The organism is Flavobacterium sp. 90 (assembly GCF_004339525.1).
Classification (GTDB): Bacteria; Bacteroidota; Bacteroidia; order Flavobacteriales; family Flavobacteriaceae; genus Flavobacterium.
On sequence record NZ_SMGE01000001.1, the window covers coordinates 4,382,643 to 4,613,328 of the forward strand.

Genomic DNA, 230,686 nt, shown 5'->3' on the forward strand with positions numbered 1-230,686 from the left:
GCGGATTAGATAATTGAATATAGAATATAGATAAGAGAGAAATAATAAACGCATAGAAACATAGATTTTTATGTTTAGAAAAGAAAAATTACAAAAGAAATGTTCCACGCATATTTATATCTTTTGGACTGACTAAAACCGCTTTTTTAAATTTTAAAAACTATGTTTCTATGTATTTATAATAATGATACAGCAATAACAAGCAACAGAAAAAACAAACAAAAAAACAAAATATAATGACTACAATTCCTTGGCAAGACAGACCAGAAAACAGTAACGATGTAATGTGGAGATATTCTGAAAATCCAATTATTGAAAGATATGCTATACCGTCATCAAATAGTATTTTTAACAGCGCAGTTGTTCCTTTTGGAGATGGATTTGCAGGTGTTTTTAGATGTGATAACAAAGCGGTTCAAATGAATATTTTTGCCGGTTTTAGTAAAAACGGTATCGATTGGGACATTAATCATGAGCCAATTGTAATGCAATCCGGTAATACTGATATGATCGAATCAGCTTATAAATATGATCCTCGTGTAGTTTTTATCGAAGATCGTTACTGGATTACATGGTGTAATGGTTATAATGGACCAACAATTGGTATTGGTTATACTTTTGATTTTAAGGAATTTTTTCAATGCGAAAATGCCTTTTTACCTTTCAATAGAAATGGAGTTTTGTTTCCACAGAAAATAAACGGAAAATACGCAATGTTAAGCCGTCCAAGTGATAATGGTCATACGCCTTTTGGAGATATTTGGATCAGTTACAGTCCGGATATGAAATATTGGGGAGAACATCGTCTAGTGATGAAACCAACTCCTTTTGAAGACAGTGCGTGGCAATGTACCAAAGTTGGAGCAGGACCAATCCCGATTCTAACAGACGAAGGATGGTTGATGATTTATCACGGTGTTATTAATACTTGCAACGGGTTTCGTTACGCAATGGGTTCAGCGCTTTTAGAAGTAGATTCGCCAGACAAAGTAAAATACAGAACACAACCTTATTTATTAGGTCCGGCAGAACTTTATGAAATGGTCGGAGATGTGCCAAACGTAGTTTTTCCGTGTGCTGCTTTGCACAGTATTGAAGAAGATAAATTAGCCGTTTATTATGGTGCTGCTGATACAGTTGTGGCAATAGCATTTGGAAAATTAAGCGAAGTAATTCAGTTTACAAAAGATAATAGTTTATAGAGAAAAGATGAGTTTAAAATTTAAAGGATTAACAGTCGCTTTAGGATTACTTTCGATAATAGGATATTCGCAATCAAAAAATACGATTGTACCTAAAACTTATGTGGCGTCAAAAACTGTAACTCCAGTCATAATTGACGGAGATCAATCTGATGCTGCCTGGAATAAAGCAGATTGGACTGATCTTTTTGAAGACATTGAAAATGGTGTAAAACCGAAATACGCAACCAAAGTAAAAATGCTTTGGGACGAAACCAATTTCTATATATTAGCAAAAATGGAAGAACCACACGTTTGGGCAAATTTAAAACAACGTGACACTATTATTTTTTATAATAACGATTTTGAGGTTTTTGTAGATCCGGATAGTGATACTTTCAATTATTATGAACTAGAAATAAATGCCTTAAATACTGCCTGGGATTTATTTTTGTCAAAACCGTATAGAGAAGAAGACAAAGTTGTTTTAAATGACTGGAATATTCCAGGTTTAAAATCGGCTGTAAAAGTCAACGGAACGCTCAATAATCCAAATGATACCGATGAAGGTTGGGTATTAGAAATGGCAATTCCGTGGGCATCTTATAAAACCTCTTATTTCGATCAGAATGTTCCCGCGGATAAATTCTGGAGAGTCAATTTTTCAAGAGTAAACTGGCAGCACGATATCAAAAATGGCAGTTATGAACGTAAAAAAGATGCTGAAGGAAAGTTTTTGCCCGAGTACAATTGGGTTTGGTCGCCAATGGGCGTAATCGATATGCATGAACCTGAAAAATGGGGTTATGTTTATTTTTCTTCAAAAGAAGGGAAAGATACATTTACAATTCCACAGGATGAAAAAGTAAAATGGGAATTGTATTCTTTATATCGAGCTCAGAAAAAATATTTTGGAACACATAAAACGTGGGCAAAATCTCTGGCAGATCTTACCAATAAATCGATTACTGTCGATGGTAAAATTTTAAAACCAATAGTAGAAAATCATGCGTCAGGGTATAATATTTTAGTAAAAAGTCCTTTCTCTAATGAAACATTTATTATAAGGCAGGATGGTAAAATAACCTCAAAATAAACCACAATGAAACTACCAAAACTATTACTTCTTTTATTGGCATTTAGTATTTTTTCATGTGCCAAAAAAGAAGAACAAACCACTTTTAAATTTGGAGTCTGGACAACAGCCGACGCTAAAAAATCAGATGCAGATTATACAAAAGAATTCAAAAAATACAAAGACGGAGGAATTGATGAAGTATTAATAAATACAGGAACAGATCCAAAACTTTTAAAAAGATTAGTGCCTTTAGCAACAAAAGAAGGTTTAAAAGTGCATGCCTGGATTATGGCGATGAACAGACCCGGAGATTCAATTGCTTTACAGCATCCGGATTGGTATCAGGTGAGCAAAGAAGGAAAATCTTGTTTTGATAATAGGCCTTATGTAGATTATTACCAATGGTTATGTCCAACAAGAAAAGAGTCCAGAAATCACGTTTTAGGTTTAGTTGAAGAATTGGCAAAAGTAGAAGGAATCGAAAGTGTTCATTTAGATTATATTCGTTTTCCGGACATCTTTTTACCAATAAGTCTATTGCCAAAATACAATTTAGTTCAGGATGTAGAATTGCCTCAATTCGACTTTTGCTATTGTGATGAATGTGTAAAAGCGTTCGAGAAAATTCATCATAAAAATCCAAAAACAAGCCACAATACTTCTATCGATATGGAGTGGAAAAACTTTAGATTAAATGCAATAAAAGCCGTTGTTGATGATGCTTACAAAATTGTACACAAACACAATAAGCAATTAACAGCAGCAGTATTTCCTTATCCTGAAATGGCAGATCATATGGTGCGCCAACGTTGGGATAAATGGAATATTGATGAGGTATATCCAATGATTTACCACAGTTTTTATGATGAAGAAATTGACTGGGTTGGATACGCTACAAAACAAGGTGTTGCTGATTTAGAAGATAGAAAAACAAAAATCAATACAGGTATTTATATTCCGGGATTAAAATCAGATAAAGAATTGAAAGAAGCTATTTTATTGGCTAAAGAAAATGGAGCTGTCGGAGTTTCTTTTTTTGACGGAAATGCATTGTCTGAAAGTAATCTTAAAACAATCAGAGAAACAAAAGCCAGCTTAAAATAAAGTAAATATCTCTTGTAATATTCAAATATCCATGGTATTGTTTATTATAGATAATTAATTGGGATTGAGAAAAAAGTAACTTTAGGAACTTAGAATATGAATCATATATTATGTTTCTGTTTGTTTTAGGTAAGCTATGCCAATTAAAATTTGAAATGTGCCGTTAGGCATTAAATATTGGTAGAAAATATAAATTGGAATAAATTTAGCGTGCCGTAGGTACGCAATAGTTATCATTTTGTTGCGTACCTACAGCACGCTAGCGAATTTTGAACGATATGGCTGCCAATATTTAGTGCCTAACGGCACAAATTACAGATCTTAAACTCTTGATAGGCATACGTTATATTTTATTACGGGTTTCTTCGATTTGATTTACTAAGAGAAAAAAGTTATCATTATCAATTTAAAATTATACCAATTTCAAAATAATAAAGCATGAGAATACTAAAACCAATCTTTATCGTGTTTTTTATGACTGTTTTAAGCAATGCTTACAGTCAAAAAATATATACCGAAAAGGATATTCAAATAATTCCAAAACCAAAACAATTAGTTATTAAACAAGGAAAATTTCAGTTTTCTAATGAAACTATATTTGTTGTAAATGGTGATTCTCAAAAAGAAATTGCATCGGTTTTAATACACAAGTTTGAAACTGCTGCAGGATTTCGCCCTGAAATTTCAAGTAAGATTCCGAAAAAGAATTTTATTCAATTTAAAGTAGATGCAACTTTAAATAAGGAAGCTTATCTATTAGATGTAAATGAAAAAAACATCACAATTACGGCGAAAGGAAACGCAGGTTTTATTTACGGATTAGAAAGTATTCGACAATTACTTCCGGAAGCTATCGAAAGTAAAAGTATTATAACAACTGCAAAATGGGAGATTCCAAATCTTACGATTACAGATGAACCTCGTTTTCAGTGGAGAGGATTAATGCTGGATTTGTCGCGTCATTTTTTTGATAAAAACTACGTAATCGAAACCATTGATCGTTTAGCAATGCTTAAAATGAATGTTTTGCATTTGCATTTAGTTGACGATCAGGGATGGAGAATTGAAATTAAAAAATACCCAAAACTAACAGAAGTTGGTGCCTGGAGAGTCGATCAGGAAAATGCGGCATGGAATGCAAGATTGGTTACAAATCCAGATGAAAAAGGAACCTACGGAGGCTTTTTGACGCAGGAAGAATTAAAGGAAATTGTAAAATACGCTGCAGCAAAAAATATAGAAATCATTCCCGAAATCGAAATGCCGGCACACGTGAGTTCTGCTATTGCTGCTTATCCTGAATTGGCTTGTTTTAATCAGAGAATCGGAGTTCCGTCAGGCGGATTATGGCCAATTACTGATATTTATTGCGCCGGAAAAGAAACTACTTTTGAGTTTTTGCAGAATGTAATAGATGAAGTCATTACAATTTTCCCTTCAAAATATATTCATATTGGTGGCGACGAAGCAACCAAAACCAATTGGGATAAATGTCCGAATTGTCAAAAAAGAATGAAAGATAATGGCTTGAAAGACGCTCATGAATTGCAAAGCTATTTCGTGAAAAGAATGGAAAAATATATCAATTCTAAAGGCAAGAAAATAATTGGTTGGGACGAAATACTTGAAGGCGGTTTAGCTCCCGAAGCTACTGTAATGAGTTGGAGAGGAACAAAAGGAGGAACTGAAGCAGCAAAGCAAGGTCATGATGTAATTATGTCACCGGAATCTCCTTGCTATTTTAATTTTTATCAAGGACCTCAAAACGAAGAACCTTTGGCTTTTGATGCTTATAATCCATTAAATAAAGTTTACGAATTTGATCCTGTTGTAAATGAAATGACACCGCAGGAAGCTGCACATGTATTGGGCGGACAGGCAAATTTATGGGCAGAACATATTACAAATCCAAAAGCGTCAGAGTATATGATTTTTCCAAGATTGGCAGCTTTATCGGAGGTTTTATGGAGTTCAAAAGAAAATCGCAATTGGAATAATTTTACATCCAGATTACCTTCTTTATTGAAACGATATGATTATCTGGGGATCAATTATGCAAAAAGTGCTTATTTGGTTACAGCTTCATCTGTTGCAGATATAGACAAAAAAGTGATTAATGTTACGCTTAAAAATGAATTTCAAAATCCTGACATTCGTTACGTTTTAGGAGATAAAAGCATAGATCATCAAGCAATAAAATACGTGAATCCTATTCCGTTTAAAGAAACAACAGTTCTCAAAGCTTCTTTGTTTCAAGATGATAAACCAATTGGAAAAACATTCACAGATACAATCGTATTTCATAAAGGATTTGGTCATAAAGTCAATTATTTAACGCCGTATAGTGAGAGTTATAAAGGCGATGGTCTTTTTGGAATGGTAAATACAATTAGAGGTTCTAAAAATTTTCATGATGGTCAATGGCAGGCGTGGTTGGTCAATGATATGGAAATTGTTGTAGATCTTGAAAAAGTACAAAGTATAGAAAAAGTAACAATTGGAACATTAGAAAGCCAAGGCGCCGGGATTTATTTTCCAACACAAATAAAAGTTTTAGTATCAAGCGATAGTATTAATTATAAAGAAGTTGGAAAGGTAATACGTCCGTTTGCGATTAATGTAAATTCGGAGTTGAAAGAATTTAAAATTAATTTTGAAAAACGAGATGTGAGATTTGTAAAAGTAATTGCAACTAACTTGAAAAAGAGCCCAAGAGGTGATAGTTCCTGGTTGTTTGTAGATGAGATTTTAGTGAATTAAATTCGTTGAGAGTATATTTAAAAAGATTAATAATAAAAATAAATGCAATCTTGTCATTCTGATTTTTATTCTAAAACTAATTCTTGTTTATTTTAACAGATTAAAATCCGTAAATAATTCCTCGGATTTTTGAGGAGTTCCGTAGGAACAAAATATATTGTAGAGATGGATTTTAATCCATCATTCGCAAAGTAACCACGATCTTGTCATCCCGAGGAACGAGGGATCTCCGCAAGAAACTGACACAAAGTAACGGTCAATCTATGTCGAGCTAATTATGGAGATCGCTCGTTTGGGATGACAAGATTGCGGTTTTGATCGGGACTATGTGTTAAAAAACAAAATAAAAAACAAACCAAAAACCAAAAAAACAGAGTAATTATGAAAAGAGGAATATTTATAATCGCAATTTTATTTTCAGTTCAAATATTTTCTCAGGCCATTTATGAAGATGAGCGCTATGTACCGGAAACTAATCCATTAGTGCTGAAAAATCTGGAAGAGTGGCAAGGTAAAAAGTTTGGTTTATTAATGCATTGGGGAACTTACAGCCAGTGGGGAATTGTAGAATCGTGGTCAATTTGTCCGGAGGATTATGGATGGTGTGAACGCAAAAAAGGAAGTAATCCCGGAAACTATAATCAATATGTAAAGGAATACGAAGGCTTGAAAAAAACATTCAATCCAGTGAAGTTTGATCCTGAAAAATGGGCAAAAGCAGCAAAAGCCGCTGGAATGAAATACATGGTTTTTACCACAAAACACCATGACGGATTTTCTATGTTCGATTCAAAATATACCGATTATAAAGTAACAGATAAAGAATGTGCTTTCAGTAGTAATCCGAAAGCAAATATTGCAAAAGAAGTTTTTAATGCTTTTAGAAAAGAAAATTTATCTGTTGGAGCTTATTTCTCAAAACCAGATTGGCATAACGAAAATTATTGGGATCCTTATTTTCCTCCTTTTGACAGAAATGTAAATTATGACCCGTCATTATATCCTGAAAAATGGCAGAAATATGTTGATTTTACACACAATCAAATTTTAGAATTATTGACAGATTACGGTAAAATTGATATTTTATGGTTAGATGGCGGATGGGTGAAAAAAAGAGATCAACAAAATATCGATGAAAATTATAAAGAGAAGTTTGCAGAAAACACCTCTAAAAACGGATTTATAAAACACAGAGTTGTCGATCAAGATGTAAAAATGGATGAATTGGTGGTAGAAGCACGCCAAAAACAACCCGGATTAATTGTTGTAGACAGAGCAGTTCACGGAAAAAACCAGAACTATCTGACTCCTGAAAATCGTGTTCCTGAAAAAACATTGCCTTATCCGTGGGAGTCTTGTATTACTTCAGGCGGTGGATGGTCTTATACTCCTGATGCTAAATATTTGACAGGAAGAGAAGGTATTCACATGCTTATTGATGTAGTTGCAAAAGGCGGAAATCTACTATTGAATGTTGCTCCAAGTCCGGAAGGAGATTGGCAACAAGGAGCTTATGATTTGTTGGCAGCTTATGGAGATTGGATGAAAGTAAACAGTACAGCAATTTATAATACAAAACCAATTGCTCCTTTTAAAGAAAATAATATCTGCATGACTCAAAACAAAGAAGGAAATGTATTTTTGTTTTATTTGGCTAAACAAGGAGAAGATAAAATTGCATCAGAGGTTGTTATAAAATCTATTACTCCTAAAAAAGGAACAAAAATTACGATGTTAGGTTCCAAAATACAATTGAAATGGACTAAATTTGCGGAAGGATTTAAAGTGATAATTCCCGAAAGTTTAAGGAATAATTTGCCATGTAAAGAAGCCTGGACTTTAAAAATTGACGCCATTATAAGATAGGAAATTAATTATGATTTTTAATATGAGAATAATATTACAAACAGCATGTATTTTTTGCATGCTGTTTTTTAGTATAACGGCTTTTGGGCAAGAGCCCGCAGATTTTGTGAATCCGTTGATTGGGACTTCCAATTATGGTGCTACTTTTCCGGGGCCAATTGCACCAAGAGGAATGGCAAGTATTAGTCCGTTTAATGTTGCAGGACCTCAAAATCGGCCTTTAGAAAAAGACAGCCAGTGGTTGTCTAATCCTTATGTAAATGAAAATACATTTTTAACCGGATTTAGTCAGGTGAATTTAAGCGGCGTGGGCTGCCCTGATTTAGGCGTTATTTTGCTAATGCCAACAACGGGAGCGGTTGAAACCAATCATTTAAAATACGGTTCAACTTATTCTAATGAAGTTGCTAAAACAGCTTATTATAGTGTAGATATTGATAAATATAAGGTTAAGGGAGAATTTACAGCTTCGAAAAGAGTAGGAGTAAGCAAATTTACTTTCCCAAAAGGGCAATCTAATATTTTACTGAATCTTGGTTTAGGATTAACAAACGAAGAAGGAGCTATGGTAAAAGTAGTTTCCTCAACAGAAATAGAAGGTATGCGTTCTGTAGGTTCATTTTGTTATAATAGTCCTGAAGATGCATATCCGGTTTATTTTGTGGCAAAATTTTCTAAACCGGCAGATCATTACGGAGTTTGGAAAAAAACACCAAAATACGAAGGCGTAGAAGCACAATGGATGGGGTACAACGGTAAAACCCGAATGATGAAAAGTACCGTTAAGACAGTCGTTGGAGATAGTATTGGAACTTATTTTACGTATCAATTTAATAAAAAAGAAACAGTCGAAGTTAAAATTGGAGTTTCTTATGTAAGTATTGAAAATGCTCGTGAGAATTTAGAAAAAGAAACCGGAGATAAATCATTTGAAGCTGTTTATAAAGAAACTTATGACGAATGGAATAAGGAACTTTCTAAGATTTTGGTCGAAGGAGGTTCAAAAGAGGATAAGACTATTTTTTATACCGCGTTGTATCATACTTTAATTCATCCTAATACTTTAAATGATGTTAATGGAGAATATCCCCGAATAAAAAGAAGTAAAATTGGAAAAACCACAGACACGCGTTATACCGTGTTTTCTTTGTGGGATACGTATCGAAACATGCATCCGTTAACGTCTTTAGTTTATCCTAAACAACAATCGGATATGATAAAAAGCATGTTGGAAATGTATGATGAAAACGGCTGGTTGCCAAAATGGGAATTAAATTCAACAGAAACATTTACAATGGTTGGAGATCCGGCAAGCATCGTTATCGTAGATGCCTGCTTAAAGGGAATTCAGGATTTTGATATTTACAAAGCTTACCATGCAATGTTAAAAGGTGCAGACCAAATTGAAAATAATCCGCTACGCCCCGGACTTAAAGAATATCTCGACAAAGGATATTTATCAACCAATTATCCTGGACCTGTTTCTACAACGTTAGAATATAATACTTCTGACTATGCGATTTCGCTTTTAGCGAAAGCATTAGGTGAAAAAGAAGACTATAAACGTTTTACTAACCGTTCCTTATCGTACCGAAAGTTATACGATAAAGATTTGAAATTACTTCGACCAAGAACTGCTATGAACAATTGGTATGAACCTTTTGATCCGATAGCAGGAGCTAATTTTCAGGCAAATGTTGGGTTTATCGAAGGCAATGCTTGGCAATATGCTTTTATGGTACCACATGATATCAGAGGATTGATAAAATTAATGGGTGGTGATAAACCGTTTTCTGATCAATTGCAAAAAGTTTTTGACATCAAACAATTTGATATGGCAAACGAGCCAGATATTGCCTATCCATATTTATTCAATTACATAAAAGGAGAAGAGTGGAAGAGTCAGGAAATGGTGAAGAAATTAGTAAAAGAATATTTCAAAAATGAACCAAAAGGATTACCAGGAAATGATGACACAGGAACAATGTCGGCTTGGCTGGTGTATTCTATGATGGGATTCTATCCAATATCGCCCGGAGATCCAATTTATGCCATAACAACGCCAATGTTTGATAAAATAACGATTCAATTAGATTCAAGATATTATAAAAAAGAAAATATTATAATTGAACGAGAAATCAATACAGATGGAAAAATTAAAGAAATTCAGGTAAATGGAAAAGCTTTGAATAGTTTCTTTATCTCGCATGATGATTTTGTAAACGGAACAACATTAAAAGTGATTCAGGAATAGAATACAATTACAATTAAAATACGCTGCTCAATGACATTCAGTTAAATCGCAAAGGTTTTTGTCATTTCGACCAAAGGGAGAAATCACACCAGAAACTCCGCCAGCATAATCGCCAATCTTTGTAGAGTTATATGTGCGATTTCTCCCTTTGATCGAAATGACAAGATTGTGTTTAAGCTTTATGTCCCGTCCGGAAGGTTCGGAAATATGAGGTTAGAATTTAAACTAAAAAAGAGGACATTCTATTGAATGTCCTCTTTTTTAGTTTAATCTTATCGGAAAGAAAACAGGCTTATTTTATAGTTTTTACACCTAATTCAGCTATAGAAATATACTTTCCATCTACACTGGTTTTTCCAATAAATTTAATATATCGGGCTTTCGCCGATGCTTTTAGTGTGATATTTTGCTCCACCGGATTACTTTTGATATTTGCAAATTCACCTGCAGCAATTGTTGTCCAGTTTATATTATCAGTACTTACTTCCCATTGGTAATTTTTTACAATTCCACCAGTTCCCATTTGACGAGGCAAATATGATAAAGTTGTGATTTCTATTTCTTCTCCCATATCAATAACTATAAATTGAGGTAAAGGCGTTAATGAAGTATTATCAGCGGTACTCCAAAAAGTTTCGGGATTTTCATCAATAACATTCGGTGATTCCTCCTTCTCCGGATTTTCAAAAGAAGTGCTAACTATTTTCCAGTCCTTTTTGCAAACATTAAAGGATTGAATTGCAGTTTCGCCTGATTTCATATCGGTTCCAAAAGATTTGGCTTTGATATTGCCAGAAGACAAAAATGAAAATACACCTTCGTAAACTGGAGATTTCTCGGTTGGTTCTGTTCCGTCGATTGTATAGTGAATCTGATTTACTGTTGTTTCAGTTGTAATAGAAATGTTTCCGTCTTTGTCTCTTTTAATTTTTGGAATTGGTAATTGTTCCGGTTCTCTAAAAACACCAATATCGCTTAAAGCAATACAAACGGGAGATTCTTTAATGAGAATTCTCAATTTTGAAGTTGTAACATAATTTGGCAAACGCACCAATCGGTTAGCGCCAATACTTGTAGCTTCGCCTATTTTTTTCCAGATTCCATTGGTAAAAGCATCAATTTCTACTTTTTCAATGCGTTGCCCTAATTTGATATTTTCTCTTAGACGAATGATGTTAAACGTTTGTTCTTTTTTCCATTCTAAAAGTAGCCAGGCTTTTTTTACATCATCATTGGTCGCCCAGTAGGAATAACGATCGTTATCAGTCAGATTTTTTGTTCCGAAAAATATTTGATTTTCACCTCGAATTTCCGAAGCAGTAATTACAGCTGATTGTGCAAGATTATCAGCAAATAAATTCTTTAGGAAATCGCCAAAATCTTTCAAAGCCTTAACATCATTTTGATGTAATAAACCGTCTGTATTTGGTGAAATTCCGATATCCATGGCAGCGCCTCTTCCAACGGATTTACAGTAAATTTCGAATAACTCTGAAACTGATTTTACGCTATTGTCTTCATTAGCATGATAAAACCAGCCATTTCTAAGCGGTACATCACATTCTGCCGGTTTCCAAAACTTACCGTTTCGTGTTCCGCCCTGAGCTTTATCTGAGTCGGTTTCTCCGGGAACCGCTACCGTTTTTCCTGCGATTGGTTCCGGTGTAAAAGTTTCCCAAGAAGTTTCATTTGCAAAACCTCTTTCATTTCCTACCCAGCGTACATCTCCATTATCGGCAAAAATAACGGCTCCGGGTTGCAGCTCACGAGATATTCCCCAGGTTTTATCCCATCCATAATAAGTAGATCTGTCTATGCTTCTTTTTTCATTTTTACCACCATAATAGCCATCGCCACCGTTTGCACCATCAAACCAGGTAATGAATAAATCGCCATAATTAGAGTATAATTCTCTTAACTGATTTCTATATTTCTCTACATATTCAGGTTTCCCATAATCTTCATTATTTCGATCCCAAGGCGAGCAATAGAGTCCAAATTTCATTCCTGCTTTACGCGCTGCAATTTCAAATTCTTTTACCATATCACCGTTTCCATCTCGAAAAGGGCTTTTGCTAATGTTATAAGAAGTCGTTTTGGTTGGCCATAAACAAAATCCATCGTGGTGTTTGGCAACAAAAATCACACCCTTAAAACCGCCATCTTTGGCAGCATTCACAATTTGACTCGCATCAAATTTTGCAGGATTGAAGATTTTAGGATCCGCATCACCATATCCCCATTCTTTATTTTGAAAAGTTGTTGGCGTAAAATGTACCAAAACATATTGTTCCAATTCTTGCCAACGCAATTGCGATTCGGTTGGCAATGCTCCATAAGGATCCGGCGGGCCAATTCTCTGCGCCGTCACGGACAAAAAGGCAAAACATCCCAAAATTGTTAATAATTGCTTTTTCATTTTTCTTGTTTTAATATCTTCTTTCTTAGAATTATTGAATCACTTTAATCACAACAGCTTCCTGATTCGCTAAAGAAGTTCTTAGTTCTTGCGGAATAGTGACTATAATTCCGCCGTCTATTGTTTTACTTGTCAGTTTTTGTTTATTAGCTAATAAAGAAGCTTTCAAATTGCCTTTTATAGTAGTTTTAATGGTAATCTCTGCAGGTAATTGTTTTTCGTCTTGTGCAGGCATGTAAATACCGTAAATTGCTTTTCCTTTTTGAGTATAACCAACTTTTCCATCTAAATAAGGTTCAACAGGTTTAGTGTCGTAAATAGCTTCACCGTTTACCGTTAACCATTTTCCCACGTTAGCTAAAGTTGTTTCAATTTTTGGATCAAATTCACCTTTAGCATCCGGACCTACACCCAGTAAAAGATTTCCTCCTTTGACCACAATATTAGTCATTAATTGTATAACTTCTTTAGATGATTTATAATGATCATTTGGTACCCATCCCCAAGCTCCGCCAAGAGTAATGCAGCTTTCCCAAGGCACAGTCAAAGGTTTTTCCGGTGTTTTTTGTTCCGGTGTTAAATAATTTTCATATTCACTGGGAACCCAACGATCTACAACCAACATTCCGGGTTGTTTTTTGCGGGCTGTTTCTGCGATTAATTTCATGTTGATATCCATATCATAAGGATATTTACAGAATTCTTCCACCTTTTTGTTAATGGTAGAAAGTGGTCGAACCCAACATCCGTCAAGCCAAAGAATATCAACTTTCCCATAATTTGTAGTCAACTCGTTCAGCTGATTTTGGGTGTATTGTACATAACTTTGCCATCTCTCCGGAAATTTTTTGATGTCATAGGTAGGATTTCTGTCTTTTGGAGGATAATACGACCACCAAAAGTTTTCAGTAGTCCAGTCGGGTTTTGAGTAATAAACACCAACTGCCAATCCTTCTTTTCTTGAAGCATCTAATACATCTTTTAATACATCAGCTTTTGGATTTTTTGCGTAAGGTAATGCTGGATTTGTAATTTTAAAATCAGTGAATTTTGAATCATACATACAAAATCCATCATGATGTTTGGAGGTGAAAATCATATATTTTGCACCCGCATTTTTGAACATTTTCGCCCATTTCTCAGAATTCAGATTCGTGGGGTTCAATTTATATTTCGTATTTCTGTAATCAGTAGCGTATTTATAATAATCATCATAACCATCTCTGGTTACCCAATCTTCAGGAACTAATCCCCAAGATTCTACGGTTCCCAATTGAGTATAAAGTCCCATATGGATTAATACACCAAATTTGTAGCCTTGCCATTTTTCAAGATTTGCTTTTACCAATGGATCTTTTGGTGCAACATAACCTTCTTCTTCAGATTTGTTAGCTTCCATACTGAAATCACCTTGCGCATGAGCAGAAAATGCACTGAAACAGACAAATGTTGTAAATATTAACTTGAATTTATTTTTCATTTTGTTTTTTGTTAAGTCGTTTTTTGGTTTTTGTTGGTAACTATTTCATATAGAACTCAGGATCAATCAATCGGTTTCCGGTTTCGTCATAAACAGCATAATTAAAACCACTCTGAACGCAATAAGAGGCGTAATCGCCTTTTTTGTTTAAAGCAATAAAGCCAACTTGAATATCTTTTAAATTTTTATTTCTGTTTTTCATCAGTTTTACCACTCTCAAAACAGCTTCTTCACAGGCTTTTTGTGGAGATTTTCCCTGACGCATCAACTCAACAACCAAGTGGCTTCCTGAAATTCGAATCACTTCTTCACCATGACCAGTTGCTGTTGCGGCACCAATTTCGTTATCGACATATAAACCGGCACCAATTATTGGAGAATCGCCTAAACGTCCGTGCATTTTAAATGCCATTCCGCTTGTAGTGCAGGCTCCGGAGAGATTACCGGCAGCATCCAAAGCAATCATTCCAATGGTATCATGATTTTCAATATTGGCAATTGGTTTATATTCGGAAGTTTTTAACCATTCTTTCCATTCTTTTTCGGAATCAGGAACCAATAGATTTTCTTTAGGAAAACCTTGCGATAAAGCAAATTGAAGTGCTCCATCGCCAACCAACATAACGTGAGGTGTTTTTTCCATTACTGCACGAGCCACAGAAATAGGGTGCTTAATAAATTCAAGACAGCCTACAGAACCAATGTTCGACATTTCGTCCATGATGCAAGCGTCTAACGTTACTCGGCCGTCTCTGTCAGGTCTTCCGCCATAACCAACACTTCTTTCTTTTGGATCTGCTTCAGGAACTTTTACTCCGGCTTCTACAGCATCCAGGGCTCGACCTCCGTTTTTTAATACTTCCCAGGCCGCTGCATTGGCTTTCAAACCAAAATTCCAGGTAGAAAGTACAATAGGTTTTCTTATTTTTCCATCAGGAAGTTCGTTTTGCTCTTTTATTTCTTCCGATTTTCCTGTGAAAGAACTTAATGCTACGGCAGCCGAAGCCATTGCAGTTGTTTTTAGAAAATTTCTACGATTTGTCATATTATTTTATTTTAAATCTGATTGTTGAAAATCAGAAAGTATTTTATTTCTAAGCTTCATAAAGTAAGCTCGCAGCTCCTAATAAAGCGGTAGTTTCATTGTCTGTTGAGATCACCAGTTCCATTTCGATTCCTGCGTTTTTTACTTTTTCTTTAAAAATATTCAGAAACAAATCTCCGGCGTTTGCTATTTTTCCTCCAATAACAAACATATTGGCATTAAAGCTTTTTAGCCACGGAAGTACAATTTCTGCCAGATCATCTCCAAATTTATGAAAGGCTTCTATTGCTTTTTTATCTCCTTCAATTGCCAAAAGGTATAATTCAAGCCCATTATTTAATTGAATACCGCTTAAATTCTGATAATTAGAAAGTAAACCTCTTAATGATACAGAATCTTCGGCAATACCATTTTTGTACGGAAGATTCCAGATTTCACCATTTTTAGGGACATTAATGCCTGTGCTTACAATTTTTCCATTTTCTATAAAGCAGGCGCCAAGTCCTGTTCCTAAAGTAATTGCCATTACATTTTTAGGAAGATTTTTTATGTTTTTGTAAACTTCGCCTTTCCCAAAACTTTTAGCATCATTTTCAAAAACAATAGGAAAATCCAGATCAAAATCGAAACGTTCTCTTAATAAATCTTTTATGTTCAGTCCATAGAAATTATTGTATTTATCCTGATCTTTAATCCAGCAAGTTCCATCATTATAATCAAATGGTCCGGGAAATGCCATGGCGATTCCGGATAATTTTTTCACCTGAGATTTTATCCATAAAGCGCGAATCGCATTTTCCCAATAATCCATTACCTCTTTGCTGGGTAAATTAGAATCGAAAGAAACCTTAAAAAAGGAGTTTTCAAAGACTTTCATCTCATTTAGATCAACAATTGCGGTCGTAATATGTGAACCTCCAACATCCATGGCTATTGCAAATCTTTTTTCCATCTTTTGACTTTTATTCTTTTATTTATTATTGTTATTATGTTGTGCCTGAACTATTACTACAAGCAATAGAGCGGCTAAAAATATATGTTTTTATTTAAATGCTAAATCGTATTAGTAAATTAATCACAGTCATTTTATCGAATATAAAAAGTTTTTAATTGTAAAATTCTAATGTTTTGGCAGACCATTCATTATCAAAGAAACCGCTTACTTTCATATTTGGTAAACCGTTTAAAAGTAAATCAGCTTTGAAAATCATGACATCGGGAAAACCTGTAATTCCGGAAATATAATTGTTTGCCCAAGTTGCTTTCATTCCTTTTTCAGAAGTTCCTGCGACAACACCAACCATTGCCGTTTTGCTATCATTTCTTGGGACTACAAAATAAGCTGCCAAATCATCTCCTTTCAATGCTTTGCCGCCTATGTTGATTTGTTGATTGTCAATTTGAATTGGAGAATTTTTCAACAATAACTTCCATGCACTATTGTTTGAAGCATTTCCGTAAAGTATCACATTTCGATCTTTGTATTTTTCTAATGAAAATTCTTTGTCCGAAATCACATCGATACTTCCGTTTCCTCTGTAATAAAAAGTTTCTGCATCAAAACGCGCTCTGTTGAGGTACCATTCACGTTCCCAAGCAGATCCGCCTGTAGCATATACAAAAACGACATTGTTATCGAAAGCAAACTTGAATCCGCCTTGACGTTCTGCATATTTTTCGGCTGTATTGATTTCATTTATAAAAAACCATTTTTTGTCTTTTAAAGCCAAAATCGCTTTTTTATCTGCCGTTGTTTTTAAGGTTTGATCGTTGATATTGATTGTGATTTCACCTTTTAAATCCAATGAAACCAAATCAAGTTCCATAATAGCAACATTTTCTGTTTTGATTGTAATTTGCCCTTTATCAATTTTGGCATTAATGTTCGAAAACTCAAATGGATATATTTGTTGCTGTAACTTTAACCAATAATCCGTTGAAGAGACCGCAGGAGTAGCGGTATGGAAATCAACTGCTTTAACTTCTTTGTTTGTTGGAATCGTTTGACGTTTGAAGAATTCAAAAATCGGAAACCAATCTACAGAATGGTCGCCATACCAGTGTTCACCTCCGGGATATTCGTAATAACAAAAGTTAGGATGAAAAGTTCCTAAAATCTGACGCATTTCCCTTACTTGCGAAATTGGTACAGTCGAATCAGCATCTCCATGCAGGATATAAACGCCGGATTGTTTCAGGTTTTGTATAATACTTTTGACACGACCTGAATTAGCCGAACGTTTGATTGGCTCAAAAGCTTTGAACATATCGTGCATTTCGTCGCCTTTATCAGATCCGTAAGTCGAAATATCAGGGTAAGAAGCACAAGGCGCAATTGCGGCAAATTTATCCGGATATGTCGTTCCCAAAAACCAGGTTCCGTGGCCGCCCATTGAGTGACCTGTTAAGTAGGTTTGAGCAGGAATTGTATTGAATACTTTTTTAGCTTCGGCCAAAACTTCCAAGGCATCGATTCTTCCCCAATCTTCCCAATTAAAGCCAAAAGGACGACGATTTGTCGCAGCAACAATAGTAGCCCAATCTTTTTGTTTGTACGCCCGTGCCTGATTTCGTGCTTCAACAGAAGCACCGTGAACCGAAAGTATTAACGCTTTTGGTCCGCTTTCCAGAGCGGGAGCAACACTGTAATATTGGACACTATTATCGATTTTACTCAAAAAAGTACGTTCGTGATGAACTGTTGCAGAACGTTGTTGAATTGTAATTTCACTTTTATCAATTACTTTTCCGCTTTTGTCTGTAAGTGTTATTTCCATTTTTAATTCGCCCGTAAAATCCTCTTTAGCTGCTGGAACTTTAAATTTTACTTTTCTGACAAACAAAGGCATAATGGCATCAGTTGCATATTTAGCCGTTTCTCCACTAGATAATTTTGTCGTAATAACAAGGTTTCTTAGCGCTTTTTCAGTTGCGTTGATGATGCGAATAGAAGCCCATTTTTCGTCTTTTTCACCATTAATAATATCCGGAAGCGTCAAATCACGTTTGGTAAACTGAATACTTTTTGAAGGTATAATAATTTTGGATTTAACATGACCAAAACGACCTTTTGTATAAATAAATTCGTTTAGACCTTTGCGAAGTTTAAACGGAATCAAAGTATATCCAAAATCATAATGATCACCTTCGTGTGGTAAACCATTTATATAAGTTCGGGTTCCTCCTGTAGTTTCCAGAAGTGCGATTTGTTCTTTTTGCGAATTATATTCCGTAAAAAGAAAAGCTGATTTCATTTCCTTTCGGCTAAAAACTCCAACAGAATCGACTTCGATAGGTAGCCAATCTCCTTTTTGTTTATTCGGATTTACAAATTTTCCAACTGCATATTGCCAGGCTACAGCATCTTGTCCGTTAAAAAGTGTACCGGTTCTTTTGTCGGAAGCAAGCGTATAACCATTAGTGAAACTATACAAAACATTTCCTTCGGCAGTTGTTGTGATTTTTTCTTTTCCAAAATATTCAACGACATTTCCGGTGGCTTTTGTTTGTGCGATCGAATTTACACCCAAGGCAATTAAGAAAATAAGGAATCCTTTTTTCATTTTTTTTATATTATTTTTTAGGATATGACTTTGTATTTCAGTAATATCCATTATTTTTATAGGAACACTTTGATTTTGGTTTCAATCACTTTTGGCTTAAGCCAATTAATCTCATTAAAAGGATAAAATAAAACCAAATTATTTGTCAATAATTACTGCATTAACTACTTATTTTCGAATAGTTTTTAGGTATTTTGACGTTAATAAAACGATTTAGTTGGCTCATAAACATTTTTTGTTATTTTTGTTTTTTTGGGATTTCTAAAATTATATCTAAATCAATTTAGTAATTAATCCAATTTTATCATTATTTAATTATTAATTATCATTGCTATTCTTAAAATGAAAATTGTAAAGACAAATATCGCTTCCTACACGAATACATCGCTTTCTGTATTTTCTCGTGAAGAATCTTTTTTTCAGTCGCCTTTTCATTCGCATCCGGAATTTGAGCTGGTTTATATTTTAGAAAGCCATGGAAAACGAATTATAGGAAATTCTGTAGAATCATTCGAAGCCGGAGATATGATTTTTCTTGGAGATGATATTCCGCATGTTTGGCTTAATGATGAAATTTTTTATAAAGGAATTAATAGTTTAAAGGCTAAAGCGATGGTGATTTATTTTAGCAAAGACCTTTTTGGAAATTCTTTTTATGAATTACCGGAAGCTCAGGAAGTTAAAAAGTTTCTCTCTCAAGCCGTAAAAGGAGTGTCGATTACCGGACAGACAAACGCAGTGGTTTCTAAAAAAATGGAAAAATTGCTCAAAAAGAAAGGTTTTGAAGTTATCATGGGACTTATTGAAATTTTGTTTCTTTTATCAAAAAGTAAAGATCTGAGGTTCATCAATGATAATTCGTATATCTCAGTTGATGAGGATAATAAAAATGACCGACTTGCGGAGGTTTTTCAATATGTGAAGTCGAATTATAAAGAGGAAATATCGCTTGATGAAATCTCTAAAATTGCGAATCTGACACCTACATCTTTTTGTAGAATGTTTAAAGCTAAAACCAAAAAACCTTTTGTAGAATATCTGAATGAAATCAGAGTGTCAAATGCTTGTAAATATCTAATTGAAACTGATTTAGGTATTTCGGAAATTGCCTATGAATGTGGGTATAAAACAGCTTCAAACTTCAATAAGCTGTTCAAAAAATTAATAGGAACAACACCTAAGGAATACAGAAAAAATGCTGTAGCATAATGTTATGCCGAATAAATCTCTCGTAAAGGCGTGAAGGTTTTTGTCATTTCATGATTACAATATTTGGTTTGCTATAAACTTCAAGGGATTGAAATCCCTTGCTACAAAATAAATCATTCCTCTGGAATTTTATAAGGAGTTCCGGAGGAACAAAACATATTGTAGGGATGGATTTTAATCCATCATTCGCAATAGAAACCCAATATTGTCATTTCTCGGGATAACAAAAATGCGCAGACTCATTTTGAATATAAGTAGCGTAATATTATATACCTTTTTTGTAAACTGATATTTGTAACTGTTGATGTATTGTATGAATCAGGAATTGAAATGTGCCGTTAGGTACTAAATATTGGTAGTCCTAATAGATTCGAAATTCGTTGGCGTGCCGTAGGTACGCAACAAAATGATAATTATTGCGTACCTACGGCACGCTAAATTTATTCTAATTCCCATTTTCTACCAATATTTAGTGCCTAACGGCACAAATTGTAAACTTTCAATTTTTGATTGGTATATATTATTAATAGTAAATATCTAATTGAAACTGATTTAGGTATTTCGGAAATTGCCTATGAATGTGGGTATAAAACAGCTTCAAACTTCAATAAGCTGTTCAAAAAATTAATAGGAACAACTCCTAAGGAATACAGAAAAAATGCTGTAGCGTAATATTATATACCTTTTTTGTAAACTGATATTTGATAACTGTTGATGTATTAATATGAATCAGGAATTGAAATGTGCCGTTAGGTACTAAATATTGGTAGTCCTAATAGATTCGAAATTCGTTGGCGTGCCGTAGGTACGCAACAAAATGATAACTATTTCGTAACTACGGCACGCTAAATTTATTCTAATTCCCATTTTCTACCAATATTTAGTGCCTAACAGCACAAATTGTAAACTTTCAATTTTTGATTGGTATATATTATTAATTATGAATAGTATATAAGCTATGATCTAATGCTTTTTTTATTAAATCTATTTTATTTTTTCTGAAATTACGGATCAGTTTTTTGATCCTTTATTCGGTAAATTGATATTATTTTTTTAATTGATTCAAATTAATATTAAAATAGCTACTTATTTCGCTGTTTTTTATGAAATTAATTAAAAAGATAATAAATGCTTAATTAATGATAATTTTGACTTAAAATAAAACTTAATAATGCAATAATTTTATTTTTTTTAGATTGAAGCAAAATATTTTGTTCTATAAATAAAACGATTTAGTAGATTCGTTTCTCTTTGCTAAAGATAAAAGGCATTGCGTTCCTGTTATAAGGAATTAGTTGTAAAATATAAAAGCATAAATCTAATAGATAGCGATTAATCTTTGTTTTTAATTGATAATCAAATCGTTTTAGGTTTTTAATCTGAGATTTTAAATAAAATAATATGATAACTCAAAAATATTGTCTTGCATTAGATTTGAATGACGATCCGGCATTGATGGCTGAATACAAGAAATATCATGAAAAGATTTGGCCGGAAATCACAGAAAGTATCACCAAGTCGGGGATTGAAAATCTTGATATTTATTGCGTTGGTAACAGAATGTTTATGATTATTGAGGCGAATGAAACTTTTACTTTTGAAAGAAAAGGGCAAATGGACGCTAATAATCCGATAGTTCAGAAATGGGAAGAACTGATGTGGAAATATCAAAAGGCATTGCCTTGGGCGAAGGAAGGTGAAAAATGGATGCTAATGGATAAAATATTTGATTTGCATGAAAATAGATAGCCACCAACATTTTTGGAAATACGAGCCTGTAAAAGATGCTTGGATCAATGAAGAAATGAAAGTGATCAAACGTGATTTTTTACCTTCAGATGTAAAACCTTTATTGTTAGAAAATCAGATTGATGGTTGTGTGGCTGTTCAGGCAGATCAGAGTGAAGATGAAACTCGTTTTCTTTTGGATTTGGCAAAAGAGAATAATTTTATCAAAGGTGTTGTGGGTTGGGTAGATTTATGTGCTGAAAATATTGAAGAGCGTTTGGAATATTATATCAAATATGAAAAACTAAAAGGATTCAGACACATTGTTCAGGCCGAAGCAGATATTGATTTTATGTTGTCGGAAAAATTTCAAAATGGAATTTCGAAATTGCTAAAATATAGTTTCACTTATGATATTTTGATTTCTCCAAAACATTTGGAAAATGCAAGAAAACTTGTTGCAAAATTCCCGGAACAAAAGTTTGTTATCGATCATTTGGCGAAACCGGATTTCAAAAATAAAAAATTCAGTGATTGGGAAAAAGATGTCAGAGCTATAGCGCAATTTCCTAACGTGATGTGTAAGGTTTCAGGTTTAGTGACTGAAGCCGACTGGAATAATTGGACCGCTTCGGACTTTACTTATTGTTTAGATGTGGTTACTGAGGTATTTGGAATTGATCGATTGATGTTTGGCAGTGATTGGCCGGTGAGTTTACTGGCAGCATCTTATGCAGAATCATGTGATATTGCAGAAGATTATTTTTCGAAATTTTCGAAAGCAGATCAGGATAAATTCTGGAGCAAGAATGCAATAATTTTTTATGATTTAAATGATTAATAAACGGATATGTGTTTTATACACAACTAAAAAAAAATAACTATTCAACCTAATAGAGAACAAAATGAACCTTAATCTTAAAGACAAAATAATTATTGTAACCGGTGGAGCAAAAGGAATAGGATTTGGGATTTGCAAAGTTTTGGCTGCCGAAGGAGCTATTCCTGTAATAATTGGAAGAGCTGATACCGACAATCAAATTGCTGTTAAAGAAATCGAAGCTGAAGGAGGAAAAGTATTATCAGTCGTTGCTGAATTGACTCATCCGGAAGCTTGTAAAAATGCCGTCGACCAAGTAATTCAACTTTGCGGTCGCATTGATGGGTTAATCAATAATGCTGGTGTCAATGATGGCGTTGGTTTGGAAAGTGGAGATTACGAAAGTTTTATGGCATCGATTCATAAAAACTTAGTTCATTATTATCTGATGGCGCAACATGCTTTGCCTGAGTTGAAAAAAACAAAAGGAGCAATTGTAAATATAGGTTCAAAAGTTGGAGATACCGGACAAGGAAGTACGTCAGCTTATGCGGCTTCAAATGGTGGACGCAATGCTTTAACCCGCGAATGGGCTGTCGAATTATTGAAGTACGGAATACGCGTCAATTCCGTAATTGTGGCGGAATGTTATACGCCTTTATACGATACATGGATTAAAACACTTGAAAATCCGGAGCAAAAGTTAAAAGAAATTACAGCCAAAATTCCGTTAGGAAACAGAATGACAACCGCAGAAGAAATCGCCAATATGACCGTCTTCTTATTATCTGATAAATCAAGTCACACAACAGGTCAGTTGATTTATGTAGATGGAGGATATACACATTTAGATCGTTCCTTATAGTTTATAGTGGACTAACTGCGTTCGTTTTTGCGAACAAAACCAAAATAACCAACCAAAATGAACATAACCAAAAAGATATTTTCGCTGAACAATTGCCTTGTTTTGCTGATCTCTTCGATGATCAGTTTTTCTGGATTTTCACAGAACACGCCGATAAAGAGAATGGGTTCGATTGATACTCAGTTATTTGATGATAATTGGCTTTTTTCACGATACGGATCTCAGGCCGATGGATTAGTCAAAGAAGAACCAAAGAATTTAGAAGCCGTTTCTACGAATGAAACCAACTGGGAAAAATTAAACTTGCCACATGATTGGGCGATCAAAGGACCTTTTAGAATTGAATTAAGAGGAGAAACAGGAAAATTGCCGTGGAAAGGAATTGGTTGGTATCGCAAACATTTTACTGTTCCGGCTTCAGACTCAGGGAAACAGATTTTTGTTGATTTTGATGGTGCTATGGCTAATGCCAAAATTTATTTGAATGGAAATTATGTAGGAACCTGGCCTTATGGGTACAATTCTTTCCGAATGAATTTGACTCCATTTTTAAAATTTGGACAGGAAAATATCTTAGCCGTTCGTTTAGATACTGAAAACTGGGATTCTCGTTGGTATCCCGGCGCTGGAATTTATCGCCACGTTTGGTTGGTAAAAACCAATCCGGTACATGTTGGGCATTGGGGAACTTATGTTACAACTCCAAAAATTACCAAAGAAGCTGCTGATGTCAGAGTGCTGGTAAACGTTGAGAATGCCACAAATAAAACCGTAAAAGCCGTTGTTACAACTGACTTATACGAGATAGATATCAATGACAAGCTTAAAACAAAAGTAGGTTCGTTAATTTCTTCAACTCTTGAAATCAAAGCTAACGGAACTGAAGAAGCAGAAACACATTCGGTTTTAAACAATCCTAAATTATGGGATTTAAAAACGCCAAATCGTTATGTGGCGCAAACTAAAGTTAGTGTTGACGGAAAAGTTGTTGACACTTATAATACGCCTTTCGGTGTTCGAACTATAGAATTTACAGCAAGAAACGGATTTCTTCTGAACGGGAAAAGAGTCGAAATCTTCGGAACTTGTAATCACCACGATTTAGGTGCTTTGGGAGCTGCAATCAATACTTCGGCATTAAAAAGACAATTGGTAATGTTGAAAGAAATGGGATGTAATTCTTTGCGTACTTCTCATAATCCTCCTGCTCCTGAATTGTTAGAATTAGCAGATAAAATGGGATTCCTGGTTTGGGACGAAGCTTTTGATGCGTGGAAAACAGGTAAGAAAAAATTAGATTATAATGTGATTTTTGATGAATGGCACGAAAAAGATCTAGTAGCGTTAGTACGCAGAGACAGAAATAATCCTTCGGTATTTATTTGGTCAATTGGAAATGAAATTCCAGATCAGCTGAACGTAAAAATGACCAAAGAATTGGCAGATATTATGCGTAGAGAAGATCCAACACGTCCAGTTTCAAATGGTTATAATGATCCTGATGGAGGAAGAGCATCTGGAGCTGCTGTTGCAATCGATGTTATGGGAATAAATTATTTTTTTAACCAACAACCAAAATGGGATGCTGATCCAAGATATGCGAATAAACCAACAATTGGAAGTGAAACAGCATCAACTGTAAGTTCTCGTGGAGAATATTTCTTTGACGATAAATACAACAAAACCTCCTGGCAAATTTCGTCTTATGACGACGCGTTTCCGGGATGGGGTTACTCGCCTGATGAACAATTTCGTATCAATGCAAAGTATCCACATTTATTGGGAGAATATGTTTGGACAGGTTTTGATTATTTAGGAGAACCAACACCTTACAATTCAGATGAAACGAACTTGCTGAATTTTAGAAGTGATCCTTCAAAGCAAGGAGAATTGGAGGCAAAATTAGCAGAATTGCAAAAAACTAATCCGCCATCAAGAAGTAGTTATTTCGGAATTATCGATTTGGCGGGTTTCCCAAAAGACCGCTATTATATTTACAAATCACATTGGAGACCAGATGTTCCAACGGCTCACATTCTTCCACATTGGAATTGGAGTGAACGTGTTGGACAAGTAGTTCCTGTACACGTTTATACTTCGGGAGATGAAGGAGAGTTGTTTCTTAACGGAAAAAGTCTTGGAAGAAAGAAAATGGAAGCAGGAAAAGATTTTCGTTTGACTTGGGATGATGTGGTTTATGTTCCTGGTGAACTAAAAGTTGTTTGTTATAAAAAAGGTAAAAAATGGGCGACAGATATTGTCAAAACTACCGGAGCAGCAACAAAATTGCAACTATCAGCAGATAGATCAGAAGTACTTGCAGACGATGTTGATTTGGTTTTCGTAACTGTTGATGTTGCTGATAAAGAGGGTTTAATGGTTCCTCGTACAAATCCATTAGTTAAATTTTCGATTGAAGGTGCAGGAGAAATCGTTGCCACTGATAATGGAGACGCAACTAGTTTTGTGCCTTTTCAAAGTACCGAAAAACCTGCTTATAACGGAAAAGTTTTGGTAATAGTTAAAGCGAAAAAAGGAGAAAAAGGACAATTTACGGTAAAAGCAGAAAGTGAAGGATTACAATCGGCAGCAACAACAATCAGAATCAAATAAGGAATAATAAAAAAGAGAAATGATTAAGAAAATAATTTTAACAGCTTTATTCGTTGGAACTACTATCACAGGTATTGCGCAAAACAAAATTGCTGCAAAAGATATTGCTGAAAAAATGAAATGGTTTGAAGATGCTAAATTAGGAATCTTCATCCATGCCGGAATTTATTCAGTTGCCGATGTTTCTGAATCCTGGAGTTTTCACAACGGAAAAATTTCTGTTGAAGATTATATGAAGCAACAAAAAAGTTACACTTTGAGTAATTATGATCCTGCAGCTTGGGCTGATATGATTAAAGATTCAGGTGCAAAATATACGGTAATTACAACAAAACATCATGATGGTGTGGCGATGTATGATACTAAATTAGGAAAATTGAGTTCCGTAAAAACCTGCGCTGCTAAGAAAGACATGGTGAAACCTTTCTTTGAAGAATTACGAAAAAGAGATATTAAATGCGGTGCTTATTTCTCATTAATCGACTGGACACACAATGATTATCCGGGTTTTCTGAAAGATAAATCACGTTATGATATTAAAAAAGAGCCAGCTCGTTGGGAACGTTTCCAAAAGTTCTATCAAGGACAAATTAAAGAAATCTCTGATTGGTACAACCCGGATTTATGGTGGTTTGATGGTGATTGGGAACATAGCGCTGAGGAATGGCAAGCTGAAAAAACACGTAAGATGATGTTAGACAAAAATCCAAATACGATCATCAACGGGCGTCTACAGGGATATGGTGATTATGATACTCCAGAACAAAATTTTCCGGTGGTACGTCCTGCATTCAAATGGTGGGAATTATGTATGACGATGAATGAAAACTGGGGATATCGTGTGAGTGATACAAATTGGAAAACACCTTATGAAATCATCACAATTTTTGTGGATGCAGTTTCAAACGGAGGAAATTTATTATTAGATATAGGACCAAAACCTGATGGTACTTATCCTGAAACTGTTGTTTCTACGCTAAAAGAACTTGGTGATTGGAACAGAAGAAACGGTGAGGGAATTTTTGGAACTATTCCCGGAATTCCGTTAGGGCATTTTTATGGGCCAACTACACTTTCTAAAGATTCAAAAACGCTTTATTTATTTGTTCACGGAAAAACTTCAGGACAATTGATGTTGAAAGGACTTGATAATAAAATTCAGGATATTACTGTTTTGGGATCAAATATAAAGCTGACTCATAAAGTGGTCGGAAAAATTTCATGGAGTGCCGTTCCCGGATTAGTTTATATTGATTTGCCGGAAAATGTTGCTGATAAATATGTGACTTGCATTAAAGTTACATTAGACGCACCAATTAAATTATACAGAGGTCAGGGTGGTTTCCTGACAAACTAAAAGAACTTAAAATGTCATCTTCATTATTAGGTGATATTTTTTAGCTAATCTACTTAATCGATTTAGCAAATATTAGAATAATTTTTAATAACTAATGGAGAAATAAGCATTGTTAATTAGAGATTTAAAGGAAGAATTAGAGAAATAATTAGCCCGTTTTGATGTTTTTTTTACGCTGAAAAAAAATAATTATAAAGAAAAAACTACATTTTTTAAAAAGGTAAAAAAAATGTGTAATGGGAGAAAAAATGATTTGGTTAATGATTTTCAAAATGAAGAAAAAATCATAAATGTTTCTTGATGAAAATCATGAAATGAACCGCAAGGACGATTTATTGTATAAATTTTAGTTAACATATATTTATGTTAATTTTTTAATGGTTTTATTGATTTTAGTAAGCTCTTTTTTGCGATTTTAATTTTTCTTAAATTTAAAACAATTGTTGTTGTTTGAGAGAAAAATAGTACTCGCTTAATTGGGTGTATTCGTTTTGTTTTCAGGGTATTTGCAGGATAATTTCGTTTTGTTATTTTTAAATGTTAAAAGTCATAATTATGTTTAAAAAAAATGCTAAATCGTTTTTGTAAATCGTTTTATAACTATATATTTGTCAATATTGAATTAACTTAAATTTAAGATAACATTAACTTTTTGATGAAAAAAAAGATCACTATTAAAGATATCGCAAAGGCTGCAAATGTATCCGTTACTACGGTTTCATTTGTTCTGAATGATAAAGGGGAGAAGATGGGGATCAGTAAAGAGGTGATTAAGAAAGTTCTTAAAGTTGCTGAAGAAATGAAGTTCAAACTCAATATGATCGCAAGTAGTTTGAGGACTGGTAAAACAAGATCTATTGGGCTTATTGTTGAAGATATTTCAAATCAGTTTTTTTCTGATTTGGCAAGAGTAATTGAGAGGGAGGCAATAGGTTTAAATTATAGAGTTTTTTATTGTAGTACCGGCGGAGATGATGAGCGGGCGATTGAGTTAGTTAATAGTTTATTGCAGGCTAATGTTGATGGTTTTATTATAACTCCTACTGAGAATATGAAAAAAACTATCGATCGATTGTTAGAACTTCAATGTCCGGTTGTTTTAGTTGACAGATATTTTGAAGAGCAGGAAGTAAGCCATGTTGTTCTCGATAATTTTGAAGGATCCCAAACTGCTGTCCATTATTTGTTGAAAAGAGGATTCAAAAAAATTGCATTTGTTACTAATTCTTCACAGTTGATTCAGATGAATTTAAGAAAGCAAGGATATGTGAATGCTCTGAGCGGAGTGGGTTTATATGATAGTTCCAGAATTCTGGATTTGGAGTATCACGTCACTGAAGAGGAGCGAATAGAAAAGATCTCTGAATTTTTGAGTAATAATAAAGAAATTGACGCTGTTTTGTTTGGCGCAAATTATTTGTTGCTTGCCGGTTTGCAGTCATTAAGAAGATTAGCGCTAACAATTCCTACTGATAAAGCAGTAATTAGTTTTGATGATCACGACAGTTTTAGACTGCATTCTCCTTCTATAACTGTTTTATCCCAGCCAATCGAAGAGATGGGGAAAAAAACTGTAATGTTATTGATGAAGCAAATGAATGAGGGAAGTAATTATAAGATTGAGAAAGAAAAGAAAAAAGGGACTCTAACTATAAGGGAATCAGTTTAATGATTGTGCCCTTTTTTTAAAAATAAATTACTAAAACGTTATAGTAGTATATAGAAGAAACTCAGAATGACTAACCAAATTATTAAACAAAAAAACGCTTATGAGGTAAAAGAAATAAAGAAATGTTAAACGAAACTTAATTGTTACCAAATCCTTGATCAGGAGAATTAGGTAATAGAAAATTAAAGGTTTTAGTTTCATATTTTTTAAGAAATCAAACCTTTTAATTAAAAAAATTACAAACCAAACCAAACCAATTTAATTATGAGAAAACTGTTATATGAATCACTATTAGTTTTTCTAATGGTATTGTGCTCTCAAGGAGTGAGCGCGCAAAACAAGACAATCTCCGGAGTAATTACAGATAGTGCAAATATGCCTATTCCATTTGTTACTGTTAAAGAAAAAGGAACGAAAGTAGAAGCGTCTGCTGATGAAAATGGAGCATTTAAAATTTCAGTAAAAGAAGGAGCTACTATCATCGTGAGCTTTATTGGCTTTAAAACAACAGAACTAAAAGCTGTTGATGGAATGAAAATTAAATTAGCAACTGCTACTAACGAACTTGATGGTGTTACAGTTACTGCTTTAGGACAAACTAAAAAGAACAAATCAATTGGGTATGCTACAAGTGTTATTAAAGCAGATGCATTAGTAAAAACAGCTTCGCCTACCATTGCTAATGGTTTGTACGGTAAAGCACCAGGTGTGCGTATTAGTTCTACTCCGGGTGGAGCCGGAGCAATCAATATCCAGATTCGTGGTATAAACTCAATAACCGGTAGAAATCAGCCACTTATTATTTTGGATGGTGTACCTATTCGTGATGGAGAGGTTAATAATAATGACTACTGGAACCAACAACGTGTAAAAAATAATGGTTTAGCCGATATTAATCCTGAAGATATTGAGAATATTTCGATTCTTAAAGGAGCTTCTGCTGCTGCATTATATGGTTCTGAAGCTGTAAACGGAGTTGTATTGATTACTTCTAAATCAGGTAGAGGAAAAAAAGGTTTAGGTATTGACTTTAGTACTAGTTACTCGGGTAATGAAATTGCATACTTACCTAGATTTCAGTACGAAAGAGGTCCGGGTTGGACGAATGCGAATTATTCTACAGGATATTTAGCTCCAGACGGATTTGCTCATTATGATGTAGATGGTAATGGTACTTTTGAAACGAGAGGAGTTTCAAATAGTGGTAATAACTATGGTCCTTGGTTTGACGGTAAGCCTGTTATGACTTGGGATGGAGTAATTCGTCCTTACTCAGCTCAAAAAGATGGATACAAAAATATGTTCCAGAATTCATGGGATTCAACAACAAACTTTGCGCTTACAAATAGTACTGAAAACAGTAGTATTCGTTTTTCTTACACACGTATTGAATCAGAAGCATTAAGTATGGGTAACAATAACAAAAAGAATAATTTTAACCTAAATGCGTCATTCAAAACAGGTAAATTAAAAACGGATGTTATTGTGAGTTATATGAATCAAAATTTACAGAACCGTACATTTGCTACGGATCGTTTGGTAAATAACTTTACTGGTATGCTTAGCCCATTTGATAATGGTGACTGGTACAAAGCGAAGTACAAAACTAGTTTAGGGTACAAATACGTGGTAGGTAAAGATACTCAAAGCTTAACTCCAAGTGAAAATATTTACCGTAATGGTTTCAGATCAGATATTGCTGATTATTTTTGGAATACAGGTGCTAAACAGCAAGACGAGATTACAAACCGTTTAATAGCAAGTGTTACTGAAACGCTTTCTGTTACCAAAGATTTAACATTACGTGGTCGTGTTTCGACTGATTTAACTGCAATAAATATTGAAAATAAAAATCCGGTAGAAGTACCTTTAGTTTATGAATTTGGAAACGAGGGAGATCGTTCAGGCTCTTTTATGATGGAGGGTCAGGATTATAACATTCTTTATGGTGATTTATTAGCGACTTACAACAAAAAAATCAATGAAGATTTTGGTGTAAATGCTGTTGTTGGTTATTCTGCTACAAGAGAAACTTACAGAACGTTATCTCGTTCTACTAAAGGTGGTTTAAGTGTTGAAGGATGGTATGATCTAAAATCTTCTATTGGTATAGCAACTAGTGACTCAAAAAGAGAAGAGACTTTGAAAGATGCCGTTTTTGGAACTTTAAGTGGTAGCTTCAGAAATTATTTATTCGTTGAAGGAACTATCAGAAGAGACCGTACTTCTACAATGAACCCAAATAATAATGCCTTTACTTATCCTTCTGTAAATTCAAGTTTTGTATTATCAGATGCGGTAAAATTACCAGACTTTATCAGTTATGCAAAAATGCGTGGTTCTTGGGGTATCGTGGGTAGCTATCCTTCGCGTTATGGAGCAAATGTGGCATTCATACAAAATACATTGGGAACTCAGGGAACTTCAAATCCAGTGTTGACTACAAATTCTCAAGACAAGTATGGAAATGAGGGAATCAAACCTGAAATGAAAAATGAATATGAGCTTGGTTTTGAAACTAAATTCTTCGACAGAAGATTAGGATTAGATTTTTCTTATTATAATGCAAAGATAAAGGATCAAATTCTTGATTTGACTTTGGCACCAACTACAGGAGCTAGTAGTATTCTGGCTAACGTAGGAGAGTTGAGTAATAAAGGATTTGAAGTTGCTTTGACAGGTTCTCCTTTCAGAACAGCGAATTTTTCTTGGGATGTTACTTTAAACTGGGCAAAAAATATCAACAAAGTTGTAAAATTGGCTAACGGTGCAACAGAATTATTACATGCTGACTATGATGGGTCTGCAGCTCAATTGAAATCTGTAGTAGGTGATCCAATGGGAGGTATTTATGCACACCCTGTTAAAACGGATGCTAGTGGTAAAGATATGGTTGACTCTGATGGATTCTTAATGATTGATGGAGATAAATGGGTAAAATATGGAAGTGCTATACCTAAAGGTGTTGGAGGTTTGTTGAACTCATTTACCTATAAAAGTTTCACATTAGATGTAAATATAGATTATTCTTATGGAGGTTCTTTGATGCCAACAGGAATTAACTGGATGACTGCAAGAGGATTGACAGAAGAATCATTGAAATACAGTACAAATGAGCGTGGTGGTTTAACGTATTATATGGACAATGGCAAAGGAGTTCAGGTTCCTAATAGCGCAACTGCCGGACCAGGTGGTCAGGTATTGTACCGCGATGGTATGTTAATGAATGGTGTAACTGCAGATGGTTCTCCAAATACAAACGTAATTTCTCAGGCAGGTTATTATAACATGACTTACAACTGGGGAGGTCCTCAATACAGCAGCTCACGTTATGAATTGTATATTCAAAAAAATGATTATGTTAAATTAAGAGAGGTATCTCTTGCGTTTAATGTGCCAGCGGCTTATGCAAGTAAATTTGGCGCTACAAAATTGAGTTTGTCTTTCTTCGGTCGTAACTTGTTTTATATCTACAGAACAATTAAGGATATGGATGCTGAAGCAACTACTGCAGGAACAAAATGGACTCAAAACGTAAACAATGCAGGATTAACTCCTTCTACAAGAAGTTATGGAGTAATGTTAAGAGCATCTTTCTAATTGGATAAATTATAATTAAAAAATAGACAACATGAGAAAATTATTATATATATCATTTGCGACAGCAGCAATTTTTTTAGGCTCTTGTTCAGAGAGTGATTTTGCAGATGCGTATAGAGATCCGGAAACAGTAACAACGACAACTGTGCCTAAACAGTATGCCGGTTTCATGAAAATTAACTTTGAGGATGTAATCCCATCGTATTGGAATTATTTTACAGTAATAAGAACGACTTCTTTAAGTTATACTCAGGCTCATGGATTTGTCAATTCGACAGGTCGTTATGTTGTTGGAGAAGCTGGAAAAGACAGATGGAACAGGTATTACAAATTCATTGCTCAATATAGAGAGTTAGAAAAAGTGATGGCTTCTTTATCTCCTGCAGATCAGGCAGCAAATAGAATCTACACAATCACTTCAACAATTTATTTGTATGATCATACGTCAAAAATGATTGATAACTTTGGAGATATTCCTTTCTCTGAAGCAGGTAAAATTAGTTTGACAGGTGGTGATTATAGTAAAGCAGCTGCTAAGTATGACAGTCAAACAGAGCTTTATGTTAAGATGTTAGACGATTTGAAAGCTTTTTCTACTGAATTAAATACAATTACTTTGGCTACCGGAGTAGAAACAGTATTTAAAAATCAAGACCTTATTAATAAAGGAAACCTGGTAAGCTGGAAAAACTACTGTAATTCTTTGCGTTTGAAAATGTTAAACAGAGTTTCTGCAGTTCCTACTTTATCAGCCAGAGCTAGTACAGAAATGGCTGAGATCATTGCAGAAGGAAAACTTGTAGATGAAACCTCAGAGAATATTGCTTTCAAAGTTTATACTCAGGATACTGATTTAGATACAGCAGGTTTCTTTGATGCTTTAGAATCAGGAGGAAACAACATTGCTCCAAAACCAATGATTGATCACATGAATGCCAATAATGATCCGCGTGAACCTTGGTTGTTTGAAAAAGGAGCAAGTGCAACAGCTTATGTAGGACTTGATCCGGCATTGACATCCGGAGTTCAGGATCAGTTACTTGCTGATACTAAAATCGCAATCTACAATAGATCTGTAATCAGTAAAAATAAATGGTTACCAGGAACAGTGATAAATGCTGCCGAAGTAAACTTGATTCTTGCGGAGTACTATTCAAGAAATGGAAATGCTGCTACAGCAAAAGTACATTTCGAGAAAGCGATCAGACAATCTATTGAATATTATGTAAGATTAGGAGATAAAGCTGATGTTTTGACTTGGAAACCAACTACGGAGCCAACAGTGGCTGAGGTTGATGCTTATATTGCTAAAATTAACTTTGACGGAGCTACAACAGCTGCTGATCAATTGAAGTTGATTGCTTTTCAAAAGTACATTCACTACAATGTAATGCAGGCTGATGAATCTTGGGCTGAACAAAGAAGATTAAAACTACCGGCGCTTTATTTTATGGATGATGAGACAAGTTCAATTAGAAAAACTCCTCCAACTCGTTGGACATATCCAAATTCTGAAAGAGTTTATAATACAGATAATTATAATAAAGTTAAAGACAAAGACGATTTAAATACTAAAATTTTCTGGGACGTAAAATAATTTCATTTTTAAGTTAAATTTTGGTTAGTAATGAGAAAACCCCAAAGTCAATGTATAATTGACGATGGGGTTTTCTTTATAATAAATGTATGTGTTAGGTATTTATGCCAATCAAGAAAATGTGCCGTTAGGCACTAAATATTGGTAGAAAATAAGAATTGGAATAAGTTAAGTTTAGCGTGCCGTAGGTACGCAATATTTATCATTTTGTTGCGTATGCCAACGAATTTCGAACCGATATGACTACCAATATTTAGTGCCTAATAGTACAAATTGTAGATTTTAAACTCTTGATTTGTATTATTTGTTATAGCACAAAAAAATCGGCGAACTTGCTGTTGATTTTACCGCAGTTCGCCGATTTTTATTTTAAAAATATGCTTTTTACTTTTTTCAATAACTGCTCTAAGCAGCTATTAGAGATAATTCTGAAGTATTCTAGTCTTGCTTAATAAAGCTTAAAGATTGTCCGTAATTTGCAATAGAAGTCAAAGCATTGTAAATGTATTGACAAACCAAAACTGCTCCTTCGCTGTTAATCAAAGCCGTATCGTCTTCCGGAGTGTGATATTGTGGATGTCCGCCAGTATGTAATCCAATAGCCGAAATATTATTTTTGTAGAACGTAACATGATCGGAACCACCTACATCTCCTGCAAAAACAATTGGATTAAGTCCGCTGCCTTCACCTAGTTTTTTCATTAATTCTACACCGTCAGGAAAAGTACCGGCGCCGCCCATATACAATTCTTTTTTATCGTTTAATCGTCCTACCATATCCATGTTGATCATTACTTTTACAGCACTTTTATCTACTGGAAGGTGATTAACAAAATACTTAGAACCCAATAAACCTTCTTCTTCACCGCTAAAAGAAATAAAGATGATACTTCTTTTTGGAGCAATTTTATTATGATGAAGTTCTTCCAAAATTGATAAAAGTGCCGAAACACCAGAAGCATTATCATCGGCTCCATTATGAATTGCGATCGTATCTTTTTTCTTGCTGCCAGAACCTTTTCCGCCCCATCCCCAATGATCATAATGTGCTCCAATCACGATGAATTCTTTTTTTAGATTTTCATCAGAACCTTCCATATAACCTACCACATTTTGAGTTGATACACTATCCGATTTCATTTTGTTGATATCGGGTTTTATGAATATTTTGAACGGCTGATAATAATTGTTGTTGAATTTTTTCAACCCAAATTTTTTGAAATATTTTTTGATGTAAGTTGCCGCTTCATTGTTGCCCTTTGTTCCGGCAAGACGACCTTCTAATTTATCTGACGCCAAATAAGTATCGTGCTGAAGGAATCTTTGGGCTGAAAATGTTGATTGTGCGGTTCCTTTTTCAGTTGCTATAAAAGCGACAATAAAGAGGAAAATAATTTTTTTAAACATGTATCTAATGGAATTAATCTATATTTTTTTTAAAATTTTTAACCCGGTTTTAAAATAAAAGAACTTTTAGTCCCTCGTAAAACAAACCTCTGAAATTTCGGTACAGAGTAGTTTATTTCTCTCCAATCAAAAATGCAGATACATTCCAGGCGCTGCTGCTCGTTCCTTCAGGTTTTCCCATCGGAATCGAAACCCGAATCGTATGTTTTCCTGCCGGCAGATTTCCTAAATCAATCAGATTAGGATTGGTAGTTGTTCCCGGACACCAGTTAGAACGACTTAAATCTGATGATGACAATCCATTACCAAAATTCCCTGAAGCGGGATTACTTAATCTGTATGAACCGCAATCAGTACGCCACGGAGTAAATCCAAAAACTTCTTTATTGTCAATAAAAATGGTGTTCTTTTTTTGTAAAAACTCATCGCCATTTTCCCAGCCTCCATGACCAGTTGTAGTGTAACTCAATTTAAAATTTTTGTAACCTTCTGGCACTTCAAAAGTCATTTCGAGTCCTTTTTCGTTGTCAAACATTGTTGCATAATCCTGTCCTGCCATTTCCATTACATTCAAAGTATTGAAAAGCGGCAAAATAAAATCGCCTTTCTCATTGTTATCTTCCCCTTGGTGAATCGAAATATTCAAACTCGCTTTATGTCCGCCTGCATCATAATTGCCAATAAACATTCCAATATATACTTCCTGATTACTTAATTTAGGTTGTAATAGTGAAATGTCCTGACGATAGAAAACACTATCCTGCCAAACCTTGTTTTTTAGTTGTAAATAATTGAAATGTTTCACACCAAAAGGAGTAAAAAAGCGCATCATTTCTAATAAAGGAGTATAGTCGTTAGTTCCCACAACACCTTGATATTTTTTACCGTTTCCGTTTTCATAAACCGGTAATGTCTGGACACCATTTTTTAATCCGTCCAGAAAAGAAGTTTTTTTATCTGTTGGAATCATAAAAACCGAACCAGTTCTGTCGTAAGCATCGCCATTTGATTGTTGAGTTACATCTGCAAAAATGGCACTTCCTTTTTTTATTTCAGGAAACTTTACTTTTCGGACAATTATAGTTCCGCTTGCAAATCTAAAAATGCTGTCATTTGATTTTGCATCGCCTGCAAAATGAATTTGTTCTTTATTGAAAACAGCGATATTTACAAAACGACTTTTCCATAAGAGATCTTTATAAGTCAATTGATCAACCGATTGAACCGCAGGGATTTTTAAAATTGATGGATTTTTTTTTAAAATTTCGATTTTTGAAGCCGTAACTATAGAATTTCCATTGCGATTTGTTTCTAAAACCAAACCCAAGTCTTGTCCCAATACGCCAGGTCCTCCTTTTAATCCTAATTCATTCGTGTACCAAATTTCAATTTTATTTGAGTTGACAGAAGTAACAGCTTTTTTACAAACGTAGCCCAGAATTTTTTTGGTTTCAGTACTGAATTCAAATTTTTGCTTTTCTAAAGCTTCGGCGTCCTGACCTAAAATTGATTTGTTTACGGTTAGTTGCGCCAATTGAAAAATAGTTTTGGTATTAAAATCTACAAAAGTCTGCTCGAATGGAAAATCTGCTTTTTGTTGCATGATTTTATCTGTAGTTATTAAACTCAAGTCTTTCGAAGTATATAAAAATAATGGATCCTGATTCTCGATCAGTTTTCCGTTATAACTTCTTTGATAACTAACTTTAATTGTTTTTTGAGCAAATGACAAAGAGATTATGAAAAAGGCAAAGAATGTAAATAAAGTTTTTTTCATGCTGTGGTTTTGTTTGGTTTTATTGGTTTTTCTAGTCATTTTAACCGCAAAGTGCGTTAAGATTTAATTTTACTTTACACATAGAAAGCACAAAGTTTGCAAAGCCAGGTTAACACAAAGCTTTGCGAACTTTGTGATTTTATAAAACGATACCTTTAAAAAAAATTAGCGAACTTAGCGGTTAAATCATCTTTAATTAATAGCGCTACAGGTTTTTTATTCCCCGTGGATTTATTTACTAAATCGATTTTGTAAAAAACAAATATAGATAAATATCTGTATTTGAAAGAACAAAGAATTGAATAATAAACAAACTTTGCTCTTTATATTTTATATAAATTAAGAATATGCTAAATAGAACCGGAAAAATGTTAAGGCAATTAATAATTAAATAAAGATAATATCGAATTATTATGTAAACGGAAGTAATTATATCTTTCAGTTTCTAAAAGAACAGGAATTTAATAGAAAATCTATCAGAATAATTTTTTGTCTGTGAGAGAAAGAAGTTATTTTTAAGAAGAATTTTTTTTTAGTTTTTTTAATAAAAAGTAAGTGTTTGTATAATTAAAATAGATCAATAATGAATTGTTTAAAAAGCTACAGGTTTATAATGTTTTTTTGTTTTTGTGCAGGGATTATAAATGCACAACAAAAAGCATTTTCGTATAAAAATCAGAATTTATCGATTGATAAAAGAGTAGACGATTTATTGAAACAATTGACTACCGAAGAGAAAATTTCTTTGTTAGGATTTGAAAGCAAAGAGGTAAAGCGATTGGATATTCCGCAATATAATTGGTGGAATGAATCTTTACACGGAATAGCCAGAGCAGGAAAGGCAACCGTTTTTCCACAAGCTATCGGAATGGCGGCTTCTTTTAATGATAATTTATTAAATGAAGTGGCGAATGCTATTTCAACTGAGGCAAGAGCTAAGAATAATATGGCTGTTGCCAAAGACCGCCGTTTGCAATATATGGGATTGAATTTTTGGTCACCAAATATTAATATTTTCAGAGATCCGCGTTGGGGAAGAGGACAGGAAACCTATGGAGAAGATCCTTTCCTTACCGGAAAAATGGGAACAGCTTACGTCAAAGGATTACAAGGAACTGATTCAAAATACATGAAAACAGCGGCTTGTGCCAAACATTTTGCCGTGCACAGCGGACCTGAAAAAACAAGGCATTCGATTGATGTTATTGTAGACGAAAAAGATTTAAGAGAAACCTATTTATATGCTTTCAAAAAACTGGTTGATGCCCATGTAGAAACTGTTATGTGTGCTTATAATCGAGTAAATTCAGAACCTTGTTGTACCGGGAAAACCTTATTGAAGGATATTTTGCGCAATGAATGGAAATTTGGCGGGCATGTTGTGACCGATTGTTGGGCATTACAGGATATTTACGAAAGTCATAAAACCTTGCCAAATAGTGTAACTGTTGCAGCGGCAGCAATTAAAGCCGGTGTAAATATGGATTGCAGCGGATTATTGCAAAAAGATGCAATCAATGCATTGAATCAGAAGTTGATTTCCCTAAAAGATATCGATAATGCATTAGCTCCAACTTTACGTACACAGTTCAAATTAGGATTTTATGACAAAGCAGAGGATAATCCGTATAGAAAATATGGAATAGACAGTATTGCCAATACGTACCACAGAAATCTTAGCCGAAAAATGGCAGAGCAAAGTATGGTTTTGTTGAAAAATGGAGAAGTAGGCGAGAAAAAAACAAAACTGCTTCCTTTGAAAAAAGAGGATTATAAATCGTTGATGGTTGTTGGTCCAAATGCAGCTTCGTTAGATGCTTTGCTGGGAAATTACCATGGAATCACCGATAAAGCCGTAAATTTTGTAGAAGGAATTGCCGGAGCTGTAGATCCTGATACTCGTATAGAATATGATATGGGTTGCGATTTTAACGATACAACTAATTTTGGCGGAGTTTGGGCTGCTTCAATGGCCGATTTGACGATTGCAGTAATTGGTTTTACACCAGTTTATGAAGGCGAAGAAGGCGATGCTTTTTTGGCTGATGGTAAAGGTGATAGAAAAAATATGGATTTACCAGCTTCGCATATTGCATACATCAAAGCACTTCGAAAAGGAACTAAAACGCCTCTTGTAGCTGTGGTAACAGGTGGTAGCGCTGTTGATATTTCGGCGATTGAACCTTATGTTGATGCAATTGTTTTTGCGTGGTATCCGGGTGAACAAGGCGGAACAGCTTTAGCTAATCTTCTTTTTGGAAAAGTATCTCCTTCAGGACATTTACCAATTAGTTTTTATAAATCTTTTAGCGATTTACCGGATTATAGTAGTTATGCGATGAAAGGCAGAACCTATCGTTATTTTGATAAAGAAGTACAATATCCTTTCGGATTTGGATTAAGTTATAGCACTTTTGGATACAATTGGGTTCAAAAGCCAGAGAATATTAAAACTACTTCGGATAAAATTTCGATGCAAATTAAAATTGAAAACACCGGGCAATATAATGCAGATGAAGTAGCTCAGCTGTATATCGAATATCCAAATGTAGACAGAATGCCTTTGAAAGAATTGAAAGCTTTCAAACGAGTGTCAATTTCTAAAGGAGATTCTAAAACAATCACGTTAGAAATTCCGTTGGAAGAACTTCAAAAATGGGATGATGCTAAAAAACAATTCAAAATCTACGAAGGGAAATACAATGTAAGAATTGGTTCGAATTCCAGAGATGCAATGTTAGAAGCGAGTTTCGAAATTGTGAAGTAGGGAGAAGATCGTAGAGGAAAGATTATAGAAGCAAGATTTTAGAGGGAAGATTATAGAGGGAAGATTGTAGAAGCAAGATTATAGAAGCAAGATTATAGAAGCAAGATTATAGAGGGAAGATTATAGAGGGAAGATTATAGAGGGAAGATTGTAGGTGGAAGATTGTAGAGGGAAGAGGAGCAGGTTTGGGGTTATTTGAAATTAGCGCAAATTCGTGTAATTCGTGGCGAAAAAAAAAATCAGATGTTACAACAGATGAAAATATCAAATTATAAAAGATGAATAAAAATTTAAAATCGGCATTTTTTGCAATTTTAGCGCTTTGCTATCTGCAAATGCAAAGTCAGAGTATTAAACAAAATTTGACACAATATGTAGATCCTTTTATTGGTACAGGATTTCACGGACACGTTTTCATGGGAGCAAATGTGCCTTTTGGAGCGGTTCAGTTGGGACCTGTAAACATATCACAAGGTTGGGATTGGTGCTCGGGTTATCATTATTCTGATCCTACTATTATTGGATTTTCACACACACATTTGAGCGGAACCGGAATTGGTGATCTTGGAGATTTACTTTTTATGCCAGCCGTTGGTAAAATCAATTTGAAAAAAGGAACTGCCAAAGACATGGAAAACGGATATATTTCAGGTTTTGATCATAAAGATGAGGTAGCAAAACCAGGATATTATTCGGTTATTTTGAAGAAAAACGGAATCAAAGCCGAAATGACTGCTTCTGAAAGAGTTGGTTTTCAAAAATACACTTTCCCGGCTTCAGATAAATCACATATTATTTTAGATCTGGTTGAAGGAATTGGTTGGGATAAAGCCGTAGATACTTATATCAGAGTTAAAAATGATACTTTAATAGAAGGTTATCGTTTCTCAAAAGGCTGGGCTCCTGATCAAAGGATTTATTTTGCAGCAATTTTATCAAAACCGGCTAAAAAAATCCAATTGTATAACAATACAAAAGAGATGATAAATAAAGTGGTTTTGGGCGACAGTGCAAAAGCGGTGATTCAATTTTCGACTTTAAAAGATGAAGTGATTAAAATTAAAGTGGGAATTTCGGCAGTTAGCACTGAAAATGCTTTGATGAACATTAAAAAAGAAATTTCGGGTTGGAACTTCGAAAAAACAGCAACTGAGGCTGATGAAAAATGGAATAAAGAGCTGAATAAAATTGCAGTAAAATCGAATGATATTGCCAAAATGAAAACGTTTTATACCGCATTATACCACACCATGATTGCGCCTTCTACTTACAATGACAGCAATGGCGATTATTATGGTTCGGACAAACAAGTTCATAAAGCAGCCGGATTTACAAATTTGACAACTTTTTCATTATGGGATACTTATAGAGGCGCAAATCCTTTGTTTACATTAACTCAAACCGAAAAAGTTTCGGATATAATCAATTCGATGTTGGCGATTTATCAGGAAACAGGACATCTTCCGGTTTGGCATTTAATGGGCAATGAAACGTATTGTATGCCTGGAAACAGTGCCATTCAGATTGTTGCCGATGCGTATCTAAAAGGAATCAAAGGAATTGACGGAGAATTGGCTTTCGAAGCGGTAAAAGCAACAGCAATGCAAGATGATCGTGGATTAAATTTTGTTAAAAAAATAGGCTACATTCCGGCAGATAGTTTGAGAGAATCGGTAGCAATTGGAATGGAATATGCAATTTCAGACGGTGCAATTGCTATGATGGCTAAAAAAATGGGAAAAACAGAAGATTATAATTATTTCTATAACCGCTCAAAAGCATACAAGAAATATTACGATGCTTCGACCACTTTTGTACGTGGAAAAGTGAGCGATACAGAATGGAGGACACCTTTTGATCCGTTTAAATCGGCGCATATGAAAGATGATTTTGCCGAAGGAAATGCCTGGCAATACACTTGGTTAGTGCCTCATGATGTAGAAGGATTGATTGCAATGTTGGGAGGAGAAAAACCGTTTACGAAAAAACTGGATACTTTATTTACTATTAAAGGAGATATGGGAGCTGAGGCTTCAAACGATATTACAGGTTTGATTGGACAGTATGCTCACGGAAACGAGCCAAGTCATCACATTACATATTTGTATAATTTCGTGGGACAACCTTGGAAAACTGCTGAGAAAGTACGTTACATCATTGATAATTTATATAGCGACAAACAGGACGGATTGTGTGGAAACGAAGACGTAGGACAAATGTCGGCTTGGTACGTTTGGAGCGCCATGGGAATGTATTCTGTAAATCCATTCAACGGAATTTACGTTTTTGGAAGTCCAACTATGGATGAATCAGTATTGAATTTGGCTGATGGAAAAAGCTTTATTGTGAAAGCCGTAAACAATACTCCAAAGAATATCTACATTCAAAAAGCAACTTTAAACGGAAAGGATTATACTAAAAGTTATATCCTTCATTCGGATATCATGAAAGGTGGTGAATTGATTTTTACAATGGGAGACAAACCTTCAAAATCTTGGGGAGTTTCTCCTAAAGACAGACCTTATTCTGTGAAATAAATTTTTTATTGAGTTTTTGTTGGATTAGATTCAATTTTTTAAAACCTACAATGTTTTCAAAACCTTGTAGGTTTTATTGTTTGTGTATCAAATACCTGCAAGGTCTAAAAAAGACCTTGCAGGAAAATCCAAAAAAGGCGTTTCACTTGCATTAACATATCCCGATAGTTAATAGGAATATGTGCGATAAAGGAGTTTCTTTTTGATTTACTTTTTTCAAAAACATAAAATCTATGTTTATATGTGTTTTAAAAATTATTTTTTGCGTGTTACACTCAACGGGTTAGATAGAATTAATAAATCACAATATTAATAATCAATATTTTTCCCATTCTTTTTGAGTATTTAAAAAATAAAACTTCATAATTTTCAAAAAAGACAATTACTAATTAAATAATGGTAATATTGAATTAATAAGTATACTGCAATCATTATAATTTTATAGTTCTAAAATAGAATAAATTTAATAAAAAACATATGGCATTAATAACTCAGTTGGATGTTGAAAAAGATGTTAGTTCTGTAGCAAATAAAAAATGGTTGTTTCCTTTTATATTGGTAACCAGTTTGTTTTTTTTCTGGGGATTCGTACATAATTTAGATCCAATACTTATTCCTCATTTAAGAAAAGCATTTAATCTTACCGATTTAGAATCTTCTTTGATTGATTCATCGGTCTTTATTGCCTATTTTGTTATGGCTTTGCCAGCCGGTTATATCATGAGAAAATACGGTTATAAATCCGGTATTATGATAGGATTGGTTTTGTTTGGTATTGGTTCAATTTTGTTTGTTCCGGCTGCCAATTCACTACAATATATTTACTTTTTAGGAGCGTTATTTGTTATAGCCTGCGGATTAACTTTCTTAGAAACGGCTGCAAATCCTTATGTTACAATATTAGGTCCGTCTGAAACGGCGACCAAAAGACTAAATTTTTCACAATCATTTAACGGACTCGCTGCTTTTATTGCTCCCGCATATATTGGTCCGATGATTTTATCCGGAAAAAATTTAACTCAGGCGCAAATGGATGCGATGGCACCGGCAGAATTGCATGCTTATGTTTTGGAAGAAGCAGCAAGTGTAAAAATGCCTTATCTAATTTTGGGACTGATTATTTTGGCTGTAGCCTTAGTATTTTATTTTACTAATATGCCTGATGTAAAAGATGAAGATAAAGAAGGAGCAGAGGGAGCAAGTTTTGCCGGAGCCTTGAAATCGATGCGTTTAAGATGGGGAATTTTAGCTCAGTTTTTTTATGTAGGAGCACAGGTTTGCGTTGGAAGTTTTTTTATTAAAATGGCAACTACTTCGGCAGGTCTGGAAGAAGGTGTTGCAGCCAAATATTTAGGTTTTTATGGTCTGGCATTTATGATAGGACGTTTTGCCGGAACATTTTTGATGCAATATATAAAGCCAAGAAAATTATTAATCATTTATACAATTATTAATATTCTATTATCAATATTAGCGATAGTGGGAACAGGAATGATAGTAGTCTATACTTTAATAGCGATCGCGTTTTTTATGAGCATCATGTTTCCTACTATTTTTTCAATGGGTATTGACGGACTCGGACATAATACAAAAATCGGATCTTCATTGATCGTAATGTCAATAGTTGGAGGAGCTTTACTTCCTCCGGTTTTAGGATTTATTTCGGATGTTACAGGAAGTATTCAAAATGGATACGTTGTTCCGTTGACTTGTTTTTCAGTAATACTATTGTTCGCATTTAACGGACACAAAACAAATAAAGCATAAATTCTATTTATATAATATGTTAGAAAACGAAGTAAAAAGATTAGTGGTGAAAATGCACCCGGAAGATAATGTGCTTGTAGCTTTAACAGATTTGGTAAAAGGAGAAAGTGTGATTTTTGACAATCAGACTTATATACTTCAAGATACTATTAAGGCAAAACATAAATTTTATACAGCAGATTTAAAATCAGGAGCTGAAATAACGATGTATGGTGTTTTGGTTGGAAAAGTGCAAAATGATGTTGCTAGGGGAAGCCTGATGACAACAGATAATCTTAAACATGCCGCAGAACCTTATCAGTATCGTGATGTTGATTTTGAATGGAAAGCTCCAGATGTTTCAAAGTATAAAGACAGAACTTTTAAAGGATATAAAAGAAATGACGGTCGCGTAGGAACTGCCAATTATTGGTTGTTTGTACCAACAGTATTTTGCGAAAATAGAAATCTTGATGTAATCCGTGAAGCTTTGCATAATGAGTTGGGATATTCAGTAAGCGATAAATACACGCAATATACGCATAGTTTATTGGAGGCATTTAAAAAAGGAGAAAGTCTGGATACCATAAATGTTCAATTGGCTCCGGATACAAATACGAACCGCGCGTTTAAAAACGTAGATGGAATTAAATTTCTAAACCATCAGGGAGGTTGCGGAGGTACACGTCAGGATGCGGCTACTTTGAGCGCGTTATTGGCTTCCTATGCAAATCATCCAAACGTAGCAGGTATAACAGTATTGAGTTTGGGATGCCAACATTTGCAAGTGCAGGATTTTACAAATGATGTTAAAAAACAAAATGCATCTTTTGATAAACCATTATTTATTTTTGAGCAGCAACAATCAAAAAGTGAAGAACAATTAGTTGCCGATGCCATTAAAAAAACATTTGAAGGCTTAATCGAAATAAACAAACACGAACGAGTTTCGGCGCCATTGAGCGAATTATGTTTGGGAGTTAAATGCGGAGGAAGCGATGGCTTTAGCGGAGTTTCTGCTAATCCGGCTGTAGGTTATGCTTCAGATTTATTGGTGGCTTTGGGCGGTAAAGTTTTGTTAGCAGAATTTCCTGAATTATGTGGAGTAGAACAGAATCTGATTGATCGTTGTACAACAGAAACGGTAGCTAATAAATTCATTGATTTAATGCAGTCTTATGATGCTTTGGCACATAAAGTAGGTTCAGGATTTCACATGAATCCATCGCCGGGAAACATCAAAGACGGATTAATAACCGATGCCATAAAAAGTGCCGGAGCAGCTAAAAAAGGAGGTACAGCGCCAGTCGTTGATGTATTAGATTATACGGAACCGGCGACAAAAGCAGGTTTGAGTTTGGTTTGTACACCAGGAAATGATGTTGAAGCAACAACAGGAAAAGCGGCATCCGGAGCAACATTAATATTATTTACAACAGGATTAGGAACGCCAACAGGTAATCCGGTTTGTCCTGTTATTAAAGTAGCCACAAATTCTATTTTAGCGCAAAAAATGAGCGATATTATTGATATTGATTGCGGTCCGATAATTAGTGGCGAAAAAACCATTGAAGAAATGGGCGAAGATATTTTGGAATATTGCATTAAAGCGGCAAGTGGAGAAATTATTCCAAAAGCAGTGTTGTTAAACCAAGATGATTTTATTCCGTGGAAACGTGGAGTATCATTGTAATAATTATGAGTTATAAATTACGAACTCTCTAGACCTAAAAGTCTAATAATCTAAAGATCTAAAAATCTAAATATATGTTTTCATTACAAAACAAAAAAGCGGTTGTTACTGGTGGTGGCAGCGGAATTGGAAAAGCCATTTCAGTCTTATTTGCAAAGCAAGGAGCTGAGGTACATATTATTGAATTAACAGAAGAAAGTGCTAAAACGGCTGTTGAAGAAATAAAAACAAACGGAGGAAAAGTTTTTTCACATGCTTGTAATGTAGCCAATCAGGAAGAAGTATTAGCAACATTCGGAAAAATTGGAAACATTAATATTCTGGTAAATAATGCGGGAATTGCTCATGTTGGAAAAGTAGAAACCACTCCTGAAGCAGATTTTGACCGAATTATGAATGTGAATGTAAAAGGAGTTTACAATTGTTTGCATGCTTCAATACCACATTTTCGAAATACAGGCGGAGGCGTTATTTTAAATATGGCTTCGATTGCTGCCTGGGTCGGTATTCCGGATCGATTTGCTTATTCTACCGCCAAAGGAGCTGTAATGGCAATGACCTTGTCGATAGCCAGAGATTATATGAGTGAAAATATCCGTTGTAATTCTGTTTCTCCGGCGCGTGTGCATACACCTTTTGTAGATGGATTTATTGCAAAGAATTATCCGGGTCAGGAAGCTGAAATGTTCGAAAAATTATCAAAATCTCAACCTATCGGACGTATGGCAAAACCGGATGAAGTTGCAGCTTTAGCTTTGTTTTTATGCAGCGATGAATCTGGTTTTGTTACTGGTTGTGATTATCCTATTGATGGAGGTTTTATTAAATTAAATAACTAATTTATAATGAAGGTTGCCTTATTCATACCCTGTTATATAGACCAGTTTTACCCTAATGTGGGTATTGCTACTTTGCAGGTATTAGAAAAATTAGGCTGCGATGTCACTTTTCCGTTACAGCAAACTTGCTGTGGTCAACCTATGGCTAACAGTGGTTTTGCAAGTTTGAGTAAGGGTTGCGATATCAATTTTGTTCAAAATTTTGCAGGATTTGATTATATAGTTGCTCCTTCGGGAAGTTGCGTTTTGCATGTAAAAGAACATTTGCAAGATGACAAACATCCGCAAGAAGCATTACAGATTCGTAATACTATTTATGAATTCACCGAGTTTTTAACTGACATCTTAAAGGTGGAAAGTATTAATGCCAGTTTTCCTTTTAAAGTTGGGATGCACAACAGTTGCCACGGACAGAGAGGATTAAACCTTTCATCAATGACAGAAAGAATGTTACCGGAATTTTCAAAACCGGAACAATTATTAAATATGGTCAAAGACATTACCCTGACTAAAGCAAAACGAAATGATGAATGTTGCGGTTTTGGAGGTACTTTTTGCGTGTTTGAAGAAGCAGTAAGCGTAAAAATGGGTAAGGACAGAATAAAAGAACACGAAGATAATGAGGTTGATTATATTACTGGAGGAGATACCAGCTGTTTAATGCATCTGGAAGGAATATTAAAGCGACAAGGAAGTACCACTAAAACGATTCATATTGCTGAAATATTGAATGGTTTTTTATAAAAATTGTAGTTTGAATATATTTTTTAAACACATAGAAACATGCGTTGAAATAATTATAATCAACAGGATAGAATAAATATAAAAGTATGACGGTAAAACACGCTGCATTAGCGGAAAAGTTTATAGCTGACGAGCCTAGAACCGACTGGCACGACGAAACTTTGTGGTTCGTTCGTGAAAAGCGCGATAAGGCTGCTCATGGTTTACCGGAATGGGAGCAATTAAGAGAATGGGGTTCGCAGATAAAGAACAACACGCTTTCAAACCTTTCCAGTTATTTAAAAGAATTTGAAGAAAAAGCTACAGCCAATGGCATAAAAGTGCACTGGGCTTCAGATGCCAAAGAGCACAATGAGATAATTCATAAAATCATCAAAAAACACGGTATTCAGAAAATTGTGAAGAGCAAGAGTATGTTAACCGAAGAATGTCATTTGAATGAATATTTACAGCATAATGGAATAGAAGTGGTCGATACTGATCTGGGAGAACGTATAGTTCAATTCAGAAAAGAACCTCCAAGTCATATTGTGTTGCCTGCAATTCACTTAAAAAAAGAAGATGTAAGTACTACTTTTCATGACCATTTGCAAACTGAAAAAGGAAATAACGATCCACAATATTTAACCGAAGCAGCGAGACAACACTTGCGTAATAAGTTTGTAGAATCGGAATTAGCGATTACAGGAGTCAATTTTGCGATTGCTGAAACAGGAGGTTTTGTAGTTTGTACCAATGAAGGAAATGCTGATATGGGAGCTCATACAGCGCCTGTACACATTGCGTGTATGGGTTTTGAAAAGTTAATTCCAAAAGCAGAACACCTTTCTGTGTTTTTGAGATTATTAGCCAGAAGCGCCACAGGTCAGCCTATTACAACTTATTCAAGTCATTTTCATAAACCGAGACCAAATCAGGAAATGCATATTGTGATTGTAGATAATGGTCGCAGTAAACAACTGGGAAGAGAAGACTTTAGAAATTCATTAAAATGTATTCGTTGCGCAGCCTGTTTTAACACTTGTCCGGTATATCGAAGAAGTGGCGGACATAGTTATCATACAGCTGTTGCAGGTCCAATTGGTTCTATCTTAAATCCGAATTTAGATATGAAAGCCAATGCCGATTTGCCTTTTGCATCAACTTTATGTGGTAGTTGTACCAATGTATGTCCGGTTAAAATCAATATACACGAACAGTTATGGAAATGGAGACAAGTAATTGTTGCTGAAGGATATGTAGACACAAGTAAAAAACTGGGAATGAAAGGAATGAGTTTTGTATTCTCGAATCCTAAAGTGTATCGTTTCATGGGAAAAATGGGAAGAGGCGTAATGCATTTATTCCCTTTTATGGTAAATAATAAATTAAATATTTGGTCTAAACAACGTGAAATGCCAGTCGCTCCAAAGGAATCATTCCGGGATTGGTATTTGAAAAACGGGAAAAACCAAAAATAAAATAGCAGAGAAAGAGCGTATGAGTGCAAGAGAAAATATATTGAATGCCATAGCGATGAATCAGCCTGAATTGGTTGAACTTCCTGTTATTGATCTCAATTCTGTTATTCATTATGAAGATGCCTTTGCACAGTTTAAAACTGTATTGGAGAGCATTGGTGGTAAAGTAGAATTGATTTCGGATATAGCAGTGCTTAAAGATCAGTTAATTGCTGATAAAACAAGCGGAAGTTTTATTGTAAATACTATAGCAGCACTTGGAGATATAGACGAACAAGTAGCTTTTTTGTCGGCAATTGAATTAGAAAAAGTCGAAAAAGCATACATAAAAGGTACAATTGGAGTGGCAGAAAATGGCGCTGTCTGGGTTTATGAAAGTCAAATGATAAACAGACTTATTCCTTTTATATGTCAGCATTTGATTTTGGTAATCGAGAAAAAAAACATTGTAAACACGTTACATCAGGCATACGAAAAAATAGAAGTATCAAAAGAAGGATTTGGTGCATTTATAGCCGGACCTTCTAAAACGGCCGATATAGAACAATCATTGGTAATAGGAGCGCATGGCGCAAGAAGTGCTGTGATTTATGTAATTGAATAACGACAAGGATAATGTTGTCTGAATAAATAAAAGAAGTATAATATATTTAAAAGTAATAAAAATGAAACTAATACGATTTGGAGAAGCCGGTAAAGAAAAACCAGGTATTTTAATAGGAGAAAAAAGATTTGATGTCTCTTCAATAGTAACGGATTACAACGAAACGTTTTTTGAAGAAAACGGATTAGAAAAATTAAAAAAAGCATTAGAAAATAATCCGGTATTACCGGAAGTTGACGCAAATGTACGTTTAGGTTCTCCGGTGGCGAGACCTTCAAAAATAATATGTATTGGTTTAAATTATGTAGATCATTGTTTAGAAACCAATGCGCCAATTCCGGCAGAGCCAATTATCTTTTTTAAATCAACTACCTCTTTATGCGGACCAAATGATGATTTGATAATCCCAAAGAACAGTGAAAAAACAGATTGGGAAATTGAGTTGGCTTTTATAGTGGGTAAAAAAGCAAGTTATGTAGAAGAAGCCGATGCTTTAGATTATGTTGCCGGTTATGCTTTACTGAATGATTATAGTGAAAGAGCTTTTCAAATAGAGCGTGGTGGACAATGGGCAAAAGGAAAAGGCTGCGATACATTTGCACCACTTGGACCCTTTTTGGCAACTCAGGACGAAATCGCAGACGTGAATAATATACCAATGTGGTTAACAGTTAACGGGAAAAAATTCCAAAATAGTAATACTTCTAATCTGGTATTTAAAATTCCATTTTTAGTGCATTATTTAAGTCAGTTTATGACGTTGCTTCCTGGTGATATCATTAGTACAGGAACTCCTCCGGGTGTTGGTTTAGGAATTAAACCAGATCCTATTTACATCAAAGCAGGAGATGTAATCGAATTAGGAATGGACGGTTTAGGCAGCAGTAAACAACACGCTGTGGCTTACACAAAATAGAATAACATAATTCGTTAATTATAACACATAGTCCCGAAGCTTTGAGCTTCGGGAACAAAGCATTAAACACAATATTGTCATTTCGACGAAGGAGAAATCTTCGCAAGTAACTCCGCAACGAGAATCCAATCTTTGGCGAGCTTCTCGTGGAGATTTCTCCTTCGTCGAAATGACAAAAATGTGTAAAAGTAAAGAGCCTTTGGCTCGATTTATATTGTAGGGATGGATTTTAATCCGTCCTTCGTAATCAAAATCGCCAATCTTTGTAGAGTTACACGTGGAGATTTCTCCTTCGTCGAAATGACAAAAATGTGTAGATTAATTTTGATCTAAAATTTGTCCTATCCCGAAGTTTAGGAATCAGGACTACGATATTAAGTAAATTTATTATGAATTGATCTTAAAGTGTTATCGTACACAAGGCATTTTTTTTTAGTTTTAACAATAATTAATTAAATAGTAAACATGATGAAATCATTTTTCTTTTCACTTCTTTTATGCAGTACATTGTCGTTTGCACAAGAAGTAAATATCATTCCTCAGCCAGTGGAAGTTGTTAGAAATAGCGGAAATTTTGTGATTAATTCGGAAACCAGCTTGGTTGTTATCAATAAAGAAGATAATGCTACGGCTACTTTTTTGAATGATTATTTGTTTAATTATTATGGTTTTAAGTTGTCTGTGGTAAAAAAGGCAAATAAAAATGCCATTAAATTAATAAGTCAAAAGAATATTGAAGGACTTAAAAGTGAAGGCTATAAGTTAAAATCAGATCAAAATGGTGTCGAAATTAACGGTAATTCACCAATGGGAACTTTCTACGGAATGCAAACCCTTATTCAATTGCTTCCTGTAGAAAAAAGTAATAATCTGGCAATTGCAGCAGTAGAGGTTAAAGATCAACCACGTTTTGCTTACAGAGGAGCTATGCTTGATGTTGGACGTCATTTTTTTTCGGTTGAATTTGTAAAAAAGTATATTGATTATTTAGCCTTACATAAAATGAATTATTTTCATTGGCATTTAACCGAAGACCAAGGTTGGAGAATTGAAATAAAAAAATATCCAAAACTTACTGAAATAGGTTCTAAAAGAAATGGAAGTATTATTGGAAGTTATCCGGGTAAAGGAAGTGATAATACACCAGAAGGAGGTTTTTATACTCAGGAAGAGGTAAAAGATATTGTAAAATATGCTTCAGATCGTTTTATAACGGTAATTCCGGAAATTGAAATGCCGGGACACAGTAGCGCTGCTATTGCCGCTTATCCGGAGTTGAGTTGTTTTCCAGACGAGAAAACTAATCTTTCGGATAATATGATCTCTGATAAGAGCAAGCAGGAAATGGCAAACGGAAGAAATAAAATTGTTCAGGAAACCTGGGGAGTTCATACAGATGTGTTTGTTCCAACAGAAAATACGTTTAAATTTCTGGAAAATGTTCTTGATGAAGTGATCGCTTTATTTCCATCAAAATACATTCACGTAGGTGGAGATGAATCTCCTAAAGATGCCTGGAAAAGAAGTGCATTTTGTCAGCAAATGATAAAAGACAAAAATTTGAAGGATGAGCATGGTCTTCAAAGTTATTTCATCCAACGCATGGAAAAATACATTAATAAAAAAGGCAGAACCTTAATTGGCTGGGACGAAATTTTAGAAGGCGGTCTTGCGCCAAATGCTATCGTAATGAGCTGGAGAGGTGAAGAAGGCGGAATTGCAGCTGCAAAAGAAAAGCATCAGGTAATTATGACTCCGGGAAGCCATGTTTATTTAGATCATTCTCAAACTAAGAACGAAAAACAAGTTACTATAGGAGGGTTTTTGCCATTGGAAACAGTTTATGGTTATGAGCCAATTCCGAAAGAGTTGAACGAGCAACAAGCAAAATACGTTTTGGGAGCTCAGGCAAATGTCTGGACAGAATATATGGCTAATCCTGCCAAAGTAGAATATATGATATTTCCTCGTTTAAGCGCTTTAAGCGAAGTATTGTGGTCTTCAAAAGAAAGTAAAAATTGGACTGAATTTCAAACAAAAATTGAAACGATGAAAAAGCGATATACGATTTGGGGAGCTAACTATTTTAAAGAGGATTAAATCTAATACTATCTACTTAAAACCATAAATAACCATGAAAAAAATAACACTTTATGTACTTTTCCTCTCGATGAGCTGGATAGGAATGATGGCACAAACCTATACTCCTTCGGAAGGAAATATTAAGAATAGAAAAGAATTTCAAGACGATAAATTTGGGATGTTCATTCACTTTGGACCCTATAGCGTTCTGGGAAATGGCGAATGGGTTATGAACACTGAAAACATCAGAGTAACCGAATACGGAAGATTAATTAACGTTTTTAATCCTCAGGATTTTGATGCTAAAAAATGGGTTGGTATTGCAAAAGCAGCGGGAATGAAATACATCACTTTTACCACGCGTCACCACGATGGTTTTAGCAATTTTGACACCAAATTATCAGATTGGAAAATTACAAATACACATTTTAAAAGAGATTTATTAAAAGAATTGGCTGAAGAATGCCATAAAGAAGGTATTAAGTTGTTCTGTTATTATTCGCTTTTAGACTGGACTAGAACCGATTACCAATACGAAACAGGAAAAACAGGGAAAGGAACAGGAAGAACTGCAAAAAGTGATTGGGATAGCTATATCCGTTTTATGAAAGGACAGTTAACAGAATTGCTGACCAATTACGGAGAAATCGGTGGTATTTGGTTCGACGGACATTGGGACCAATTAGATAATGATACTGATAAAACATTAACATCAAAAGTAAACTGGCATTATGATGAAATTTACAAATTGATTCATACACTTCAACCTAACTGTTTGATTTCAAACAATCACCATTTAACGCCTATTCAAGGAGAAGATTTTCAAGCATTTGAAAAAGATTTACCTGGCGGAAATACCTCTGGATTTGGAGGACAATCTGTTTCTCAATTGCCTTTGGAAACATGCGAAACGATGAACAATTCCTGGGGATTTGATATAAATGACAGAAAATATAAATCGACCAAAGATTTACTGCATTATATGATAAATGCAGCCAGTTTGAATGCTAATTTCCTTTTGAATGTTGGACCAATGGCTGACGGATCAATCCAACCGGAATTTGTGGCAACTTTGAAAGAAATAGGAATCTGGATGGATAAAAACGGAAAAAGTATTTACGGAACAAGAGGCAATGTGATAAAACCGCAAGATTGGGGCGTATTTACGGCCAAAGACAAAACCTTGTTTGCACACATCATAAAAACACCGAATCAGGCGGAGTATATTTTCATCCCGGAGATGAAACAAAAAATCAAAAAATGTTATTTGATGGAGAGCAAAAAGGAGCTTAAATTCAAACAACAACCTGAAGGTACTTTTGTGTATTTGAATGGTGAGAAATTGGATGAAATAGATACGATAATTGAAATGCAAATACAGTAAGTAACTGATTTTTGAATTAATATAAAATTCGAATTTAAAATTTTCAGTATTGAAATTTAGCGATATAAAAGCCCTAATGAAAATTAGGGCTTTTTTTATGGAAAGAACAGAATTCTAACCTTAAACTCAGAAACCATAATAGTCAGATTTAAATTTTTACAAGATAAAAATTACAGATTATTTTTCTTACAATTTTAAAATTTAGAATAATTTAAAAAAAAGGCTGAAACTGCTTGACACATCAATTTTAATGTGCTCGTACACATAAATTTAATGTGCACGAGCACATTTTTTTTGATTTTTGTTTTATATGTAAAAAAAAAAATATAGTTTAGTCATGTAATTATGAAAAATAGTGTTTAATTCTTAAGTTAATAATCCTAAAACTATTATTTGTTTACTATTCTGTCCTACTTTAAGTTTTTTTTAAGAATTGAAAAAATGACGAATAATAGCGGTTTACAGTATTTTTTAAAATTGTAGAATAACAGCATCAAAATGAGCCTTTTTTATGGTACAACAAAGGGTTTTTAAATGATAAAAAAGTAAAAAACAGAATGATAAAACAAAAAATATTTATTCATGAAGTAACAGCCTTAAAGTTTAGAATAGAACAAGTTAAGGTTTGCTTTTAGTATAAAGTAGTAAAAAACAAAAGTAGATGAAGTCAACATTCGGAGTGGTTGAAGTAAAACTAAAAAAAATACAGAATCAAGACAATTATAAAAAAAAGCATGGAAGAATTAATTAAAACTGTCTTTAAAGATTTTTATCCCAATAAAACAATCCTTACTTATTCGGCCATACAATTTGGTCTGATCAATAGCACTTATAAAATTGAGACTGCTGATGGCGATTATATCTTGCAAAAAATGAATCAGGTTGTGTTTCCCAATATAAAATCGTTATTGAACAACAAGATAAAAACCACTTGGTATTTGAACGCAAACGGGTTTCCCACTTTAAAATTTATAGCAAATAGTGAGGGACATTTTTATTCACAACAAGGCCAGGCGATTTGGCAGCTTTCAACTTATATTCCTTCCGTGGTTTTAGATCGGATTGATTCAAACACAGTTGCAAATCAGGTTGGCGCTTATTTGGCAAAGTTTCATAAAGCATTGCTCGGTTTTCCAATTTCGGAATTAGAGTACACAATTCCGGATTTTCATAACACTATAAAAAGGTTTTCTGATTTTGAAGAAAGTGTAAACAATGCTTCACCGGAAAGGTTGTCCAAAGCAAAAGAATCAATTGTGTTTTTAGAATCTAATTTTAAAACGATACAACGTGTTGCCAATGCAATAAATACGCAAAAAATACCTGTGAGAGTTGTGCATAACGATACTAAAATAGGGAATATGCTTTTTGATGAAGATAAAAATATTTTATGCATCATTGATTTTGATACGGTAATGCCCGGAAGTATTTTTCATGATGTAGGTGATAGCTTAAGAACGGGAGCCAATAAAGCTACAGAAGAAGAAAAAGATTTATCAAAAGTATGTTTCGACATCGAAATCTATGAGGCTTTTATGAAAGCTTATGTTGCCGAAGCTTCTTGTTTTATGTCTGAAGAAGAAGCAGATAATATTCATCTAAGTTTACCACTAATCCTTTTTGAACAAGCCTGTCGTTTTTTGGGAGATTATTTAAATAATGACAGTTATTATACTACAACATACCAAGATCAGAATCTGGTAAGAGCAAAAACGCAGATTAAGCTTATGGATGATGTACAGTTGTATTTAAAGACAAAAAAACAAGTCATCTTCAAGTAAGATTTTAAAATTTTCGAAAATCATATTGCCGTTAACCAAAGTAGAAACCAAAAAATCAATAACCAATGAATATAGTTTATTAAAGTTAAAAGGAAAAAAAACAGAGCAATAAAAGTACTTTTTTAGATCGTTCTGATTCCTGCAAATCAAAAAAAACAGCTTGTTTTTAATGTCTGATTTTAAGAAGGTAAAGTCATATTTGATTTTGCTACGGTACTTTCTATGCCTTTTTTTAAAATAAATAAAAGCAAATTATTGAAAATAATACTGTCTCATTTTGATTCTGATTTTTGATTTTGAAATAAAATGTAAAACGCCAACAACGTGCCAGATAAGGCAATTGTACTCTTTATTATGTTATTAACCATTTGATTAAAAAGACTTATTAACCAATAAACAACCAATTTTATGAAAAACCAATTTAACCCGGTAAATGCCGAGCTATTAACCAAACAAAAAAAGATATTTCTCTGGACCAAGAAGAATTCGATATTCTTTTTTGTCACCTTATGTAGTATTTCCTCTTTTGGGCATACAGTAAAATTAGAAAGAGTTGAAGTAATAAATCATGCTAAGGAAACAAAAGCAGAAAGTAATCTGAATTTTGCTGTTGATGTTGATCCCATTACCGGAAAAGTGACGGGTGAACTTGGCGAAAGCTTATTTGGAGCTTCTGTTAAAATTAAAGGAACAAACAAGGTAGAATCTACAGATGTTGACGGAAGCTTTTCTATTGCGGCAAAAGAAGGTGATGTTTTGATTGTTTCTTATGTTGGATTTATTACTAAAGAAGTAACAGTTGGCAATCAGAAGCAATTAAATATTAGACTTAAATCAGCCCAAAATGATTTAAGTGACGTTGTTATTATTGGTTATCAAAAAGTACATAAAAAAAATGTCAACGCTGCCGTATCAACTATTAGCAGTAAAGATTTGCAGGATATTCCGGTGATTAGTGTTTCTTCGATCATTGGTAGTTTGGCCACAGGAATACAAACGCCTACTCAAACGGGTGCGCCTGGAGGAAGAGGATCTTTGGTTATTCGTGGAAACACCAGCATGTCAGGTTCTGGTTATAGTAGTCCGCTTTATGTAATTGACGGAGTACAAACATCTTTAGAAGATTTAGCCGGATATAATACTTCCAATACCGATTTTTTGGCGTCTTTGAATCCAAATGATATTGAAAAAATAGATTTCCTAAAAGATGCTTCTGCGGCTGCGATTTATGGATCACGCGGAGCAAATGGAGTTATTATTATTACGACCAAAAAAGGTGGAGCTTTGGATAAACCCGAATTTACTTTTTCATTAAACACAGGAATATCTCCTATTCCAAATTTAGTGACAATGAATATCGGTTCTGCCGAAAGAAATGCCAAGATGGGAATGCTTTATAAATGGTGGAAATCTGATGACGTACAGACATCGCATGTACCAATGGTTTTATCGGATAGTTTGAATCCTGCATTTAATAATAAAGTTGATTATCAGGGATTATTTTATAGAACGGGAATTTCTAACAAGTATAATTTAAGTATGCGAGGCGGAAGCGAAACTACAAACTATAGATTATCATTAGGATATGATAATGTAGAAGGAGTTATTAAAAACTCAGGTTTTAAGCGTTATACTTTTTCGGGAAACATTAATTCTAAAGTTGGACAAAATTTCGAGAATCAATTTCGAGTTAATTTATTGCAAACGGACAATCAAACAGGTCAGGGAAATCCTGATGGAGGAAGATTTCAATTCAATAATACGTTACCTACTGATCCTTCGAACTTAAATTCTTCTTTGTTTTATGTTTCGGATGATAAAATTAAATCGTTACAAGGAGAATTATCAGATAAACTGAATACAGATGAAACTATACAAGTAACGCTTTCTGATTTTATGAAATATGATTTCACGCCTGCTTTTTCAATTAATGCACAATTTAATTACGTGTATAGTTCTGAAAAGAAAAATTATTATGAGCCTTCAACAGTGCGTGAAGAAGGAGATGGTTTTGCCAGTTATGCCTTATATAATCGAAAAAATTTATCATCAGATCTTTATGCTAACTACTATAAGAAATTTGGTAACCATACTGTTACAGGTGTCTTAGGACAAAAAACAGATTATAATAAATATGAAGATATGTTTATGTATGCCAAAGGTTTTGGTGTAGATGCAATCAAGGTTATCAATGATCGCTATACTCAAGGTCAAATTAATGGTTACACAAGTATAGAATCCAACGCTTTACTGTCTTATTTTGGGCGTTTAGGATATCGTTTTAAAGAACGTTATATGGTTGATGTTGCCTTTAGTAGAGATGGATCTTCTCGTTTTGGAGAAGATGTTCGCTATGCTAATTTCTCTTCTATAGCGTTGGGTTGGATTATTTCTGATGAGCCTTTCATCAAAAAAATCACCGGAAATGTTTTGAGTTACGCAAAATTAAGAGCCAGTTATGGAGTAAATGGAAACGAAATTGATGAGAATTTCCTGAGATACGGATCTTACAGATTAGGTTATGGCGGAAATCCATTGTGGTCTAATTTAATGAATGTTTCTACTTATGGAGGCACAACGGGAGTTGTAACCGATTATAATACTATCGGGAATCCGAATCTTTCCTGGGTAAATTCAAAACAATGGGATATAGGTTTTGATATGGATTTGTTTAATAACCGAATCAATATAACTTTTGATGCTTACAACAAGAAAACAGAAAATCTATTATTCGAAACTCTTTTTCCTGCTTATTCAGGATTCAATCAGGCAAAATCAAATGTAGCAGGTGTAATGAATTATGGTTGGGAAGCAATGGTTAAATGGCAAATCTTTTCAGTTGGAAATCCTTGGAAACTTGAAATAAGCACGGGAATGAGCCAAAACAAAAACTTCGTAACTAAGCTTCCTAACGGAAACAAAGATTATTACGGATATGATGCAGGCAGAGACAGAAGTTATGGATATGTGGTAGGAATGCCATTGATTCTTCCTGTACAATTCAAAAACGAATATATTGTCGATAATCTAAGTCAGTTACCAATAAATCCATACACTGGAGAAATACTGCACGGTAAATCTGCTTGGGGAACTATTGCACCGGGAACACCAATCTGGAAAGATTATAACGGGGATTATTTATTAGATGAAGCCGGCGATTATAAATTGGACACTTCATTTAAACCAACACCTGATTTTACAGGATTATTCAATATAAATTTAAAATACAAAGGTTGGTATTTACAAGCTTATAGCCAATTCTCATTTGGTTCTGATATTATAGATTCGTCTACACAAAAATATTTAGATAATTACGACAGAGGAGATGATTGGGCTGTTAAAGGTTTACAAGATCTAAGCGGATTGTCTTTTTGGGAAAACCCGGGAGATGGAGCAGCAGGTGCACATTATCCGGCTTTGTATCCGGCTCGTCCTAATACTACGCCTTATTACAGATTTAGAAGCGGTCAGTCTCTGTGGAAAGAAAGTGGTGATTATTGGAAAATATCAAACGCTTCTATTGGATATACAATTGACAAAAGTCGTGTTTTAGAGCAAATACATATTTCTCGTGTACGTATTTATGGTTCGGTAATAAATCCATACCAATGGCAACGTTCTAAAGTTGTTGCAGATGCTTCTCAAGTTGATGAAATGGGATACACGCTTGGTAATGGATATCCACAATCGAAAACATTTTCACTTGGATTGGATATTAAATTTTAAATGAATTAAAAATGAAAAAGTATACATACAATAAAATAACGATTCTGACTTTTTGTTTGTTTAGCCTTTTTGGCTGTACAGATATGTTGGATCAAGAACCAATGGGTTTGGCAACTCCGCAAAATTTTTGGGTTTCTCAGGCCAATGTTGAATCAGCATTAGCAGGAGATTATGCGTTGCTAAAAGAGGCTTTGACCAAAGATTCAAACTTCTTGTTATGGGGAGAATTTACCGGAATGACTTTTATGAACAGTCAATTCTGGATTGTAGATTATATCGAAGGAAACGGAAATTATGTTTTGGCGTATCGTGATGATTCGCGCAATTGGAAAGGTTTTTACAGAGCGGCAAACTGGGCTCTTTCTATCGAAAAACACGTGAGTGAAATGCCGGATAACGCTTTCAAATCAAAAGCCGAAAAAAACAGGCTTATTGGCGAAGCAGCTTTTGTAAGATCATTATCCTATTTCTATTTGGCTCGTATCTGGGGAGATGCGCCAATTGTAGATGAGGTTATAGAGACTTCAGATCAATTGATTAAGGACGGTAACATTGTTACAAAACCAAGAGAGAATGAACTTAAAGTCCTGGATTTTTCTTTGGCTGCAGCCAATAAAGCAATTGGTTTATTAGAATACTCTACTCCCGGTGCTCCTAAATGGGCTATTACTGCCAATAAAGCAAGTGCCGAAGCCCTAAAAGCACATATCACGCTTTGGTACGCGAGTAGAGATCATGGTAATAATGCTATGATTACTCAGGCTCTTGCGGCTGCCAATTCAGTGATTCAAAACAGTCATGCGTCACTTATTGATTATGTAAATGAAGGCGTAGATGGATTTAATGATATGTGTATCGGGCAATCTAAAACGGGTCTTTTTGAAATTAATATCAGTGCTGCCATGAACGAATCATATCGTGTGGACGGAGGAGATACCACTCCGACAGGATTAACGTTAACGAATCCGTTTTTTCTAAATCCTAATTCAAATGCGCCTATTATTAGTGACGATTTTTATGGTAAGGATATGATGAATTCAGATTCGGACAGAGACAATGATAAACGTAAAGAATTGTTTTTTAGCAATTTTGATTCAAATGAACAATCTTCTTTAATGAAATATTCTCAGGCAACTCGCGATGGTCAGGCGTCTGATCCTTATGCGAGATTTTCAGAATCCAACATCTTAATTTTCAGATTAGCGGATATCTACCTTCTTAGAGCTGAAGCAAATATGAAACTAGGAAATACTTCCGCTGCTGTTGCCGATATTAATACAATCAGATCTAAAGCTAATGTACCTAATTATACCGGTGCTACTGACAATGAATCACTTACGAAAGCCATTTTTGACGAGCGTGCTATTGAATTGGTAGGCGAAGGACAATCAGGATTTGACAGAATCAGAATGAATTATTTTGCGGGAGTAAGCTGGATGAACCCAACCAGAATTGCTCATAAAGGCTGTTTTTGGCCAATTGATCCATCTGTAATCTCTATTAATTCTGCCATTATTCAAACCGACTTTTGGAAAGGTAAGTTGTAATTTATTTAATAATTTTTAAAGAACATAAACATGAAATATATAGTAATAATAATAGTGCTTTTCAGTATGTATTCCTGTTCAAACGACGACTATTTAATTGATGGTGGTCTTGCCAATCAAAATGTTGGAATGTCTACTTATGATTTTCTAAAATCACATAAACAACTGGACACATTGGCTTTATTGATTCAAAAAGCAGGTATGATTGATGTGGTTAATGCGAAATCAACGACTCTTTTTGCTCCGAATAATTTGTCTATCAAGAATTATATTTTTTATAAGAAAGATATCGAAGAAAATCCAAATTATGGTATAAACGATATTCCTGTAGATGAGTTGAAAGAAATATTAGGAGGATATATTTTCGATCAAAGTCTGGATCGCAGCAAATTGGTAAAAGAAGGGAGAGTTTATCTAGCCCATAATGGGGAAGAGAGAGGGATTTCTCTTATACCTGTTGAAGAATATAAGGATCAATTAGATCAATTTCCGGAGTATGTGGTTTATTCTTTCAAAGGATTGGATAATTATTGGGGGACTAATCCAGATGATGGCAGCAATGACGATGTTCATACTATCGTCAGAACCTCCAATTTAATTTCTACCAACGGAGTAATTCATGTGCTGCAAGGGTCTCATCATTTTTCGAATTATATCATCAATTAATCGCTCATTTTGAGGAAACAATGTTCGATCAAAAATGAAATAGAAAGACTCAATTTTTGAAACCTATTTCTAAGAAAATTTTAAAAAAATAATATATCTACATATGAAAAAGATAATTTGTTTATTAGGGATTACCCTGTTTATATTGTCCTGTGAGCAGCCAGAAGTGGGCTATATCAGCGATAATATACATTCACTACAAGACACAATCACCGTTCCTCGCGGCGTGTTTTTTTCTTCTGTGCCGCCGGCAGTAGAAGGATCAACATATCCAATGGAATGGGCAATTACAAGTATTACGGATAAAAATGGTAAAGTAACTACTGAATTGCAGGATAAACATGAGATTTTGACCTGGACAGCTCCATTTGATCCTACTACGGATACTACGTTGGAATTGGCTATGAAAAAATTAAAACTGAGTCCGCAACCGTCTATTATAATGAATCCCGTAAGCGGGGAATTTGTCTTCACACAAGCCTCTAAATCGGTTGTTGAGGACAATTTTATAGTCAATGTCAGTGCAAAAAATGTTCGTGGAGAACGTCAGTTAGATAATTTCACACGCGTGAAAATGGGTCCATTTGTTCCTGTAGAATTCAAAACAGAGATGAGGTCAAGACTACAGTTAGGCAAAGGAGCAGGTGCTTATGATACCGGTTACACGTATTCTGTACTAAACGATAGTGATCCAAAAGTTGCGGGTGTTTTAAACGGAACCGATCCTTATATCACGATTACAAAAATAAGCGAAGAACCAAAATTAGCCATAAAAGTAAAAATGATTATTGCAGACAGTCATGGAGCAGCTCTTGATCCTAATAAAGTAGTTTTTAATTATAGCGGATCTGCACCTTTACAAAATTATCATGATAATACTATAGGAACCGTATTGGATTCAGAAAGTACGACTTTTGGATTACCGGCTCCGCCATTCCCCCAATACGCCAGAAATTACACAGGTAATGATGCTTACTTAATGTATTATTTGACAACAGCAGATGCTTTTACAGTTGATAAAGCAGCTTTTGAAGCAGCAAATGGCGTAAAGGACTGGAGTAAATATATCGATCCTGCTACTGGTCAAATTAGAAACAGAGCTTACATACGATGGGGAATGAAAATTAATGATTCCGGCACTTGGGAAATTAGAATGAAAATCCCCTATACAACCAAGAAATAGCTTTGTATGATAAGTAAGCATCTGCATACTTGATTGTGCGAAATCCTATTTAACAATGTCCCGGTTCGAAAGTAAAGTTTTGAAAATTTTTTATCACTGGGACATTAAAATGCATAAGTATTAAAAAATAAACATATTAGATATCAGCCTGTTGTAATAATTTTTAAGCAGTTAATTTATTGAGAAGTAAAGAATTACATTTTTTGAAACGTATCAAATAAAAACAATATTAACAATTAATCAACTTTAAAACTATGAGATCAAATACCCTTTTTTCCGCCCCATTAGTGGCTATGTTTTTCCTTTTATCTGTTGTAATGTCTTGTCAGGAAGACACTGCTAAAGAAAGTCCGCAAGCATCAAATTCGGGCAAAAGTTCTGCAAAAGCCGCTGCGGCAAGCGGAGAAAATGCAGCACCATCAGAGCATCTTTATTTTTCTTTTCCATCCGATGCAATTGTCAAACTGCACAAAATAAAAATTACGCAATCGGCGAATGCTGAGTATTTCTCTGTTCACAATTATTCAGGAGGTTATGCAGGTTTACAACAAACTCCCGATACGTCTTTTGGCACACCCAATATTCTGATTTCATCACTTTGGGATCCTAATACCGCCGGAGGAGTTTTTTCTGAAGTGGCTTACGCGGATCCTGCAACTTTAACTAGTAGATTTGGAGGTGAAGGTGACGGATACAAAACAATTAATCCGTATCAATGGGCACTTAACACCTGGTATAATATAGCTTTAAGAGCCTGGAAATTAAACGGAAAATTATACATCGGTACTTTTATCCAAAATCAAACTACCGGAAATTGGTTTCATACCTCGACATTAGCGATTCCTGACAGAACCACTTTTTTAGGGTCAAGCAACGATGCCTTTTTAGAAAACTGGACAGGATCTGATCCGGCTTATGATGGTAGCTTTATTAGAAAAGCCTTTTTTAAAGATTGTTGGAATTTAAGCACCACAAATACGTGGGAAAAACACGCCAGCAGAAGTTTTAGCGCTAATGACGGTGATCAGGGTAGAAACGGAATATACGACAGAGCTTTCAACTCAGGTTATGATGCCACAGAAGATGCTTATTTTATGGAACATGGAGGAACTGTTCAACCTAGTGCCGGATTTGGAACAGGACGAACATTAGCTCTTCCGGCGCAAACGAATCAGGGAAGCGCTCCGGTTTTGACAATTGCTCAGGTTCAATCGGCTACAGCAATTAGCAGTGGGAATACAGTAACGGTAAATTGGACAAACAATCCAACCAAAAGCCCACAATTTTCTTCAAAAGTAGAATTACTTGATCCTTCGGGAACTGTTGTGAGCACCGTAAACGAAGTATTACCTCAAAAAAGAGCAGCGACGATTACAAGCACATTAGGTACCGGAAGTTATTCAGTAAGAATTACCATTACAGATATTTTCAACCAAAATTCTACACCATTAGTAGTACCGGTTACGGTTAATTCCGGTCCAACAGCAGGGACTTGGTATAAAATTAAAAATGTAGCGAGCGGTCTTTATCTGGCTATTGCGAGTAACAGTACGGCAAATAGCGCTTTTCTTGTAGAAAGCACAAGTGCGACTGGAAACGGACAAAAATGGAAGTTTAATGCACAAGGAACTGCTTACGTAATTGTGAATGCCAATAGTAATAAAGCACTCGATATTTCAGGCGGAACACAAACATTAGGCGGAAATATTATTCAATATACGATCTCAAATGGTGCAAATCAGCAATGGAATCTGATTGCGGCGGGTTCTGGTAAATATGTAATTCAAAGTAATTTGTCGAATCATTATGTACTGGATAATCCGGGAAGCAGCACAACAAGCGGAACTAAGATTGTTCAATATAGTATTAATGGTACAACGGGAAGTCCAAATCAACAATGGATATTGGAAGCACAATAAAATAAAAAAGCAAAAGAGATGGGTTAGACCATCTCTTTTGTATTTGACAAATGTACAGCTTGCTTCATAGAGAATAAATATTAAAAAGGCAATGCAAGTAAAAACTGGTAAGCGTATCAAATTATAAAGGCTCACAAGTTCTTGAAAGATTAGTAATGAGATGTTTTTTTAAACACCAATGATATTATGATTAACTATTAATAAACCAAATTATGAAACTAAATTATATTTTTTTATTGTCCTTAATTCTTATGGCAGGTTTTCAGTCTTGTTCTAAGGACGACGTGACTGGTTCCAAACAAAATCCAGACTCTCAGGAATCAAATTTTAATTATACAAGTGAAAAGGCACACAATCTTAATGTTGTTTATTTTATTCCAAATGATGTAACTGAGCCTGCTGATTATCATCGTCGAATAAGTGAAATACTTTTAAATCTGCAAGTTTTTTACAGCACAGAAATGCAGCGCAATGGTTATGGAAATAAAACTTTTGGACTGTTAAAAGATGATGCTAAAAAAAGAATTAAACTGATTGTAGTAAGAGGAAGTCAGGGAAAATCAGCATATCCTTATAATGGTGGAGCCGATGCTATGATAACAGATATCAATAATTATAAAGCAACACATGCAACTGAGTTTACTTCAGATCATTATTTGGTAATAACACCAGTTACAGTGGATCAAAATGGCAATGCTGAGGGCGAAGGCGTTCCTTTTTACGGTTTAGGTAAGTTTTGTTTTGCACTTGACTATGCCAATCAGGATATAAAATATTTAGGAGTTGGCGGAACATCAGGCGAAATAGCTACCAAATGGATTGGCGGTATGGTACATGAACTCGGTCATGGATTAAATTTACCACATAATCGTCAAAAATTTTCATCTGAAACAACATTGGGAATGGCATTAATGTGGGCAGGCAACAGCACTTGGGGTATTTCCAAGACATTTCTAACTGCCGCAGATTGTGCAGTTCTAAATGTTAATCAGATTTTTAATAATGATAACAAAGCTTATTATGAAACAAGTACTGCTTCTATTTCAGAAATACATGCCAACTATGACGTTGCTAAAGGAGCTATTATTGTTTCAGGAAACTACAACAGTTCTTTAGCAGTTAAAGATGTTTTGTTTTTTAATGATCCTAATGTAAATAATGAAGGAACAGGCGTGAACAGGGATTATAATGCTATTGCCTGGACATCAAAACCGGTCAATTCCAATAGCTTTTACATTGAAATGCCGATTTCGGATTTGGAATTCAAAACGGATAATATACCTTATGAATTAAAAGTGAAGCTTGTGCAAGAGAACGGTAATGTAATAGAGACTATTTATTTCTATACTTTTTTAAATGGCAAACCAGTTTTGAATTTTAGTACCAGAAACGAAATCAGTAAACAAGGATGGAGTGTTGCTTCTTTCAGCTCAGAGGAAACTAGTGGTGAACCTGCTCCAAACGGATTGGCTGTAAATTTAATCGACGGGAATGCTGCTACCTATTGGCATTCTAATTGGTCCGGCACTGCAGCAAATTATCCTCATCAATTTGTAATTGATATGGGCGGCAGTAAAATAGCCAATGGTTTAACAATTACACAAAGATCAGGTTTACAGCGCGCTATAAAAGATGCGGAACTCTTTACCAGTCTTGACGGAGTCAACTTCATTTCTGCTGGAACTTATGTGTTTGCCAATACAAATGGTGCACAGTATTTTGATTTTTCTGCATCAAAAACTTTCAGATACTTCAAAATAGTTGCGAGCACATCTTGGGATGGAGAGCCATTTGCCGCCCTTGGAGAAATAGGAATGTATTAAAAAAGAAATATATCATTGAAAACTTTTTCTACTAAATATTAGTGGTTTTTCTGCTAATATTTAGTGAATCAGGAAGTGATTAAGCTGTTAACGTATTTGATATTTCTGCGAAAGAAAAATAGATATGAAAACGACTTAACATTGACAGGAAAGGAAAACAATCTTATTTGTTTAGACCTTGGGAAAAATAACTATTATGATTAATTAAAATGAAAATACTTTATCTGACATTAAGCTTAGCGACAATAGCTTGTGTTAATATAAACGCCCAGCAAATCTCAGACAAGAATGAGATTGTTGCGAAACATGAACTTAATTTCAAGGAACTCTCTACAACTTGGGATGAAGGTATTCCGCTGGGAAATGGAACAATCGGCGCCTTAGTATGGCAAAAAGGTAATAATCTACACATGTCCTTAGATCGCGCTGATTTATGGGATATGCGACCAATGAAAGATTTGCACCGTAAAGAGTTTAGTTACAAATGGGTGCAAGGACAAGTGCAGAAGAATGATTATGGCATTGTACAAAAATATTTTGATGAACCTTATGATACAGAACCCGCTCCAAGCAAAATACCCGGAGGTGCATTAGAATTTGAAATTCAAAATTGGGGATCGATTTCTAATGTGAATCTTTCGATTGAAGCTGCAGTATGTGAAGTAAAATGGGAAAACGGAACTGTTTTAAAAACATTTGTTCATGCTTTAAAACCCGTTGGATGGTTTCGTTTTGAGAATTTAAAAAAAGGATTTATCCCTCATTTGGTGCCTCCTAGATATCAGGGAGAAGTAAAAGTATCAGGTGATCCCGTAGGTGGCGATGATTTAGCCCGTCTGGGATATAAACAAGGAAAAGTAACCGAAAAAGGCAATACCATATCATACGAACAAGAAGGTTGGGGAGGATTTAAGTATCAGATTAGTGTGAGTTGGAAGAAAATAAATGACACAACTATTGAAGGTGTTTGGAGCATTACGTCTCAATATCCCAACAAAAAAATAAACAATGTTGCAGAAAATGTTGTCAAAAAAACATTAGAAGAGGGATATAATAAAGATTTGGCAAGTCATATTTTGTGGTGGAAAAAATTCTGGAACCAATCCAGTATTCAGGTACCGGATGCTTTATTAGAAAAACAATGGTATTTGGAACAATATAAATTTGGTTCTGCAGCCAGAAGAGGAGCTCCGCCTATTTCTTTGCAAGCTGTCTGGACTGCAGATAATGGACGTTTACCGCCTTGGAAAGGCGATTATCATCATGATCTAAATACACAATTAAGTTATTGGCCTTCGTACAGTGGCAATCACATGGAGGAAGCGATGGGATATATCGATCATCTTGAGGAAAATAAAGCTAATTATAAACGCTATACCAAAATGTATTTTGCCAATGATGGTCTCGCCGTACCGGGTGTTACAACACTTGATGGTACAGAAATGGGAGGTTGGATTCAGTATTCTTTTTCGCCTACCGTATCGGCCTGGTTGAGTCAGCATTATTATTTGCAATGGCGCTATAGCATGGATCGCAAATTTTTGAAAGAAAAAGCATATCCATGGATAAAAGATGTTGCCAGACATTTAGAACAAATTACAATAAAAGACGAAAAAGGCTTTAGAAAATTGCCGATTAGTTCAAGTCCTGAAATGAATGATAATGATATTAGTGCCTGGTTTAGCCAAAGTTCGAATTATGATTTGGCATTAATGACTTTCACTTTTAAAACAGCAGCAGAATTGGCAAATGAACTAGGATTGAAGCAAGAAGCAAATCATTGGAAACAAATATTAAATGAATTTCCTGATTTTGCGCGTACGGCAAATAATGAAATGATGGTTACACCAACAATGCCCTACACGGAATCTCACAGACATTTTTCGCATTTGATGGCAATTCATCCGCTTGGTCTGATTAAATGGGAAGATGGTGAAAAATCGCAAGCAACTATTAAAAACACGATTAGTCTGGTAGATAAAATTGGACCGGATTACTGGTGTGGATATTCTTATTCCTGGATGGCAAATCTTAAAGCCAGAGCAAAAGATGGAGAAGGCGCTACCAAAGATTTAGAAATTTTTGCTAAAGCATTTTGTCTTAAAAATAGTTTTCATGCAAATGGAGATCAGACAAAATCCGGTTATTCAAAATTTCAGTATCGTCCATTTACATTGGAAGGAAACTTTGCGTTTGCAGCCGGTTTACAGGAAATGTTATTACAAAGTTATGCCGGTTTTATAGAAATCATGCCCGCCGTACCAGTTATGTGGAAAGATATTTCTTTTAATACATTGAGAGCAGAAGGCGCATTTCTGGTTAGTGCTTCAAAGAAAGATGGAATTATAACAGAAATTAAAATCGTAGCAGAGCAAGGAGGAATAACCAAATTAAAATTACCCTTTAAAAACTGGAAAGTTGAGTCAAGTCATCTTGCAAAAACAAAACAGGTTTCAGAGGAATTTGTAGAACTGGAATTTGATAAAGAAGGCTGGATTATTTTAAAAAATAAAGAGACAAAATAAGAATGCTAATCAAGATTTGAAAGTCTATAATTTGTGCCATCAGGCACTAAGTATTGTCGGAAAACAGGAATATTGATAAAGAAGGCTGGATTGTTTTAAAAAATAAAGAGAAAAAATAAGAATGCCAATCAAGATTTGAAAGTCTATAATTTGTGCCGTTAGGCACTAAGTATTGGTAGTCCTAATAGATTCAAAATTCATTGGCGTGCCGTAGGTACGCAACAAAACGATAACTATTGCGTACCTACGGCACGCTAAATCTATAACGATTCCTGTTTTCTACCAATATTTAGTGCCAAACGGCACATTTTAACCTTTGATTCGCATTAATAACAATAATAATATGAGTTACAAATTTTATACGGGAGTTGTTTTTTCTTTGTTGATTTCAATGCAGGCATTAGCACAATCCAAAATGATTAAATCAGACTCGATTTATCTGGTAGAAAAAATAATAGTGGAACCTTTTATTTCAAAAGAGACTTCAACTTATAAAATGCCGGTTAGTCCTGAAGGATATGAATTGAAACTAATAGGATCTGATAATCTTTCGGTAATAACCAAGTCGGGAATTATTTTCAGACCGTTACAAAATACTACAGTTAATTTGTTGTTTAAAGCAAGTAAAAAAAGTGATGGTTCGGCTATTGAGATTCCTTATTCAATAAAAGTAGAAGGGACTTACAAAGATCAGGGAAAGAATGCGAAACCCTTTGTGATTCCTTCATTACGCGAGTGGCATGGAGACGAAGATAATTTTGTATTGACAACTAAGTCAAGAATTGTGTTGGATGCAAAATATGCAGATGTACTTAAACAAGCGGTAAATATTTTTCAAAATGATTTAGTTGAACTTTGCAAAATCAAGCCAACTATTGTTTCGGGAACTCCAAAAGCCGGCGATATTTTTATTTCTTTAAATGGCAATAAAGAAGAATTAGGATCAGAAGGTTATTCTCTTTCGATAAAAGATTATGTTTCGATCAATGCAGCCGAATATAAAGGAGCTTTTTGGGCAACGCGTACTATTTTGCAACTATTAGAAAGAGATCCAAAGCATTGTTTTTTGCCTAGGGGAATTTCCAGGGATTATCCTAAATATGAAGTAAGAGGATTTTTACTGGATGTTGGAAGAAAGTACTTCAAAATTGAATTTTTGCGTGATTATGTAAAGATGATGTCTTATTACAAAATGAGTGATTTTCAGTTGCATCTTAGCGATAATGGTTTTGTAAAACAGTTCGACAATAATTGGGACAATACTTATAGCGGATTTCGATTAGAAAACGAAAGATATCCGCAATTACCTACCAAAGGAGAATTTTATACCAAAAAAGAGTTTGTTGATTTGCAAATACTTGCTGAGAATTATGCTGTGAATATTATTCCTGAGATTGATGTTCCTGCTCATTCTTTGGCTATTTCAAAAGCATTTCCACAAATTGCAAGTAGAGAATTTGGAAAAGACCATCTGGACATTAAAAATCCGGAAACTTATACAATCGTAGAAAATATATTTAAAGAATATTTAGAAGGAGAAAATCCGGTTTTTCGTTTTAAAGAAGTACATATCGGAACTGACGAATATGACAAAAAAGAAGCAGAACCTTTTAGAAAGTTCACAGATCATTTTATAAAATACGTACAAACTTTTGGCAAAGAAGTCAGGGTTTGGGGCGCTTTAACTCATGCACAAGGAATTACTCCGGTGACCTCAAAAGGAGTTACGATGAATGCGTGGTACAACGGTTATGCTGATCCTTTCAAAATGAAAGAATTGGGTTATCCTTTAATCAGTACGCCAGATGGTTTGCTTTATATTGTGCCTGCTGCGGGTTATTATTATGATTATTTAGACCTGAAATATTTATATGATAAATGGGAACCGGTTGTTATTGGAGATGCCGTTTTCAAAATGGGAGATCCTTTTGTAAGAGGCGGAATGTTTGCGGTATGGAATGATGTTCCAAAAAACGGAATCACCGCTCAGGATGTAACAGACAGAGTATTTCCGGCACTTCAGGTATTGAGTGAGAAAATGTGGAGTGGCGTTGATATCGCAGTAGATTTTAATGAGTTTTCGGGCAAAGCCAAAGATATAAACGAAGGTCCCGGGCTTAATTTGAGAGGGAAAATTTCTGCTAAGGATTCTTTAGTTTTAAATTGTAAAATGAAAGGTGATGATAAAGAAATAAAGAAACTACAGCATGCGAATTACGTACTTGACGGAAACAGAAAAGTATTAAATTTTAAAAATAGTAAAAGTTCTGCGAAACTTCCGTATAACGAAATTGGATATAATTATACCGTTAGTTTTAAAATAAATCCTTCTCAAAATAATGCTGCCAATGCAGTACTTTTTGAATCAAATCATGCTATTGTAAAGTTAAAACAAGGAAATACGTCAAATCTTGGTTTTTCTCACGAAGGAAAAGATTATGATTTTGGTGTTGCTATTCCGGAAAATAAATGGACAAGTATTGCTATAAGCGGAGATAATAACTCAACGACTTTATATCTAAACGGAGAATTGGTTAAAAAACTCACAAGAGAAAAAATTCCAACCGGGTATCAAAAAGACTCGATTTGGGTGATGAAAACCTTATTTTTTCCTCTCGATAAAATTGGAGGCGGCAACAATTCTTTTATCGGAAAAATCAAAGATTTGAAAGTATTCAATCAGATTTTATCAGAAAAACAAATTCAAGCCATAAAGGAAGAAGAATAAAAGAATAAGGAGATAGTTTGAATTTTGAGTATAAAAAAAGTCCTAATGAAAATTAGGACTTTTTTGCAGAGAGTACGATTCGAATCTTAAGCTTGAAACCTGCTTATTTCCTGTGTTTTTGTCAATTTTTTTAACCACAGTGCCACGATCTTGCCACGAAACTAAAAACAACAATATTTAAGATGAAAAAAAACTTAACTTGTTTAAAATGAATCTTGTTTTTTTTTGAAAAGTGAAATTAAGCACAAACAGAAAATAATTTAATTTACTATTTTTATAACAAGCCCAATTTTTTAGCTTTCTCAATTAAATCCTTATCGCTTCCCTTTCCCAGTAAAAGCTGGTCTTTGATGTTTGCTTTTCTTTTTTCTATAGCGCTCATAGAGAGAGGGATATATTCAGGAAGATTAACAGTTTTAACTCCTTGAGAAATTAGGGTTAAAATTTGATTATCGTGGTTATCCCAATTTATATTTCTTTTAAATAATTCTCTTTGAGATTCTATTATGGTATTACTTCGGAAGATATCGCCTTCAAGAATTTTTTTGCAAATAATAGGAAACAATTCAAAGTTAATGTCGCTTTTTGATATGAAACCTTCAGGTTTTATCCCTTTAATAATTTTGTCCACCGTTAAAGGTTCACTGTGCATTGTAAGCAATACGATTTTGCAATTTGGAAACTTTTCTCTAATAAGTAATGCCAAATCGATACCGTTAAAAATATTGTGCTCTTTATAAGGAGGAAGGTTGATGTCTAGTAATGCAAAATCAATTTTTGCGTTTTTTTTTTGTTGAAAATTTATTTTGTTGTATGCATCTTCACAATTATAGCTTTTAATGAAACTTGGTTCGTTTTTTTGAAAATCGGTGTAGGATAAGAGATTTATATAACTATCGACTGTCATAGGGTGATCATCGACTATCAAAACAGTAAGAGACATATTCATTTTTATACAATTTCACACAAAATTAATTAAATTTTACGGTTATTCCGTAAAATTGTAGGAAATGATTGCTCTTTATTTGTTAGATATATTAAAATTAAATTTTTATGAAAAACAAAATATTTATTGCAGGGCTTATTTTTATTTCATTATTTATGTACTCATGTTCAAATGATGATGAGTTTGGAGTACCAGATAGTAAAAATAATAATTTTAAAATTAAACCAGAAAATAATTTAAAAAATGAAATTGAACAAAAAAGAATTGATTCAACGACAATAAATTTTCGCGAAGTAAACGCTATAGAAGGAGATCCAACAAACGGAAATGGTCCGGTGTTAAATGCTGCTCACGGAGACCCAAGTAATCCAAAGCCACCTAGACCTTAACTTCTTATTACCGTAATTATTTAAAGAAGACTATGATTATTTGTAATTACATAGTCTTCTTTGTTTCAAAATACTATATTTGAAATTATAAAAAAATAATTACATTTTGATTACTCCTACTAAAATTGTTTGTTTGTTTCTGATGTTTTTTCTTTTTTCATGCAAAAAACACACCACTGTTTTATTTGACAAAAGTCATATTGATGACTTATCGTTAGATAAAAAAGAAAAATATTTAGATTCAATTGTTGATTTGTTAAAATATAAAAAGAATGATTCTGTTATCATAGATTTATATTTAAAGATAGCTTCAGAATATTATTATATCAATAATTCTAAAAAATCTCTAAATGTTAGTTTGAAATCTTTGCAGTTATCTGAGCAATCAAAAGATAGTATTAGAATGGCAAAGTCATTATATTTTGTGGGTGATTCTTATGAAAACTCCAGAAAAGATAGTGCTTACTTTTATTATCTGCAAGCTCAAAAAGTATACACAAAAATTCATGACTATGATAATGTTGGTCGAATGTTATTTAATAAAGCCCACGTTTTATTTTATGACGGGAATTATATAGAATGTGAAGTTGAAGTTTCGAAAGCATTACAATATTTAAAAAAATCTAAAAATCATTGTTTGATTTATACTTGTAATAACTTAATGGGAAATTGTTTAGAGAAATTACTTAATTACGATCAGGCATTACTTTATCATAAATTGGCATTAGATGAAGTAGAAAAAATGAAATTTTATGATAATGACAAAAACGAAATAAATAATTATAATGTAACTTCTACTATCAATATTTGCAATTTATATGACTTAAAAGGAGAATTTCCAAAGTCTATAAAAAAATTACAAAGTTTGCTTTCGGAAGATTTGAAGAAAAATTCACCTCGGTTATATGCTAATGTTTTAAGCAATTTAGCCTATTCAAAGATGAGAAATGGAGACTATAAAAATGTTGAATCCATGTTTTTCGAATCTTTAAAAATTGTTGAAGGCATTGGAGTAGACTCTGATATCTTGTATAAAAAGATTCGTATAGGAGAATATTTTTTAACTCAGAATGATACTTTAAAATCAATTCAAAGTTTAAACCAGGCGAATCAACTGGCAATTAAAACAAAAAGCAGTAACGAAGTTTTGACTTCATTAAAATTACTCTCTGCAATTGACAAAAAGAATAGTTTATTTTATACCAATCAATACATTAAGGTAAGTGACAGTATTAATGCAGTTCAAAAAAACACACATGATAAGTATGCCAGAATTGAATATGAAACTTCAAGAATTGAAGATGAAAATAAAATTTTGACCACGAGTAATTTTTACATTTTAATTGTTTCATTTGGACTGATTTTATTATTGGTTGTGTTTTTTGTTATGAGATATTTAAAATACAAAATTAAAGAAGTGCAGTTTTTACAGCAACAGCAAGAAGCTAATGAGGAGATATATCTGTTGTTAACTGAGCAACATAAAAAAATAAATATTGCAAAAGAAAATGAGAAAACTAAAATAGCAAAGGAATTGCATGATGGCATAATGAATAAAATTTATGGTGTCCGAATGAATTTAGGCTTTTTTAATTCTAAGGTAGATGAAGCTATAATTGAAAAAAGGAAAGAGTATATTTTTGAATTACAAAACATTGAGAATGAGATTAGAACGATATCGCATGACTTAAGCCGAAGTTCTTTTTTTGACGACAATGATTTTAATGTACTGTTATCAAGTTTAATTGAAAATCAAAAAGATATAAGCAGTACTCACTTTAAATATTTGAAGGATGAAAAATTTGAATGGGCTACTATTCAAAATATATATAAGATTAATGTATATCGTATAATTCAAGAGGCGATTTTGAATATTAATAAATATTCAAATGCAGAAAATTGCGATATAAAAATCCAAAGGAAGGAAGGAAATCTTTTAAAAGTTAGCATTACCGATGACGGGGATGGATTTGATATTAAAAATAAAAAAAATGGTATTGGATTAAATAATATGAGGGAAAGAGCTAATTCCTTAAATAGTAAATTAAAAATTGAATCAAAAATAGGGAAAGGGACAAAAATTGAAGTCACATTTAATTTTCAGACACCAACTTAACAAGATTATTCAAAAAATGTAGCGTTAAGTTGCGTTTATCTGAAATTGATAATGTTTTGGACTTCTATTATTATTATTATTATTATTATTATTTCGAAATTTATAAGTTTCAATAAATCTTTCTAATTGATTTCTCATTCGATTTGAGGTAGAACTTCCATAAAAGCAAATAATTCTCATTATACAATCCCGGTCCATTCTTCATGGAAACAGGATAAAATTGCATAAATAATTATGTGATGTTTCCCTGTATTTAGCACTTCTTAAAATCAAAAAAACGGTATCTCTTTCTTTCCATAAAATTAATTGGAGTGAATAATTATTGCTTTGCATTCGCAGGTAAAAGTCCGTAATTTTTATATCAAAAGTCCGTAATTTTTAGATAATTGTTACTGCTATTTTAGCATACAACCTATTGTGTTTTTACTGTTGAAAATTAACATTTAGATGTAGATTCTTGTAACTGAGACAGCAAACTATATTTTAAATACGTATTGTATTACTTGTAAAAATTATTACGAGTTGATGTTACACTAGTTAAATTTTGTCATAAAAAAAAGCATAACAAGGTCTGGCTACTTATTTAATAAACTAATTGGTATAAAAGAATTACAGTACAATGGATCACATCAACGACAAAATAGCTAAAGACTATTGGCATAAAAAAAACAATAGGATTGTTCATTCTAAGGAAAGTTTTTCAGGAAGTTTTTTTATGGATTTTATTATAGTTGATGCCGCTGAACTTTCTTATTTCTATAAATTGACAGCGGAAAATTCAGTTGCAGAATTTACGGTGTTAATGGCACTTTATAATATGCTGCTTCAACGATATTTTGAAGATTATAATGTTTTGTCTTTGAAGTCATTTTTAGCGTCTCAAAAAACACTTTTGTGTTATGAATTTCAATCGATTGGTCAAAAAACGATAAAGGAGTTTATACAAGAAACTAAAGAAGAAGTTCAGGAAGTCTATAAGTATGCTCCTTATTACGCAGATGCTATTATCGAGCAAACTTCGTATGTAAATTATATTCCTTTTCAATTTAATTATGGAGCGAATAATGAGCCTGCTGAATCTTATCAAGGATTGTCATTTCATATTGAAAAGCTTGAAAATAAGGATTTACGTGTTTCATTACATTATTCTGAGAAATTTACAGAGAATAATATTGTGCTGCATTTTTTAAAGAATTTTAAAAGATGGCTTGAAGAATTAGAGGAAAATATTAATATATCGGCATCTAAAATACCTTTAATTTCAAAAGAGGAACAAAAAGCCCTATTGCATACATTAAGCACGGAGAAATGCGACTACGACTACACTATAACACTAGCTGGAATTGTCGAAAGACAAGCAAATAAAACTCCTCAAAATATTGCTGTTGTCTGTGGGGAAACGGCACTTACTTATGAATCTCTTAATGAACAGGCAAACCAGCTTTCTCATTATTTTATTAAAGAGCATGGCGTTTTAGAAGGTGATTTTGTTGGGGTTAAATTAGAAAGAAGTGAAAAACTGATTATAGCAATATTGGCTGTTTTAAAGGCAGGAGCGACTTATGTTCCAATAGATGTTAACTATCCCGAAGAAAGAATTGCCTATATCGAAAAAGATAGTAAGTGCAAGCTGGTTATTGATGTTGCGATATACAGTGATTTTCAGAAAAACCAAGTTAAATACGCTACTGAAAATCCATTATCTAACAGAAAACCAGATGATCTGGCGTATATTATCTATACTTCGGGTACTACAGGTAATCCAAAAGGAGTGATGATTACGCATCAAAATGCCGTAGCTTTGATTTATTGGGCACAAGAAGAATTCAATTTAGAAAGTTTTGATATTGTTTATGCTGCTACATCACATTGTTTTGATCTCTCAGTGTATGAAATGTTCTATCCACTTTCTGTTGGAAAAAAAATAAAAGTATTAAATAATGCTTTAGAGATTGGGGCAGAATTAGCCAAAGATCATAAGATTTTATTGAATACAGTTCCTTCGAGTATTCGAAATATTTTAGAAGAAGGTTTTTCGCTTGATAACGTTAGTGTAATTAATCTTGCAGGCGAGCCCTTTCCGGTAGATATTGCTAAAAAGCTTCTACAAACCAATGCTGAAATTAGAAATTTATACGGTCCTTCAGAAGATACAACTTATAGTACTTGTTATCAGTTGTCTTCAGAAAAAGTATATCAGAGCATTCCAATTGGTAAACCTATTACCAATACACGAGGTTATATCTTAGATGAAGAGCTGCAATTAGTGCCGGCTGGTATTATGGGGAAATTATATCTTTCGGGAGATGGAGTTGCTAAAGGTTATCTCAATCAGCCAGAATTAACCACAGCAAAATTTATAGAAAATCCTTTTGAAGAAGGGGAAAAGATGTATGACACAGGTGATTTGGCAAAATGGATGCCTGATGGAAATCTTGCTTATCTGGGGAGAAAAGATCATCAAATAAAACTGAGAGGTTATCGTATTGAACTTGGAGAAATAGAAAATGTTATGCTTTCGTTTTCTGAAAACATGCTGCAAGCAGTTGTTGCTGTTAAAAAAAATAGAGGCGAAGATGTTTTAGTGGGATATTATATAGAAAACATCGCTTTAGATAAAACACATTTGAGAGCCTATTTAGAAAAACAGCTCCCGGCTTATATGATTCCCTCATATTTTATAAAAGTAGAAACTGTTCCGTTAACTCCTAACGGAAAAGTAAACAAGAATGCTCTTCCTGAAATAGAAGATAATAGCATTGTTAAAAAAGAATATGTTGCACCTGTTGATGCCTTAGAAAAAGAATTAGTTCAAATTTGGGAACAAACTCTGGGAACTTCACCCATAGGTATGAACGATCATTTCTTTGAATTGGGAGGTCATAGTCTAATGATTTCGCAAATTATTAATGCTGTCTATAAAAAGCTTCATATGAGTGTTCCGTATAAAGTGTTTTATACTAATCCTACTCTAAGTGATTTAAGAAAAGTATTGAAGAATCAGGAGTATTTGTCAATTCCTGTGGCTCCTTATTCAGAATCGTATCCATTGACACATTCGCAAAACCGATTGTGGCTATTAAGTCAACTGGAAGGTGGGAACGAAGCTTATCAAATCTCAGGCGCAGTATTACTAAAAGGAAATGTTGACGACGTTAACTTTACTAAAGCATTCAATAAGATTGTTGAACGTCACGAAATTCTGAGGACTTTCTTTAAAAAAGAGGAAGAAGGAGTTGTGAAGCAATTTATTGTTCCAAATCACGAATTTCAATTTGTGATAGAAACCAAAGATTTCTCTCAGGAGAAATCGCCCTATCATAATGTGCAGGATTATATTGCAGAAAAAGACAAACTAAGCTATAATCTTACTGAAGCACCTTTATTTAGAGCTTCATTACTAAAAATAAAGGATGATAATTTTGTCTTTTATTTATCAATTCATCATCTTATAAGTGATGGTTGGTCTCTTAAAGTATTGACCGATCAGGTTTTAGAATGTTATGATGCTTTACAGATTGGAGAAACAATCTCTTTGCCTGAAAATCCTGTTCAATTTAAAGATTATGCAATATGGCAACTCGAAGAGCAGAAAAAAGAAAAATATCAGATTGCAAAAGAATTTTGGATCAAACAATTTGAAGAAACAATACCAGCGCTTCAATTGCCAGGTTATACTAACCGCCCTGTGGTAAAAACATATTGTGGGAATCAGTTGCGTCATGTTTTCTCTACAGAATTACTTACCGAACTACAAAACCTATCCAAAGATTCTCAGGTGACACTATTTGCAGTGTTGATGACCGGAGTAAAAACACTATTGTCAAGATACAGCAATCAGGATGATATTGTTATTGGAACTCCTATAGCCGGACGTGAACATCCGGATTTAGAACACCAGATAGGTTTGTATATTAATACACTTGCAATACGAACATCGGTAAACCAGAAAGAAGGATTTTCGGCATTGCTTCAAAGAGAAGGAAAACAACTTTTGGAAGCCTATGAACATCAAAGCTTTCCATTTGATGTTTTGATTGAGCAGTTAAAAATTTCCAGAGATACATCAAGATCTGCTTTGTTTGACATTATGGTGGTGCTGCAGAATCAACATCAGATATCCAACTTTAAAAATAAATTTTCGTCTGATATTGCCATAGAAGAATTTGAAATAGACAGAAATGTAGCTCCTTTTGATATTGTATTTACTTTTACAGAAAAAGAAACACTTCACTTAGAAATTCTTTACAATTCAGATCTTTATAGCTCGGATTTTGTTCAGGGAATAATCAAGCATCTGGAGAATCTATTCTATCAGATAGTTCAAAAACCTGAAATACTTCTGGAAGAAATAGATTTAGTTTCCGAAGATGAAAAAGAAATCCTATTACATACCTTTAATAATACCGATGTAGATTTTGATACTGAAAAAACGGTAATAAATTTGTTTTTGGAGCAAGTAGCAAAAACACCTCAAAACAAGGCTGTAATAGCAAATGATGGAGCGCTAAGCTATGCGGAATTAGATGAATTATCCAATAGATTAGCAAATTATCTCATTCAAAATTATAAGATCGCTCAGTATGATTTGGTGGCCGTAAAACTAGAGAGAGGGGAACGACTGCTTATATCATTACTGGGGATCTTAAAAACAGGTGCTGCCTATGTGCCTGTAGATACCAACTATCCTGAAAACAGGATCAGGGATATCTTAAATGATGTTACCGGCAAGGTGGTTATAGATGATACTTTTCTGGATGACTTTTATTGCCAGGAAGAACTGTCTGCTGTACAACCGCAAATACAAGCTAAAAGCACGGATCTGGCTTATGTAATTTATACTTCCGGATCTACAGGAAAACCAAAAGGAGTGATGATTGCGCATCAGAGTTTGGTGAATCTGTGTTTTTGGCATAAAGAAACCTATGGCGTTAATGAAACCAGCAGAGGAACTTTGTTTTCAGGAGTTGCTTTTGATGCGTCCGTTTGGGAAATTTACCCATATCTGATATCTGGAGCCACACTTTATCCGATTCAAAAAGAAGAAATACGTCTTCAGATACCAATGTTAGTTAGCTTTTTACAAAAAAATGGAATAACGCATTCTTATCTGCCTTCCAAAATATGTCAGGATATCATGGCAGAAGACGGTTTAGAATTGTCTACAATCATCCTTACAGGAGGCGAAAGTCTGAATTATTCTACAACCACTTCTTTACAAATATATAATAACTACGGACCAACTGAAAATACAGTAGTAACGACTTATTATGATTGCAAAAAAGCTGTAAAAGAAAAGGTTTCCATAGGCAGTCCCATATCAAATACCCGAGTTTATATTCTGTCTGAAAACCTAAAATTACAACCAATTGGTGTTATAGGAGAGTTGTGTGTTTCCGGAATTGGACTTTCAAAAGGTTATTTGCATCAACCGGAACTTACGGCAGAGAAATTTATTCAAAACCCATTTAAAGGAGAAGGAAAACTATATAAAACCGGAGATTTAGCCCGATGGCTTCCTGATGGCACTCTTGAATTTGCAGGCAGAAAAGATAATCAGGTAAAAATACGAGGCAATAGGGTTGAATTGAGCGAAATTGAACATGTTATTAGAGAATATGAGCCTGCAATTGCCAATGCTTTGGTATTGGTAAAAGAGATAAATAAAGAACCTGCTATAATTGCCTATTATACCACGAAAGTAGCTATAGATAAAAAATTACTTCGAGATTACTTAAAAGAACAGTTAGCAGACTATATGGTTCCCAGTTATTACATCGCTCTGGAAACGTTACCGTTGAATGCAAACGGGAAAGTAGACATTTCAAAATTGCCAACTATTTCGGAAGCAGATATCCTGAAAAAAGAATATGTTGCACCAGAAAACAATACTCAGGCAAAGATTGCTGTAATCTGGCAAGAACTTTTAGGGCATCAAAAAATAGGTATTACTGACGATTTCTTTGAACTTGGAGGACATAGCTTACTGCTAACTAAACTACTAAGCGAATATCAGAAAACATTTAAAGTATCAATTGACCTTAAAACACTCTACGCAAATACCACTTTAAAAAATCATGCAGTTCTTTTAAATGATTCGGCAGAAGAAGTGCTGGAGATTGAAAAATTAGCTCATCAGGAATATTATGATTTATCTCCTTCACAAATTCGATATTGGTTACTTTATAAAATACACGGAAAATCCAGAGAATTCAATATTTACAGCACGTTTGAATTGCCGGATGATTTAAATGCTGTCGCTTTTGAAGAAGCGTTTAATATCCTTTTGAAGCGTCATGAGATTTTAACGAGCATATTTGTTGAAGACGCCGGTATTCCTAAACAAAAAGTCTTGTCAAATTTGTTGATGTCCATTCCTTTCTTTGAATCAGAAGCAGCAATTAAAAAAGAGGTGTTTGAGCATGAGTTTGATCTTGAAGTGTGTCCTTTATTTAAAGTAGCCATTTTAAAAGTAGCCACTACGCATACATTGTATTTCAATATGCACCACAGTATTGGCGACGGTTGGTCTATGGGAATTATATCGAGAGATTTAATGGATATTTATAATGCCATAATAGCGGGCAAAACTGTAGAACTTCCAGAATTGTCAATACAATATAAAGAGTATGCACAATGGCAAAATAAGCTGCTGCAATCGCCGGAAGTTACTGTTCAGGAAAATTATTGGAAAGAAAAACTTGCCGGACCTTTATCTTATTTGCAGTTACCATTAGATTATAATTCAAAATTAAAAAAGGCAGAAACCTCTTCTTCATATACCGTATATATTACAGAAGAAAGAAAGAAAAAAATAGAGGAATTATCCAGAAAAAATGGCATTAGTGTATTTGCAGTATTTGTTGCAACGCTTAAAATGCTATTGTTCAGACTTACTTCAGAAGAAGATATTATTATAGGAATCCCCGTGGCAAACCGAAACCATTATCAATTAAAAGACTTGGTAGGTTGTTTTATTAATACGTTGATGCTGCGCGATAAAATAAGCGAAAATATATCCTTTCAGACATGGCTGCAAGAGGTTAATGATACATTAGTAAATGCTTTAGTGCACCAAAACTATCCTTTTGAACAGTTATTAGAACTGATCGATGCTCCTCAAAATGACAATCGTTTTCCGTTAAGTCCGGTATTTTTAAATATGGTTGATTTTGATGGAAAAGTGCTTGAAACAATAACAGAATTTAGTCCAAATCACAAACTTTTGGAAGCAACTCCAAAATTTGATATGGAATGCTACATAAAAAGTTTTGCAAATGGATATAGTATTAACTGTGTATATGATCATGAACTCTTTAAAAAAGAAACGATTCAATATTGGATAAATGCCTATTTATCAATCATTGATCAGGTAATAGAGAATGACAAAGTAACATTACAGACTATAAAAGTATTTGAAGATTATATTTCTCAGGAAGAAGATTTAAAACCTGCAAATGATTTTGAATTTTTTGAGGCAGACGAAATCCAACAAAGTATAGCAAAACGATTTGAAAAACAAGTAGAGCGATTTCCAAATCATACAGCAGTTTTTGCCAATCAGACCGCACTTAGTTATAAGATGCTGAATAATTGTGCTAATCATTTGGCGAGACAAATCAATGAAAAAGCCAATCCTGATACAAAACGAGTAGCGCTGCTTTTAAATCACAATGAAACCTGTGTAATAGGAATGCTGGGAGTTCTTAAAGCCGGATATGCCTATGTGCCTATAGATGCCAACAGTCCTTTAAGCAGGATTCAGTACATAATTGAAGATTCTGGGTGTAACCAGTTGGTTTGTAATGATGCTACTGTAGAAAAAGCGCAACAATTACAACAAGAATTACCGCAATTATCAATTGTAAGGATATCTGAAAATTATACTCTTTCAGAAATTCCAAATCCTGAAAATAAAGCAAGTGCTGCAACAGAAGCTTATGTTTTGTATACTTCAGGTTCTACAGGTATGCCAAAAGGTGTTGTGCAAAATCAAAGAAATGTACTTCATTTTATAAGAGTATATACTAATAATGTTCACATTGCGATAAATGATAATTTAAGTGTTTTCTCGACTTTTACCTTTGATGCTTCTGTAAAAGATATTTATGGAGCTATTTTAAATGGTGCTACAGTTAGTATCTATGATATTGTTGAAAACGGGCTCGACCAACTTTCTTCCTGGCTGCTCGCTCAAAATATTACGATTATACATATGGTGCCAACGATTTACAGAAATTTTTTAAAAGGACTGGAAGAAGGCGAAGTATTACCTACAGTAAGATTAATTGATTTAGGAGGAGAATCATGTCACAAGCCGGATTTGGATTTATTTAAAAAATACTTTCTTGAAGGTGCTTTTTTAGTAAACGATTATGGACCAACCGAATCTACTATTGTTGCTCAAAAATTCTTTAGACACACGTCTCAATTAACGAGAAACAATATGCCTTTAGGTAAAGCAGTAGAAGAAACGGGCATCTTCTTATTGGATGAAAATAATCAACAAAGAGGTGTTTATCAAACAGGAGAAATTACTTTTAAAAGTGAATACCTTTCATTAGGATATCTAAACAGGCAGGAATTAACAGAGAACGTCTTTATAACAGACCCGATTGCAGGAGAAGGAAGGGTTTATAAATCCGGTGATATCGGGAAGATGCTTCCTACTGGTGAAATTGAATTTTTGCAACGTAAAGACTCACAAGTAAAACTCAATGGATTGCGAATTGAATTATCTGAGATCGAATATCAATTAGAGCAGATTGAGTCCATAAAAGAGGCGGTGGTTTTACTTAAAGAACTGCAACAAAATACGTATATAACAGCTTATATCAGAGTAGCTGAAAGTTTAGAAGCATCTCAAATAAAAATGCTTTTAGGCAAAATATTACCCAAATATATGATCCCGACGATCTATATAACTCTGGAAGAATTTCCGTTAACACGAACCGGTAAAATTGAGAGAAAGGCATTGCCAAATCCTACCGTATCAGATTTAAAAACGGTGCCATATGTCGCTCCTAAAACCGAGATAGAAAGTAAATTGGCAGCTATTTGGTCAGAAGTACTCAAACTCGATATTGAGGTTGTAGGAACTGAGGATAATTTCTTTGAATTGGGAGGAAATAGTCTGCAGGCAGTTGTTTTGATTAATAAAATAAACAAAACATATAATACCGTATTTTCTATAGCAAACCTATACGAAACCTTAAACATACGAGATTTATCGGCTTTGTTGAACTTTTCCATACTTCAAAATAGTGAATTAGATACCATACTTGAAGAGCAAGATCAAGACGAAATTATTTTGTAAAGATGCATCAAAAGCTGAGATTCAGTGTTTTATAGCTTTTAAAAGAATTATTTTTTTTTAGATATAATTCATGATTTTATGCTATTGATTATCAATTGTTTATGTTTCCGGATTCAAAAGTCCGTAAATTATAAGTCAAAAATCCGTAATTTTTAAAGGAAGGTTGCTAATATTTTAGCGTAAAGAAACTCATCAAGTAATTTTTTAGTATTTGTTAAAAATTATCATGAATGAAAAGGAAGGAATATGATCGGGAAAGTAGAGTAAGAGACAATACTAGATTTATACTGTTTTTTTATGAAAAATGAAATTATAAATAAACTTCTTTCTTTAGGAGTTCAGTTGAAAATAATTGACGGTAATCTTAAGGTAAATGCTCCAAAAGGAGTGTTGACAAATGAGTTATTAGAAGAAATTAAAGAGCATAAAGCATACTTAATCAGTTTGATATCTTCTAATGTTTCAATTCCTAAGGCTAAGGTGATGGAAAGTTATCCGTTAACGCCAACACAATATTTCATGTGGTTTACTCATGAATATCTGGGAGGAAACAAAGCATATAATATTACTTCAACATTGAAGTTGAGCGGAAAACTTAATAGTGCACTTCTGGAAAAAGCATTCCAATATGTTATAGAACGGCACGAATCGCTAAGAACCAGTTTTAGAAAAAATCAAAGCGAAGAAATACAACAGCATATCCTGACAAATGAGCAAACGGAGTTTAAGCTTCAAACTGTAGCTCTGGAGAATTCTTCTGTTGAGGAACTTCACAATCAAATAAAACAAGAATACCAAAAAGCTTTTGATTTAAAGAAAGATCTTTTGTTAAGTGCTACTTTATTAAAGATAAATGAACAAGAGCACATTCTGTTATTTGTACTGCATCATATCATAGGAGATGGCTGGTCATTACAAATACTGACCAGAGAAGTAATGTTGGCTTATAATAGTTTAGCCGGTAACGAAGAAATAAAATTACCAGAACTATCCATACAATACAAAGATTATAGCGAATGGCTCAATGAAAAGCTTGTAAGCCCTGAATATATTGGCAAATTGCAATACTGGAAACAACAGTTTGAAACAAATTCTCCGGTATTGAATTTAGTTCCGGGAAAACGTCCGGTTGCGAAAACTTATAATGGAAATATCCGAAATCATAAATTTTCAAAACAATTTTTAGCAGAATTAAACGCCTTTGGCAAAGAGCAGCAAATGACTTTGTTTATGCTTATAGTTGGAAGTCTTAATGGATTATTTTCAAGATATACAGGTCAGACTGACATAACGCTTGGAACTACTGTGGCAGGAAGAGAGCATTCTGATATTGAGAACCAAATAGGTTTATACTCTAATGCTTTGCCAATTCGGACACAATTTGAAAAAGAAGATAGTTTCCTGAGCCTGATGCAGAAGCAAAAGCAGACACTTTTAAAGGCTTATGAAAACAAAGAATATCCTTTTACAGCGCTTGTAAATCAATTATCACTTCCTAAAGACCAAAGTAGATCACCGTTGTTTGACATTATGGTGTTATTGCAAAATCACCAGGGATTGGAACTAAATGATCAGAAAGGAATAAATGGGATTGTTGCCACGGAATACTCCGAAATAGAAAGAGGTGTAAGCCAGTTAGACATTAGTTTTGTATTTGTAGAAAGTGAACAAGGATTAACACTAAATGTGGAATACAATACAGATATCTATGAAGAAAATTTTATAGATAATTTGTTAAACCACTTCGAAGCATTTGTAAGCGCAGGTTTGAAAAAGCCCGAACAAGCAATTAACGCTATTGAAATCGTATCTCCGGCAGAAAAAAATAAACTTCTTAAAGAATTCAATTCGGTTTTGACACCTTATGATTCTTCTTTGACTGTTGTAAATCTTATACAATCAAAGGCTAAGGAAAACGAAAATCAAACTGCACTTGTTCATCAGGGAGAGAAAATCAGCTATGGACAATTAGAAGAATACAGCAATAAACTGGCGAATTGTCTTGAACAACACTTCAAAATAAAAAAAGGTGACTTTGTTGGAATTGAGCTGGAAAGAAATTCGTGGATGATTATTGCGATCATTGGCGCATTAAAAGCAGGAGCTGTCTACGTACCCATAGATCCTGCATATCCTGAAGCACGAAAGAATTATATACAACAAGACAGCGGATGTAAACTTATTATCAATGCTGAAATCTTAGAAGAGTTTAAAAGGAATTTACAGACGTACGATGAGGTGCATATTTCGGCGATATCTCAAAAAGATTTAGCTTATATAATATACACTTCAGGATCGACCGGAAATCCAAAAGGAGTTCAGATTACACATGAATCTTTTGTTGATTATGTGTTAACGTTTAAAAATTATTTTCAATTAACAGCTCAGGATAGTGTTGTGCAGCAAGCCAGCATTTCTTTTGATACTTCTATAGAAGAAATTTTTCCTATTCTTATTAGTGGTGGAACGTTATATTTTCACGACGAAAAAGGCGATTTTGAAGCATTATTCAAGCTTTGCGAACAGCATAAAATTACGGTTTTAAGTACGAATCCGTATGCACTGCAATACCTGAACGATGTATATGAGAACTATAATCTTAGTATTAAAACACTAATTAGTGGCGGAGATACTTTGCAGGCAGACCACATTAGTAATTTATGGAATAAGCTTTCTGTATTTAATACTTATGGTCCAACAGAAAGTACCGTTTGTGCAACCTATTATCAAATAAAGAATAAAGAAACAGTTATTCCTATTGGGAAACCAATCGCAAACAGACAAGTATATATTATTGAATCTGATTCTACTCAATTAACGCCTGTTGGAATTGTTGGAGAACTCTGCATTTCCGGACAAGGAATATCAGTTGGTTATTTGAATCAGCCTGAACTGAGCAAAGAAAAATTTACAGCCAATCCTTTTATTTCCAATACAGTAATGTATCGCACTGGAGATCTTGGCTATTGGTTGCCGGATGGAAATATAGGTTTTATAGGCAGAAAAGATCATCAGATAAAAATTCGCGGATATCGTGTAGAACTTGGTGAAATAGAACATGCCTTACAAGAAGATAAAACAGTAACGACTGCAGTAGTATTAGCCAAAGAGCGCGCGGGAGAACAAGTTCTTGTTGCCTATCTGGTTGGTGAAAATATTGATATCGAAGTTTTAAAAAATTCCTTAAGAACTAGCTTACCGGAATATATGATTCCCGGATTTTATGTAGAACTGGATTCAATTCCTTTAACATCTAATGGAAAAATAGACAAACAGTCTTTATTGGCCATAGAAGATCTTGGCGTAAAAAACAGCGAATATGTTGCCCCTCGAAATGACCTGGAATCTCAAATGGTTTTGCTATGGGAAGAGATTTTAGGAATATCCAAAATCGGAGTTACCACTAGTTTTTTTGATTTGGGAGGACACAGTCTGAAAGTGATCAGGCTAATAAACAAATTAGAAAAACTGGGTTATAAATTAAAAGTCAAAGATGTTTTTGATTCCCCGACAATAACGGGAATCATAGAGAAATTGCAAATTTCTTCGAGAGCACAATTTACCAAAATACCGGAGCAGGAATATTATCCGGTGACTTCTTCGCAAAGACGTTTATGGACTTTAAGCCAATTTGAAGGAGGAAGCGCGGCTTATAATATTGCAAATGTATTAGAATTAAAAGGCAAATTAGACCTTTTATTATTTCAAAAATCCGTTGATAAACTCATTGAACGACACGAAAGTCTTCGTACCGTTTTTAAAGCAGATGAATCAGGAATATTGAACCAATATGTTCTGCCTGCTCAATCGGTTATTTGTCCTATTGAAGTATATCAGGGATTAAATGACCAGGAAATAGCTGCAACAATAAGCAGTCACGTAAATTATCAGTTTAATTTGAGTGTCGCGCCATTGCTAAAAGTAGAAATTATAAGTCTTAACAATGCACATCATTTACTGTTGTTCAATCTTCACCATATTGTAGGAGATGGTTGGTCTATGGAAATTTTATCCAGAGAAATTGTAGCACAATATAACCATCTAAAACAGGCATCAGGAATCGAATTACCTGATTTGCCTATTCAATATAAAGATTATGCTTACTGGTATAATAGTGTGCCAAATCAGGAAAAATTAGCTCAATCAGGAAACTATTGGCTGGAGCAATTTTCCGGTGATATTCCAGTATTGGAATTGTCGACTATGGCAACGCGACCAAAAGTAAAAACATATAATGGTGATAGTGTTTCGCATGCTTTTTCAGTAGATTTTATCTCTAAACTAAGAAGCTTTTGCCACCAAAACGAAGCTACTTTGTTTATGGCATTAATGGCAGGATTGAACGGATTGTTTTATAGATACAGCGGACAAACCGATATAATAATCGGAACTCCGGTAGCAGGAAGAGATTACCCTGATTTAGAAGATCAAATAGGATTATACCTGAATACACTGGCAATTAGAACTCGTTTTGAAGTTACCGATACTTATAGCAGTTTAGTAAAAAAACAAAAAAAGATACTACTCGAAGGATATGATAATCAGTCTTATCCATTTGATATTCTGGTAGAAGAATTGCTGTTAAAGCGAGATCTTTCAAGGTCGGCACTATTTGATGTTATGGTCGTTTTGCACAATCAGCAAGATCTTTTTTCTAAAGAAGAAACTTTCTCACAAATAGAAATAGCGCCTTATAAAAAAATACAAAGGAACACAAGCCAATTCGATTTGAGTTTTTCTTTTGCGGAAGGAAAAGAGAGTTTAAATCTGACCTTGAACTATAATACCGATATATATAGCAAGACTTTTGTTGAAAATCTAATACACTATTTAGAAGGATTTATTTCTGAAGGTATAGAAAAACCAAACCATAGTATTGCTAAAATCGACTTTGTACCTAACGAAGAAAAACAACGCTTGCTGTACGATTATAATGCAACAAATGTTGACTATCCAAAAAACAGAACAATAGTAGACTTAATAGCATCCCAAACCCTAAAAACGCCGGATGCCATTGCGCTTGTTTTTGAAAATAAAACGATTACGTACAAAGAGTTATCTGTAAAATCGAATCAGTTAGCACAATATCTATTGGATCATTGCGCCGTAAATTCGGGAGATTTTGTAGGTATAAAAGTAAAAAGAGACGAGAAATTAATTATAGCCATTTTGGCGGTATTAAAAATCGGAGCGACTTACGTTCCTATAGATCTAAATTATCCGGAAGAACGAATCGCTTATATCGAGCAGGATAGTAATTGTAAAATTACAATAACAGAAAAACTGTTGCATGATTTTGAGCAAGCGAATATACAAGAAACAGCGCTGCCTGAAATTAAAATAACTTCGGATTCATTAGCTTATATTATATACACTTCCGGTTCTACAGGAAAACCAAAAGGCGTAATGTTAACCCATGATAATGCGGTGGCATTTTTAGATTGGAGTATAGAAGAATTTGCTGCAACAGATTTTGATATTCTCTATGCAGCAACATCGCATTGCTTTGATTTATCTGTGTTTGAAATGTTTTATCCATTAAGCACAGGAAAAAAAATCAGAATTATTGCTAATGGATTATCCATTGCCGATTATATAGACAAAGACGAAAAGATCTTAATAAACACAGTTCCTTCCGTAGTAGATAATTTACTGGAAAGAGAAGTTTCTTTAAAAAATGTTTCGGCACTAAACATGGCGGGAGAACCTATTCCGATAGCCTTGAGCAATGCCTTGATTAAATATCCAATAGCGATTAGAAATTTATACGGTCCGTCAGAAGATACAACTTATAGCAGTTGCTACAGAATTGAGAAAAAGCACGAACATTCGCTTCCAATTGGAAAACCTATTTCGAACACCCGTTTTTACATCTTATCAGAAGAATTAGCATTGCAGGGAGAAGGATTAATTGGCGAGATCTGTATCTCCGGAAGAGGATTATCAGCAGGTTATTTGAATAAATCCGATTTAACCGAGGAGAAATTTGTACGTAATCCATTTGATTCCGAAACAAAACTGTATCGCACAGGAGATTTAGGTTATTGGATGCCGGACAAAAACATAGGTTTTGCAGGTCGAAAAGATCATCAAATAAAAATTCGAGGATATCGTATAGAGCTTGGCGAAATAGAGCACGCTTTACAAGAAGATGATACAATAACCAATGCAGTAGTTCTAACAAAAGAGCATGCCGGAGAAAAACAAATTGTGTCTTATTTAAAGGGAGAAAAGATTGATATCCAGAAAATTCGAAATAAGCTGTCTCAAAAATTACCGGGTTATATGTTGCCAACATACTATCTATTATTAGACGAAATACCCTTAACATCTAATGGAAAAGTAGATAAAACGGAGCTTTTAAAACTTGAAGTTTTCAAAATTAAAACTTCAAATTATATAGCTCCAACCTCAGAAACAGAAGAGAGAATTGTAGCAATATGGCAAGAAATACTTGGCTTGGAAAAAATAGGAATAACGGATGATTTCTTCGAATTGGGCGGTCATAGTTTAAAAGCGACAGAACTATTATCAGTCATTCAGAAAGAATTTGATGTATCGATAAACCTTAAGGAATTATTCCTGCATCCCACAATTCAGAATTTAGCCCTGAATATTGAAAATGTTAAGTGGCTGGAAGAAATTGATAGCGAGCGGTCTGTAAAAAAAATACTAATATAAAATTACACATGGAAACAATCTTTTTAATTAAAGAACTAAGAGAAAAAGGAGTAGCGGTAAAGCTAGTCGAAGATCAGTTAGAAGTATCTCTGTTAAAAGAGAATGTTGAAGATGAGGTTGTGGAAATAGTAAGAAATAATAAAGAACAGATTATAAATTATCTGCAGTCTATCTCAATTAATAAATTTAAAGAAATACCAAAAGCAAAAGAATCAAATAGTTATCCTGCATCGAATGCACAATTTAGAATTTGGTTTGAATCACAGTCAACTAGCGCATCGATTGCTTATCATATTCCTTTTGAAGTTAAATTAGTAGGCGATTATGATAAAAATGTTTTAGAAGAAGCGATACGTTATGCAATTAACCGACATGAAATATTGCGAACAGTTTTTCGCCTGAATTCAGAAAAAGAATTGCAGCAACATATTCTATCCGCAAAAGAATTAAACTTTAATCTGGATTATAAAGATTTTACAGAAGTTGAAAATTCTTTGCACAAAGTAAACGAATACATCAAGGAAGATTTAAATATATCTTTTGATTTAGAGAACGGACCTTTGCTAAGAGCCGCTTTATTAAAATATGAAAACAATAGCTATTATTTCTATTGTAATTTACATCATATTATCTGTGATGCGTGGTCAATTCCTATTTTAAAAAGCGAAATATTAACGGTTTATACTGCACTAAAAGCAAACAAACTACCGGAACTGCCAGAATTAAGAATTCAGTATAAAGATTTTACATTATGGAGTCTGGAAAACCTGGAAGGAGAATCTTTTTTAAAGCAAAAAGCATATTGGTTAGATAAACTTTCGACCGAAACGCCAGTTTTAGAATTACCAATTAAAAGTAATCGTCCGCCGGTAAAAACATATCATGGACAAACTCTGAAAACCTATTTTAATAAGAACATTTCGAGTGCTGTAAATGCTTATCAAAAAAGTAAAGAAGGTTCTTTATATATGGTAATGTTGAGCACATTGCATGTAATGTTAGCAAAATACACCGGAAATAATGATAGCATTATAGGAAGTCCTTTTGCTGCCAGAGAGCATATGGATTTGAATAATCAGATCGGTTTTTATACCAATACTTTGGCAATTAGAAACCGAGTAGAAAAATCAGATTCATTTGATACTTTTTTTGCTGGCGTAAAACAATCGATATTAGAAGCGCACAATAATCAGCAATTTCCATTTGAAGAATTAGTCAAAGAATTAAAACTTAAAAAAGATCCTTCGAGAAATCCTCTTTTTGATGTTATGCTTGTGGTTTTACCAAAAGACGGAGCAAAAAACGAAGAACAATTTGATAGTGAAGAGTCTTTGGAAACGATTACTGTTGAAAAATCGACTACAAGTAAATTTGATTTGTTAATCTATATAGAGGAAACCGAAAATGAACTTTTATCGCTTAAAGTAGAATACAATACTGATTTATTCGAAGAAAAATTTATCAGACAATTTATTGGACACTACAAAAAAATAGTAGAATTACTCTTAACGAAGCCTCAGGAAAGTATAAGCGGATTTAACTATTTAGAAGGACATATTGGAATTCAAAATTTAGATTTAGATATAAATAAATATAAAAAAGATACCGTAATAGCATTCTTAGAAAAACAAGTAATTGCTACTCCGGATGCTATTGCTTTACATTATGAAGACGTAAAAATCAGCTATCTTCAATTAAACAATTATTCGAATCAAATAGCAAAAATGCTAAGAGACGAGTATAATGTTTTGCCAAATACTAACATTGGTGTTCTGTTAGACCGATCGCAGTATAATGTTATTGCGATGTTGGGTGTTATTAAATCCGGAGCATGTTACGTTCCAATAGACAGTAAATATCAGGAAAGTCAAAGAGAATATATCATCGCCGATGCTGAGATAACAAACATACTTACTACTTCTAATATAAAATATAGCGGAAGAACAGAACATATCAATTTAATCTCTTTGGATGAGTTTCAATACTCAGACGAATTAGTAGAAAACCCTGTTATCGTTAATGAATTAGATGATTCTTCTTTTATTATCTACACTTCAGGGTCAACAGGAAACCCAAAAGGAGTTATTCAGACACATCGAATGTTGTCTAATTTAATACAATGGAATATATATGATTCCGGTATCTCGTCAGGTTTGAGACATTTGCAGTACACTTCTTTTAGTTTTGATGTCTCTCTTCAGGATGTTTGGTTTGTGCTTAGTAGTGGCGGAGTATTATATGTAACTCCAGAATCCATGAAGCTCGATTTTAGTGCTTTATCTACTTACATTATAGAAAATAAAATTGAGGTTTTATGCTTTCCATTTTCTGCTATGACCAGTTTTTTTGATCATACAGATACGGAATTTTTCAAAAAAAATCAGCTTAAAGATATTATATCGTCAGGGGAACAATTAATCATTAGTGGCGCTTTAGAAAGATTTTTACTGGAATTTCCTCACGTAAAGCTTCACAATCATTATGGACCTTCAGAAACCCATGTGGTGACTAGTTTTACAATCTCAGCCAATACCAGCGATATTATACATTATATGCCTATTGGTAAGCCATTGGCAAATACAACGCTATACATATTAGACAGTAATCTTCAGCCAGTACCAAATAAAGTAATTGGCGAAATATATATAGGCGGTGAAAATGTTGCCAAAGGATATGTAAAACTACCGGAATTAACACAAACACGATTTATTTCAAATCCATTAGATCGCGATCAAAAATTGTATAAGACCGGAGATTTGGCTTATATGGATTATTCCGGAAATATCATTTATCTGGGAAGAAATGATACTCAGGTAAAAATAAGAGGTTTTAGAATTGAACCGGAAGAGATCGAAATTCAAATTCAGATGTTTTCAAATAGTATTGAACATACTGTTGTAGAAGCTAAAAAAATAAACGGAGAAAATGCCCTTGTCGTTTATTATGTATCCGATAATGAATTGGATAAAAAAGAGGTTGTACGTTTTCTAAACAGCAGGCTTCCGGATTATATGGTGCCAAATTTTTATGTAAAACTTGACAATATTCCATTAACTCCAAACGGAAAAGTAAATAGAAAAGCCTTACCGGATGTTACGCCTGAAAACAGTATTTCAAGAGAATATGTAGCGCCAACAAATGAAACAGAAGCAAAGTTAGCGGCTATTTGGCAAGAGCTTTTAGGCATAGAAAAAGTAGGTATTGAGGACAACTTTTTTGAATTAGGAGGTCACTCACTTTACATCGTTCGTATGATCTATAAAATCAACGAAATTTTTGAAATTAAAATAAACATGAAAGATGTATTTACGCTCCAAAGCATACGTGAATTGGCAAAAGCAATTGACGATGAAATACTATTTAAAGGAGGCGTAAACGTAAGTATAACAGAAGAAACTACAACAAATCAAAATTCAGAAGTATGGGAAATCTAAGTATAAAGCAGAGGTTAACACAGTTAATTCAGGAAGGCATAAGTTTTGAAGTTTCCCAAGGTAAACTTTTGGTAAAAGGTAATTTAAGCGCATTAGATACTGCACAAAAAGAGTTTTTAAAAGACAATAAAGAAGCAATTATTTCTTTGATAGAAAGCCAGACTCAGGAAATTCCCGAGATCAAAAAAACGGACAAAGAGCTGCCAAAACCGCTTTCTTTTTCCCAACAAAGTTTATGGCTTCTGGATCGAATCAATAATGGTAGTTCACATTATAATCTTGCTTCTACTTTTAAATTAAAAGGCAAAATAAATTACGAAGCTTTAAATCAAACTTTTGCCACGATTCTTGAAAGACACAGCAGTTTGCGCAGCAGCTTTTTTGTTGATGGTCATGGAGAACCCGTTCAAAAAATTCAGGATGTACCAAATTTTAATGTTACAGTTGAAGAAATAGATCCGTCAATTCAAAAATTTGAATCTCATATTTTAGAATTAATTGAGCAAGAAGCAAATAACGTATTTGATCTAACAAAAGATTTGTTGTTAAGAGTCAAATTGCTCAAAATAAATGATGAAGAACATATTCTGATCGTAACCATGCATCATATTGCTTCAGACGGATGGTCTATTGGAATTTTAGTTAACGAATTTAATATTCTTTACAGTAGTTATCTTAGAGGAGAATCTAATACACTGCCGGAATTAAACATACAATATGCTGATTATGCCTATTGGCAAAGACAATGGCTGAAAGGAAAAGTTTTGGACAATCAGATCAATTATTGGAAAAAACAATTGGCAGATTTACCTGTGATTCATAGTTTGCCATTGGATAACCCAAGACCATTTACACAAACTTTTAATGGAAATACCTATAATTCATTTGTTGAAAAAAATACATTAACTGCTTTATACAATTTATCTAAGGCAGAAGGCGCTACTTTATTTATGGCAATTCATGCTGCATTTAGTACTTTGTTAGCACGATATAGCAATGAAAAAGACATTGTTGTTGGTACTCCAATTGCTAATAGAGAAAAAGCTGAAATTGCGAATCTCGTTGGTTTTTTTATGAATCTTTTGGTCTTAAGAAGTGATTTATCACAAGAACCAAGTTTCAGAGCATTACTAAAACAAAGCAAAAAAATGTTGGAAGACTCTTATGAGTATCAACAAATGCCTTTTGAAAAACTTGTAGAAGAATTAAAAGTTCCAAGAAATTTGGGACACAATCCATTATTTCAGGTTTTATTATCGCTTCAAAATAATACCCAAGAAGAAATTTCTTTGAGTGATATTGTATTGGAACCCTTTAATTATAAAGACGGAAATAGCGCTAAATATGATCTTAGTTTAAATGTAACCGAAACCCCGGACGGACTTATCCTTTCCTGGGAATACAGTACAGATCTCTTTGTGGAGTCAACTATTGTTCGTATGGCAGAACATTTTAATACCTTATTAAGTTCTCTATTAGCTAATCCTGATGAAAATGTTTTTAAAGCAAACCTTATCGGTGAAAAAGAAGCAAATCAAATATACGAACACTTAAGCGGAGATGTAGTTGAAGTGAGTACGAACGAAAGTGCCATAAACTTTTTTGACTATCAAACGAAGAACAATCCAAATCAAACGGCCATTATTAGTAATGATGTTTCGTATAACTATGCACAATTAGGAGAAAAAGTCGATGCAATTGCTGGTTTTTTATTAGATCAGGGCGTACAAAACGGAGACAAAGTAGGAATCTGTTTATTGCGTAATTTCGAAATGGTCGCTACAATTTTTGCCTGTTTTAAACTTGGAGCCGCCTATATTCCTCTTGATCCTGTTTACTCTTCAGAGCGAATAAATCAGACTATAAATGATGCACAGCCTAAGTGTATTGTAACATTAAGCGCATTAAAAGAACTTTTTTTAAACGGATCATCAAATGAGGATTTTGTTTATTTAGACAAACCTCAATCTCAAAAAGAAAATCAGGTAATTGCGACAAATTGCAGCGGTAACAATGTAGCCTATATTATTTTTACTTCGGGAACAACCGGAAAACCTAAAGGGATTGAAGTTACCCATGATAATTTAAGTAATTTATTAAAAGGCTTAGATATTTCTTTTGGCAGCGAAACCAAACAAACGTGGCTTGCGCAAACGAGTGTTAATTTCGACATCTCGGTTTTAGAACTTATCTGGACGATTTCGAGAGGACATAAGGTTGTATTGCAACAATCGAATCCTTTTAAATTAGTGTCACATGATAAAATAACGCCATCAAAAAAGATTGATTTCAGCATCATGTTTTTTGGAGCTGATAAAAACAATAATCAGAAGTATGATTTATTGTTAGATACTGTAAAATATGCAGATCAAAACGATTTTACTGCAATTTGGACACCGGAACGTCATTTTGGTGAATTTGGAGGAGCATTTTCAAGTCCTTCGGTTTTAAGTGGTGCTATATCGACGATGACTAAGAATATAAGTATCAGGTCGGGAAGTGTTGTACTTCCTTTGCATGATCCAATTCGTGTTGCAGAAGAATGGTCGATAGTTGATAATTTAAGCAATGGTCGCGTAGGAATAAGTATTGCGTCCGGATGGCATCCTAATGATTTTGTTTTTTCAAATTCAAATTATAGCGATCGCCATAATGAGATGCGTGAAAAAGTTACTGAGCTTAAAAACCTTTGGGAAGGAAATCCTATCGTGCGCAAGAATGGTGTTGATAAAGACTTTACAATACAAATCAGACCAACGCCAATACAAAAAAAATTACCGCTTTGGATAACTGCTGCCGGAAGTCCTGAAACTTTTAAATATGCCGGAGAAATTGGCGCCAATATTCTAACGCACATGCTTGGGCAAACGTTAGAAAAACTGGAAGCAAATATTGCGGTGTATCACCAAGCCTTAAAAGACAACGGATTTAGCATAGAAGATAAACAAGTTTCTCTGATGCTTCATACTTATATTGACGCTTCACATGAAGATGCGACTGCTACCAGTGAGCAGCCGTTTAAAGATTATCTGAGATCTTCTATGAAATTAATGGAGCCTTTGGCAAAAGAGTTAGGGTTAGATATTGATACGCAAAGTGATGAAATCATTGATATTGCATACAGAAAATTCAGTAAAGAAAATACACTTATTGGTACTCCTGAATCGTGTCAGAAAATGCTTTTTAGTATCCAGAATATCGGAGTTACTGAAGTAGCTTGTTTAGTAGATTTTGGAGTTGAAAGCGAAAAAGTATTGTCCAGACTTGAAAAGATTATAGAAACCAAAACCTTATATCACTCTCAGGCTGAGCTTACAAAACTATTAAATATAGACAATCAAAGAACCGAATTGGAGCTTATTGACACGTATAAAGTGACTCACGTTCAGATGACTCCATCACAATCTAAACTGATAGCAGATTTAAATAGTCAGGATAAATCCAAAGAATTATCTTCAGTTCAGCATTGGTTTATTGGTGGAGAACCTTTAAATCAAAATTTAATTAACAGCCTTAGTTTAATTACTAATTCTAAGTTGTATAACATGTACGGACCGACTGAAACTACAGTTTGGTCAACATGGAGAGAGATTAACAGCAAAGACTTTAAAATTGGTAAACCTATAATAAATACCAATTTATTGCTTCTGAACGAGTTTGAGCAACAAGTACCTTTTGGAGTTGTTGGAGAACTTTATATTGGAGGTTCAGGAGTTGCTAAAGGATATTATAATAATGCTGAACTCACGAATAAAAGCTTTAAACAAGTCATTAATTCTCACTTTGGCAACAGCCGATTTTATAAAACGGGAGATTTAATGAAATTGACAAGCGATGGAACGTTTGAGTATGTTGGCCGAAAAGACAATCAGGTTAAAGTAAACGGTTATCGTATTGAACTTGAAGAAATAGAAAAAACAATTTCTAAAGTTCCCGGAGTTAAAAATTGTAAAGTTTTACCAATTACAGAAAACAATACAACCTACTTGTCAGCCTACGTAATTAAGGATGATATTGTTTATGGAAACTACACAGAACTTCCTGTTGAAGAACAAGCGAAACCTTTTTATTTCCCTGATGGCAGTACTGTTTATCACCAGTCTGATCGCCAATTGGCAATGTTGTATAAAGAAATATTTCAGGACGGAATCTATTCCAGACACCATATAAAAGTACCTGAGAATGGTTTAGTATTAGATGTAGGAGCCAATATAGGAACCTTTAGTATGGAGGTAAACCAAAGTCAGCCTAGCGCAACAATTATTGCTTTTGAACCTATTCCGCAAATTTTTTCTGCTCTTAAGAAAAATTTTGAGCACCGACAAATAAAAGGACGTATTCTGAATTTTGGAGTTTCCAATAAAAAAGAAAGCGCAACTTTTCATTATTATCCGGAGATGTCTGGAATGTCGGGCAGGTTTACAGAAAAAGAGACAATCGTTGATGCAGTCGGAAAATATATAGAGTATGACAAAGCCCTCATGGCAGATGAAACGTATCAATCCGGAGAAAAAAACAGCATTGTAAAATCTTTCTACGATACTATAGACGGAGAAAATGATTTTTCGAACGAATTCAGAGAATACCTTACCTCGTTGTATAATTCTAATGAAGTCGAATGTCAGCTTACAACAATATCTGATGTAATTGATGATCTGAAAATACAGGCAATAGATTTACTAAAGATAGACGTAGAAAAGAGCGAATGTCTGGTATTAGAAGGAATTCGTGAAGAACATTGGCCAATGATCCATCAGGTTGCAATTGAAGTCGACGGAGACAATAATCTGAATACCATCTTAGAGCTGCTTAACATAAAAGGATATGAGGTAAACGTTGACGAATTGGTAATGAGCGATGCCGAATTGCCAAGAGACGAAAATACCTATATGGTTTATGGAACTAATCACAAGATTGGCGAGAAGAAAAAAGATCAAATCCAGCAACAATTCGAATCGCAAACAAACGAGACTTCTATCAGAGATTTTGTAAAGAAAATGCTTCCGGATTATATGAGTCCTAAGGATATCAATTTTGTGCCGTCAATTCCTTTAATGGAAAATGGAAAAGTAGACATGATGAAGTTGAAAGAAATTAAACCTCAGGAATCTATTTCGAATAATGTTATCACACTTAATAATAAAACAGAATTAGATATTTATCGCATTTGGTGTGAGGTTCTTAAGAAAGAAAACATCCCATATCACGTCAGCATTTTTGAGGCTGGAGGTAATTCAATTGAGATTGTTGTATTGCATGAAAAGCTTCAAAAAGAATTTAGTGTTGAGTTTTCATTAATAGAACTTTTCCGAAACCCTACAATTCCTCAGCAGGCAAAATTGATAGAAAATGCCAACAAAGACAATCAGGAAGATGTTGCAATCAAAAAAGCAGTAGACAAAGGAGCGTCTCGACGAAATGCCCGTTCTAATCGAAATTAATTAACAAAAGTTGGACAAAATGAAACAAATTTCTGAAAATGATATTGCCATAATAGGGATGGCTGGTCGGTTCCCTAACGCAAAAAACATAGATGAATATTGGCAAAATCTTGTTAGTGGTGTCAATAGTATCGTTAAAGTCGATGAAGAAGAGCTTCTTGCATCCGGTTTTTCTGAAAGTATGTTGAATCATAAGCGTTTTGTTAATGCAAGTTCAAGGCTTGAAGATGCAAAATACTTTGATGCTGATTTCTTTGGACTATCAAATATAGAGGCTACACATATGGATCCTCAAATTAGATTGTTATTGCAAACGAGCTGGCATGCCATAGAAGATGCCGGTTATGATATGAGTCGTCTCGATGTGGCTGTAGGAAACTTTTGTGGAATGTCTACGAACTCTTATTTATTAAAAGTATTAGATACAAATTCATATACAGAGCATGCAGATCCTTTGTTGTACAGAATCTTAAATGAAAAAGATTTTTTGGCAACGTGGATTTCTTATAAGCTTAATCTAACAGGACCGGCAATGAGCGTGCAAACAGCTTGTTCGACTTCATTACTTGCCGTTCATTTAGCCTGTCAAAGTTTATTGAATCGCGAATGTGATATGGCTTTGGCGGGAGGAGTATCTTTCGATTCAAATGAAAATATAGGTTATATACATACACCCGGATCCATCTATTCTAAAGACGGAGTTTGTCGTCCTTTTGACAGCGCTGCCAGCGGAACAGTTAATGGAGACGGCGTTGGTTCGATTGTTTTAAAAAGAGCAACCGATGCTATAAAAGACAAAGATTATGTTTATGCATTGATAAAAGGAACTGCAACAAATAATGACGGAGCCAACAAACAGGGATATACCACTCCAAGTGTAAGTTTTCAAAGAGATGTCGTTCTTGAAGCTTCAGGAGTTGCAGATATTGATCTGGAATCTGTGGGAATGATTGAAGCACATGGTACAGGAACTTTAATTGGAGATCCGATTGAAGTAGCGGCACTTACCGAAGCATTTCGGGAATACACAGATAAGGTGCAATATTGTGCTATTGGTTCTGTAAAAGGAAATATTGGACATTTGGATGCAGCTGCAGGAATAGCTTCGATTATTAAAGCCGCATTATGTGTGAATAAAGGGATTCTGGTACCGAGTATTAATTTTTCAGAAGCGAATCCTTCTTTACAATTAAGTACTTCTCCTTTTTATGTGAGCCAAAAAACGTCAGTATGGCCACAACATTTTGAACTTAGAAGAGCAGGAGTTAGTTCTTTAGGAGTTGGCGGAAGTAATGTTCACGTGCTTGTTGAAGAACCGCCAATGATCGATGTAGAAGAAGAAACTAAAAGACCTTTTGTAGTCGCATTATCTTCTTTGAACCAACAAAATTTGCAATCGCAGAAAAAACAATTATCAGAATATGTATTAGCAAATCCAACACTAACACTTGCTGATTTAGAATTTTCGAGCCTTTACGGAAGAAAAGTTATGCCGTACAGATTTAGTGTGGTTTGTACTGATAAAGATGAATTAGTAGCGCAATTAAACGGAATTCAAAACGATAATTGTTTTGAAGGATTTGGAAATATACCCGAAACGGTGTTCATGTTTCCGGGACAAGGCAGCCAATATGCGAATATGGCATTAGCATTATATGAGAATAATGAAGCCTTTAAAAAGGATATGAATTATTGTTTTGATTATCTGAAAACAATATCTCAGGTTGATTTTAAGGAAACCATTTTCTCTGATGACAGTGTTTTATTAGATAAAACCGAAAATACGCAAATAGGCTTATTCATAGTTGAATATTGCCTTACCAAAGAATTAATGAGAGCCGGAATCAAACCGGATGCAATCATCGGACACAGTTTGGGAGAATATACAGCGGCTTGTATTGTAGGTTCTCTTACACTGGAAGATGCATTAAAACTCGTTTACCATCGCGGAAGATTAATGGGAATGATGCCAAAAGGAGCAATGCTTCTGGTACAATCTACAGAAAATGACCTAAAACCATTATTGCTAAACGGAGTTTCTTTTTGTGCTTTCAATGCTGATAATAGTGTTGTAATTGGAGGATCGATAGAAGATATTGGTGAGCAATGCAGCATATTGGAATTAAATAGCATCGAATACAAAAAATTAAAAGTATCCCACGCTTATCATACGCAAATGATGAACGATGTCTTAGCTGAATATGATGAAATATTGTCTCAGGCAGAGTTTAAAAGTTTTGAATCTGTAATATTTTCTACCTATACAGGTGATCTTGTAGAACCGGAAGTTTTTTGTTCTAAACTGTATTGGTTAAACCAAATCATTCATCCTGTAAAGTTTTCGCAAGCGATAAAAAAGGCAGCTTCTCATTTTTCGAATCCTGTTTTTATTGAAATTGGACCAGGAAACGGATTGTCTTATTTTGCCAATACGATCTTTAATCATCAGGTTAGCACCGTTAGTTTATTGCCAAGACCATCCAATAAAAGCAATGCTGTAACTAATTTTTATGAAGCAAAAGCGATTCTTCTTGCAAAAGGAGTACGTTTTAATTTACCTGAAGTTCACGAAGGAAAAAGAGTTCCGATACCAGGTTACGTTTTTTCAAAAGACAGGTTTTGGAAACCAAAAATCAAGATCAATTACAAGAGTTTTTACGACGTAAAGGAATCTTATTATAAGACCAACAATCAATATAAAAGCGACCGACTAAGATCTTCAATAGAGATTGAACTTGCTCATGATAAGGAAGTTTCAGAGGAGCTATTAAACAGCTTAAACGATTTAAATGCGCAGTATTTAAATGAAGTTAAAAAGCTTTTTTCGACAACAGAAAAAATTAGTAATCTAATTGAAGTATTGTATGATGAGGTTGTTTTAGATAGTGAAGAAATAACTCCAAGCTCTATACAATTCAATAAAAAAAGAAATGTCAACAGTGTATTTGTAGCACCGGAAACTGAAACCGAAAAAAGTATCCAGGAATATTGGAGCACTATTTTAGGCTATTCTCCTGCAGGAATACAAGACAATTATTTTGAAGTAGGCGGAAACTCTTTATTGGCTACAAAATTACTGTCTTTATTGTCTGATAAATTCGAAATCACATTGTCTTTCAGAGAGTTGTCAGAATGCCAGACGATAAAAGAACTGGCTGTTTTGATCGACTCAAAAAAGGAAATTCTCGAGTTAGTAGAGACCATCGAAATGGATAATAATAACGACAATTATATTGAATTATGAATATAGAATTATTGTTAAAAGAGTTAATTGAAAATAAGGTAAAGCTTTCTGTAAAGGAAGATAAACTATTATGTCAATTACCGGAAAAAGGAATTGACGATGCTCTGTTTTCTAAATTACAACAACATAAGGAAGAGGTTAAACAATTTATTCAGAACACAAAAAAGAATAAACTTAAAAAATCACCAATCCTAAAACAAGATAAAAACGCATTAGATAAACCGCTTTCTTTTGCGCAGCAGCGTTTATGGGTTTTAGATCAAATTGAAGGAAGTACACATTATAATATTTCAAATGCTTTATTATTAAAAGGAAATTTAAATAAAGCTATTTTTCAAAAAGCATTCGATACCATTCTCGAGCGTCATGAAGTATTGCGAACCGTATATGATTTGGATAAGAATGGCAATGCTATTCAGATTGTGCAGCCGTTTGTTCCAATTCAAATAGGGAATGAGGACTTGCGCAGTTTCAATAAAGAAGAGCAGGATACAATTATATATAAAATTCAAACAGAAGAATCTAAAAAAGTTTTTAACCTGAAAAGCGACATCATGCTTCGGGTTAAATTACTTCAGATTAAGGAAGATGAATTTATTGCTGTAGTTAATATGCATCATATTGCTACAGACGGTTGGTCAATAGGAATTTTAATTAATGAATTTAATACTTTATACACAGCTTATTCTCAGGGAAAATTAAACCCTTTGACGGAGCTGGAGATTCAATATTCTGATTATGCACATTGGCAACAGGAAACATTAAAAGAGGAAAAATTAGAAGAATTAAAAAATTACTGGTTAAATCAATTGTCAGATTTGCCACCGGTACATAGTTTACCTCTTGATTATACACGACCTAAAGTACAAACTTTTGAAGGTGATACAATTTACTCCCAAATTGATAGCACAACTTTAAACAGCTTAAAGAAGATATGCGATAAAGAAGGAGCGACTTTATTTACGGGATTACATACCATTTTTGGTCTTTTATTGGCAAGATATAGTAATGAAACCGACATAATAATGGGTACACCTATTGCAAACAGAGAACAATCAGAAGTTAAAAATCTGATAGGTTTCTTTGTTAATATGCTGGTGTTGCGCAGTAATTTGTCTCAGAATGAAAGTTTTGTAACATTAATTAATCGAAATAAAGAGATGATGTATGATGCTTTTTCGCATCAGCAAATGCCTTTTGATATGTTAGTGTCAGAATTACAACCAAAGCGAAATCCAAATTACAGTTCTCTTTTTCAGATCATGTTTGTTTTGCAAAACAATGAAAAAGCAGAACCGAAACTACCGGAATTATCTTTAAAACAAATCGAACAATCAAAACCATTTGCGATGTACGATTTGTCTTTTACGGTCAACGAAGACGAGAATGGTTTAGCATTGAGTTGGGAATACAACAAAGATATTTTTAAGAAAGCGTCAATAGAACGAATGTCTAATCATTTTGAACGCCTGCTTAAATCATTAATAGAATTTCCGCACGCAAATGTGGGCAAAGCTAATATTATCAGTAATCATGAACGAAATGAGCTGATTATTGGTTTGAACCAAACAGATGTAAAATATGCAACAGATAAAACAGTACTTGATCTGTTTGAAGAACAGGTAAAAAGTACTCCGGATTATACAGCAGTCAAATTTGAAGAAAAAGAATATTCGTATCATCAATTAAATCAATTGGCAAATCAATTGGCGAATTATTTAAAAGAAAATTACGGAATCACAGCCAATGATTTAGTTGGAATACAATTAGAGAGAAGCGAAAAAATGCCTTTGTCGATTATTTCCATCTTAAAAGCAGGCGCAGCTTATGTTCCTATTGGAGTTGATTATCCTGAGGATCGTATCAGTTACATTATAGAAGATGCCAGAATAAAAGTTGTGATTAATGAAAGGGAGTTAGAAAAATTCTTCTCAGTAAAAGATGATTATGCTACAGAGAACCTTTCTTTTAAGCCAGTTCCAAATGATTTAGCTTATTGTATTTATACTTCCGGTTCAACAGGAGTGCCCAAAGGAGTCTTAAATCAACATGCAGGTTTGTTCAACAGATTAGTATGGATGAAAGATGATTTGAATGTAAAAGAAAAGGAAGTTTTTTTACAGAAAACGCCTTATACATTCGATGTTTCGGTATGGGAATTTTTACTTCCTGTAAGTATTGGCAGCACCTTAATTATCGCAAAACCAGACGGACATAAAGATCCGGAATATCTAAAAGAAATAATAGAGAAAGAACAAGTAAGTATCATTCATTTTGTTCCTTCGATGTTAAGTGTTTTTCTGCAATTTGCTACTTACAAAGAAGTTTCAGCCCTTAAGCATATTATTTGTAGTGGAGAAGAATTACTTCCTAAAATAGTAAGCCAAAGCAAAACACAATTTCCTCAAACCAGAATTCATAATTATTACGGACCAACAGAAGCTGCCATAGATGTAACCGCAATAGATGTTACAGATTTGGAGATCTCAAATACCGTAACCATTGGAAAACCTGTTGCAAATACAAGAATTTATATTGTTGATGAAGCACTTAATTTACAACCGGCAGGAATTGCAGGAGAACTATTAATATCTGGAATACAGGTTGCCAAAGGATATCTTAATCTGCCTGATTTAACAAAAGAAAGATTTATTGATGATCCGTTTATTGCTGGCGAAAGAGTTTACAGAACCGGAGATATCGCATCATGGAATGAAGATGGAACAATAAAATATCTGGGCAGAAAAGACAATCAGGTTAAAATAAGAGGTAACAGAATCGAATTGGGTGCAATAACAACCGCTTTGTTGTTAAAACCGGATTTAAAGGAAGCTATCGTAACCGTTTATAAAAAAGAAGATTTAGAGCATGAATTAGTAGCTTATGTAGTTTCTGATGAAGTTCAGAATGCATCGGCTTTGCGCAAGTTCTTATCGGAAAGAATTCCGGAATATGAAATCCCGTCCTATTTTGTTCAGGTAGATAAATTAACACTTTCATCAAACGGAAAAGCAGATACAAAAGCATTACCAAGTCCGGAACATCATAAACTATCGACCGGAATTGCCTATGAATCTCCACGAAATGAAAAAGAAGAAAAACTAATTCAAATTTTCGCAAATGAACTTGACAGAGATCATAAAGAGATCGGAATTCATGATAACTTCTTTGACTTAGGAGCCAACTCTATTAAACTAATTAAAATTCTGAACACCATTAACAAAGAATTTGACATGGATTTAAAACCTGTCTTATTGTTTCAATATGCCACAATAAATGCATTGGTAGAATATGCATTTACGGAAACTTCACAAGAAGAGGACGAAGACGATTTTGCTCTTTCAGATGAAATTGACAGTTTGATGGATCTGATGGAAGATTAAAATCCTAAAGAAATAATGACTCATTTTATTTTACTAATTAAATAATAACAATATGGAAATTAAAAATGTTGACGAAATAGCCGGTTTAAAAATTTTACTTCAAATTGATGAAGACATTTCTCCAATTGATTGGGCAAAGAACAATAAAGATTTTGTTGAATCATTTCTGTCTACAGAAGGAGCATTGCTAATCAGAGGTTTTAAAAATGTAGATGAAAATGAGTTTGGTGAAATTTTAGGAAATCTTTTTGGAGAAGAATTATTGGATTATACCTATAGATCAACTCCAAGAACTGAATTAAAAAATAAAGTATATACAGCGACTGAATATCATCCTTCTGAAACTATTCCGCAGCATAACGAAAATGCATATTCTAATGCATGGCCAATGAGAATAGGCTTTTTATGTGTAACTGTAGCTCAGAAATTAGGAAATACACCTATATCAGATAGTCGATTGGCGTATAAAAAAATACCACAGGAAATACGTGATGAGTTTGAAAAAAAGGGAGTTATGTATGTGCGAAATTATTCGGATATCGATTTGCCTTGGACAGAAGTTTTTCAGACAGAAGACAAATCAGAGGTAGAGAACTATTGCAGAAAGAACAATATCGATTTTGAATGGACTGAGAACGGATTGAGAACAAAACAAACCAATCAAGCCAGTATTAATCATCCTGTAACTAACGATAAACTTTGGTTCAATCAGGCACATTTGTTTCATGTAAGCAGTTTAGACGAGGAAATACAGGAAGGTCTTATTGAGCTTTTGGGAGAAGAAAACTTACCAAGAAACGCTTATTATGGAGATGGAACTCCTATTGATTTAGAAACACTTGCGTTGATAAGAAATGTATATGAAGATACAAAAGTTACTTTTCAATGGGAGAAAAATGATCTTTTGATATTAGATAATATGCTTTATACCCACGGTAGAGAACCTTTTGAAGGACCAAGAAAAATTTTGGTTGGTATGGGAAGAAAGTACTAATCATCAAAGCATACAGAACACGCAGTTATCCAAAAAAATATAATTAATTAAATCATTTTAAGAGTGAGTCTTGTCAATAATAACGAAGTAAAGCGCGACCAACGAAAAAAAGATATTGCCATTATTGGTTTATCCGGGAGATTTTCTCAGTCAAATGATATCCAGTCTCTTTGGGATAATCTAATTAAAGGAAAAGAATTAAATCATTCACCTTCGCCTGAAGAACTTAGAAAAGCGGGAGTAAGTGAATCATTGATTGATAATCCGAGATATATTTTTTCGAAATCAGATATTGAAAACGCAGAAAGTTTTGATTATTCTTTCTTTGGTTATTCAAAAGATGAAGCGGAGTTAATGAATCCACAAATCAGGCTGATGCATGAGCAAGTATGGTTAGCATTAGAAGATGCAGGCTGTAATCCTCATGAATACAGCGGAAAAATTGGGTTGTACCTGGCTGCATCTGATGATTTGAACTGGAGATCGCACGCCTTAATCAATCCTAATAGTCAGGTTGGTGATTTTATGGGAACAAGATTGGCCAATAAATCATTTATAAGCACTCTTATTTCCTATAATTTAGACTTAAAAGGACCAAGTTATTATATTGATACCGCATGTTCGAGTTCTTTATCTTCTATACATATTGCTTGTAGAAACTTACTGCTTAAAGAATGTTCAATAGCAGTTGCAGGCGCAGCATGTTTAATGTCAACCGAAGATGGTGATAGTGGATATCTTTATGAAGAAGGAATGGTTTTTTCAGAAGATGGTCGTTGCAGAGCTTTTGACAAAGATTCTTCCGGTACCTTTTTTGGAGAAGGAGTGGGCGTAATAGCACTAAAAAGATGGGAAGATGCAATACAAGACAAAGATCATATTTATGCTGTCATAAAAGGAACAGCGGTTAATAACGACGGAAAACGAAAAGTTGGTTATACTGCACCAAGCATAGTTGGTCAGGCAGAATGTATAAAACTAGCCCACCGAATTGCCGGAGTTGAACCGGAAAGTATCAGTTATATAGAAGCACACGGAACAGGAACCAAACTAGGAGATCCTGTAGAAATTGAGGCTCTGAACAAAGCGTTTAATTACAATACCAATCACCGTTGTGCTATTGGTTCTATTAAATCAAATCTTGGTCATCTGGATACTGTAGCAGGAATTGTTGGTGTGATTAAAACGGCACTTTCGTTAAAAAACAAAACGCTTCTGCCTTCTATAAATTACAGCAGTCCAAATCCGGAAATAAATTTTTCGTCAGGTCCATTTTATGTGAATGACAAGTTGCAAAACTGGGTTCGAAAAAATAATGAATTATTAAGAGCCGGTGTAAGCAGTTTTGGAATTGGCGGTACGAATGCACACGCTATTCTTGAAGAAGAACCTGCAGCTGAGGTAAGTACAAAAAAAGAAGGAAATCAGTTATTGGTATTTTCTGCAAAAACTAAAACAGCATTACTTAATTATCAGAATAAACTAAAGGATTTCATTAAAGAAAAAGACTCAGTTGATCTGAACAATCTTGCCTATACATTACAAACTGGAAGGAAACATTTTGAATACAGAAATTTTGTGGTTTGTAAAACTAACGCAGAAGCAATCGAAGCATTAGAGAATATTACGCAAAAAACACCTTCAGAGAAAACTTCCGCTGCAACAAAAGATATTGTCTTTATGTTTTCCGGTGGTGGAAGTCAATATTACAAGATGGCTTGGGAACTGTATCTTAATGAACCTTATTTTAAAGAGGTTATGGATCAGGGTTTTGCGCTGTTAAAAAGTAAAACAGGAAAAGATTTTGAAAAAATAATAGGCTATTGGGAAGATGAAACTACAGATACCGATTTGATTAATTCAATCGAATATATGTTACCGATTCTTTTTTTGGTCGAGTACGCATTAGCTCGTTTATTAATGAGTACCGGTATTCAGCCTAATTGCATGATTGGACATAGTTTAGGCGAATATGTTGCCGCTTGTATCAGTGGAGTATTTTCGTTTGAAGATGCTTTGGATATGGTTCTCAAAAGAGGAGAATTAACAAGCAGATTACCTGAAGGAGGAATGGTTGGCGTTGAACTTTCAGCAGAAAAAGTACAAGCTTATCTCACAGAAAAATTATCAATTGCGACCATAAACATGGAGAATTCCTGTGTGATTTCAGGTGCAAAAAATGATATTATTGATTTTATCAAAGTATTAGAACAAAACGATATCGACTATACGGAATTAAAAATTTCGATAGCGGCACATTCTCTTTTGCTCGACGAAATATTAGAGGATTACAAAGAAGCAATTAAAGATATTCAGTTTCATACTCCAAAAATTCCTTTTGTTTCTAATTTAAGCGGAAAAGAAATAACAGCTCAAGAAGCTGTATCACCGGAATATTGGGTTAAGCATTTGAGAAATACAGTAAATTTTTTAGGTGGAATCAGCTATTTATTAGAGAAAAGAAATGCCAATTATATCGAAATTGGATCAGGAGGAATTCTAACTTCATTTCTAAAACAGAATAAGCTTTTTAATAAAAACAGCTTTGGAATCAATCTATTAAGACATCCTAAAGAAGAAGCGAATGATCACGAATATTACCTGCAATCGCTTGGTAAATTATGGCAAAATGGTACAGCAATAGACTGGAATATTTTTAATAAATCGGATAATCAGCAAAAGATTTCTGCTCCGGGTTATTGTTTTGATAAAACCAGTCTGAAAGTCAAAGTCAATCCTTTCCAGCAAATGGTAGATATGGGATTATTATTTGATACAGGCAAGAGTAATTTGCAGGATTCATTTTATCAAACCAGTTGGAAAAAATCAATTGCAGTAACAGGCAATAAGAGTTCTTCTAACTATTTGATTTTTTCAGACGAAAACACTTTGTTAAGACGCATCACTACTAAACTTCAGCAGGAAAATAATGTAATTGAAGTTAAGCAAGGCGCCGAATATAGTGAAACACCTTCTTTAATAACGATCAATCCTTTTGAACAGGATCACTACGAAAAATTATTTAAAACCCTTGAGGATAAAGGTGTAGAAATAGATCAGGTAATTTACAATTGGAGTTTTCAAAAAGAAGAAAATGTATTAAAAGATTCAATTCCGGTGATGCATTTGTGTCGAAATCTAATTATTAACCAAGCAGCACATTTAAAGAAAATTACTTTTATCTCAATCCTTGCTTCGACTGTTTTTGGCAATGAATCCATAAATAATGCTCAGGCTTTAGCCAAAAAAACAGCAGGAATGATTATAAAAAACAATTCAGATATATTCTCCTGTTTTATGGATTTTGATACTTATGAAGCATCAGAAGTATACGACAGCAGTATTTTGAATGATCTTGAATGTAATTTATCGGTTTCTGAAATTGCTTATCGAAATAATCAAAGATGGGTCGCTTTTTTCGAAAAAATTAAAGTTGATGCGACTTCGAATTCCAACGTTATAAAAAGTGATAAAAACTATTTAATCATGAATGGTTTTGGCAAAACAGGAAAGATTATTTCGCAGTATTTATGCAAGCAATATGATGCTAAGATATTGATTACCGGAAGTCAGGTTTTAGAAAAAGATAATGATGTATTTGAAAAATTAAGTCAGCTTAGAAAATCAAATGATAAGACTCATTATTACCAGATTGATCACAGCAAAACAGAAGAAATTCAGGAATTGATTCATAAAGTTGAAAGTGAACACGGCAAAATTTCAGGAGTAATTTTTATTAATGAAGAAAACGGATTGGCAGACTTATCTGATTTGAACAATCTAATTGAATTACAGACAAAGAAGTTTCAGCCAATACATAATCTATACGAAAACTTTAAAGACAAAGATCTTGATTTTGTGTGGTTCCCGTTGCAATTGTCGTCTTTGTTAAACGGCATAAACGAAAATATATACGCAGATACTTATACCAGATTATTGCAAGAGCAAAATCAAGATAAGACCTTCAACTGGACGACATTATTTCTGGACGATTTGAATAAAGAAGTTCTTAATGATGAGGAGATTGCCAGAATATTTGAGTTATCTCTAAGCCAAAAATTAGCTTCTGCAATTGTCTCTTTTCAAGATGTGAATACAATTGCTCAGCATTTAAAATCAAAAGAAGAAAAAGACATTAATCCTGCTGATTCAGGCATTCAGCAAGAAGCGATTAGTGATAATTATGTGGCACCGGAATCGAGTTTGGAAATAGAACTTTGCGAATTATGGCAATCTTTTCTTGGCTTTGACAAGCTGGGAATGGAAGATAACTTTTTTGAGTTAGGAGGAAACTCGCTCAAAGCAATGACTTTGCTTAAAAGAGTTCAGAAACAACATAATGTTCAAATATCACTTAAAGATTTTTTTGCAAAACCAACGGTTACATTGTTATCGCAGGAAATCAAAATTGCCAAATTAATCAAAATGCAGACGAGTAAAAAAGAAACCAAGACTTTAAAAATATAATGATTATGGATCAGTTATTTATAGAATTAAATAATTATGGAATTTCTATGTCATTAGACAAAGAAGATTTAGTAATAAATTTTGAAGGTGACGAAATATCGGAATCCCTTATTAATAAGATAAAGGAAAATAAAAAAGAGATCGTTTCATATCTTAAAAAATATAATTCAGAAGATAATTTTGAAGAAATTCAGCCTGTTGAAGAACAAGAAAATTATCCTATTTCATTTGCACAAAAAAGGCTCTGGATTTCAAGTCAATATGCTGAGGCTTCATTAGCATATATGATGCCTAAAATAATTGATTTATCAGGAGAGTTAGATTTAGAAATATTTGAAAAAGCTGTAAATGCTGTCATCGAACGACATGAAAGTTTACGAACAATTTTTAAAGAAGAAGAAAACGGCGAAGTAAGACAATGGATTTTGCAGCGCGAGGATTTAGGCTTTAAAATTTTAAATCTTGATTTTAGCAAAGAGCAAAATAGTCAGGAACTTTTTAATGAATTTGTTCAAAAGGACAGTTACGAATTGTTTGACTTGAGCAAAGGCCCTTTAATTAGAGCGACTTTGGTTAAAATTTCGGACGAGAAATATTGTTTTTATTATGTTATGCACCATATCATCAGTGATGGCTGGTCGATGGGCGTATTGGCAGAAGATATAATAAGTTTTTATGAAGCCTTTCTTCGTAAAGAAACACCTTCTATTTCTAAACTTGAAATACAATATAAAGATTACACAGCCTGGCAAATTGATCAGCTGAAAAATAATAAATACCAATCAGATAAAGACTATTGGTTTGCACAGTTAAAAGAGGCTGTACCAACAATTGATTTACCAACTAATAAGGTAAGACCAAGAGTTAAAAGTCATAACGGAGAAATTCTTGAAGCGCATTTATCTAAAGAATTAACAACCAAAATAAAAAGATTTAGTCAGGAACAAGAAGGAAGTTTGTTCATCACTTTGCTTAGTATTTGGAATGTATTGTTGTACAGATATACCCAACAAGAAGAGATTATTGTAGGATCTTCGGTTGCGGGACGCGATCATTCGGCTTTAGAAAATCAGATTGGTTTTTTTGTAAATACACTGGCTTTAAAAAATAAAATAAATCCGGATGATTCGTTCAAAGAAGTATATGAGAAAATCAAGAACAATACTTTAGAAGCGATTACGCATCAAAATTATCCTTTTGATTTGTTGGTTGAAGATCTTCAAATAGAGAGAGATAACAGCAGGAATATTCTATTTGATATCGTATTAGTAGGTCAAAATGCGGCAGATCGTGCAGAAGATAACAATTTAGGCAATGAACAAGTCAATTACATAAAAAGCAAAGGAAAGAGCAATGTAAAATTTGATTTGGAAATTGGTTTTTTTGAAAACGGCGACAGCTTACTATTCAATATATATTATAATACAGATGTTTATGATCTTAAAACGATTGAAAGTCTGATTGAACATTTCCGAATTCTTAGCGATCAACTTCTCGATTCAAAAGAGGCAGTTGGTTCAATAGACTATTTAAGTCAGGAAGATCACAATACACTTTTATCAGCATTTAATGATACAGTAACTGAATATTCTAAGGAAAAAACGATTCTTGATTTATTTGGCGAACAAGCTTATAAAAATCCTGACGCGAAGGCATTAACCTATAAAGAAGTGACTTATTCTTATCGTGAATTAGATGAATTGTCAAATCAATTGGCATATTACTTAATACACGATATGGCAATTCAATCAGAGGATTTAATAGCCATACAATTAGAGAGAAGTCAATGGATGATTGTGGCTATTTTGGGTGTATTGAAATCTGGTGTCGCATTTGTACCTGTTGATCCTACTTATCCTCAGGAACGCATTGATTATATATTAAAAGATTGTGGTGCCAAAGTTATTCTAAGCGAAAAATCGCAGCAGATTAAAGTAGAAAATAAGGAGGAAATAAAAATTATCGTATTAGATGATATGGAAGCGCTATTTGCAAAAAAAGCAAGTAACCTGAACCTTATCAGAATAAAACCGGAGCAACTTGCTTATGTAATTTATACCTCCGGTTCTACAGGAAAACCAAAAGGCTGCAAAATTAATCACAGCAATTTGTTCAATTACATACAATGGTCTAATGATTATTATTTTAACAAAACTGAATCTGGAAATTGGGGATTAATTACTTCATTTTCTTTCGATTTGACCTTTACCAGTATTTTTACCAGTTTAACAAGAGGAAAAAAATTATGGATAGGAGATGCTAAAAAGGATATCAACGACCTGCTTCAGGAAAGTTTTTCGCATCCTGAAATAGATACTTTAAAACTTACGCCAACCCATCTTACTTTAATAAAAGCTTCGGGAGTTGACCAGTCAAATATTGATCAGATTATCTGTGGAGGTGAGCAATTGACGTTATCACAATTGAGTGCGATTTGGGATATTAAGGAGAGTATTAAAATTTATAATGAATACGGACCTACAGAAGCAACTGTTGGTTGTATTGTTAAAGAAATAACCAGAGAAGACAAAAAAATTACCATTGGAAAACCTATTGCCAACACAGAAATATATATTCTAAATGAATACAAACAGCTTTGTCCAATTGGTGCAGTAGGAGAAATCTATATTGCAGGAGCTGGTTTGTCTTCAGGATATTTAAATCAGCCGGAACTTACCAAACAAAAATTTGTAGATAATCCTTTTAATGCTAAAGGGAAAATGTACAAAACGGGAGATTTGGGCAAGTGGTCAACAGATGGCGTGATGGAATATATAGGCCGAAGCGACGATCAGGTAAAAATTAATGGACACAGAATCGAGCTTGGAGAAATTGAATATCAATTAGAGACAAAAGCGAACATTAATCAGGCAGTAGTTTTGGTAAATGAAACTGCTGATGAAACAAAAGAATTGGTTGCATATATCATTTCGGATGTTAAGGAAGAAGTGAGCAGTCTGAGAAATTATTTATCAGAAAGAATACCGGAATATATGATTCCTGCTTATTTTATTCAGCTTGATAAATTGCCCTTGACGCCTAATGGTAAGTTAGACAAAAGAAATTTACCAGATTTTGAAGGAGCAGGAGTTTCTGATGCTATTGAATATGTGGCGCCGCGAACAAAAGAAGAAAAAATATTGGTTAAAATATGGGAAGGCGTTTTAAAAAGAGAAAGTATTGGAGTAAAATCTAATTTCTACCACCTTGGAGGAGATTCTATTAAATCAATTCTCGTTGTATCAAGGCTAAAAAAAGAAGGTTATACTTTAAAACTTTCAGATCTTTTGGAATCTCCTGTTTTAGAAGACTTAGTTTCTTTTATGACGGAGCTTAATAAAATTAGCGATCAATCAGACGTATCAGGAGAAGTTGTTTTAACGCCGGTACAGAACTACTTTTTTAAATATGACGGGATTTTAGAACACCATCATTACAACCAATCAGTGGTTTTAAAAAGCAGTGAATTAATTGATACAACGCATATAGAGCAATGTTTATCGACTCTCGTAAAACACCACGATGTTTTGCGTATGACATACAAAAAAGAAGGGCAGGACTGGAAACAACATAATGCCGCAATGTCATCAAAAAGTTATGATTTTAAATCGTATGATTTAACTAATGATAAAAATCCTTTTGAGAGGATGAATTTGCTGGGGAACGAATTACAGTCTCAATTTAATCTTTCTGAAGGTCCATTATTTAAGGTAGCACACTTTAAAACGGCAAGCGGAGATTATTTAGCTTTAATTATACATCACTTGGTGGTCGATGGAGTTTCCTGGCGAATTCTTTTAGAAGATTTATTTACAGTTTACAATCAGGTAAAAGCGGGCATTACTTTAAAATTGCCCCTTAAATCCGATTCTTTCCAGAAATGGGCAACTTTACAAAAAGAATGCGCTCTAAAAGAAAAAATAACTTCTGAATTACCGTATTGGGAAGAGATTTGTACAACCGAAATCCCAGCGTTAAAAACAGATTACAGCCTTGCAGAAAAAAAGCAATTAGATAAAAGGGAATACTTCACACTTGACAGAGAAGTTACCGATTTATTGAAAACAAAGATTAACGATAAGTACAATACTGAAATAAATGATGTGCTGCTTACCGGACTTGCCATGTCAATAAAAAAAGCTTTTGGAATTGAAAAAAGCATGATAAAAATGGAAGGCCACGGTAGAGAAGATATTATCGATGATATTGATATAAGCAGAACCGTTGGATGGTTTACGTCTATTTATCCGATGGTATTAGACATTGCAAATACAAATGGTAATGCCGAAGCTTTAATTCAGGTAAAAGAAAATTTAAGAAAGATACCGAATAAAGGTATTGGTTTTGGAATGCTTAAATACCTAAACGAAGCCGGCAGCAATTTGTCATTTTCTCCAACGATATTATTTAATTATTTAGGAGAATTTGGTCTTGAAACAAACCAAAAAGAAGAATCAATATTTCAATATACTTCTGAAGCAATAGGAGAAAATATATCCGCAAAAAATACAGAAGAAGTATTATTAGATGTTTCGGGATCTATAACTTCAGAAATATTAACGATTTCTGTGGGGTATTCAGATGCCGTTTATTCAGAAGAAACAATAGCTGCATTTTCTCAGGTTTTCAAGACTTGCCTTACTGAGCTCGTTCAGGAATTAGCCAAAGAAGAAAGTACACACAAAACGCCTTCGGATTTATCATATAAAAAATTAGCCGTAAATGACTTAAAGGTTTTAAATTCAGATAATACTGTTGAAGATATTTATGAACTTTCTCCTTTACAGCAAGGAATATATTTTCACTGGTTAACGAGTCAGTCAAGCTCCTTATATTTTGAACAAATATCGTATAGAGTCCATCTTAAAAATGCTGATATAAAGGCAATTTCTCAAGCGTACCAACTCTTAGTAGACAGGCATGCTATATTGAGAACCAGTTTTACCAACGACTTAGCCGATGTTCCGTTGCAAATTGTGCGAAAAAAGGTCAATGCTAATTTCGTCTATAGAAAACGTCCTGATTTTATTCAGGAAGAAAACATATCTGACTATGTTACCGAGTTTAAACAAGCGGACATAAAGGAAGGTTTTGATCTTTCAAATCATTCTCTTATGCGTTTAAAAATACTTGATTTAGGAAATGAGTATTTTGAATTTGTGTGGAGCCATCATCATATTTTGATGGACGGTTGGTGTATGAGTATTCTGATTCAGGATTTTAACCTGATTTTGCAGGCACTTAATAAAAATGAAGAAGTTAATTTTTCAAAACCAATTCCGTATTCGAACTATATTAATTGGTTGAATAAAATCAATGTTAACACTTCTCTTGCGTATTGGAAACAGCAGTTGGAAAACTATAATAATGTTGTTTCGGTTCCCTTTATTAAAAACAATACTACTGTAAAAGAATACAGAGAAACCGTCAATATCGTTAAAATTGAAGGAGGAATAATGAGTAAGCTGCAAGCGATGTGTAATGAAATAGGAATTACACAAAATACCTTTATTCAGGCTGTTTGGGGATTTGTCTTATCAAAATACAACAATACCGATGATGTGATTTTTGGTGGAGTTGTGTCAGGAAGACCTGCAGAATTAGCAGGAGTTGAGGATATCGTGGGATTATTTATCAATACAATTCCCGTAAGAGTTAAATATAAAGGAACTCAAACTCCTCTGGATCTTTTTAAAGATCTCAAAGAAGATGCTATAGCAGGTAATAAACATCATTATGTGAATTTGGCAAAAGTTCAGTCTCAAAGTGATTTAGGAGCCGATTTGATTAATCATATTATGGTTTTCGAAAATTATTTAGTTAAAGATGCCTTAGAAAGCGAAGAGATTAATCCAAATGAAGTAAACAATGCTCAGGAATTTGCCATAGAAGCTGTAGATGTTTTTGAACAAACCAATTATGATTTTAATATTTTGGTTTCGCCTTCTGAAAAGTCTTTGCAGATCTGTTTTAAATTCAACAATACTATATATGATGAAGCATTAGTCGAAAAACTGGCAGCGCATTTTTATACTGTAGCAGAACAATTTATACTATATAAAGAAAAAGCACTGGAAGAAATTGATTTCTTATCAGAAGTAGAATTGGCTTTGCTGAAAGATTTTAATGCGACGGAAATTAGTTATGAATCAGATAAAACGATTTTAGATTTATTTTCTTCAAGTGTTCAAAATCATTCTGCTGAGGTTGCAGTGAGTTATCAGGATGCAACATTGAGTTACAAAGATCTTGATATTCGTACGGGGCAATTGGCAAATTATTTAGTTGATCGTTTCGGCGTAAAACATAACGATTTGGTTGGAATAAAACTCGAGCGCAGCTCAAATATGCTTGTTGCAATATTGGGTATTTTAAAATCTGGCGGAGCTTATGTTCCGGTAGATACAAATTATCCTGAAGAACGATTAGAATACATCAAATCAGACAGTGGTTATAAAGTTTGTATTGATGAGGCTTTTATAAAAGCTTTCGAAATTGAGAAAGACAATTATAGCAGAGAAGTTATCGGCGCAAAAGTTTTAGGAAACAATTTGGCTTATGCCATTTACACTTCAGGTTCAACGGGTAATCCAAAAGGAGTTTTGAACGATCACAACGGACTTTACAACAGATTGCTTTGGATGCGCGATGATCTTAAAATCAATTCTGCCGATGTCATTTTGCAAAAGACACCATATACTTTTGACGTTTCTGTTTGGGAACTTTTAATGCCATTTGTTACAGGATGTAAATTGGTATTTGCACAACCAGACGGACATAAAGATCCTGCTTATCTTTTGGATTTAATACAGGATTCACAAGTAAGTATTCTGCACTTTGTTCCTTCGATGTTAGGGATTTTCCTTGAAGAATTAAATCCTGAAAAATGCACAAGTTTAAAACATGTTGTTTGTAGCGGAGAAGCTTTACCAGCCGTTATGGTTGAAGAGTTTAAGCAGAAATTACCATGGGTTCGTCTTCATAACTTATACGGTCCAACTGAAGCTGCGATCGACGTTACTTCTATTGATTTAACAGATGTAAATACAGAAGAATCAGGAGTTACAATTGGTAAACCTGTAGCCAACACTAAAATTTATATAGTAGACAAAAACCTGTCTTTACAGCCAGTTGGTGTTCCCGGAGAATTGCTGATCGAAGGAGTACAAGTTGCCAGAGGATATTTGAACAGACCTGAACTTACTGAAGAGAAATTTATTGCAAGTCCGTTTAACGAAGGAGAAAGAATTTATCGTACCGGAGATTTGGCAAAATGGCTGCCAAATGGCGAAATAGCTTATTTAGGCAGAATCGACAATCAGGTAAAAATCCGTGGAAACAGAATTGAATTAGGCGAGATAGAAACCAGAATATCAGAATCAGGTTATGTTGAGAATGTGGCTGTTTTGGTAAAAGAAGATCAGTCCACAAGGAAATATCTTGTTGCTTACTTAATTCCAAGAGAAAGATACAATCAAGACGATCTTTTTGGTTATTTAAAAAATAGATTACCGGAATATATGATTCCCGGACTTTTGATAGAAATGGATAGTTTCCCTTTGACTTCAAGTGGTAAACTAAATAGAAAATTGCTACCGGAACCAAATGATGTAAATTTATTTTCAGAATCATATGAAGCACCAAGAGATGAAACAGAAACAGAATTGGCAGCGATATGGGGAGAAGTTCTGGGACTTGATAAAGTTGGAATTCAGGATAATTTTTTCCGTATTGGAGGAGATTCCATTATGTCTATTCGATTGATTAGTAAAATCAATAAAAAGTTTAATGTAAGCATCACAATTGCGCAATTGTATGAATTCAATACGATTGCAGAATTGGGTGACCAGATTAAAAACAACATCAATAGTTCTGAAATTAAGAGAAAAATTAAGGACGAAATAGAAGATAAAATCAATGTTTTGAAGGAAAGAGTATTGGAAGGAATTCCAAACCCTGAAAACATTGAAGATATTTATCCAATGAGTGATATTCAAAAAGGAATGGTTATTCTTTCTACTTTAAATCCTGAAGCAGGAGTTTATCACGATCAATTTGTATTTCAAATACCAACGGTTGATTTAATTTTATTTAAGAAGACATTTTCAAAATTAATAGAGAAACACCAGTCTTTGAGAACCAGATTTGATCTTACTAGTTATGATGAAGAAATACAAATCGTAGAAAAAGAAGTAGATTTTAGCATCGATTATCAGAATATTCAGAATTTGGATGCTGATAAACAAGATGCTTTGATAAATGAAATCATGATTTCTGAGCGCCAGAATCCATTTAATATGGAATCAGGTTTGCTTTGGAGAATCAGTTTATTTGAAATCAATTCGACTTCAACAATCTTTTTATTTCAGTTTCACCATGCCATACTTGATGGTTGGAGCGTTGCGTCTTTAAACACAGAATTGTTTAGAATGTATCGTGAATTGGAAACTACTTCAGAAATAAAACTTGAAAAACTAAAATCAAATTACAGAGATTCGGTTATAGAAGAGCTTTACGAGAAGAATAACGCTGATATGATTAACTTCTGGAAAGAAGAATTAGAAGATTACAAACGTTTAGACATCTTTAAAAATCAGGCAGAAAATATAAATCTCACTAAAGTTTACAATTTCGATTTCAAACATAAACTGCAGGAGAAATGCAGAATAGATGGAATTTCGGTAAAAACAGTATTGTACGCTGCTTTTGTTTATGCTTTGAAGATTATAAATTTCGAAGAAGATTTTGTGATAGGAATGGTTACCAATAACCGTCCCGTAGTCGAAGATGGAGATAAAATTCTGGGTTGTTTTTTAAATACAATACCTGTTCGAAACAGATTGCAGGAACACAATGATTTAACGTGGAGTACTTATTTTAAAAACACAGAAAAGCAACTAAACAGCTTAAAAAGTAAAGAACGATTAACGTTATATGAGATTTCAAAAATAACCAACGAGAAAACAATCGAAGGAGCTCCATTTTTTGATGTTTTATACAATTATGTTGATTTCCATATTTACAATGAATTGCAACTTGAAAAAGATGAAACATATAGTCAGGCTCAGCAGCAGGATTTAAATATTGAATCTTTTGAGACTACTAATACAGCTTTTGATTTAAATGTTAACCTTTCAGGAAACGGATTAACTTTAGGATATAAGCTAAAAAGAAGTTTAAAATCTGATGTTTCAGTAGTTCAAATTCACGATTATATCACTCAGATTTTAGCTATTTATCTGGATGCTCCGGATACAAAATTAAGCAACACAACTTTTGTATCAGAAACAGAATTGGCTTTGTTGAAAGGTTTTAATGCGACTGATATTCGTTATGAATCAGATAAAACGATTTTAGATTTATTCGCTTCAAGTGTTCAAAATTATTCCGCTGAGGTTGCTGTGAGTTATCAGGATGCAACATTGAGTTACAAAGATCTTGATATTCGTACGGGTCAATTGGCAAATTATTTAGTAGATCGTTATGGAGTTAAACATAATGATTTGGTTGGAATAAAATTGGAACGCAGCTCAAATATGCTTGTTGCAATATTGGGTATTTTAAAATCAGGCGGAGCTTATGTTCCGGTAGATACCAATTATCCTGAAGAACGATTAGAATATATCAAATCAGATAGTGGTTATAAAGTTTGTATTGATGAGGCTTTTATAAAAGCTTTCGAAATCGAGAAAGACAATTATAGCAGAGAAGTTATCGGTGCAAAAGTTTTAGGAAGCAATTTGGCTTATGCCATTTATACGTCAGGTTCAACTGGAAATCCAAAAGGAGTTTTGAACGATCATAACGGACTTTACAACAGATTACTTTGGATGCGTGATGATCTTAAAATCAGTTCAGCCGATGTCATTTTGCAAAAGACACCTTATACTTTTGACGTTTCCGTTTGGGAACTTTTAATGCCGTCTGTTACAGGATGTAAATTAGTATTTGCACAACCAGACGGACATAAAGATCCTGCTTATCTTTTGGATTTAATACAGGATTCACAAGTAAGTATTCTGCACTTTGTTCCTTCGATGTTAGGGATTTTCCTTGAAGAATTAGATCCTGAAAAATGCACAAGTTTAAAACATGTTGTTTGTAGCGGAGAAGCTTTACCAGCAGTTATGGTTGAAGAGTTTAAGCAAAAACTGCCATGGGTTCGCCTTCATAATTTATATGGACCAACTGAAGCTGCGATCGACGTTACGTCTATTGATTTAACAGATGTAAATACAGAAGAATCAGGAGTGACTATTGGTAAACCTGTAGCAAACACTAAAATTTATATAGTTGATAAAAACCTGTCTTTACAGCCAGTTGGTGTTCCCGGAGAATTGTTGATAGAAGGAGTACAAGTTGCCAGAGGATATCTAAACAGACCAGAACTTACTGCAGAGAAATTTATCGCAAGTCCGTTTAACGAAGGACAAAGAATTTATCGTACCGGAGATTTGGCAAAATGGTTACCAAATGGCGAAATAGCTTATTTAGGCAGGATTGACAATCAGGTAAAAATCCGTGGAAACAGAATAGAATTAGGCGAGATAGAAACCAGAATATTAGAATCAGGTTATGTTGAGAATGTAGCTGTTTTGGTAAAAGAAGACGAGTCTGGAAGGAAATATCTTGTTGCTTATTTAATTCCAAGAGAAAGATACAATCAAGACGATCTGTTTGGTTACTTAAAAAACCGATTACCGGAATATATGATTCCCGGATTGTTGATAAAAATGGAGAGTTTCCCTTTAACGTCAAGCGGTAAACTGAACAGAAAATTATTACCGGAACCAAGCGAAACGAATTTACTTTCAGAATCATATGAAGCGCCAAGAGATGAAACAGAAACAGAATTGACTCTTATATGGGGAGAAGTTCTAAGGCTTGATAAAGTGGGAATTCGCGATAATTTTTTCCGCATTGGAGGAGATTCCATTATGTCTATTCGATTGATTAGTAAAATCAATAAAAAGTTTAATGTAACCATCACAATTGCTCAATTATATGAATTCAATACGATTGCAGAATTGGCTGATCAGATTAAGAACAACACCATTTCTTTTGAGGAAACAAAAAAAGTCAGAGACGATATAAGGGTGACATTCAATAGCTACATGGACGAAGTTCTGGGAAATAAATAGTTTTAAAAATAGGGATTCTAAAAAAATATAAGTTTAAAAACATTAAAAAGTAAGCAATGAAAACAGAAAATATAGTGGATGTTTATCCTATGAACGATGTACAGAAAGGTATGGTATTCACCACATTAAAAAATACTGGGGATGTTATTTATCACGATCAGTTTGTGTACTATGTTCCAAGAATCACAAATGTCGAGCGTTTTGAACAAGCGATAAGATTAATGATGGAAGTACATCCTATTCTGAGAACAGGCTTTGATTTAGAAAACTACACAGAACAGTTACAAATCGTTTATGATAAAGTAGATCCAGTATTTAATTTCGTTGACTTAACAGAACTTAGTGAGGACAAACAGGAAGAGTATATTAAAAAATACATGCAGGAGGAACGTTACAGACCTTATGATTTTAAAATTGCTCCTTTGTGGCGAATTGCCATGTTTAATTTGGATGAAAACAATAGTGTTTATTTGATTCAGTTTCACCACGCTGTATTGGACGGATGGAGTATGGCAACATTTAATACACAACTTTTTAATGTTTATTCGGAATTAGAAAACAACAAAGATTATAAACCTGAGCCTCTTAAAGCTTCGGTAAAAGATGCTGTTGTTGAGGAAATTGCCGAAAAAAATAATCCGGATACAATCCAATTTTGGAAAGATAAATTAAGCTATTATAACAAGCCTCGTATTTTTACTTCTAAAGTTATTTTTCAGGAATTTAGAAAATTCCTTGATCAGGAAGTGACAAAAAAACTAAAAAAGAAAGCAGCAGAAGATGAACTATCTTATAAAAATATAGTTTACGGAGCTTTTGTTTATGTTCTGAAAACACTTTCGCTTGAAGAAGATTTTGTAGTAGGAATTGTTTCTAATACGCGACCAATAATAGAAGATGGTGATAAGGTTTTAGGATGCTTTTTAAACTCTTTGCCAATGAAACTTTCCTTAGGCGAATATGAGAATTCAACATGGTTAGAATATTTCAAAAGTATCGAGGAAGAAATGAGAATTCTTAAGACAAAAGACAGATCAACTTTGTTTGAAATTTCAAAAATCGCTGGAGAAAGAATTGGTGCCGAAAATCCTTTTTTTGATATATTATTTAATCATATAGATTTTTATAATGTCTATAAGGATCTTAATGTGGCGACTTCGAAAACGAAGTACTTGATGAAGCAAAAGAATATAAAACTAAGGTCTTTTGAGGTAACGAATACTTTTTTGGATGCTAATATCATTGACACTTTTGAAGGTTCTTTAGAATTTCATTTTAAACTGACCAGAGAATTAGAACAAGGATATTCATTAGTTCAAATTCACGATTATATTACTCAGATTTTAGCGATTTATCTGGATGCTCCGGACACAAAATTAAGCAATACAGCTTTTGTATCAGAAACAGAATTGGCATTGTTGAAAGGTTTTAATGCGACAGAGATTAGTTATGAATCAGATAAAACAATTTTAGATTTATTCGCTTCAAGTGTTCAAAATCATTCTGCTGAGGTTGCTGTGAGTTATCAGGATACAACATTGAGTTACAAAGATCTTGATATTCGTACCGGTCAATTGGCAAATTATTTAGTAGATCGTTTCGGCGTTAAACATAATGATTTGGTTGGAATAAAATTGGAACGCAGCTCAAATATGCTTGTTGCAATATTGGGTATTTTAAAATCAGGCGGAGCTTATGTTCCGGTAGATACAAATTATCCTGAAGAACGATTGGAATATATCAAATCAGACAGTGGTTATAAAGTTTGTATTGATGAGGCTTTTATTAAAGCTTTCGAAATCGAGAAAGACAATTATAGCAGAGAAGTTATCGGCGCAAAAGTTTTAGGAAACAATTTGGCTTATGCCATTTATACGTCAGGTTCAACGGGTAATCCAAAAGGAGTTTTGAACGACCACAACGGACTTTACAATAGATTGCTTTGGATGCGTGATGATCTTAAAATCAGTTCAGCCGATGTCATTTTGCAAAAGACACCATATACTTTTGATGTTTCTGTTTGGGAACTTTTAATGCCATCTGTTACAGGATGTAAATTGGTATTTGCACAGCCTGATGGACATAAAGATCCTGCTTATCTTTTGGATTTAATAGCAGATTCACAAGTAAGTATTCTTCACTTTGTTCCTTCGATGTTAGGGATTTTCCTTGAAGAATTAGATCCTGAAAAATGCGCAAGTTTAAAACATGTGGTTTGTAGTGGAGAAGCTTTACCAGCAGTTATGGTTGAAGAATTTAAGCAAAAACTGCCATGGGTTCGTCTTCATAATTTATATGGTCCAACTGAAGCTGCAATCGATGTTACTTCTATTGATTTAACAGATGTAAATACAGAAGAATCAGGAGTTACAATTGGTAAACCGGTAGCAAACACTAAAATTTATATAGTAGACAAAAACCTGTCTCTACAACCTGTAGGTGTTCCGGGAGAATTGCTGATCGAAGGAGTTCAGGTTGCCAGAGGATATCTAAACAGACCAGAACTTACTGCAGAGAAATTTATTGCAAGTCCGTTTAACGAAGGAGAGAGAATTTATCGTACCGGAGATTTGGCAAAATGGTTACCAAATGGCGAGATAGCTTACATAGGCAGGATTGACAATCAGGTTAAAATTCGTGGAAACAGAATAGAATTAGGCGAGATAGAAACAAGAATATTAGAATCAGGTTATGTTGAGAATGTGGCTGTTTTGGTAAAAGAAGATCAGTCTTCAAGAAAATATCTTGTTGCTTATTTAATTCCAAGAGAAAGCTACAAGCAAGAGGATCTGTATGAGTATTTAAAAAACAGATTACCGGAGTATATGCTTCCGGGATTACTTATAGAGATGGAGAATCTTCCTTTGACAAGCAGCGGAAAACTAAATAAAAAAGTCTTACTAGAGCTTAAAGAAGAGATAAGTGTTTCTAACTATGAAGCTCCAAGAAACGAAATGGAATCAGAATTGGCAGCTATTTGGGAAGAAGTTTTAAAATTAGATAAAGTAAGTATTCATGATAACTTTTTTCGTATTGGAGGAGATTCTATTGTGTCTATACGACTGATTAGCAAGATTAATAAAGCGTTTGAAAATAAAATTACAATCGGAAATTTGTATGAAAATAATACGATAGCAGCTTTAAGTAACTTAATCGCTAAAACGGAAGGAATTTCGAATCAGGATGATCTTTTAAGCTCGCAAATCATTGAGAAAGTTGAGAAATTAAAATACGAGGTATTAAATGTAAGGGAGGATAGTGATTTAATCGAAGACATTTATCCGATGCATGATATTCAAAAAGGGATGGTTTTGTTGTCGTCAATTAATCCAGCGAGTGGAATTTATCATGATCAGTTTGTATTCCAGATTCCAAAAGTTGATTTGCAGTTATTGGAGCAAGCCCTATCAAAATTAGTAGCTAAACATGCTATTTTGAGAACTTGTTTTGATTTGGTAAATTATAGTGAAGAAATTCAAATTGTACTAAAAGAAATTGATTTTAAAATCACTCAATCAGATATTCAAACTGTAAGTTCAAAAGAGCAGGAAGAATTTATTAATGATTTTATGGTTTCAGAACGTAAAGTACCTTTTGATATTACTATTGCGCCACTTTGGCGAATTCATTTATTTACTATTTCACCATTCAATGAAGTGCTGTTATTTCAATTTCACCATTCTATTTTAGACGGATGGAGTATTGCTTCTCTTTATACGGAGTTGTTTCAGATTTATAAACAAGTATCAAACAACCTTACCTATGAAATAACTTATCTGAAAACATCTAATAAAGAGGCTGTTATTGAAGAGTTGTTTAAAAAGCAATGTCAAAAAAATATCGATTTTTGGGGAAATGAAATTAAAAGTGTCCAAAATCTTAACATTTTTAGTACTAAAGGTACTTACCAGCAATTTTCAGTAAGTTACGATAGAGCTATTAAAGAAAAATTGCAGAAAAAATGTAAGGAAGATCAGATTACGTTAAAAACGCTAGTTTATGGCGCATTGGTTTACACTATAAAATTGCTGTCAGCAGAAAACGATTTTATGATTGGTTTAGTTGGCAATAATCGTCCCTCTCTTGAAGATGGGGATAAATTATTAGGTTGCTTTTTGAACACGATTCCGGTTAGAAACAGACTAAATGATATTGAAAACATTAGTTGGAAAGAATATTTTAGAGGTATTGATGACAAATTACTTAGCTTAAAAAGTTATGAAGATCTGACTTTTCTAGAGATTAATAAACTGGCTAATGTGGAAGCAGGAAATCAATCACAATTAATTAATGTACTTTTTAATTACGTTGATTTTCACATTTACGAGGAATTGGAAGCTAACGCTGTTGATAAAAAAGAGCAAAAGGTGGTTCAAAATTATTTGAATATTAAATCACACGAATCAACCAACACCTATTTTGACATAGATGTAAATACTTCAGGAGCGAGGTTTGCATTTAATTATACTTTGCAAAGAGAATTTAAGAATGAGCTAACCTTAGAAAGAATCCATAATTTTATAGATAGAATTATACTAAATTATATCGATGCTTCGGAAAATATAGTAGGCAAAACTGCTCTCATTTCCAGTGAAGAAGAACATGAAATTTTAACTGTTTTTAATCAACCGTCTACAAAAAATCCGCAGCACACCATATTGGAATTGTTCAGTGAAAGTGTTCGTAATCATCAATCAAATAAAGCTATTACAGATAGCAAGACTACCTTTACCTATGGGCAATTGGATAAAGAGATAAATCAATTTGCAAATTTCTTAAAAGATAAATTTGAAATCTCTACCGGAGATATAGTTGGCGTTGAGTTAAATAATGATTCGGCAATGATTGTATCTTTTCTGGCAATTCTGAAAACAGGAGGTGTTTATTTGCCAATAGATATTGATTATTCTGCTTCGAGAAAAGAGTTGATTTATGCAGATAGTAATTGTAAAGTAGTTATTCAGGATCAAATCCTTCAAAATTTTAGAGATTCTAAAGAGAACTATAAAGACGAATTTGAGTCGAATGTTGATCTAAATGATACTGCTTATATTATCTACACATCCGGTTCAACAGGAAAACCTAAGGGAGTGCCTATTTTACACCGATCATTAGTTGATTATGTACTGACATTTAAAAATTATTTCAACATTAATGCTGATGATTCTATTGTTCAGCAGTCAAGTACATCATTTGATACTTCAATTGAGGAGATTTTTCCAATACTTATAAGCGGAGGTTCATTGGTAATGAATGAATCAAAGAAAGATATTAATCATTTATTGGATTTATGCGAAAAACATAACGTCACCGTATTAAGTGTAAACCCTTTTATAGTTCAGTATATTAATGAAGTATATAATAATCATAATTTTAAATTCAGGGCTTTGATTAGTGGTGGTGATGTTTTAAAACCAAAATATATTGACAGGATATGGGACAAAATTAAAATATACAATACGTATGGTCCTACTGAAACTACGGTTTGCGCTACCTACCATGAAATAAAAGACTTAGATACTTTTATTTCTATAGGGAAACCAATCAATAATCGTCAGATTTATATTTTTTCTCCAAAATCGAACAATTTGACGCCTATTGGTTTACTCGGAGAAATTTGTATTGGCGGAGAAGGAGTATCGTTAGGTTATTTAAATGAAGCAGATTTAACTTCAAGAAAATTCATTGATAACCCCTATAATGCTGAAGCCAAATTATATAGAACCGGTGACTTGGGACGTTGGTTACCAGATGGTAGCATCGAATTTTTAGGAAGAAGTGACTCACAGGTCAAAATAAGGGGATTCAGAATAGAACTGGAAGAGATTGAACTCGCAATCCTTAATTCAGGCTATGTTAAAGATGCAGCTGCACTAACAATTGGGGATGAAGAAAATAAACGAATTGTAGCATTTATTGTTCCATTAGAGGGATATAGTAAGGAAAGTACAATGGATTATTTATCTGCTCATCTTCCGGAATATATGTTGCCAAGTTTGATACTTAGTACGGAAACTTTACCATTAACCATTAATGGGAAGTTGGATAAGGACGCATTGAAATTGCCGGATATGGATAATTTGTTTGCCGATAGTTATGAGGCTCCCGGCAATGATGTTGAGAGTAAATTGGTTGATATATGGAAAAACTTACTGCAGGTTAACAAAATAGGAATTAATGATAGTTTTTTTGAAATAGGTGGTAACTCTATTATGGTCGTTAAACTTCAAAATCATTTGCAAAGAGAATTTCAAACTTTAATTAATATAGTTGAATTATTTAATAATGTGACTATTAAAAAACAAGCATTCATACTCCAAAAAAACCTAAAAACAGATCAGGAAGAGGAAGTTATAAAAACAATGAGTTTTTAGATTTTATCGCCTAGTATTAAATTATAATTCAAAAAATTATGCAAGAATCAGTAGCAATAATTGGAGTGTCTTTTGAATTTCCCGGGATTAAAACCTGGAAAAACTTAACAGCGTCTCTTACAGATAGTAAAACATATATAGATCATTTGTCATCTGATCGTTTAGAAGATATTTACAATAGATTTGGGAATGTAGAAATGTCCCAAGGAGGGTATCTGCCTAATATAGATCAGTTTGATAATAAATATTTTGGAACCACTGAACGAGAAGCCACAAAAATATTTCCAGAGCACCGATTATTTTTATTGCATGCTGTAAGAGCATTTTATGATGCCGGATATGTAGAAGAAGATTTAAAAGGCTCCAATACAGGAATTTTTTACACAGCATCTAAATCAGCTTATGCTAATTTTTCAGAATTATCTTTTAATGAATTTGATGCATTATTTGGAATTGAAGGAACTCGATTGGCGAACTTTCTGGATCTGCGAGGACCGGTTATAGCTATTGACACCACTTGTTCTTCTTCTTTGGTTGCTGTAAACAATGCTATCCATAGTTTAAATTTTAAGGAATGTGACAAGGCTTTAGTTGGAGGTGTAAAATTTAGCGCAATCACTAAAGCAGCTGCTGATGAATCAACTGTAGTTTCCAAAAAACAACATTGTAAACCCTTTGATGAGGATGCAGATGGATTAATGAATGGGGAGGGAGCAGTTTGTATTGTACTGAAACGTCTAAAGGACGCAGAAAGAGATAAAGATCCAATTTATGGTATTATTAAAGGAAGTGGGATAAATCATGGAGGAGCCAGAATTTCAAGTTTAACAGCCCCAAGTTCAGATGCACAGAAAGATGTGATTGTAAAAGCATGGGGGAATGCTGAGGTTTCTTCCAATCAAATTAAATTTATTGAAGCGCATGGAACGGGAACAATTCTTGGGGATCCTATAGAATTTGAGGGACTCAAAGCTGCTTTTTTAGAAGATAATCAATCCAACGCACTTTGCTCCATAAGCTCATTTAAAGGACAAATAGGGCATTTGGATTATTTAAGCGGTTTAGCGGGCTTAATTCGTTTAATAGCCGCGTTAAATAACAAGGTTTTACCCATACAGGCAAACTTCAAAAGATTAAATAAGCATCTGAATACCGAAAATAGTCCCGTAAAAATTCAGGATAGTAATGCTATTTGGGAAAGCACAAACGGAGAACGAATAGGTGGTGTTAGCAGCTTTGGATTGACAGGGACGAATGTACACCTGGTTGTTTCCCAAAAAGAAGAAATAAAACAGCTTAATACTAAAGAATTTTTCTACCTGCAAATCAGTGAGGACACTAAAGAAAGATTCGATAATTTAAAAAAACAAATTTTAAAAAAGGTTGAAAATTTAAACTTAGAACAATTAAGTCAATTTTGCCATAAAACAAATCGTTTGTTTCAGTTAAAAAATGAGAATCAGGGATATGTTTTCTCCTCATTGGATATGCTCAGGAACGATTTAAAAGCAGCTGAAAAGAGTATTCCTAAAAATGCAGTTTTTTATATTCTTGATTTGGATATATTGGAATATAACAAGGATATAATTACTTCGATACTCGAGGAAAATGAATTGATTAGCCTACAATGGGATAAAAACATACCTCATTCCGTAGATTCGATAGATAATAAGAAAGTTCTTAATGTACTTTTTCAATTTGTTTTATATAAGTATCTGATTGCTAATCTGAATAAAAAGGTAAAATTCATTACCAAAAAAGGAGAAGGTATTATCGAACAGTTAGTAAATAAAGTAATAACTCCTCTCCAACTTATTAATAATCCTGAACTATGTGTTGCTAATGACATCTTTTTTGATGAAGAAGCATTCAAAAAGTATTTAGAAATAAACAATGCTTCAGATAAAGTAATACTTGTGGATTTTTCAAATAAAAATCCTGGCCGATTCAATGATTTGAAGTTAGATTTAGTAAATATAAATGGAACACTAACAGATTTACAGCGTTTTAAATTGTACAGCGAAATAATAATAGCTGGAGCTAACGCTCTGAAAAGCAAAATTAATCCGATGTTTCATGATTCAGAGCTTCCTTATTTTGATTTAAAGAGATTTTGGCCGGAGACAAAACAAATTGTTCAGGAAAAAGCTATTTCCACTATAATTCCGGATGTAACAAAATATGAACTATTGCAAATTACGGAGATTGTCAAAGAAGTCTGGTGTGAAATCTTAGAGATCACAGAAATAGAAGTTGACGATAATTTTTTTGATTTAGGAGGAACCTCTCTTACAGCATTAGATATGATGAGTGAAGTGGAAAGTAAAATTAATGGAAGTACTATTTCTTATGAAGAAATGTACAACCACACCACTATCACAGAATTGTCTCAATTTATTTTTAATCAATTAAAGACTAAGGATTTGATTGAAACTGAAAAGAAAGAGGTTGTTAATGTAACTGATGATGAAATCAGAAAGAATGATTACGAACTGCTGATTCAAAATATTGAAAGTGAACAATACAACAAAATCATAGCGAAAAAAATAGTAGTCACAGGTGCTACAGGTTTAGTCGGCTCATTTTTGGTAGAGTATTTACTTAAAAATACAGACGCTCAAATTGTATGTTTAGTGAGAGGAGACGATTATAATTCAGAGCATGATAAATTTTGGACAATATTTAATCAGAACTTTAAGATTCAACATAGTTCAAGAATTCAAATTGTGAAAGGGGATCTGTCTCTAATCAATTTTGGTTCTGAACAAAATGATGTACTCGCAAATGTTGATACTGTTTTTCACGTGGCAGGTTCACCATCTTTTGTTAGTCAATACAAACCAAAAGAGCATATCAATTACATAGGAACCAAAAATTGTATCGATTGGGCAAACTCAAATGGTGTTCAGAACTTCAATTTGATCTCAACGATAGGAATAGTAGGTCAAACAATGCCAAAAGAAATTAAAAATTTTTATGAAACTGATTTAAATGTCGGTCAGGAGGCAGGTAACTTAATTCACGCTTCTTCAAAACTATTGGCAGAAGAGTATCTTAAAGATCATTTTAAAAATAATGCAAAGGTGTTCCGTATCCCAAACGTTGGAGGAAGATATGAGGATGGATTTATCCCTTCTGATTTAAGTAAAAATTTAATGAGCCTTAAGTTAAAATATTTTCATGAAGTGGGCTATTATTCAGATGAAATTATGAACTGGTATGCAGGAATTATTTTTACTCCTGTAGATCATTTAGCAGGTTTAATTGTAGAGATTGCATTGACTGACATCAATTCTCTTAAAACATATCATCTTAATATAGAGAAAGGTTTTTCTTTTGGCGAGATTGTTTCATCTTTTCTAAAGAATGATTTCGATCTGAAGAAAATTGAGCACCATGAATTACTTCAAAAGCTAGAGCAAATGAAGAAAAATTCTATGAACGTGGGCTTAAATTTATATAAGGTAGGACAAAGCGAAGCGGAAGAGAAGCATAATTTTAGTTTTCAAAATGAAGCTACGATGAAAATTATCAAGAAATTAAATATCTCTTTTGTAAATAGTTATAACCGTTTTCATTACTTAGGCAATATTGTTAAATTCTATCTAAATGGGCACTTTAAAAATGAAAACAAAAATCAGATATCAGAAGTCAAAACTTTATAAAATTTCTGTAGAAAAAATAAACATTTCAATAGCATTAATAATAAAAAATAAAATTTAGAATGAATTTATTTAAAGGAACAATAATTACAATACTTTTTTTCTTATCACTAAATGCAAATTCGCAATCAATCAGATCTATATCAGGTAGAGTTGTTAATTCAAAAAATGAACCGGCTTTTGGAAATGTAGTAGCACTTTCTGTAACTGATTCTACTGTTATTAAAGGGAGTAGTTTCTTAGATGGAAAATTAGTACTAACGGACATAAACAGGAAAGATGTAATTATTAAACTAACTTCAATAGAGTTTGCTGATACTTTTATAAATGTGAAATATCAGGATAAAGCAAATATTGAATTGGGAAACATCAAGGTAAAAGAAAATCATCTTGAGCTTAATGAGGTTAAGGTAAGTTCAAAAGTTTCTTTAGTTCGACAAAAAGCAGATGGGACACTGGAAGTTAAAGTGGCCAATACGATGCTTGCTGCCAGTAACTCTCTGAGTGAAATATTAAGCAAATCGCCAAGTCTGGTTGTAGATGCAAATGGGATTTCCGTTTTTGGCAGAGGCCAGGCCGTACTTTATTTAAATGGCGTAAAAATTACCAGTGAGCAGTTTGCTGCTATACCAGTTTCTCAAATAGATAAAATAGAAATTATATCCAACCCTTCTGCCAAATACGATGCGGAGGGAAATGCTGTTGTAAATATTAGGACGAAAAGAAATGTAGAAGCAGGTTATAAAGGCTTTGTAAATCAAAATGTTAGTTATTCAGACTTTGCCGGATTCAACACTTTTACGAGCTCTAACTTAAATTATAAAACGGGTAAACTTTCTCTTTTAGGGAACTATTCTCTTCAGTTGGGCAAGGATCGGGAAATATTAAAGACGACAAGAAATAGAGATGCTCAGGCAGATTTTTTAAACTCTGATTTAAAAACAGATTGGAAGAGGAACTTAAACAACTATTCTAATTATGGAGTAGGAATGCAATATGACATCAATGACAAAAACTACATTTCAGCAGAATATAGCGGCTATCTTGAAAAATTAGGAGGGAACCAGGAAAGTGTCAACAAGATCACAAATAATTCAGGTACAGGGTTATATACGAGTGATATTAAAAAGGATAATTCAACTTATTACAATTCGTTATCAGTAAATTATAATTCAGTTCTGGACACAATAGGATCCTCACTTTTTATTGGTACGCAATCTTCTGGTTATAAATATGATATTAACGATCTGATATTTGCAAAAAGTGAAGGAAACAATGCTTCTTCAGAGGTTCTTAAAAATTTAATAGATCATAAAATATTCATTTCCAGTACTCAAATAGATTATACAAAAGTATTGAGTAGCGGAAGTATATGGGAAACAGGTGCTAAAATTAGTTATGTGGATAACAAATCTGTTTTAGATTTTTATAGTTCTCCTGATGGGCAGCAATTTACCAAGGAAGATTCTCTTTCAAGTGACTTCAAATATATAGAAAATATTTCGGCAGCTTATTTGAATTACAGGGGTAAGTTTAATGACAGATTTTCTTATTCAATAGGAGCAAGGGCAGAATTAACGGATTTTTCATTAACAGTAGCGTCTGATCAAGGACAACAGGTAATAAAAGACAACTATTTGGACGTGTTCCCAAATGCTTCGTTAAATATAAAATTATCAGATAAAATCAGTTTAAATACTTCGTACTCGTCAAGAATAAATAGAGTATCCTACAGATTACTTAATCCTAATGTCATATACCAGGATCAATTTACTTCTATACAGGGTAATCCGGATCTGGTTCCTGAAAAATCTCAGTCTTTAGAAATGAGTACGAATTATAATAGTTATAGTTTTAAAATAGGTTACGACTATACTACCAATCCAATCGATGCAGCTGCATTAAGAGGCAGCGATCCTAACAGCTATGTTTTAAAAGGAATTAATTTAAAAGAAAGACATAATTACTTTTTAAACATTTCAAAAAGTATTTCCAACAAATGGTTAACTTCTACAAACAATGTAAGTGTTCGTTATACTAATTTAATCGACGATCAGTATAATTTTCAAGTAATGTCTCCAAGACCACAAATCTACTTGTATAGCAATAACACAATTAATGTTAAGAATTTATTTAATATTGAGGTTTTGGCCTGGTATCTGGGCGAAAAATATTATGGATTATATTATGATAAAAGCAGATACAATGTAACTATTGGTTTAGAAAAAAGCTTTTTTGATAAGTCATTAAGATGTCGATTAATTGCCAATGATATATTTCATTCTATCATAGCTTCCGGTGATTATAATGTAGGTGAAACTCAGATATATTATAACCGAGAGTACAATACCAGTTATGTTAGAGTTGCCTTGTCTTACAACTTTGGAAAACTTAAAAAAATAACGTACAAAAATACATCAACAGGAGAATCTGAAAATGATAGAGGGAGATAAAAAAGTTATTTGCTTTAAATAATTATCGAAATAGATACGGTAATTGAAAGAGCAGGATTTAGATGATAATCGCCAATGCATAAAATTCTCATTCCAAAAAAATCTGGTAATAAGAATAGTAAAAAAAACAGTTATTTAACGCTTTAAAAAACAATCACATGCAATTATTCTTACTTCATTTTGCCGGAGGAAATTGTTATTCCTATGATTTTTTGAAAAGAAAGATAAAGGATAAAAAGGTCAGTGTATATGCTTTAGAACTTCCGGGCAGGGGAAAAAGACATAATGAAAATCTTGTATTAAATAAAAAAGAAGCGATACAGGATTACGTGGCGCAAATAAAAAAATTAAGAAATAAGGAACCTTATATCATTTACGGGCATAGTATGGGAGCCACATTAGGATTCTCAGTTGTCAAAGAAATGGAACAGCAAAATGATGCTCCATTACAATTAGTGGTCTCAGGAAACGCCGGACCGGGACTAAAAGTATTTGATAAAGATGATTCTGAAATAAAAAAATATAGGTACGAATTACCGGATGCGGAATTTAAAGATGTGCTTAGAGAGTTGGGCGGTATTCCTGAGGAAGTACTGGAACACAAAGAATTGTATGATTTCTTTGGACCAATTATCAGAGCAGATTTTCAAGTTCTGGAAACAGGCGGATTTATAGAGCAAAATATTAAAATAGATTGTCCAATACATGCCATAATGGGCGAGAGCGAAAAAAGAGTTCATCTCATCGACAATTGGAAAAATTATACCACAGCAAACTTTAAAAGTCTAACGTTACCGGGAAATCATTTTTTTATACACGAGTATCCCGAAGAAATAGCGAGCATACTATTAAAATATGCGAATAACGAGCAGTTAACAATTTAATAATTAAGATTAAAACAAATTTAAAGATGTTAAAATTAAAACCTAAAGAAATATTTTATCTACTACTGTATGCGATTCCAAATACAGTTTTAAGCTTTGGTATAGTCTATATTATTAATAATATATTGGCGGGAAAAGAGAGTTTCCTGAAAGATTACATGGGAATAGTTTTTGTTTCCATAATAGTGTACAGCTATTTATTGAATGTTATTTTTCAAAAAAGACTGAATAAATTTTCTTTTAAGCTGCTTTATGACAATGAAAAACATATTTTTTCGCAGATTTTAAAAGCGCCGTTGCAAAGACTTGAAAAACTGGGTTCTCAGCGTTTTTTCACCGCGGTAGAAGATTTGCGTACTTTTTCTTTTTTGCCTTATACCGTAACGCACACCGTAAATTCGTTATTAATGCTCGTGTTGTGTTTGGTTTATATGTTCACACTTTCAACGCTTTCTGCCTTAATTGTGATTGCACTTATTGTTCTGGTTGCAGGATGTTATTTTTTAGTCATGAACTCCATGTCAAAACAAGTAGCTCAATTAAGAGGATATAATGAGAATTATTACAAATATGTAGACGATGTAATGAAAGGCTTTAAGGAATTGAAACTAAGTTTTTTTAGAAGAGAAAGCCTTATGAATAATTTTCTGATTCCAAATAGAAATCAATCTATGGACTTGGATTTTAAAATTAATTACATCTTTTTATCAATCAATTTAATAAGCCAATATGGATTGTATTTTGTTGTAGCCGTAATTCTTTTTATTCTTCCGGAAATGGGATTACTTTCAAGAGCAGATGTGATCTCTTATGTGGTGATTATATTGTTTATATCCGGTCCAATCAATAACATCATCAACTTGCAGCAAATGTATACCAGATTTATGGTGGCAAATGCAAGAATAAAAAAGTTTATTAAGGATTTTGAAATTGTCGATGATACCTATAATTCCAAGTCTGGGGAAAATCATGACTTTCAATCGTTAAGTTTTAAAGACATAACATTTTCGTATCACAATGAAAATGAAGAAACGGCTTCGTTTACTTCAGGTCCAATAAATTTTGAGATAAAACAAGGAGAGATCATTTTTATAGTAGGAGGTAACGGATCCGGTAAAAGTACTTTTATAAATTTACTTACAGGTTTATACAAGCCAACCGGCGGAAGTATGATAATGAATGGCGTTGAAAAAATCGATGTTACTGAAATAACACAAAGCTTAATTTCGGCGGTATTTACAGATAATCACCTCTTCTCTCACAATTATGATGATTACAAACTTGAAAATAATGCAGAATATATTGAGTTGCTAAAAACAATGCAATTAAATGGCGTTGTTGAAAATGACAAAGAAGAATCTGCCCGAAGAAGATTCTCTAAAGGTCAAAGTAAACGTATGTCGCTAATTTTTGCCTTGTTGGAAAATAAACCAGTTTTGGTACTTGACGAATGGGCTGCAGATCAGGATCCTCATTTTAGAAAATACTTCTACGAACAATTATTGCCAAAACTTAAAGGCGAAGGAAAAACAATTATAGCAGTGACACATGATGATGCTTATTTTCATCTTGCAGATAGAATTGTAAAATTTGATTATGGAAATATTGTCAGAGATTTAAAAACAACTACAAAAGAAGAACTAAGTGAAAACCTTTGGGTTTAACGCTTTTTGTCTAAATGCCTGAGCCGATAAGGCATTTTTATAATCTTCGAATCAATGAAGAATATAGGAAATCTTAGTCTTAATAATTGTTTTAATAATAAAAAAATGAAACTCACACTTCCACAGCAAGATGTTTATTTTGAGCAACTGATGTATCCTGAAGATCCTATTTATAACATAGGTGCAAAAATAATTATCGAAGGATCTATAGTTTACGAAGTATTAAATAAGGCTTATATAGCCCTCATAAATCAGCATGATTCTTATAGAAGTATTCTGAATCAATTGGATCAGGAGGTAAGAATAGAAACTATTGAAGAGCATATTACGGCATTGGAATTTGTTGATTTCTCATCAGAAAAAAATGCGGATGAAGAGGCAAATAAATTCATGCAGAGCACATTTGAAATTCCTTTTCAATTAAATGAAAAAAAAATACTGCATAAATTTATTCTTGTAAAAGTAAATGAGCAACTTCATTATTTATTCTCTGTATATCATCATATTATAACCGATGGATGGGGAACTTCATTGATGTTTCAAAGATTGGTGAAGAACTATAATGAACTTTCAAGTTTCGGGAAAGTAGTCACAGAATATCCTTTTACGTATAATGATTTTATAAAAGACGATAGTGCGTATGCAATATCCAACGATTATGAAGAGGATAAGTTATATTGGAAAGAAAAATTTGAGAGACTTCCTGAAAGATTATTTGAAAAAATTGACCAAAACAGCAAACCAAATCAAAGTAAAAGAAGAGAAATAATAATCAAACGCGCTGTTTATAACCAACTAGAACAAGTTGGTAAAGATTTGGGCGCGACAACATTTCATGTAATTTTAGGTGTTTTGTATCTTTATTTTGGAAGAAAACATCAAAATAAAGATTTTGCAATAGGGCTTCCGGTATTAAACAGAGGCAAATCGATATTCAAAAAAACAGTCGGATTATTCATGGGCGTTTCACCATTGCGAATTCAATTTGATTTTGAGGATAATTTCGAAGATCTGGTAAAAAATATCAAGCAACAATTGCGACAAGATTATCGCCATCAGCGATTTCCATTGGGAAAACTGATTAAAGAGTTGGAATTATTTCAGGAAAAAGACAGACTTTTTAATATCACTTTATCATATGAAAAACAAAATTATGCAGATCATTTTGTCAATTCAGAGACACGAGTAGTTCCATTATCACATCAATCGGAGCGTGTTGCTTTGGCAATTTACATTCGGGAATTTGATGAGTCGGAAGATGTTAAAATTGACTTTGATTATAATATCAATTATTTTAGTGAATCTGATAGTTTCAAAATGGCAACTCATTTTGAAACCTTACTTGCTGCTGTAATTGATAGCCCTGGAGAGTTACTTTCAAAATATCAATATCTTACCCAATCAGAAAGACAGGAAATAGTAGAGAACTTCAATAAAACGGAATTTAGTTATCCTTGTGAAGCTACTTTGATAACACTTTTTAGTGAACAGGTAATCAAAAATCCGCATAGAATTGCATTAGTAGATGAGTACAAAGCGTATACTTATAGTGAGTTAGATTTGCTGTCAAACAAAATAGCCGCTTATTTACAGAAAAGAAATAGAGCGCAAGATTCTGCTCCAATTGCAGTTTTAATGGATCGTTCGGCTAATCTTGTAGTTACTTTATTAGGGATATTAAAGTCCGGTAGTGCTTATATTCCGTTAGATCCTTCTTTTCCAAGAGAACGTTTAGAATATATTATTGAGCACAGTGGCGTACAACAAATTATAGCAACTCAAAGTCTAAAACACAATCTGAATCTAAAAGACAGAATAATAGATATTGAGGTTATTGTAAAGGAAGAAATTAATTTAGAACAAAGAGAACCAGCAAAAATATCGGCTTTAGCCACTGCTTATATCATCTATACATCCGGATCTACAGGAAAACCTAAAGGTGTAGCAATAAGTCACCAATCATTACTGAATTTTTTAATTAGTATACAGCATCAACCTAAAGTCGAAGAACAGGATTATTTGTTTTCGGTAACAACACAATCGTTTGATATTTCGATACTTGAGTTTTTTGCGCCATTGATTTCGGGAGCTAAATTATATATTGCAAGTCAGGAACTTTTAGCAGATCCTTTGGCGATTGTTACAAAGTTAAAGGAACTGGAACCAAGTATAATTCAGGCAACGCCTAGTTTTTTTCAAATGCTTTATAATGCAGGATGGAAAGGAAATAAAGCACTTAAAATTTTATGCGGAGGCGATTTGCTAAGTGAAACATTAGCCGAAAAGTTACTGGAAACTAATGCGGAATTATGGAATATGTACGGTCCAACAGAAACTACAATTTGGTCCAGCTGTAAAAAAATAACGCAGGCAAAAGAAGCTTCAAATATTGGTAAACCTATTTACAACACTCAATTGTACATTCTCGATGATTGTATGCAATTGCTGCCTGTTGGTAGTGTTGGAACTATTTATATTGGCGGCGATGGATTAGCGCAAGGATATTTTAAAAACGAAGCGTTAACCAACGAAAAATTCATTCAAAATGCATTCAACAAAAAAGAGAGAATGTATAATACCGGTGATTTAGGAAAATGGAATGAAAATGGCGAAATAGAATTTCTGGGACGTAACGATAATCAGGTAAAAATAAGAGGATATCGTATTGAACTTGGAGAAATCGAAACGAAGTTAAACCAAATCGGAAATATTAAAGAAGCTATAGTAATTGCTCAGCAAAGTGCTGGACAGGAAGCTGTATTAATTGCTTATGTAATTGCGCAACCCGATACGTTTAATGCTCTTGCAATCATCAATACATTGAGAGAAGAATTACCGGAATATATGATTCCTCATGCACTGTTTTCTTTAGATGAATTTCCGTTAACACCCAATAAAAAGGTAGACAGAAAGGCGCTTTCACAAACTAAAATAGCAACTGAAAAAGTACTGGTTTCTTATGAAAAACCAACTACAGAAATCGAGATTAAGATTTGTAACTTTTATCAGGAAGTATTAGGAATAAAAGCAGAAATTGGTATTACGGATAATTTTTTTCAGCTTGGTGGACACTCTTTAAATGCTGTAAAATTAATAAACAGTATAGATGAAAAATTGCATTACAGAATAACCTTAAAAGATATTTTTGACTATCCTACCGTACAAAAATTAGCGAGGTATCTTGAGAAAAAAGAAACTATACAATCGAATGCTATTATACCAATTGCAGAGCGTTTGTATTATGAAATTACTTTTTCTCAATATAACATCTGGCTGGCATCGCAACTAAAAGAAAAATCGATATCCTACAATATGTCGGCAGTGTTCAAAATACAAGGTCAAATCAAAAAAAAGGTGTTGGATCAGGTATTTTTTGAATTGCAAAAAAAGCATGAAATAGTAAGAACAAATTTTGTTGAAATAGAAGGTATTCCTCATCAAAAAATTTCTTCGGAGATAACAGCGCTATCAATTGAGGAATTCTTTTATGAAGAAAAAGAAAGGATAAAATCTATAGAAGATTACGTAAATAAAGCATTTGATTTAGAAAATGAAACGCTTCTAAAAGTGGCGTTATTTCATGAGAAAAATGGAGATTCTTATTTGGTATTTTGCACGCATCATATCATTATGGACGGCTGGTCATTAGAAATTTTAGTAAATGAGTTTGTAAACAAATACAAGCAAATCGAGGACGAGGAAAGTTTACAGGATCACAAATTGATGTTTCAATTCAAGGATTATGTTGCGTGGCATCAAGAGCAGTTGAAAAACAGTAATGAGGCGAATTTAAAATTCTGGAAAAAATACCTGGATGGATATTCCTGGAAAAACAATATCCCTTTTGATAGGGAAGACTTTGAAGATAAAAATATAGGATCTGATCATGATTTTGTATTTGACTCCATTAAATTTTCGGAATTAAATGAATTTGTACAACAGCAAAACATTTCTCTTCACACATTTTTGGTAGGGACGTTTAGCATGCTTATGTACAAAATGTATGGAGAAGAAGATTTTTGTATCGGAACCATTAATTCCGGCAGAACCCACTCTGAACTTCATAATCAACTTGGAATGTTTGCGAAAACTTTGCCTCTAAGAAATCGTATAAATTCAGAAAATAGTCTTAGCGAAATATTACAGGAAACGCATAGTAATCTCTTAATGATCGATGAACACCAGGATCTTCCTGAAAGCGTACAGAACAAATTAAGATTAGATGTATTGTTGGTATTGCAGAATCCTTCTTTTAGTTACGCAAATATTGCTATCAATGAAAATCTGCATTTGCAAATAGCACCACTGAGTTCTTCTTATAGCAGACTTCCATTGTTAATCAACTTTGTGGTAAACGAAGGAAATGTATCAGGCACAATAAGTTATAATGCTACAAAGTATGAAACGGCAACAATTGAGATAATTAAACTGAAATATGAAAAATTACTTCGGGAAATTGTAGAAAACGCAAACAAATCTTTAGAATCAATAGACATAAAATTAGCTATTGAAAAAGAGCGAACGATAGATATAGGTTTCAATTTTTAAACTCGAATAAATAGAAAAAAATAATAAAAACATTATGAAATTAATAAAAACAATAAGTACTATTTCTTTTTTATTTGCAATCCTCATTGGGAATTTACAAGCACAAAATGTGACTTTTGAAAAAAGTAAAGCTTTTATATCTCAATTCGAAAAAGCTGATCCCAAAAAAATTACTTGGGGATATCTTACCGTTCCTGAAACATGGGGGGCAAATGACGGTAAAACAATAAAAATTGCAGTAACGGTATTAAAAAAGAATTCAGCTTCAAAAGATTCGAACGCAATAGTTTTTATACAAGGTGGTCCGGGTGCAAGTGGTATTGATAATATATGGTTGTGGTCAAGACATCCTCTTCGCGAAAATAATGATATTGTATTATTTGATGTTCGCGGAACAGGATATTCTCAACCAAGGTTAGATCAGGGACTAGGAAAGAAGTTTTTAGAAATTCTGGCAAAGAACCAATCGGAAGAAGAAGATGAAAAGCAAAAAACTAATGCTGCAATGTCCTGCAAGCAAGATCTTATCAATAGAGGAATCAACCTTGATGCTTATAATAGTCAGGCTGTTGCCAATGATCTTCATGCATTAAAGGCAGCTTTAAAATACAAAAACTGGAATGTATACGGGGTTTCATACGGAACATATATGGCACAAGTATATGCAAATAATTTTGCAGGCGATGTGAAATCATTATTATTAGATTCTCCAGTCTATGATATTTCGACTTATTATGTAGAGAATACTTCGAATTATATGAACAGTTTACAGAAGGTATTTAAAATTTGTAAAGACGACAAGACATACGATAAGCAATATCCTAATTTAGAAAAAATCTACTATGAAGTAATTGCCGATTTAGAGAAAAATCCCCTTACAGTGGCTGTAGATAAAACATTAATACCTTCAGGTACATTTACTTATAATGCAGAAGATTTTAAAGTGGCGGTTCAACAAGCCTTATACAATAAAAAATTGGTAGAAGTTATTCCGTTGTTAATTTATCAGTTTCATGAAAGAAAAGGAGAATCTTTAGGAAATCTGGTCAGTGCTTTCTCGGCTTTATTGTCTATGGATTACGGCGTTTATTATTGTGTGAGTTGTAATGAGACGCTTCCAAACAATGATTTTTTAAAATATGAACAAAATGCAGCACAATTCAAGGGATTAAACGGAGGGATTTCATTCTACAAATCTGATTTTAAAGTTTGTGATGCATGGAATAGTAATCGTACAATAGTAAAAAAAGATTCTAACCTTTCTAATCTTTCAGCTGCGACATATCCTGTTTTGGTTTTTTCAGGTGAATTTGACCCGATCACTCCGCTGGATAACGGAAAAAAAGTGGCACAAAGATTTGGTAAAGCCAATTATATTGAAGCTAAAACATATGGACACGTTCCAAGTTTTACAAAAATTGGATATCAGGTTGTAGAAAATTTCATCGATAATCCAAAACAGAAACCAGATCTTGATATATTTAATAAAGCCGATAAAGTGAAGCTTGTTACCGGAATCACGATTAACAAAGGAGTTGCTAAAACAGGTAAAAGTATTGGAGACCAAGATCCTATTTTTCTATTTCCTTTAGTTACCGCCTTACTATTAATGCTGGCATTTGTTTTTACGTACCTTATAAAGTTAATAAAAAAGAGATATACCACGATTCAGGATAAAATTGTAAGGATTGGGGCAACGATTACTTCTATTATTGGATTAGTACTTTTTGGGTGTTTGGTTATGGCAATTTTAAAAGTTTCAGAGCAAAACTATTTCATTCTGGCATTTGGTCTTCCGGAAACCTTCAACTATATATTTCTGATGGTGCTGGTATTTTTTACGTGCCTGATTTTAACCTTGGTGTATTATATCTTAACCATAAAAAAAACCGATGCGAGAAGTGTCGTTTTCTCCGTGATTTTTTCAAACATACTATTAGCAACCTATCTGTTTTATTGGGGAATCATATAACATACATCAATGAGCAGGTTTAATAGCCTGTCTTGTTTCAATTAGAAGAATATTAAACAAAAAACACTTTTTTATGATAAAAAATACGACTGAAGAATATACAATCCTTTCTGAAAAATTTTTAGAATTTGAAGGCAATAAAGATATCCCTGCAAGAATAAATACCAATCATGACTCTGTTCCTGATGTGTTTAAAAGTTATAAATATCCTGTAAGCGGATGGCCGGTGCTTATCAATAAACAAATGACGGAAGAGCTAAAAGAACTTTCTATAAAAATTCCCGGCTTATTAAAACAAATACCCACTTTGTATTTTAACGACGATATTAAAAAACTAGCAGAGTTTTATTTCGAAGGAGACGAAATGATGACAGAATTTGCGATGTTATGTCATAAGAAAGATCTTGAAATAGGCTGTAGATTAGATCTGACTTTTACCGAGGATGGATTTAAAGTTTTAGAAGCCAATATAGGATCTTCGATAGGAGGATGGCAAATACAAAGTTTTGAATCTCTGATAAGGAATAATCATCCTGAATTGGTCAATAAAGATAAAATTCTGGATTATAAGGGAAGGAATACATTACAGATCTATATGAAATTCCTTATCGAACAAATAATTAAGCAGCTTGGAAAACAGAACACCATTAACGTATTTATGGAAATGGGAGATATCGAAGATGAATCTGAAAAACAGGAAAGCCTCAATTTTTTTGATAGTCTGTTTAAGGAAGAACTTGCCAATTTTGGGCTAAAAGGAGGAACATATACCGGAGATATGAACTCATTGGTTCTCACAGATGGAAATTTATATTTGGGGGATAAAGTGATTCACAGTGTGATCGTTTTAGCAATGGATATGAATGTTACGCCTGCCATATTTAGAGCTTTTATGATGGACAGAATTTATCTTCCGGATCATCTTGGACTTAGAATGCTTGGTGATAAAAGAAACTTATCTATTTTATTGGAATTGGCTCAGAACGGAAAATTTTCACCGGACGAAAATGCATTAATACTTAAAAATATCCCGTGGACTTCGTTTATCGAAAATAAAAAAGTCATTTTCAAAGACTCAGAATATATTCTTCAGGAGTTATTAAAAACGGATAAAGATAAATTTGTGATAAAGGTTGCAAGAGGATTTCAGGGAAAAGATGTTTTTATAGGTAAATTTTCAACTGATAAAGAATGGGAAGAAGCATTGGAATTGGCATTGAAAAACAGTGCGTTTATTGCACAGGAATTTAGCGATTCATTAGATTTTTTAGCACCTAATACCGAGAATGAATGGACATTGCATAAACTTATCTGGGGGTCATTTGGTTTTGGTGATAGTTATGGAGGTGTTTGGGTAAGAATGTCCGAAGTGAAAACGGATGTTGGTGTGATTAATTCCGCGACTGGAGCCGTTGAAGCAATAGTTTTTGAGATTGTCAACTAATTTTATAGATAAAATACGGATACAAAAATGACTCAAATTTTATACTCTTATATCTGTGAAAGGAATCATAATTATCTTTTAACGAATTATCTGGATGGATTTTCAGATGATTTTCAAAAAAAGATATTGGCTTACAGGCGTTGGCAAGACAGTCAGTTATCCTTATTAGGAAGATTGCTTTTGCGCCATGGACTTCATCAAACGAGTAAGAATTTCGTAGAAGAAGATCTTAGTTATACGCTTTACCGTAAACCGTTTTTAAATAATACGAATACTAAATTTAATATATCACACTCAGGGGAAATTGTAGTTTGTGTTCTGTCCGATAGAAATGATGTTGGAATAGATATTGAAATAATCCAGGATATAAATATCGAAGGATTTGAGTCACAAATGACTAACAGGGAAAGGGAAAATCTCTCCCTAAATGAAGATTCCAGAAGTGCTTTTTTTGATTACTGGACACAAAAAGAAGCAGTTATCAAAGCAAATGGAAAAGGGCTTTCAATTCCTTTAAAATCTTTTGAAGTAATGAATAACTATGCTAAAATAGAGGATGATGATTTTTTTGTCAAAGAAATTTTTCTCGATGAAAAATACAAGTGTCATTTGGCTTTTAAAGATAAGATAGATGTGATGATTGTTGGTCCTGACAGAATTATGATTCATGAATTATAATTATTTCCCCAACGAGTACGGATATCCTGAAAGGTATGCCAAAAAGAAAAAGCCTTTAAACAGTTATGTTTAAAGGCTTTTTCTTTTAAAATTTCTTTTGATACTTCATCTCGAAGAATAAACTTAAACTAATATTTTTAAATATTCACATCTTAATTTAAGTGTGGAACAATATCATTCCGAACTCATATTTTGTCAATGTTTAATAATGGCAAAAATTGAAATAATAAGCAGCTTGAGCACCTTAACTTTTTATAGCAAAGTTGGACGAAACTCGAATATGTTAATTTGATAATTATATGCTTGAAAGAGAGAGTGAAGCGTCTGTTTTTTTTATCACAGGACTTCAAATTCTACTACCATATATTTTGGTTAATTATTTCAATTATTTTTTTTTCAATTTCTGGTTCAGAATCAGAGTGACCTCCTTCTACTATAAAAAGTTCACTTTTAACTAGCTTAGAATTTAATTCAATGGCAAATTTTAAAGGACAAATTGCATCTTGTTTTCCATGAATTATTTTGACAGGAATGTGAATTATTTTGTCTAAGTTTTTTAGGATATAATTTTCATCTAAGAAGCAATTATTAGTTAAATAATGTGCTTCCATTATTGATAAAGCTTCGTAAGGAATAATTTCTAAAATTGCTTCAACTTCTTTTTTTGATATTTTATTTTTAAAAATAGATATCTCGTAAAAAGCCCATTCATAAGAAAAATATTTTTTTTCTTCTTTAGTGCCGTTTATCATTTTTTCTAAATAATATTCTGCTATAGAAGCTTTAATTTCTGTAGGCACGTTATCTCTAAATCTTTTCCATATTTTTGGAAATCGTTTCTCTACTCCACCATTTAAGTAATGTTCAATTGATTCTTTATTTGCTAAAAATATAGCTCTCAGAAGTATTTTTTTAATTCTATTAGGGTTTTGAATTGCGTACACTAATCCAAGAGTGGTACCCCATGAACCACCAAAAAGAGTAATTTTATCTATTTCTAAATAATCAAGAAGTTTATTTATATCGTTTACTAAATCTTGTGTTGTGTTTTCAATGATTGAACCAAAAGGTATACTTTTAGATGCACCTCTTTGATCAAAGAATATAACTTTATGTTTATCAAAATTAAAAAAACGTTTATCTTCTTGTGAAAATCCAGCTCCTGGTCCACCATGAACAAATAATATTGCTTCTCCTTTTGGATTTCCAGATACTTCATAGTATATTTTATGATTTTGACTTACTTCTAAATAGTTCATTTTTATAATTTGATAGTATTAATAATATGTGCAATTCTGCAGTATAAAAGTTACACTTTTTTATGATTTTGAGTTATAAATTAGACTTTACTTTAGCGAATATAACAGTTATCATTAATATACTTTGATTTATAATTTTAAGTAGTCAAACTTAATGAATTGAAAAAGATACCATCTTTATAGCGGTTTTCAGAGATACTCCAACAATTAAGCTTTTTGATATGTGAGAAGATCAAAAAAGAGCACTTTTATGATTATTATATGTGTAGTTTTTTAATTCTTAAAATGGGAATTTGCATTTTAAGTATTCTGAAGTGCAAAATTGTCTTTTTTTATGAAAAAACTTATCACAAAACTTTTTGAATATGTTAAATTGGTGAATTTTCATTCAAAATTATCACAAAAGGATAGGAAAATGTGTTATATATTATTGAGATATGCTCTTGATAAATCATATGTATTTGATTTTTAATTGTTTAGTTTTTGTGTGCGAAAAATATTCTAAAATCCGCTTTTTCAGAATGAGGAAAACCGTAATTATTAGAATTTGCAATCCTCTAAATTCGCAATCGTTAATGTAAGAATTTAAGGGCACATGGATAAAAGTAAATTTGAGGATTTTAATTTAGTTTCAAAATATTGGAAAAGAAAAGTTTCTGGAAAAGAGAACGTTAATGTTGTAAAATGTGACCAGACAAATTTTCAATTTATAGAAGTTAATGAGATAGATCTTGAATATTTTAATACTCTTACTCAAAATAATTTAGTTGCCCAGTTTACTGTCCTGACCGCTGTTTTTTCTTTTTTATTAAAAAAAATTGTCGATGATTTTGACGGCATTATTGTATCGAATTATGCCAATCTGCCAGATCCTTTATTTTTATCCTTTTCTACAGATTTAAACATATCGTTTAAGGAGCATCTACAAAAGGTAAAGACGGAGATTTTAGAAACTTTACATTATTCTAATCTGACGAATGAGTCCTATTTTGCTGAAAATAGTATTGATTTAAATAGTTTATCCCATTATGCTATAACTGTTAATTCTCAGTGTAATACTAATTGCAATGGAATTTTGTTTAATGTAAAAACCCTTGAAAAAAGAGAAATAGAAATTCAGGTTTCTTACTTAGAAACTTTTATAAAAAAGCCTGTTGTTGAACTTATATTGAAGCATTTTGTTAGTGTTTTATGTGATTTAGAGACTTTTGTATCGAGTCAGTTAAATGATTATTTACTACTGGCTGAAATAGATAAGCAATATTTACTGAATGACTTCAATAATACAAAGTTAGACTACCCAAAAGATAAGACTATTGTAGATTTATTTGAGGAACAGGTTTTAAAAATGCCGCATAATATCGCGGTTATATTTGATAAAAGGTCGCTAACCTATAAAGAACTAAATGAACAATCGAATCAATTTGCTTTATATCTAAGAGAAAAATATGATATTCAGGCAGATGATATAATTGGAATAAAATTACATAAAAGTGATTTATTTATTCTTGCAATTTTAGGGGTTTTAAAGTCGGGAGGAGCTTATGTTCCTATTGATGTGAATTACCCACAAGAGAGGATATCTTATATTGAAGAGGATATTAAGAGCAAAGTAGTAATTGATGCTTTAGAATTGTCTCTATTTTTTGATGTTCTTGATAACTATTCAAAGGATAATGTAGAAAAGATAAACGGGTCAACAAATCTGGCGTACGTTATTTATACCTCTGGAACTACAGGTAATCCAAAAGGAGCAATGGTTGAGCATACCAGTAGTGTTAATATGTCTTTGGATCAGATCCGATCTTTTGAAATAATAGATAGAGATAAAATTGTTTGGTTTGCATCTGTTGCTTTTGATGCTTCTATATCCGAGATCATGATGGCTTTCTACAGCGGTGCAACGTTATGTATTCCTTCTGAAGAAACTATAAAAGATAAAAATCAGTTTGTTCGTTTTCTTAAAAAAACAAAATCTACTGTTGTAACTTTTCCTCCAAGTTATCTGGGATTGTTATCTGATAGTGATATTTCAGGATTGAGATGTATTATTACAGCAGGTGAACCAGCGAATGCGACTAAAGCAATTACAGTTATAGATGCGGGAATTGATTATTATAATGCATATGGACCTACAGAGTGTGCTGTTTGTGTATCAATTTATAAGGTGACTAAAAACGATTTTGAAAAGTTAAACATTCCTATTGGTAAGCCAATAGCCAATATCAAAATCTATATTTTAGACGATGCTTTACAACCTGTGCCAATTGGCGTTACGGGTAAATTATATGTATCAGGAGTTGGTGTTGCTCGAGGTTATTTAGGGAAGCCAGAGTTAACGAATGAAAAATTTATAGAAAATCCTTTTACAGAAGAGGAACGCATGTACGATACTGGTGATTTAGCATGTTGGTTACCCGAAGGAGATGTTGAGTTTTTAGGAAGGAAAGATCAGCAAGTAAAACTTAGAGGATATAGAATTGAGCTTGGTGAAATTGAAAATACAATTTTGCAGTATTCTGAAGATATCAAGCAAGTTGCTGTTGAAGTAAAAGAACATAATCAGGAGAAAGTATTGATTGTTTACTTGGTTTCAACAGGATATATTGATAAAACAGCATTGCGAAATTTTCTTCAAAATACATTACCTGATTATATGGTTCCGGGATTCTATATTTATTTGGAAAAACTGCCATTAACTCCAAATGGAAAAATAGATAGAAAATCTCTACCAGACATCTCGGAAGAAGATATTATTAGAAAAGAGTATAAAGCACCAAGTAGTCCAGTAGAAGAATGCATAGCTGTAATCTGGCAAGAAGTGCTAGGAATAGATAAAATAGGTGTAAATGAAAATTTCTTTGAGCTAGGAGGCCATAGTTTAATTATTTCTCAGGTAATAAACAGAATTCAGAAACAATTAGGGAAAACCGTATCATTCAAAACATTTTTTGCAAGTCCTACGATTGAAAGTATAGGTGTTTTACTTCAGGATAATTTATATAAACCAATACCAAAAGCTCTTGAAGCAGCATCTTATCCCTTAACAGCTTCTCAAAGTCGTTTATGGGTATTGAGTCAGTTAGAAGGCGGTTCTTTGGCCTACAATATGCCTGCGGCAGTAACGCTAAACGGAACTATTGATTTTAATAAATTTGAAGAATCATTTCAAATATTACTTCAACGTCATGAAATTTTAAGAACCTATTTTAAAATAAACGAAGAAGGTGAGGTTCGCCAGTTTATTGTTCCTGAAAATCAAGTAACATTTAAAATTGAACAAAAAGATTTTTCTTCAGTCGAAGGTCAAAAAGAGCAAATTGAAGTGTATCTGCAAGACAAAAATGCTAAACCTTTTGATTTGCAACAAGTATCGCTTTTAAGAGCTTCTTTGTTAAAAATGAAAGAAGATCAATTTGTATTTTTCTTATCTCTGCATCATATCATTGGAGACGGATGGTCTATAGAAATTCTAATATCAGAGGTTGTAAAAAACTATAATGCACTAATACAAGGAAAGGGAATTACTTTACCGGAGTTAAATATTCAGTATAAGGATTATGCGGTATGGCGTAATGAGGAAATACTACAGGAAAAACACAAAATTTCAGAGCAATATTGGTTAGCTCAATTTACAGGTGAATTACCAGTTTTGAACTTACCGAGTTTTAAAACACGCCCGTTAATTCAAACCTATAATGGAAATACTTTAAAGCATCGATTTTCAATTCAATTTTTAGAGAAATTAAAAGTTTTTTCAAAACAACAGGACGTTACTTTATTTATGACTTTAATGGCGGGTATAAATGCGCTGTTATATCGATATACAAGTCAGGATGATATTATAATTGGTACTCCAATTGCCGGAAGAGAACACCCAGATTTGGAAAACCAGATAGGACTTTACTTAAATACACTTGCTATACGAACACAGATTAAGGAAAGAAATAATTTTTTAGATCTAATTAAGACTCAAAAAGAAGTTTTGTTAGGTGCATACGATCATCAAAATTATCCTTTTGATGCGTTAGTCGGTAAACTAAATCTAAAAAGAGATACAAGTCGTTCTGCATTATTTGATGTTTTAGTAGTGTTGCAAAATCAGGAACAATTGCATAATCTTAATCATGAGGAACTTTTAAATCTTGAAATAAGTGATTATGAGTTTAGAAGTAAAACATCACAACTTGATGTAAGTTTTACGTTTGCAGAAAATGACGGATTAGATCTTACAATTGAATATAATACTGATATTTATGAGGAGTATCTAATAGAAAGGATGTTTCTTCATTTTGAAAACCTTCTTTCCGAATTATTAAAACAACCTGAAAGTTTAATTCAGGAAGTTGATTACCTAACAGAGAATGAAAAACAGCAATTATTAGTTGGTTTTAACAGTACGGAAGTAATTTATTCGAAGGAAAAAACGATAGTAGATTTATTTGAAGAGCAGGTAGCCAATACTCCTGATCGTGTTGCTGTTGTATTTGAAAATATTGAATTAAGCTATAAGGAGTTAAATGAAAAAGCAAATCAATTAGCACATTATTTAAGAGAAAACTATTTAATAAAACCCAATGATTTAATTGGAATTAAGTTAGATAGAAGCGAAATGATGATTGTGGCAATCTTAGGTATATTAAAATCCGGTGCTGCATATGTGCCTATTGATATTAATTATCCGGAAGAAAGAATAATCTATATAGAAAAAGACAGTAAAAGTATTGCTGTGCTTGATATTGAAGTATTAGATAATTTTAAAACAATACAAGATAATTATCTCAAAGAAAATATTGCGAGAATTAGCCAACCTCATGATTTAGCTTATGTAATCTATACTTCTGGTACTACGGGAAATCCTAAAGGTGTTATGGTAGAGCATCTTAGTGTAGTGAGTATTTGTGAAAACTGGAAAATGCATTATGGTTTAGACCAAATAAATGTCAATTTATTACAGCTTGCAAGTATATCATTTGATGTTTTTGTTGGAGATATCTGCCGATCTATATTAACGGGAGGTAAAATGATCATTTGTTCGAATGATGTTAAACTAAATCCGGAGCATTTATATGAATTAATGCAAAAACAAAAAATCTCAATTTTAGAAGGAACACCAAGTTTATTGTTACCATTAATGGAATATATAAACAGTGAAAATAAAGATTATAGTTTCTTTAAAATATTAATTTTTGGTTCGGATAGTTTTAATAATCAGGATTATAATGCATTAAAAGATAAGTTAGGTAACAAAATAAAAATAATTAATAGTTATGGTGTTACTGAAGCCACAATAGATTCAACTTATTATGATGACTATAAAAAAGATTTAAATGGGTTTACACCAATTGGTAAGGCATTTTCGAATACAAAAATAAGAATATTAGATGTTTATGATCATTTAGTTCCGGTTGGAGTTTATGGAGAAATATACATAGGAGGTGAGGGATTAGCCAGAGGATATTTCAATAATGATTCTTTGACAGCTGAAAAGTTTGTGGAAAATCCATTTAAAAATGATGAAAAGCTTTATAAAACAGGAGATTTAGGACGTTGGTTTGAAGATGGTAATATCGATTTTATTGGACGAAAAGATAATCAGGTCAAAATACGCGGCTATCGAATCGAATTAGGCGAGATTGAGAGTGCATTACAAAAAAAGGAGAACATTGAGTCAAATGTGGTCCTGACAAGAAATGATGCTTCTGGAGAGAAATGTTTGGTTGCATATATAGTGAGTAAAGAGAAATTAAAAACATCAGATTTAGTATTTCATTTACAAAATATTTTGCCCAACTATATGATACCGTCCTATTTTGTACAAATAGATTCTTTGCCCTTAACTCCAAACGGAAAAATAGATCGAAAATCATTGCCTGATCCTGAAGAATCAAGAGTTTTATCAGGTGCAGAATATATGGCTCCAAGAAATGATTTCGAGAAAAAATTGGTGGCAATTTGGCAAGAAGTTTTACAAGTAGAAAAAATTGGAATAAGAGATAATTTCTTTGAATTGGGAGGACACAGTTTAAAAGTTACAAAACTTTTAAGCTTTATAAACAAAGAGTTCGAGGTAAAAGTTAATTTCAAAGATCTCTTTTCTAATATGATCCTTGAAGATCAAGTACAAATAATCTTAGCAGAAAAAAAATCAATATTTAATAGTATAAAAAAGGTTGCGCAACAAGCTAGTTATTTAATGTCTTCTTCGCAGCGAAGATTGTGGCTTTTAAGTCAATTTGAAGGAGGAAATATAGCTTATAATATGCCAAGTATTTTTGAAATAAAAGGAAGCTTGGATATCTCCTTATTAGAAAAAGTATTTTTATCTGTTATTGAACGTCATGAATCCTTACGAACTGTTTTTAACGAAAATGAATTGGGTGAAATTAGGCAATTCATACTAAATGTGAATGAAATTAAATTTCAGCTGCAATTTGAAGACATCAGTAAAGAAGATTATTCATTAGATAAATTAAATGCGATTATTTATGACGAAACAGCTTATATTTTTGATTTAACATCAGATTCATTAATTAGAGCAAAATTGATAAAAACAACCAACGATACTTATGTATTTAGTTGTGTTATGCATCATATTATAAGCGACGGTTGGTCAATAGACATAATGATAAATGAGCTATTCATGTTATATGATTCTTATGCGTCTGGAAATAAATTAACGCTGCCGGAATTAAAATTGCAGTACAAGGATTATGCAAGCTGGCAGCAAGATCAATTAAAAAGTGACACATCAAGAGATCATAAAGACTATTGGCTCGATCAATTTAAAGGAGAACTTCCTGTTCTGGACTTGCCAACATATCAAACAAGACAAGCGATAAAAACATTTGCAGGAGATTCATTGAATAAGGTTTATGATAAAAATATTTCAAACCCTTTCAAAGATTTATGCCAGTCACAGGGCGCTACTTTATTTATGGGTTTACTAGCTGCTGTTAAGGTATTGCTTTATAGATATACAGATCAAAGTGATATTATAGTTGGAAGCCCAATAGCAGGAAGAGAAGATATTGATTTACAGAATCAAATTGGGTTTTATGTAAATACTTTGGCATTGCGAACACAATTTAATGCAAATGATAATTTTAAGGAATTATTGTCAAACATTAAAGACGTTACGGTTTCTGCTTACGAGCATCAAATTTATCCTTTTGATGAATTAGTAGATCATTTATCGTTGAAAAGAGATATGAGCCGCAATCCTTTATTTGATGTAATGGTTACGTTTCAAAATAGCGACAATCTTAAAGTCAATCTAAATCAACTAGGAAATGTTACGATTAAGGAATATGAAAATCAACAAAACGTTGTAAGTAAATTTGACCTTGAATTTATTTTTGAAGAAACAGTTAACGGTATCAATTTAATACTTGTTTACAATACGGATTTATATACAAAAGAGTTTGCAGAGAATATTATAAATCATCTTAAAATTCTACTGCAGGGTATTATCTCAGAACCAGAACTTGAAATAAGTTCATTAAATTTTCTATCAGATAAAGAACGAAATCAAGTATTAGTACAGTTTAATGATACAAAAGTCGATTTTCCAAAAAATAAAACGATAATTGATTTATTTAGAGAACAAGTATTAGAAGTACCAGAAAAAATTGCAGTAAGAGATAGCTCCAGAACGTTTTCTTATTCTGAACTGGATAAAGTCTCTAACCAAATTGCATCCTATCTTATTGCTGCTTATGGTGAAGAAGATAAATCGCCCATTGCAGTTTTAGCAGATCGCTCCGCTAATATGGTGGTACTTTTATTAGGTATATTAAAAAGTGGGAGAGCCTATATTCCGTTAGATCCTAATTTTCCAAAAGAACGATTAAGTTATATTGTTACGAGCAGCGAAACCAAAATTCTTATTAGTGAAAAAAACTATGAATTAGAGAATGTTGATGGTATAAGTATTCTTTCGCTTGAAAGTATTTTGGAAGAAATTAAGGAATTAAAAGAGAACTTAAATTTAAGAATTTCGCCTGACGATACAGCTTATATTATTTACACATCGGGTTCAACTGGAAATCCAAAAGGAGTTGAAATTGGGCATAAATCATTGCTTAATTTTCTAACAAGTATGCAGCAAAAGCCAGGAATTTATGGTGATGATATTTTGTTTTCTGTAACGACTTATTCTTTTGATATTTCAATTTTAGAATTTTTTACTCCTTTAATTTCCGGAGCGACAGTATATATTGCAAGTCACGATATTTTATCTGATTCTAATTTAGTTATTGAAAGTTTAAAAGAGTTACAACCAACTATAATTCAAGCTACGCCAAGTTTTTACCAAATGCTTTTTAATGCAGATTGGACAGGAAATAAAAGAATAAAAATCCTCTGCGGTGGAGACTTACTAAGCGAATCGTTAGCCGATAAATTAATTCAAAATAGTTTAGAAGTCTGGAACATGTACGGTCCTACAGAAACAACTATTTGGTCTAGTGTAAAAAGAATTGAATATTCTGCCGATGCATCAAACATTGGAAAACCAATAAGCAATACTCAGTTTTATATCGTGGATTCATTTTTTCAACCAAAATCTATTGGGACTATAGGAGCAATTTATATTGGAGGTGATGGATTGGCAAAAGGATACTATAAAAATGATTCATTAACCAATGAAAAATTTATTAAAAATCCATTTTCAGATACAGGACTTATATATGAAACAGGAGATGTTGGAAAGTGGAATACCAAAGGTGAAATAGAGTTTTTAGGAAGAAATGATAATCAGGTTAAAATTAGAGGATACAGAATAGAACTTGGAGATATTGAAAATGCATTATTAAAGATTCCTTCAGTAGATTCAGCGGTTGCCGTGGTGAAATTAGATAATAAGGGCAACAAACGATTAATAGCTTATCTGATAAGTGCTGACGAAATGGACATCTCTGCTATAAAATCAAAACTAAGGGAATTTTTGCCAGATTATATGATTCCCTCATTTTTTATACAGTTAGAAGAAATGCCTTTAACCCCAAATGGGAAAATCGATAGAAAGACATTAATAAGTCTAGATGAACTTGTTTTAAATTCTGGGTTAGAATATGTATCAGCAAGGAATGAAGTAGAAGAAAAACTAATCAAAATCTGGGAGGAAGTATTAGGAATTGAAAAAATAAGTATGAATGATAATTTTTTTGAATTAGGAGGGAATAGTTTGAGTGCCACGAAACTAATTAGTTTGATTCATAAAGTTTTTGAAGTAAGAATATCCCTCAATGATTTATTCAAAAATTTAATAGTAGAAGAACAGGCCATCTTAATTGATAATATTCGTAAGACATTTATTGTCAATGTAAGCGATGGCAAGGAAGATGTTGAGATTGAAAAATTTTCTATATGATTTGTTTTAAAAAATTAATCAAAAAACTAGAAACTAATTATTAGAGAATAAAATTGCAATTATGATAAAAAAAACAATATTTATTTTGTCTGTACTGTTGACGTGCACCGTATCAGCTCAGATGAAAAATACCTATAAAATTACTGGAAAAGTTAGTGATCCTTTGAATAATCCGATAGAATTTACGGAAGTTGTTTTGTTTTCTGAAGGTTCTAAAATAGTAATGAGTGATCTTACGGACGAAAAAGGTGACTTTGTATTAGAAGCACAAAAAGGGTCATATAAATTGCAAATTAGTGAAGGTAATAAACTACTATTTTCAAAAGACATTGAAGTAAATGACGACTTAGATCTGGGTAATATAGCAATAGATATTGTAAACCAATTGAAAGCCGTTACTGTATCTGGTAAAAAGAAATTGGTAGAAAGAAAAGTTGATCGAGTAATTTTTAATGTAGAAAATTCTATTAATTCATCTGGAGGAGATGCTATAGATGCACTTACAGTTACACCGGGAGTACGCGTTCAAAATGATAAGATTACTATTATTGGCAAAAGTACTTTAGCCGTTATGATTGATGATAAAATAGTTCAGCTTACGGAAGAGGATTTAGCCAATTATTTAAAATCAATACCTTCTAACGCTATAAAAAGCATAGAAGTTTTTACAACACCACCTGCAAAATATGAAGCTGCTGGTAATAGCGGTTTAGTAAATATCAAATTAAAGAAGGTAAAAAAGGATTCTTGGAATGCCCTAGTTGGGTCTACCTATATTCAAAGAAAATACGGTGATGGATCCGTAATGGGAAATTTCAATTATAACAAAAATAAATTAAGTATTTCTTCAGGAGCTAATTTTAGAAAGGGTACAAGATATATTGAACAAGATGATTATGCCTATTTTCAAGATGGTTTGTGGTACACAAGCTCGCCGTTTAAAAAGGATTATAAAATACTCAACGCAAATTTAAATATAGACTATCAAATTAGTTCAAAATGGAATATAGGAACTCAAATGATGGTTAATAAAAACAACATTGAATTAACCGACAGTCCTTATACACCTGTGTATGATTATTCGACCAATGCTACTATTAGCTATTTAAAATCTGATGGTAATGTGAAACAAGATCCTAACATAAAGGCATTAAATCTTTATAATGAGTTTAAAATAGATTCTACGGGGCGAAAAATCACTTTAAATCTTGATTATTTCAATTATAATAATAACGATACTAAACAATATAATGGTATTTCGATTATTGAGAATCCGTATTCAAAACAGTATTATGCCGGAACAAATAATAATAATCAGGATATAACTAATTTGTCAGGAAAATTAGACCTGGACTATTCTGTAAAATGGGCTACATTAAGTTTTGGCGGGAAGGTTTCAAACTCAAAAGCAAATAATATTATTACGGCATTTAATAGTGGTTTAGTCAATGACCCGGTTGTTGCTTTTCCTCTTTCTCAAAATCAATTTGAGTATACTGAAAATATTCAGGCAATATATTTTTCCGGAAATAAAAAAATCAACTCTAAATGGGAGGCTCAATTTGGACTTAGAATGGAATCTACCCAAACTAAAACTTTTGCAAAAAATTTAAATCAAGAAACAAAAAACAATTATTCAAAATTTTTTCCAACTGCTTATTTGTCTTATACACCAACTGAAAGTTCTACATTCAGTTTGAGTTACAGCCGAAGAATTGTTAGACCTTCATTTTATGAATTAAATCCAAATGTTTATTTTATAAACCCTTTTCAAACCATTGAAGGCAACCCGTTTCTTCAACCTGCCTTTGTCGATAATTTAGAATTAACATACACGTATAAAAAGTTAGAAAGCAAATTTTATTATAGTTATGAAGACAATTTGTTTTTTCAAATTCCTATAGCAGATCCTACGACTAATTTTATTCGTTTTACAAATGAAAATTACATTAATAGAGGAAAATTAGGAGTTTCTGAAAATTATGTTTTTGACAAATTCAAATGGTGGACAAGCAACAATGCATTTGATATAAACTATGCTACTTCAAAATCGACTTTATCATTTGCAGAAGCGCAGGAAGGCTTTAATTCCCGAATTTCAACAAGTAACGATATTATTTTAAACAAGGACAAGTCACTACAATTGAACCTGAATTATTGGTATAGTTTTCAAGGCGTAGATGGTATTTATAAAAATGGTGCTATGAGTTCTACCTCAGTAACTGTACAATATATGCTTCTAAATAAAGACCTTAAAATTTCATTAAAAGGCAATGATATATTTAGAACGCAAAAAGTTACTGGGAATTCCGTCGTAAATGGTATTTATCAAAATTTCAAATATTACTACGATACTCAATACGTTCAACTTTCTGTTTCTTATAAGATGGGAAATAAAAAAATAAAGGTTGCGCAAAGAGAAACAGGTAACGAAGAAGAAAGAAGCAGAACAGGAAATTAATAGATTTCAATAAACGAAAAGAAATGCAAGCACTACTCAAAAAGCTAAATGATTCAAATATAAAAATTGATTTAGTTGATAAAAAATTAGATATCCAAGCTCCAAAAGGAGCTATGACAGAAGATTTATTGAATGAAATTAAATTACATAAAAATGATTTAATTGAGTTTATTAATTTATATAAAACTAAAAATGAGAAGTATCTATTAATTCCAAAAGTAAAATTGCAATCCAATTATGCTTTGTCTTCTTCACAACGCAGATTCTGGCTATTGAGTCAGTTTGAAGGTGGTAGTACTGCCTATAATATGCCAAGTGTTTTTGAATTGAAAGGAAATCTGAATATTTCTTTTTTAGAGAAAGCTTTTTCTTCACTTATTTCACGTCATGAATCTTTAAGAACAATCTTTAAAGAAGATGAAGCTGGAAAAGTAAGGCAAATTATATTGGATGAAAAAAATAGTAAATTTCAATTGCAATATGAGGATTTATATGAGAAAGAGAATTCTGCAGTATTACTGAAGGACATTATTCAAAAAGAAATCGAGTTTTCTTTTGACTTAGCAAATGATTCGTTGTTACGGGCCAAGGTTATAAAAACAGCTCCGGATACTTATATTTTTATCTGTGTGATGCACCACATTATTAGTGATGGACATTCAGCTGATGTAATGACAAATGAGTTATTTGCTTTATATGATGGATATATAAAAGGGGATATAAATTCATTGCCAGCATTAGAATTGCAATACAAGGACTATGCAGCATGGCAACAAGACCAATTGAAAAGTGATGATATAAAAAATCATAAATCGTATTGGTTACAACAACTTGAAGGCGAACTTCCTGTATTGGATTTGCCTACTTATCAAGCCAGACCAACTATTAAAACCTATAATGGTAAAGTAGTCAAAACGATTTATAATAAAAATATTCTTGAAGATTTCAGTGATTTATGTCAATCACAAGGAAGTACTTTATTCATGGGATTGCTGGCAACTGTAAAAGTGCTATTGTATAGATATACTAGTCAAAGTGACATCATAATTGGAAGTCCCATAGCAGGAAGAGAGCATGCAGATTTAGATAATCAAATTGGTATTTATGTCAATACACTGGCTTTAAGAACACAGTTTGAAGGGGAAGATAGTTTTAAAGAATTATTGACAAATGTAAAGAAAGTTACTTGTGATGCATACGAACATCAAAGCTATCCATTTGATGAGTTAGTTGAACAATTACCTCTACACCGGGACAGAAGCCGAAATCCACTATTTGATGTGATGGTAACGCTTCAGAATACAGACAATTTAAAAGCAAATATTCAAAGGTTAGGAGCGATTACTATTGAAGAATATAACGTAGAAGAGTCAACTGTTAGTAAGTTTGATTTGGGATTTACTTTTGGTGAGTCAGACAAAGGATTAGGATTAACACTTACCTATAACACAGATATTTTTTCTGAAGAATTTGTTGAACGAATTTTAAATCATCTGGAAACATTATTGCGTAGTATCGTAATGAAACCGGATGTTTCAGTAAGTTCATTAAATTATTTAACTGAAATAGAAAAACATCAGTTGCTAATAGATCTAAATACGATTAAAGTTGATTATCCAAAAGATAAGACAATAGTAGATTTATTTGAGGTTCAGGTTAATGAAACACCTGAAAATACAGCAGTTATATCTGGAGATGTACAACTTACATTTGCAGAACTTAATGCAAAAGCCAATCAACTGGCTCATTATTTAAAAGAGCAAGGTGTAGAAGCAGGTTCAAATATTATTTTATGTTTCGATAGTCATCTGGAAATGGCTATTGTTGGTATACTTGGAATATTAAAATTGGGAGCAGTTTATGTTCCAATTGATCCGGATTATCCTCAAGACAGAATTAATTATATAATTAAAAATTCGGAGGCAAAATTTATAGTTACCAATAGTATCGATGCACCTTTATTTAAGGACAAGGCTGTAAGAACCGTTTTATTAGATAAAGAAGATTTTGATTATAATCTTGAAACTATAAAAAATATAGAAAAAGATATCACAAATCAGAATAATGCTTATGTAATTTATACCTCTGGAACAACAGGAATTCCGAAAGGAGTTTTAGTAAACCACCAAAATATAATGGATTACCTTTTTGGTTTATCCGCAGAGATAAAAATTGAAGAGAATCAATCTTTTGCTTTAATGTCGACTATTTCCACTGATTTAGGGAATACAGTACTATTCAGCTCCTTAATTTTTGGTGGAGTAATTCACTTATTTTCTAAGAATAGGTTAAGAGACATCTATTATATTCAACAGTACTTTGCAAATAACGAAATTGATTGTATAAAAATAGTTCCTTCTTATTGGAAGTCTTTAGAAATAAAAGGGAAACTACGTTCACCTGGTCGAATGATTATTTTTGGAGGTGAAGAACTCTCAAATGAAATCGTTGGCCAAATAAATTCAGAAAATCCTAAATTAAAAATAATTAATCATTATGGTCCAACAGAAACTACAATTGGTAAATTATTGCATGAAGTAAATCCAAATTATGATTACAATCGAATTCCAATAGGAAAAGCTTTTTCGAATACTCAATTATATATTGTTGATAGTAAACTCTCATTATGTTCTATTGGTATAATCGGTGAATTGTTAATTGGAGGAGATGGTGTATCTGATGGTTATTTGAATAATCTGGAATTGTCAAAAGAGAAGTTTATTGATAATGTTTTTAAAAATGATGGAACAAAACTGTATAGAACAAGGGATTTAGTAGTAATGCATCCCGATGGAAACATAGAATTTAAGGGCAGAATTGATAATCAGGTAAAAATATTAGGTCACCGTATCGAATTAAATGAAATAGAAAATGCGCTCAATAAATTTGAAGGCATTAGGTCGAGCGTAGTTAATGTTATTGAAACAGATAAAGGAAATAAAAGAATAGTAGCCTACATTGTTTACAATAAGGAAGAATTGGCTCACAATGAGATACTTGATCATTTGAGACTGCTTTTGCCAAGTATTATGATTCCGTCAATATTGATTAAAATTGATGAGATTCCTTTTACTTCAAATGGAAAAATAAATTATAGAGCATTGCCACGTATATCAGGAGAAGATGTACTCAGGCGAGAATATGTGTTACCAACTACTGATGCTCAAATAAAACTGGTAAATATTTGGCAAGAAGTACTGGGAGTTCAAAAGATAGGTATTACAGATAATTTCTTTGAATTAGGGGGGCATAGTTTGATAGTTGCTCAAGTAATAAATAGAGCTTATAGGGAATTGGGTAAAAGTATTTCTTTCAGAGATTTTTTTGCAAACCCAACCGTTGAAGGATTAAGTAAAAAGTCAAAAGAGACTGATTACTCATCAATACCTAAAGCAGCAGAGGCAATATCATATCCATTAACCTCGACTCAAAAAAGATTATGGATATTAAGTCAATTAGAAGGAGGTTCGGTAGCTTATAACATACCTGTTGCTTTAAGAATTAAGGGAGTTATTAACTATCATTTATTTCAAAAATCATTTGAAAATTTAATTCAAAGGCATGAAATATTAAGAACTTATTTTAAAACAAATGAGCAAAACGAAATTAGACAACATGTCGTTCATTTTGAAGATATTAGTTTTGTTATAGACCAAGTTGATTTTATCAATAAATCAAACACTGGAAAAGAATTAGAGAATTATTTACAATCACTGAATGAGGAAGCCTTTGATTTAGAGCAATTTCCGCTTTTAAGAGCTTCTTTGATAAAAATAACTGACGAAGAGCACATATTCTTTTTCTCAAGGCATCATATTATTAGTGACGGATGGTCTTCTCAAATCATTATTTCAGAGGTTGTAAAAACATATAATGTATTAGTTCAAGGAAAAGAAATTAATTTACCCGAATTACATATTCAGTATAAAGATTATGCAGTTTGGTGCAATGAAGAACTCCAGCAAGAAAAGTATCAAGCATCTGAGCAATATTGGCTTCAACAGTTTTCCGGGGAATTACCTGTATTAGATCTTCCAAGTTTTAAAATTCGTCCTTTAGTTCAAACTTATAATGGAGACAGCTTTACTCATACTTTTTCAAAAGCATTCTTAGAGAAGCTAAAAACATTTTCAAAAGAACATGATGCAACCTTGTTTATGTCTTTAATGGCGGGAATAAATAGTTTATTGCATAGATATACAGGACAGGATGATATAATAATAGGAACTCCAATGGCTGGGCGAGAACACCCAGATTTAGAGAATCAATTGGGTTTATATTTGAATACACTTGCTATACGAACCCAATTTAAAGAAAAAGATAGTTTTTTAGATTTACTAGCTGTACAAAAAGGCACTTTATTAAGTGCATACGAACATCAGAGTTACCCATTTGATGGATTAGTGGAGAAACTAAATTTAAAACGGGACACTGGTCGTTCTCCTTTATTTGATGTAATGGTAGTATTGCAAAATCAAGGGCAACTAAATAATGTAAATAACGAAGGAGAATTAAACGGATTACAGGTAGAAGATTATGATTTCAGAAGAAAAACATCCCAATTTGATATTAATTTCATTTTTGCTGAAACTGAAGGATTAGCCCTTTCCATTGAATATAATACGGATATCTATGATGCAGATCTAATAGAAAGAATGTTTGTCCATTTTGAGAATTTGATGAGTCATGCAATTAATAATTCAAAAGATTCGATATTATCAATAGATTATATTCCAGAACAAGAGAAAAAAGAACTACTAGAAGGTTTTAATAACACTACAATTGATTATCCAAGAGAAAAGACTATTGTAGATTTATTTGATGATCAGGTTATTAAAACTCCGGATAATATCGCAGTTGTATTTGAAGAGCAAAAACTTACTTATACAGAGCTAAATAAACAAGCAAACCAATTAGCACAATATCTTAGAAAAGAATATACTATTCAAGCAGATGATTTAATTGGAATAAAATTAGATAGAAGTGAGCAATTATTAGTAGTGATTTTCGCGATTTTAAAATCTGGAGCTGCCTATGTGCCTATTGATATTAATTATCCTGAGGAACGAATAAATTATATTCAAGAGGATACTAATTGTAAAGCCATAATAGATCAAAAAGAACTAGAACATTTTTTTACTGTCAAAGACCAGTATAGTATTGATAACCTACAAAAGATTACCAATACAAATCATTTGGCTTATGTGATTTATACTTCAGGAACTACAGGAAAACCTAAGGGCGTTATGGTAGAACATGGGAATGTAATAAGATTAGTTAAACCTTGTCTGTTTTTCCCTTTAAATGAAGAAAATACCCTATTGAGTACGGGTTCTGTATCTTTTGACGCTACGATTATAGAATATTTTGGGACATTACTTAATGGAGCAAAATTAATACTTACAATTCAGGATAATCTTTTACAATTAGATAAATTAGATAAGATAATTAAAGACTATCAAGTCAATAGTCTTTGGATGACAGCCCCGTGGTTCAGTCAAGTAGTAGATTATAAACCTGAAATTTTTAAAGACATTAAGCAATTAATAGTTGGAGGAGATATCGTCTCACCCACACATGTCTTAAAAGTATTTGCAAAGTATCCAACAGTAAAAATTGTCAATGGATATGGACCTACAGAAAATACTACTTTTTCAACAACTTTTGATATCAAAAATCAAGAATACAAAAAACTGCCTATTGGTAGTCCTATCTCAAATTCTCAGGTTTATATTTTAGATGAAGTATTGAAGCCAGTTCCTATAGGTGTTTCAGGGAAGTTATATGTTTCGGGAGCAGGAGTTGCAAGAGGCTATTTAAACAACCCGGATTTAACAAATGAGAAGTTTCTACCTAATCCTTTTTTAGGAAGTGAAAGAATGTATGACACCGGAGATTTAGGAAGATGGCTACCCGATGGGAATATTGAATTTTTAGGTAGGAAAGATACCCAGGTAAAGATTAGAGGATTTAGAATAGAATTAAGGGAGATTGAGAAAATATTAATTGAATATTCTGACGATATAACGGAGGTAATTGTAGAAGCAAAAAACATCAATGAAACAAAAGTTTTAGTCGTCTATTATGTTTCAAAAAAAGAGTTAGATAAATCAGATATTAGAAGTTTTTTACAAAAAAAACTTCCAGAATATATGATTCCAAGTTTTTATGTTGCTTTAGATAGTTTACCATTAACTTCCAATGGTAAGATAGATCTTAACGCCTTGCCAAATATAGCGGGAGAGGATATAATAAGAAAAGAATATATAGCAGCAAGTAATGAAACAGAACAAAAATTAGTTGAAATATGGAAGGAAGTATTAGGTATTGAGAAAATAGGGATTACAGATAATTTCTTTGAACTTGGAGGACAGAGTTTAAAATTAATGATGCTGGAAAATAAAATAGAATTAATTTTTAATAAAAAAATTGATTTTTACAATTTATATAAAAATGCATCTTTTTCAGACCAAATTAAATTAATTAATTGTACGCAATCAAAGGAAGAGATAGTAAATGATATAAAAAATGATGAGGAAAAACTTGTCTTGGCATTTCATGGTCAAGAGAGATTATATGCTTTGAGTTATGGAAATGCATACTATTATATAAAAAGGGCGTGGAAGTGTAACCTTAAACTTAATCTTAAATTAGCAGAACAAGTCTTCAATGTTTTAATAGAAAGACATGAAACTTTAAGGTCAAATTTCGTTAAAATTGACAATCGTATTTTTCTAAAAATTGCCAGTGAAAAAAAAATAATACCAGAATATTTTGATTTAAGAAATTTAGATGTTGCTGAAAAAGAGATAGCTCAATTTAAAATATTGAATGGTAATGAGGATCCTTTTAACTTAGAAAATGATTTGCTTATTCGTCTTAAACTAATCCATTTATCCGATGATGAATTTGTAATTTTTACAATTCTTGACCATATTTTAATTGACGGTTGGGGTCTTGATTTATTATTACATGACTTGTATTCAATTTATAATTCATTAGATAATCAGGGCGCCTTAATAAAACCTTTGCCAGAAATTGAATATACGTATCGTCAGGTTTTAGCAAATAAGCGCCATACAAATAAATTAACCTTTGAGGAAGATAAACTTTTCTGGATAAATAAATATTCAGACGGTGGAAGTAAAAATATTTTACCGTATGATTTCGATAAAGAAGAAATGAGTTATTTCTCAGATAGTATTTCTTTAAGATTAGACGAAGAAAAAGTATTAAAAATGGTGAATTTTTCGAAAGAAAATAATATTGCAATGCTAATGCTTTATTTGTCATGCGTTAATTTATGTTTAGCAAAAATTTCTGGTCAAAGCGATATAACTACCGGGATAGTATGTGCTGAAAGAGGTGATAAAATGTCAAACGATAGTGTTGGATTTATGTTAAACACTTTACCGGTGAGAACTAAAATGGATTTGAAAAATAATTTTTCAGATAATTTTGAAATTGCCAAATCAGAATATTTGAATGTTGTTAGGCACAGACATTATCCATTCATAGAATTGGTAAAATATTACGGCAAAGAATTTTCTCTTAAAGATCTCCCTTATTATAAGGTTTTTGTATATGCTTCTGAAGAAATAAATGTTTTGAAAAAATTTGAAGATTCTAGCTTTATACCAGTATACTTCAATAATTCATTTAAGTATAGCATATATGAATTAATATTTGTCATCAATCAACCTGAAAATTCAGTTATCAATATATCTCTTATATATAACAAGTCTTTGTTCAAAAGAGAAACCATCGAATACCTTATGACTAACTTATTAGAAGTTATTGATTCTATAGAAATTTAAATATTAATTAAACCAAAAAAAATGACAAACAATTTTCAAACACTTAGTGAACTACAGAAGACACTAAAAAATGATGAACAAAGAAATCTCCTTATTTCTCATCCGGTACTAAAACATTTTAAAGAAGTAATGCTTTCTAAAGATGAGGTTTCAATGATTATAGGTCAATGGTATTATCCTTTGCAAAATTTCCCGTATTTTCTTTCGTCTTCCATAAGTCATTTGCAAAATTTATCGATTCAGACCTTTTTGTCAGATATACTTCATGAAGAATTAGGTTGTGGTAATCCAGAGAATTCGCATTTGGATTTGTACATCTCTACTTGTACAGAAATTGGATTAGAGAAAGAAAAAATAGTTAATTCTCCTGCTTTTGAAGCTACTAAAAAACTTATAGATGGGTATAAAGCGTCTGCTAAAAAACAGAATAGCGCTTTAGGTTTTATTTATGCAACTGAAGTTGCTGATTTAGCAATGGTATCTTCAATTGGAGCAACTCTGGCTTTTATTTCAAACAAATCGATAAAAGATCTTCCTTGGGTTGATATTCATATACAACAAGAACCTAACCACGTTAATAATGTTGATAATGCAATAGACTTAGAATTCAGTTCTGAAGACTTCAATGAAATTTTATTTCATGCAAAAAAAATGTGGACACTTTGGATCGAATTTTTTGATGAAATAGGAGAGAATTTATCTTCATTTTCTAATAAAAATGAGGTTTTAGCTGTTGAAGGCTAGCATTACGGGATTATGACAAAAAACGGACAATCAAAATTAACTTTAATAAATTAATAAGAATTACAATGGAAAAGAGAACATCATTAAATGAAATTCAAAAACAATTAAAATCAGAAGTTAAAAGACAAGAACTAATTTCTCACCCTTTTCTTAAAAAAATGAAAGATGGGCTACTTAATAAAGAAGATACTTCTTTGGTGCTAGGACAATGGTATTATCCATTAGAAAATTTCCCATTTTTCTTGTCTTCTTGTATAAGCCATACCAGAAATATACCTATACAAACTTTTATTTCTGATATTTTGCATGAAGAGTTAGGATGTGGTGATCCTAAGAACTCACATTTAGACTTATATATCAGTACTTGTAAAGACTCCGGGTTTGATGAAGAAATAGTGACAAAGAGTAAAGCTTTAGATTCAACTAATAGATTAATTAGTGGTTATAAAAAATCTGCAAAAAAAATGTCTTCGGGACTTGGATATTTATATGCTACCGAAGTTGCAGATTTAGCTATGGTTTCATCTATAGGAAATGCGATTGGTAATATTTGTGAGAAAAGTATTTTGGATTTGCCTTGGGTTGATATCCATGTTCAGCAAGAACCTAATCACGTGAATAATGTTGATAATGCTTTAGAAATTAGCTTTGATGAAAAAACGTATAATGAACTATTAATGTCTTCAAAAGAAATGTGGAGCTTATGGATAGACTTTTTTAGCGAAATAGAGCTTGAGATAAGTAAAAAATAAAAACGGATATTGTATATTATTTTTTTAACATCAAGATGCTGATGTTCAGTGTCTTGATGTTGATTTGTAGTTAGTCTTTAACTATAAATAATTACATCCAACTAATTATAAATTTTGTTGATATTTATGAAAAAACTTTTTTTTATTGGGCTAAGACAAGCTTCAAGATATAGCTTATCAAAATATAGTGCATGTGATTTAGTGCTGATTGTGGGTAAGAGTGATATAAAAAATATTTCTAAAGAATTAATGTCTCAATTTGATAAGACCCATTTTGTTGATGATGTTTGCGATAAATACAAGGTTCTTTGTAGATTAGAGTATGCAGAAGTATTTAAAATAATTAAAGATGAATTAGAAAATAGTGAAGAGGCATTATTCTTTTGTCAAGATGAAGCTAATATTGAATTAGTAGCTAGATTAAGAGAAGACTTTAAAATCTTTGGTATGAAAACTAAAGAAGCTGCATTTTTTAGAGATAAAATGGAGATGAAGCAAAAAATAGCAAATAACGGTTTAAGAGTTCCGAAAAATTGTTATTTAAATCAAAATTCAGATACTGATTATTATAATCACCTTAAAGATAAATTAGGAGATAAAATTATAATTAAACCCATAAATTCAGCTGCTTCAAACGGTGTATTTTTAGTAAGTTCATATGAGGATTTTAAACTATTCTTTAATTCTCTTTATAGTAAAGATTATACTTATGAAGCGGAAGAGTTTATTAGTGGAAGAATGTATCACGTTGATACAGTTATTTTTCAAAGAAAAGTTTATTTCATTGAAAGTTGTATTTTTAATGTACCTCCATTAGATTTTACAAATGGTTACTCAACATCTTCTTTTCCCATTAAATCTAATAATTCAAAAGTTAAGGATTTTGCGCTTTCCTGTGTCGAAGCATTAGGTATGCCCGATGGTATTCAGCATACAGAAGTTTTTTTGAATGACAATGACGAAATGGTGTTTATTGAATCAGGTGCCAGAGCGCCAGGGTTATTTGTCGTTGATTTATATAAACAAACTTTTGGAATTAATATTCTGGATTTAGAAGTTTCATTATTTATGAATAAAAAACGTTTTGATGTGAAAACCAGTAATGGAAAACATGCTTTTTCAGTAGTTTGGCCTACAAAAAATGGGATTATAAATAAGAACGATATGCCTGCTCTTACTGGTACCTATAATATTACGTGGAATTATAAAGAAGGGCAATTACTAAATAAATCAAAAAATGCAATTGATATTTTAGCATTTATTCTTGTATATAATGAATCTTACGATAATGCACTGAAAGATTTTGAAACATTGAAACATTTTGAAATTGCTAATTTTATTACTAACTAATGTAATTTTAAAATGAAAAAGAAAATTGCTATAGTTGGGGCCGGTCCATGTGGTATTTCGGTATTAATTAATCTTTTGAAAAATCTTTCAAATTCAGACATTTCAATATTCGATATCAATCAGAACTTCTGTAAAGGAAACTCTTTTAGAGTGGATTCAGATAGTTTATTGCTAAATACAACCGTAGATACAACATCTGTTTTCTATGAAGATAGATTGCATTTTTTTAAATGGTTAAATTCTAAGAAAGATATACCTAAAAAGTATAAGTTGAAATCAGCATTTGTGCCTAGAAATCTAGCATCAAAATACTTGTTTGAAACTTTAAATGAATATTTATTAAAAAGTTCGGAAAAAAACAATAATGTAAGAATTTTTGATTTTTTCTTATTCAAATATGATGCAAAACACACATTTATTGATACTAGTATGAACGAGTATTTATTTAAGTATGTAATTCTTTGTACTGGGCATACAAGTTCATCCATTAATATGAAATGCAAACTTGGGGAACTTTCTAATAATGACGGGTATATTGAAAACTCTTTTTTAAATATAAATGGCAAAATTCATAAGAATGACAATGTACTTATAATTGGTTCAAATTTATCAGCTATTGATACTATGCTATTGCTTAATGAAAGTAAACATCAAGGTAAAATTTGTATCCTATCAAAAAGCGGTAGTTTACCATCGGTTAGGTCAGACATGGGAGGAGATTATAAACCAAAGTATTTAGGTTTAGAAGGTTTTAAAAGTGAAACTATTAGCGTGAATCATTTAAAAAGACTTTTTTTTAAAGAGCTATTGTTGTTAACTACTAAAGAGGATGTAAAGAGTTATTTTTTAATAAGTAAAGATCCAAAAATACAATTAGAAACGGATATTTTGAATTGTATTTACTCAAAGAATAAGTGGCAAGTTTTAGTCTTTAGTATGTTGGAAATACTAACCAATTATTGGTTTAAATTTTCAACAGCTGATAGAATTCTTATTAAGAATAAATATAAAAAAATAATAGATAGATTTATATCTTCAATGCCTTTAGAAAATGCTTTGTTATTAAAAGATTATTTAAATAATGGGAGATTGGAAATTACTAAATCGTCACATGAGAATGTTTATTATTCAAATTCAAAGAAAGGATTTTTAATAAAAAACAAAAATGTTGTCTATAATAAAATTATTGACTCTTCTCCCATAAATATCGAAAATAAAGATTTTAGTTCGTTGTTAAATTCAATGTTGGAAATAGGTGTTGTTAAAACAAATATAAATAGGCTGAACTCTTTAGATATCGATAATAAATTTTTTAAATGCAGAAATGATTTTGATGCTAATTCAAATATAGATACGCCCATTGTATATGCAATAGGTCCAACACTAAGAAACAACTTAATTGTATCTAATTTTTTTCTGGAATCGTCCAGACAGGCTAATATAATAACCAATCATATTAGTACCTCGTGAATTCCTATAATAATCACAGGAGTAACTTCTTAAATATCAACTAGAAGCTTTAAAGACTTTACATAAGTATTTAAAGTCTTAATGGCATAATAGCTAAAAATGTACTATAAAATAAAAAAATAAAATATTAATTAATAACATATATGAAACTAAGTAAAGAACAAATAGAGATTTTTGAAGAAAAAGGTTTTCTATTGATTGAAAATTATTTTTCTGATAAAGAAATTGAATGTTTAATAAATGACATTCCTGCTACAATTAAAGAAAATTCTCCTACAGTTGTAAAAGAAAGTAATGGAGGAATCAGGACTATTTTTGCGCCAGAACGAGAAAGTGATGTGTTTAAAAAAGTTGCAAAAATCAATAAAATTGTTGAGCCTATGAAACAATTAATAGGCAACGGTGTTTATTTATACCAAAGTAAAATTAATGTTAAAGAAGGTCTTTTAGGTGAATGGTGGCAATGGCATCAAGATTATTATTATTGGAAAAGAGAAGATAATATTCCTACATCTAACATAATAAATTTCTCCATTTTTTTAGATGATGTAGATGAATTTAATGGGCCTATGTTTATCGTGCCTAATACTCACAAAGAGGAAGTTAATATGGTGCCAAATGACAAAATGTTTTTGGATAGTAAGAATTCTCTATTGTCTACAGAAATGCAGCATGTGATAAAAAAACAAACATTAAAAAAATTAATTAACAGTAAAGGAGGTATTTTTAATGCTAAAGGTAAGGCTGGTACTGTATTAATATTTCATGGTAATATATTACACGCCTCTAATGCGAATTTATCGCCTTTTGATAGAAAAGTGTTATTCTTGACATATAATGATGTAAACAATACATCTACCGATAGTTCAAATCCAAGACCTAGTTATATAGTTAATCATGATTCTAGTCCTATTGAAACGATTTCAGATCACGAATTATTTGAATTAATATAGGCACAAGTATTATTTCCGTAGTTCTTAATGCTACCCTAAATAAATCAGCAGATACACTCAATAAATAGGATGTATTTATCTTTCAAAAATGTCAAAAATCAAAATATGCCCCCTTTTTGGGATACTATCAGGGGGCTTTATAGATTTTAAAATAAAAAAATAAAATAAAAAATAATGAATATACCTGTAACTAATAATGAAGTGGAGAATTTGTCTGAAATTTTCCAGAAAATAAATTTATACTATCAAGGTGTTGAAAATTCGGACTTAGAACTACTTGAAAAAGTATTCCATGAAGAATGGAAAATGCTTGACAATAATGTTTTGAACGAAAGCAATATACGAGTTGAGAGTAAAATTGATTTTTTGAACAGATTAAAAAATATTGGTTCTATTAAAGATTATTCAGCAGATAGAGAAATTATTACTGTTGATATACTAAAAGATAAACTTTCAGTAGTAAGAGTTGATAAAATGCCAAATATGCACGTGTCAATTTTTTTTATGATAAAGTTTGGTGAAGAATGGTTGATATTGGATAAAGTTTGGGTAAAAGAAATAGTACCGAATTTCAATAATTGTAATGATTATAACTTAGTTGAACAAGTCATAGCATCTTATTTTAAACAAATTCAACATAATGATAAAGAAGGTTTAAAAAGTATTCTTGATGAGAATTGGGAGTTAAAAAGTATATTCCTTACCGATAGAGTAGAGTTAAAAAAGAAATTTGAGTTTTTACAAAATATAGACACAAAAGCGGGATATAACAATAGATTGGTGTCAATTGATGTTTTTCATGATTCTTTGTCAATAGTTAAACTTGACAACAATACGGATGGATTTGTTTCCTATTTAACTTTATTCAAAGTGTCTGGTGAATGGAAAATAGCTAATGAAAGAAAAGTTTTTGTTAACTAAATGTCGTGATGACAAAAAAGGATTATCAATTAAATGTTTTATATAAATTTTAGAAAAAAATTATGAATCACTATTCTGTAATTATAGTTGGCGGTGGTCAAGCTGGATTGTCATTAAGTTATTATTTGAAGAAAAATGCTATAAATCATTTGATATTAGATCGTGGTGAAATTGGGAATTCGTGGGTACAAGACAGATGGGATAATTTTTGTTTAGTTACACCAAATTGGCAATGCAGACTACCTGGTTATCATTATAATGGCAATGATGCAGATGGATTTATGGTAAAAGATGAAATGATTAATTATATTAAGGGGTATGCTAATACTTTTAATCCTCCTTTTGAAGGAAACGTAAATGTCACAAAAGTATACAAAGAGAAATTAGGAGATATTTTCTATCTAGAAACTTCAAATGGAAAATATTCAGCAGATATTGTTGTAAGCGCTATAGGAGGGTATCATACTCCAAATATCCCACAGAATTTTAGTAAAGGCTTTAATAAATCTATAGTTCAAATTAATTCTATTGATTACAAAAACGCTCAACTTCTTCCGGAAGGAAATGTACTTGTTATAGGCACTGGTCAATCAGGAGTCCAGATTGCTCAAGACTTACACATGTCTGGCAAAAAAGTATTTTTGAGCGTAGGTTCGGCTCCAAGGGCTCCTCGTAGGCACCGAGGAAAGGATATTGTATATTGGTTAGAGTTGATGGGGCATTATAATAAACCCGTTGGAGAACAAGAAAATCCTGATGAATTAAGAAGAAAACCTAACAATTACCTTACTGGAAGAGATGGAGGGCAGGATGTCGATTTAAGAAAATTTGCTATGGAGGGTATGAAGTTACATGGGAGGATTTCTAGCATAGATAATGGCATTATTTCATTCCAAAACGATTTAAAGCAAAACTTAGATAATGCAGATCTTGCTTATGAACGTATACAAAAAACATTAGACGAATATATAGATAGTAATAATATTAAGGCTCCTAAATATGATAGATATAACCAGCTATGGGAACCAACAGAAAATAACGAAACGGCATTAGATTATAATGAAGCAGGAATTACGTCGGTAATCTGGTGCACTGGTTTTAAGTTAGATTTTAAATGGATTGATTTTCCTCATTTATTTAATAGTGATGATTATCCAACTCATGATCGTGGAGTGACCGATGAACAAGGATTATATTTTTTAGGATTACCTTGGTTATATACGTATGGTTCAGGTGGGTTATCTTTTGTAGGGCAGGATGCAGAATATATTAGTAATCATATTATAAAACATTTATATTAGTAACACAAACGAATGAACTTAAAAAAAAACGCTTAGTTATCAATATTTGTTGTTAAATTGGTTGGTTCTTGTTAAAAAAGAATCTGTTGCCTTAATATAGCACAAGTAAAAGTTTATTTATAATTCAATAATTTTAAACAGAATAATATGACAGATAGAATTTATATTTTTGATACAACTCTTAGAGATGCAGAACAGACTCCTGGTTGTCAATTAAGTAGTAATGAAAAAGTGTTAGTTGCAGAACAATTGGAGATGTTAGGAGTTGATATTATAGAAGCAGGATTTGCAATATCTAGTCCAATGGATTTTAATTCAATAATAGAAATTTCAAAAAATGTTAATAAACCTATTATATGTTCATTAGCGAGAGCTGTAGAAAAAGATATTTTAGCAGCAGCGGATTCTCTTAAATACGCTAAGAGAAAGAGAATTCATACAGGAATAGGGGTTTCAGATATGCATATTCAGAATAAGTTAAGAACAACTAGAGAAAATATCATAGATATCGCTGTTAAATCGGTAAAGTTAGCAAGAAATTATGTCGACGATGTGCAGTTCTATGCAGAAGATTCAGGTCGCGCAGATTTAGATTTTTTAGCATCAGTTTGTGATGCAGTTATTAGGGCAGGAGCAACAGTTATAAATCTTCCAGACACAAATGGATATGCAACTCCAGAAGAATATGGAAATATGATTAAATTTTTAATTAATAATGTTTCTAATATTGATAAGGTAACATTATCTGCGCATAGTCATAATGATTTAGGCTTAGCAACAGCAAATTCTTACAGTGCAATACTTAATGGAGCTAGACAAGTTGAATGTACAATAAATGGTCTTGGTGAGAGGGCAGGTAATTCCGCTTTAGAAGAGATCGTAATGTTATTAAAGGTTAGAGAATCAAATAAGTATATAACAAAAATAAATACTAAGAAAATATTTGAAACAAGCATGCTTGTTTCAAAATTAATGAAAAGTCCTATTCAATCAAACAAAGCAATCGTAGGAAGAAATGCTTTTGCGCATTCAAGTGGAATTCATCAAGATGGGATTATAAAGGATAGGAATAATTACGAAATAATTGATCCTGAGTTAGTTGGCGCTCCTTTGACTTCGCTTATTTTGAGCGCACGAAGTGGTAAAGCGGCATTAAATTATAAGTTAGAAGCGCTGGGGTTTAGTTTAAGTAAAGAGGAACTAGCTTTAAAATATGATTCTTTTTTAAAAATTGCTGACAACAAATCTACCGTTAATGAAAATGACTTATTAAAATTGATGAATAATAAGCATAATGTAGATAGTTCGATTAAAATAGTGTCAGTAAATTATAGTAGAGACGAAAAGTCTGATTTTTGTGAATCAACAATTGTTTTGCAATTGTTTGGTAAGGAAGAGTCTGCTACCGCTAAGGGGAATGGCCCAGTGGATGCATCAATTCAAAGTATTAACAAAATATTAAAAAAAGACATTTTGATTGAGCATTTCTTAATACAAGGAATTACAAATGGGGCATCTGATACCTGCTTGGTAAGTATGACGATTAAAGTTAATAATGGAGATTCATGTTTAATTTACAATGGAGACTCTTCTAGTACAGATATCGTTCTTGCGTCCGTGAATGCTTATATTAATGCCTTAAATAAGATTTAAAAAGGAATGATTAAGCTGCTCCACAAAGCAAGAAAACAGAATTGCATAATTTAGACAGTAATTTTGAAAATCCCAAGACAAACTCTGTTTTGTCTTAATGTTCTTAAAAGGCAACTCCTTACAAGAAACCCTAGCTGGTAGTTTGGGTATGTTACAGCGTAGGGTAAATGTTTGGATTCTTTATTTTTAAAAATTTTATTACAGAACTTAAAAGAGTTAAATTTTGTCCCTGCATGTAATTCCGAAGAGTTATCTATTTTGTTGAAAAAGACGGAAGTTGTGTTTTTCGATGGTACGGAACATTGCATTCAAAGATCTTTACACAAAGAAGAGCAAAAGAGGGATTATAGCGGTAAAAAAGAACATACTATAAACAGACCTGTGCTGAAAACAGGAAAATTTTTAATCAAAGAATTCCTCAAGGCTCTGCCTTGGGGTAATTTATTGAGTAAAACTTATAATGGCACTACCCATGATAAAAAATGGCAGATGGCAGATGACGAGTCATTAATTTTTCCGGAAAGATGTGTTTTGAAGCTGTTTCAAGACACAGGGTACCAAGGGTATAATCTCGATAATACAACGGTATTTCAAAAAAACTTAACGATTTTCAAAATGTAGAAAACAAGGCAATATCATCAAAAAGAGTAATTGTTGAACATGAGATAAGGGCGTTAAAGTATTGAGGATTGTCAAAGATGAAATCCGAATTTATGAAGAGTAAACTAGAAATATCGTGATATAAATTTACAATCAGGCGCTAAATGTTTATAAACTCTAATATAGAAATATCTATGAATGGTAAATTTAGAGTAATTGACAATATTTTTATAAAAAAAATCACTTGTAAAATTTATAAAAAATGAAAATAATATCCTTTTCTTTCGCTGGTGGGAGTAAATACGCTTTTCAAAAATTCACAAGTAAAACTAATGATCTAATAGTGATTGAGTATCCAGGTAGAGGTATAAGAATACATGAAGATTTAATCTATGATATTGAATTATTTATAGAAGATTTACTCAATAAAGTTAAAAATGAAATACTCACTAATGAAAAATACATCATCTATGGTCACAGTATGGGGGCTTTAGTAGGCTATTTAATCTGTCAAAAGATAGAAGAAGTGGGATTGAAAAAACCATTAAAATTAGTGGTTAGTGGCAAGAAAATGCCTTCCATAGAAAGAGAAGTGAAACTCTCTCATTTGCCAGATAAAGAATTGTGGCAAGAAGTTATAAAACTAGGAGGGATTCCCGATGAATTATTAAACTATCCTGAGTTAATCGATTTTTACACTCCTATTCTAAAAGCAGATTTTGCAGCTATTGAGAATTATGAATATGTAAAAAAAGAAAAACTAACAATACCAATTGATGTTTTCTATGGTTCAGAAGAAGCTAGAAAAGAAGAAATGCAAGGTTGGAAAGACGAAACAATAGAAAATGTTACCATAACTGAATTAGAAGGCAATCATTTTTTTATTTTCGATCATGTAGATTTTTTTATAAACTATTTTAACAATTTGACTAAGAATCTAATTTATCAATAAGCCAATGTTTAAAATATCTATTAACAATATTATTTACCTTATTCTATATTCTATACCAAACACTATTCTTAGCTTCGGAATTGTATACATCATTAACAATGTAATTTCTGGAGAGAAAGATTTCTTAACAGATTATATGGGAATCGTTTTTGGTTTAATTGTATTTAATACTTATCTGTTAAATATAATATTTCAAAAAAAAATAAATAAATATTCTTTTGAAATATTATATGAAAATGAAAAAAAAATATTTGATAAAATATTAAAAACACCATTGATTACTATTGAAAAACTTGGATCCCAACGATTTTATACAGCAATCGAGGATTTGAGAATGTTTTCCTCTTTTCCAGAAGTTATTACTCATTCTATTAATTCTTTATTGATGTTGTTGCTTTGCATGCTGTATTTGTTTACTTTATCTATATCAGGCGCTTTGATTATTATTGCGTTAATTGTGTTAATAGCGGTTATCTATTTTTTTGTAATCAGTTCAATGTCTCAAAAAGTAGGTACTCTTAGAAAATATAATGAGCATTACTACAAATATGTAGATGACGTAATAAAGGGGTTTAAAGCCTTCAAGTTAAGCACTCATAGAAGAGAAAATCTAATGGATAATCATTTATTTCTTAACAGGGAAAATGCAAAAAAAATGGATTTCAATATAAACTTTGTGTTTTTATCTATTAACCTGATAAGTCAGTATGGATTGTATTTAGTTATTGGAATAATTCTTTTTTTGTTGCCGGAAATTGGATTACTTAAAAGAGAAGATGTTATTTCTTATGTCGTCATCTTATTGTTTATTTCGGGGCCCATTAATAATCTGATCAATATGCAGAATATTTACACAAGGTTAACGGTTGCCAATACCAGAATCAAGAAATTTATGACTGATTTTGATACTACCGAAATAATTACTTCAATTCAAAATTCAACTCCTGAAATATTTAATTCTTTAGAATTTAACAATGTAAGTTTCAATTATGAAAATGATTCAAAGGAACAAACTTTTGCTTTAGGACCGGTAAATATTTCAATAGAAAAGGGAGAAACAATATTCATTATTGGAGGAAATGGAAGCGGGAAAAGTACATTTATTAATATTCTAACAGGCTTGTATAAACCATCTGATGGTGAGATAGTTTTAAATAAGGAAATTATCAATAATGATGATTCTGTCCAAAATTTAATAGCTGCAGTTTTTACAGATAACCATATATTTTCTCATAATTATGACGACTATTCATTAAAGCAAAATGCTGATTATCAGGAGTTGTTAAAAGTAATGGAATTGGATAAAATCATTGTCGATGATAAAGAAGAGTCTGCAAGACGACCTTTTTCTAAAGGACAAGGAAAGAGAATGTCGATGATTTTTGCCCTTTTAGAAAACAAACCTATTTTAGTTTTAGATGAGTGGGCTGCAGATCAGGATCCATACTTTAGAAAATATTTCTATGAAGTTTTAATTCCTAAATTAAAAAAAGAAGGAAAAACAATTATAGCGGTTACCCATGATGATGCTTATTTTAAACATGCTGATAGAATAATTAAATTTGATTATGGTCAAATTGTAAAAGATCTCAAAATAGAAAAGGAGCTTTTGACTGTAGAAAACCTATGGTAAACTTTAACCTTGAAAAGGAATCAAATTAAATAAGTAAAATCGAACCCATTTTTTAGATATGAAACTTACTTTACCACAACAAGATATATATTTTGACCAGTTATTGCATCCCAACGAGCCCATATATAATATTGGAGCTAAAATTGAAATCAAAGGACAAATAAATATCGAAATATTTAATAAGGCATATATTGAACTTATCAACCAACATGATGCTTATAGAATTATTATCGGCAAAGTTCAAGAAAACATAACAAGCAAAATAGTAACCGAACATACTTCTGAATTAGGATTTATTGATTTCTCTCAGAGCAAGAATCCGGTGGAAGAATCTATACTTTATATGCAAAAGGAATTTATGAAACCTTTTGATTTATTTGATGAAAATCTGTTACATGTTTTTACTCTGCTTAAAATAACAGATGATCACCATTACTTATTTTCAGTTTATCATCATATCATAACTGATGGTTGGGGAACCTCTTTAATGTTTCAGAGATTGGTTCAAAATTATAATGAGATTTTAGAATTTGGAGAGGTTAGAACAGTATATTCTTTCAGTTATAAGTGTTTTATAGAAGATGATGCTGCATATCAAATATCTGAGTCATTTGCCGAAGATAAAAAGTATTGGATACAAAAATTTCAATCGTTACCTGAAAATTTGTTTACTAAAATAGATGATGCGATAAAGATTAATAAAAGTAGTCGCAAAGAGTTAGTAATCAAAAGACATGTTTATAATCAATTAAATAGTTTAGCTTCAGATTATAAATGCTCCACTTTTAATTTAATTCTGGCCGTTTTATATACTTATTTTGGTAGAAAACATCAGAATAATGATTTTGCAATTGGTCTGCCCGTTTTAAATAGAGGTAAATCTGCATATAAGAAAACAGTAGGTCTCTTTATGGGAATTTCTCCCTTAAGAATTCCTCTGGATTTTGATTCCTCTATTGCAGATTTGATCACTGATATAAAAAATCAATTAAGACAGGATTATCGCCATCAAAGATTTCCATTAGGTAAGTTAATTCAGGAACTTCAGGCTTTTAATGAGAAAGAAAGATTATTTAATATTACGCTCTCATATGAAAAACAAAATTATGCAACTAATTTTCATAATACACAAACCAGAGTAATTCCATTAAGTCATCAATCAGAGCGTGTAGCTTTAGCTATCTATATTCGAGAGTTTGATGAAGATGAAGATGTGAAAATAGATTTTGATTATAACCTGAATTATTTTGATGATGCAAGAATAACAGAGGTTGCTCTTCATTTTGAAAATTTAATTGATGTAATTCTAAATTATCCTGATAAAAAACTAAAAGATTTAATCTATTTAACGAAAAAAGAAGAGCATCGAGTAATAGTAGAATTTAACAGTACAAAAGCTGATTATCCAAAAGATAAAACAATATTAGATTTATTTACTGCACAAGTAGAAAAGAATCAGGAAAAGGTGGCTGTAAAAGATGATCAGAAATCTTTTTCTTATGCTGAACTTAACAAATTATCAAATCAGATAGCAGAATATCTTGTTGCTTCTTTTGGTGAAGATGATAAATCACCAATTGCAGTTTTAGTAGGGAGATCAGCTAATTTACTACCTGTCTTATTAGGCATATTAAAATCAGGACGATCTTATATCCCATTAGATCCTACTTTCCCAAAAGAGCGATTGAGTTACATTGTTGATAATAGCCAAAGTAAAGTAGTTATCAGTGAAAAAGAGTATGAATTAGAAAAAGTTGAAAATGTCGCAGTAGTATCGTTAGAAAATATTTTAGCAGAAATTAGTGCATTCGAAGGAAACAAATCCGCAGTCATTTCTCCTAAAAATACAGCTTATATTATTTACACATCGGGTTCAACCGGAAACCCGAAAGGAGTTGAAATAGGGCATCAGTCATTGCTTAATTTTTTGATGAGTATTCAGCAAGAACCTGGAGTTTGTTCAAATGATATCTTATTTTCAGTTACAACATCTTCGTTTGATATTTCAATTTTAGAATTTTTTGCACCTTTAATATCAGGAGCTACTCTATATATTGCAAATCAGGATATTTTATCAGACCCTAACTTTACTATTCTAAAAATAGAAGAAATACAACCAACATTAATTCAGGCTACGCCAAGTTTCTATCAGATGTTGTTTAATGCCGATTGGCAGGGAAATAAAGAATTAAAAGTACTGTGTGGAGGTGATTTGTTAAGTGAAGCATTAGCTGAAAAATTAATTAATAATAGTTTAGAAGTCTGGAATATGTACGGGCCAACAGAAACAACCATTTGGTCCAGTATAAAAAAAATAACAAATCCCAAAGAGGCATCTAATATAGGAAAGCCAATAAACAATACGCAGTTTTATATTTTAGATTCTTTTTTAAATCCTAAGCCAATTGGAACGTCTGGAGCAATTTACATAGCAGGAGACGGTTTGGCGAAAGGATATTATAAAAACGACATTTTAACGAAGGAAAAGTTCATTAAAAATCCATTTAATGAAACCAGTTTACTTTATGAAACCGGAGATGTAGGTAAATGGAATGATAAAGGAGAAATAGAATTTTTGGGAAGAAATGATAACCAAGTTAAGATCAGAGGATATAGAATTGAACTTGGGGATATAGAAGCACAGTTAAATAAAATAGAAAGAATTAAAGATTCAGTTGTAATTGCAAAAAAAGGGGAGCAACAAGAAGCTTTTTTAGTGGCTTACATTTTAAAAAGAGCAGAAGTTGAAACAGAAAAAATTATTGCAACATTGAAGATAAATCTTCCCTATTATATGATTCCCGCAGTAATCATTCCATTGGAAGAATTTCCACTTACACCAAACCAAAAAATAGATAGAAAATCTCTGTCGCAAAGAAATATTCAACAAAATATAAATTATGATGATTTTAAAGCTCCTATTTCTGATTTAGAAAAAAAACTATCTGAATGTTGGGTTGAAGTTTTAAACAGTAAAGAAGCTATAAGTGTAAATGATAATTTCTTTGCTCTTGGCGGACATTCATTAAATGCAGTTAAATTGATTGGATTAATTGCTAAGCACCTTTCGTTTACTATTAATTTGAAAACAGTTTTTGACTATCCTACAATTGAGTTATTAGCTAGTTACTTACAAGAACTTAAACCGAGTCAATCGAATGCTTTATCAGTATCGGAATTTAAAGATTTTTACGATCTAACGCCGTCTCAATATAGCATTTGGCTTGCATCTCAACAAAAAAATAGTTCAATAGCATACAATATGGCTGCTGGCTATAGTGTTGATGGGATTATAAACTTGGATAAGGTTAAAAAATCTATTAATAAAATAATTAGTAGACATGAAATCCTAAGAACAAATTTTATTGAAATAGGCGGTGCTTCTTATCAAAAGATTAATGCTTTTGAAAACGTTAGGCTTGAAATTTCTATCCATAAATTAAAAAGTGAAAAAGTGGGAGAAACTATAAGTCAATTAGTTAATTCCGAATTTGATTTAGAAACAGACTTATTAATAAGAGTCCAGCTTCTTCAATTAGAAACAAATCAATTTATATTGCTCTTCTCTACGCATCACATTATAATGGATGGATTGTCTTTAGAGATTTTTATCAAAGAATTTATTGAAAATTATAATGAAAGCGCTTTTCCAGATGCATCAAATATAAATACTTTAAAATTTCAATTTAAAGATTATTCAGAATGGTTTAATAAAAAAGTAGAAGATAATGCCTTTAAAAATGAAGAATTTTGGAAAAAATATCTTCAGGATTATCAACCTAAGAATTCTTTTGACAAGGATTTTAGTATTGAAGGCAATCAACAAAGAGGAAGCAAATATTTGTTTGAATTAACACGCAATACTACTTTAGCTTTAAAAGAATTGGCGCTTAAGGAGCAAGTTACTTTTTACACCGTTTTAATGGCAAGTCTAAACGTTTTGATTTATAAATTTTCAAAGCATAATGATATTTGTATAGGAACTGTAAGCTCAGGAAGGAATATCCAAGAGTTAAATACTCAAATAGGGATGTTTGTTAATACGCTTATTTTAAGAACTAAAATGGGATCGAAGCAGACTTTTATTGATTTATTGAAAAGTACGCAAAATGATTTATTACAAATTGATGATTATCAAATTGTTCCTTTTGAAAAAGTATCTCAATCTATTTTTGATGTTATGCTAGTGTATCAAAATCCAGAGTTTTCCTTTGAAGATATCAATGAATTAAATGATTTCAATTTAATTTCTTATCCTATTGATCACAAATTTAGTAGAATGCCTGTTGTGTTTAATTTGTTTGAAAGTAATAATAGCCTGAAAGGTATTATAGACTATAATTCCGATTTATTTGAAGAGAATACAATTCAAATTATTGCTCTAAAATACTGTAAAATTTTAAATGAAATAATAGATAATCCATTCATGACATTGGGTCAAATTGATGATAAATTAGAGTTTGAAAAGAATAAAGCATTAGATTTTGATTTTAATTTCTAACACACATTTATAGTTTTGATATACATCTATTATTCTTATCTGTCTGAAGAAAATCACGAAAATTTATTAAAAAATTATCTCCCAAAATTTCCATTAGATTTTCAAGAAAAAATTAAGCGATATCGAAAGTGGCAAGATGTACAATTGTCTCTTTTAGGAAGAATATTGTTGTTTAAAGGGATTGAAGAAGTTTACGGGCATAATCCTTATGATAAAGTGATAAAAAAGACTAAATATCATAAACCATATTTTGATGATGATTTAATCAGGTTTAACATCTCCCACTCTGGAGAAATGGTGGTTTGTGTATTAAATGATGAGCATGAAATAGGTATTGATATTGAAATAATATCCGAGATTGAAATAGATGATTTTAAATTTCAGATGACAGAAAACGAATGGAACAATATTATTTTTTCAAATAATAAAACAATATCTTTTTTTGAATATTGGACTCAAAAAGAAGCTGTAATAAAAGCACAAGGTTACGGACTAACAATCCCGCTTAAAACATTTGAAATTTTTAATAACACAACCAAAATCAATGATGAAAAATACAATTTGAAGGAAATAAAACTTAACGAAAAATATAAATGTTACATCTCTCTAAAAGGAACTATAGGAGAAATTTATTTAAAAGAGAAAAAGATACAATCCTATTAACTTAATCAAAAATGAAATGAAAAATCTAGTTAGATTATAATCACTGAATTTAATAAGGGAAACAAAAGTACTTTGAGTTCATTAGTGGCAGCTTTTTCAGGAGCTTTAGGATTAGATTACGGAGCATATTATTGTGTGAGCTGTAAAGAGGCAGCTCCTAATAATTCAATTTTAGCCTTTGATAAAAATGCAATTAATTATAAAAAATTAAAAGGTGTTTTATCTTTTTATAGATCAGACTTTTTAGTATATGATAAATGGAATTTAGGAGATGATAAGCAACCAATTTTAAACGATTTATCAAATGTATCAAAATTAAAAGCACCAGTATTAGTGTTTTCAGGAGCATTCAATCCGATTACTCCAGCTACTAATGGAAAAGCTATGGTTCAGAAATTTAAAAATTGCTTTTTAATAAATGCACCAGTTTCAGGTCATGCCCCTAGTTTTTCAAAAATTGGATTTGAAATTGTTGATGAATTTACAAAAAATCAATTTCAAAGACCTAATACAAAAGAATTGGAAGCAAATAAAAAAGCTCATTTTGTTACTGATATAAAAATAAGCAAAGGAGTTTCTAATTTGGCGAATAGTTTAAATGAATTCAATCTGTTATCCCTCTTCACTTTAGTGAAAAGTTAGTCTCGAATTCATGTCTCAGCATTGGGATCTTGTATAATTGTAATTTTTAATTTAAAAAATATTTCAAATAATTATATTAATCACTTTTTCAAAATGTATATAAAAAAAAGCAAAATAAGAAAAATTATTACTTTAGCATTTCAAGAAAAAAAATCTAAAAAATCTAAAAAATCTATATTAACTAAAATTCGAGATATATTGGAATTACCTTTGTTATTAAGAAGACATTATTAAGGTTTAATTTTCTAATTGATGACATACCTTCTTGTTACTATCAGATCGTTTCTAAATTGTATTTCTTTAGATTAAATATCACTTTTAATTTACTGAAATAAAATAAAATCAAAAACAAGCAGCTTGTAATGGCATCGGGCTCTTTCTAATACAGTTTTGAGCCTAAACTTCTCGGAGCCTTATTTTGCTGAACTTCTAGTTTTCAAAAACACCATTTGCCACGATTGTGTCACAAAACTTTTTAGTGTTTTTATAAAAATAGAAAACTGCTTTAAATGCAAAAACCTGTTAATCCTGGGATTAACAGGTTTTTCTGCTTTTTACCGAGTTTTACCGGGTTTTTGAAAAGATTGAAAGTCATCTTTTTACTTCTTTTACCTTTTTTTGGAGAGAGCAGGATTCGAACTTTATTGTGTAAATCCTTGCATATACTGCATTTGTCATTTCTTTAACTACTGTGCCACGATTGTACCACGAAAAAGAAATAGTCAATTTCTGAGAGTATTAACTTGTTTTTAAACGAGTAATACAGTTCTGTTTTGAAATTAAAAACAAGTAATTCTTTTTGATTTCAGAATAGAAAACTAACAACCTTAGCTTTTTTTATCAAAAAGGAATCACCTCGAAATATGAATATGTCTATGTTTTTGATTGATAAATCCATCTTAATAAAGAGCATTATATATAATTTTATTTTCAGTTCAGGGCTCAGTTATTTGATCTTGAATTCTATTGAATAAGATTGTTAGTTGATTTTAGCAATAAGTTTTTGTTTTGTTTGATAGGGAGATTAATTAACTATTTAATCTCCCTTGTTTTTGTTGCGATAGAATGAGTTAAGAAAATTTAATAAATATGGGGTTTATATGAAAAAAGAGAATTTTAAAATTAAAAAGAATAGTTTTTTAAAAAAGGTTGTGCCATTTTTTATACTGTTGTTTTTTTGTGCATTTAAAGGATATTCCAAAAATGATGAAAAAACAAAAAGCGCATTCGCTGTGATAGAAAGACTTATAGGTAATCGTGCCAGTGAGTTTGAATTAAGTATTATTGAAGACAAAGAGAATAATAAATCAGATTGGTTTGAAATCGAAACGCTAAACAATCAGGTAAAAATCAAAGCATCAAATAATACTGCAATTTGCTATGCAGCTTATAATTTTCTCAGAGATATAGGTGCTGTTTTAGTAAGTTGGGAAGGAAATAGAGTCAGTTTGCCTAAGACCTGGCCAAAGTATTCAAAAAAAGGAAATACACCATTTAAATATAGAGAATATTTAAATGCCTGTACTTTTGGCTACACAACTCCTTGGTGGGACTGGAAGCGCTGGGAACAGGAAATTGATTGGATGGCAATGCACGGAATCAATCTTCCTACAGCAATGGAAGGTCAGGAATCGGCATGGCAGGAATTATGGAAAGAATATGGTTTGAGCAGCACTCAATTAGAGGCACATTTTGCTGGACCTGCTTTTTTACCGTGGCAGCGTATGGGAAACATTAATAGTCTGGAAGGGCCATTACCACAAGAATGGTTCCGTAAAAAAGAAGAGCTGCAAAAGAAAATTTTAGATAGAATGAGAGCATTAGACATGCATCCTGTTGTACCTGCTTTTAGTGGTTATGTGCCTAAAGCTTTTGCCGAAAAGCATCCGGAAGCTAAAATAACAGAATTAAAATCGTGGTCTGGCGGTGGTTTTGCAAGTACTTTTTTATTGGATTCAAAAGATCCTTTGTTTAAAAAAATCGGAAAACGCTTTATTGAAATTTACACCAAAATGTATGGGAAGTCTAATTTTTATTTAGCCGATTCTTTTAATGAAATTGAACCTCCCGTTTCTGAGGATAATAAATATGAAGAACTTTCAAATTACGGAAGCGCAATTTATGAAACTATTAATGAAGCTGCTCCTGGTGCAGTCTGGGTTATGCAGGGATGGCTTTTTGGAGACAACAAAGAGTTCTGGACAAAAGAAGCTACAAGCGCATTTTTAAGTAAAGTGCCAAATGACAGACTGATGGTTCAGGATTATGCTAACGACAGATATAAAGTATGGGAAAATCAGGAAGCCTTTTACGGTAAGCAATGGACTTACGGTTATGTGCATAATTATGGCGGATCAAATCCTGTATATGGAGATTTGAATTTCTATAAAAATGAATTAACGAGTTTGCTAAAAAATCCAAATAAAGGAAATCTTGTTGGTTATGGAGCTATGCCGGAAGGCTTAAATAACAACTCTATAGTTTATGAATACATTTATGATCTTGCGTGGAGTAAAGGAGAACAGCCTATAAAGGACTGGCTCAATAAATATCTGGATGCGAGATACGGAAAAAAGACTTCTGATTCTGTTTTTAATGCGTGGGAACTATTGTTAGAATCAGTTTACAATATTAAATATTGGGAAACACGATGGTGGAATGATAGGGCTGGAGCGTATTTGCTGTTTAAACGCCCGACGGCAACAATTACAGAATTTAAAGGAAATCCCGGAGATAAGAAAAAACTAAAAGAAGCTTTGGATATTTTAACCAAAGAAGCTAAAAAGTACGATAAAAAGAATTTTATTCAATACGATTTAATAGATGTTTCAAGACATTACTATTCACTTTGTATTGATGAAGATTTGATTGAATGTGTAAAAGCGTACCAACAGAAGGACATCACAAAAGGAGATCAGTTATTTAAAAAGATTGAAAAACAAGCTTTGGATATTGACAATATCATGATAGGACAACCTTTGAACAGTCTTGATAATTGGGTAAAATCAGCCTCTGCATACGGAAGTTCTCCAGAGGTATCTAAATTGTACGTAAAAAATGCCAAAACTTTAATTACACTTTGGGGCGGAGAAGGTCATTTAAATGATTACGCTTCAAGATCATGGCGCGGAATGTATAAAGGATTTTACTGGCCAAGATGGAAAATGTTTTTAGAAGCCTTAAAAAAATCAGCTGTGAATAATACTCCATTTGACGAATCAAAAGAAAGAGAATTAATTAAAACTTGGGAAATCAAATGGTCTGAAAATAAATAATACAAAAAGACCATAAACTAATACGTATATAAAACAAGATATTAACTTAAGCTTTAACGATTACTAAAACAATACTGAATATATGACATAAAATCTTTTACGAAATCGATTAATTAGTAAGTTTTTAATGATATAATTTTAGAAAAATAACTTTGTAAAGCCTTGCTACAATTGACTTTAAAGAAATCATCCATGTTTCTGAATAACTTGTCCATTTGTTAACATTTCTTTACCAGTAATTTCGTCAATACTATTTAACCAATTAACCAAAAACACAATGGAAAAACTTAAACTTTTATTATTAGCCTTTTTTCTTGGCTTCTCAATTAATACCTGGGCACAAAAAACAGAAGTGTCCGGTATAATTTTAGATGACAAAGGAATTCCTCTGCCAGCCGCTAATGTACTTGAGAAAGGTACAACTAATACAGCAACAACAGATTTTGATGGGAAATTTAAAATTTCGGTTTCAAACAAAACTGCGACATTAATATTTTCTTTTATGGGATTTAATGATCAGCCTTTAAAATTAGACGGATCAAAAACAAATTATTCGATTAAATTACAGCCTAATACAACTAATTTAGAACAAGTTGTAGTGGTTGGTTACGGTAAAGGATCACGTAAAAACCTTACTACTGCTGTAACTTCTGTTAAAGCGGAGGATTTAAATAGAGGAGCAATTAGTGATGTTGGACAACTTTTGCAAGGTAAAGTTTCTGGTTTGAACATTTCATCAAGCGGTGACCCAACAAGAACGGCTTCTGTGGTTTTGCGTGGAGCTTCAACATTAAATAGTTCTCAAGGTCCATTTTATGTAATAGATGGTATTCCCGGAGTTGATATCTCAGTAATTGCCCCAGATGATATTGCAACTATAGATGTATTAAAAGATGCCGCTGCAACGGCAATCTACGGTAACCGTGCTGCAAATGGAGTTATCATGGTAACGACAAAAAGAGGCAGTAAAGACAGAACTCAAATTGCATACAATGGTTATTTTGGTTTTGAAGAAGTTTCTAATCAGCTGGATATGATGAATGCAAGCGAGCTTAGAGCTTTTACAACTAAAAACAATTTGAATTTTACCCCTGAAAATGATAAAAATGCTAATACAAACTGGCAGAAAGAAATTTTAAGATCAGGACGTGCTGCATCAAGCAGTCATAACTTATCTATGAGCGGTGGAGGAGAACATGGAAATTATACAGCAAGTATTACTTCGCTTAATAAAGAAGGTATAATGCTAAAAAGTGATTTTTCCCGCATCATTGCCCGCTTATCTGTTGAGCAATATGCATTTGATGATAAAGTTAAATTTGGTTTAAATGTTACCAATTCTAAAAGTACTTACCAAAATGTTCCACAACGTAATACCGTACTTTTACAAGCAGCAAGTTACCTTCCGGTTTCTCCTTTAAAAAATGCAGATGGAAGTTACTTTGAGAATTTTACAAGTCCGGGATATTTTAATCCGGCAGCTTTAATAGATCACGGAACAGACGAAACTAAAACAAATAACCTTGTAGGTAACCTTACAGCAGAAGTAAAATTACCGTTTGGAATCACTTATAATTTAAATCTTGCACACCAAAAATTAGATACATCACACGGAGAATTTTATGACAGCTATTATTCACAATATAATAGTGCCAACTTTTACAACAATCCAGATCCACCTTTGACAAAAACATTAGTAAATTTTGGAGTAAATGGTTCTGCATTGAGAAATTCTTATGAAAACACAAATAACATTATTGAGAGTTTCTTTACCTGGGATAAAACTTTTGGTTCTCATAAAATAAAAGCTGTTGCAGGATACTCATGGCAGGAAAACACATTAGGAGACGGATTTCAGGCTACAACAACGAACTTTCCGGTAGATAATGTAGGATATAATAACCTTGCTTTAAGTAATTATACTTCGGTTAATGGTTATGTAGTAAATTTTGGAGATAGTAAAGCATATCAAAAAACGCGTTTGATATCCTATTTTGGACGTTTAAATTACAATTACAAAGACAAATATCTTTTACAAGGATCACTTAGAAAAGATGGTGGATCTATGTTTGGAGTAAATAATCGCTGGGGATATTTCCCTTCTGTAGGAGGTGCATGGAGAATAGACAAAGAAAGTTTCATGCAAAATCAAAGCATTTTTAGTGATTTGAAATTACGTGGAAGCTGGGGTGTAACTGGTAATTCATCTGGATTTAATGCTTACACAGCTCAGTTCATTTCCGGAAGTTTAGGAACTTTCTACTATAACGGACAACAAATTGGAGCTTATGGACCTAATCAGGCGGCAAACCCTGATTTGAAATGGGAAAAAACAGCCACTGCAAATATTGGAGTTGATTTCTCAATTTTAAAAGGAAAAGTAACAGGTTCTGTTGATTTGTACAACAAAAAAACAACAGACATGATTTTTAATTATAATGTTAATCCGGTACTTGTACCAACAGGAACAATTGTAGCAAACGGAGGAGCAATGTCTAATAAAGGTATTGAAGTTAGTTTAAGCACAACTCCTGTTAAAACGGCAGATTTCAGTTGGACAAGTAATCTGAATTTGGCACACAACAAGAATGAGATCGTTAAATTAACCAGCCCTTTCTTTGTTGGCGGAGATTCTATTCGTCGTGTACAACCAGATGGAGGTGGACAAACAGGAAGTACATTGCAGATTTTTAAAGAAGGAAAACCTTTAGGACAATTCTTTACATTGAAGTACGCAGGAAAAAATGATGCCGGAGTTTCGCAGTATTATGATAAAAATGGTAATTTAACTACTTCTCCTCTAATTGGAGTAGATTATCACTATGCAGGAAGCGCACAGCCAAAATTATTAGTAGGATGGGCAAATAATTTTCAATACAAAAAATTTGACTTAAGTATTTTCTTCAGAGGAGTTTTTGGTAATAAAATCTTCAATGCAACACGTGCCGATTTATTCAGACCTAGTACCGCAATGACCAATAACATTTTGGTTGATGCAGGAAACGAATCCCCAAATGACTTAAACTCTTATAAATATTCAGATCGTTTTATAGAAGACGGAAGTTATATAAGATTAGACAACATGACTTTAGGATATAATTTTGGTAAAATAAGCAGGTACATAAGCAGTGTGCGTATTTACCAAACAGTAAATAACGTATTTGTTATTACAAAGTACAGAGGGATTGATCCGGAAGTTGAACAAGGAGGGACAGCTCCTGGTGTAGATTCAAATAATTTCTATCCAAAAACCAGAACTTATATGTTTGGTTTAAATGTGATCTTCTAAAATTTAAATGCTAAAAATTATGAAAAAGATATTAAAATATTTAGGGCTTCCAGTACTTATGGCTGGTTTAATCTGGTCTTGTGATGATCTGGATGTGCCTATTACAACACAATTGACACCTGAAGTTTTTCCTCAAAACTCAACACAATATATTCAGACTACAGGACCTGTTTATACAGCATTTCGCGGAGAGTTTTCATTTGCCTGGTGGTGGTCTCAATCTTTATCTACAGATGAAGCTATTTTACCGGCAAGAGGCGGTAACTGGTTTGATAACAGAAATTATATCGCCATGCATTTTCACGATTGGAATGCAGACAATGGTATCATAGGAAGCCTTTGGGATTGGTCGTCTAAAGTTATTGGAACAAGTAATCAGGCAATTTCAATTTTAAACCAGACAATGCCTGAAGGTTCAGATAAAAAAACGCTGATTTCTGAATTAAAAACAATGCGCGCTATTTCTTATTTCATGTTAATGGATAGTTATGGAGATGTGCCATTAGATACATTGTATGGTGATTTTTCGTCTCATGCTAAAACTCCCAGAAAAGATGTTTTCAATTTTATTGAGAAAGAATTAAAAAAAGCAGTTCCTAATTTAAACCCTGCATCAGGAGTTTCAACTTATGGAAGACCAAATAAACAGACTGCTAACGCAATGCTGGCTAAATTGTATTTGAATGCTCAAGTGTATACAGGAACACAACGTTATAATGATTGTATCGCAGCTTGTGATCAGGTAATTAGTTCAGGTTTATATAATGTTGAGCCAAGAGCAACTTATCTTCAAATGTTTTATCCTAACAATGGACCATTAATGAAAGAGTTCATTTTTGCAGTGCCTTATGATCCCGCAGCAGTTACAGTTGGTTTCAACGGACAAATGTACCACGCCCGTTATGATGTACCTCGTTCTGAAAGAACTAAGTTCGGTCTTCCTTATACGCCAAGTGCACCTAGAAGTACCCTTCCGGAATTTTATGCATACTTTAATGATGTAAATGATATACGTAACAAACAATGGCTTACAGGTCTTCAGTATCTGAATGACGGTGTTACTCCGGTAACGGTTACAACAACCAAAAAAGGATATGATCAGTTTTATACAGGATCTGATGGAGGTGCAGCATATACCTATCAGGTAAATTTGACGCCAGATATTATTCCTCGTCAAAGCGTAACTTTATTTGATCTTGGAAATGACGAAATTGCCTGGAACATGGGATATAGAAATATTAAATTCTACCCGGATGCTACTTCAACAAATCGTAACCAAAAGAATGACGTTCCTTTCTTGCGTTATTCAGATGTCCTTTTAATGAAAGCAGAATCAATTCTTCGTGGCGGAAGCCCAACTTCAGGACAAGACGCTGATGCATTAGTAAATATGGTTCGTTCTAATCGTACAACTTCTGCACCTTTGAGCGGTGTAAGTTTAGAAGACCTTTATAAAGAAAGAAGCCGCGAGTTTACATGGGAAGCATGGCATAGAAACGATATGATCCGTTTTGGGAAATATGAAGGACAATGGGGCTATAAAACTGATACAGATATTCGCCACCGCGTTTTCCCAATCCCAACAAATGCTATGGTTTTAAATCCTGCTTTGACACAAAATGATGGATATTAAAAAAAGAATTTAAATAAGTACATATTGTAACTCAATTTTAATTTTGAAAAGGAGAGGAACGTAAAAATTCTTCTCCTTTTTACTAAAAGAACACTGATTTTTTCAATTACTCATAAGAATCATTTCAGTGTCATTTCTGAGTAAAAACAAAGCTTAATCGAATGCAGTTTTAGAAGTCGATGAAAGATTAAGCTTTGTAATTTACTATCAATTTATGTTATGAGAATACATTAAAATCCAATAATTCTCAGGTAAATCCTACGCCTTATATTTTTCTATTTTGAAATAAACCAATATTGTCCCAACAACACAAACAGAATAAATGGAATTAAATAAAATCTATAAAATAGGACGTATTGGAGTAAGTTTAGCTCTTGTTTTTTTAGTGTCATGTAAAACCCAAAAAGAAGTTTCTTTAAAAAAGAAAGAAGTATCAGATATGGTTTATCCTTTATTGGACACAGAAAATTCCAGATGGTTTTACTTCTCATCAGCAAGTCGTCCGTTTGGTATGGTAAACTTAAATCCTGATACCGAAATTAATGGTGATTGGGGAGGCGGTTATAAATATACTACAGATACAGTTAAGGGTTTTAGCCACGTTCACGAATGGCAGATGTCAGGCGTATCAGTAATGCCAGTAACAGTTTCAGAAGAAAACAAACAAACTATTTTCAAAGATTTTTATTCCAAATTCAGTCATCAAACCGAAATTATAACTCCGGGATATCATTCTTTAAAACTGGATCGATATCAGATAATTACAGAATTAACCAGCACGCCAAGAGTTGGATTTCATAAATATACTTTTCCAATAAAGGCACAAAAAGCAGTTCTTTTTAATTTGAATACTATTTTAGGACCTTGCGAAAATACAAACGGAAAATTAGAAAAAAACAATGATTATGAACTTTCCGGATCATTAGTTTTGAGTACCAATTTTAGACGTCCAAAACCATTAACAGTATTTTTTAAAATTAAAACAAATGAACCTGTTACGTCTTTAGAAAGAGACAATGTGACGGGTAATTATTTGGTTAATTTTAATAAAACGTCCCAACAAATATTAATGAAAGTTGGAATATCCTACACCTCAATTGAAAATGCCAATAACAATATTGAAACCGAATTACCACATTGGAATTTTAATAAAACAGTTGCGGATTCCAGAAAAGAATGGAGCAATTTATTGGGAAGAATAAAAATAGAAGGAGGAACAGTATCTGATCAAAGAAGATTTTATACTGATCTATGGCATGCTTTGCAAGGGAGAAAAATGATCAGTGATGCAAATGGAGCTTATCCTGATAACACAGGCGACAAATTCAGAGTTGGACATTTGCCTTTAAATGCTGATGGAAAACCGAAATTCAATCATTATAATTCAGATGCTTTTTGGGGAGCACAATGGACAATAAATAATCTTTGGGGACTTGTATATCCTGAAATTATGGAAGAATTTGTGTACTCTTTAATGCAGTATTATAAAGACGGCGGTATAATTCCGCGTGGTCCTTCAGGAGGAAATGATACGTATGTAATGACAGGAGCCTCGGCAACACCTTTTATTGTTAGCGCGATCCAGAAAGGAATTGTAACACAAGATTTAGAAGCTATTTATATTGCACTCAAAAAAAATCATATGCCGGGCGGTATTATGGAAAAAGCCGGATATGAACACAATACCAATATTGGTGGCGGATTAAAATACTATTTAGAAAAAGGATATGTGCCGTATCCGCTTCCTGAAGGAAATTTTGGAAGCCATGAAGACGGTGCAAGCCAGACTTTAGAATATGCGTATCAGGATTGGACTTTGGCGCAATTGGCTAAAAAACTAAACCATGAAGAAGATTATAAGTATTTCATGAAAAGAGCTGAAAACTATAAAAATATATTTGATGCCAAAACAGGCTGGATGCGTCCGAAAAATGTGGAAGGGAAATGGCGTGAAAATTATGATCCATATCAATATGAAAATGGATTTATAGAATCAAATGGAGCGCAATCAACATGGTTTGTGCCGCATGATATTGAGGGTTTAGCCGTTTTAATGGGAGGAAAAGAAAAAGCTGTCGCAAAATTGAATGCTCAATTTGAAACCGCTAAAAAACAAAAATATACTTCCGGTACATCGCATGATGCAGAATTACATCCTGAATTTAGCAGAATTCCAGTTAATTTTGGAAATCAGCCTTCTATGCAGACATCAAATATTTTTACCGTATTAGGAAGACCGGATTTAACACAATATTGGACAAGAAACGTAGTAAAAGAAACTTTCAGCGGATTATCTCCTTCAACCGGGTATAACGGAGACGAAGACCAGGGATTAATGGGAAGTCTGAATGTATTGCTTAAATTAGGTTTATTTCAAATGAATGGAGGAACAGACAAAGATGCCGTTTATCAAATAGGAAGCCCAATATTTAATAAAATCTCGATTGCATTAAATCCGAAATATTATTCAGGTAAAACATTTGTGATAAAAGCCAATAATAACAATCCTGAAAATGTGTATATAAAAGAGATCAGATACAACAATACAACTGTAAAAGATTTCACTCTTTCGCATAAGGAGATTACCAATGGAGGCGAATTAATTTTAGAAATGTCAGACAAACCATAACCAAAAAATATTAAAATAATGTTGACATAAAATGGTATTTAAGACATAGAAACATAGATTTTATGTCTTTTAAATCTCTCGCAAAGAAACAAAATCGCAAAGATTATGTCATTTCGACGGAGGAGAAATCTCCACGAGAAGCTCGACAAAGATTGGATTGTCGTTACGGAGTTACTTGCGGAGATTTCTCCTCCGTCGAAATGACAATATTGTGTTTAAACTTTGCGTCTTAGCGCCTTTGCGAGATTATTTTTGTTTTATAACAGGTTTAAATTGAAGACATTGCGTTTCTGGACTATGTTTCTCCTATGTTAAAAATAATTACACACAACGAGTTAAAGCTTTAATAAAAAAGATTCAAAAAATAACAATGCAAGAGAAATAACACGACATGAAAATATATACCAAAGCCATATTTTTTTTAGGAATAACAATATGCTGTACTCATCAAATAAATGCCCAAAAGCAGCTTTATAATTACGTCGATCCTATGATTGGATCAGAAGGAGTCGGCAGGGTTTTTATAGGTCCTTCATGTCCTTACGGAATGGTAAAACCAAGTCCGGACTGCACCTCGAGCCCAAACAGTGGCTGGCTTCCGATGCCAAAAGAAGTAACAGGTTTCAGCCAGGTACATGTGAGCGGAACGGGCGGAGGTCCGAAATATGGAAACATTCAGATTATGCCATTTTCTGGTGCTTTGGATAAAATGGACCAGACTTCTTTCAGAGCCGAAGAAAATGTAAAACTGGGTTACTATGAAACTGTTTTCAAAGAAAATAATATTAAAACTGAAATAACGACAGGAGAGAAAGTCTCTTTTTACAGATTTACTTACCCAAAAAATACATCAAAGGAATTAAAGATTGATCCGGGATTTTTTCTGGGAGAAGAAAAGATTCCTGATGCCAGAGAAGCCCAGCAGTTTGTAGGTTCTCAAATCGAAATTGTTTCAGATACAGAAGTGAGAGGATATAGCAGAATCAGAGGAGGCTGGAATAACGGACGCGCTTATACGGTTTATTTTTGGGCAGTTTTCGATCAGCCAATTGCAAAATATGTAACGTTCAAAGACGGAAAGTTCTACAACAATCAAAAAGCACAGTTTGATTCCGGAAAAAAAACTGCTGCCTTGCTTTCTTTCGGAAATACAGGAAAAGAAGAGCTGAATGTCAAAATTGGAATCTCATTTTTAAGCGAATTAAAAGCAAAAAATAATATAGAAATTGAAATTCCGCATTGGGATTTTAATACCGTTTTATCTACTTTAGAAAATAAATGGGAAAACTTATTAAGCCGAATTAAAGTATCTGAAGATACATCAGAAGATTATAAAAAAATGTTCTACACAGGTTTATATCATACTATGATTATGCCTGTTGACCGCACTGGAGAAAATCCGTTATGGACAAATGACGAGCCGTATTATGATGATTTTTATACAATTTGGGATACTTTTAGAACGTCAAGTCCTTTAATTACGCTCATAGATTCTAAACGTAAAGTGGATATCATCAATGCCATGTTGAACATTTACAAACGCGAAGGTTATTTGCCCGAAGGAAGAAGCGGCAACGACAACGGACGAACTCAGGGCGGTTCGAATGCTGAGGTTGTTCTGGCAGATGCATTTGTAAAAAACTTAAAAGGAATAGATTACGAATTGGCTTTACAGGCAATGCTTAAAGACGCCACAGTTCCGCCGGGAGGAAATGAAGAAAAAGAAGGAAGAGGCGGACTAATGGATTACCTGAAATTAGGATACGTTCCTTACGGCACAGACCGCGCAGGAAACAGAACAATTGATTATGCATACAATGATTATAATATTGCCATTGTCGCCAAAGGATTAGGTAAAATGGATTTGTATAATCAGTACATTAAACAAGCCGACAATTGGCAGAATTTATGGCGTTCAGATTATGAAAATAACGGAGCAAAAGGATTTATTATGCCAAAAGACAAAGATGGAAACTGGCTTGATGATGTTGTTTTTGGAGAATCAAAAATCCAGAAACCTACTTTTAAATATACGCCGGTAATTATAGAATCGCCTTGGTATGTCTGCCATTGGTGCGTATTTTTTTACGAAGGAAATTCATGGGAATATTCATTGAGTATTCCGCACGATGTTCCGGAACTGATTCGTAAATCTGGCGGCGAAAAAGCGTTTGAAGACAGATTGAATACTTTCTTTAATTCAGATTTGTATAATGTTGCCAACGAACCTTCATTTTTAACGCCATGTTTGTATCACTGGATCGGAAAACCCTATTTGAGCAGCGACAGAATCAGAACCATTATCAAAAATAATTTCAATACTTCAAGAGAAGGACTTCCCGGCAACGACGATTCGGGTGCGATGTCTTCCTGGCTGGCATTTCACATGATGGGACTGTATCCAAATGCCGGACAGCCTTATTATTTGATCAACACGCCTTTGATAAAAGAAACTATAATGCAATTGGAAAACGGTAAAAAGTTTAAAATCTCAGCTAAAAAAATGAGCGATAAAAACAAATACATAAAAGCGGCATTTTTAAACGGGAAAGCCTATAACAAAGCGTGGATTTTACATGATGATATTAATAACGGAGGAGAATTAGTTTTAGAAATGGATTCGAAACCTTCGGCTTGGGGAACAACAATTTTTCCTCCAAAGAAATAAAAATGATAAACAAGATGAAAAATATAATTTTAGCATTTCTGTTTTTTGCATTTTATCAAACAGGAAGATCTCAGAACTACATTCCAACAATAAAAAATAACACACAGTTACATTATATCTGCAAGCTTCATGGACAAACCAGAACCTTACAGCTTACGGCTGAAACAGCAGACAATACGTTAGCTTTCAAGCTGGAAACAAGAGGCGTAAAAAGCAAAATTGTGATGCTTCCCGAAGCAGTAAAAAACGGAAATACTCTAAGTTTTAATCAGGGAGAATATTCGCCGATTTTAAACTTAAAACCAACGGAAACTTTCTTTATGATTTCCCAGTCGGCTTATCAGGATTTAGTAAAAAACAATTCTTTTGTATATAATAATACGACATATGTTCTGGACAAAAACGAAGATAAAAACGGAGTTTCTATTGACGGAAAATTAATCGATGCGCTGCACGTAATTGCACAGATTGATGAAACAGAAATGTGGATTGTAAAAAATCCTGATTTTCCTTTAGTCTGTAAAATAACTAAAAATCCGCTTGGTATCAATTTTACTTTGGTGAAAGTAGTGGATTAATAAAATGTTTTTACGCAAAGCAGACCTAACAGGTTTTAAAAACCTGTTAGGTCTAACGAAATAAAATAAGCGATTATTAATTTTAGATTCTAATGAGACGCAAAGCAGACCTAACAGGCTTTAAAAACCTGTTAGGTCTATCTATACTATCAAAATAATAAAAAATGTCATTCAAAATTATCTTTTGTTCATTGATTCTTTTAGTTCTGATTTCCTGCAAAACAGAGCAGCATTCTAATGAAAAAAAGATCCAAATCGCTTTTATAGCCGATGTTCATTTACAAGATATTTTTGCAAAATTTGAAGACAACAATTATCAGGGAATCAAAAATCCGGTTACGGGCGAATATGCCAATATCAGAACGATGGATTCCCAACTGCATTCGACCAGAATTTTCAATGAAAATTATTTTGCCTTTTTAGAAGCCTTAAATGATATCGTGAAAAGAGGCATCAAACAAGTTGTACTTCCGGGCGATTTTAGCGATGACGGACAACCTGTTCACGTACGCGGATTACGAAAAATACTCAACGAATATTCCCAAAAATACGGAATCTCATTTTTTGTAACGACCGGGAATCATGATGTTGTAAGACCATTTTCGCAAGATGCCGTTAAAACTGATTTTCTGGGTAAAGGTGGAAAAGAGCAAATTATCAGCAGTTTAGCAAACAATTTCAATAAAAGTAAAAGTGAACTGGAACCAGTCATTACAGCCGATATAAAAAACTGGGGTTATAAGGAAACCATTCACGAAATGAGAGATTTTGGTTTTTTTCCAAAAAAGACTGATTTGTATTGGGAAACGCCTTTTTCAAATTACACATATGAGCATTATAATTTTGAAGAAGCTCAAAAAGAATCTGCTTTAGAAAAAAGAACGTATGTAATTAAAAATACCAATTTGTCTCTTCCGGATGCGAGTTATTTGGTTGAACCAATTAAAGGAATCTGGCTTTTGGCAATTGATGCCAATGCTTATGTGCCGAACGATAAATTATCAGGAAAACCAGATGATCCGCATGATTTTTCTGGAGCGAATACAGGTTATAATAATGTTCTAATTTATAAAAGTCATTTACTAAACTGGGTCAAAAAAGTTTCCGCGGAAGCGAAACAAAAAGGAAAAATACTGATCGCTTTCAGTCATTATCCAATGGTTGAATTTAATGACAATGCATCGCCGGAATTAAAACAGCTATTTGGTGCCGATAAAATGCAATTGCAAAGAGTTCCAGATGAAGCAGTTGCGCAACAATTTGCAGATGCAGGAATTCAGATTCATTTTGGCGGACATATGCATATCAATGATACGGGCGTAAGAACATCAGCAAAAGGAAATACATTGTTTAATATTCAAACGCCATCACTTGCAGCATATATGCCCGCGTATAAAATATTGACCATTCATTCTGCTTCTGAACTTGAAGTTGAAACTGTTGTAATTGGCAAAGTCAATAAATTCAATAGTTTATTTCCTTTTTATGAAGAAGAATATGCTCATTTACAAAATAGTAAAAGCAATTTTATTTGGAATAAAGAAATCTTAAAAGCAAAGGATTATAAAGAATTTACCACTTGGCATTTAAAAGAATTAGTACGATTAAGGTTTTTGCCCGAAGATTTTCCTGCCGAATTTTTAAAGTCAATTGTAAACCTTTCAGGTAAAGATTTATTGCTAATAAATAAAAATGTTTCAGAAATTGATAAAGAGCTGCAATCAAATTCTTTAACAATTTCTGATTTCGAATCATGGACGGGTTTTGATATGATTTTCGATTTTTACCGCTTAAAAAATGCCGATGAATTAGCCATTCCTGAAATCGGAAGCAAGAGATTAAAACAATATGAATTGGTTTGCAGGCAGTTAAAAAAATCAAATGATTCAAAATTGATTTTATGGGCACAAATATTTTTGAAGACCATGAATGGCGAGCCTTCCGATCATTTTAAGATTGATTTAAAAAATAATAAAATTGATAATTTATCTGTTAAATAATTTTGATATTTATTAAATCAAAAAGATTAAATTGCATTTATAATTTATTTTCATGAGACAAAAGCCTTTTATATTATTCTTGTTTTTTGCCATTTTTTATCATTCTTATTCACAGAATATAAAATTTGCGCATTATAATGACAATAATGGATTGTCTCATAATTCAGTACGACATATTGTGCAGGATAAAAAAGGTTTTATGTGGTTTGGAACATTCTCAGGATTAAATCGTTTCGACGGTTATCAGTTCAAAAACTACATGAGTTCTACTCCGGGGAAAAATAAATTGTACAATGACGATATTACAGCTTTAGAACTGGATGAAGAGTCAAATCACTTGTGGATTGGCACTCGAAAAGGACTGACACTTTTTAAAATGGACACTCATGTATTTACTACTTTTTATAATAAAAAAGAAGATCCAAACAGCCTTCCTGACGATGAAGTCAGAGCAGTTTATGTAGATAAATTTAAAAGAGTCTGGGTAGGAACCAAAACAAAAGGAGTGTATTTATTCTTTTTGAAAGAAAACCGATTCGAGAAAATTCAGCTTAAAGGTTTCGATTACGTAAAAGAAATTTTTGAAGACAAAAAAGGCAATATCTGGATTGGAAGTTATGAAAAATCTGGTGTTGCAAAAATAACGATGGATGCAAAAGGAGCAATTGTCAGAATTAACACTTACACGCTTTCTGTTCCAAATTCGAACATAAAAAATCCATATCTTAATTTTATTTATGAAGATGCCAAATCGGATATTTTTGTTGGAACCCGCGAAGGTTTGTACAAATTAGACAAAGCCAGCAATCAATTTGTCAATTTATATATTGAGAATAAAGAGATCAGAGGCGCTTTAGGTCCGTATTTTTTATCAGTTGCCCGTGCTCCTGACGGAAAATATTGGGTTGGAACTTTAGGAGGATTGTTGGTTTGTAATCAATTAGAAGACATTCAAAAAGGAAAATACAAATGGTATTATTCTATTTTATCAGATGATACTTCGCTTATAGATAATTTAATTTCGGCACTTTATTTTGATGCTTCCGGAGTTTTATGGATCGGAACTGAAGACGGATTAGATAAATACGATCCTTATGAAAATCAATTCACTTTAAATAAAGATATATCACGTTCCATAGGAAATCAGGCGCCGCGTATAAGGGGTTTTGCTAAAACCTATGATGAAAAAGTGATTGTGGCAACCTATCATAACGGACTTTTTATTTCTAATATAAAAGGCTCGACTCCTTTGCACAACACGGGAAAAGATATCGCAAGTATTTATTCTGATGACGGAAAGATTTTTTACTGCGGTCTGTGGGATGGTAATATTTTAGTTTACAATTATAGCACAAATTCTTCAAGAGAAATTCAAACAGGATTTGAAAAATCTCCCGTTTTTGCTTTTGCCAAGATTGGAGACGATTCTATGATTGTGGGGTCTTTTGGAGAAGGAGCAGTAATCCTGAATACCAAAACATTGCAAGTAGAGAGTTCAAAAGGAAAACTTTTGCCTGGTTTTCAGATAAATGCGATAGAAAGAGACGTTAAAGATAATGTTTGGTTTGCTACCGAAACCGGAGTTGTAAAATACAACATCAATTCAGGAAAAATAGAAACCTATTCGTCCCTGTTTATCAAAGAAAAAGGAGTACCGCATGATGAAAATGTCAGCGATGTTTTAGTAGATGCAAAAGGAAAAATATGGGCTTCAACACGTTTTGGGCTTTGTTTGTTCAATGCCAGGGAAAACGAATTTGAACCTGTAAAGAAACTTAAAGAACTTTCTGGTAAATGGATTACCGATATTCTATCAGATGCAAATGGAAATTTGTGGCTGAATATCAATAACAATAATATTGCCTTTGTTAAATCTAACTTAAAAGACATTAGTATTTATCATGTAAACAGTGGTAATAGATTGGACGTTTTTAGTTCAAGCGGCTTTTTTTATTTTAATAATTCTAATATTTTTCTTGGAGGTAAAAATGGAATTATTTCTTTTTCACCGCCTGCAATGAAAAGAAATAAATGGTCACCGTTACCTGTTATTTCCGAATTTAAAATTCAGAATGAAGAAGTATTTCCAGAAATGGAGATCAATGGAGAAATTCCGCTTTCAAAAGATTTGAATTATGGAAAAGATATAGAACTGTCACATAAAAACCGCAATTTTTCGATTCAGTTTTCCGCTCCTTCTTTCGCAAATGAAAAACTGAATAAGTTTCAATATATGCTCGAAGGTTTTGATAAACATTGGATTACAGCAAATAGTACTTCGAGAATTGTTCAATATACGAACCTTTATCCCGGAAATTATGTATTCAAAATAAGATCAAGCAACAGCGACGGATATTGGAGCAAAACGGTTTCGTATAAAATAAAAATTCTTCCGCCTTTCTGGTTGACGCCAACTTCTTTTTTACTGTTTTTTGCACTTTTATTTGGCATTTTTTATTTTGTTAGAAAAGAAATAAAAAACCGTATTCGTTTAAAACAAGAACTTCTTACCGAAAAAGTAAACAGAGAACATGATATTAAGTTAAATAATGAAAAGTTGCGTTTCTTCACCAACATTTCGCATGAATTAAGAACGCCGTTGACACTGATTTTAGGTCCCGCAAAACAGCTGTTAGATGAAAGCAGCAACGCAACCGATTATGAAAAAAGCAGATACAATCTAATTTATCAAAATGCCAGCAGATTGCTGAATCTGGTCAATCAGGTATTGGATTTTAGAAAAGCACAATCAGGTGAATTGAAACTGAAAGTGACTAAAACGGATATTCTTGCTTACTCGAAAAATATTTTTGATTCCTTTAAGGAAATGGCTTATAATAAAAAGATTAAGCTCAATTTTATTACTGAAGATAATGAAATAAACGGCTGGCTGGATAACGATAAGTACGATAAAATTCTATATAATTTATTATCGAATGCCCTAAAGTTTACCAACAAAAACGGAAACGTAGATTTGTATATCAGGCTGAAAGATACTGTTGAAGAAATTTTAGTGATCGAAGTTACCGATGATGGAATTGGAATTCCGCTAAAAAGTCAGGATAAAATTTTCAAACGATTTTATCAGGCAACAAACAGTAAAGCCAATAATACCGGATCGGGTATTGGTTTGTCATTGGTAAAATCTTTAGTGGCTATCCATAAAGGAATTATTTCGGTAGAAAGTACACAAGGAAAAGGAAGTACATTTAGGGTCGAAATTCCGATTGACCGTGATTCTTATGAGCATAAAGAGGTGTTTGAATACGCCCTTAAAAATGACAATCTTAGTATGCTGATTCCGGAAAAAGCAGCTAAGAAAATCATCCAGAATACCGATCTTAAAGAGAAAATATTAGTAATTGAAGACAACAGCGAACTTAGAAAATATCTGGTCGACTATTTGTCTGATTATTACAAAGTTTATGACGCAGAAAACGGAGAAGAAGGTTTGAAAATCTGCCGACAAATTAAACCAATTTTATGTGTTGCCGATGTTATGATGCCCGTTATGGACGGATTAGAGTTTTGCCGACAACTTAAAAATGATGAATTCATTAGTCATATTCCGGTTGTGATGCTTACTGCGCTTTCCGAAAATATGGATAAAGTAAAAGGGTATGACATGGGTGCTGATGGATATTTAGTTAAACCTTTTGAGCCATTATTACTTAAAACGGTGATTGAAAATATGATCAAATCAAGATTAGAACTTAAACAAAAATTCTCCGGCGAAGTAGAAGGCAAAATAAGTATGCTGACACATTCTCCAATAGATGAGGAATTTATGGAAAAAGTGACGAATCTTATCAATGATAACTTAAGTGAAGTAGATCTTTCTACGGAATTACTATGCGATAAATTGGGCGTGAGTTCTTCTAAATTATATCGAAAAATTAAGGAATTGACCGATTTGGCGCCAAATGAATTTATTAGAACTATTCGCTTAAAAAAATCAGCAGAACTCCTTAAAACCAAAAAGTATAATGTTTCTGAAGTAACCAATCTCGTAGGTTTCAACGATCCTTTATATTTCAGTAGATGTTTTAAAAAACAATTTGGTTTCCCGCCAAGCAAATTAATCAATTAATTATGCTAATCAAGAGTTCAGATGTGCCTTTAGGCACTACATATTGGTAGAAAACAAGAACAGAAATGTATTTAGCGTGCCGTAGGTACGCAATAGTTATCATTTGTTGCGTACCTACGGCACGCCAATGTATTACGAACCTAATTGCTACCAATATGTAGTGCCTATAGGCACAAATTGCAGACTTTAAATCTTTGATTGGCATTAATTATACAGCCACAAATTTTTTTGACAAATCTTTTGAAGAACATAGCCCAAGGTTTCAACCTTGGGAGCACAATGCAAATCCGCAATGCATATCCGTAAACAAATTTTCCTTCACGATGTCTCCCATGGTTGAAACCACGGGCTATGGTTGAAATGCTATAAAATCAAATAATTAGCTAAAAAAACATGTAAAAATCCTATAATAATCAAAATCATCCATGTTTTTGATGTATTAATCCATTTTGAACGGTGTAGGTAATTCTATTTTTGTCTTATAACTTATAACTTTTTAGCACTATGAAAAAGCATATAGACACAGATAATCCGTTGAATAATTTAGATGAATGGGAAGACGATTTGTTATTGCGATATCCTGATCCTTCTGAAAGTACGCCGGAAAAAACAAAAGAAGAATTCAGGAATTATGTCGATTCGGAAAGAGTAGAAACGGTTAAGGAATTTTACAGAATTAACCATATCTATCAAACGTATGATTTTGTGTGCAGCAAAGAGCAGGAGTTTTTACAATTCAATAAAAAGGAAATGTCAATTTGGGAAGCCGTTGATTTTTTAAATACTCTTGTAGACGACAGCGATCCGGATATTGATTTAGATCAAACACAGCACCTTTTGCAAACTTCTGAAGCTATTAGAGCAGATGGTCATCCGGATTGGTTTGTGCTAACGGGTTTTATTCATGATTTGGGTAAAATTCTATGTTTGTTCGGAGAACCGCAGTGGGCAGTTGTTGGTGATACATTTCCGGTTGGGTGTGCCTATTCAGACAAGATTGTTTACCCAGAGTTTTTTAAAGAAAATCCAGATTATACAGACGAAAGATTCAATACCAAATTTGGTGTTTACACAGAAAATTGCGGACTGGATAATGTAAAAATGAGTTGGGGACATGACGAATATCTGTATCAGATTATGAAAGATTATCTCCCGGATCCGGCTTTATACATGATTCGTTATCATTCCTTTTATTCACAGCATAAAGAAAATGCGTATGCCCACTTAATGAATGAAAAAGATATAGAAATGTTTGACTGGGTACGAAAGTTCAATCCGTACGATTTATATACCAAAGCTCCCGTTAAACCAGATGTAAAAGCATTACTTCCTTATTATAAAGAATTAGTGGCCAAATATTTACCTGAAAAGTTGAATTTCTAGAAATATCAAAAAGTTCGTTTGAAAGCTATCTAAAACCACAATAATGCATAAAACCAAAACCAAAATACTTTTATTAAGCCTGTTGCTTTGTATCACTTTTGTTTCGGCTCAGGAAAAAGAGCATAACGATTGGGAAAATCCTCAAGTATTTCAAATTAACAGAGAACCGGCGCGCGCTGCTTTTCTTCCTTATGCAGATGAAATTTCTGCTATAAGCGATAGATATGAAAATTCACCTTGGTATTTTTCTTTAAATGGTAAATGGAAATTTTCCTGGTCGCCAACGCCAGATCAGCGTCCAAAGGATTTTTACAAAACGGATTTCAGTACTTTAAATTGGAAGGAACTTCAGGTGCCATCCAATTGGGAACTAAATGGTTACGGAATACCAATTTATACCAATATTACCTATCCTTTTGAAAGAAATCCGCCTTTTATCAATCATTCGGATAATCCTGTAGGGTCTTATAAAAAAGATTTTGTATTGCCGGAAAATTGGAAAAACCGACATGTTTTTCTTCATTTTGAAGCAGGAACATCAGCTATGTATATTTGGGTGAATGGTGAAAAAGTTGGTTATACTGAAAATACTAAAAGTCCTGCAGAATTTGATATTTCTAAATATTTAAAACCTGGAAAAAATAATCTTGCAGTAGAAGTATACAGATGGAGCGATGGTTCTTATCTCGAAGATCAGGATTTCTGGAGACTTTCCGGAATCGACAGAAATGTTTATTTGTACAGTACCGATAATGTTCGTATTTCAGATTTTTTTGCCAAACCAGATTTAGATGCGAAGTATAAAAACGGAAGTTTAAATGTAGAAGTAAGTTTAAAAAATCTGACTTCAACTGCTGTTAACAATCAAAAGTTGGTTGCAAAATTGGTAGATGCTTCAGGAAAAAATGTTTTTAGCAAAGAGATCAATGTCAATTTTGAAGCGTCTAAAATTCAGACAATTAATTTTGCTCAGAAGGTATCCAATCCAAAATTATGGAGTAATGAAACGCCAAATTTATACACATTGCTTTTGACCTTAAAAAATGAAAAAGGCGATATAATAGAAACTGTTTCTTCTCAAATCGGATTTAGAAAAGTAGAATTAAAAGGAGGACAATTATTGGTAAATGGAGTTCGATTGATGGTTCGTGGCGTAAATATTCATGAACATAATCCGGTAACCGGACATTATCAGGACGAAGCTACGATGATGAAAGACATTAGGTTGATGAAGCAGATGAACATTAATTCAGTACGCTGTAGTCATTATCCGAACAATATTTTGTGGGTAAAATTGTGCAACAAATACGGTTTGTTTTTGGTCGATGAAGCCAATATCGAAAGCCATGGAATGGGAGTTGAAGGACAGCCTTTAATTTGGATGAATCCAAAAACTAATCCCGGTTATCTTCCAGAATGGAGAGAAGCACATTTGGACAGGATTTATAGTCTTGTTGAAAGAGATAAAAATATGCCGTCTGTAATTCTTTGGTCATTGGGTAATGAAAGTGCCAATGGACCAGTATTTCATGAAGCCTATAAATGGATTAAAAAAAGAGATAATACCAGATTGGTTCAGTTTGAGCAGGCAAAAGAAAATGAAAATACAGATATTGTCTGCCCGATGTATCCAACAATTGCTTACATGAAAGAATATGCGGCACGTAAAGAAGTAACTCGTCCTTATATCATGTGTGAGTATTCGCATGCAATGGGAAACAGCAATGGTAATTTTCAGGAATATTGGGATATCATTCGCGGAAGCAAAAATATGCAGGGCGGTTTTATCTGGGACTGGGTAGATCAGGGATTTGAGAGAGAAGATGAAAACGGCAGAAAATACTGGGCTTATGGAGGTGATATGGGAAGCCAGAATTATACAAATGATGAAAATGATTGCAATAATGGATTAGTTATGCCGGATAGAACACCAAATCCTGGTGCGTTTGAGGTTAAAAAAGTATATCAGGATATTTTGTTTGAAGCTGTAGATGTTAAAAACGGAGTTATTGAAATTATAAACGATTTTGGATTTACAAACCTGAATAAATACAACTTCAAATATCAGGTTTTAGAAAACGGTAAAGTAATTAAAGAAAGTAGCATTGATGTCGCTATAAATCCGAAAACAAAAAAACAGTTTAAGCTTGACTTACCAAAATTACAGTCAAAAGAAGGAACAGAATATTTATTGAATGTTTTTGCTTACACTAAAATAGGTTCGGAGTTACTGCCGCAAAATTTTGAAATTGCCAAAGAACAGTTTGTAATCGAAGACTCCAATTATTTTACAAAATCAGAAAAAGTAAATACTGCTAAAATTCAGGATGAAAAAGATCAGTTTGTGTTGACTTCAGATAATGTTATCGTGAAAATAAGTAAGTCAACAGGATTAATTTCTTATTACAGTTTAAAAGGCGAGGAGTACTTTAAACAATACCCTGAACCTAATTTCTGGAGAGCACCGACCGATAATGATCTGGGAAATAAAATGGAGATTAGAGCGAATGTATGGAGAACAGCGGGTAAAAATACCACATTAGAAAGCATACAGCAGAAGGAGGAAAATGGACAGCAATATGTTGTTGCAAAATTGAAACTGAACGATGTTGCTTCTGATTATACAATCAAATATGCATTAAGAAATGACGGTGCTTTAGAAATAGCAGCTTCTTATAAAAAAGGCAATAATCCAGTACCGGAATTACCACGTTTCGGAATGATTTTTACTTTGAAAAATACGTTAGAAAATCTGGATTATTACGGAAGAGGACCTTTAGAAAATTATTCGGACAGAAAAACAGCTGCACTCAAAGGAATTTATTACAGTAAAGTTGCAGACCAGTATGTGCCTTATATACGTCCACAGGAAAATGGATACAAGACAGATGTACGCTGGTTTAAATTGTCAGGTAATAAAGGAAATGGCTTCGAAATAAAAGGTCTGCAGCCTTTAGGCATGAGTACTTTGAATAATTATCCGAGTGATTTTGACGCAGGACTTTCTAAAAAGAATATTCATTCCAGCGACATTACGCCTCGAAGTGAAATTGTAGTTTGTGTTGATTTAACACAGCGCGGATTAGGAGGAGACAACAGCTGGGGATTGCCACCGCACGCACAATATGTATTGACGCAAAGTGAATACAGCTACGGATTTGTTATTAAACCAATTTTTTAAAAAGTGATCAGTCTCAGTCTCAGTTTTCAGTCACAGTTTACACTGAATACTAAAAAAGTTTACAGTTTACAGTCACAGATTGGCACTGAAAACTGCGACTGCGACTGAAAACTGAACACTAACTACTGACCACTGAATACTAAAAAAAATGAGTAACCCTACAAATGGAAGATTAATTTCTTTAGATGCGCTTCGCGGATTTGTTATGTTTTGGATTATGAGCGGAGAACATATCATTCATGCTCTGGCAAAAGCTGCCCCAATTCCTGTTTTTATCTGGATGTCGTCACAATTGCATCACGCAGAATGGAACGGGATTACATTTTATGATATGATTTTTCCTGTGTTTCTGTTTGTTGCAGGAGTTTCAATGCCATATTCTTTTGAAAAGAAAATACAGCTTGCAGGGGTTAAAACTGCAAAAGATTTACCAGGAAACGAAAAGCGAAAAATATACTTATCAATGCTTAAAAGAACCAGTATTTTATTGGTTTTAGGATTTGTAGTAAATGGAATATTGCGATTTGACGGTTTCGATCATACACGTTTTGCAAGTGTTTTAGGAAGAATTGGACTGGCTTGGTTTTTTGCCGGAATCATCTATTTGAATTTTGATTTTAAAAAACAGCTAATCTGGTTTTTCGGTATTTTGATTGGTTATTACGCTGCAATGAAATGGATTCCCGTACCGGATTTTGGTGCTGGAGTTTTAACTAAAGAGGGATCATTAGAAGGATATATTGATCGTTTGTTTTTACCGGGCAGACTTCACAGCACCGTTTATGATCCCGAAGGAATATTTTCTACTATACCTGCAATTGCTACAGCTTTGTTAGGTGTTTTTACAGGAACATTTTTAAAAGCAAAATATTCTTATTCTGTAAAAGAAAAATTGCTTTTAATGACCCTTACAGCAGTGGTACTGATTATTGCAGGATTACTTTGGGATATTAATTTTCCAATCAATAAACACTTATGGACGAGTTCGTTTGTGTTTTTTGTTGGCGGATTCAGCATACTGTTTTTTGTCTTTTTTTATTTGATAATTGATTTGTTCGGTTTTCATAAATGGGCATTTCCGTTAATTTTAATAGGTTCAAATTCTATTTTAATTTACATCGCCGCTGAAGGTTTAGTCGATTTTAAACATACCGCAGATTATGTTTTTGGAGGACTTATACAATATACGCCAATTGTTTGGCAGCCTTTTTTTGCCGCTTTATCTGTAACAGTTGTACAGCTTATTTTACTTTATTTTCTCTATAAGAAAAAATGGTTTCTAAAAATTTAGAATAAATAATGTAAATCAAGAGTTGAGATGCGCCTTTAGGTACTACATATTGGTAAAAAAACAGGAATACAAAGGAATTCGGCGTGCCGTAGGTACGCAATAGTTATCGTTTTGTTGCGTACCTACGGCACAAATTGCAGACTTTCAACTCTTGATTGGCATAAATCTTAAAATACATTTTACTAACTAACCACACAATAACCACAACATTATGAATGTATTACAAACCGCAGATTACATTGTTTTCTTTATTTACTTTGTTATAGTCACCGCTTATGGAATGTATATTTACAGAAGCAAGAAAACTGCAGCAACAAGCTCAAATGAATATTTTTTAGCAGAAGGATCACTTACCTGGTGGGCAATTGGAGCATCGCTTATAGCTTCTAATATTTCAGCAGAACATTTTATCGGTATGAGTGGTTCGGGTTTCGCCATCGGACTTGCGATTGCTTCTTATGAATGGATGTCTGCTGCTACATTGATTATCGTGGCGATGTTTATTTTACCAATTTATCTTAAGAACAAAATATTTACCATGCCGCAATTTCTAGCCAAAAGATACAGCGGAACAGTAAGTACCATTATGGCTGTTATTTGGCTCTTAATTTATGTATTTGTAAATCTTACTTCTATAATTTACTTAGGAGCTTTGGCGATTTCATCAATTGCTCCGGTCAGCTTTCAGTTTTGTGTTATTGCGCTGAGTTTATTCTCAGTGATTGTAACTTTAGGCGGAATGAAAGTAATTGGATATACAGATATGTTTCAGGTTATCGTGTTAATTCTTGGAGGATTAGTAACAACTTATTTAGCATTGACTTTACTTTCAGATCAGTTTGGTTTTGGAAAAGATATTTTAAAAGGACTTGCTATTATTGCAGATGAAGCGCCGGGACATTTGCATATGATATTAGACAAATCAAATCCGCATTATAATGAATTGCCGGGAATGTCTGTTTTGGTCGGCGGTATGTTAATCAATAATCTGGCGTATTGGGGATGCAATCAATATATTGTTCAAAGAGCTTTAGGAGCCGATTTGAAAACTGCCCGCAAGGGAATTTTATTTGCTGCTTTTCTAAAATTATTAGTACCTATTATTGCCGTTTTACCGGGAATTGCCATGTTTGTAATGCATTCAAACGGAATGTTTCAGCAGGAAATGGTTGACGCCGCTGGAGTTTTAAAACCAGATCATGCGTATCCTACTTTAATGAATTTACTTCCTGCTGGATTAAAAGGTGTAGCTCTGGCAGCTTTAACGGCAGCAATTGTAGCTTCTTTGGCTGGAAAAGCAAATAGTATTTCGACTATTTTTTCTTTAGATATTTATAAAAAATATTTCAATTCTCAGGCATCAGAAAAAAAGCTGGTTCGTACAGGAAGATGGTGCGTTGTAGTTTGTATGATTATAGCAGCTTTTGTAGCGCCGGCATTAAAATCATTAGATCAGGCGTATCAATTTATACAAGAATATGTGGGATTCTTTTCGCCGGGAGTTTTAGCGGTTTTCTTATTGGGAATGTTCTGGAAAAAAACAACTCCTTCAGCAGGACTTGCAGGTGCATTATTAACAGTACCACTAGCCGCAATATTGAAATTCCTGCCTATGTGGACAGATGGCGCTTTTCCTGATTACCCTTTCTTAGACAGAATGACTATTGTTTTCTTCTTAATTGTGTTTATAATGGTTGGCATTAGTCTGGCAAAACCAGCTTCGGAACAAGAGACTGAAATTCATGCAATAGAAGTCGATAACGGTATGTTTAAAGTCTCTTCAGAGTTTATCGTTGGATCATTTATTATCTGTGGAATATTAGTGGCTTTATATACTGTTTTCTGGTAATTTTTAATAGTTATAAAGATGAAATGATTTCTTGCAAAGACGCAAAAGCGCAAAGTTTTTTTTAGAATTATATAACTAATAAGTCAATTAAGGAAAAACTTAAATTATCTTAAATCGCTTATATGGTTTGCTTTTAATTAGCGACTCTGAGCCTTTGCGAGATTAAAAAGTAAAAAGAGATGAAAAGAAATTTTATAATCGCACTGCTTATTTTTTGTATTTCAGTAACCGTTTCGGCACAAAAGATATTTGATATTAAAAAATATGGCGCTGTAGGAGATGGTAAAACTTTAAATACAAAAGCAATCCAGAAAGCGATCGATGCGGCTAACAAAAATAAAGGAGGAAAAGTTGTTTTTTCTAAAGGTAAATTTCTATCCGGAAGTATTGTTTTAAAAAACGGAGTTGAATTGTTTTTTGAAGAAGGAGCAGTTTTGTTAGGAAGTACCAATCCAGATGATTATCCTAAATATGAAGGAATAAGAGCATTGATTGTAGCAAATGAATCAAAAAATATTGCTGTAAAAGGAAAAGGAATTATAGACGGACAAGGAAGAGAACTGGCATTGGCAATCGATAGTCTACATCATACCGGAGTTCGAATTGATCCAAAATATAATTACAGAAGAATGCGCCCTGAAGACGGAAGAGGAAAGCTGATTTCGTTTGTAAAATGTGATTCTATAACGATGATTAATATCACATTAAAAAACAGTCCGGGTTGGGTGCAATGCTTCAGCGAATGCAAGAATATTACAATTGATTCTATGAAAGTCAATAGTACTGCTTATTGGAACAATGACGGAATTGACGTTGACGGTTGCGAAAATGTTCGAATTACCAATTGTAATGTAAATGCAGCAGATGATGGTATTTGTCTAAAATCAGAATCACCGGGATTGCAAAACAATAACATTTATATTGGAAATTGTACCATTAGATCGAGTGCCAATGCGGTAAAATTTGGAACAGGTTCTTACTGCAGTTTTAAAAACGTAACCATTGAGAATATCAAGGTTTTTGATACTTTCAGATCAGCAATTGCGATTGAATCTGTAGATGGTGCCGAAATTGAAAATATCAATGTTTCAAATATTACAGCCGTAAATACTGGAAATGCAATATTGATTCGATTAGGACACAGAAATGGAGATAAACCGGGATATATCAAAAATGTATCAATTAAGAATGTAAAAGTGCAGGTTCCTTTTGGGCGTCCAGATATTGATTATGATATGCGCGGACCAGAAGTAGATTATTTCCATAATCCGTTTCCGGCTTCTATTGCTGGGATTCCGGGGCATTTGGTAGAAAATGTGACTTTAGAAAACATCGAAATTACTTATCCCGGAAGAGCTTCAAAAGGAATGGCGTATCATCCTTTAAGCAGATTAAAAGATGTAAAAGAAAACATAAACGGTTATCCAGAATTTACCATGTTTGGAGAATTACCATCTTGGGGATTTTATGTACGTCACGTAAACGGAATCGAAATGAAGAATATTAAACTGATTTTGGAAAAAGATGATTTTCGTCCCGCTTTTGTTTTTGATGATGTAAAAAATCTAACAATGAAAGCGATTGATATTCCTTCGGATAAAATCAACCAGATTGTTTTTAAAGATGTTTCATCAAGTAATCTGGATAGTGAATCTTTAAAAAGAAAAATAGAACCAGAGCAAAATAAATTTGAATTACCTGCGCATTGAAATTTTGCTACAAAGGCGCGAAGACGCAAAGTTTATTAAAAAACTTAAAAACAAAAAAACTTTGCGAAGACTCTCTTTAACAAGGTTTTTTATAAATAAAATAAAATGAAAAAGAAATCCATAATCACGATACTTATTTTCTGTGTTTCCTTAACTATTTCTGCACAGAAAATCTACGACGTTAAAAAATACGGAGCAAAAGGAGACGGAAAAACCAATGACGCAGCAGCGATTCAAAAAGCAATTGATGCCTGTACTAAAACGGGTGGAAGAGTTTTGATTCCGGCACCGTTTACGTTTTTAGCCGGACCAATTGATGTAAAATCCAAAGTAGATCTTCATATTGAAGCCGGAGCTAAATTATTGGCAAGTCCAGATGAAAAATTATATACCAAAAGTGCTTTTAGAACCAATCCGGGAGAAGGAACGATTTGGATTGGAGGAGAAAATATAAAGGATTTTACCATTAGCGGAAGCGGAAAAATAGATGGAAACGGAATTTCTTTTATGGGCGAAGAACAGGAAGATGCTTATGTTTTAAAACCTTTTAATGTCCTAGATCCAAGACCTCATGTATTGACGATTATTGGAGGAAAAAATATCAGAATAAAAGACGTTCATATCGGAAATTCGGCTTATTGGACAGTTCATTTAGTAGGTTGTAATGATGTTGTAATCAGCGGAATTACTCTATTGAATAGTTTAAAAGTCCGTAACAGCGACGGTATCGATTTGGATCATTCTAAAAACGTGAGAATCAGCGATTGTTATATCGAAAGCGGAGACGATTGTATTTGTCTAAAAAACCGAAGAGAATTTGAAGAGTTTGGTGCCTGCGAAAACATTACAGTTACTAATTGTACGATGACCAGCAGCAGTTGCGCGATTAAAATAGGTTCAGAAAACATGGATGCAATCAGGCAAGTGGTATTCAATAATTGTATTATTAAAAACAGCAATCGTGCCTTAGGAATTCAGAATAGAGATGAAGGAACCGTGAGCGATGTTATTTTTTCGAATATTATTATCGAAAGTAAATTGAATACTGACACTTGGTGGGGAAAGGCAGAACCGATTTATGTAACGGCTTTTAGCAGAGCAAAAGGAAATCATAAAGATGCCAACTGGCGTTTTCCAAAAGGAGCAACTGAAGGAAAAGTAGGAGAAATCAAGAATGTCTATTTCTCTAATATTCAATGTACAGGAGAAAATGGCGTGTTTGTAAGCGGAGAATCCAAAGACAAAATCAAGAATATTGTTTTTGACAATGTGAGTATTTTTATTGATAAAATAACCTCTTTTCCGGGTGGAGTTTATGACAGACGCCCTTCTAATGTAGAAGGTTTTGTAAAAGGAAGTACTTCGGGATTTTATTTTGATTCGGCAGAACGTATTAAAGTGCAGAATTGTACCGTACAATGGGGAAAAAACAAACCAGAATATTTTAAATATGCAGTCGAAAGTAAAAATGTAGATGAATTAATTGTAACAAATTTAGACGGACAATCGGCTTTTCCTGCTAAATTAGAGGCAGTAAAAAAATAATTTCTTCCATTCCAAAACCTATGAAAAACAAGATCCTTATAAAATTTACCATTTGCGGTATGCTTTTAAGCAGTTTTTATTTGAATGCTCAAAAACTGACTTTAGAAGTTGATGCTACTAAAACCATTACTAAAATTCAGCCAACGATGTTTGGATTGTTTTTTGAAGACATCAATTTTGCCGCAGACGGCGGATTATATGCTGAATTGATTAAAAACAGATCGTTTGAATTTGATAAACCTTTGATGGGATGGGAGCAGCCAAATACAAAAAGATCATCTTTGAACAAAGAATCGGGAAGTGCCGCGCCAATTAAGATTGAGGCAAATAATACTGTTTTTTGCAGGGTTGAAGTCAATAATGCAAAAGGTTACGTATTAATAAATGAAGGTTTTAGAGGAATGGGAGTGAAGAAAGATGCCAAATACAACCTTTCATTAAAAGCTGCGAATCAAAAAAATACTATCAAAAAAATCGTTTTTCAGTTAATTGATAAAGACCAAAAAGTGATTGGAGAAACGAGCATTGTTCCAAATTCAGATCAATGGACGAATTATACATCGCAGATTACGGCGACTCAAACCGAGGCAAAAGCAAAATTGAAAATAACTTTTGAAGGAACAGGAACGATAGATTTAGATATGATTTCATTGTTTCCTGAAAATACCTGGAAGAACAGAAAAAACGGACTTCGTAAAGATTTGGTTCAGCTTTTATTCGATGTAAAACCAGGTTTTTTGCGTTTTCCGGGAGGCTGTATTGTTGAGGGAAGAACATTGTCTGATCGTTACCAATGGAAAAAATCAGTTGGAAATGTAGAAGATAGAAAAACAAAAATGAACCGCTGGAATGTAGAATTCAGTCATAAACAAACTCCGGATTATTTTCAGAGTTTTGGATTAGGATTTTTTGAATATTTCCAGCTTTCAGAAGATATTGGTGCAGAACCGCTTCCTATTTTAAGCTGCGGAATGGCTTGTCAGTACAATACTGGAGAATTGGCGCCAATAAATGAACTTGATCCGTATGTTAAGGATGCTTTAGATTTAATTGAATTTGCCAATGGTGATGTGACTACAAATTGGGGAAAAATCCGTTCGGATATGGGACATCCAAAACCATTTAATCTAAAATATATTGGTGTAGGAAACGAACAATGGGGACCGGATTATATCGACCGATTCAAAGTTTTTGAAAAAGCCATAAAAACAAAATATCCAAATATCATTATTGTTTCCGGAAGCGGTCCTTCTCCTGCTGGTGAACATTTTGATTTTGCTATGGAAGAACTAAAAAAACTCAATGCACAATTGGTAGATGAACATTATTATGAAAGCCCGAAATGGTTTAGAGAAAATGCCGGACGTTATGATAATTATGATAGAAAAGGTCCAAAAATATTTGCGGGAGAATATGCAGCGCAAAGTGTTTCAGGAGCCAATCCGAATAATAGAAATAATTGGGAATGTGCTTTTTCTGAAGCCGCTTTTATGACTGGATTAGAAAGAAATGCAGAAGTAGTTCATTTAACATCTTACGCACCTTTGATGGCGCACGAAGATGCCTGGCAATGGACGCCTGATATGATTTGGTTCAATAATTTAGAATCTTATGGATCGGCGAATTATTATGTACAGCAATTATTTTCAACCAATAAAGGAACAGATTTATTGAGCATTACCAAAGATGGAAAAGCTTTAACGGGACAAAATGATTTATACGCATCGGCAGTAAAAGATGTAAATAGCAAAGAAATAATTGTAAAGTTAGTTAATACTGCGTCATCAGCATCAGAAGTGAGTATCGATTTGAAAGGAGTAAAATTAGGATCAAAAGGAACAATTATAAGACTGGAAAGTCCAAGTACACAAGATGAAAATACTTTTGCTGAACCTAAAAAAATAACTCCAAAACAAAGTGAGTACAAAATAACAAAAGGAAAACAAGATTTAAAACTCCCTGCTTATTCTATTACTGTTTTAAAACTGAAAGCGATTTAAAATTAATATTTAAACGAATAAAAATTTAAAATAAAATATTGGTATTCTTCCAATTAAACCTAACAGGTTTTTAAAACCTGTTAGGTTTCTGCTTACAACTAAAAAAATATAAAGTCAATATTAAATTCGCAATATCCTTTAAAAATAAAATATATGTCATATAATCCTCTTCAAAAAAGCCTTTTTTTATTGTTATTGCTGATAGGATTTTCTGTTTTTGCACAGCAGGATTTAAAATTGCAATACAATCAACCCGCTGTTGAATGGACAGAAGCTTTACCAATAGGAAATGGTACACTTGGCGCAATGGTTTTTGGAAGAGTAGATTCAGAATTAATTCAGTTGAATGAAGCTACTTTGTGGAGCGGCGGACCTGTTGCGAAAAATGTAAATCCGGATGCTTTCAAAAATTTGGCGCTAATTAGAGAAGCACTTAACAAAGAAGATTTCGAAAAGGCTTATGATTTTACTAAGAATATGCAAGGAGCTTACAGCGAAAGTTTTATGCCGTTGGGAGATCTTATTTTAAATCAGGATTTTAACGGAGAAAAAACGGATTCGTATAATAGAAATCTTGATTTACAAACTGGATTGGCGGTTACAAATTTTAGCGTTAATGGAGTAAATTATAAAAGAGAAATCTTTGCTTCGGCACCTGCAAAATGTATTGTAATTAGACTTTCGGCAGATCAATTAAAAAAACTTTCTATAACAATAGATGCTTCAAGTCTTTTAAAAAATGAAAAATCAATACAAAATAAGTCGCTTGTTTTAAAAGGAAAAGCACCTTCTCATTCAGATCCTAATTATATCGATTACAATAAAGAACCCGTTGTTTATGAAGATGCAACAGGCTGTAGAGGAATGCGTTTTGAATTAATTATTAAGCCAGTTGTAAAAGACGGAGAAGTAAGTTCTGATGGAAATAAATTGGTTATTAAAAACGCAAGTGAGATTTTACTTTTCGTTTCGGCTGCAACAAGTTTCAACGGCTTTGATAAATGTCCGGACAGTCAGGGAAAAGACGAACATAAATTGGCAGAAAATCCGATTAAAAAAGCTGTTGGTAAAAAATATGATAGTTTATTAAAAGAACATATTGCCGATTTTCAGCATTTCTTTAATAGAGTTTCTTTAAAATTGAATGAAAAAGAAATCAATAAATCTAATCTGCCAACAGACACAAGATTAGAACAATATGCTAAAGGAGAAAAAGATGCCGGACTTGAAGCTTTATTTTTTCAATTTGGACGTTATTTATTAATTTCTTCTTCGCGTACGCACAATACACCGGCTAATTTGCAAGGAATCTGGAACAATAAACTTCGTGCACCCTGGAGTAGTAACTACACCACAAATATTAATTTACAGATGAATTACTGGCCTGTAGAATCGGGAAGTTTATCTGAATTGTTTTTTCCACTTGATGAATTTATCAGGAACGTATCTGTAACAGGAAGCGAAACTGCCAAGAGTTATTATCATGCTAATGGATGGGTATTACATCATAATTCGGATATCTGGGCAATGACCAATCCTGTGGGCGATTTTGGAAAAGGCGATCCTATGTGGGCAAATTGGTATATGGGCGCCAACTGGCTGAGCAGACATTTATGGGAACATTACGAATATACTGGAGATAAGGAATATCTAAAAAAAGTATATCCAATTATAAAAGGAGCGGCAGAGTTTAGCTTGGATTGGCTTCAAAAAGATAAGAATGGTTATTTGGTAACAATGCCTTCAACGTCACCGGAAAATAAATATTATTATGATGGAAAAAAAGAAGGTGTCGTAACCACCGCTTCGACTATGGATATTGGAATCATAAAAGATTTATTTGAAAATATTATAGAAGCCTCTAAAGTGCTCAATACCGATTTAGAATTCAGACAAATGGTAAACAAAGCAGCAGATCAATTACTGCCGTTTAAAATTGGAAGCAAAGGGCAGCTTCAGGAATGGTATAAAGATTTTGAAGAAGAAGATCCGCATCACAGACATACTTCGCACCTTTATGCATTACATCCTGCTAATTTAATTTCGCCTCTAAAAACACCAGAACTGGCGGCAGCTGCAAAGCAAACATTAGAACTTCGCGGCGATGATGGTACTGGCTGGAGCCTTGCCTGGAAAGTAAATATGTGGGCGAGACTTTTAGACGGAAATCACGCTTATAAATTATTCAAAAATCAATTAAGATTAACAAAAGAAAACGATACCCAATACAACAGACATGGAGGGTGTTATCCGAATCTTTTTGATGCGCATCCGCCATTTCAGATAGATGGGAATTTTGCCGGAACTGCAGGCGTTATTGAGATGCTAATGCAAAGTCAGAATAAAGAAATTCATCTGTTGCCAGCGCTGCCAGATTCCTGGACAGATGGTGAAATAAAAGGTATTACGGCAAAAGGCAATTTTACTGTAGATTTAAAATGGAACGATGGTAAAATGAGTCAGGCAAAAATTGTGTCTAATAATGGTGGTAAATGCACAATAAGATCATCAGAGCCCTTTATAATTAAAAATCTTGATATCAAAAGCGAGAAATCATCTATAGGTTATACCGCAGTATTTGAAACTAAAAAAGGAATGTCTTACACCATAATACCTTCAAAATAGGTTTAAAATGTTAATTGAAAATTACAAGAAAAACGAAGTATAGTGCATACAAATAAACTCCAATTGCTATATTTTAACTTGGATTTGATTTTTTTTGAACCTGTTGTTGAATTTCCAATAAATAAGTAGAATATTATATTTTCCGTTTTATGTACTTTTATATGATTTATATCTAAAACGGAAATGACAGATTTACTTAGCAAAAATATTACTTCGCATATTGCACTTTCAGAATCAGAAATAAGAACATTTTGTGATTTATTTGAGCATAAATCAGTTTCCAGAAAAAGTTTTCTGCTCAGAGAAGGAGAGATCTGCAGATTTGAAGGTTTTGTTACCAAAGGGCTTTTTCGGATTTATCATATTGATCAGAATGGTTTTGAACAGATTCTTTATTTTGCGGCTGAAAACTGGTGGATAACAGATATAGACAGTTTTACTAATGAAATCCCTTCACAGCTATTTATAGAAGCACTCGAAGACAGTGAGATATTAATTATCTCCAAAAAAGATAAAGAGTCTGCATATACTAACATACCCCGGATTGAAAAGCTCTTCAGGGTCATGACACAAAAAACGCATGTAGCACTGCAGCGCAGAATGATAGATAACCTGAGTAAGACAGCAGAAAACCGGTATATAGAATTTTTAGAAAAATACCCTCAAATCGTGCAGCGTTTATCCAATATTCAAATAGCGGCTTATTTGGGAATTACCAATGTTTTTCTGAGTAATATCCGAAAGAAAATTGCCTTAAAGAAATAGCCTTAATAAAATATTTATTAAACTACTTTAATGGTTTACAGATAGGTTAGATCCCATCTTTGCATAAAAAATTTAATTATTAAATTTAAAAAAGATGAAGTTAATTTATGTAATGGATCCTCTTTGCGGCTGGTGTTTTGGCAACAGCACAAATATCGCAAAGTTGCACGAAAAATATAAAGACAAATTTGATATTGATGTTCTGCCTGCCGGAATGTGGGCTGGTGCCAATGCTCGGAAACAATCTAAACATATATCGGCTTACATCAGAAAACATGATCCGCAGATACAGCAGATTACCGGAACCGAATTTGGAAAAGATTATTTCAATTTTATAGAAAATGAAGATATTCTTCTGGACAGCGAAGTCCCGTCAAGAGGCATATTGACGGTGACTAAATTATGGGCCTCAAAAGTTATTCCTTTTACAATTGAAGTTCAAAAAGCAAGATACTGGCAGGGAAAAGATTTAAACACAGATCAGACCTATCTGGAAATCTGCGAGAACCTTGATTTGGACAAAACACAGTTTATAAAAGCATTCCACTCTGAAGAATTAAAAAAAGAAACACAGCAAACATTTGCTTTAGCACAGCAATATGCAGGTTCATATCCTACTTTATTGGCACAAAAAGACGATAAATTATATATTTTGGAGCAAGGTTACGCTTCTTTTGAAAATATTGCAAAACAAATTGACGTACTGCTTTTATTAAACTAGTTTAATGTTTTGAGACCTTATAAGGTTTCATCTTTGTATTGCTTGATTTGTTCTAAGAGACAATTAGAACATCACTTTTTTTACTATTTTAATTTTATATACTATGGAATCACAAGAAAAAAGTTTTAAAAATATTGAAACTAAAGATTTGAATCTGAAAGTTTTTAATGCATCAGAAAATAGTTTTGGCGTTGCATCTGTAATTATCTCAGGAAAAAATGATGCCGTCTTGATCGATGCCCAGTTTACTTTGGCTGAAGCCGAAATTGTGGCACAGGAAATTAAAGATAGCGGCAAAAAACTGACGACTATTTTTGTTTCTCACGGCGATCCTGATTTTTATTTTGGATTAGAAGTTTTTAAAAAGTATTTCCCGGAAGTTACCGCTTTCGCTTCGCCTGCAACAGTGGAGCATATTAAAACAACAGCTCAAAAGAAATTAGAAGTCTGGGGCGAAAGATTAGGAAATAAAATTACATCAAATGTTATACTTCCTCAGGTTTTAAAAACAGACAGCATTGAATTAGAAGGACATCAATTAGAAATTAAAGGTCTTGAATCTTTTCCAAACAAAACTTTTGTGTGGATTCCGTCTCTAAAAGCAGTTGTTGGCGGCATTAATGTTTTTGGAACTACATTTAATCTCTGGATGGCAGATGCACAGAGTAGTGAAGCGAGAAACAGCTGGATTTCGGTTTTGAACCAAATTACAGCCCTGAATCCTGAAATTGTAATTCCGGCACATGCAGAAACCAATTCGGCTTTTGATATTTCTGCCGTAAAGCACACAAAAGAATATATTCAATTTTACGAAGAAGCATTAAAAGTAAATAAAACTTCGGAAGTTTTAATTCAAGATATCAACACTAAATATCCGGGACTTAATTTCCAAACTGCACTGGCGATTGGAGCAAAAGTCAATACAGGAGAAATGAAATGGTAAATAACAGATACAGCCTGACCTATAAATAATATTATCAGGCTGTTTTTTAAATAGAAAAGCAATGACAAATCTTGAAATTATAAAAAGCACTTACGAAGGAAAAACTTCAGAAGAAAATGGTAAAAATCTGGCGACATTCGCAGCCGATGAAATTTCATGGACAGAAGCCAAAGGTTTTCCCTATGCAGGAACTTATATTGGCTTAGAAAGTATTTTTAAAAATGTTTTTTCCAGATTAGCAAGCGAATGGATTGATTACAAATTTGCGCCTGAAGATTATATATGGAACGAAGACAAAGTTGCCGCGTATGGAACTTATAGCGGTACCTATAAGATTACAGGAAAATCATTTGAAGCCAGAGTAGTTCATATCTGGAAACTCAAAAACTCAAAAATTGTCTGCTTTGAGCAGTTTGTTGATAGCCAGTCTGTAAATTATGCTCTCAAATAAGCACTGTTGACAGACTTAAATAATAAGTTGTTTATAAGGTAGAGGCTATTTTTAACAATTGTATAATACGTCATTGATATATAAAATGGATAAAAGAAAATTCTTAAAAAACGGATTCTTAGGTTTGAGTGCAGTGGCGGTAATGCCTTCAGTTGTTTCATCCTGTTCAAAGGATGAGAAAGAAGCGGAACAATTGTCCACTGATTCACAAAACTGTCAGGTTTCACCTGTTGAAATGGTGGGACCTTTTCCCATTAAAACTCCTGCACAGTTGGCTCAGTCAAATATAATTGGCGACAGAACCGGAGTACCTTTATTAATTAAAATAAAAGTTCAGGATCAAAGCAGCGGATGTGTGCCGCTTGCAAATGTTTTGGTTGATATATGGCAATGTGATAAAGATGGAAATTATTCGCAGTATGGAGGAAATCAATTACAGGCTGTAAACTACACCACTCAAAATTTTCTGCGAGGAAGACAGACAACAGATTTGAATGGAGAAGCATCTTTTATAAGTATTTTTCCGGGATGGTATCCGGGAAGAGCGCCGCATATACATGTTGAGGTTTTAACTGCGAGTGGAACTTCGCTATTGGTTACACAAATTGCTTTTCCAGTTGCGGCTTATTCTACTGTCTATGCTTCAAATGGTTATAACGGGACACCAGACAGATCCAATACTCAGGATTCTTTGTTCTCGGATAGTCTGGCTCAAAACATGGCTGACAATGTAACGGGAAATCTGAACGATGGTTATACGCTTTCTAAAATTATTACTGTTTCTTAAAAAATAGTCCAATCATTTACGTTTAACCTTTTTTAGACTCATAAATTTTATCGGATTATTTTAAAGACTTTTTATATTTCAAATTAATTATAATTGTATATTGTACACTTATTATAATCATACGTTAAAAGAGATTCCTGTAATTATTTAGTTTTAGAAAATAATTAATTCAAGAATCCTTTTTAGTGTTAATTTTCATGAAATGTTTAAAAGTAAAGATCTGGTACTCGTAATCTTAATGTTGATATTTGTTAGTACATCAGCACAGTCCATTAAAACAGAAAGAAAATCTAATATTGACTTCGACTGGAAGTTTAAACTTGGAGATTATCCCAATGCTTCACAGTTAAGTTTTGATGATAGTGATTGGCGCAGTCTGGATTTGCCGCACGATTGGAGTATTGAGGGTAGTTTTGATGCTAAACTCCCAATGGGAAATGACGGCGGATATCTTCCTGCAGGAATTGGATGGTATAGAAAAGTTTTAAATCTAAGTTCAGATCAAAAAAATAAGAACCTTACGCTCTATTTTGAAGGAATCTATATGAACGCTGAAGTGTTTATTAATGGTATTTCATTAGGAATACGTCCTTATGGTTTTTCTTCTTTTTTTTATGATATAAGCCTGTATGCAAAAGAAGGAAAAAATGTAATTGCAGTAAAAGTAGATAATTCACAACAGAAAAATTGCCGATGGTATACAGGATCGGGGATCTATCGTCATGTATGGCTCATTTCAGTCAATCCTGTGCATGCAGTGCAATGGGAAACTTTTGTTACAACAATAGAAGCAGGGTCTAAAGAGGCTAAAGTAAATGTAAAACTAAACGTTAAAAATTCGACAAATTCTCGTCAGCAGGTTGTTGTTGAGATAAATATATTTGATAATAAAAATAAAAAAACTGCTAAATCTGAGACTTTATTAGATATTCCAGCCGACAGTAATAAAGACGTTGTTCAGGATATTACTATAAAAAAACCTAATTTATGGTCAGTGCTAACACCGGATTTGTACCGGGCTGAAATAAATATTAGTCAGAAAGATAATTTAATGGACCGATCACAGACTTCATTCGGAATTCGAAAAATTGTCTACAATGCTAATGATGGTTTTCTTGTAAATGGAGTCCCGGTAAAGCTTAACGGAGGTTGTGTTCATCATGATAATGGGGCTTTGGGTGCAGTTGCATATGATGCTGCAGAAATTAAAAAAGCAGAATTATTAAAGAAAGCAGGATTTAATGCCTTAAGAACAAGCCATAATCCACCATCAGAAGCCTTTTTAAATGCGTGTGATTCTATTGGAATCATGGTTATTGATGAAAGTTTCGACGGGTGGCGGGAGGAGAAAAATACTTATGATTACTCCATTCATTTTGATAAATGGTGGAAAAAAGATATTGAAGCCTTAGTACTAAGGGATAGAAATCACCCTTCTGTAATTATGTGGAGCATAGGAAATGAAATCATTGAAAGAAAAACACTCGAAGCAGTGCAGACTGCACATAAACTCGCTAATCATGTAAGAAAATTAGATCCTTCAAGACCTGTAACGTCAGCTATGACGACATGGGATAATGACTGGGAAATCTTTGATCCCTTATTTGCAATGCATGATATAGGAGGATACAATTACCAGATGCATCGTGCAGAATCTGATCATGAAAGAGTACCTTCACGTATTATACTTCAGACAGAATCTTATCCACGAGATGCTTTTAAGAACTGGAAAGCAGTAAAAGATCATTCGTATATAATTGGAGATTTTGTCTGGACTGCAATGGATTATCTTGGAGAATCTGGTATAGGAAGGTATTATTATACAGGTGATGTTAAAGGAGAACATTACGAACGTGATATATTCCCATGGCATGGGGCATATTGTGGTGATGTAGATTTAATCGGGCACCGAAAACCAATTTCTTACTACAGAGAGATGCTTTACAGCGAAAAAAAAATGCTGTACATGGCAGTTAAGGAACCAAATAATTATTATGGCGAAATTCAGGAAACATTATGGTCTGTATGGCCTACTTGGGAAAGTTGGAACTGGCCTGGTTATGAAGGGAAATTGATAGATGTTGAGATTTATTCAACCTATCCTTCAGTACGCCTTTACCAAGATGGCAAATTGGTTGGTGAAAAACAAACAACCAGAAATGAGGAGTTTAAAGCTGTTTTTCAAATTCCATATAATTCAGGTGAAATAAAAGCGGTCAGTATGCTGAATGGTAGAGAAGTTCAATCTCAAATTTTACAAACTGCAGAAAAAGCTGCCTTGATTGCATTAAAGCCAGACAAAACAGTTCTTAAAGCCGATGGTCAGGACTTATCATATATAAACATTGACATAACTGATTTGAAAGGAGTACGTGATCCTAATGCAGATAATATTTTAACTTTTGAAATTGAAGGAGCCGGAACTATTGTAAGTGTGGCAAATGCAAATCTTAAAGACACTGATTCCTATGTTTCAAAAAACAGAAAAGCATGGAAAGGTCAGGCGCAGGTTGTGATAAAAAGTAAAAAAGAAAAAGGAAATATCATATTGAAAGTTAAATCATCAGACCTACAAGATGCTTCTTTAAAACTCAGCGTTCAATAACGCTTTAAATGATTTATTTAATTTAATACTATTTCCTTATTTTCAAAATGTTATATTAAATCCAACAACCGAAGTTGTCTTTAATATATTTGAACCTAAACTCTTGAATACTTGATTTTACAAGGTTTTGAGTTTTGTAAATTGCTATTTGCCACGATCGTGCCACAAAACTTAGGCGGCTGAAATATTTTTTTAAAACCGCCTTAAGTTTTGTGGCAATAAAGGCATCCCTCCAAACTATAAAGAACTTTTAATTTGTGATCTTTTTTTCTTAAAGTTTTCTATTATGTTCTCTAGCGAAGGTTACAGGTTATTAGTCGAATTTTTGATTATTTAGATTGTGTAATATTTAATTTTATATCAAATAAGCACAATAATAGATAAATGATTAAAGAAAGTATAAATTTCAAAGAAGCCGGAAAGTTTGAAGAAACCCGTTTTGAGAAAATTCATAATGTAATTTTCGATTCGTCTCAAGAAGCTTCGGTATTAGTAGCTCAGGAAATAGCCAATATAATTCAAAGAAAAGAAGAGTTGAACGAATCCTGCGTTTTAGGACTTGCAACAGGATCTTCGCCAGTAAAAGTTTACGAAGAATTGGTTCGCTTGCATAAAGAAGAAGGTTTGAGTTTTGCTAATGTTGTAACCTTCAATTTAGATGAATATTATCCAATGGATAAAAATAATATTCAGAGTTATTGGTATTTTATGCATGAGCATCTTTTTAATCATGTTAATATTCTACCAGAAAATATTAATATTCCCAACGGAAACATAAGCAATGAAGACTTACAACAATATTGTATAGATTACGAAATGAAGATTAAAGCCTATGGCGGATTGGATTTTCAGCTTTTAGGAATTGGAAGAACCGGACATATCGGTTTTAACGAACCGGGATCTCACGTTAATTCGGCTACCAGAAGTATTACATTAGACCATTTGACACGTATCGATGCCGCATCTTCATTTTTAGGAATCGATAATGTACCCAGAAAAGCCATTACAATGGGAATTGGTACTGTAAAAAATGCCAAAAGAATTGTACTTCTTGGATGGGGAATAAGTAAGGCAGAAATTATAAAAAATACTATCGAAGGAGAAATTTCTTCACGAGTTCCAGCCACATATTTACAACAGCACAACAACACAACATTTGTCTTAGATACAGAAGCTTCATCAGAATTGACCAGAGTAAAAACTCCTTGGTTGGTTAAATCTATAATCTGGACAGAAGAATTAAAACTAAAAGCCGTAGCATGGTTAAGTGAATTGACTAAAAAACCTTTCCTTAAATTAACTGATAAGGATTACAACGATAACGGAATGTCGAGCCTATTGACAGAAGAAGGAACTGCATATGATTTAAACATTAAAATGTTTAACAAAATGCAGCAAACCATTACAGGTTGGCCGGGAGGAAAACCAAATTCAGATGATACCTACAGACCGGAACGCGCAACACCGGAAAGAAAAAGAATCATCATTTTTAGTCCGCATCCTGATGATGATGTTATTTCGATGGGTGGAACTTTTGACAGATTGGTTGAGCAAGGACATGATGTGCATATTGCGTATCAAACCTCAGGGAATATTGCCGTTTCGAACGAAGAAGCTTTAAAATTTGCTGAAATATCTAAGGCATTGAATTCAAATTCTACAGAATCTGAAAATATTATAAACTTTTTAAAGAGTAAAAAAGCAAATGATATTGATTCATTAGAAGTGAGAAAATTAAAAGGATTAATTAGAAGAAGTGAATCTGTTGCAGCTACCAGATATTTGGGTGTGCCGGATTCTAATGTTAACTTTTTAGATTTGCCATTTTATGAAACTGGAACAGTTAAGAAAAATAATCTTGGAGAGGCTGATATACAAATTATGTGTGATATTATCGAAAGGATAAAACCACATCAAATTTATGCAGCAGGAGATCTTGCAGATCCGCATGGAACTCACAAAGTGTGTCTCGATAGTTTGTTTGAAGCTTTAAAAAGACTAAAACACAATAGTTATATGGATGATTGTTGGGTTTGGTTGTATAGAGGAGCATGGCATGAGTGGGAATCATACCAAATTGAAATGGCGGTTCCAATGAGCCCTGATCAGGTTCTTAAAAAACGTCATGCCATCTTTTATCACCAATCTCAAAAAGACGGTGTAATGTTTCAGGGAGATGATAGTCGAGAATTCTGGGTAAGAGTTGAAGATAGAAACAGATTAACAGCAGAAAAATATCACGCTTTAGGTTTAGCAGATTATTCTGCGATCGAAGCTTTTAAACGATATTTCTTTTAGAAAGATATTGTTTTCAAAATATAATAAACTATT

Annotated in this window: 106 protein-coding genes (1 of these 106 running past the window's edge); 97 read left to right on the forward strand and 9 right to left on the reverse strand. The window is 33.0% G+C overall.

Annotated elements, in window-relative coordinates:
* The 7 genes from C8C83_RS18305 to C8C83_RS18335 form a co-directional block, all read left to right on the forward strand.
* Positions 1-9, forward strand: the final stretch of a protein-coding gene (locus C8C83_RS18305; RefSeq protein WP_121329815.1) for a sodium:solute symporter family protein. 1,869 nt of this gene lie to the left of the window's left edge; 9 of the gene's 1,878 nt are visible here — the last part of the coding sequence; its start codon lies beyond the left edge, outside the window; the stop codon is at positions 7-9.
* A gap of 227 nt (positions 10-236) precedes the next feature.
* On the forward strand, positions 237-1,202 hold the full coding sequence (locus C8C83_RS18310) for a glycoside hydrolase family 130 protein (RefSeq protein WP_121329816.1): 966 nt from the start codon (positions 237-239) through the stop codon (positions 1,200-1,202).
* Positions 1,203-1,209: 7 nt separating this feature from the next.
* Entirely contained in the window at positions 1,210-2,277 is a 1,068-nt protein-coding gene (locus tag C8C83_RS18315) for a carbohydrate-binding family 9-like protein (RefSeq protein WP_121329817.1), read from the forward strand.
* 6 nt (positions 2,278-2,283) lie between these two features.
* Complete coding sequence (locus tag C8C83_RS18320; protein ID WP_121329818.1) at positions 2,284-3,363, forward strand: putative glycoside hydrolase; 1,080 nt, start codon at positions 2,284-2,286, stop codon at positions 3,361-3,363.
* 438 nt (positions 3,364-3,801) lie between these two features.
* A complete protein-coding gene (locus C8C83_RS18325; protein ID WP_121329819.1) occupies positions 3,802-6,123 on the forward strand; it encodes a family 20 glycosylhydrolase in 2,322 nt (773 codons plus the stop codon).
* Between the two features lie 381 nt (positions 6,124-6,504).
* Positions 6,505-7,989, forward strand: a complete 1,485-nt coding sequence (locus tag C8C83_RS18330) for an alpha-L-fucosidase (RefSeq protein ID WP_121329820.1) — start codon at positions 6,505-6,507, stop codon at positions 7,987-7,989.
* A 22-nt stretch (positions 7,990-8,011) separates the two neighbouring features.
* On the forward strand, positions 8,012-10,243 hold the full coding sequence (locus C8C83_RS18335; protein WP_233566122.1) for a GH92 family glycosyl hydrolase: 2,232 nt from the start codon (positions 8,012-8,014) through the stop codon (positions 10,241-10,243).
* Between the two features lie 292 nt (positions 10,244-10,535).
* Here the strand turns inward: C8C83_RS18335 and C8C83_RS18340 are convergent, their stop codons facing one another.
* The 5 genes from C8C83_RS18340 to C8C83_RS18360 all read right to left on the reverse strand — a co-directional run bounded on the left by C8C83_RS18340 (position 10,536) and on the right by C8C83_RS18360 (position 18,750).
* The gene (locus tag C8C83_RS18340; RefSeq protein ID WP_121329822.1) at positions 10,536-12,662 is read right to left on the reverse strand and encodes an alpha-L-fucosidase; all 2,127 of its coding nucleotides are present in this window, start codon (positions 12,660-12,662) and stop codon (positions 10,536-10,538) included.
* A gap of 31 nt (positions 12,663-12,693) precedes the next feature.
* Positions 12,694-14,142 carry an alpha-L-fucosidase gene (locus C8C83_RS18345; protein WP_121329823.1) on the reverse strand — a complete coding sequence of 483 codons (1,449 nt, stop codon included), beginning with the start codon at positions 14,140-14,142 and terminating at the stop codon, positions 12,694-12,696.
* A gap of 40 nt (positions 14,143-14,182) precedes the next feature.
* Entirely contained in the window at positions 14,183-15,187 is a 1,005-nt protein-coding gene (locus C8C83_RS18350; protein WP_132011835.1) for an isoaspartyl peptidase/L-asparaginase, read from the reverse strand.
* A 49-nt stretch (positions 15,188-15,236) separates the two neighbouring features.
* Complete coding sequence (locus C8C83_RS18355; RefSeq protein WP_121329825.1) at positions 15,237-16,139, reverse strand: ROK family protein; 903 nt, start codon at positions 16,137-16,139, stop codon at positions 15,237-15,239.
* A gap of 154 nt (positions 16,140-16,293) precedes the next feature.
* Positions 16,294-18,750, reverse strand: coding sequence for a prolyl oligopeptidase family serine peptidase (locus C8C83_RS18360; protein WP_121330092.1), 2,457 nt, complete (start codon positions 18,748-18,750; stop codon positions 16,294-16,296).
* 342 nt (positions 18,751-19,092) lie between these two features.
* On the opposite strand from C8C83_RS18360, the gene C8C83_RS18365 reads away from it, so the two are divergent.
* The 10 genes from C8C83_RS18365 to C8C83_RS18410 all read left to right on the forward strand — a co-directional run bounded on the left by C8C83_RS18365 (position 19,093) and on the right by C8C83_RS18410 (position 34,208).
* A complete protein-coding gene (locus C8C83_RS18365) occupies positions 19,093-19,959 on the forward strand; it encodes an AraC family transcriptional regulator (protein WP_132011836.1) in 867 nt (288 codons plus the stop codon).
* Between the two features lie 510 nt (positions 19,960-20,469).
* Positions 20,470-20,631 carry a helix-turn-helix domain-containing protein gene (locus C8C83_RS18370; RefSeq protein ID WP_121329828.1) on the forward strand — a complete coding sequence of 54 codons (162 nt, stop codon included), beginning with the start codon at positions 20,470-20,472 and terminating at the stop codon, positions 20,629-20,631.
* Between the two features lie 729 nt (positions 20,632-21,360).
* Positions 21,361-21,708, forward strand: coding sequence for an L-rhamnose mutarotase (locus C8C83_RS18375; RefSeq protein ID WP_121329829.1), 348 nt, complete (start codon positions 21,361-21,363; stop codon positions 21,706-21,708).
* Positions 21,695-22,528 carry an amidohydrolase family protein gene (locus C8C83_RS18380; RefSeq protein ID WP_121329830.1) on the forward strand — a complete coding sequence of 278 codons (834 nt, stop codon included), beginning with the start codon at positions 21,695-21,697 and terminating at the stop codon, positions 22,526-22,528. The genes C8C83_RS18375 and C8C83_RS18380 overlap by 14 nt, the downstream gene beginning before the upstream one ends.
* A 64-nt stretch (positions 22,529-22,592) precedes the next feature.
* On the forward strand, positions 22,593-23,372 hold the full coding sequence (locus C8C83_RS18385; protein WP_121329831.1) for an SDR family oxidoreductase: 780 nt from the start codon (positions 22,593-22,595) through the stop codon (positions 23,370-23,372).
* A gap of 57 nt (positions 23,373-23,429) precedes the next feature.
* Entirely contained in the window at positions 23,430-25,985 is a 2,556-nt protein-coding gene (gene galB / locus C8C83_RS18390; protein WP_199735296.1) for a beta-galactosidase GalB, read from the forward strand.
* A gap of 19 nt (positions 25,986-26,004) precedes the next feature.
* Positions 26,005-27,342, forward strand: coding sequence for an alpha-L-fucosidase (locus C8C83_RS18395; protein WP_121329833.1), 1,338 nt, complete (start codon positions 26,005-26,007; stop codon positions 27,340-27,342).
* A gap of 655 nt (positions 27,343-27,997) precedes the next feature.
* Entirely contained in the window at positions 27,998-29,011 is a 1,014-nt protein-coding gene (locus C8C83_RS18400) for a LacI family DNA-binding transcriptional regulator (protein WP_121329834.1), read from the forward strand.
* Between the two features lie 264 nt (positions 29,012-29,275).
* On the forward strand, positions 29,276-32,611 hold the full coding sequence (locus C8C83_RS18405) for a SusC/RagA family TonB-linked outer membrane protein (protein ID WP_121329835.1): 3,336 nt from the start codon (positions 29,276-29,278) through the stop codon (positions 32,609-32,611).
* A 31-nt stretch (positions 32,612-32,642) separates the two neighbouring features.
* Positions 32,643-34,208: a SusD/RagB family nutrient-binding outer membrane lipoprotein gene (locus tag C8C83_RS18410; RefSeq protein ID WP_121329836.1), complete on the forward strand. Its 1,566-nt coding sequence runs from the start codon at positions 32,643-32,645 to the stop codon at positions 34,206-34,208.
* Positions 34,209-34,646: 438 nt separating this feature from the next.
* On the opposite strand, the gene C8C83_RS18415 is transcribed toward C8C83_RS18410, so the two are convergent.
* On the reverse strand, positions 34,647-35,615 hold the full coding sequence (locus C8C83_RS18415; protein WP_121329837.1) for a M20/M25/M40 family metallo-hydrolase: 969 nt from the start codon (positions 35,613-35,615) through the stop codon (positions 34,647-34,649).
* 112 nt (positions 35,616-35,727) lie between these two features.
* On the reverse strand, positions 35,728-37,392 hold the full coding sequence (locus tag C8C83_RS18420) for a GLPGLI family protein (RefSeq protein WP_121330093.1): 1,665 nt from the start codon (positions 37,390-37,392) through the stop codon (positions 35,728-35,730).
* 583 nt (positions 37,393-37,975) lie between these two features.
* Between C8C83_RS18420 and C8C83_RS18425 the strand changes: the two genes are divergently transcribed.
* The 20 genes from C8C83_RS18425 (at position 37,976) to C8C83_RS18520 (ending at position 72,062) form a co-directional block, all read left to right on the forward strand.
* Positions 37,976-40,159 (forward strand): glycoside hydrolase family 3 N-terminal domain-containing protein, encoded by a 2,184-nt coding sequence (locus tag C8C83_RS18425; protein WP_199735297.1) that lies wholly within the window; start codon positions 37,976-37,978, stop codon positions 40,157-40,159.
* A 278-nt stretch (positions 40,160-40,437) separates the two neighbouring features.
* Positions 40,438-42,696 carry a GH92 family glycosyl hydrolase gene (locus C8C83_RS18430; RefSeq protein WP_121329839.1) on the forward strand — a complete coding sequence of 753 codons (2,259 nt, stop codon included), beginning with the start codon at positions 40,438-40,440 and terminating at the stop codon, positions 42,694-42,696.
* Positions 42,697-43,173: 477 nt separating this feature from the next.
* Complete coding sequence (fucP, locus tag C8C83_RS18435; protein WP_121329840.1) at positions 43,174-44,463, forward strand: L-fucose:H+ symporter permease; 1,290 nt, start codon at positions 43,174-43,176, stop codon at positions 44,461-44,463.
* Positions 44,464-44,479: 16 nt separating this feature from the next.
* On the forward strand, positions 44,480-46,135 hold the full coding sequence (locus C8C83_RS18440) for an altronate dehydratase family protein (protein ID WP_121329841.1): 1,656 nt from the start codon (positions 44,480-44,482) through the stop codon (positions 46,133-46,135).
* A gap of 74 nt (positions 46,136-46,209) precedes the next feature.
* Positions 46,210-46,974 (forward strand): SDR family oxidoreductase, encoded by a 765-nt coding sequence (locus C8C83_RS18445; protein WP_121329842.1) that lies wholly within the window; start codon positions 46,210-46,212, stop codon positions 46,972-46,974.
* A gap of 6 nt (positions 46,975-46,980) precedes the next feature.
* Entirely contained in the window at positions 46,981-47,718 is a 738-nt protein-coding gene (locus C8C83_RS18450; RefSeq protein ID WP_121329843.1) for a (Fe-S)-binding protein, read from the forward strand.
* 86 nt (positions 47,719-47,804) lie between these two features.
* Complete coding sequence (locus C8C83_RS18455) at positions 47,805-49,178, forward strand: lactate utilization protein B (protein WP_121329844.1); 1,374 nt, start codon at positions 47,805-47,807, stop codon at positions 49,176-49,178.
* 19 nt (positions 49,179-49,197) lie between these two features.
* Positions 49,198-49,782 (forward strand): LUD domain-containing protein, encoded by a 585-nt coding sequence (locus C8C83_RS18460; RefSeq protein ID WP_121329845.1) that lies wholly within the window; start codon positions 49,198-49,200, stop codon positions 49,780-49,782.
* A gap of 61 nt (positions 49,783-49,843) precedes the next feature.
* Positions 49,844-50,698 carry a fumarylacetoacetate hydrolase family protein gene (locus tag C8C83_RS18465; protein WP_132011837.1) on the forward strand — a complete coding sequence of 285 codons (855 nt, stop codon included), beginning with the start codon at positions 49,844-49,846 and terminating at the stop codon, positions 50,696-50,698.
* A gap of 465 nt (positions 50,699-51,163) precedes the next feature.
* A complete protein-coding gene (locus C8C83_RS18470) occupies positions 51,164-52,798 on the forward strand; it encodes a beta-N-acetylhexosaminidase (protein ID WP_199735298.1) in 1,635 nt (544 codons plus the stop codon).
* Positions 52,799-52,832: 34 nt separating this feature from the next.
* Complete coding sequence (locus C8C83_RS18475) at positions 52,833-54,164, forward strand: alpha-L-fucosidase (RefSeq protein ID WP_121329846.1); 1,332 nt, start codon at positions 52,833-52,835, stop codon at positions 54,162-54,164.
* Positions 54,165-54,898: 734 nt separating this feature from the next.
* The gene (locus C8C83_RS18480; protein WP_121329847.1) at positions 54,899-55,945 is read left to right on the forward strand and encodes a phosphotransferase; all 1,047 of its coding nucleotides are present in this window, start codon (positions 54,899-54,901) and stop codon (positions 55,943-55,945) included.
* Positions 55,946-56,353: 408 nt separating this feature from the next.
* Positions 56,354-59,671 (forward strand): SusC/RagA family TonB-linked outer membrane protein, encoded by a 3,318-nt coding sequence (locus C8C83_RS18485; RefSeq protein ID WP_121329848.1) that lies wholly within the window; start codon positions 56,354-56,356, stop codon positions 59,669-59,671.
* A gap of 11 nt (positions 59,672-59,682) precedes the next feature.
* The gene (locus C8C83_RS18490) at positions 59,683-61,218 is read left to right on the forward strand and encodes a RagB/SusD family nutrient uptake outer membrane protein (RefSeq protein ID WP_121329849.1); all 1,536 of its coding nucleotides are present in this window, start codon (positions 59,683-59,685) and stop codon (positions 61,216-61,218) included.
* Positions 61,219-61,248: 30 nt separating this feature from the next.
* Positions 61,249-61,884, forward strand: a complete 636-nt coding sequence (locus C8C83_RS18495) for a fasciclin domain-containing protein (RefSeq protein WP_121329850.1) — start codon at positions 61,249-61,251, stop codon at positions 61,882-61,884.
* A 103-nt stretch (positions 61,885-61,987) separates the two neighbouring features.
* Positions 61,988-63,067, forward strand: coding sequence for a DUF5007 domain-containing protein (locus C8C83_RS18500; protein WP_132011838.1), 1,080 nt, complete (start codon positions 61,988-61,990; stop codon positions 63,065-63,067).
* Between the two features lie 254 nt (positions 63,068-63,321).
* A complete protein-coding gene (locus C8C83_RS18505; protein ID WP_121329853.1) occupies positions 63,322-64,986 on the forward strand; it encodes an RICIN domain-containing protein in 1,665 nt (554 codons plus the stop codon).
* Positions 64,987-65,198: 212 nt separating this feature from the next.
* Positions 65,199-66,809: a discoidin domain-containing protein gene (locus tag C8C83_RS18510; RefSeq protein WP_121329854.1), complete on the forward strand. Its 1,611-nt coding sequence runs from the start codon at positions 65,199-65,201 to the stop codon at positions 66,807-66,809.
* Between the two features lie 209 nt (positions 66,810-67,018).
* Positions 67,019-69,334 carry a glycoside hydrolase family 95-like protein gene (locus tag C8C83_RS18515; RefSeq protein ID WP_121329855.1) on the forward strand — a complete coding sequence of 772 codons (2,316 nt, stop codon included), beginning with the start codon at positions 67,019-67,021 and terminating at the stop codon, positions 69,332-69,334.
* Between the two features lie 343 nt (positions 69,335-69,677).
* On the forward strand, positions 69,678-72,062 hold the full coding sequence (locus C8C83_RS18520) for a family 20 glycosylhydrolase (RefSeq protein WP_121329856.1): 2,385 nt from the start codon (positions 69,678-69,680) through the stop codon (positions 72,060-72,062).
* Positions 72,063-72,336: 274 nt separating this feature from the next.
* On the opposite strand, the gene C8C83_RS18525 is transcribed toward C8C83_RS18520, so the two are convergent.
* Complete coding sequence (locus C8C83_RS18525) at positions 72,337-73,011, reverse strand: response regulator (protein WP_243653114.1); 675 nt, start codon at positions 73,009-73,011, stop codon at positions 72,337-72,339.
* 104 nt (positions 73,012-73,115) lie between these two features.
* Between C8C83_RS18525 and C8C83_RS18530 the strand changes: the two genes are divergently transcribed.
* The 20 genes from C8C83_RS18530 (at position 73,116) to C8C83_RS18625 (ending at position 147,293) form a co-directional block, all read left to right on the forward strand.
* Positions 73,116-73,397: a hypothetical protein gene (locus C8C83_RS18530; protein WP_121329857.1), complete on the forward strand. Its 282-nt coding sequence runs from the start codon at positions 73,116-73,118 to the stop codon at positions 73,395-73,397.
* Between the two features lie 106 nt (positions 73,398-73,503).
* Positions 73,504-75,513: a tetratricopeptide repeat-containing sensor histidine kinase gene (locus C8C83_RS18535; RefSeq protein WP_199735299.1), complete on the forward strand. Its 2,010-nt coding sequence runs from the start codon at positions 73,504-73,506 to the stop codon at positions 75,511-75,513.
* A gap of 619 nt (positions 75,514-76,132) precedes the next feature.
* The gene (locus C8C83_RS18540; RefSeq protein ID WP_121329859.1) at positions 76,133-84,829 is read left to right on the forward strand and encodes a non-ribosomal peptide synthetase; all 8,697 of its coding nucleotides are present in this window, start codon (positions 76,133-76,135) and stop codon (positions 84,827-84,829) included.
* A gap of 297 nt (positions 84,830-85,126) precedes the next feature.
* On the forward strand, positions 85,127-91,510 hold the full coding sequence (locus tag C8C83_RS18545; RefSeq protein ID WP_121329860.1) for a non-ribosomal peptide synthetase: 6,384 nt from the start codon (positions 85,127-85,129) through the stop codon (positions 91,508-91,510).
* Between the two features lie 8 nt (positions 91,511-91,518).
* Entirely contained in the window at positions 91,519-94,944 is a 3,426-nt protein-coding gene (locus C8C83_RS18550; RefSeq protein WP_121329861.1) for a non-ribosomal peptide synthetase, read from the forward strand.
* Entirely contained in the window at positions 94,932-100,385 is a 5,454-nt protein-coding gene (locus C8C83_RS18555; protein ID WP_121329862.1) for a MupA/Atu3671 family FMN-dependent luciferase-like monooxygenase, read from the forward strand. Before C8C83_RS18550 ends, C8C83_RS18555 begins: the two co-directional genes overlap by 13 nt.
* 19 nt (positions 100,386-100,404) lie before the next feature.
* Complete coding sequence (locus tag C8C83_RS18560) at positions 100,405-103,629, forward strand: type I polyketide synthase (protein ID WP_132011839.1); 3,225 nt, start codon at positions 100,405-100,407, stop codon at positions 103,627-103,629.
* Entirely contained in the window at positions 103,626-107,012 is a 3,387-nt protein-coding gene (locus tag C8C83_RS18565; protein WP_121329865.1) for a non-ribosomal peptide synthetase, read from the forward strand. The genes C8C83_RS18560 and C8C83_RS18565 overlap by 4 nt, the downstream gene beginning before the upstream one ends.
* A 52-nt stretch (positions 107,013-107,064) precedes the next feature.
* Positions 107,065-108,006 carry a TauD/TfdA family dioxygenase gene (locus C8C83_RS18570; protein ID WP_121329866.1) on the forward strand — a complete coding sequence of 314 codons (942 nt, stop codon included), beginning with the start codon at positions 107,065-107,067 and terminating at the stop codon, positions 108,004-108,006.
* Between the two features lie 63 nt (positions 108,007-108,069).
* Positions 108,070-112,473 (forward strand): type I polyketide synthase, encoded by a 4,404-nt coding sequence (locus C8C83_RS18575; protein WP_132011840.1) that lies wholly within the window; start codon positions 108,070-108,072, stop codon positions 112,471-112,473.
* Between the two features lie 5 nt (positions 112,474-112,478).
* Positions 112,479-123,614, forward strand: a complete 11,136-nt coding sequence (locus tag C8C83_RS18580) for a non-ribosomal peptide synthetase (protein WP_165877247.1) — start codon at positions 112,479-112,481, stop codon at positions 123,612-123,614.
* A 56-nt stretch (positions 123,615-123,670) separates the two neighbouring features.
* On the forward strand, positions 123,671-129,988 hold the full coding sequence (locus C8C83_RS18585) for a non-ribosomal peptide synthetase (protein ID WP_132011842.1): 6,318 nt from the start codon (positions 123,671-123,673) through the stop codon (positions 129,986-129,988).
* Positions 129,989-130,026: 38 nt separating this feature from the next.
* The gene (locus C8C83_RS18590; protein WP_121329874.1) at positions 130,027-133,653 is read left to right on the forward strand and encodes a beta-ketoacyl synthase N-terminal-like domain-containing protein; all 3,627 of its coding nucleotides are present in this window, start codon (positions 130,027-130,029) and stop codon (positions 133,651-133,653) included.
* 59 nt (positions 133,654-133,712) lie between these two features.
* Positions 133,713-136,103 carry an outer membrane beta-barrel family protein gene (locus C8C83_RS18595; protein ID WP_121329875.1) on the forward strand — a complete coding sequence of 797 codons (2,391 nt, stop codon included), beginning with the start codon at positions 133,713-133,715 and terminating at the stop codon, positions 136,101-136,103.
* Between the two features lie 158 nt (positions 136,104-136,261).
* A complete protein-coding gene (locus tag C8C83_RS18600) occupies positions 136,262-136,987 on the forward strand; it encodes an alpha/beta fold hydrolase (RefSeq protein ID WP_121329876.1) in 726 nt (241 codons plus the stop codon).
* A gap of 26 nt (positions 136,988-137,013) precedes the next feature.
* Positions 137,014-138,651, forward strand: a complete 1,638-nt coding sequence (locus C8C83_RS18605; protein ID WP_121329877.1) for a cyclic peptide export ABC transporter — start codon at positions 137,014-137,016, stop codon at positions 138,649-138,651.
* A gap of 105 nt (positions 138,652-138,756) precedes the next feature.
* Positions 138,757-143,199 (forward strand): non-ribosomal peptide synthetase, encoded by a 4,443-nt coding sequence (locus tag C8C83_RS18610; RefSeq protein ID WP_132011843.1) that lies wholly within the window; start codon positions 138,757-138,759, stop codon positions 143,197-143,199.
* A 34-nt stretch (positions 143,200-143,233) separates the two neighbouring features.
* The gene (locus C8C83_RS18615; RefSeq protein WP_132011844.1) at positions 143,234-145,171 is read left to right on the forward strand and encodes an alpha/beta fold hydrolase; all 1,938 of its coding nucleotides are present in this window, start codon (positions 143,234-143,236) and stop codon (positions 145,169-145,171) included.
* 73 nt (positions 145,172-145,244) lie between these two features.
* Entirely contained in the window at positions 145,245-146,615 is a 1,371-nt protein-coding gene (locus C8C83_RS18620; RefSeq protein WP_132011845.1) for a hypothetical protein, read from the forward strand.
* Between the two features lie 27 nt (positions 146,616-146,642).
* On the forward strand, positions 146,643-147,293 hold the full coding sequence (locus tag C8C83_RS18625) for a 4'-phosphopantetheinyl transferase superfamily protein (RefSeq protein ID WP_121330098.1): 651 nt from the start codon (positions 146,643-146,645) through the stop codon (positions 147,291-147,293).
* Positions 147,294-147,649: 356 nt separating this feature from the next.
* On the opposite strand, the gene pip is transcribed toward C8C83_RS18625, so the two are convergent.
* The gene (gene pip, locus C8C83_RS18630) at positions 147,650-148,552 is read right to left on the reverse strand and encodes a prolyl aminopeptidase (RefSeq protein WP_121330099.1); all 903 of its coding nucleotides are present in this window, start codon (positions 148,550-148,552) and stop codon (positions 147,650-147,652) included.
* Positions 148,553-149,147: 595 nt separating this feature from the next.
* Between pip and C8C83_RS18635 the strand changes: the two genes are divergently transcribed.
* The 40 genes from C8C83_RS18635 (at position 149,148) to nagB (ending at position 230,653) form a co-directional block, all read left to right on the forward strand.
* Positions 149,148-157,925 (forward strand): non-ribosomal peptide synthetase, encoded by an 8,778-nt coding sequence (locus C8C83_RS18635; protein WP_121330100.1) that lies wholly within the window; start codon positions 149,148-149,150, stop codon positions 157,923-157,925.
* A gap of 61 nt (positions 157,926-157,986) precedes the next feature.
* On the forward strand, positions 157,987-160,386 hold the full coding sequence (locus C8C83_RS18640) for a TonB-dependent receptor (protein WP_121330101.1): 2,400 nt from the start codon (positions 157,987-157,989) through the stop codon (positions 160,384-160,386).
* 23 nt (positions 160,387-160,409) lie between these two features.
* Complete coding sequence (locus C8C83_RS18645) at positions 160,410-168,203, forward strand: non-ribosomal peptide synthetase (protein WP_121330102.1); 7,794 nt, start codon at positions 160,410-160,412, stop codon at positions 168,201-168,203.
* Positions 168,204-168,224: 21 nt separating this feature from the next.
* Positions 168,225-168,947: an iron-containing redox enzyme family protein gene (locus C8C83_RS18650; RefSeq protein ID WP_121330103.1), complete on the forward strand. Its 723-nt coding sequence runs from the start codon at positions 168,225-168,227 to the stop codon at positions 168,945-168,947.
* 65 nt (positions 168,948-169,012) lie between these two features.
* Positions 169,013-169,699: an iron-containing redox enzyme family protein gene (locus C8C83_RS18655; protein WP_121330104.1), complete on the forward strand. Its 687-nt coding sequence runs from the start codon at positions 169,013-169,015 to the stop codon at positions 169,697-169,699.
* Between the two features lie 126 nt (positions 169,700-169,825).
* A complete protein-coding gene (locus C8C83_RS18660) occupies positions 169,826-171,049 on the forward strand; it encodes an ATP-grasp domain-containing protein (protein ID WP_121330105.1) in 1,224 nt (407 codons plus the stop codon).
* 12 nt (positions 171,050-171,061) lie between these two features.
* Entirely contained in the window at positions 171,062-172,519 is a 1,458-nt protein-coding gene (locus tag C8C83_RS18665) for an FAD/NAD(P)-binding protein (RefSeq protein ID WP_121330106.1), read from the forward strand.
* A 143-nt stretch (positions 172,520-172,662) separates the two neighbouring features.
* Positions 172,663-173,472 carry a phytanoyl-CoA dioxygenase family protein gene (locus tag C8C83_RS18670; protein WP_121330107.1) on the forward strand — a complete coding sequence of 270 codons (810 nt, stop codon included), beginning with the start codon at positions 172,663-172,665 and terminating at the stop codon, positions 173,470-173,472.
* A gap of 174 nt (positions 173,473-173,646) precedes the next feature.
* Positions 173,647-174,393, forward strand: a complete 747-nt coding sequence (locus C8C83_RS18675) for a nuclear transport factor 2 family protein (protein ID WP_121330108.1) — start codon at positions 173,647-173,649, stop codon at positions 174,391-174,393.
* A 62-nt stretch (positions 174,394-174,455) separates the two neighbouring features.
* Complete coding sequence (locus C8C83_RS18680) at positions 174,456-175,694, forward strand: MSMEG_0569 family flavin-dependent oxidoreductase (RefSeq protein WP_121330109.1); 1,239 nt, start codon at positions 174,456-174,458, stop codon at positions 175,692-175,694.
* A gap of 147 nt (positions 175,695-175,841) precedes the next feature.
* Positions 175,842-177,347: a 2-isopropylmalate synthase gene (locus C8C83_RS18685; RefSeq protein ID WP_121330110.1), complete on the forward strand. Its 1,506-nt coding sequence runs from the start codon at positions 175,842-175,844 to the stop codon at positions 177,345-177,347.
* A gap of 171 nt (positions 177,348-177,518) precedes the next feature.
* Positions 177,519-177,968 (forward strand): hypothetical protein, encoded by a 450-nt coding sequence (locus tag C8C83_RS18690; protein WP_121330111.1) that lies wholly within the window; start codon positions 177,519-177,521, stop codon positions 177,966-177,968.
* A 241-nt stretch (positions 177,969-178,209) separates the two neighbouring features.
* Positions 178,210-178,899, forward strand: coding sequence for a thioesterase domain-containing protein (locus C8C83_RS18695; protein ID WP_121330112.1), 690 nt, complete (start codon positions 178,210-178,212; stop codon positions 178,897-178,899).
* Positions 178,900-178,903: 4 nt separating this feature from the next.
* The gene (locus C8C83_RS18700; RefSeq protein ID WP_121330113.1) at positions 178,904-180,532 is read left to right on the forward strand and encodes a cyclic peptide export ABC transporter; all 1,629 of its coding nucleotides are present in this window, start codon (positions 178,904-178,906) and stop codon (positions 180,530-180,532) included.
* 58 nt (positions 180,533-180,590) lie between these two features.
* Positions 180,591-185,033, forward strand: coding sequence for a non-ribosomal peptide synthetase (locus C8C83_RS18705; protein WP_121330114.1), 4,443 nt, complete (start codon positions 180,591-180,593; stop codon positions 185,031-185,033).
* A gap of 15 nt (positions 185,034-185,048) precedes the next feature.
* A complete protein-coding gene (locus tag C8C83_RS18710; RefSeq protein ID WP_121330115.1) occupies positions 185,049-185,696 on the forward strand; it encodes a 4'-phosphopantetheinyl transferase superfamily protein in 648 nt (215 codons plus the stop codon).
* A gap of 72 nt (positions 185,697-185,768) precedes the next feature.
* Positions 185,769-186,338, forward strand: a complete 570-nt coding sequence (locus C8C83_RS18715; RefSeq protein ID WP_199735308.1) for a hypothetical protein — start codon at positions 185,769-185,771, stop codon at positions 186,336-186,338.
* 1,232 nt (positions 186,339-187,570) lie between these two features.
* Entirely contained in the window at positions 187,571-189,613 is a 2,043-nt protein-coding gene (locus C8C83_RS18720) for an alpha-N-acetylglucosaminidase (RefSeq protein WP_233566142.1), read from the forward strand.
* A 277-nt stretch (positions 189,614-189,890) separates the two neighbouring features.
* On the forward strand, positions 189,891-192,902 hold the full coding sequence (locus tag C8C83_RS18725) for a TonB-dependent receptor (protein ID WP_121330117.1): 3,012 nt from the start codon (positions 189,891-189,893) through the stop codon (positions 192,900-192,902).
* A gap of 19 nt (positions 192,903-192,921) precedes the next feature.
* On the forward strand, positions 192,922-194,535 hold the full coding sequence (locus tag C8C83_RS18730; protein WP_121330118.1) for a RagB/SusD family nutrient uptake outer membrane protein: 1,614 nt from the start codon (positions 192,922-192,924) through the stop codon (positions 194,533-194,535).
* Positions 194,536-194,857: 322 nt separating this feature from the next.
* On the forward strand, positions 194,858-197,164 hold the full coding sequence (locus tag C8C83_RS18735; RefSeq protein WP_121330119.1) for a GH92 family glycosyl hydrolase: 2,307 nt from the start codon (positions 194,858-194,860) through the stop codon (positions 197,162-197,164).
* 391 nt (positions 197,165-197,555) lie between these two features.
* Positions 197,556-199,832, forward strand: a complete 2,277-nt coding sequence (locus C8C83_RS18740; protein ID WP_132011846.1) for a GH92 family glycosyl hydrolase — start codon at positions 197,556-197,558, stop codon at positions 199,830-199,832.
* Between the two features lie 14 nt (positions 199,833-199,846).
* Positions 199,847-200,410 carry a hypothetical protein gene (locus C8C83_RS18745; RefSeq protein ID WP_121330120.1) on the forward strand — a complete coding sequence of 188 codons (564 nt, stop codon included), beginning with the start codon at positions 199,847-199,849 and terminating at the stop codon, positions 200,408-200,410.
* A gap of 164 nt (positions 200,411-200,574) precedes the next feature.
* Complete coding sequence (locus tag C8C83_RS18750) at positions 200,575-202,410, forward strand: metallophosphoesterase (RefSeq protein ID WP_121330121.1); 1,836 nt, start codon at positions 200,575-200,577, stop codon at positions 202,408-202,410.
* Positions 202,411-202,462: 52 nt separating this feature from the next.
* Entirely contained in the window at positions 202,463-206,500 is a 4,038-nt protein-coding gene (locus tag C8C83_RS18755) for a two-component regulator propeller domain-containing protein (protein ID WP_121330122.1), read from the forward strand.
* Between the two features lie 504 nt (positions 206,501-207,004).
* A complete protein-coding gene (locus C8C83_RS18760; protein ID WP_121330124.1) occupies positions 207,005-207,883 on the forward strand; it encodes an inositol oxygenase family protein in 879 nt (292 codons plus the stop codon).
* 43 nt (positions 207,884-207,926) lie between these two features.
* Complete coding sequence (locus tag C8C83_RS18765) at positions 207,927-211,064, forward strand: glycoside hydrolase family 2 TIM barrel-domain containing protein (protein WP_121330125.1); 3,138 nt, start codon at positions 207,927-207,929, stop codon at positions 211,062-211,064.
* A gap of 148 nt (positions 211,065-211,212) precedes the next feature.
* A complete protein-coding gene (locus tag C8C83_RS18770; protein ID WP_121330126.1) occupies positions 211,213-212,355 on the forward strand; it encodes a DUF5009 domain-containing protein in 1,143 nt (380 codons plus the stop codon).
* Between the two features lie 211 nt (positions 212,356-212,566).
* Positions 212,567-214,204, forward strand: coding sequence for a sodium/sugar symporter (locus C8C83_RS18775; protein ID WP_132011847.1), 1,638 nt, complete (start codon positions 212,567-212,569; stop codon positions 214,202-214,204).
* Positions 214,205-214,383: 179 nt separating this feature from the next.
* Positions 214,384-215,913 (forward strand): glycosyl hydrolase family 28 protein, encoded by a 1,530-nt coding sequence (locus tag C8C83_RS18780; protein ID WP_121330127.1) that lies wholly within the window; start codon positions 214,384-214,386, stop codon positions 215,911-215,913.
* 105 nt (positions 215,914-216,018) lie between these two features.
* The gene (locus tag C8C83_RS18785; RefSeq protein WP_121330128.1) at positions 216,019-217,458 is read left to right on the forward strand and encodes a glycosyl hydrolase family 28 protein; all 1,440 of its coding nucleotides are present in this window, start codon (positions 216,019-216,021) and stop codon (positions 217,456-217,458) included.
* Between the two features lie 20 nt (positions 217,459-217,478).
* On the forward strand, positions 217,479-219,458 hold the full coding sequence (locus C8C83_RS18790; RefSeq protein ID WP_121330129.1) for an alpha-L-arabinofuranosidase C-terminal domain-containing protein: 1,980 nt from the start codon (positions 217,479-217,481) through the stop codon (positions 219,456-219,458).
* 153 nt (positions 219,459-219,611) lie between these two features.
* Positions 219,612-222,083: a glycoside hydrolase family 95 protein gene (locus C8C83_RS18795; RefSeq protein ID WP_121330130.1), complete on the forward strand. Its 2,472-nt coding sequence runs from the start codon at positions 219,612-219,614 to the stop codon at positions 222,081-222,083.
* Between the two features lie 183 nt (positions 222,084-222,266).
* Entirely contained in the window at positions 222,267-222,848 is a 582-nt protein-coding gene (locus tag C8C83_RS18800) for a Crp/Fnr family transcriptional regulator (protein WP_121330131.1), read from the forward strand.
* A gap of 94 nt (positions 222,849-222,942) precedes the next feature.
* Positions 222,943-223,569: a DsbA family protein gene (locus C8C83_RS18805; RefSeq protein WP_233566145.1), complete on the forward strand. Its 627-nt coding sequence runs from the start codon at positions 222,943-222,945 to the stop codon at positions 223,567-223,569.
* A gap of 103 nt (positions 223,570-223,672) precedes the next feature.
* Complete coding sequence (locus tag C8C83_RS18810) at positions 223,673-224,512, forward strand: MBL fold metallo-hydrolase (protein WP_121330132.1); 840 nt, start codon at positions 223,673-223,675, stop codon at positions 224,510-224,512.
* A 61-nt stretch (positions 224,513-224,573) separates the two neighbouring features.
* Positions 224,574-224,963, forward strand: a complete 390-nt coding sequence (locus C8C83_RS18815) for a nuclear transport factor 2 family protein (protein ID WP_132011848.1) — start codon at positions 224,574-224,576, stop codon at positions 224,961-224,963.
* Between the two features lie 85 nt (positions 224,964-225,048).
* Positions 225,049-225,750 (forward strand): intradiol ring-cleavage dioxygenase, encoded by a 702-nt coding sequence (locus tag C8C83_RS18820; protein WP_121330133.1) that lies wholly within the window; start codon positions 225,049-225,051, stop codon positions 225,748-225,750.
* Positions 225,751-225,952: 202 nt separating this feature from the next.
* Positions 225,953-228,355: a glycoside hydrolase family 2 TIM barrel-domain containing protein gene (locus C8C83_RS18825; protein WP_121330134.1), complete on the forward strand. Its 2,403-nt coding sequence runs from the start codon at positions 225,953-225,955 to the stop codon at positions 228,353-228,355.
* Positions 228,356-228,739: 384 nt separating this feature from the next.
* A complete protein-coding gene (nagB, locus tag C8C83_RS18830) occupies positions 228,740-230,653 on the forward strand; it encodes a glucosamine-6-phosphate deaminase (protein WP_121330135.1) in 1,914 nt (637 codons plus the stop codon).
* Positions 230,654-230,686: the final 33 nt, after the last annotated feature.

What these genes read in the sequence shown, in the direction of transcription:
- C8C83_RS18310 (WP_121329816.1), top strand. Translation starts at nt 237, where the DNA reads ATGACTACAATTCCTTGGCAAGACAGACCAGAAAACAGTAACGATGTA.
- C8C83_RS18315 (WP_121329817.1), top strand. Translation starts at nt 1,210, where the DNA reads ATGAGTTTAAAATTTAAAGGATTAACAGTCGCTTTAGGATTACTTTCG.
- C8C83_RS18320 (WP_121329818.1), top strand. Translation starts at nt 2,284, where the DNA reads ATGAAACTACCAAAACTATTACTTCTTTTATTGGCATTTAGTATTTTT.
- C8C83_RS18325 (WP_121329819.1), top strand. Translation starts at nt 3,802, where the DNA reads ATGAGAATACTAAAACCAATCTTTATCGTGTTTTTTATGACTGTTTTA.
- C8C83_RS18330 (WP_121329820.1), top strand. Translation starts at nt 6,505, where the DNA reads ATGAAAAGAGGAATATTTATAATCGCAATTTTATTTTCAGTTCAAATA.
- C8C83_RS18335 (WP_233566122.1), top strand. Translation starts at nt 8,012, where the DNA reads ATGAGAATAATATTACAAACAGCATGTATTTTTTGCATGCTGTTTTTT.
- C8C83_RS18340 (WP_121329822.1), bottom strand. Translation starts at nt 12,662, where the DNA reads ATGAAAAAGCAATTATTAACAATTTTGGGATGTTTTGCCTTTTTGTCC.
- C8C83_RS18345 (WP_121329823.1), bottom strand. Translation starts at nt 14,142, where the DNA reads ATGAAAAATAAATTCAAGTTAATATTTACAACATTTGTCTGTTTCAGT.
- C8C83_RS18350 (WP_132011835.1), bottom strand. Translation starts at nt 15,187, where the DNA reads ATGACAAATCGTAGAAATTTTCTAAAAACAACTGCAATGGCTTCGGCT.
- C8C83_RS18355 (WP_121329825.1), bottom strand. Translation starts at nt 16,139, where the DNA reads ATGGAAAAAAGATTTGCAATAGCCATGGATGTTGGAGGTTCACATATT.
- C8C83_RS18360 (WP_121330092.1), bottom strand. Translation starts at nt 18,750, where the DNA reads ATGAAAAAAGGATTCCTTATTTTCTTAATTGCCTTGGGTGTAAATTCG.
- C8C83_RS18365 (WP_132011836.1), top strand. Translation starts at nt 19,093, where the DNA reads ATGAAAATTGTAAAGACAAATATCGCTTCCTACACGAATACATCGCTT.
- C8C83_RS18375 (WP_121329829.1), top strand. Translation starts at nt 21,361, where the DNA reads ATGATAACTCAAAAATATTGTCTTGCATTAGATTTGAATGACGATCCG.
- C8C83_RS18380 (WP_121329830.1), top strand. Translation starts at nt 21,695, where the DNA reads ATGAAAATAGATAGCCACCAACATTTTTGGAAATACGAGCCTGTAAAA.
- C8C83_RS18385 (WP_121329831.1), top strand. Translation starts at nt 22,593, where the DNA reads ATGAACCTTAATCTTAAAGACAAAATAATTATTGTAACCGGTGGAGCA.
- galB (WP_199735296.1), top strand. Translation starts at nt 23,430, where the DNA reads ATGAACATAACCAAAAAGATATTTTCGCTGAACAATTGCCTTGTTTTG.
- C8C83_RS18395 (WP_121329833.1), top strand. Translation starts at nt 26,005, where the DNA reads ATGATTAAGAAAATAATTTTAACAGCTTTATTCGTTGGAACTACTATC.
- C8C83_RS18400 (WP_121329834.1), top strand. Translation starts at nt 27,998, where the DNA reads ATGAAAAAAAAGATCACTATTAAAGATATCGCAAAGGCTGCAAATGTA.
- C8C83_RS18405 (WP_121329835.1), top strand. Translation starts at nt 29,276, where the DNA reads ATGAGAAAACTGTTATATGAATCACTATTAGTTTTTCTAATGGTATTG.
- C8C83_RS18410 (WP_121329836.1), top strand. Translation starts at nt 32,643, where the DNA reads ATGAGAAAATTATTATATATATCATTTGCGACAGCAGCAATTTTTTTA.
- C8C83_RS18415 (WP_121329837.1), bottom strand. Translation starts at nt 35,615, where the DNA reads ATGTTTAAAAAAATTATTTTCCTCTTTATTGTCGCTTTTATAGCAACT.
- C8C83_RS18420 (WP_121330093.1), bottom strand. Translation starts at nt 37,392, where the DNA reads ATGAAAAAAACTTTATTTACATTCTTTGCCTTTTTCATAATCTCTTTG.
- C8C83_RS18425 (WP_199735297.1), top strand. Translation starts at nt 37,976, where the DNA reads ATGAATTGTTTAAAAAGCTACAGGTTTATAATGTTTTTTTGTTTTTGT.
- C8C83_RS18430 (WP_121329839.1), top strand. Translation starts at nt 40,438, where the DNA reads ATGAATAAAAATTTAAAATCGGCATTTTTTGCAATTTTAGCGCTTTGC.
- fucP (WP_121329840.1), top strand. Translation starts at nt 43,174, where the DNA reads ATGGCATTAATAACTCAGTTGGATGTTGAAAAAGATGTTAGTTCTGTA.
- C8C83_RS18440 (WP_121329841.1), top strand. Translation starts at nt 44,480, where the DNA reads ATGTTAGAAAACGAAGTAAAAAGATTAGTGGTGAAAATGCACCCGGAA.
- C8C83_RS18445 (WP_121329842.1), top strand. Translation starts at nt 46,210, where the DNA reads ATGTTTTCATTACAAAACAAAAAAGCGGTTGTTACTGGTGGTGGCAGC.
- C8C83_RS18450 (WP_121329843.1), top strand. Translation starts at nt 46,981, where the DNA reads ATGAAGGTTGCCTTATTCATACCCTGTTATATAGACCAGTTTTACCCT.
- C8C83_RS18455 (WP_121329844.1), top strand. Translation starts at nt 47,805, where the DNA reads ATGACGGTAAAACACGCTGCATTAGCGGAAAAGTTTATAGCTGACGAG.
- C8C83_RS18460 (WP_121329845.1), top strand. Translation starts at nt 49,198, where the DNA reads ATGAGTGCAAGAGAAAATATATTGAATGCCATAGCGATGAATCAGCCT.
- C8C83_RS18465 (WP_132011837.1), top strand. Translation starts at nt 49,844, where the DNA reads ATGAAACTAATACGATTTGGAGAAGCCGGTAAAGAAAAACCAGGTATT.
- C8C83_RS18470 (WP_199735298.1), top strand. Translation starts at nt 51,164, where the DNA reads ATGATGAAATCATTTTTCTTTTCACTTCTTTTATGCAGTACATTGTCG.
- C8C83_RS18475 (WP_121329846.1), top strand. Translation starts at nt 52,833, where the DNA reads ATGAAAAAAATAACACTTTATGTACTTTTCCTCTCGATGAGCTGGATA.
- C8C83_RS18480 (WP_121329847.1), top strand. Translation starts at nt 54,899, where the DNA reads ATGGAAGAATTAATTAAAACTGTCTTTAAAGATTTTTATCCCAATAAA.
- C8C83_RS18485 (WP_121329848.1), top strand. Translation starts at nt 56,354, where the DNA reads ATGAAAAACCAATTTAACCCGGTAAATGCCGAGCTATTAACCAAACAA.
- C8C83_RS18490 (WP_121329849.1), top strand. Translation starts at nt 59,683, where the DNA reads ATGAAAAAGTATACATACAATAAAATAACGATTCTGACTTTTTGTTTG.
- C8C83_RS18495 (WP_121329850.1), top strand. Translation starts at nt 61,249, where the DNA reads ATGAAATATATAGTAATAATAATAGTGCTTTTCAGTATGTATTCCTGT.
- C8C83_RS18500 (WP_132011838.1), top strand. Translation starts at nt 61,988, where the DNA reads ATGAAAAAGATAATTTGTTTATTAGGGATTACCCTGTTTATATTGTCC.
- C8C83_RS18505 (WP_121329853.1), top strand. Translation starts at nt 63,322, where the DNA reads ATGAGATCAAATACCCTTTTTTCCGCCCCATTAGTGGCTATGTTTTTC.
- C8C83_RS18510 (WP_121329854.1), top strand. Translation starts at nt 65,199, where the DNA reads ATGAAACTAAATTATATTTTTTTATTGTCCTTAATTCTTATGGCAGGT.
- C8C83_RS18515 (WP_121329855.1), top strand. Translation starts at nt 67,019, where the DNA reads ATGAAAATACTTTATCTGACATTAAGCTTAGCGACAATAGCTTGTGTT.
- C8C83_RS18520 (WP_121329856.1), top strand. Translation starts at nt 69,678, where the DNA reads ATGAGTTACAAATTTTATACGGGAGTTGTTTTTTCTTTGTTGATTTCA.
- C8C83_RS18525 (WP_243653114.1), bottom strand. Translation starts at nt 73,011, where the DNA reads ATGAATATGTCTCTTACTGTTTTGATAGTCGATGATCACCCTATGACA.
- C8C83_RS18530 (WP_121329857.1), top strand. Translation starts at nt 73,116, where the DNA reads ATGAAAAACAAAATATTTATTGCAGGGCTTATTTTTATTTCATTATTT.
- C8C83_RS18540 (WP_121329859.1), top strand. Translation starts at nt 76,133, where the DNA reads ATGGATCACATCAACGACAAAATAGCTAAAGACTATTGGCATAAAAAA.
- C8C83_RS18545 (WP_121329860.1), top strand. Translation starts at nt 85,127, where the DNA reads ATGAAAAATGAAATTATAAATAAACTTCTTTCTTTAGGAGTTCAGTTG.
- C8C83_RS18550 (WP_121329861.1), top strand. Translation starts at nt 91,519, where the DNA reads ATGGAAACAATCTTTTTAATTAAAGAACTAAGAGAAAAAGGAGTAGCG.
- C8C83_RS18555 (WP_121329862.1), top strand. Translation starts at nt 94,932, where the DNA reads ATGGGAAATCTAAGTATAAAGCAGAGGTTAACACAGTTAATTCAGGAA.
- C8C83_RS18560 (WP_132011839.1), top strand. Translation starts at nt 100,405, where the DNA reads ATGAAACAAATTTCTGAAAATGATATTGCCATAATAGGGATGGCTGGT.
- C8C83_RS18565 (WP_121329865.1), top strand. Translation starts at nt 103,626, where the DNA reads ATGAATATAGAATTATTGTTAAAAGAGTTAATTGAAAATAAGGTAAAG.
- C8C83_RS18570 (WP_121329866.1), top strand. Translation starts at nt 107,065, where the DNA reads ATGGAAATTAAAAATGTTGACGAAATAGCCGGTTTAAAAATTTTACTT.
- C8C83_RS18580 (WP_165877247.1), top strand. Translation starts at nt 112,479, where the DNA reads ATGGATCAGTTATTTATAGAATTAAATAATTATGGAATTTCTATGTCA.
- C8C83_RS18585 (WP_132011842.1), top strand. Translation starts at nt 123,671, where the DNA reads ATGAAAACAGAAAATATAGTGGATGTTTATCCTATGAACGATGTACAG.
- C8C83_RS18590 (WP_121329874.1), top strand. Translation starts at nt 130,027, where the DNA reads ATGCAAGAATCAGTAGCAATAATTGGAGTGTCTTTTGAATTTCCCGGG.
- C8C83_RS18595 (WP_121329875.1), top strand. Translation starts at nt 133,713, where the DNA reads ATGAATTTATTTAAAGGAACAATAATTACAATACTTTTTTTCTTATCA.
- C8C83_RS18600 (WP_121329876.1), top strand. Translation starts at nt 136,262, where the DNA reads ATGCAATTATTCTTACTTCATTTTGCCGGAGGAAATTGTTATTCCTAT.
- C8C83_RS18605 (WP_121329877.1), top strand. Translation starts at nt 137,014, where the DNA reads ATGTTAAAATTAAAACCTAAAGAAATATTTTATCTACTACTGTATGCG.
- C8C83_RS18610 (WP_132011843.1), top strand. Translation starts at nt 138,757, where the DNA reads ATGAAACTCACACTTCCACAGCAAGATGTTTATTTTGAGCAACTGATG.
- C8C83_RS18615 (WP_132011844.1), top strand. Translation starts at nt 143,234, where the DNA reads ATGAAATTAATAAAAACAATAAGTACTATTTCTTTTTTATTTGCAATC.
- C8C83_RS18620 (WP_132011845.1), top strand. Translation starts at nt 145,245, where the DNA reads ATGATAAAAAATACGACTGAAGAATATACAATCCTTTCTGAAAAATTT.
- C8C83_RS18625 (WP_121330098.1), top strand. Translation starts at nt 146,643, where the DNA reads ATGACTCAAATTTTATACTCTTATATCTGTGAAAGGAATCATAATTAT.
- pip (WP_121330099.1), bottom strand. Translation starts at nt 148,552, where the DNA reads ATGAACTATTTAGAAGTAAGTCAAAATCATAAAATATACTATGAAGTA.
- C8C83_RS18635 (WP_121330100.1), top strand. Translation starts at nt 149,148, where the DNA reads ATGGATAAAAGTAAATTTGAGGATTTTAATTTAGTTTCAAAATATTGG.
- C8C83_RS18640 (WP_121330101.1), top strand. Translation starts at nt 157,987, where the DNA reads ATGATAAAAAAAACAATATTTATTTTGTCTGTACTGTTGACGTGCACC.
- C8C83_RS18645 (WP_121330102.1), top strand. Translation starts at nt 160,410, where the DNA reads ATGCAAGCACTACTCAAAAAGCTAAATGATTCAAATATAAAAATTGAT.
- C8C83_RS18650 (WP_121330103.1), top strand. Translation starts at nt 168,225, where the DNA reads ATGACAAACAATTTTCAAACACTTAGTGAACTACAGAAGACACTAAAA.
- C8C83_RS18655 (WP_121330104.1), top strand. Translation starts at nt 169,013, where the DNA reads ATGGAAAAGAGAACATCATTAAATGAAATTCAAAAACAATTAAAATCA.
- C8C83_RS18660 (WP_121330105.1), top strand. Translation starts at nt 169,826, where the DNA reads ATGAAAAAACTTTTTTTTATTGGGCTAAGACAAGCTTCAAGATATAGC.
- C8C83_RS18665 (WP_121330106.1), top strand. Translation starts at nt 171,062, where the DNA reads ATGAAAAAGAAAATTGCTATAGTTGGGGCCGGTCCATGTGGTATTTCG.
- C8C83_RS18670 (WP_121330107.1), top strand. Translation starts at nt 172,663, where the DNA reads ATGAAACTAAGTAAAGAACAAATAGAGATTTTTGAAGAAAAAGGTTTT.
- C8C83_RS18675 (WP_121330108.1), top strand. Translation starts at nt 173,647, where the DNA reads ATGAATATACCTGTAACTAATAATGAAGTGGAGAATTTGTCTGAAATT.
- C8C83_RS18680 (WP_121330109.1), top strand. Translation starts at nt 174,456, where the DNA reads ATGAATCACTATTCTGTAATTATAGTTGGCGGTGGTCAAGCTGGATTG.
- C8C83_RS18685 (WP_121330110.1), top strand. Translation starts at nt 175,842, where the DNA reads ATGACAGATAGAATTTATATTTTTGATACAACTCTTAGAGATGCAGAA.
- C8C83_RS18695 (WP_121330112.1), top strand. Translation starts at nt 178,210, where the DNA reads ATGAAAATAATATCCTTTTCTTTCGCTGGTGGGAGTAAATACGCTTTT.
- C8C83_RS18700 (WP_121330113.1), top strand. Translation starts at nt 178,904, where the DNA reads ATGTTTAAAATATCTATTAACAATATTATTTACCTTATTCTATATTCT.
- C8C83_RS18705 (WP_121330114.1), top strand. Translation starts at nt 180,591, where the DNA reads ATGAAACTTACTTTACCACAACAAGATATATATTTTGACCAGTTATTG.
- C8C83_RS18725 (WP_121330117.1), top strand. Translation starts at nt 189,891, where the DNA reads ATGGAAAAACTTAAACTTTTATTATTAGCCTTTTTTCTTGGCTTCTCA.
- C8C83_RS18730 (WP_121330118.1), top strand. Translation starts at nt 192,922, where the DNA reads ATGAAAAAGATATTAAAATATTTAGGGCTTCCAGTACTTATGGCTGGT.
- C8C83_RS18735 (WP_121330119.1), top strand. Translation starts at nt 194,858, where the DNA reads ATGGAATTAAATAAAATCTATAAAATAGGACGTATTGGAGTAAGTTTA.
- C8C83_RS18740 (WP_132011846.1), top strand. Translation starts at nt 197,556, where the DNA reads ATGAAAATATATACCAAAGCCATATTTTTTTTAGGAATAACAATATGC.
- C8C83_RS18745 (WP_121330120.1), top strand. Translation starts at nt 199,847, where the DNA reads ATGAAAAATATAATTTTAGCATTTCTGTTTTTTGCATTTTATCAAACA.
- C8C83_RS18750 (WP_121330121.1), top strand. Translation starts at nt 200,575, where the DNA reads ATGTCATTCAAAATTATCTTTTGTTCATTGATTCTTTTAGTTCTGATT.
- C8C83_RS18755 (WP_121330122.1), top strand. Translation starts at nt 202,463, where the DNA reads ATGAGACAAAAGCCTTTTATATTATTCTTGTTTTTTGCCATTTTTTAT.
- C8C83_RS18760 (WP_121330124.1), top strand. Translation starts at nt 207,005, where the DNA reads ATGAAAAAGCATATAGACACAGATAATCCGTTGAATAATTTAGATGAA.
- C8C83_RS18765 (WP_121330125.1), top strand. Translation starts at nt 207,927, where the DNA reads ATGCATAAAACCAAAACCAAAATACTTTTATTAAGCCTGTTGCTTTGT.
- C8C83_RS18770 (WP_121330126.1), top strand. Translation starts at nt 211,213, where the DNA reads ATGAGTAACCCTACAAATGGAAGATTAATTTCTTTAGATGCGCTTCGC.
- C8C83_RS18775 (WP_132011847.1), top strand. Translation starts at nt 212,567, where the DNA reads ATGAATGTATTACAAACCGCAGATTACATTGTTTTCTTTATTTACTTT.
- C8C83_RS18780 (WP_121330127.1), top strand. Translation starts at nt 214,384, where the DNA reads ATGAAAAGAAATTTTATAATCGCACTGCTTATTTTTTGTATTTCAGTA.
- C8C83_RS18785 (WP_121330128.1), top strand. Translation starts at nt 216,019, where the DNA reads ATGAAAAAGAAATCCATAATCACGATACTTATTTTCTGTGTTTCCTTA.
- C8C83_RS18790 (WP_121330129.1), top strand. Translation starts at nt 217,479, where the DNA reads ATGAAAAACAAGATCCTTATAAAATTTACCATTTGCGGTATGCTTTTA.
- C8C83_RS18795 (WP_121330130.1), top strand. Translation starts at nt 219,612, where the DNA reads ATGTCATATAATCCTCTTCAAAAAAGCCTTTTTTTATTGTTATTGCTG.
- C8C83_RS18800 (WP_121330131.1), top strand. Translation starts at nt 222,267, where the DNA reads ATGACAGATTTACTTAGCAAAAATATTACTTCGCATATTGCACTTTCA.
- C8C83_RS18805 (WP_233566145.1), top strand. Translation starts at nt 222,943, where the DNA reads ATGAAGTTAATTTATGTAATGGATCCTCTTTGCGGCTGGTGTTTTGGC.
- C8C83_RS18810 (WP_121330132.1), top strand. Translation starts at nt 223,673, where the DNA reads ATGGAATCACAAGAAAAAAGTTTTAAAAATATTGAAACTAAAGATTTG.
- C8C83_RS18815 (WP_132011848.1), top strand. Translation starts at nt 224,574, where the DNA reads ATGACAAATCTTGAAATTATAAAAAGCACTTACGAAGGAAAAACTTCA.
- C8C83_RS18820 (WP_121330133.1), top strand. Translation starts at nt 225,049, where the DNA reads ATGGATAAAAGAAAATTCTTAAAAAACGGATTCTTAGGTTTGAGTGCA.
- C8C83_RS18825 (WP_121330134.1), top strand. Translation starts at nt 225,953, where the DNA reads ATGTTTAAAAGTAAAGATCTGGTACTCGTAATCTTAATGTTGATATTT.
- nagB (WP_121330135.1), top strand. Translation starts at nt 228,740, where the DNA reads ATGATTAAAGAAAGTATAAATTTCAAAGAAGCCGGAAAGTTTGAAGAA.